This is a genomic window from Subdoligranulum sp. DSM 23681, assembly GCF_057005535.1.
In genome coordinates, this window is sequence record NZ_CM168050.1 from 2467908 (window position 1) to 2698593 (window position 230686).

Sequence of the window (230686 nt, forward strand, 5' to 3'; positions counted from 1 at the left end):
TGATCAACATTCCGGCTTTCATCAACCTGGACTTTGCCGACGTGCGCTCCATCATGAAGGACGCCGGCTTCGCCCACATGGGTGTCGGCGTCGCCAAGGGCGCCGGCAAGGCCGAAAACGCCGCCAAGGCTGCCATCTCCAGTCCGCTGCTGGAAACCAGCATCGCCGGCGCCCGCGGTGTCATCATCAACATCACTTCCAGCCCGGATATCGGTCTGGACGATGTGGAGACCGCCGCTTCCATGATTACCCAGTCTGCCCACCCCGATGCCAACATTATCTGGGGTACCGCTTTCGACGAGCGTCTGGCTGATGAGATGAACATCACCGTCGTGGCCACCGGCTTTGAGAACACGCCGGGCGTGGATGAGCCCATCCAGGCTGCCATGCATGCCCAGATGGCCGCCAAGAACGCCGCTCCTGCCGCCCAGGCCGAGCCTGCCGCGCAGCAGCCTGCCATGCCCACCCCGCCGCCGACCGTGGATCCGGTCATTCCCAGCCCGGTGATCTTCAACACCGAGGTCACTCCCACCGGCAGCAGCAAGCCCGCCGAGCAGGAGGAAGAGGATGACGGCGATTACTTCAACGATCTGCTCAGCATCCTGAACAAGCGTTCCTGATCATACGACCGTGCACAGCCCGGTCTTGCGGATGTTGAAATACCGGGCAGCCCGCCGCATTGTGGCGGGTATGGTGCCTTTTATACATGAGGAGGAGCGCTATGCCGTCCAAGAACCCGTCCATTCAGGAAAAGGGGTTCCGCACGAGCATGCTGGGCTTTGATAAAAATGATGTGCTGGCTTACATGAATGCGCTGGCCAATGAGACCCAGCAGCGTGAATTGGAATACCAGCAGACCATCGACGATCTGAACACCCAGCTTGACAAACTGAAAAAGGAACAGGCAAATGCGCGTCGCTGCGTGGAAAAGCTGCAGGCAGAACTGAACCAGGCCACCCAGCGCGCCGAAACAGCCGAAAAGGCTGGCAGTGATGCCGTCACCCAGCTCCGGGAGGCGGAAGAGCGTGCCAGCAATTTCCAGAACAAGTATAAGGATGGACAGCAGACCATCATGAGTCTGCAGTTCCAGAAGCGGGACCTGGAAAAGCAGGTGGCAGAGATGGAGGCCATGATCCCCAAAGGGGGCATGCCCACCATGGCAGCCACACCGGCGCCCGCTCCTGCCGCTTCGGCCCAGGACGCCCCCAAACCGGCTCCCAAGGAGGAGCCGGCACCGGTCACCGTGACCGAGCAGGCCCGCATCGAAGCCAAAAAGATTCTGGCCGACGCCCGCCTGAACGCCGAAAGCGCCGAGCGCCGCCTGCGCCAGCAGGAGGATGACCAGAAGGCCCGCATGGCGGACAACGCCCGCGCCCTGGCTGCCGGTGTGCAGCTGCTGCGGGATCGCTTGACCCGTGTGGATGAAAAGCTGGCTTCCGCTTCCATGGATCTGGAAAATGCCACCGGTGCCATTTATCAGGCGCTGGACGATACCAGCAAGGATCTGGAGGAACTGGGAGCAGATATGCGGTCTTTCGGGAAACTGCGTCCGGTGGAAAAGCCGGCTGCCCAGCCCCAGCCATCCGCCTCGGCGGCACCCGCCCGCCCCAAGGTGGCACCGCGCCGCGTGCATCCCGCCGCTTCGCCTGCCGCATCGGAACCTGTCCGGCGGCTGCGCCGTTCCGCCCCGCTGCGTCCGGTGTCGGAGGAGCTGGAAGATGCCATGAAGCGTCTGGACAAGCATTCCAAACAGTAATACATGCAACAGGCCGTGGCCGCCTCTTGACGGCCGCGGCCTTTCTTTATGGGAGAAAATCACCATGCCGCTGCCACATATTCTGCAATCCATCCACCGTGCCGGGGACCGCTTCGGCCGCATACTGGCCTCTCTGTGCGCCCCCGTGCGCTGGCTCGTGTACGGGGTGCTCCTGCTCGTCGGGATCCTTGCCGGCGGTGCCATCACGGCTTATGGCGGACTGTTCCTGGTCCTGCTCCTGTGGGTCTTGTGTACCGGGACCCTCTGGCTGCTGCTGGCAACCGCATGGAAGCTCTCTTTCCCCGGGGAGGACTGGCGGCATGACAAAGTGTTCCGCCGGTGCCTGCTGGCAGGGGTCTTGGTGGGCCTTGCGGTGATTGCGGGTCTGGTGTTCTACCGGCGCACGGTTTATGGGGAAGACGCCATCAACTATTATGCCAAGCAGAATCTGCTGTTCAACAGCTTTGCCACCAGCGGTTTTTACGGCGTCAGCAACCTGGCCGAAAACCTTCTGACCGCCGATTACAAGATGTTCATGAACCTGTTCATCAGCCTGCCCTACCTGCTTCTGCCCCGCACCATCAACATGTTCATGCTCAGTTATGCGCTGACCTGCTTTGTGCCCATGTGGACGGCCCTGCTCATGCTGGCCAAGCGGCTTCTGGCGGTGGTGAGGCCCGGACTCTCTGCGGTCCGGCAGGGGACGTTTTACCTGCTGTGCATGGGGAGCATGGTCTTGTGGCCCATGTTCCTATGGCCTGCCACCCATGGCATGCCGGACGCCTTCGGCCTGACATTCGTGGCCATCATCCTGCTTCTGTGTGCGGAGTATCGGTTTGATATCCTGGAATGGCCCCGGCTGGCGGCGCTTTTTGCCGCTACCTTTGCCCTGATCCTCACCCGGCGCTGGTATATGTTCTGGATCGTGGCCTTTTACCTCTGCTACACCCTGGCCGTCCTTGGGGGAGCGGTCCGCCGGAAGAAATTCCGCACGGTGCTGGTCAACCTGCTGCGGTTCGGTCTGCCTTCTGCGGTCATCATCCTTGTGGTGCTGCTGCCCACCTTCCGGACCATTCTCACCACCGACTATGCCGACATCTACGGCGCCTATTACGGCGGCGGCTTTGCGGCAAACTGCCTGGGCCAGCTGAAAACCCAGGGCATCCTCTGGCTGCTGGCGGCTCTGCTGGGGCTGCTGACCCTGCTGGGAAACAGGCGGGCCCGGGGACCCGCGGCCGTCACAGCGGCAGCCTCGCTGCTGGCCATGGTGCTCTTCACCCGAACCCAGTCCCTGGGGGATCACCAAAGCCTGATCCTGGCTCCGCTGTATCTGCTGGGCTTGTTCGGCGCTGCTGCCGGTATCTGCGCCATCCGGTCCGCCTGGGCCATGCGGAGCTGTACAGCTGCATTGGCGTTTTTCCTGGCGGTCAATGCAGGCAACACCCTGCGTTTGACGGGGGCCAGCGTTTCCACCGTTCTGCTCAGCGGCGAAAGCCTGGACCTGACCCGGCGCACGGACCTGGACGCCATGAAGGCGGTCACTGATTTTGTGCTGAATAACTGTGCGGAAGAGGAGACCGTCTATATCAATATTGACACCGACGGATACAGCGGTTCCACCTTCGCCTACAGCGACCCGGCCCATCCCCAGCTGCAAAGCATGATCCTGTGGGAAAACAGCGTGCCGTCCACCCATGGTTTCCCCACCGGCATCTGGTCCTCCAAGTATGTGATGGTGACCGATAAGCTGGAGGAGGGCGGTCTGGTGGGCGCCGTCAATCTTGCTCTGCGCAGTTCTACGCCCAGCAGCAGCCATTACCGCTATGTGACCGAATTTCCGCTGCAGAATGGCATTGCGCTCTATTGCTATGAGCGGCTCACCTCTCCCGATGCGGCCGAAGCCGATTACTACAAGCAGGTCTTTGCGGAATATGACGCCCGCTGGCCCGAACTGTTCAGCCAGCGCATCGATGCGTATATGGCAGATCTTGGCGGTGCCGATGCTTCGGCTTGATACCGTTTCGTAACTTATTTTTGCCATTCCCTTGACGAAAAGACGCCTGCATGGTATATTTATAGTCAGAATATTTTGGCTGATTGGGTTATCCCACTTGTTTTGACGGCTCTGCCGTCTGATCGCTCTGAACGCAGCAGCCTGCATATCCCGTGGGCTGTCTGGCTTTGTTGCGCCTGCGTGAAAAAAAGGAGGTCAGCTTCCCGTTGAAGCGTTTTCTTTGCGTGGTTTTGATTGCCGCGCTGATGGTATTTTGTGCCGCGTGCGGCGGAGATCTGCTTTCGGCTGAGCCCGAAGCGACCGCTGCTCCTACGGCTTCTTCGTCCCGCAACGTCCGCAGTGAGCCGGTCAAGGTGACCGAGACGTACGCCAATGCGGATAATGTCACCGACTCCCAGCCGGCGCAGGATTCTTCCGCGGCCGAAACCCAGCCTTCCGCGGTGGACACGCCTGAGACCGGAGATTTCCCGGTGGTATATTTTGCCGGGGTGCTGGGGCTGATTTTGATTTGTTCCGCCGGCTTGCTGATGCTGCGGCGTATCTGACCATAACCTGGATCGTCAGGGGCGCGCACGGCGCGTTTGCCGGTCCGGTTTCTTGAGGAACCGGACGGCAGGCACGCGGTGAGCGCCCTGTTTCATTTTCACACATTGCCCCAAGGAGGCTTTTGCTGTATGCTCCGCAAACAACGTTACCGCCGCCTGCAGGGCGACAGTGCTTATTATCCCTTCGGTGCCCGCAAGGTCCTGCGGCAGAAACAGCGCCGCCATGCCCGCCTGCTGCGTTGGGGCGGCATTCTGGCCCTGTGCTGCGCGGCGGCCCTGGTCCTGCGCCAGACGGTGTTCCGGGGCGGCCAGCCCGCACCGCCGCCGGCGGTGGCCACCGCGGAGACAGCCACCGCAGAAACAGCTCCCCGTCCCACCGTGGCCGTGCGCCCTGCCACGGTGGATGCCCTGGCGGGACAGGGAACGGCCGAATCCGCCGAAAAGGCGGAAACGCAGCCCACACCCAGTCCCTTGCCGGAAGCGGAGATCCTGCCCCAGTATCGGGACCTGTATGAACAGAACAGCGATATGGTGGGCTGGCTGCGCATCGACGGCACCGATATCAACTATCCCGTCATGCAGACCCCCGGAGATAATGAATATTACCTGCGCCGCGGGTTTGATAAGCTGTATGCCGTTTCCGGCACCCTTTTTCTGGATGAGCGCTGCAGCCTGGGGCCGGACCCCACCGCCAACTGGCTGATTTACGGCCATAACATGAGTGATGATACCATGCTGGGAGAGCTGGACCGGTATGCGGACCCGGCCTTCTGTGGCGAACATCCCACCTTCACCTTTGACACCCTGACCACACCCGGGACCTGGCAGGTGGCGGCGGTCATCCGCACCACCCTGGGCGCCGACGAATGGCCCTACTATACCTTCTTTGATGCGGACAGCCGTGCCGACTGGCAGCGCCGGGTGGATGCCATTATGGCCCTGTCCCTGTACGATACCGGCGTGATTCCGGAATACGGGGACCAGCTGCTGACCCTTTCCACCTGCGGGACATCCAGCTTTTATACCGACGAGCGTTTTGCGGTTCTGGCGGTGCGGGTGGACTGAGACCCCTTGCTTTTTGAGCGGGAATCCGCTATGATGATAACGTCAAAAATAACTTCGCAAAAGGAGCCAACCAAAAATGGCAGAATTCAAGTATGAAATCACCGAGCGCATCGCTGTGCTGTCCACCAACACCAGTGGCTGGGAACGTCAGCTGAACATGGTCAGCTGGAACGGCAAAGAGCCCAAGTATGACCTGCGCGACTGGGCACCGGACGGCAGCAAGATGGGCAAGGGCATCAGCATGACCCGGGAAGAACTGGTCACCCTCAAGGGCATCCTGGAAGAAATGGATCTGTGATGGAAGACTATCGCCAGCAGTTTATCGAGCTGTACAATCAGAATATCACCCGCCCCGGCGCCGACCGCCTTCTGAAGTGGCTGGACGGCACCGACTTTTTCCGTGCGCCGGCGTCCACCAAATTTCATGGTGCGTGTGAGTGCGGTCTGGTCATGCACAGCATCAATGTCTATCATGCCATGATGCAGCATTTCTTTGGGGAGGGGGATAACCCCGAGACCTTTGCGGTGTGCGCTTTGCTGCACGATGTGTGCAAAGCCAACTTTTATAAGGTCAGCACCCGCAACGTGAAGAACGACGCCACCGGACAGTGGGAAAAGGTGCCGTTCTATCAGGTGGCGGACCAGCTTCCTTATGGCCATGGCGAAAAGAGCGTGTACCTCATTGAACACTTCATGCGTCTGAAGACCGACGAAGCGGTGGCCATCCGCTGGCATATGGGCGGCTTTGACGATGCGGTGCGCGGCGGCAGCTATGCCATCAGCGACGCTTACAACCGGTATCCGCTGGCGGTCAAACTTCATACGGCGGACCTCATTGCCACCTACCTGATGGAACAGGGAACCAGTCAGGTGGAAAACGGACACTGAGACAATCCAAGCCCGCTCCCTCCTTCCGGCATATACCGGATGGGGGAGCGGGCTTTGCGTTTTGTCCGTATACCTGAATAAAAGAAAAAGTCCATGGCGGGATACGCCATGGACAAGATGTTTTTCGGGCCCCCGGAAAACTTTGCAGGGCAAAGTTTTGTGGGGAAAAGGAGGAATGACGGAGCGGCATGAGAAAAGCCCGGGCATACCCCCGGGCTTTTTGAATGGAGCGCAGTCCATTCCGACGTGGAGCAAGTGAAGGGAGTCTCCCGCGGCCTAACCAACAGTCCGCGGGACTGTTGGTTGCGCACTGCGGTGCGCCGGCCTGTTCGCCTCCTCTTCACAGCAAATCCAAAAGAAAAAGTCCATGGCGGGATACGCCATGGACTTTCTCTTTTGGAGCAGGTGAAGGGAGTCGAACCCTCGTCCTCAGCTTGGAAGGCTGATGTACTAGCCGTTGTACGACACCTGCACGGTATTTGTTATTATACCTGCACAGGGGTCGGTTTGTCAAGTCGAAAACGAAAATATCAGAATTCCTTTTTTGTGTAAATGGCGGTGCTCACCACCCAGCTGAGGATAAACAGCACCAGCCCTACAGCGAGAGACCCTCCCGCAATCAAAACCAGCAGGGTGGTTTCATCCAACAGGGGAAAGGAGAAAAAAGAAGTGTTTTCCAGGGCATTGGAGCCCACAAGGGCGATGGCGATAATCAGGGCAATGGCCAGAATAACGCCGGACCGTGCCCGGACTGCACCGATTTTATAAGAAAGGACATACCCCAGGGCGTAATAGGCCATGACCAATCCCAACGTGACCAGGCATCCGGCCAGATTGTACAGCAGATTCTCTGCCACCTGCCCTTTGAACAGATCACAAAGGGTGAGAAGGATATATGCCAGTACAAAACTGGCTGCCATCCAGAGCAAGGCCAGAAGATATTTGGCTCCGACGATCTGTCGGCCGGATACCGGCAGGGTGCGTGCATAGGTATCCCAGTGACTTTGCTCGTCAAAGACCAGGGCGGAGGTGGTGTAGAGGCCGCCGATGAAAAGCAGGGCAAACAGCATGAATTTCATATCCATGGTAAATGCCATGACCGTATACAGCAGAACGACCAGAAGAAAATTTTTGCGGTAGCTGGACCAGATGGTTGCCTGGTCTTTGTATAACAAACCCAACATGGCGAATTCCTCCCGAAAACCAGCGCAGCCCTGAACGGACCGGCAGTTGTTCCATCAAAATTGTTTGTGCTTGTAGATGGCAATGCTGACCAACCAGCTGCCGGCGTACAGCAGGGCGCTGCCCGCGGTTCCACCGACGATGAGCCACCAGAAATGCAGGTTCCGGGCCCATTGATATACGGATCCGTACTCTACATCCATTACCAGCGTTTGCTCCTGAGCGGAATCCCAGATTTCGGCAGGGCCCCGGAAGCCGAAAAAACGCTGGATGTCCTGCAGCTGCTCCGAAGAAAGCAGCACGGTGGACGCCGTGGCCAGCACCGCCAGCAGCAGGATCAACACCATCACGGCAGTCCGGGCCCGTTCACTGCCCAATTGATAGGAGAGGGGCAGACTCAGCGAGAAATACAGCAGGGCCAGGGCAGTGGCCGCCAGCATTCCCACCAATGCCTCCTCCATGCCCATGGTGCCGCGGGCAATGTCGGGAAAGAACAGAAAGGCAGCAAGTCCGATCAAAAAACCACCGGCAATGGCCAACAGGCCCAACAGGTACTTGCTGCCGATGATGGCCGCCGGACTTACCGGCAGGGTGTGGGCGTACATATCCCAGTGGCTTTTTTCATCAAAACTGACGGCGCTTTGCGTGTAGATTCCCAGCATGAACACCAGGGCATACAGCATGAAGGGCATATCGAAGAGATAAGCCATACCCAGATACACCACCAGAAGCAGCAGGATATTTTTCCTGTACTGACCGGCAAGAACGCTCCAGTCCTTGTACAAAAGCCCTCTCACTGCCCATCCCTCCCGCTGTAAAACCGCATGATATCATCGATGCCGGCGTGGTCGCACACGGTTCCCGGCAACAGGCGCAGAACCGCTTCCCGGCCTTTGACCAGAGTCTCACACCCGAAAGTGCTCCTCCGGGTAAAGACAGCCATGCCGTCGGGCAGACGGTGCAGGTCTGCTTCGCTGCAGCGCAGCAGACCGTATTCCTGCATCAGCGCATCTTTGTCCTCGTGGAAAAGCAGCTGCCCGTGGTGCAGATAGGCGATGGAATCGGCAATCTGTTCCAGGTCGCTGGTGATGTGACTGCTCATGAGGATGGTGTGGTGTTCATCCTGGATGAATTCCAGAAACAGGTCCAGGATCTCCCCACGCACCACCGGGTCCAGTCCGGCGGTGGGCTCGTCCAGCACCAGCATCTCCGGCGCGTGGGCGAGGGCTGTGGCCAGACTCAGCTTCATCCGCATGCCGCGGCTGTACTCTTTGATCTTTTTGTCCGGTTCCAGACCGAATCGCTTCAGGTATCCGGAAAAGGCGCCGGCGTCCCACCGGGCACCGAAAATGCCCGCCATGCTGCGGCCGATGTGGGCAGCGTTCATCCCTTCATAAAAGTAGGCTTCCTCGAACACCACGCCCAGTCGGGCCCGGACTTCCGGGTCTTTGGGCAGACCGCCCAGCAGTTCGGCCCGACCACCGTCCGGGGGATTGACCCCGGTGAGAATTTTCAGGGTGGTGGTCTTGCCGGCACCGTTTTCTCCCACCAGCCCCACGATGGTCCCTGCAGGCACTGTCAGATCCAACGGACCCAGCTTGAAATCTTTGTACACTTTCTGCACACCGTGCAGTTCGGCTGCGTTGTAAGGCATGGCTCAGCCCTCCCACAAAAGCTGTAATGTTTCGGTCACTTCCGCCAGAGAAATCCCGCCCCGGCGGGCGGCCTCGATGGCATTCTGCAAATGTCCTTCCACCTGTTTCAGACTTTCCTCCCGGTGCAGTTCCGGGTTCTGCGGCGCCACAAAGCTGCCGCGTCCCGGCATGGTGCGGATAAAGCCTTCGGCTTCCAGGTCTTCGTAAGCGCGTTTGGTGGTGATGACGCTGATGCGCAGCTCCTTGGCCAGCAGACGGATGCTGGGCAGTGCGTCGCCTTCTTTCAGTTCGCCGGCCAGGATTTTGTCCTTGATCTGCCGCGTGATCTGCGCGTAGATCGGCTCGCCGCCGGCGTTGGAAATGTAAAGCTCCATGGAGTGCCTCCTTCGGGCAGGAAGATGAACTGTTCATATCCTATATACACAGTATATACGGTATATATACAGTTGTCAATACCGGGCGGCAAGTTTCTGTTTCAAGGTGCTTGAAATGAGGAGTTTTCTTGTTCGATAATAAATTTTATAAATTTCATGTAAAATATGACCTTCAAAGGAAATATTGTGGAAATCAAGGGGAGGGTATGCTATAATGAAAACATTAAACTGTATACGTATGCCGACTTGAGATGTTGAAGACAGACCCCTTTCTGTTATTGACAGCATCCGGCCGCTGTTACAGATATGTCTTTGGGAGAAAAAGGATGCTTTCAATCATTGTTGTACAGTATGAACCGGACCGTGCCGCTTTGGAACGTACATTGCTTTCAATTCTGACACAGGATGATCAGGATTTTGAATTGATCATTGCGGATGACGGTTCCCGAAACAAGCGGTTCGATTCCACCAGGGCGCTGTTGAACAAATATGGACGGGAGGCGCAATTGCTCACCCTGCCGGAAAATCGGGGGACCGTCTGGAATCTGTGGAATGGTGTATCCCATGCCGGAGGAACCTGGGTCTATGCCATTTCTCCGGGGGATTATCTGTATGACGCCGGTACGGTGCGATGGATCAAGGTGTGCTGCCGCAGGGATGATGTGTGGGCCGCATTCGGCAAGGCCGCCTATTACACCCAGGAGCCGCAGCTGCGCCAGCTGCCCGGACAGACACCTTTTGACCGCAGCTGCTATGCTGCCGAGCATTACCGGCCGCAAACCATCAAGCGGAATATGCTTTTGTATGATGACGGCATCAGCGGTGCCTGTGCATTCTACCGCACCAGTCTGCTGCGGCAGGCTTTGGAGGAGATGAAAGGCCGGGTACGCTATGCGGAGGACTTTTCGCTTCGGATGTTTTCGGTGGAAAAAATCCACATTCATTGCTATGACCGGATCGTTTGCTGGTACGAGGACAACACGGGTGTTTCGTCCTCTCAAGCACGGATGCTGAAAGACTGGAAAGCCATGCTGCGCCTGCTCCGGGAAAAGTTCCCCCGGGACCGGATGGTCTGTTTGGCCAACCTGTATTTCTTCAACGATGAGCGCAGGTCCAAAATCCTGCGCGGATTGATCGGACACACCATTGTACCCCAGTGGCTTCCGTTCAAGCGGAAACAGAAAGCATACCAACCTCCGGTCAATGGCCGAATAGAAGAACTGGAGAGAATTTATCACCTGCAAGAGGAGGAACAATAAATGACAGTCAAAACCATCTCCATCAAAAGTGTGACTACGCCTGGAATGGGAACCCTGTCCTTTTTTGAGGCAAAGCACGATCTGGATTTCGCTATCAAGCGCATTTATTACATTCACGGTGTTCCTGCAGGGACCCAGCGGGGCGGGCATGCCCATAAAAAGCTGCGCCAGATTCTTTTCTGTCCCTACGGAAGCATTACGATCAAGCTTGACAACGGGAAAGAGACGGCAGAAGTTCTGTTGGATGAACCCGACAAGGGGCTGATCGTCGAGCACAACATGTGGCGGGATATGATCTGGAACCAGGAAAATTCTGTCCTGTGCGTGGCGGCCAGTGAGTATTATGATCCGGACGATTATATCCGGGACTATGATGCGTTCAAGGCTTACGTGGCGACGGCTGAAGAGGAGGAGTGAAGTGATGCGGCAGAAAGTTCCGTCCCCTACGCAGGAACGGACACAGAAACCGGTTTTCTCCTTTGTCATCGTTTCCTACAATAACTACCGCTACATTTTTGAGGCAGTGGATTCGGTGTTGCAGCAGACCTATCCGGCTATTGAACTGCTGATTGCCAATGACGGCTCCTCCGATTTCAACCAGGAGGAGCTGCGTGCCTATATTGATGCGCACAAACGGGAAAACCTGGTTCGTGTGGATATCCACAACAACGAGACCAATCTGGGAACCGTCAAAAATATTGAATCGGTACGGCAGCGGGCCACCGGCACCTATATTATGTACATGGCGGCAGACGATGCCCTGTACGACGAGACGGTTCTCCAGCGGTATGCAGATGAATTTGAGCGGCTGGGAGAGGATGCCATGGTGGTGTCCAGCCGCACGGCCATGTGTGGTTCGGAATTGGGCTATGTCATGGATTATGCGCCGGACGAAAGCGGGGTAAAGGTTATCCGGGACGGAACACCAGCGGAGCTGTTTTCCCGAATGAGTCACACCTTCACCATTCCCACCACCAGCACCTGCTACCGGCTGTCGCTGTATGACCGGGTGGGACCTTACGATACGACTTACTATATCATTGAAGATGCCTCTTTCTTCCTTCGCTTTTCCCGCGCTGGAATCCGGGTGCACTGGATCGACGATATGGTCGGAGCCCGACACCGTGACGGCGGCGTCAGCCACAGCGAACCGAAAAAAATCACGGAAACATACCGTCGGTACCGCTACGATGAAGTCCTTATTTACGAGAGGGAAATCCTGCCCTATCAGGATCGTCTTTTGCCGGAGGATCGGAAAAAGATGCTGGAAAAGTGGGAATGTATCAGAAGATCTTACGAAATCACGTTCCCCAAAACCAAGTGGCATAAACGAAAGTATCGCTTGGAACCGAAGTTGTCCAAAATCTGCGAAAAGATGAGAAATGCCTGCCGTAATATGGCAACACCTGGAACGCCGCAATTTACCTTGCTGGCGGCTTGGGGGCTCTGCTTTTTTGGCTATTTGGTCATTTCCGGTATGTCCTTTATGGGACTTGGCTCATCAATGGTCAAAATGTGCGGAGATATTGTATTTGTGGCAGGTGCAATACTGATTTCCCTCTGGCTTCTTCAGGTCTTTATCTTTGAATTTTTATATTATGCGGGGCGCACAGCAAATTTCTTCCTGAAAGTGGCTGTCAAACTGGCGGATAAGCACCTGGCCAAACACGAAGTGTAATTTTTGCAGTATAAAAGGAGATAATAACATGAATGTTCCGTTTGTATCCTTCCGCCCCCTGGAAAAAGAGCTGGACAGCGATCTGAGAGGGGCTTTCACGCGGGTTTACGAGAACAGCTGGTATATCGAAGGCCATGAGGACGAGGCCTTTGAAAAGGCATTTGCGGAATACTGCGGCACCAAGTACTGTGTCGGCTGCGGAAACGGCCTGGATTCCCTCATGCTGATCCTGCGTGCGTACGATATTGGGGAAGGGGACGAGGTCATTGTTCCTTCCAATACCTTCATCGCCACGGCGCTGGCGGTTTCCTATGTGGGAGCCACGCCGGTCTTTGTGGAGCCCACTCTGGACTATTACAACATTGATCCCAGCCGGATCGAGGAAAAGGTGACCGATAAGACCAAGGCCATCATGGCGGTGCATCTGTACGGCCATCCGGCGGATATGGACCCCATCCTGGAAATCGCCCACAAGCATGGCCTGAAAGTGATTGAGGATGCGGCCCAGGCGCATGGCGCTCTGTACAAGGGCAAGCGTGTCGGATCTCTGGGGGATGCTGCCGGATTCAGCTTTTATCCCGGCAAGAACCTGGGGGCCCTGGGCGATGCCGGCGGCGTGACCACCAATGATCCCGATCTGGCCGCCAAGGTCCGTGCCCTGGGCAATTACGGCAGCGATTATAAGTATCATCACATCTATAAGGGCCAGAATTCCCGTCTGGATGAGATGCAGGCAGCCTTCCTGGCCGCAAAGTTGCCCCACCTGGATCGCATGAACCAGGAACGCCGCCGGATTGCGGCGCGCTATCTGGCGGAAATCCGCAACCCGCTGATCGTCTTGCCCAAGGTGGAAGAGGGCTGCGAGCATGTGTGGCATATTTTTGCCATCCGCTGCAAGCAGCGTGATGCCCTGGAAGAGCATCTGAAAAAGGCTGATATCGGTTACAATAAGCATTACCCCATTCCCATGCATCTGCAGGGGGCTTATGCGGAACTGAATATTCCCAAAGGTGCACTGCCCATCGCCGAGGAGATCAGCGCCACCGAACTCAGCCTGCCCATGTTCTATGGTATGACCGAAGAGCAGATCGATTGGGTCATCGAAAATCTGAATAATTTCATGGGTTAATCGATAATCCAAACCACAGGAGGCACAGTATGTCCAATATCGGGAAAAACGTTACAATTGCCGCAACCGCACGGATTGGGGAAAATGTTACGCTTCGTGATGGCGTTATTATTGAAGATCATGTTGTTGTCGGGGATAATTGTTATATTGATTACAACACGATTATCAAAGAAAACGTTACGCTGGGGGCAAATAGCTTTGTTGGAGCGAACTCCATTCTGGGCGAGTTTCTCCAGGACTTCTTCGATGGGAATGTCAACAAAAAACATCCGTTGACGATCGGGGAGCACGCATTGATCCGTAGCGGTGCTATTATTTATGGCGACACCGAAATCGGTCCTTATTTCCAGGCCGGTCATCGGGTTACGATTCGGGAAAAGACCCATATGGGAGAGCATGTGATTTTGGGGACGCTCTCTGATGTGCAGGGAGACTGCCAGATCGGAAATTATGTGCATATGCACAGCAACGTTCATATTGGCATGAAGGCAACTCTGAAAGACTTTGTCTGGATTTATCCTTATGTGGTTCTGACCAATGACCCGACGCCCCCCAGCGAAACTCTGGATGGTGTTACGGTGGAGAAATTTGCTGTGGTGTGCACCGGTACGGTGGTGCTGCCTGGACTGCATATCGGTCAGGATGCGCTGATCGGTGCTGGTACCACGCTCACAAAGGATGTTCCGGACATGACCATTATGGTAGGCAATCCGGGCCGTTCTGTGGGAAATGTCACCAAGATCAAGAATGATAAAGGTGAACAGGTCTATCCCTGGCGTTATTCTTTCAAACGCGGTATGCCCTGGAAGGACAGCGATTATGACCACTATATTGCTGAGCAGAAATGAAAGTATACCGAGATTGGTATACGCTCCAAACAAATAAATTAAAAACTACAGTGATAGTGACCGGAAAAATCAGTGTAAAGGAAAGGATTTTGCAAACACCATCATGATTACGTTTTCAATCGACAAGAAAAAATCAAGTTATATACTGATTTTTCTGACCACATTTCTGGTGGGATTCTGGGCACATGGGTACCGCTATTTTAATAGTTTGTACTCACACGATTCTCTGGATATTTCTCAAGGAGACTTTGCTTGGCAAATTTCTTTGGGGCGGTTTATGCAGGTACCCTATATACATTTCCGGGGGCAATTGACTTCCCCCATGGTGATTGGTGTCCTCTCTCTTTTGTTTCTTGGTTGTGCCCTATGCATTGTGCAGGATCTTTTGTCTGTGGCACACATGCCGCTTGTAATGGTGGTCTGTGCTCTTTTTGTTACACAGCCTGCCTTAACTTTTTCCAACGCCTCATTTATTAATTGGTCGGACATTTACATGCTGGCCCTTCTCCTGAATGTGATGGGAATATGGGCAACGCACCGATACAAATATGGCTTTCTGGTCGGATGGATCGGAATTATGCTGGGAACGGCATTGTATCAGGCTTACATGTGCAGTGCAATTGCCCTTGCATTGTTGCTTTTGATGCGGGATATTTTAGGCGGCACAAAATCCGGCACAGTCATCAAGTCTGCCGTCCGGGATATGGCAGTTGTTTTGTGTGGTTTGGTGGCATATGCTGTCAGTAACAAAATTGTGCAGACAGTCACAGGGATTTCTTCCAGTGATGGGTATAATGGGATTGCCAGCGTAGGCGACTACAGCGGAATTTCTATTCCAAAACTGCTCTTGGATACATTTCTTTATCCGTTCCATTTTTTCAGTAGGCCAGACACTGCACACAGAAGTTGGGTATTTGCCGCGCACATCCTTCTTGCTTTGGTAGTCATTGCTTTGCTGATATATAGTATCGGCAAAAAGCAGTTGACTGTCCCGAACCAGGGATTGCTCACCCTTGTCTTGCTTTTCTTTCCCCTGGGAATCAATGCGGTATACTTTATTTCAAAAGGTATGGCACATGATTTAATGCGCTTTTCCTATGTTTTCTCTTACTTGATCGTTGTTGTCCTGTTTGAATCCGTTCAGAAGACCCTCGAGGGGGGGGACCTACGCACAAAGCGTATTCTCCAAGGCACAATTGCGACCTCTTTCGCCTTGATCAGTTTTTGCAATATAATTTTCTCGAACGGGGCCTATTTGAAAAAAGACATGGAATATACTGCCACTTTGTCTACAATGACGCGAATCCTTGATCGGGTTGAACAGGTGGAAGGATATATTCCGCAAGAGACCCCTGTTGTTTTTGTTGGAACATTGGACGAGACACCAATCAGTAAGGATCGACAAGCATTTGGCGATTATTACCCCTATGCGGGTATGCTTTACCATTATTCGGCTACTTACAATTCAACACTTAACGAATACCTGATTAGCATTCTCGGCTATCCGGCTAATTTACAATCAGAAAGCGACTGGGTTGACCGTCCGGAGGTACAGGCGATGCCTGCTTTCCCGGACAAAAATTCTGTGCAGATGATTGATGGAACCGTTGTTGTAAAGTTGTCAGATGGTTGATTTTCTTATCTCTTGGAGTTTCGTTTTATAATCTGGCTGGGACAGAATGATAATGAATTGAAGAAAGTAGGAACTACTAGGTGTTAATTGTAAATGTTCTGGGGTTTGCGGCAGTAAGCTGTTGGCTATCTCTGCACTATAAAGAGAAAATTAATACTGTGGTCCAGACTGCACTGGGAATTTGGATGATGCTGCTGTATTGCCTGGCTCTATTCCAAAAATTGTCTTGGATTGACTGGGTTAGTATGGCTTTGATTTTTGCATTGCTTTTTTATGTATGGAAAAATCATTTGCAAATCAAAAATATTGTAATGGAATTGGCAGATGGTCCGGCAATTTTATTTGTCGCTACAGTTGTGATCTTATCTTTTTTGGTGAAAGATAAGATGGTGGTTAATTTTGATGAACTTGGGGTGTGGGGGCCGGAACCTAAATGCCTTTATATGCTGGATGGATTTGCAGATAAATATATGAATTTGCTTTCTGGTTATTCAGCATACAACCCCGGAGCAATGCTCATTGAATGGTGGACCTGCCATTTCTCGCCAAACCAGTTTAATGAAGGCTTGCTCTATGTAGGTGCATGGTTTATCATTCTTTGCTGCGTCGCACCCGCTTTTGAAAAAGTGAATGTAAATCGGAAATGGGCGTTAGTTTTGTCCTTGCCGGCAAGTGTACTGTTGATTCTCTTGCCGAGCATGTACGGAAAAATGAACTATTTTCTGATTGCAGAGATGCCGATGAGCATGATATTTGTAGGGTGCCTGTTGGCGTGCTTTGACAATAGAAAACACGATAGACAGTTCCGGTTTTTGCGCTTTACGATTAACCTTGCATGTTTGATGTTGGTAAAAGAATCTGGTATTGTTTTTGCGGCGTTTGTTCTTTTATTCTATTTTTTGATGAACGGGCTCAGAAAGGAGGGAAAATGGAATCTTTCAAGAATAATCTTTGGCGTGGGAGGTTTTTTGATTGCGCTTATCCCTGTTGTGGTATGGCGAGAATATTGTGCATTATATGAGCGTAATAATTATTTTGAGTATGCCATTGACGGTACGGTTAACAGCATTAAGACACAGACTTTTACGCTGTCAAATGATTTGCCGGGATATGCGTCCAGTATGCTGAAAGCGTGGATCGGACAGCCTTTGCATGTTGAAACCACCTGCGGATGGGATTTGACTCCTCTTATGGCGGCTTTGTTGGTGCTGGCATTATGCTGGTGCTGCGTCAAAATCAGCGTGTTCAGTAAGGAATGCGCTGTACGATTCTCTGTGCTTTATGTAGGTTTTCTGGTCGTCTATATGATGATGCTGCTTTTTATGCACGCGTATGTCTTTGGAGAAGGACAATATCTTCAACCTGAAAAAATGGTATACACCGTTGGACGTTATACGGAACCACTTTTCTTGGGGGGCTTTGTGTATTTTGTCACGCTGATTCTGAGGGATGCAGAGAAGAAAAGGCTGCAGATAAAGAAGTGGTTAGCTGTAGCAAGCATTATTCTGTTGTGTTCTGATATGGGGCTTGCAAAGGCATATATGTTTGATTATGCTGAAGTGAATTCCCAAATGGCGGACACACAGAATCAGGTTATGAGTCAGGAGTCGGTTTCGAATTTTGTGGACGAAGTGGAAAAACATTTCGGAGAAAAGGATCAGGCAAGAATTCTTTGGATCAGCGACAAAGAAGATGTATTGGTAAAAATGGGACAAACCAGGGTTTTCTTATACATGTTTGCGCCTAAGACATATAGCTACTGTCAGGTAAATCAGGAAGCACAAAATCCTGGAGAACTAATGGAACTGGTAAAACAACAGGTGGAGCAACAACATTTTGGATATGTTTATTTTGATTTCACCGATTCCGGAAAATGGTCAATGTCTGAAACGCAGATGGTGCAGAACCAGTCTATGTATCGAATCCTTCTCATGGATGACGGTACCATTCATTTGGAAAATGTGGATGATCAAATCTGACAAATAGAGTTTTCCAGGGAGGGAAAATACTTTGGAACACATACCGGTTATTATTCCGTCGTATGAACCGGATGAACGTCTGCTGGCGCTTATTGAAGAACTGCAAAAGTTACACCTGGAGATTGTGGTCGTAAACGATGGTAGCGGCTCTGCGTATGACGGTATTTTTCAAAATCTGTCCAGCCGTGGTGTGACTGTCCTGCACCATGCAGTGAACCAAGGAAAGGGAAGGGCACTGAAAACCGCGTTTAACTACTGCCTGCTGCGAGATCCGAAACTTGTCGGCTGTGTGACCGCGGATTCTGATGGACAGCACCTTCCAGAGGATATCGTTCGGTGCGGAAAGGCTCTGAGCCAGCATACAAACTGCCTTGTATTGGGGTGCCGAGATTTTGATGATGCTGCAGTTCCGTCAAAGAGCCGGTATGGAAATAAAGTGACGAGAGTTGTTTTTGGATATGTGTGTGGCTTGAAAATGACGGATACACAAACGGGGCTCCGTGGGATACCGACACAATTTATGAAAGAACTGTTGGTTGTGTCAGGGGAGCGATTTGAATTTGAAACAAATATGTTGATCGCCTCAAAGGATAATTACCCGATCGAGGAAATCAAAATCAACACCGTGTATGATTCCAAGGAAAATCATGCAACGCATTTTGACCCGATTAAAGACTCTATTCAAATCTATAGAATTCTTGGCAAAATTTTTCTGAAGTTTATTATCTCTTCTCTTTCGGCCAGTGTGATTGATTTGAGTCTGTTTACAGTATTTTGCGCTTTACTGAGGGAACGTGCAGGATATATTCTTGTTGCTACTGCACTGGCACGGATTATTTCTGCCAGTTATAATTACATCATCAATTATAAAATTGTGTTTGGTAGCGAAGAACAGCACAGGAAATCTACCGTGAAATATATTGTGCTGGCCTTTATCCAAGGTACTTTGAGCGCGGTTCTTGTAACCAGCATGGTAATGCTATTGGGCGCGCAGATTGAGGTCCTGGTCAAAATCGTGGTGGATACACTGTTGTTTATCATTAGCTTCTATATACAAAGAGAATTTGTTTTCAGAAAAAAGCCGACTGCAGAAAAATAAATGACCGCCAATTATTTGTCTGAAGGGGACTTAGGCAGATGAGAGTGAATGGTGGAGCCTATCGTAGGAGCAAGAAAGGATGTTCTGATTCAATGAAACCCGGTACACCCCGCACCCCATTTTTCTATCGTTTACATATCCGCAGCAAGGAACGCCGCGTTACCCAAATCATGCGTGATCAGGTGGCGGCTGCTGCCAGCCTGCTGGAAATGCTTCTCTCGGTAATGGTACTGGTAGGCCTTCTGGTCAGTACGATCCCTATTGCTCAGGAGATGGTTTCCCTCTGGTTTTCGGACAATACCGATGCGTTCCAGACATTTTTGGGCCATGCCTTCAACCTGGTCATTGGTATTGAGTTCATCAAAATGCTTGCCAAGCATAGTCCGGGAAGTGCGCTGGAAGTGCTTTTGTACGCCATCGCCCGCCAGATGATCCTGGGACATGCTTCCGCAATTGCAAACCTTATCAGTGTGGCTTCCATCGGTTTGATCTTCCTGATCCGCAAATTTGTGTTTGTGCCCAGCTTCGGTTCCACCATGCCGGATGGGCATACGGCTCCGGACCTGATGGAAAGCAACCACCACGACGGCGACGAGACATTCGGCTGAGATAAAAAACGCCCGCAGCATTCTTCCAACACGGGGAAGCGCTGCGGGCGCATTCATTTTTTATAATACTCAAGTCCGGGGGCCTACCGGCTTATCCGGCGGATATTCCCCCTGCAGTTTAGCCTCGATGCGGCTGAGCCGTGCCTCCAATTGCTGGATGCGCTGCAGCTGCATGTCCGGCAGATCCTGCTGGTCCAGATCATCGGCGGGGCAGCAGCGGATGTTGTTGACCCGGACGACCTCCGCGGGAATGCCTACGGCGGTGGCGTTGGCGGGCAGGTTGTGGAGCACCACGCTGCCTGCTCCCACACGGACGTTATCTCCGATGAACACAGGACCCAACACCTTGGCTCCGGCACCGATCAGTACGTTGTTGCCAACGGTAGGATGCCGCTTGCCGGTGTCCTTGCCGGTACCGCCCAGGGTCACGCCGTGATAGATGGTGCAGTTATCGCCGATCTCGGTGGTTTCGCCGAACACGATCCCCATGCCGTGGTCAATGAACAGCCGCTGACCGATCTTGGCCCCCGGATGGATCTCGATACCCGTAAGGTGACGGGAAATCTGGCTGACCAGACGGGCCAGGAACAACAGTTTGTGCCGATACAGCCAATGGGCGATCCGGTGGGTCACCAGCACATGAAATCCCGGATACAGCAAAATCACTTCCAGCACATTGCGCGCTGCGGGGTCCTTGTCCCGTATATTCTTTGCGTCTGCCCAAAGGCCCATGCCGCCTACCTCTTTTCCTGTAAATTCGCTAATGGAATAACCATACCATATTTTCGGGAAAAAGGCAACGGAATCCCTTTTCGGACGTGGGGGAATATGCTATAATACCTTTGTATATGGTCGGGTCATCCGGCCTGAAATATGGGAAAGAAAAGGGAAAAAATCGGGAAAGAACAGGGGGCAGTCATTATGAATCGAATGGAAGCGCTGGAAGAATATCAGCACGCGTGGAAGCGTGCGCAGCGCGATTACCGTGAAAAGATGGCAGCGGGTCAGTATCCGTATCTGCCGGTACTGGATGACATTCTTCAGAACGCCAACATTGAAAATCAACTGCCCATTGGTATTGTGGAAATTCCGCTGGAACTGGTGGTGGGAACCAAAACGGCGGGCCGCACGGCGGCGTTTTCTTCCAATTTTCTGCCGTTGCTCAGCCCCAAGACCGAGTTTGCCACCAAGTGGGTTTCTCTGTGCATGGCCCATGTGGAGGAAGGCATCCGTGACCCCATCCGCTGCTTTGAATACCTGGGCCGCTTTTATGTGCAGGAAGGCAACAAACGGGTCAGCGTCCTGAAGTATTTCGGCGCGGATTCCATCTCTGCCAGCGTGACCCGCATCATGCCGCAGTACAGCGACAACCCGCAGATCCGCCAGTATTATGAATTTGTGGAGTATTATCCCATCTGCGGTATGTATACCCTGACTTTCACCCAGGAAGGCAGTTATGCCCGCCTGCAGAAAGCCATGGGAAAGGCTCCCGGAGAGAAGTGGACGGCCGAAGAACGCGCCGACATTCTTTCGCTGTATAACTGGACCAAGAAGGCCTATTATGCCAAGGGCGGTGAATCCATGCGCCCGACAGTGGGGGATGTCCTGCTCCTGCTGATCCGCCTGTACAAGGTGGATGATCTGAAAAAGCGCACCCCTGCCGAACTGGCCAAAGCCATCGAGGCGGTCTGGCCTGACGTTCTGGCCATCCAGAACCCGCAGCCCGTCAAGCTGAGCACCCAGCCCGCCGAGCCGGGACCCGCTCAGCCCAAGCTGCTGAACCGCATTCTGCCGGGGATCCGCACCAATTCCACGCCCACCCACCTGAAGGTCGCCTTTGTCAATGAACGTACCCCCGAGACCAGCGCCTGGACCAGTCAGCATGAATTCGGCCGCTGCCAGCTGGATCAGGTCTTTGCCGGACAGGTGGAGACCGTTGCCTATCACGGAGCGGTGGCAGGGGAGAACGCCGATGCACTGGTGGAACAGGCCATTGCAGAAGGTGCGGATATCGTCTTTACCACCAGCCCCAAACTGGTGGGGGCCTCCTTGCGTGCGGCCATCCAGCATCCGGAGGTTCGTATCCTGAACTGCTCGGTGGATATGCCGTACACCAGCATCCGGACCTACTACACCCGGGTGTATGAAGCCAAATTCATCAGCGGCGCTATTGCCGGCGCCATGAGCCGCAGCGACCGTATCGGGTATGTGGCCGATTATCCCAGCTTCGGCACACCTGCCAATATCAATGCCTTTGCCCTGGGGGCGCGCATGGTCAACCCCAAGGTCCGCATTGACCTGCAATGGACCTGCCTGCCCGGAGACCCCATGCAGGAATTCACCTCCAAGGGCATCACGATCATTTCCGGCCGAGACAACCCGGCGCCGGGGCGTCCTCAGCGGGAGTTCGGCATCTTCATGATTCGTCCCGGGGGACGTCTGGAAGATCTGGCCTCGCCCTTCTGGCACTGGGGCCAGTTCTATGAAAACGTGATCCGCAGCGTGCTCAACGGAGCCTGGGCCAAGGATGCCGCCGACGGCACGCCCCGTGCGGTCAACTACTGGTGGGGCATGAACAGCGGCGTTATGGATGTGCTGTTCAGCCGGGAACTTCCCCATGATGTGCGGCATCTGGCGGGAATTCTGCGCCAGGGCATCATTGCGGGCGGCATCGACCCCTTTGCCTGCCATATTGTGGCGCAGGACGGGACCCTGATGAACGAAGGCCATTCCGGCTTTGCCCCCGAGCAGATTCTGCATATGGACTGGCTGTGTGATGCTGTTGACGGGGAGATCCCGGAATATGACGCCCTGACCGAGGCATCCAAGCCGATGTATCGCATGCAAGGGATCCACCGGGATAAGCTGCCGGTGGACAAGGAGGCTGAACTATGAGGCTGCTGGCCGTAGCGGATGAGGAATCCAAATACCTCTGGGACTATTATGAGCCGGAAAAACTGCGCGGCTATGACCTGATCATTGGCTGCGGGGACCTGAACTTCCATTATCTGGATTTCCTGGCAACCGTTGCGCCGGTGCCGGTGGTGTATGTGCATGGCAATCATGACGAAAGCTATGACGAACGCCCGCCCGCAGGGGCTGTGTGCATTGACGACGATGTGTTTTGCTATAAAGGATATCGGTTTTTGGGGCTGGGCGGCAGCTGCCGGTACCGTACCGGCGCCTGGCAGTTTACCGAAGCGGAGATGCGCCGCCGCATCCGCCGTGTCCGGGGCAAGATTGCCCGGGCAGGCGGGGTGGATGTGCTGGTGACGCATGCCCCTCTGCATGGTTACGGAGACCTGAATGATCTGGCCCATCGCGGGTTCACGGTCTTTCGGGAAGTTTTGGATACCTACAAGCCCGATGTGATGCTTCATGGTCATGTACATCTGACGTATGGAGCCAACGTCGAGCGGGAACATCAATACGGCCAGACGCGCATCATCAATGCGTTTGAGCGTTTTACCATCGATTTGCCGGACAAGCCGGACATACCGGTTCACCAGGGGCTGCTGGCCCGCTGGCGCGGGTTTGGTGCAAACCGATAACGAGAAACAGGCGGGGGCATCCCAGCCGGAAAGAGGCAAAGATATGAAACAGAAGATCGGCGTTTTGGGGGCAGGTACCTGGGGTACGGCTCTGGCGCGTCTGCTGGCCGTAAACGGCCATGATGTGACCATGTGGAGCGCGATCCCCGAAGAACTCAAGAATATGGCCACCACCCACCGCCATCCCAACCTTCCCGGCATGGAATTGCCCGCTGCTATGCACTATACTGCCGATATGGCCGAGATCTGTGCCGGACGGGACCTGCTGGTATTTGCAGTGCCCTCTGTTTTTGTCCGGTCCACGGCCAAAAAGGCTGCCAAGTATATTCCGGATGGACAGGTCATCGTGGACGTGGCCAAAGGCATTGAGGAAAAGACCCTGATGACCATGTCCGAGATCATCGAGGATGAGCTGTCCAAGGTGCCGGGACACGAAACCTGCAAGGTGGTGGCCCTGTCCGGCCCCACCCATGCGGAGGAGGTGGCCCGGGACCTGCCCACCCTGATCGTGGCGGCCAGTGAGGACGAGACGGCTGCCAAGCAGGTGCAGAAGACCTTCACCAACCCCAATTTCCGCGTCTATACCAACAGCGACCGCCGTGGCGTGGAACTGGGCGGTGCCATCAAGAATGTCATCGCGCTGGCGGTGGGCGTGGCGTTGGGCCTGGGGTACGGGGACAATGCCAAGGCCGCCCTGATCACCCGCGGCAACGCGGAGCTGTCCCGTCTGGGGGTGGCCATGGGCTGTCAGGCCAACACTTTCGCCGGCCTTTCCGGCATGGGGGACCTGATCGTGACCTGCACCAGCATGCACAGCCGCAACCTGCATGCCGGCATGCTCATGGGCCGGGGCATGGACGCCGAAACCGCCAAAAAGGAAGTGGGCCAGGTGGTGGAGGGCATCAACGCCCTGCCCGCTGCCCGCAAGCTGGCCAAGAAGTACAAGGTGGAAATGCCCATCGTGGAGGTGGTGGCCGATATCCTGTCCGGTCACCTGGAAGCCCGCAACGCCGTGGCCTCCCTCATGGGCCGGGATCTGAAACGGGAATGAACCTCTTCTTTTCCGCCGCCTGCAGCACCCGCGCCATCCTGCCGGAAGAATCCAAGCGGCAATTGACAGACCTGTAAATGAAAAAACGCATCCGTGGGGAGAAATTCTCCACGGATGCGTTTTTGTTTGTGGAAAAAGCGGAGGCTCAGAACGCCAGACTTCCCTCACTGCGCCGCAGGTCGTCCCGCTCCAGCTCGGCCAGCAGTTCGTCCTGCTTCTGGTTCAGCAGCAGGCTCTGGCTGTACTGGGTGAACCGTTCGCACTCGTTCTCGGCCAGGAAGGCGGCGGAGTCCGGTCCCAGTGCCAGCTCGTTCACAAACACCACCATCTCCTGGGTGTCGGGAAAGGCCCGCTCCATAAAATCAAAGGCGGCTTCCAGAGCATCCCCGGCGGCCGCTACGGCCTCTTCCCGGCGGCGCACCTGGGCGTTGAAACCGGCCCGCACCGTATCAAAGGCTTCGTCGTTGTCCATGGCGGGGTCCAGCTTCTTGCCCCAGCCCCGCATCAGGGCGGCAGCCCGGGTGTGGGCGGCGATCTGGGCGGCGGTCAGCCGACCGGATGTCTTGCCTGCTTCCAGCTGGGCTTCATAGTCATCGCACTGGGCCGCAAACACGGCGGCAGGGTCGGTGATGTCCCCATTCAGGCTGCGCTTGAAGGCGCGCAGCTGCTGGTAGCAGGCATCGGTGGCCTCGTCGGTCTGACGGGCTTTGGCAAAACGGGTGTTCAGTCCGGCCAGCAGCAGGCTGACTAGGCTCATCCGCTCGTCAAAGGCAGCGTTGAGGGCGCGGTCCAGCACCGCATCAAAGGGCTTGCCCTGCAGGATATCCTCCACCCCATAGTCGGCGCGGTATTTCTGATACAAAGCCCAGTAGGCGGCAAAATCCCGGGCCACTTCCGGATGGCGCAGATACTGCCCGATGACCTCCTCGTCCGCAGGCAGACTCAGCGCCCCGGCCGCCTGCAGATAGGCGGACAGATCCTCCCAGCCGCGGGCGGTGACGAACTTGGGGCCATCCACATCGTTCTCGATCTTGTAGAAGTGCTGGGGCCGCAGTTCCAGATAGGCGGTAATGGCGGGGTGCAGGCGGTGGGCGCGGGCGTATTCCTGCCAGACCGAAAGCTCCGGTTCAATGTCGATGCGCCGCACCCGGTCCAGGGTGACCAGGTCGAAGTCCCGCACGCTCTTGTTGTATTCCGGCGGGTTGCCGGCGGCCACGATGACCCACCCGGCGGGAACCGGCTGGTTGCCGAAGGTCTTGCCCTGCAGAAACTGCAGCATGGTGGGGGCCAGGGTCTCGGACACGCAGTTGATCTCGTCGATGAAGAGGATGCCGTTTTTCAGCCCGGTCTGCTCCATCTTCTCATAGCAGCTGGCAATGATCTCGCTCATGGTGTATTCGGTCACGCTGCGGTCCACGCCGGCGTAGTGCCGGTGCCGGATGAACGGCAGACCCACGGCGCTCTGGCGGGTGTGGTGGGTGATGGTGTAAGCCACCAGGGCGATGCCGCAATCCCGGGCGATCTGCTCCATGATCTGGGTCTTGCCGATGCCCGGAGGGCCCATGAGCAGAATAGGCCGCTGACGGACCGGGGGGATCAGCGGGGTACCGGTGTCGTCGGTGGCCAGATAGGCCCGGACGGTGTTTTCAATTTCCTGCTTGGCGCGTTTGATGTCCATGCTTGCGTACTCCTTCCCGAATGCTTACAGCTGGGGCAGTTCGTCGGGGTCCCATTCCTGCCAATCCAGGGTGGGAGCCGTTTCTTTTTGTTGGGGCATAAATTCTTCCGGAGCCAGGATCAGCCGGATGGCCCAGGGCGGCACTTCCGGCGGCGGGCTCCCGTCTTCCAGAAAGAGAAAGGCCGTCTGATAGGCGGGCGGTCGGGCCGGGAATGTGCCCTTGCCGTCGGTGAAATACAAAACTCCCTGCAGATCCCGCAGCCGCCCTTCCTTCTGCAGCTCGTCAATGCGGGCGAAGGCAGGGCGGAAATCCGTGCCGCCGCCTCCATTCAGCGTCAGGGCCGCGGCGTACCGTTCCAGGGTCTCGGTGTCCTTCAGGAAGGTGATATCCCGCACGGCGTCATCACACTGCATCACCACGATGTTGCACTTGCTGAAAAAGCTGCCGGAGGTTTTCAGCAGGCCGAAGGTCTCCCGCAGGAAGGATTTCACCAGCTCCCCGGCGGTGGACTCGCTGGTGTCAATGACAATGACCAGATCCCGGATCTTTTTGCTTTCCCGGGTCTCCAGCGGTTCAATCAGAGGCATATTTCCGTAGGTGGTCAGCCCGTAGGTGTAGTAGCCCAGATCAAACTCATCCAGGTCCAGCCTGGGCTCCTCCCGCAATACGGCGAACCGGCGCAGGAAGTCCTTGTACAGCCGGCGGCTGCGTCCGGCTTCCACCTGGGCGGCCAGACTCTGGGCCCCGGCGGCTTCTCCCGCCTGACGTCCGGCCTGCTGCATGCTCAGCTGGGTCTCCCGGCCCAGCTGCTCCCATTGGCGGCCCATCATCTGGGCGGCGGGGGCGTCCGGGTCGGTGGGCCACAGCCGGTGACTGTCACAGTAAAACTCCTGCTGCAGCTTGTCCAGCTCCCCGGCGCTGCACTGGGCCAGAACCCGGTAGATGGGGCCGGCGGCCACAAATTTGGCCTTTTCCTTGAGTTCGGCGTAGGTCTTTTGCCGCAGCCAGCTCACCGGTCTGGTCAGGGCCTCCACCCCCAGGGTGTCCAGAGTGTGTTCTACCGCAATGTCGCAGGCCAGCCCCCACAGGGCCGGGTCCCGACCTTCCCGCAGCCAGGGATGGCGGAAGATGCAGTGCAGCACACTGTGCAGATACGCCCGGGCCAGATACTTGCGGTTTTTGCGGTAAATGCGCAGCACCCAGGCAGGTCCGTAGACCAAGGCCGCCCCGTTGGTGGCGGGGCCGCGCTCCGGTTCCGGGTCAGGGGTCAGGCTCAGGGCTCCCAGGGCGGCATTCAGGTAGCGGAGCTGGATATACAGCTCGCTGCGGGTCAGTTCCATGGCGCGGCGTGCCGTGGTGACTTCCCACTCGGCTTGTGTCTGTACATGCTGCGGCATGGTCCTGTCCTCCTTTGTATAAAAGCGTTCCGGCAAAAGCCGGTCACAGATCATCAAAATCGTAGGTCTTCTTCTGCTTCCGTCCGGCGCCGGAAGTACCCGCCAGCAGCAGGGCTGCGCCCTCGCTCCATTGGGCCTGCCCGCAGGCAAGGGCCGCTTCCCGGCGGGACGTTTCGTCCAGTACCCCGGCCAGGGCCTGCAATGCGGCGGCGTCCCGGTCGGCCAGGATCACGGCCACGGCATCAGCGGCATGGCCCGCCAGGTAGGCTCCGTACCGGGCACGGGCTTCTTCGTTCAGCTGTACGGGGCAGCACAGCCGGTCCAGGGCCACCCGGCAGAGCCCTTCGGGGGACTCCTCCGCGTCAGCCATGGCGAAGGCGGCGTCATACTCTTCAAAGGCCAGCACACCCTGGTCAAAACACTGGCGATAGCGGTACCCCACCCCCTCAATGCTGTGGTTGAAGATGTGGGCGGGGGTGTTTTCATGCAGATACTCGGAAAATTCCGGGTAGTACAGGCGTGCCGGTGCTGTGCCGCTCAGAAACTCCACCCCGATGCCGGCAGCCACGGCGGCCAGCATCTTTTTCAGTCCGGTGGCTTCGTCGGGAGCGGCGCGCAGGGCAAAGGTGCGCAGGGCGCGGCAGTTGGTGAACAGGTCGCTGCCCAGGCTTTCAATCCCGGGCCCCGCCGTCAGACGGCGCAGGGTACGGCAGTTGTAGAAAGCGCCGTTATGGATGGCCCGCACGCTGTCGGGCAGAATCACTTCCTGCGCAAACTCTCCGCAGACGGGGTGGTCGGAAGGACAGGCGCCCGCCGGCGTTTCCAGCTGTCCGCCTTCTGGCTCCCGGCGGGCGGAAAAGCAGTACGGCCCGATCTCGGTCACCGGCAGGCCGCCCGCTGTATCCGGCACCAGGGCACGGGGCGACTCCCCGAACAGGCGCAGCAGTCGAGCCCCGCCTGTGCAGGGCTCCCAAAGGATACTGACCGAACGCTGCATACTGCCACCTCGTTTCTGTTTTGGGTCCGGGTCTTTACAACAGGGCTATTATAGCATAAAATGTTGGGACGGGAAACACCAATCCCTGGGTGTATGAAATGAAGAAAGATTTTGGGGAGGTTACAAGGTTTTATGCGCACATCGCACGGTCAAAACGCAATCCTGACGGGGTCCATACCCCGTCAGCTGCTTTTGTTCTTTCTGCCCATCTGGTTCGGAACCCTGTTCCAGCAGCTGTACAACACCGCCGATACCCTGATCGTCGGCAACTTTGTGGGAACCCAGGCCCTGGCGGCGGTGGGCGCCACCGGTGCTTTTGTTCAGCTGCTGGTGGGGGTGTTCGTCGGGCTGTGCAGCGGCGCCGGGGTGGTCATTGCCCAGAGCTACGGCGCCGGCAATGTGGAAGCGGTGGACCGTCAGGTCCACACCGCTCTGTCCATGGCCATTCTGGGCGGTGCTGCGCTGACGGTGCTGGGGCTGGTGACCAGCCGCGGCGTGCTGCTCCTCATGCAGACCCCGGCCGAGATCATCGACGCAGCCACTCTGTATCTGCAGATCTATTTCCTGGGCATGATTCCCCAGATCATCTACAATATGGGTACCAACATCCTGCGGGCGGTGGGGGACAGCAAGCGTCCCCTCTATTTCCTGCTCATTGCCTCCCTGGTGAACATCGTGCTGGACATCGTCTTTGTGGCCGGGTTCAAATGGGGTGTGGCCGGTGCCGCGCTGGCCACCATCATCAGCCAGCTGGCCAGCGCGGTGCTCACGCTGCGCTGTCTGGCAGGCTCCAACGGAATGCCCTGGCACCTGGAAACCGCCCGCATGCGGCCGGACCCGGCGGTGCTTTCCGATATCTGCCGCATCGGTCTGCCCAGTGCGGCCCAGTCGGCCCTGTACAGCATCAGCAACATCGTCATTCAGGCGGCGGTGAACGGGTTCGGCACCACGGCGGTGGCGGCCTGGAGCGTGTACGGCAAGATCGACTTCCTCTTCTGGATGACGGTCAGCTCCTTCGGTATCGCCATCACCACCTTTGCAGGGCAGAACTTCGGGGCCCGACTCTATGACCGGGTCCACCGCGGCACCCGGGTCTGCCTGGGCATGGCAGCCGGCACCACGGTGGCCATCAGTCTGGCGCTGTACCCGCTGGCGGAGCTGGCTTTCCGGCTGTTCAGCCAGGACGACGCGGTGGTGGCCCAGGGTGTTCAGATGATGCACTTCCTGGTCCCCACCTACATCACCTATGTCTGCATTGAGATCTTCTCCGGCGCGCTGCGCGGCTGCGGGGATGTGCGGGTGCCCACCCTCATCACCGTGTTCGGTGTCTGTGGGCTGCGGGTGGCCTGGCTGCTGCTGGTGGTGCCCCGCTTCCACACCATTCTCATGGTGGAAGCCAGCTACCCCATCACCTGGGCCCTGGCCAGTCTGCTGTTTGCTGTCTACTATTTCCAGGGCGGCTGGCTGCGCCGGTGTATGGCAGCCCAGGCTGCCAAGGATGCGCCGGCCGAAAGCTGAAAGGAGCCGGAGATGGATTTTCTGCTTCGCCCTGCCGTTCCCGACGACCTGGGGGAAATTCTGCGGGTCATGCATGTGTCCCGGCGGGCACTGGCTTGTCAGGACTGGTTTGTGCCGGATACAGAGGCATATTTTGCCTCACACATCGACAGCGGGGAAGGGTTCTGCTATGTGGCCCAGGCCCCGGCCGGCGAACTGGCCGCCTATTTTACCGTCAAGCTGGCGGGGGAGGCTGCCGACGCCCTGGGCCGGCAGCTGGGGATGCAGGGCGCGGAACTGCGGGCCTGTGCCCAGATGGACAGCTGCTGTGTGGCACCACCCTACCGGGGCCACAGCCTGGAAGGCCGACTGATGCAGCTGGCCGAACAACGCCTGCTGGACTGGCCTGACCGTCCGTATCGCCACTGTCTGGGCACCGTTCATCCGGATAACGCCGCCAGTCTGTACAGCTTTCTTCATCGGTGGTATCGCATTGCCGCCGCCGATGTGCTGTGTTACGGCGGGAAGCGCCGTTATATCCTGCAAAAAGATCTATAAAGAAAAGGGCCTCTGCCGGAATTCCACGGCAGAGGCCCTTTCTGGTTAAAAATTCAGACGGATTCTTCCAGCGCCTGTCGGGCTTCCCGCACCGCCGAAGCGCTGGTCTGCTGGATGTGCCATTCGTCCAGCCCGGGCAGCCCCATGGGCACGCCCTCCCGGCGGAAGCGCATGCCGCTTTCCCGCAGGGTTTTGCCGCTCATGTGGAAGGCTCTGGCCCGGGGCAGCACCCGGCACAGCTCCCGGATGACCTGGGCGTTCACCCCGGCCCCGATGAGCACCTCGGGACCATCGGTCCGGTCCCGCTCGGCCAGCAGGGAAGTCAGCACAGTCCGGCCATCCAGACAGCAAGCGGCGGCGCCGCTGGTCAGTACCGTGTCAATGCCCAGGGCCGCGGCGGCCAGATATGTTTCCACCGGATTGCGGGATACATCGATAGCCCGGTGCAGTGTCAGACCGGCCCCGGGACCGGCTGCCCGGATCAGGCGGCGGACCGCGTCGGTGTCCACTTCCCCCTCCGCCGTAAGCGCACCGATCACAAACCCGTCGGCGCCGGCTTCCCGCAGCACCGGGATCTGGCGGCACATCAGGTCGATCTCTTCCGGCGTGTACAGAAAATCTCCCGGACGAGGCCGCATGAGGCAGCGCACCGGGATGGTGCTTTCTTCCCGGATCTGAGCCAGCAGCGCGGCATAGGGGGTCAGACCTCCCACGCCCAGGGCACTGCACAGTTCCAGCCGGTCTGCGCCCCCGGCCACCGCCGCACGGGCGGATGCCAGACTGTCCACACAAACTTCCAATACAGGTTTCATAATCGGGTCCCTTTCTCCGGATCAGTGTCCGGCCCTGTAAATTTGAACATAGTATACCACGGAGACCCGAAAATGCACAGTGCCCCCGCAGGGAAGATCCGGCGGGAGCAGCGGGCGGTTCTATAAAAAAACAGGAAAGGATGACTCAGGCTGCCCGACCGCCCCGCACGACCCGCAGAGAGACTGCACGGCGTGTTCCGGCGGCACAGGAGGTCCGCACGGGTGCAGACTGTGTTTTGGGCGCCGGCTTGGACTCTGCCAGCCCGCAAAGAAAGTTCATCCCCACCAGGTCAGCCAGCCCCAGAAGCAGGGCGACGGGCCAGAATACCGTCCCCTCTGCGGCAGCGCAGAAGATTACCAGCAGCAGAAAGCCCATGGCCGACATCAGAAACCGACATACCTGTTGTTTGATCATTTGAAAGTTCATGATTCATACCTCCGCAAACTGTATCAATCACAACCAATTGTTGTTTCATGACTCCATGATAATACAACAAAGAGTTGTTGTCAACCCAAAAAACAACTTTTGAGTGAAAATTTTCCAATTTTCGCTCTTTACAGAAACTACCAAAGGTTGTATAATAAGCACATCAAAGAATCCCCGGCTTCCCCCGGCCGGAAAGGAGCTTGCAGATGTTTGCAGAACGCTTGAAGATGGCCCGCAAGGCCAAAAAATACAGTCAGGCTGAAGTGTCCCGTCTGTTGGGTGTGACCCAGCAGGCAGTAGGAAAGTGGGAAACCGGCCGCTCCACGCCGGATCCCCAGACCGTTGCCCGTCTGGCTGAGATCCTGGACACCACCGCCGACGCTCTGCTGGGGCTGCACAATGCGGCCGCGACCATCAGCCAGGACGTCATGGCCCGCTATGAACAATGTCTTGTCCCGGTGGTGGGCACGGTGCGTGCCGGTTACGGTGCACTGGCCTTTGAGGAGGACTATGGCAAAGAATATGCCAGCGTCAAGGACCCGCAGAACTACTTTTATCTGGTGGTCAAGGGCGACAGTATGGAACCCCGCATTTCGGACGGGGACCTGGCGCTGGTGCGTCGCCAATCCACATTGGACAACGGGGACCTGGGGGTCATCGTGTTTGGCGTGGACGGGGAAGGCACCCTGAAAAAGTACATTCAGCGGGGGAACTCGGTAGTATTGCATCCCTTTAATCCGGCGTATGATGAGGTGGTCATCAAGGGGGAAGACCTGGACCATCTGTACATTGCCGGCAAAGTTGTGGAGACCAAGGCCAAGTGGTAAGGTCTTTTTACAGCAACCAGTATACCAGCAGAAAAGTCCGTTAACCGGGACTTGCGTCTGATAAGTGTGCAGGCGCAGCCCGATAACAGGGACCATAACATATATATTCCGGCAGCCCGCCGGAACGCCAGAAACGGCCGGACGACGGGCTTTCTTTTTTATACCTTTTCTGGCATCGGAGGGCCCTTATCATGGATCTTGCACAAAAGCTGGAAATTCTGGCGGACAGTGCCAAGTATGATGTGGCCTGCACCTCCAGCGGCGTGGACCGGCCCGGGCGCCACGGGGCCCTGGGCAGCTGCTGCGCAGCCGGTATCTGCCACGCCTTCACGCCGGATGGCCGGTGCGTATCCCTTCTGAAGGTGCTGTACTCCAACGCCTGCAGTTATGATTGCAGCTATTGCGTCAACCGCCGCACCAATGATATTCCCCGGGCCACGTTCACCCCCCGGGAACTGGCAGACCTGACCATCGGCTTTTACCGCCGCAATTATATCGAGGGTCTTTTCCTTTCCAGTGCGGTCCTGGGCAGCCCGGATGTGACCATGGAAAAAATGATCGAAGCTCTGCGGATCCTGCGGCAGGAATATCACTTCAACGGATATATCCACGCCAAGGCCATTCCCGGCGCCGACCCGCTCCTGGTCGAGCGTCTGGGGCTTCTGGCGGACCGGCTTTCGGTGAACATTGAACTTCCCAGCGAAGCAAGCCTGGGCCTGCTGGCCCCGGATAAACACAAGGCGGGGATCCTGCGGCCCATGGGGCAGATTGCCCAGCGCACGGCACAGAACCGGCGGGAGATGGCCGTCTACCGCCATACCCCCGCCTTTGCACCGGCGGGACAAAGTACCCAGATGATCATCGGCGCCACGCCGGAAAACGATCTGCACATCCTGCGCCTGACCGAAGGGTTGTACAAAAAATACGCGCTGAAACGTGTGTTTTTCTCCGCTTATCTTCCGGTGGTGCCTGACCCGCGCCTGCCCGCCACTACCACCCGCCCTCCGCTTCTGCGGGAACATCGTCTGTATCAGGCGGACTGGCTGCTGCGCTATTATCAGTTTTCGGCGGCGGAGATCCTCAACGAGGACGAACCCAACTTCGACCCCTACCTGGACCCCAAATGCAACTGGGCCCTGCGCCATCCGGAATTTTTCCCGGTGGAGGTGAACACGGCCACCAAAGCGCAGCTGCTGCGTGTGCCGGGAATCGGCCCCAAAAGCGTTCAGCGCATTCTGGCGGCAAGGCGCCAGCAGCATCTGGGCCTGGAGGAACTCAAGCGCATCGGCGTGGTCCTCAAACGGGCGCGGTATTTCATCACCTGCAACGGAAAAGCGCCCGTACACGGTACCCGTGCCGAGGTGGCGGCCGCACTGCTGGACCCCAACGCCTTCGGGGTGGGGATGCGGCAGCTTTCTTTGGATGATTTTGTGCCTGCGGCGCTGCCGGGAGCCGCGCCTCTGGTGCACCAGCTGACAGATGCGGGTATGGATGCCCGGGAGGCCGCCAGATTGACCAGACAGGAGGCGCTGACATGTCTTACCAAGCGGCTGTAAGTGACGTTTCCTATTGTTATGACGGCAGCTTCCAGGGCTTCCTGTGCTGCATTTTCGAGAGCTTTTCCAAAAAGGAGATTCCCGCCGCGGTGCTGCCGCCCAGCGAGGGGCAGACCTCCCTGTTTGCCCAGCGGGAGATCGAGACCCGTCCCGAACTGGCACGCCGGGTGGCCGCGGGGCTGAACCGGCTGGGAACGGTGGTGCGGGAACGGATCACCACCGGATTCCTGGCGGATGAACCGGGCAAGGAACTGATATTGCTTCGGTTTGCCCGCCTGTGCTTTGAGCGGGGGCCTTCCGCCGCCCGCATGCTGGGAGACGCCGATGTGTCGGCCGCTTTTGAGCTGGAACGGGCGGTCAGCAACGAAAGCTGCAAATACATCGAATTTCTCCGCTTTGAACAGCGCGGAAACATGCTGGGTTCCATCATTCACCCTCGGCACAATATCCTGCCTCTTCTGCGGGGGCATTTCTGCAGCCGTCTGCCGGATGAAGATTTCATGATCTTTGATGCCACCCACGGGATGGCGCTGCTGCGCCGCGGCGGGCGGGTATGCTATATGCAGATGAAGCAGTACACTCCGGCCCCGGACCCGGCAGAAGAAGACTGGCAGGCGTTGTGGAAACGCTTTTTCCGCGCCCTGACCATCCAGGAGAGACGCAACCCCGTTTGCCAGCGCACCCACGCCCCCAAACGATACTGGCGGGATATGTGTGAGATGCAGCCGGAAACTTTTGCAGACCCATAAACCACCCTGCTGGCGGAAAAGGACTTTCGCCCCGTATCGGAATATGATATAATAAGAAGAAATCGCTGCCGCGTCCGGTGCAACGGATCAGCGGCATCCGGCTTGTGGGCTGCTTCCGGACGGAATCCGGCGGAAGGCGGCCGCATAAGATTCTTGCAAAAGGGGAGCTGCACTATGGAAGAATTGCTGCATATTCTGGAAAAGAACGCCCGCCTGTCGGTGGAGGATATCGCCGCCATGATGGATAAGACCCCGGTGGAAGTGGCCGCCATGATGGATGAAGCCGCCGAAAAGGGATACATCCGCGGTTATGAGGCCCTGATCGATTGGGAGCGTGCCGGGGTCAATCTGGTGGAAGCCTCCATCGAGCTGCATGTCTCTCCCCGCAAGAGCCGCGGCTTTGACGAGATCGCTTCGGTCATTGCCAGCTTTGATGAGGTGGACAGCGTCCTGCTCATGAGCGGCGGCTACGACCTGCAGGTCACCATAAAGGGGCACAGTTTCCAGGAGATCGCCCTCTTTGTTGCCAAGCGCCTGTCTCCGCTGGACGATGTTCTGTCCACGGCGACCAGCTTTGTGCTGCGCACCTACAAGCGCGGCGGCCGGCTGTACCAGAACGAAGAAGCTGACGACAGGGAGTGTACGGTGCTGTGATGAATTACGACCAACTGCTTGCACCGGCGGCCAAGGAGATGCGGCCGTCCGGCATCCGCAAGTTTTTTGATCTGGCGGCGGATATGCCGCACTGCATCTCATTGGGCGTAGGGGAACCCGATTTCAAAACGCCATGGAGCATCCGGGACGCGGGAATCCGCAGCCTGGAACAGGGCAAGACCAAGTACACCGCCAACGCCGGCATCAAGGAACTGCGGGCGGAGATCTGCCGGTACCTGTCCCGCCGCATGGATCTGGAATACAAGCCGGAGAACGTTCTTGTCACGGTGGGCGGCAGTGAAGCCATCGACATGACCATCCGTGCCCTGGTGGCACCGGGGGACGAGGTCATCATCCCCGAGCCCTGCTTTGTCTGCTATGAACCCATTACCCAGCTGACCGGCGGCGTGCCGGTGCATATTGCCACCAAGGCAGAGGATGAGTTCCGCCTGACACCGGAAGCGCTGCGCGCGGCCATCACGCCCCGCACCAAGCTGCTGATCCTGCCTTTCCCCAACAACCCCACCGGCGCCGTCATGGACCGCCAGACCCTGGAAGGCATTGCGGAGGTGCTGCGCGGCACCGACATCATGGTTCTGTCGGACGAGATCTACGCCGAATTGACCTACGGCCTGGACCGCCATGTCAGCATTGCCAGTCTGCCGGAGATGAAGGAGCGCACCATTGTGGTCAACGGCTTCAGCAAGGCATACGCCATGACCGGCTGGCGCCTGGGATATGCGGTGGGTCCTCAGCCGGTGATCTCGGTCATGACCAAGATTCACCAGAGCTGCATCATGTCCGCCCCCACCACCAGCCAGTATGCAGCCATTGTGGCTCTGCGCTCCTGCGATGACGAGATCGAGATCATGCGGGATGAGTACAACCGCCGCCGCCGCTATGTGGTCAAGGCGCTCAATGACATGGGACTGACCTGCTTTGAGCCGAGAGGCGCCTTTTACGTATTTCCCAGCATCCGGGTCAGCGGCCTGACCAGCGAAGAATTCTGCGAACGGCTTCTGCGGGAGCAGGAGGTGGCCATTGTCCCCGGCGACGCTTTCGGTGCCTCGGGAGAAGGATTTGCCCGTATCAGCTATGCCTACAGTGTGGATCACCTGCAGACCGCCATGCGCCGCATCCGCCGTTTCCTGGAAGAGCATGATTGGCTGAACGAGAATAAATAAGGCTAGGAAAGGGGAATCCCCCTGTGCATACCAAAAAAATTGTTACCGTGCTGGCCCCCGCCAAGCTGAATCTGTCTCTGGATGTGGTGGGGACCCTGCCCAACGGATACCACGACCTGGATATGGTCATGCAGACCATTGATCTGTATGAACGCCTGGAACTGCGCCGCAGTCCTTATCTGAACCTGCGGATGCCCGGCAGCTTTGTTCCGGTGAACAACAAAAACACGGCGGTCAAAGCGGCACTGGCCTTCTTTGACTATACCGGCCTGCTGGCCGGGGTGGACATCACCATCCACAAACAGGTGCCGGTACGGGCCGGCATGGCCGGCGGCAGTGCCGATGCCGCCGGTGTGCTGGTGGGGCTGAACGAACTGTACGGTGCCCGTCTTTCCATGAGCGAACTCTGCGCCATCGGCGCGGGAATCGGGGCAGACGTGCCCTTTGCGCTTATGGGCGGCACCTGCCGGGTGCGGGGTGTGGGCGACCTGCTCAAGCCGCTGCCGCCCTGCCCGGAATGCTGGTTTGTGGTGGTCATGCCCAGCGTGGGCATTTCCACACCGGAGGCTTTCCAGCGGTATGACCAGCTGGGCAGCCCGGTGCACCCTGACTGCGAAAAGCAGGAAGCCGCCGTGCGGGCCGGAGACCTGCGCGGCGTGTGTGCCGCGGCCGGCAACGCCCTGGAACATTGCTCCGGTGCCACCGAGACACCGTCCATCTGTGCCCTGCTCAATGAAAACGGCGCCCTGACCAGTCTGATGACCGGGTCCGGCGCGGCGGTCTTCGGCATCTTTGAGGAGGAAGAACGGGCCCGTGCCGCTGCCGATGCCCTGCGTGGTCAGTACAGCCAGGTATACGTGGCACGTCCCACCCGCGGCGGCGCAGCCGTGCGCCCCGAACCCCGGCGCCGGTCCCGGCCTGCCGGCGTGTGAATTGTGTGAAACTCCGCACACAGCCGCATCCTATCCGCCCCTTTCGCCCATACTCATGGCGAAAGGGGTGTTCTGTTCATGAAATATTTTCCGTATGCTCTGTACATCTCCCGGCGCGTTTCGGCGCGGCGGGTCCTGGAAATCGGATTTGCCCTGGCATTTGTACTGACGGTCCTTCTGACGGCCGCGGCGGTACGCTACCGGGCGGTCTGCCGGGAAATCTGCGGGGATACCCTGCGCCTGCACATCCTGGCCGACAGCGATTCGCCGGAAGACCAGCTGCTGAAACTGCAGGTCCGGGACGCCGTGCTGGACACGGTGGCCGAACTGACCGTTGATGCGCAGACCAAGCAGCAGGCAGTGGAGGCGGTACGGACCGCATTGCCTGAACTGAAGGCCATTGCCCGGAACGTGGTGCAGGGGCGCCAGAATGTGGAAGTCCGGCTGGAACAAAGGGAATTCGAGGCCAAGGATTACGGCACCTTCCGTCTTCCGGCTGGCGAATATACGGCACTGCGCATTGAGCTGGGCAGTGCCAGGGGACACAACTGGTTCTGCGTTCTCTATCCTGCCCTGTGCGTGGGCAGCAGCGAGGCCCGCTATGACCGCGCCGAGGAAAATGCCCTGGTCTTCGGGCAGTACGAAGTCCGTTTTGCGCTTCTGGATGCCGTCCGCGGCCTGACCGGAGCCTGAATCCTTCCATTCTTCATCCATCACTCTGTCAGAAAGGCGGTTTATCATGCTCACTTTACTTCTTGGGCCTTCGGGCAGCGGCAAGTCCACCCGCCTGCGGGCCGAACTCAAGTCCCGGGCGGAGGCGGGGCAGCGCAGCATCCTGATCGTGCCGGAACAGTTCACCTCCTCCACCGAGGCGGCCCTGTACCGCACATTGGGGGATACCCTGTCCGGTTATGTGGAGAGCTACTCCTTCACCTCTCTGGCGGAAACCCTGCTGCGCCGGTATGGCGGAGCTGCGGTGCAGACCCTGACCGAGGCGGGCCGTGCGGTACTGGTGCGGCGGGCCCTGAATTCCTTGCTGGATCAGGTGGTGTATTACAGCCGCCAGCGGCACAGCGCAGCCTTCTGCGAGAAGGTGGCCCAGACCATCGATGAGCTGAAAAGCGCCGGCATCCGCCCCGGAAAGCTGGCCGAATATGCCCGTGCCCCCGGCGCCGACAGGGACAAGCTTTCGGAACTGGCGCTGATTTACGAGACCTACGAAGGGCTTCTGGCCGGCACCGCCATGGACCCCGGCGACCGCCAGGAACTGGCGGCACGGCGCCTGCAGGAAGCGGACGGCGGCCGGGATTTCTTTGCCGGCCGGACGGTGTATATTGATGAGTTCGATACATTCAACGCCCCCAAGCGGGCGCTGCTGGCGGCCATCCTGCCTGCCGCGGACCTGTCTGTCAGCCTTTGCTGCGACCATCTGCAGGAGACCGACGGCGGAGTGGGATTGTTCAGCGGAGCCAGACAGGTAGCCGCCACCCTGCAGCGGATGGCACGGCAGGCGGGTGTCCCGGTGCATACCATGACCCTCACCGGTGATTACCGCCACGAGAACGCCCCTGCGCTGGCCGAACTGTCTCTTCTTCTGGCCGACCCCGGGTATACGCCCGACGGCCCAGTTCCGGTCAAAGCGGGGGAGCAGCCGGCCATCTGCTGCTGTCAGGCGGACAGCCGGCAGGCGGAGGCCAAAGCTGCCGCGGCGGCCGTCAAGGCATTGGCGCGGACCGGCGTGCCCTACGGGCGGATGGCGGTGATCTGCCGGGATTCCGGGCTGTATCTGCCGGCTGTCCGGTACGAATTCCGCCTGCAGAACATTCCGTTGTTCTGTGACGAGGCCACCACCCCCGAAAACACCGCCCCGGCCAGGGCGGTACAGGCGGCACTGGAACTGCTGCGCGGCGGACTTGGCGGCACGGCCCTGCTGCGCCTGCTCAAGACCGGGCTGGTACATATACCGGAAGAGCAGGCCTGTGCCCTGGAAAACTATGCCTACACATGGCCCCTCCACGCCGATGACTGGCGGGCGCCGTTCACCCGCAATCCCTCCGGGTACGTGGATACCTGGTCGGAACAGGACCGCACCGATCTGGCCAATGCCGAGGCTGCCCGCCTTTTTCTGGTGGAACGGGCCCAGACCTTCCTGGACAAGGCCCGGGGCGCATGGGTGGGGGAGCTTACCCGCCGGATTTACCTCTTCCTGCAGTCGCTGGGGGCGGAGAGCTCCCTGCAGCAGCTGGCGGAAGAACTGCGTGCCAAAGGGATGCTGCCGGCGGCGGACGAGGCCTTGCGGGAATGGAACGTGGTCATCGGCCTGCTCAACGATCTGGTCCGCCTGTTGGGCGAAAAAGAAATGCTGACCCCTGCGGAGTACGCCGACCTGTTCTCCCTGCTGCTGCGCACCACCGATATGGGGCACATCCCCCAAAGTCTGGACAGCGTTATTTTTACCACGGCCGGCCGCATGCGGCTGCCGGAAACCGACGCCTGTTTCGTGCTGGGTCTGGCGGAAGGGGAGTTCCCCCAGACCCCCGGAGACCAGGGATTGCTGACCCATGCCGACCGTGACTCCATGATCGCCCAGGGGGCGGAACTGCCCGACTGTTTTGAAAACCGGGCCATCCGGGAACAGGTCTGCTTTTACAAGGCATTGACCGCCCCGGCCCGCTGGCTGTGGATGTCCTGGCCGGGAGGCGCAGCAGGGCTGCCGGTCACGGCTGCCCTGGCACCCGCACTGGACCTGATGCCCATCCCCCGCGTGGAGCCGGAACCGGCGGACCTGGGCGCCACCCCTGCGGCGGCCCTGGATCTGCTGGGCAGCGTCTGGCAGCAGAATACACCCCAGCGGGCTGCCGTTCTGGAGGCGCTGCGGGCGGTGCAGGACAGTCCCTCTGCTGCTCCGGGCTTTGCTGCGGTGCAGCGGGCTGCCCGCCGTGATCCTGCCCGGGTCACCGACACGGCAGCGCTGGAAAAGCTGCTGGGACAGCGCCTGCATATCAGTCCCACCCGCTTTGAGCGGTATGCGGTGTGTCCCTTCGGGTACTTCATGCAGTATGTGCTGAAGGCCAAACCGCGCCAGAAGGCCGAACTGGCCCCCAACATCAGCGGTACGCTGACCCACTGGGTGCTGGAACAGGCGCTGCGCCGGCAGGGAGAAAGCTTCCGCACCCTGAAGCCGGAGGAGATCGAGAGCCTGGTACAGGATCTGGTCAAAGAATACGCCGACGCCAATCTGCCCGGTGCCGGCGTGCGGATGCAGTATCTGCTGGAACGCATTGCCCGCAACCTGGTGGGGCTGCTGGGCTTTATCCAGCGGGATATGAACCAGTCGGGATTCAAGCCGGTGGCGTTTGAGCTGCGTATCGATGACCGTCCCGACCCGGACGATCCCGGCGCCCCGCGGGTGACGCCGGTGGAACTGGACGACGGCGCCGGACACACAGTGCGGGTGGTAGGGACCATCGACCGGGTGGATGCCATGCCGCTGAACGGCAGGACCTGGCTGCGGGTGGTGGACTATAAGACCGGCAGCAAAAAGTTCGACCTGAAAGAGGTATATCACGGGCTGGACTGCCAGATGCTGCTGTATCTGTTTACCCTGGAGCGCAACGGCGAAGCCCTTTTCCCCGGCGCGACCGCGGCCGGTGTGGAATATCTTCTGGCGGACCCGTCCCCCGTCACCGGTGCGCGTCCGGAATCCGGACAGAACGGAACGCCGGCGCCGCCCACCTACCCGCTGGACGGTCTGCTGCTGGACGATTCCGGCATCTGCCGTGCCATGGACACCCGTGGGACCGGAGAGTTTGTCCCGCTGAACTTCAACAAGAACGGGGATGTCAGCGCGGCTTCCCGCAAACATCTGGCCTCTCCTGAAAAAATGACCCGGATCCGGGATCATCTGGACGAGCTTCTCACCCGGATGGCCCAGGACCTGTATGGCGGCCGCATTGCCGCCGAACCTTTTGTATCCGGCGGCCGGAGTCCATGCCAGTACTGTGACTACCGCTCGGTCTGCCGCCACGCCAACGGCGAGAACGAACGCATTCCCGACACGGAAAGCGACCCTTTCGAATTGTGACCTTCTGAACTGAATTGCAGGTGTTTGCCATGGCCAATCCAACCATTCGTTTTACCCCGGCACAATCCGCCGCCATCCAGGCCCGGGGCGACAGTCTGCTGGTCAGCGCTGCCGCCGGCTCGGGCAAGACCCGCGTCCTGGTGGAACGGGCCGTGGGCCTTATCACCGACCCGGTGCATCCGGTGGAGGCGGACAGCCTTCTGATCATGACGTTCACCAACGCGGCTGCGGCCAAACTGCGGGCCGATATCACCGCGCGGCTGCAGGCGGAGGTACGCCTCCATCCTGGCGACAGCCGCCTGCGCCGCCAGCAGCTGCGTCTGCAGCGGGCATCCATCGGCACGGTGGATGCCTTCTGCCTGCACTTTGTGCAACAGCATTTTGCGGCCCTGGATATCCCGCCGGACTTTGAGACCGCCGACGATGCCACTTTGGGGCGTCTGCGCCAGGAGACCCTGGCTGCCGTGCTGGAATCTGCCTATACGGACCCGGATTTCCGCGCCTTTGCGGACCTGTATGACCGGGGCCGCACTGATGATACCGCCGGTTCGGTGGTGCTGGAACTGTACGATTTCACCCGTACCCTGCCGCATCCCGACCAGGTCCTGGATGACTTTGCCGCCATGTGGGCCGGCACCGAGCCGCCGCAGAATACCGCGTGGGGGAAGGCGCTTCTCTCTGCCGCCGCCGCCCGGACGGACGGGGCGCTGCGCCTCATTGATGCGGCCATCGCTTCCGCCACCCGGAGCGAGGAAGCCGACCGTGCCTACACGGCAGTGCTGCTGGATGACCAGAGCAAACTGCAGCTGCTGGCAAACCGCCTGCGCGGCGGTGACTGGGACAAGGCGGTGCAGGCGCTGGAACCCTTCGGGCAGTGGAAGCGCCCCGGTCGGATCAAGGGTGGCAAGGATCAGAACCCAGCCGCCCAGGCGGCCAGCGAACTGCGGGACCGGGCCAAAAAGCAGGTGGAAAAGCTCAAGACGGACTTTCTGCTGTGTACGGCCTCCGAATTTGAGGAGGACCGCCGCCGCGCCGAACCGCTGGTGGCAGCCCTGGTGCGTGTGGTCCGGCAATTTTCCCAGGCATACTTTGCGGCAAAGCTGGAAGAAAAGGTGCTGGATTATGCCGACTATGAGCATCTGACCCTGGATCTGCTTCAGACCCCGGCGGGGGAGCGCACGGCCCTGTGCCGCACGGTCAGTGCCCGCTATGCGGCGGTGCTGGTGGACGAATACCAGGACACCAACGCACTGCAGGATGCCATTTATTTTTCTCTGGCTTCCCCCGAAGGGGACAACCTCTTTTTCGTGGGAGACATCAAGCAGAGCATCTACCGTTTCCGTCAGGCCGACCCTACGGTGTTCACCGAAAAACAGAAAGCCTGGGCGCCGTACGCGGTGCCTGCGGGCGGGACCATGACCCGACCGGCCACCATCGCGCTGGATGCCAACTTCCGCAGTGCGCCTGCGGTGATCGAGGGCGTCAACTTCCTGTTTGACCAGGTATTTTCCGCCAACCTGGGCGGCATCGCCTACGGTCCGGGACAGCGACTGGTGGTGGGCAAACCCGGCAGCTACGACGGCCGGTGCGAACTGCTGGTCCTGAACGGCTGCACCGACCCTGCCGCCGACGATGCCCGGGCCATCGCAGCCCGGATCCTGGACATGGAGAAGGATGGGTTCCAGGTACGGGAAGGGGACCAGGTCCGTCCCTGCCGCAGCGAGGACTTCTGCATCCTGCTGCGCAGCCGGGGCGATTTCCCGGTATACGAGTCGGCCCTGCGCGCGGCGGGCATCCCCGTCTTCGCGGATGCTGCCGCCGATCTGCTGGACACCCCCCATGTGCGGCCCTTTGCCGCGCTGCTTCGCATCATCGATAACCCTGCCCAGGATGTGGAGCTGTCGGCGGTGCTGCTCAGTCCGCTGTATGACTGCCGTCCCGATGATCTGGTCCGTCTGCGGGCCAAAGTGCCGGGAGGCAGCCTGTATGCCGCTGTGCGCCAGGGACCCCGGGACCGGTTCGGTCCCTTCCTGGACGATCTACAGACCTTCCGCCATCTGGCCCGCACGCTGCCGGTTCCGGCGCTGATCGAAGAGCTCTTTGCCCGCACCGGCTATCTGGCTGCGGCGGGGGCCATGCCCGACGGTGCCCGCTGCCGGGAAGATCTGCTTGCGTTTGCGTCCTGGGCCTCCGGGGCGGGCGCCCGGGGACTTCCGTCCCTGATCCGCGCCATGAATGCCGCCCAGCAAAACGGCGGTGTCACCCCCGGCGGCGGGGGACAGAGCCGTCCCGGCTGTGTTTCCATCATGACGGTGCACCGCTCCAAGGGCCTGGAATTCCCGGTGGTCTTTGTGGCGGGCACCACCCATAAATTCAACCAGAGTGATGTGGTCCGTCCGGTGCTTTGCCACCGCAACCTGGGGGTGGGGCTCACCCTGCGGGACGGCACCCGGGCCAGCCGGTACAAGACCCTGCCCTACGCAGCCCTGGCCCAGAGCATCCGTGCCGAGACCCTCAGCGAGGAAATGCGGATCCTGTACGTGGCCCTGACCCGTGCGCAGGATGCCCTTATCATCACGGTGCCCTGCAAGGATCTGCAACGGGAACTGGCCGTGCCGGCGCTGTGTGCGGCGGCAGGGGCCACCGGGGCCGAAACGCTGCAGGGATTCCAGAACTGGGGCGGCTGGCTGCTTACTGCCGCGCTGCGCCATCCCATGGGGCAGAAGCTTTGGGGATACACCGAATTCCTGCCCACCTATGTGTCCAGTCAGGCCCCGCTGCAGGTGCAGGTGGAAACCCCGCCTCCGCCCGCTGCCGCGGCGGTTCCCCAGCCGGAGGCGCAGCCGGATGCAGCCCTGCAGCAGGCGCTGCTGCAGAACTTCCAATGGCAGGACCCGGCGGAACTGCTGCATGATATCCCGGTCAAGGTCAGCGTCTCCGCCGTGACCCACGCGGCCCGGGACGTGGCGCTGGAACGTCCGGCCTTCCTGCAGAAAGACGGAATGACCGGGGCGGAACGTGGCACCGCACTGCATGCTTTTCTGCAAAGCATGCCTTTTGAGGAGGCGGAACCCGACCTGGATGCCGAGGTGCAGCGCCAGCTGGACCTGCGTCTGCTGGATCCGGCGCTGGCCAAGGTACTGGACCTGGAAGCGGTGCGCCCCTTCCTGCAGGGGCCGCTGTGGCGGCGCATCCGGCAGGCAAAGCGCATCCTGCGGGAAGAACCCTTCATCACCTCTCTGCCCGCCTCGGAGGTCATCGGCGATGCGCCGGCCCGGGCCGCCGTTCTTGTACAGGGCATTGCCGACCTGGTGCTGGTCTTTGATGACCACGCCGAGATCGTGGACTACAAGACCGACCGTTCCCGGGACCCGGATTACTATATAAAGGAATACGGGGCACAGCTGCGGCTGTATCGTTGGGCCTTTGCGCTGCGCCTGGGGGTGCCGGTGAACCGTCTGACCATCTATTCCTTCTCCCTGCAGCAGGAGGTCGATGTGCCTCTGCAATGAGGAGAAACCGGCCGGTTGAACGGCAGAGTGTAATTTTATTTGCCTGTGCCCCTTGACTTGTAAGGGTATATTGTGCTATTATGATAGCACCTCTTTTGCGGGTTTTATTTTTTGTGCCCATTTTCAGGGCCGCCCGCAAGCCGAGGGAGGCTTGGACCGCCGAAATTCGACCGCGCGGTCCGCTACAAACCGTTATAATGGAGGTGCCGAACAATGACTGTCAAAATCACCCTCGCCTGCACGGAATGCAAGCAGCGCAACTACAACAAGCAGAAGAACAAGAAGAACAATCCCGATCGTCTCGAGATGAAGAAGTACTGCCGCTTCTGCAAAAAGCACACGGTCCATCGCGAAACCAAGTAAGTGAAGGAGCTCTGAACAATGGCTGATAAGAACGCGGTCAATGACACCGCTGCCAAGGCTTCGGAACAGAAGAAGGACAAGAAAGCCGCCACCGGCAAGAAAAAGTCCTCTTTCATGGACAAGGTCAAGGGCTTCTTCGCAGGCATCGCCAAGTTCTTCAAGGACACCAAGAGCGAACTGAAAAAGGTCGTGTGGCCCAGCCGTAAGGACGTCAGGACCAATACCATCACCGTCATCGTGGTCGTGCTCATCGCGGCCGTGGTGCTGGTGCTGCTGGATATGGCGTTCGGCGGCCTGATCCACCTGCTCATCGGTGCATAAAAGCGGAGGCGAACCCATGGCTGAACAAGCGTATTGGTATGTGGTGCATACCTATTCCGGCTATGAAAACAAGGTCGCGCAGGACCTGATGACGATGGTGGAAAACCGCCGTCTGCAGGACATGATCTGCGACGTGAAGGTCCCCACGGAGACCGCCGTTGAAGACGTGTTCGACAAGCAGGGCAACAAGATCGGGGAAAAGGAAGTCCAGCACAAGGTCTACCCCGGTTATGTGTTCGTCAAAATGGTCATGACCGACAGAACCTGGTACATTGTGCGCAACACCCGCGGCTGCACCGGCTTCGTGGGTCCGGCTTCCAAGCCGGAACCCCTGTCCGAAGAGGAAGTGGCCAAGCTGGGTGTGGAAATGGTCGCCGAACCGTCCATCGATTATGCGGTGGGCGATACGGTGGAGATCACCGCCGGTCCGATGGAAGGCTCCGTCGCCACCGTGGAGGAGATCGACAAATCCGCGCGCAAGGTCAAGGTCAAGATCACCATGTTTGGCCGCGAGATTCCGGCCGAGCTGGAACTGTATCAGGTCAAGCTGCTGTAAAGCAAAAGCGGCAGATGTGCCGCAGCCCGCAATTTTCGGTAAAAACCGCAGGTCGGTTTTTATAGGGCGCGTTCCTGCGCCCGTGGGAGGCCCCCAAGGGGCCGTAACTCACCACAAATTATGGAGGTGCAAATATCATGGCACAGAAAATCACTGGCTATATCAAGCTGCAAATCCCCGCCGGCAAGGCGACTCCGGCACCGCCCGTTGGTCCTGCTCTGGGCCAGAAGGGCGTCAACATCATGTCCTTCACCAAGGAATTCAACGAGCGTACCAAGAACCAGATGGGCATGATCATCCCCGTCGTCATCACTGTGTACGCTGACCGTTCCTTCAGCTTCATCACCAAGACCCCGCCGGCTCCGGTCCTGATCAAGAAGGCCGCCGGCATCGACACTGCCTCCGGCGTGCCCAACAAGAACAAGGTCGGCTCCATCACCCTGGCTCAGGCCGAGGAGATCGCCAAGACCAAGATGCCTGACCTGAACGCTGCTTCTCTGGAAGCTGCTGTCAGCATGATCAAGGGCACCTGCCGCAGCATGGGCGTCACCGTCGAGGGCTGAGGCCGCCGCAAACGTGGGAGGAAGATTCCGATACACCACATTATGGAGGAATGAGTAATGAAACACGGTAAGCATTACGTCGAGAGCGCCAAGCTCATCGACCGTACCAAAGTATACGATCCGCAGGAAGCCCTGGAGCTGTGCTGCAAGACTGCTCGCGCTAAGTTCGACGAGACCGTCGAGCTGCATGTCCGCCTGGGCGTTGACAGCCGTCACGCTGACCAGCAGGTCCGCGGCGCCGTCGTGCTGCCCAACGGCACCGGCAAGAACGTTCGCGTCATCGCCATCTGCAAGGGCGACGCCGCCAAGGCTGCCGAGGCTGCCGGTGCGCAGGAAGTCGGTGATGATGATCTGATCGCCAAGATCCAGGGCGGTTACCTGGACTTCGACGTTCTGGTCACCACCCCGGACATGATGGGCCGTGTTGGCCGTCTGGGTAAGATCCTGGGCCCCCGTGGCCTGATGCCCAACCCCAAGGCCGGCACCGTGACCCCCGACGTGGGCCGCGCTGTCACCGAAGCCAAGGCCGGTAAGATCGAGTACCGCCTGGACAAGCAGAACATCATCCATGTTCCTGTGGGCAAGGCTTCTTTCGGAGCCGAAAAGCTGATGGTCAACCTGGACACCGTCCTGGAAGCCATCGCCAAGGCCAAGCCGGCCGCTGCCAAGGGCCAGTACTTCAAGAGCGCCACCATCGCCACCACCATGGGCCCTGGCGTTCGCGTCAACACCCTGAAGTACGGTGTCTGATTGACACAAAAGTGTTGACAAATGCACGTTTCGGTGCTATAATAGTTACGCTGTTTTTAAGACAGCAGGTGCTGATGCAAAAGTCAGCCTAACGGGCGCAAGCCCGCCTGCCGAGAAACGTGCGCTTGATTGCTTTTTCAAGCCCCTTTTCCCGGCAACGGGGAAGGGGCTTTTTTCATGGGATTTTCCCGAAAAAGCCGCTTGCCTGTTCAACTGAAATCTGCAAGCGGAACGAGGTGAAAAAGAAATGCCCAGTGCAAAGATTCTGGAATCCAAGAAGGCGTTTGTTGCCGAACTGAACACCAAGATCACCGGCTCTCTGGCCGGCGTTGTGGTGGCTTACAACGGCATCAGCGTTGAGAACGACACCAAGCTGCGTAAGGAACTGCGTGAAGCCGGCGTTGAGTATATGGTCGTGAAGAACACCATGCTGCGCCGCGCTGTCGCCGGCACCGCTTACGAGGGCCTGACCGAGTACTTCAAGGGCGACACCGCCATCGCGCTGTCTGCTGAGGACCCGGCCGCCGCTGCTCGCATCCTGTGCAAGTACGCCGACAACGACAAGTCCAAGCGCTTCACCGTCAAGGGCGGCTTCTGCGATGGTCAGCTGCTGGATGCAGCCGGCGTCAAGAGCCTGTCCACCATGCCCAACCTCGAGGGTCTGCTCTCCATGGTTGCCGGCTCCCTCAACTCCATCATTGGTGGTCTGGCTGTTGCCATCCAGGGAATCGTCGACAAGCAGGAAGAACCCGCTGCCTGATCCTTCGGGCTGCATGAGGGCCGCGGCATGAATGGGCCCCTCGAAAAATAAGCCTGCCGCACAAAACAATTCAAAATTAAATGGAGGTATCCTACCATGGCTTCTGAAAAGATCACTGCCATTGTCGAGTCTGTCAAGACTATGACTGTTCTGGAGCTGAAAGAGCTCGTTGACACCATCTGCGAAGAGTTCGGCGTTTCCGCCGTTGCCGCTGCCGCTGCTCCCGCTGCCGGCGCTGCTGCTGCTCCCGCTGAGGAAGAGAAGACCGAATTCGACGTCATCCTGAAGGACGTCGGCGCCAACAAGATGCAGGTCATCAAGGCCGTCAAGGAACTGACCGGCGCTTCCCTGATGGAAGCCAAGAAGCTGGTTGAGACCGCTGACGCCAAGCTGAAGGAGCAGGCTCCGAAGGCTGAGGCCGAAGAGATGCAGAAGAAGCTGGAAGAAGTCGGCGCCAAGGTCGAACTGAAGTAAGCTTTTTCCCTCATACAGTTAAGAAGGCCGCTGCCCCGCAAAGGGCAGCGGCCTTTGTTTTGTATTCTGTCAGGAAAAGGGCAAGGGAGAGGGCAAGCCGTCGGGTACCGCTCAGCTTTCCGCCTTCTCAAAGATCTCGGCAGCCTGGACCAGCAGCTTCCGGATGGGCAGATGCTGGGGGCACACATGCTCGCACTGGCCGCACTTGATGCAGTCGGACGCCTTGCCGTGCCCGTTGGTGTTCACCTCATAATAGAACTCGCTGTTCCAGTCCTTGTACTGCTTTTTGGCGTTCAGGCAGGCGAACAGGTCGGGGATCAAGATCTCTTTGGGGCAGCCTGCCACACAGTAGCGGCAGTTGGTGCAGGCGATGGTATCCTGCTGGTGCAGCAGGGTGCACACCCGGGAGACCGCCGCCCGCTCGGCACCGGTCAGCGGAAGGAAGGCCTGCATGTAGCTCAGGTTGTCCCGCATCTGTTCCAGGGTGCTCATGCCGCTGAGGACCATGCCGGTGTCTTCGTAGCTGGCCGCGAACCGCACCGCATAACTGGCAGCGCTGCCGCCGTGCAGATCAGCAAAGACCTGGGCAGCCTCCGGGATCAGGTTGGCCAGACGTCCGCCCTTCACCGGCTCCATGACGATGACCGGCTTGCCGAACTCCTGGCAGACCTCGTAGTTGGCGCGGCTCTGCACGCCGGGATCTTCGTAGTCGGCGTAGTTGAACTGCAACTGCACCACCTCGATCTCGGGATGTTCGGTCAGGATGCGCCGCAGCAGCTCCGGTTTGTCGTGGAAGGAAAAACCGATATGCCGCACCAGACCTTCGGCCTTCAGCTGCTGTACCGCCTCAAAGGCATGGCAGTTGAGGTAGTGGTCATAGTTGTCGGCGGTGATGGAATGGAGCAGATAAAAGTCAAAGTAATCCACCCCGCAGGCCTTGAGCTGGCTTTCAAACAAAGGCCGGATATCAGCTTCGGTCTTGAAGAAGGAGGAGGTCAGTTTGTCCGTCAGGATGTACCGGTCCCGGGGATACCGGCTGGTCAGGCAGTGGCGCACAGCCAGTTCACTTTTGCCGTCCAGATACCCGTGGGCGGTGTCAAAGTAGCGGAATCCCCGGTCCAGGAACTCATCCACCATCTGGCAGACCTGATCGGTGTCCACCACCTCGACGTCCTCTTCCAGCTTGCGCATGGGCAGGCGCATCATGCCGAATCCCAGCTTTTTGGCCCCGAAAAGGGATGCATATTTGTTTTCCATGGTAATCCTCCGTTGTTTGTTCAATATCCGCAAAAAAGGGCGTGCCGATGTGGGCACGCCCCGTATCCGGGTCGGGTTTCAGGCCCGCTGTGCAGCCGCACGACGGGTTTTGGGCGGGGGCATTTTGCCGCTGTTTTCCGCGGTGAGCTCATACTGCTCGGTGAAGTGGCGCAGGATCACGGTGCGGCGTACCATGCCGATGAAGACATTGCGGTCATCCACCACCGGCACAAAATTCTGGTCGATGGCAGCGTGCAGCAGCGCGCGCATGTCGGTGGTGACGGGCACGGCCTTGTAATCCCGCCGGCGGGGAAAACTGGAGATGGGGACGTCCTCGCTGGCGTCCAGGTCCAGCCCGTGCAGGTTCTTGATGCCCCACAGAATGTCACCTTCGGTGATGGTACCCACATACTCGCCGTTGCGGCGCAGTACCGGGATGGTGGCAAAACGCTGGTTGGCCCATTTTTCAAGGGTCTGGCGCAGGGTGAAATCCTCGTACACGAACAGGACATCCTGCTTGGGTGTGAGGAAAAAGAGCAGGTTCATAACGGGGTCTCCTTATGAGGAATGTTGGGGGCCGATTGCGGTGCGGAAGGGAAGCCGCCGCTTCCCTTAAAACCAGTATACGCGGGCGGCATGGAAATTTTGTGAATGGAATGTAAAATCCGGCTGACAAAAATGGCGGATGTTTTTGGGCATCTTTTCATGTTTTTTCCGGCTTGTTTCTCAAAAATGCCCCTGTTCAAACGGCGCCAAATAGTGTATAATAAACTATAATTATACGGCGCAAAACACCGGCGGCATTCCCCGCGGGGCGCTTTGCCGCTGATCTCGTAAATAAAGGAGGTTCGGCTTGTGATCACAAAAGTCAATCCCTATGGGCATATTTCGCTTACCAATGAGTACTTCTCCGGCCTGGTGGCCCAGGCGGCCCGTCATTGCTACGGCATCGCCGCCATGGGGCAGAATCCGGCTGCCAACACCGTGCGCCAGACCCTGCGCAACGGCAGCCTGCCGGAAAAGGGCGTCAGTGTGTCTCAGCAGGACGGCAAGCTTGTCATTGCGCTGCATATCAAGGTGGGGTATGGTCTCAACATTGCATCCATTACCCAGAGCATTACCCACCGTGTGCAGGATGAAGTGGAGCGTGCCACCGGTCTGAAAGTGGCCCGCATCGACGTGTATGTGGATGACATCATCTCCGACTGAACCCCCGCCAGAAGAACTGAGTGTAAGACAATGAGGTGCAAGAATACATGATCAACGGTAAAACTCTGCGTGACGCCATCCTTTCCGGCGCCAACAACATTGCCAACCAGCGCGTCCGCGTGGACGAGCTGAACGTTTTCCCCGTGCCGGACGGCGATACCGGTACCAACATGAGCATGACCATCGGTGCTGCCACCCAGGAACTGCAGGCCATGCCCGATACCTGCACCGTGGCCGAAGCCAGCAAGGCTGCCGCTTCCGCCATGCTGCGCGGCGCCCGGGGCAACTCCGGCGTCATCACCAGCCTTTTGTTCCGCGGCTTCTCCAAGGCGCTGCAGGGCAAAACCAACGCCGAGGCCGCTGACCTGGCCAAGGCGCTGCAGATGGGCGTGGAGGCTGCCTACAAGGCGGTCATGAAGCCCACTGAAGGCACCATCCTCACCGTCACCCGTCTGGCTTCCGAAGCCGCTGCCGCCTCCACTGCCACCGAAGTGCCCGCCCTGTGGGCCGAGGTCATGGCGGCCGGTCAGGCTGCCCTGGAAGATACCCCCAACCAGCTGCCCGTCCTGAAAAAGGCCGGCGTGGTGGATGCGGGCGGCCAGGGCATCATGCTGGTGTTTGAAGGCATGCAGCAGGTCTTTGAGGGCCGCGGCATGGTCGCCAGTGAGGAAGTGGCCCCCAAACCCAAACTGAGCAGCGACGCTGCCGGCAAGGGCGTTTTTGCGGACGACCTGATGAAGGTGGAGGACATCAAGAACGGCTACTGCACCCAGTTCCTGCTGCACAAGAACGAGGATGCCAGCGTGGCCAAGCTGCGGGCCTTCCTGGAATCCAACGGTGATTCCGTGGTGGTCATTGAGGACGACGACGTGGCCAACTGCCATGTGCACACCGCCGATCCCGGCATGATGCTCAGTGAGGCCATCAAGTACGGCTACCTGACCAACTTCAAGATCGAGAATATGCACGAGCAGTTCCTGGCCCGCCAGAAGCAGGGCAAGAGCCTGGAAAAGCAGGCGGAAGCGGAAGGCAAGGCCGCCGGTGAAGAGTTCGTTTACGCGGCCGTTGACCCGGAGCGCACCTACGGCTTTGTGGCCGTGGCCGCCGGCGAAGGCCTGCGTGCTGTCTTCAGTGACCTGGGCGTGGATGCCGTTGTGTCCGGCGGCCAGACCATGAACCCCGCCACCGAGGACATCCTGGCGGCCATCCAGAGCGTGCCCGCCCAGACGGTTCTGGTCCTGCCCAACAACAAGAACATCATCATGGCAGCGGAACAGGCCCAGAAGCTGGCCGACCGCAAGGTCCTGGTCCTGCCCACCCGCACAGTGCCCCAGGGCATGACCGCCATGCTGAACTTTGACCCCGAAGCGTCCCCGGACGAAAATGCCGTCAACATGATGGCGGCTGCCGACAAGGTGGCCACCGGCCTGGTGACCTATGCCGCCCGTGACAGTGAGTTCGACGGCAAGCCCATCAAGAAGGGCGAGATCATGGCCCTGGAAAACGGCAAGATCGTGGCCACCGGTTCCGACATCACCAAGATGACCTACCGTCTGGCCCGCTCCATGCGCAAGAAGGATACCCAGTTCATCACGGTGATCTCCGGCTGCGATGTGGACGAGGCCGACGCCGAACGCACCACCGAGCTGGTACAGTCCAAGTGTGGCAGCAACATCGAAGTCAGCCATATCAATGGCGGTCAGCCGGTGTACTACTACATGATCTCGGTGGAGTAAACAAGGTTTTACAAACACAAAAAAAGGACGAATTTGTGCCAAAAGCCAGGTTCGTCCTTTTTTAACATGGGAACTTGCAAGGAAAGGAGGTCCCGGGTATGCCGCCGCTGGACGGATCCATTCAATATCTCAAGGGGGTCGGCCCCAGTTTCGCCAAAAAATTTGAAAAACTGGGCATCACCACCGTGCGGGATCTGCTGCTCCACTATCCCCGCCGGTATATCGACTACTCCAAGCCCTATACCGTGGTGTCCGCGCCGTATGATGTGGACTGCTGCGTGCGGGCCACTGTGCTGCAGAAAGAGCCGGACCGGCGTGTCCGGGGCGGGCGAGTGCTCACCCGGGTGCTGGCCGCCGACGACAGCGGGACTCTGAACCTTTCCTGGTTCAATGCGCCCTATGCGGCCCAGAATCTGGAAATAGGGGAGACCTATTACTTCGAAGGCAGGGTGGGCGGTACCCTGACCAGGCGGGAAATTCTGCACCCGCTGGTACGGTCCCAGGCCCAGGTGGCGGCGTCCCCTCTGCTGCCGGTCTACGGTGCCACCGAGGGCCTGCCCTCCGGCCGCATCGCCCGGTGTGTGGAGTCCGCCCTGCCTGCCGCTGCGGATCTGCCGGACCCGCTGCCGCCGGAACTGCTGACCCGCTATCGTATGCCCCCTAAGTCGGAAGCCGTGCGGGCCATCCACGCCCCTCACAGCACCGAGGAGGCTGCCGCCGCCCGCCGCCGCCTGATCTTTGAGGAACTGTACATTCTGCAGTTGGGCATCTTTCTGCTGCGCAGCCACGGCCGCAGGGCCGCCGGGGCGCCCATGCACCCGCTGGACCTGGAGCCTTTCTGGCGCAGTCTGCCGTATGAGCCTACCGGGGCGCAGCGTCGGGCCACCCAGGAGATCACCGCCGACCTCTGCCGCAACACCCCCATGAACCGATTGCTGCAAGGGGATGTGGGCAGCGGCAAGACCCTGGTGGCCGCCGCTGCCATCTGGTATGCCGCCCAGAACGGCTGGCAGAGCGCTCTGTTGGCCCCCACCGAGATCCTGGCCCGACAGCATGCCGCCACCCTGGCTGACCGTCTGGAACCTTTCGGGGTCAATGTGACCCTGCTGGTGGGCGGCATGAAAGCCGCCGAGCGCCGGATCGCACTGGCCGCCATCGAGGACGGTCGGGCGGGACTGGTGGTGGGCACCCATGCAGTGCTCACCGACAAAGTGGTGTTCAAGAACCTGGGGCTGGCCATCGTGGACGAGCAGCACCGTTTCGGTGTACGCCAGCGGGGCGTGCTGGTGGGCAAGGCCCGCAGCCCCCATCTGCTGGTCATGAGTGCTACCCCCATTCCCCGTACCCTGGGGCTGCTTTTGTACGGGGACCTGGATATCTCGGTGCTGGACGAACTGCCTCCCGGCCGCAAACCCATCAAGACCTGGTTCATCACCGGGCGCAAGCGGCGGGACATGTACGGGTACCTGGACAAGCAGATCGAAGCCGGCCACCAGGTGTACATCGTCTGTCCGGCCATTGAGGAGAACGAGCTGGACGCGGGCATGAAGGCGGTAAAACAATATTATGAGGACACTGCCTGTGCGCTGCTGCCTCACCGGCGCATCGGCCTGCTCCACGGCAAACTCAAGCCCAAGGAGAAGGAGGAGATCATGCAGCAGTTCAAGGAAGGGGAGCTGGACGTGCTGGTGAGTACCACCGTCATCGAGGTGGGGGTGGACGTCCCCAATGCCACCGTCATGGTCATCGAGAATGCGGAGCGCTTTGGGCTGTCCGCCCTGCACCAGCTTCGTGGACGCGTGGGCCGGGGCGCGGCGGATTCCTGCTGTATCCTCATTTCGGACAACGAGAACGAATCGGTGAAGGAGCGGCTGCATTTTCTCTGCCACACCGCCGACGGCTTCGCGGTGGCCCGGTACGACCTGGAACACCGGGGCCCCGGCGACTTCTTCGGGGAGGCACAGCATGGCCTGCCCACCCTGCATGTGGCCGATCTGGTGCAGGATACCCGCACCCTGAAGGTGGCCCAGCAGGAGGCCAAGGAGCTGCTGACCAGGGATCCCAATCTGGCCCTGCCGGAACATCGGGAACTTTCGGACGAGGTGGAACGACTTTTTGCCACCGCCGGCGCCATGAATTGAGAGGGAAACCGGAGAAAAATTTGTGCCCCGGGGCACTTTTTGGTATACTATATCTGTATCCGCGGGCCCGCTGCCCGCATGACCTGTGAACCAAGGAACGTCATATGGATTTGCATCGCCTGAAACAATATCTGGCCGCCGGACTGACGGTACTGCTGCTGGCCTGCCTGCTGGCGGCGCCGGCATCGGCCATGTCCGGCTATGACCCGGACTTTGAGCTCACCGCCGAGGCGGCTTATGTGGTCAATCTGGACACCAACCTGGTGGTCTACGAGAAAAACAGCGATACCCAGGTGACCGCCGCTAGCCTGACCAAGATGATGACCATGCTCCTGCTGCTGAAAAACTACCAGGATCAGCTGGACACCATAACGGTGACGGCACCGGGGTACATTTATGATTATCTGTACGGCAAGAATGCCTCCACCGCCGACTTCCGCCGGGGCGAGACCCATACCCTGCGTACTTTGCTCTACGGCATGGAAGTACAGTCGGCCAACGAAGGCGCCTACATCGTGGCGGACTATATGGGCGGCGGCAGCATTGATAACTTCGTGGCCATGATGAACGATGAGGCCAAGGCCATCGGCTGCACCGGCACCACCTTCACCGACCCCTGCGGCCTGGATGAAGGCAATGTGACCACCGCCAAGGATGCCTACCTGATTCTGCGCGCCCTGATCTCGTATGACGCTTTTGTGGAAGCGGCAGGGGCCTCCAGCTGGGTGGTGCCCGCCGGCAATGGCCGGGAAGCCTACAGCCTGTTCAGTACGGATAAGATGATCACCAAGGGCAGCAGTGTCTACCGGGAATATACCCAGGGCGGAAAGACCGGCAGCCTGTCTTCCGGCTGGCAGAACTTTGCCAGCTGGCATACCCAGGACAGCATCAGCTATATCAGCGTCATGCTGCATTCTTCCACCGACGTGGGGGTCAACCCGGCCCAGATCGAGACCGGGCAGATCATGGACTGGGCATTCGATACCTTCTCGGTCAGTGCGGCGCTGGATACCACCCAGCCCATCTCGGAACTGCCGGTGCGCTATTCCACCGAGGCGGACACTGTCATGCTTTATCCGGTGGACAATATGCTGACGCTGCTGCCTTCTGACGGCGGTGCCTCCCTGACCCAGCAGACCTTCCACCTGCCGGACAGTCTGGCAGCCCCCATCACCCAGGGCGAGGTGGTGGGCAGTGTCACCGTCTCCATTCAGGGGGAAGAGGTGGGCACCGTGGACCTGATCGCCGGCAGCAATGTTTCCCGCAACCAGGTCCTGTACACCATGGCCCGGGTGGGTGAGTTCTTCAGTTCCACCTACTTCAAGGTGGTGGTCATCATCACCATGCTCACGGTGGCCGTATACGCCTTTGTGTGGGTGGCAGCGGTGCTTATGGCCCTCAATGAGGAAGGCAAGAAAATGAACAAGCGGCGCCGCCGCTGAATCGGCATAAAAGAAAACCGGACCGGGAACTTCCCGGTCCGGTTCTTTTTGTCTGATGGCGGACAGATCAGCCGCGCTTTACATAGTCACGCACCAGAGCCTGCAGCAGATCGTCGCGGTCAATGCGGCGGATCAGGGCGCGGGCATTCTTGTAGGTGGTGATGTAGGTGGGGTCCTCCGAAAGAATGTACCCCACAAGCTGGTTGACGGGGTTATAGCCCTTTTCCTCCAGCGCGCTGTATACCAGCATCATGACCTGTTTGATCTCCTGGTCTTTATCGTCGTGGATCGAAAAGACAGCAGTCGGTTCCGAAATCGCCATGGCAACAACCCCCTTTATCAACGCTTATTCAGGAATTCTGTTTTCCATTATATACGATTTTTTCCGGTTTCGCAAGGGGCATCCGCGGCGAAACCCACAAAAAAGACGCATTCTGGTCGGAAAATTTTGCCAAAGCAGGCAAATCAGCCTTCCAGCACCTCGCCGTGACGTATGACAGTGCGGATGTTCAGGTCGGCATCTGCCAGGATCACGTTGCCGATACGGCCTTCCGCCAGACTGCCGTAATCGGCCTCAATGCCGATGCAGCGGGCCGGATTTTCGGAGGCGGCGCGCACGGCGCTTTCCAGGGGCACGCCCATCTGCAGCACCGCATGGCGCATGCAGTCATACAGGCAGGTGGCGCTGCCGGCGATGGTGTCGGGGTGTTCGGTCAGGGTGGCGCGGGGACCGCGCACAGTCACGGCCTGTCCGCCCAGGCTGTAGGCACCGTCCGGCAGGCCGCAGGCCATCATGCTGTCCGCAATCAGCACCACATGGTCGTCGCCGAAGGTGTTGAAGGTGAACCGGACCACCGCCGGATGAATATGCACGCCGTCGGTGATCAGCTCCACCATGGCGCCGTCTTCCAGGGCTGCGATGATGGGGCCGGGGTCCCGGTGATTGATACCGGGCATGGCGTTGTACAGATGGGTCATATGGTTGGCGCCGGCGGCAAAGGCAGCCTTGGCGGTATCATAGTCGGTGCAGGTGTGGGCAATGGAGATGCACACTTCTTTGCTGCACTCCTTGATGAAATCCATGTTGCCCGGTTCTTCGGGGGCCACATCCACCAGCTTGATCAGCCCGCCGGACCGCTCGTTCAGGCGGCGGAACATGCCCGCGTCGGCGGCCATGACGTATTTGGGGTTCTGGGCGCCCACCTTTTTGGGGCTGATGTAGGGGCCTTCCATGTTGATGCCTACCAGATCGGCGCCGCGCTCGTTTTTGTGGGCGGCAGCCACGTCCATGATACCATTGAGGATCTCCTCGCTGAAGGTCATGGTAGCGGGGCAGATGGCCAGCACGCCCTTGCTGGCTTCAAAATCTGCGATGGCCTGCAGGCCTTCGGGATCGGCATCACAGAAGTCGTGGCCCACGGCGCCATGGAAATGGATGTCCACCAGTCCGGGCAGAGCGTACAGGCCGTCAGCGTCAATGACCTGCTCGCCCGGTTCCGCCATGGCGTGGGGGACGATCCGGCCGTTGCGGATCACCAGATCCTGCACGGAAAAGGTGTGCTGCGGGGTATAGACTTTGGCGTTGCGAATAATCATAGTTTGTTCCTCGCTTGTTTGCTAAAAACCCCCGCCCCGGCGGGGCAGGGGAGTGGTGGTATTACTTTCAGATCTCGCTCAGCGCTTCCTCATCGCCGACCAGGATGAAGTCGGGGTGCATCTGCAGGATGGAGGCGGGCACTTCCGGCGTGACGGGGCCGAAGAAAGCCTTCTTCACGATGGAAGCCTTGTCCTTGCCGCTGGCGACCAGCAGGACCTTGCGGGCCTGCATGATGGTCTTGATGCCCATGGTGTAGGCCTGACGGGGCACATCGTCGATGCTCTCGAAGAAGCGCTTGTTGGCCTCGATGGTCTCCTGGGTCAGATCCACGCAGTGGGTGCCCAGCTCAAAGGCGGAACCCGGCTCATTGAAGCCGATGTGGCCGTCATGGCCGATGCCCAGCAGCTGCAGGTCGATGCCGCCCACGCTGCGGATGACTTCATCATAGCGGGCGCACTCGGCAGCAGCATCCAGGTTGGTGCCGTCGGGCAGGTTGATGCGGCTGTGGTCGATGTTCACATGGTTGAACAGGTTGTCATGCATGAAGTACCAGTAGCTCTGGGGATTTTCCCGGGGCAGGCCGCGGTATTCGTCCAGGTTGACGGTGGTCACTTCGGAAAAGTCCAGATCGCCCTTGTTGTACCAGTCGATCAGCTGCTTGTAAGTACCCACAGGGGTGCCGCCGGTGGCCAGACCCAGCACGCAGTTGGGCTTCATGATGACCTGGGCCGAGATGATGTTGGCAGCCTTGCGGGACATGTCTTTGTAGTCTTTTGCACGAATAATTTTCATAGTCACAAACCTCCGGAAAAATCAGGATCAGGAAGAAAATATCGCTATTTTTAGTATAGCAATCCGGAACAAAAAAGGCAATGCAGGAAACGGATTCTTTGTGCGATATTCATGAAGAAAACGGACAAAAAGCGGCTCTGCCGGCCGGCAGGGGGAAAACATAAAAAGTGCCACGGGCGGGCACAACGCCCGCCCGTGGCGGTAGATGCAGCGGAGAGAACCAGCGGCTCCGCCCCGGAAAACGACTGTTGGAAAGGTACCTTACAGCATCTTCTTCAGCTCATCATAGACGAACTGCACCTTCGGTCCGATAACGACCTGGCAGGCAGTCTTGCTGGGACGGATGACACCGGCGGCGCCGGCGGCCTTGACGGCCTTTTCATCGACAGCAGTGCTGTCCTTCACTTCGAAGCGCAGACGAGTGGCGCAGTAGTCAACGTTGGCCACGTTGCCCTTGCCGCCCACAGCGGCCAGAACGCCGGAAGCGATGGCGGTGAAGTCATTGTTTGCCAGCTGGATGTTGGATTCAGCAGCTTCGGCATCCTCATCCTCACGGCCCGGGGTGACCAGGTTGAACTTGGTGATGGCGAAACGGAACACAACGTAGAAGACGATGAAGGCGGCGATGCCCAGAGGAATGATCATCCAGGTGTTGGCATGAGCCGGCAGAGAAGCGGAGAAGACCAGGTCAGTGGCACCGGCAGAGAACATGAAGCCGGCGCGGAACCCGATGTAGTAGGTGATGACGCTGAAGATGCCGTACAGCAGGGCGTACACGACGTACAGCGGGAAGCACAGGAACATGAAGCCGAATTCGAAGGGCTCGGTCACGCCGCAGACGAAAGCGCAGATAGCGGCGGAGGTGACCAGACCGATGGCGGCCTTCTTGTTCTTGGCGGTGTGGACCATAGCCAGAGCGGCGCCGGGGATACCGAACATCATGCAGGGGAAGAAGCCGGACATGTACATGCCCAGGCTCCAGGTGACGTCAGCGGAGGTTTCGCCGGCCCAGTAATGGGTCAGGTCGCCCAGGCCGATGGTGTCAAACCAGAACACGTTGTTCAGGGCGTGATGCAGACCGGTGGGGATCAGCAGGCGGTTGAAGAAGGCATACAAGCCGGCACCGATGCCGCCCATGCCGACGATGGCGTCGCCGACCCAGACCAGGGCGTTGAAGATCAACGGCCACAGGAACAGCAGGATGACGGAGACAACAATGGAGACCAGACCGGTGACGATGGCCACGCAGCGTTTGCCGCTGAAGAAGGCCAGCCAGTCAGGCAGCTGGGTGCTCTTGAACTTGTTGTAGCAGGTAGCACCGATGATCGCAGCCAGAATACCGATGAAGGCGTTGCCGGCGGTCTTCTGGAAAGCGATGTAGGTAGAGGTGCCTTCCACCAGGTTCATGAAAGGCAGGGCGCTGACGACACCCACGCTCAGCAGCTGGGTCATCATCAGGTAGCTGACCAGACCGGCCAGAGCAGCGGTACCGTCATGGTCATCGGACAGGCCCACGGCAGCGCCGACAGCGAACAGCCAGGCCATGTTGTCGATCAGGGCGCCGCCGGCCTTGATCAGAATAAAACCAACGGTGTAAGCCACACCGGTGGTGGCGCCTTCAGCACCCATGGCAGCCGGAGCCAACGCATAGCCCAGGCCCATCAGGATGCCGCAGATGGGCAGCGCGGCGACAGGCAGCATCAATGCCTTGCCGAGCTTCTGCAAAAACTTCATCATAAAAGCATTCCTCCTAAAATATGGAAGCGTTCCAATCCCGTTCAATGGACACTGGTTCCTGACCACTGAACAGCTTGTTAAATATATATTAACATAATAGTCACAAAAATGAAAGATGTTTGCCCTGAAATTGGCGGAATGACGAAAAAACGATTTTTGTCCGGAATAAAATTCCCAGCAAAATCCGATGAGATTTCTGAAAATGGAAAAAGTGAAACTTTTTTTCAACCTTTTTCATAAGAAAATCAACTTTTCTTTTCCCGGTGTAAGGTGCCTGCAATCAAGAATAAATCCCGATTTGGGCATTTTGCCAAACCGGGATTTTTCAAACGTTAGAACTTTAACGAGATCTGTCCTGTGCAGCGTCCCGCCGCAGCAGGGCTTTTACCTGCGTCCGGTAGGCCGGAGTGCTGCGCAGGCTTTCGCAGATTTTCCGGATGGATTTGTTGTGGGTGAAGTCATCCAGAGGATCCTGTTTCAGGTAGGCAAGCCCCAGTTCCGGTTCTTTTACCGCCACAATGCTCACCGCCCAGGCGATCCCCAGCCGGGTGTACAGGGCGGGGCAGGAGGCGGCGGTGCAGGCTTCCAGTGTCAGCCGGCGTCCCTCCGGCGTGGCGGTAAAGTGGTCCAGCAGGCAGACGATGGCGAACCGGGCGGAAAATTCTTCTTCCCGGCGGCTCAAAGCCAGCAGCCAGGGCTGCCAGAAATCGGGTGTGCGGGCCATCCATTTACAGGAAACAGCGGTGGAATCACAGATACTCCAGTTGGTCACCCGGGGCAAAAAATCTTCCAGCCGGTCCCGGCGCTGGGCATCGGACATCCGTGCAGCACCGATGAGCATTCCGTGGAGCATGGCCTGCTCCAGATACGGCCCTTCCAGCGCCTGCCACAGTTCAGGGGATGCGGGCAGTGCTTTGGCCAGTTCTCTGGCAAGGGCCCGCAGCCTGGGCAGACGTACCCCCAGAATCGGCGGCGGGTCGGGGATCAGGGTGGCGGAAAAACGGGCATATTCCGGTTCGGCCATGGCCTGCAGGCGGGCCAGGATCTCCTGTTGGGTGTAGGGCATAAAAGGGCAGCTCCTTTCCTTTGCTTTATCCTACCATCGGATGCGGACGGCCGCAAGCCCTGCTCCAAAACAAAACGCCGGTGCGCGGTAAAGCGCATCGGCGTGCAGGCCCTTATATTTACATAAGGAAGGTCAGTCCATCACAAAGAGCTTGGGGGCGGCCTTGTACAGCAGGACCACAGCCACCACGGTCAGGATGGTTTCCGGCAGCATGTAGCTGGCGTTGTAGCCCAGGCTGTAGGTCCAGGCGGGCAGACCGTCGGACAGGTTGCCCCAGATCAGAACGCCGGAGAAGAAGCTGCACAGGAAACGGATGATGCAGACAACCGCGGTGCCCACACCCACACCAACCAGCCGGTTGGAGAAGGGCTTGGCAAAGACGCAGGCCAGACCCAGCAGGCTGAAAGCCAGCACATAGTCCAGCATGATCATGCCGAACAGGGGCAGCAGGCCGGGGGCCGGCGGGGCGTAAAAGCCCAGCAGCATCTGCAGCAGGCTGTTCACAAAGCCGGTGAACAGCCCCCACTTCACGCCGTGACGGAAGGACACCAGGATGAACGGCACCATGCTGAACAGGGTGATGGAACCGCCATTGGCCAGCTCAAAGATCTTGATGTTGGCCAGCACCGTGCCGAGGGCGATCATCAGGGCGCACTCGACCAGGATGCGGGTTTTGGAGGTGGTTTTGGACATGGGGAACACTCCTCAAAACGATAATAGTCCATAAAAACAAGAAACGCGCCCGACAGGCAAACCTGCGTGCGGGCGCGTGAGCTTCCGTATGATGGGATATCATCCCGTCCACTCCCTACGCCGGCATTACCCGGATCAGGTTAAAGGGTACTCCTTGCGGATCTCAGCCTTGCGGCGCCCCTGTTTCTATGTCCAAAAATAGTATACACATTTTGGTTAAAATGTCAAGATAAGGCGAAAATCGCCCCGCTCATGGGAGACAGATGCAGGACAAAACGGCCGCCGGACCATTGCAGTGCATTGCCGTCCAAAGGTCCGGCCGCAAACAGCAGGCTGGAGCGCCTTGGGCGGCCCGGGTCGCAGGGGGCGTCCAGAAAATGGTCGCCCAGATTGAAGACGCACAACAGCTTTTCGCTCTCCGTTTCCCGTAGATACCCGAATGCCAGTTTGCCTTCGTCTTGCAGTACCGGGCGATATCCGCCGCGGTGCAGGGCGGGGTGGCGGCTATACACCGCCCCCAGCGCCGCCGTATAGCGGTCCAGATTGCGGTGCAGCGGATGCCCCAGGCAAGCCCAGTCCATCTCCTTGTAAGGGTCAAAGGCCAGTGGCTGCCCGAACTCCCCGCCCATAAAGGTCAGGGGGCGTCCCGGCCGGGTGAACTGCAGCAGGTACAGTACCTGCATCTGCCGGAACTTTTCCTCTCCGCTTCCGGGCAGCTGCCACCAGACCGATCCGCTGTCCCAGGCATTGTCATCGTGACTCAGTGCGTTGACGGCGGTGGGGGAGCCGTGGTTTTGCAGCAGGGCGGAAAAACGTCGGCCGCGCTCGGCCGGGAGGGAGAAAAAGGTGAGGACATCCCGCGCCCAGGCACTGTCCCACACCGCATCGAACCCCAGGCCGCCCTGTGTGGTGGGAACGGCGGCATTGAGCGCACCGGCGGTATCCTCGGCGACCAGGAACACCGGACCGAACCGGGCGTGCAGCCCTCCGGTCAGGGTCTTGAAAAATTCCGCTGCCGCCAGGGCCTCCCCGGCATCCTGGGGACGGTAGAGGGCATGCCCCACAGCGTCCACCCGCAGGCCATCGCAGTGCAGCTCATAGATCCAGAAGGCGGCCGCACTCAGCAGAAAACTCCGTACCGGTCCGCTGGACAGATCAAACCGAAGGCTTCCCCAGTCACTGGGGCCCGCCTCAAACAAAGGGGCTCCGTCCCAGCGGGCCATCCGTTCAGGGTCCGGTGCAAAATGTACCGGTACAAAGTCGGCCAGAACCGCAATGCCGGCTCCGTGCAGCCGGTCGATGAGTTCGGCCACCCCCGCAAACCCGCCCAGGCGGGCGGTGGGGGCAAAGTATCCGCAGCCCTGGTACCCCCAGCTTCCGTCAAAAGGATACTCCGCCAGGGGCATCAGTTCCACACAGGTAAAGTTCCGTTCCTGCAGATAGGGGATCAGCACTTCAGCCAGTTCGCCGCCGGAATAGTACCGTCCGTCCCAATGCCGCCTCCAGCTGGAAGCATGCAGCTCGTAAATGTTCATGGGCATCTGCGGCAGCCAATGCCGCCGGGACATCCATTCCTCATCGGTAAAGTGGTATGCCGGACACAGCAGCCGTCCGGCGGTACCGGGCAGAGCCTCGTACCCGAAGGCAAAGGGGTCCGGTTTCAGCTGCCAGCTGCCATCGGGGCCCAGTATATTGTATTTGTACAGCTGTCCTTCCCGGGCGTGGGGAACCGTCCCCCGCCATAGCCCGTCCTCGCAGACAGCCAGTTCGGCGGCGTTCCACAGGTTCCAGCCGTTCCAGTCGCCCACCACCTGGACCCGGCGGGCATGGGGCGCCCAGACGGTGAACCGCCAGCCGCTTCCTGCCGGCTGGGCCCCCAGCAGCCGGTAGGCGTCAAAGCTGATGCCGCTGTAAAAATCCGCCACATCCGGCCGCATAGGCAGTGCTCCCTCCCCGATCAGGCGTTGAACGTTCCTGTTTTTGCTGTTGTAACTTATTGTATCACGGCTGCCCGCACAAAGGCAAACCCAGGGAATACCACCGGTAGGCCAAAATGCCCGCACAAACGACAAAAATCCCCAAAATATGGAAAGGAACCCAAAAATAGTGACGCCATTACGATGAAATTTTTACATCTTTCCCGGCTGTTGGACTTGCAATTTGCCCCTGTTTTCGTGTATGATTAGAACTGTATCATGATAAAGTGCAGGCATCTGCATGAATACAGCAAAGACGAAGAGGAATCAAAATGGCAAAAAAGAACCCTATGAAGTATTTTTCCGGCAGTACAGTGGCGCGGCTGCCCCTGTACAAGCTCATCGCCGGCGGTACGGCGGTGCTGCTGTGTGCCAGCCTGGGGATCGGTGCCATGGCGGCGGGGCTGAGCGGTGTTGACCTGTCTGCCAGCTCCGCACAACCCACCCCCACGCCGGTGGTGACCCCAACTGCCACGCCGGAAGCGGCTCCCACGGCGACCCCCACCCCCGAGACCCAGATCGAGATGGAGGTGACGGTGGTCCAGCAGGATATCGGTGTGCAGCTGTATGCGGTGAACACCGATACACCGGAAGAGGAAACCACCGACGACCAGACCGCCGGGACCGACAAGAACGAAGAAACCGACCGTACCCCCCTGACCGGCGTTCCCATGAACGTGCTGATCAAGGACAAGGACGGCAACGAGACTACATATGAACTGGATACCACCACCGGCACCGCGCTGGCGGAGGAGGTGGACCCCGGCGAATACACCGTATCCCTGCCGGAGACCGAAGGCTACATCCTGCCCGAGGCCCAGACCGTGACCGTCAACGAGAAGGTCGTCTACAAGGCGGACATCGCGGCGGTCAAGGACAAGATCGTGCAGTCCAGCCAGGTCAATGAAAGCCAGGAAGACTCCGCCTACGGTGACGGCGGCGGTGCTCCCATTGCGGAGGAGATCACCGATACGGTCGCTTACGCCGAAAGTTCGGCCAAGGAGATCGGCACCAAGACCACCTACACCGCCAGCCTGAGCAGTGACGGACACCTGATGCTCAGCGATGGTTCCGTCAGCCGTTACAAGCCCGTGTATGCGGACGGCACCCAGGAACTGACCGGTGCGATCCGCGACAGCGGCACCCGCAGTGCATCGGTGGTTCCGGGCAGCGTGTCCATCCTGCCGCTGGGGGTGACCGGCACCACCGAGATCCTGCCTCTGGCCGAAGGGGAGCAGGGGGAGACCGCTCTCCTGAACGAGGAAACCACCACCCCCAATCCCGACGAGACCCAGCAGCCGGACGTGACCGAAACACCCACCCCGACGCCCGTTGTCACCCCGACGCCCACTCCCACGCCTACGGCTACGCCGACTCCCACCCCGACGCCTACCCCCACTCCCACGGCTACGCCCACTCCGGCCCCGACGGCCACGCCCACTCCCACTCCCACGGCTGCGCCGACCCCCACGCCTTCCCAGGCTCCGGTGGATGCCAACTGGCCTGACCAGATCGAAGCCGGCAAGCTGAAGGAGTACGGCTTCGCGGTGGAAGCCAAGACCGAACCTATTTACGAGTACACCGGCTGGCAGAATATTGACGGCAAGGAGTACTATTACGATCCCGCCACCCATCAGCCGGTCACCGGCACGCAGGTCATCAACGGCAACGTGTACACCTTCAGTGCTTCCGGTGTGTTGGGCCAGAAGGAGCGCGGCATCGACGTTTCCAAGTTCCAGGGCACCATCGACTGGAACGCGGTCAAGTCCGACGGCATCACCTTTGCCATCATCCGTGTGGGCTACCGCGGTTACGGCAGCGGCGCCCTGGTGGAGGACTCCACCTTCCGCCGCAACATCCAGGGCGCCACGGCAGCCGGCATCAAGGTTGGTGTGTACTTCTACAGTCAGGCTGTGAATGAGGCCGAAGCCGTGGAGGAAGCCAGCATGGTGCTGAGCCTGGTCCAGGGATACGGCCTGCCCTGCGGCGTTTACTATGACACCGAGAAGGTGGCCGGCGATACCGGCCGTGCCGACGGCATCAGCGCCGCCCAGCGCACCGCCTGCGCCGTGGCCTTCTGCGAGACCATCCGCAACGCCGGTTACAGTGCGGGTGTCTACTCCTACGCCAGCTGGTTCTACAACTCCCTGAACTTTGCCAACATCAGCAAGTACCGCATCTGGATCGCCCAGTACCGCGATACGCTGGACTTTGCCTACAGCTACAACATCTGGCAGTACACCAGCACCGGCAAGGTCAAGGGCATCAACGCCAACGTGGATATGAACCTGGGCTGATAGCCTGCAAGGCTCTCATAAACTATAAAAACCACCCGGACGGATTCGTCCGGGTGGTTTTGTTTTGCACAAATTTGGTACTGCTCAGTTGAAACTTCCGTCCCAGAGGGGCAGATCTGTCAGGTATTCCTCCGCAACGGCGGGCACATAGTAGGCCCCGTAGGTTTTCAGGCCGGGGTCCTGGTCCGCCGCTTCCGGCACATCCTCCACCTCCACCCAGAAACGGTAGTAGGGCATCCAGCATTCTTCCTCGGTGCCGGTGCGGTAAACCAGTTCCACCTTGCGGATGAACTTCTCTCCCGGCATTTCGCAGGGAACGGTGGTCAGGTAGTGTCCTTCGGTCAGCAGCTCCCGGGCCCGGTCGGCGGTGATGATGGGGTAATCACCCAGCTTCCCGCTCAGGTCCGGCTGGCGGAACCGGATCAGATCCGGCTCCCCGCTGTCGTTGCCGTAGAAGCTCACCTTACGGAAGTTGTACTGCAGGATGCGGTCGGTATCACTGCCCGACCCCTCAAAGAATGAGAGGGTATAGCCGCTGAACTGCCCATCAAAATGGCGGTCGCCTCCGTCGATGTCGATTTCCGGCTGTTCCATGCCCAGAACATCCGCATAGGCGCTTATCAGGTATTGGGCGGTCCGGGTCAGCTCCTCACAGGATGTCTGGCGGGAGAGAGAATATTCCTCCGGCAGGGGCAGGGCGGGTTCAAACCAGATGGCGGCAACCAGATTCAGGTCCACATCGATGGACACCCCGCCCCCTTCGGCCATGAGCCGGGTGGGGGCAAAGTATTCCTCCGGCACGTCGGTGATCCCGGCCTGTTCCATCTGTTCCAGAATGGCGACTTTGTGCTGTTCGTCGTAGGCATTGTCGGTGATGGTCAGGTCGGATTCCTTCACCCCGAACCGTCCGGCCACGTCCAGCAGCATGGTTCGCATGGCATTCTGGTCGATGCCGACAGGCATGTGGAAGGGCGTTTCGTAGGTGATGGGGTTACGGAACACAGGCAGGGTGGTCAGGTTCATCTCCTCGGTCCAGGGGTTGCCGTTTACCAGTTCGGAGATGTCATAGGCCATCAGCCCCTCAAACCCCATGCCCCCGCTCAGGCTTTCCGGCAGGGTCAGCAGGGGCAGATCCGGGTTCCGGGTTGGTCCGGGTGTGGCGGCCGGGAAAGTTCCCGCGGTGTTTTGCAGCCAGAGTCCGGCACCCAGAGAACCCAGCAACGCCAGACAGGCTGCTGCGGCGCCCCATTTCAGCCAGTGGGGAGACCGGCGTCCGGGTTGTTCCTGTGCCGCTTCCACATAGGCGGGGGCGATCAGGCCCATCTTATCCAGCAGGTCAAAGCCTCTCACAGTTCAAATCCCTCCTTTTCCAGACGTTCCCGCAGCTGCTTGCGGCAGCGGAACAGGGTGGTTTTGACCTTGCTTTCGGACAGGGAATACCGTCGGGCAATGGCGGCCACCGGGTCCAGGTACCAGTACCGGCGCACAAAGATGTTCCTCTTTTCCGGGGCGAGGTCGGTCAGGAATGCGTTGATGATTCGGCCCAGGGTGATGTCATCCAGGCGGCATTCCACATCATCGGGGGCAGGCAGACACTGTTCCATCTCGGCGCTGAGTTCGCAGAGGTAGGCCTTGCGTTTGAGCCGGTCCCGCCGACGGCAGACATCCAGGGAGAGATGCCGGGTGATGCGGGCCAGAAAGTTGTACAGGTAGGTTCGGGGCTGGTGGGGCGGGATGGCGTTCCAGGCTTCCCAGTAGGTGTCGTTCTCACACTCCTCGGCGGTCTGGCAGTCCCGCACGATGTGGAAGGCCAGGGCACGCAGGCGGGGGCCGAACTTGTCGCTGGTCTGACGGATGGCGGTTTCATCCCGGGACAGATACAGGTCCACAATGACGGTGTCATCCAAGGAGAACCTCTCCTTTCTTTTCATTTTTCGGGTTTACTTTTCGGGATGCAGGGGGCTTCACCCCTATAAGCGCCGTTGAGGACGAAATGGTTACAGGCATGTAAGAAAAGTATAGCATACTCTGCGGAAATACCGACAAACAAAAGGGGCATCCGGCAAAATACCGGATGCCCATTCGGAACATTTGGCTGCGGAAAGAAGGGGAGAGACTCAGCACCCCTGCACCAGCTTGGCGGAGGACCCGCCCCGCACCTGGCCGTTTCCGTGCACGATGTATTTGTAGGTGCACAGTTCCGCCAGCCCCATGGGGCCCCGGGCGTGCAGCTTCTGGGTGGAAATGCCCATCTCGCAGCCCAGGCCGAACTCTCCGCCGTCGGTGAAGCGGGTGGAAGCATTCACATACACGGCGGCGCTGTCCACACAGGTGGTGAAGCGGGCCGCGGCCTCCTCATCGGCGGTGACGATGGCGTCGCTGTGGTGGGTGGAGTGCGCACCGATGTGGTCGATGGCCGCCTGCAGGCTGTCCACGACGCCCACGGCCATCTTGTAGTCCAGATATTCGGTGTCAAAGTCCTTCGGTCCGGCGGGAACGCCCTCGATTATGGCAGCGGCCCGGGGATCCAGATGCAGCTCCACCGGGGTCAGGCCGGCGGCAGCACGGGCATCGCACAGCCGCTGTTTCAGCTTGGGCAGGAACTCGGCGGCAATGTCCTGGTGCACCAGGCAAACCTCCGCCGCATTGCACACGCTGGGGCGGCTGGTCTTGGCGTTTTCGATGATGTTCAGGGCCATCTCCTGGTCGGCGGCCTTGTCCACATAGATGTGGCAGATGCCGGTGCCGGTCTGGATGCAGGGGACGGTGGCATTCTCCACACAGGCCCGGATAAGTCCGGCGCCGCCCCGGGGGATCAGCAGGTCCACCAGCCCGTCAGCGGTCATCAGTTCGTTGGCCGAAGCGTGGGTGGTGTCCTCAATAAGGCTCACCGCCGTCTCGGGCAGACCGACTTTGCCCAGCCCCTGCCGCAGCGCCTCCACAATGGCATGGCAGGAGGCCCAGGCGTCCCGGCCGCAGCGTAGCACGCAGGCGCTGCCCGCCTTGATGGCCAGGGCGGCAGCGTCGGAGGTGACGTTGGGGCGGCTCTCATAAATGATGGCAATGACGCCCATGGGCACCGCGGTCTTCTCGATGAGGATGCCGTTGGGCCGCACGATCTTGCGCAGCACCGCACCCACCGGGTCGGGCAGCGCAGCCACTTCCCGCATGCCTTTGGCCATATCGGCCAGACGGGTGGGGGTCAGGGCCAGACGGTCCAGCATCACGTCGCTCACCCGCCCCCGGGCGGCGTCCAGATCCCGGCGGTTGGCTTCCAGGATTTCCTCCTGAGCAGCCACCAGAGCCACCGCCATGGCTTCCAGGGCGGCGTCTTTGGTGTCGCTGTCCGCCATGGCCAGAGGCAGGCGGGCGGATTGGGCGTTGAGCAGAATTTCATGGGTGGTCATGGGTCATTCCTCCTTTTCGGACGGTCAGCGGCGGGCACGCCCCGCAAAACGGGTCCCCACCGGCCGACCGGCTACGATATCATACAGAACCAGGGCGTTGGCGCCGTTGGCAATCACCATATCCACCCCCGCGGAGGTGGCCAGCTTGGCCGCCATGATCTTGGTGGCCATGCCGCCGGTGCCCAGCTTGCTGCCGGCCCCGCCGGCCAGGGCCTCTACCTGGGGGGTGATCTCCGGCACGTTGCTGATGAGCTCCGCCTCCGGGTGGGTGTGGGGATCGGCGGTGTACAGCCCGTCAATGTCGCTGAGCAGCACCAGCAGGTCCGCCCGCATGTACTTGGCCACCAGGGCACCCATGGTGTCGTTGTCGCCCACCGAGATCTCCTCGGTGGCCACACTGTCGTTTTCGTTGATGATGGGGATGGCGCCCAGCTGCAGCAGGCGGTAGAGGGTGTTTTCCAGGTTCATCAGCCGGTTGGGGCTGTTGAAGTCCTCCCGGGTGACCAGGATCTGGGCCACCGTATGGTTGTATTCGGTGAACAGCCGGTCATAGGTGTACATCAGCTCACACTGGCCCACCGAGGCGGCTGCCTGTTTGGTGGCCATGTCGGTGGGGCGGTCGATCTGCAGCTTGCCGGCTCCCATGCCGATGGCGCCGGAGGACACCAGGATGATCTCGTGTCCGGCGTTTTTCAGGTCGCTGAAGGTCTTGACCAGCTCCTCGGTGTGGCGGATGTTCAGCCGTCCGCCTGCATACGCCAGGGTGCTGGTGCCGATCTTGATTACGATACGCATGTCAGTCCTCTTTCACGGGCCGTCAGCCCTTGGCCATTTCTTTTGTCTTGTCGTAGGCGGCCAGCACCGCATCGGTCACGGCCCCCCGGAAAGCCCGCTCTTCCAGCAGGCGGACTCCCTGGATGGTGGATCCGCCCGGGCTGCACACGGCATCCTTCAGGGCGCCGGGATGCATCCCGCTTTCCAGCACCATGCGGGCGCTGCCCAGTACCATCTGGGCGGCATATTCCTGGGCCTTGGCCCGGGGCAGTCCGGCGGCCACGCCGCCGTCGGCCAGCGCCTCAATGAACTGGTACACCCAGGCCGGACCGCAGCCGGACACACAGCTGGCGGCGTCGATGAGGGACTCCGGCACTTCGTCCAGCCGCCCTGCGGGGGCCATGACCTTCAGCCAGTCGGCCAACTCCGCCTCGGTCACATGTTCGCTGCAATACTGGATCATGCCTGCGCCCAGAGAAACCGGGGTGTTGGGCATCATCCGGATGATGGGCCCCTGCCCGCCGGCCAGTTCCAGAATGCGCTGCATGGGCAGACCGGCTGCCATGGTCACCAGAATGAACCGGTCACCCTTCTGGCGGCGGGCGTCCAGCACCGGCACCAGGTCGCCCAGCACACTGGGCATCATCTGGGGCTTGACGGCCAGGAACACAAAATCGCACCCGGCGGCGCCGGCGTTGTCCGCCGTGCGGCAGCCCAGTTCCCGGGCCAGCGCTTCTGCCTTGGCTGGTGTGCGGTTGGCCAGCACCACGTTCTGCGGGTCGGCGGCACGGCACACGGCCCGCGCCACGGCACCGCCCATGTTGCCGCATCCGATAAATCCATAGGTCATCCCAGATACCCCCCTGGCGTTTTGACACAAAAGTCTTTTGATTTATCCTAGCGCACCCAAAAGCCGATGTCAACAAAAAAGGCTGACAACAATCGGCAAAACTGGTATAATAACAAAGAAAGTACCCTATTTTTCCTGATGATTCGGAGGCAGTGACCTATGCAGTATGTACCTCTTGGCCAAACCGGCCTGACCATCTCCCGCCTGGGCTTCGGCGGCATTCCCATCCAGCGCATCGACCAGCAGGGCACACGCGCCCTGCTCAAGGCCGTGCATGAAGCAGGCATCAATTACATCGACACCGCTCGTGCCTACACCGTCAGTGAAAGCTGGATCGGTCAGTCCCTGGAAGAGCTGGGCCTGCGGGATTCCTTCGTTCTGGCCACCAAGTGTCGGGCGCTTACCGCTGCAGATATGCGTGCCGAACTGGCCGAAAGCCTGAAGAACCTGCGTACCGACCATATCGAGCTGTACCAGTTCCACAACCCCAGCCTGAAGGACCTGGAAACCATTCTGGCCCCCGGCGGTTCTCTGGAGGCGCTGCTGGAAGCCAGGAAGGAGGGCAAGGTGGGGCATATCGGCCTGACCGCCCACCTGGCCGCCGTGTTTGAGCGCGCCCTGGAGGTGGACGAGATCGAGACCATCATGTTCCCTTATAATATTGTGGAACAGCAGGGCGCCGACCTCATCGCCCGGTGTGCCGCCAAGGGCAAGGGCTTTATCGCCATGAAGCCTCTGGCCGGCGGGGCCATCGAGGATGGCCGTCTGGCCATGCGGTATGTGCTGTCCAACCCCGACGTGACCGTGGCCATCCCCGGCATGGCCGACCCGGCAGAGCTCACTTCCAACCTGGAAGGCGCTGCCAACACCGCACCCCTCACCGAGGAGGAGCAGGCTGCCTGCCAGAAGGTCCGGGATGCCCTGGGCACCCAGTTCTGCCGCCGGTGCAACTACTGCGCCCCCTGCACCGTGGGCATCCAGATCCCCAGCGCCTTCCTGTTTGACGGGTACATCGCCCGCTATGGCCTGGAAGACTGGGCCCGTCAGCGGTACGCTACCCTGCCGGTGAAGGCCAGTGCCTGTGTGGAGTGCGGCGCCTGCGAGACCCGCTGCCCCTACCAGCTGCCCATCCGCCAGATGCTCAAGAAGGTCGTGGAGCATTTCGGAGAATAATTTTGCGCGTTCTTCCCGCCGGGAAAGACAGGATTCTGCCTTTCCCGGCGGTTTTTTCGTGGAAACCGTGATTTTTTGGCAGGCAAGCTTGTGTTTCGCACCGGGACCATGCTATAATCTATTCTGTATCGGTTTGCGCATTTTTAAGCGCCTCTGCGCTTTGTGCAGACCGCAAATTCCGGAAAAGAGGTTCTGAACATCCATGCGTTTTGACGCTGACCTGCACTATCTTGACAATGCCGCCACCACCATGGTGGACCCTGCCGTGGCCGATGCCATCCATACGGCCATGCTGCACCACTGGGCCAACCCTTCCAGCCTGTACGACCCGGCGGTGCTGGCCCACGGGGCGCTGAACGCAGCCCGGGCCAAGGTGGCCAAAACGCTGGGATGCCAGCCCAAGGAACTGTATTTTACCGCCACCGGCACCGAGAGCAACAACCTGGCCATCCTGGGCGCCGTGGCCTCCCGCCGGTCCTGGGGCAGCAAGATCGTGGTCTCGGGATTTGAGCATCCCAGCGTGCAGCTGCCCATCCGGGCGCTGAAAGAGCAGGGCTTCACGGTGGTGGAGATCATGCCCCGGGCCGACGGCACCCTGGACATGGATGCCATGATCGACGCCGTGGACAAAAACACCGTGCTGGCCTGCTGCATGGCCGTCAACAATGAGATCGGCGCCCGCCAGGACATCGCCCGGTTTGCTGCCGGGGTCAAGGAGCGCAACTCCCGCTGCGCCGTCCATGTGGACGCGGTGCAGGCCTGGCTGCGGGTGCGGGTGCCCCTGAAAAACGTGGACAGTCTGGCGGTGTCCGGCCACAAGGTCCACGCCCCCAAGGGCATCGGGGCCTTGTATCTGCGCAGCGGCTACCACTGGACCGCCCCCATCCTGGGCGGGGGACAGGAGAACGGGGTGCGCCCCGGCACCGAAAACCTGCCCTACGCCGTGGGCCTGGGGGTGGCGGCCGAGCAGGGCGCCCGGACCATGGCCGCCCGCACCGCCGCCATCCAGGCGCTGAATGAGCGCCTGCGTGCCGGACTGGCCGAAATCCCGGAGGTGACCATCAACTCCCCGGACAACGCGGTGCCGGAGGTGCTCAACTTCAGCCAGCACTGCGTCAAGAGCCAGACCATGCTCAACTATCTGTCCGACCGTCATGTGTATGTGTCCAGCGGCAGCGCCTGTGAAAAGGGCGAGCCCAGCCATACCCTGACCGCCATGGGCTGTGACCACAACACCATTGATACCGCGCTGCGGGTCAGCTTCTGTGCCGACAACACCCCCGAGGACGTGGACGCCCTGCTGGAAGGGCTGAAAAGCGGCCTGCAGGAACTGCAGCATATCTGAATCACAACCGTATGAGAGGAATCGCATGAAAGAGATCATCCTTGCCTACCAGGGCGAAATGACCCTGAAAGGCCTGAACCGCGGCAAGTTCGAAGCCGGCCTTACCAAGAGCATCCGCCACCGCCTGGAGGACCTGGGCCCCTTCAAGGTCCATTCCGCCCAGAGCACCGTCTTCATTGAACCCCAGGAGGATGACCTGGATGTGGACGAGGCCTTCCGCCGCATCTCCAAGGTGTTCGGCATCGTCAAGATCAGTCGTGCCGTCTGCTGCACCAAGGACTTTGAGGACATCTGCCGCACCGCCGAAGCCTACCTGGGACCCCGGCTGCGGGGGCTGCGCACCTTCAAGGTGGAGGCCAAGCGCGCCGACAAGAAATACCCCATGAAGAGCCCGGAGATCTGCCGGGAACTGGGGGCTTACATCCTGTCCCACCACAACTACCTGCGGGTGGATGTGCACAACCCCCAGCTGGAGATCATGGTGGAGATCCGGGATAACGGTGCCTACATCCACGGTCCCAAGGAGGAAGCCGCCGGTGGTCTGCCGGTGGGAACCAGCGGTCGGGCGCTGAACCTGCTGTCCGGCGGCATCGACAGCCCGGTGGCCGCCTACTGCATGGCCCGCCGCGGTCTGGCTCTGCACCACATCCACTTCGCCAGCCCGCCCTACACCAGCCTGCGCGCCAAGCTGAAGGTCCAGGCCCTGGCCTGTGAACTGTCCGAATATATCGGCGACTGCGTGCTCTTTGTGGTGCCCTACACCAAGCCCCAGGAGTACATCCGGGACCATGCGCCCGCCCCGCTGTTCACCGTGCTCATGCGCCGCAGCATGCTGCGCATTGCAGAAAAGGTGGCCTCCAAAACGGGGATGGAAGCCCTGATCACCGGCGAAAGTCTGGCCCAGGTGGCCAGCCAGACCATGGCGGCCCTGGCCTGCACCGATGCCGCCCAGGACCTGCCGGTGCTGCGTCCCCTCATCGGCATGGACAAGACTGATATCGTGGCCATTTCCCGCAAGATCGGCACCTTTGAAACGTCCATCGAGCCCTATGAGGACTGCTGCACCATCTTCACCCCGCCCCATCCCAAAACCAAGCCCACCCTGGCTGAGATCGAGGCCGCCGAGGCCCAGATGCCCGGTCTGGCCGAACTGGAACAGGTGGCGGCGGACACGGTGGAAAAAATCTATGTGCGCATCGGGGACCAGCCCGAATTCTGAAACTGATATGGTACGGAGGCATCTGTCATGACCGCAGAGATCATCTGTGTGGGAACCGAACTTCTTCTGGGCGATATCGTCAACACCAACGCCCAGTTCCTGAGCCGTGAACTGGCGGAACTGGGCATCTCGGTGATGCATGAGCATGTCATCGGGGACAACACCGCCCGCCTGCGGGAACTGGTCAACCAGGCCCGACAGCGCAGCGACCTGCTGGTATTTTCCGGCGGGCTGGGCCCTACCGCCGACGACCTGACCAAGGAAACGGTGGCCGAAGCCTTCGGGGATACCCTGCATTTTGACGAGGAAGAATGGAACAAGATCCTGGCATTTTTCGCCCGCACCGGCCGCACCCCCAGTGAAAACAACCGCAAGCAGGCCATGGTGCCCACCAACGGCCACAAGATCCCCAACGACCACGGCACCGCCCCCGGTGCCTGGTTTGAGGACGCCCAGGGCCGCGCCGCCGTGCTCATGCCCGGGGTCCCCCGGGAGATGAAGGCCATGTGGACCGAGCAGGTCCGTCCGGCCCTGCAGGCCAGACAGAACTGCACCATCCACTCGGTCACCCTGCGGGTATTGGGAGGCGAAAGCCGCATTGCCAGCAAGGCGGCCGCCTTGTTCGAGAGCGAAAACCCCACCGCCGCCATCTACTGCAAGACAGGGGAGAGCGAGATCCGGGTCACCGCCCGGGCCGCCACTGCCGAAGAGGCCGAAAAGGCCTGCCGCGCCCGGATCGAGGAATTCCGGGCGGTGCTGGGGGACAACGCCTACGACACCGACGTGCCCGGACTGGAATACACGGTGGTGCGCATTCTGCGGGAGCGCGGTCTGCACGCCGCCACCGCCGAAAGCTGTACCGGCGGTCTGGTGGCTGAAAAGATCACCAACGTCCCCGGCGCCAGCGAGGTCTTCGGCTTCGGCTTCGTCACCTACGCCGAACAGGCCAAGAGCCGGCTGCTGGGGGTGGACCCGGCCATGATCCAGCGGTACAACGTGGTTTCCGGCCCGGTGGCCGTGGCCATGGCCCGGGGGGCGCTCCAAGCCTCCGGTGCCGATCTGGCCGTGGGCGTCACCGGCCTGGCCGGTCCCGGGGGCGCCCTTCCCGGCAAGCCGGTGGGCACGGTGTACCTGGGCGGTGCGGACGCCCGCAGCAACCGTTCCTACCTCATGCGGCTGGAACTGGGCGGCTACCAGGAACGGTCCATCATCCGCACCCGGGCTGCCCTGTACGCCCTGGACCTGCTGCGCCGTATGGCCCTGGGCCTGCCGCCGGACGGCGGGGTGACCCTGGAACCCGGCGATCCCGTACCCGAACTCTGACCGGGGCAAGCACCCCGTCAACCTTACAGATCACTACAGGAGGAACCCCCTATGCTATCGACCCAAATGCGCATCCTGCGGGTGTTCGGCCTGCCGGCGGCCGAGGTCCGCGCCGCCCTGCGCGCCGTGGAGGCGGAAGGCTGTTCCGGTCTGCGCCTGCTGGAACGCGACGGTGAATTTGCGGTCTGCGTCAAGGTCAGTGCGCCCACCCAGGCCATGGCCGACGAATACTGTGAAAAGTGGGTCCAGAAACTGCGCGCCCGCCTCGGCGATACAGTCTATGCCGACGGCGAGACCGGGCTGGCCCAGGCCACGCTGGATGTGCTGCTGAAAAAGCGCCGCCTTCTGGTGGCAGCGGATGAGACCACCGGCCGCCTGATCGGTGCCCGCCTGCAGCCGCTGGAACACAGCGAGGCCGCCTATGATTTCGGTACCCAGACCTGGGCTGACCGGGAGATCGCCCGCAAGCTGGTCACCCCCGCGTCTCTGCTGGAAAAATTCCCCGGTGACGTGGTCCAGGCAGCCGCCGGCCGCGCCCAGCTGGCGCTGGCACTCGGCGGCGCCGATTATGCCGTGGTGTACATGCCGGCCACCGTGGGGCAGGCTCCCTTTGCACTTCTGTGCGACAAGCGGGGAGCCGTGGCCACCGCCGTCAGCCCGGACCACAGCGATGCCGCCATCGCCAACAGCCTGCTGGATATGGTGCGCCGCCGTGCGCTGGGCCTGAAGCCTTTGCCTTCCGCCATTACCTTCCGTCCGGGCCATGAGCGCCCGCTGCTCATTGTCTCTCCGGAAGGGCAGCCCCGCACCGCGCCCATCACCGGCCGGTTCACGCCGCGCCGCGCCAAACCGGCTTCCGGAACGGCGTCCTCCGGGACCGCCCCCACCGGCACCATCACCTTTGAAAAACCGGTGACCGCCGGCACCGCGCCGACCGCCGCCCAGACCGCACAGGACACCCCGGTGCCGGATGAAGTGCTCCGCACACTGGGCTTTGACAAACCGGCGGAACAGGACCCTCTGGATTTCACCACCGCCGGCCCGGAAGCCGCGGCGGCTTCCCGCCACCTGCGCAGCCAGAAGGCAGCTTCCCGCCCCGCTCCGTCCGCATCCGCCGCAGCGCCGGAAGAACCGGTCTCCGCGGAGCAGCCGGCCCCCTCGATCCTGGACCAGGATATCCCGGACTTTTCTGCCGGTCTGGACCCCAAGGCCATCGCGGATGCCATGGCAGCGGATGAGCAGGAACCGCCCCATTCCACCGAGGAACTGCAGCAGGCGGCCAGCATGCTGTTTGACAAGGTGGAGATGCCGGAATCCCAGCCTGCCGCCCCCAAACAGCGGCACCGGCCGGACGCTGCGGCCATCAAGAACCGCAGTCTGGCCATGATCGAAAAGACCCAGCGCCGCCGTCGCCGCGGCGCGGTGCTGGCTTTCCTGTGTGTGGTGCTGGTACTGGCGCTGGGAGCGGGCGGTGTGTGGTACTTCTTCCGCAATGACCTGGGAGCCCGTCCGGCCCCCAAGGGGTACGGCACCGCCACCTTTGACAATACCGCCGAAAAATACCTGGCCAACGGCATGCGCCAGCTGGACGGCGTCACCGGATATCTGGCATTGCCCGGTATCAACGGACAGTTCGTGTACGCCCGGGACCGGCAGGATGCCCGCAGTCAGGCGGAAAGCGAATCTTCCATTTTCCTGACCGAGGACTGGCTGGGCAGCACCACGCCCTCCAACACGGTCATTGAATGGGGCGGCAGTCTGGCCGCACTGGAAGAGATCGACGCCATCCAGGAAAACAGCGGCTTCACCCTGTACCTGCCGGGGACGGCCTACCGCTGCAAGGTGGTGGCGGTTTACTATCAGGATCCCAATGAGCAGGGAGGCTTTGACCCTGCCGCCTACACCGACCTTTCCAACTACTATGACTACCTGAATTTCTCTCTCAACATCGGCACCCGGAGCCTGTACAACAGCACGTCGGCTTCTGCGGACGGGGAAAGCTATCTGACCCTGGTGGGCGGCAGCAGCACCGACGGCGTGCGTCTGTGCGTGACCGGCCGCCTGGTCCATGAGGATGAAGACCCGTCCCTGACCGAGACCATCTCGGAAAACGAGAACGCCCTGCTCACCGGGGTGCAGTATGAAAATGAGGGCAAGTCCGCCCCGGACCGCAGCGCCCTGATGAGCAGCCAGATGGACCGCTATACCACCCTGACCGGCCTGCGGGCCGGAACCGGCGGCAGCGGCACCCAGACCAGCGGGACCGACTCTTCCCAGGCCACCGCGGTGGATGAATCCCTGGCCAACCTGACCCAGCAGACCCAGAACCTGATCGCATCGGCGGATGATCTGCTGGCCGGTCTGACCGACATAGCGGGACAGTCCGGTGCGGCGGAGACCGACATCAACCAGGGTGCCGAAGGCACGCTGCCGGAGCAGACCGTCACCATCGAGAGCATCACCTCCGGTTCTGCTTCCTCCTCCGGGGACAGCAGCAGTGACTCTGCCTCCTCGGATTCTTCGTCCGATTCCTCTGCTTCCTCTGACTCGTCCTCTTCCACGGATTCTTCCGGTTCTTCCGGCGTCTCCGCCACCATCAACGTCACCATGAACGGCACAGCCCAGACCATGGATCTGGTCACCTGTCTGGCCATGGTGGCCCAGAATGAGCTGGGCCCCAACGCCCCGGCGGAAGCCTACAAGGCCCAGTGCGTGGCCACCCACAGCTGGATTCTCAGCCAGAGCGGATATCCTTCGGTGGCAGGCACCACCCCGGGCAGCGCGGCCACAGCTGCGGCCCAGGAGGTGGCCAACGTGCTGGTGACCTACAACGGCCAGGTCTGCTTTACCCCGTATTTTGCCTCCGCCTCCACCGGTACGGCTTCCGCCGCCGATGTGTGGGGCAACTCCCGCCCCTGGCTGGTGGCGGTGGACAGCCCCTATGACCAGAGCACCGCGACCAACTGGAACACCAACGGGTATAACACCGGCTGTGCCCGCTTCTCCCGCCAGACCCTCCAGGATCGCATCAAGGAGAAGATGGGGGTGGACCTGTCCGGGGTGGATCCCAACAGCTGGTTCACCATCCTGTCCAAGAATGAGTACGGCTGGGTCACCCAGATGCAGATCGGCCCCAACGCCAGCGGCAACGACACCTGTTCCGGCCGCTGGTTCCGGGAAGTGCTCACCGCCGGCTGCAGCGTGGACGGACGCAGCCTGCGAAGCCAGTGCTTTACCGTTACATATGACGCCAGCCTGGACTGCTTCATCTTTGATGTGTACGGGTACGGGCATGGCTGCGGCATGAGCCAGTGGGGCGCCATCGGGTATGCCAACAACGGCTGGAACTACCAGCAGATCCTGCAGCATTATTATCCCGGCACCACCCTGACCACCATCGGCTGAGCCCGAAAAAATCCGGAATACCTGACTAACAGCTCCCTTTTCCGCGTACAATAGGCGGGGAAGGGGGCTTTTTTATGTCCATGTCCGTTGCCAAAAAACTGGTCCGGCGCACGGCGGCGCTGCCCGGGTTTGACCTGCCATTCGCCGCCATTCTGCTGCTGCTTTTGGCCTATGGCCTGCTCATGCTTTTTTCGGCGGGGTATGCGGTGGCACTCTACCGCCGGGGCGATGCCTATACCTATATCCGGCCCCAGCTGCTGTTTGCGGTGCTGGGGGTCATTGCCATGTATGCGGCGTCCCTCATCGACTATCACGTCTGGCACAGACTGGCCTGGTGGCTGATGGGTGTCTCTCTGGTGCTGCTGGTGGTGGTCCTGTTTATGCCGGAATACAACGGCTGCAAACGCTGGATCGTCATTCCCGGCCTGGGCACTCTGCAGCCCAGCGAGATCGCCAAATTTTCGGTGGTGCTGGTCTTTTCCCACATCATCTCCCTGAACCATGACCGGATGAAGCGCTTTTCCACCGGGGTGCTGCCATTTGCCTTGGTCCTGGGGGTGGTGGCGGTGCTCATGTTGCTGGAACCCCATCTGTCCGGCACGGTGCTGATCCTGGGCATCGGGGCGGTGCTGATGTTCGTGGGCGGCACCGGCCTGCAGTGGTTCGGCATGGCAGGGGCTTTGGGGGTGGGGGCCATTGCGGCGGCGGTGGTGCTGCTGCCCGACCTGGTACCCTACGCCACCAGCCGTCTGTCCTCCTGGCTGGACCCCTTTGCCGACCCGCTGGGAGCCGGACACCAGACCATCCAGAGCCTGTATGCCATCGCCTCCGGCGGCATTGTGGGGCTGGGACTGGGCAACAGCCGGCAGAAATACCTCTATGTCCCTGAACCGCAGAACGACTTCATCTTTTCCATCCTGTGCGAGGAACTGGGGTTTGTGGGGGCGGCCCTGGTGGTGGTGCTGTTTCTGGCGCTGTTTCTGCGCGGCATGAGCATCGCGGTACGGGCACGGGATAAATTCGGGGCCCTGCTGGTGGTGGGATTTGTCACCCAGGTGATCCTGCAGGCGGTGCTGAACATTGCGGTGGTCACCAACAGCATTCCCAATACCGGCATCAGCCTTCCCTTTTTCTCCTCCGGCGGCACCAGCCTGCTCATGCTGCTGGGGGAGATGGGCATCGTTCTTTCCGTTTCCCGGCAGGCGGATGCACGCTGAGCCTTTCCTTTGTATACATCCTTTTCACTTGTTTGGCGGGGGTGGGTGTGGTATACTGATTCATAATGTATCTTTGTGTGCCACAGGAAAGGAGACCCCCATCCGTGCAGCAAAAATCACTTTCGGCCCCGGCGTTTCTGGGGCGGGCGGCAGCGGCCTTTGCGGCCACCTTCGTGCTGCTTTTTGTACTGCTTTTTGCGGCCTGCTGTGTGCCCGGTGCCCCGGTGCGGCGCAACATTGCCCGGTCGGTGCCGCTTTTGCAGCAGGAGGGCCTGTATCCCGAATACTTCGGTTTCAAGCTCTTCCAGATGGACAATTATACCGATACCATCATGCTGTTTGAAGCCGCCGCCATGGACGAAACCGATCCTTTGACCGCCATGATGCGCGGCACCACCTACAACGTGGATAACTTCACCTCCATGCAGGACGATCTGGCCCGATACCTGGATGCCCGGGAAACCGGGTCTGACCTGCCCGATGACCTGGAACCCTTCTCCTATGCCCGCTACTGGCATGGATACCTGATCTGGCTGCGCCCGCTGCTGGCATTTCTGACCTACGGCCAGATACGGCTGGTGCAGTATGGGGTGCTGTTCGTGCTGCTGGCCCTGGTGCTGGCCCGCCTGTGGAAACAGGCCGGCTGGCGTCCGGCACTCTGGTTTGCCCTGAGCCAGCTGGCGGTCAGCGTGTTTTTTGTACCCCGGCAGGTGCAGTTCTTCACCACCTTCTTTCTGGCCTATGCGGGCTGTGCCTGGGTGCTGGACAAACGCTTCGGACCCCGCACGCCCTTCCGGCTGGCCTGGGGGCTGGTGGTGCTGGGCACAGCCACAGCGTTCTGTGATCTGCTGGTCACCCCCATCCTGACGCTGGCACTGCCCATGGCGGTCTGGCTGGTGTGTGTGCCCCAGCGGCTGTGTTCCGGCGCGCGGCAGTGTGCCGCCGTCATCTCCGGGTCTCTTTGCTGGGGCGTGGGATATGCCGTGTGCTGGGCGCTGAAATGGGTCCTGGCCGGGCTTGTCACCGGGCAAAATGTTATCGGGGATGCCATCCACCAGATGGGGGTGCGCACCGCTGCCGATACCTGGCACGGCATCGAGCTGACCTGGGGCAATATCCTTGCCTTTGTGTACCAGACCCTGCAGGACAAGGGCCTTTTCTGGCCGCTGGTCCTGCTGGCGGTGCTGTGCGTGGCGGCCTTCCTGCTCTGCCTGCGCGGGCGGCAGGCTCTGCTGCGCGCCCTGCCTCTGGGACTTACCGCCCTGATGGCGCCGGTGTGGCTGGCTGCCCTGCGGGCGCATTCCATCCAGCACGGCTGGTTTACCTGGCGCGCCCTGGCACCCACGGTGTTTGCGGGGCTGGCGTTCGTGTACTATTCCTGCAGCCTGCGGGCGGGCATCCGCCGCCTGCGGCGCAAATGATGAGGAACATACCATATGAAGGAAGAAGAAAAAAAGGCCGTACATACCGAGCCTGAACAGGAACAATCCCCGGCGGCGGACGATGCACAGCCGGCACCGGCCGACAAGGCCGCCGAAGCCCCGGCAGCGCCTGATGACGGGCAGGCTCCGGCGGAAAATGTGCCGGAAGCGCAGACGGCCCCGGAACCGGCAGCAGAGGCCGACGGGGCGGCACCGCCTGCCCAAGAGTCGCCGGAATCAAAGGCGGAGGAAAGTACCGGATCGGAGCAGGCATCCCCGGACAAAACAGCGGAGGACTCTGCCTGCGCTGCGGCGGCAGAAGCCCCGGCGGAACCTGCTTCGGCCGGGGATTCCGCCAACCCCGAAAAAGCAGACACCCCGGTCCCTGACAAGGAGGAAACACCCGCCCCGGCAGCGGAAACATCCGGGAAATCTTCTGCCGCCCGAAAACGCCGTCTGCCGGTGTGGGCACGCATCCTGCTGGGCGTGCTGGCGGTGGTCGTGGTGTTTGCGGGGCTGGCCGTGGGGTATATCAACGGCAAGCTGGATCTGATCCGCTATGACGATGGTACGGTGGACAGTGTGGGCTCCATTGACGCCGGGGAAGACCAGGACCTGGACAGCAGCGGCCTGGAACACAACACCGGCGACATGATCATGCCGGAAGGCAGCCCTTTCCAGGATGACAATGTGCTCAATGTGCTGCTCATCAGCACCGACGAACGCACCGACGCCGTCAATGACGCCGATGCCTTTACCCATCTGAACGATCTGGACGGCACCCGTGCCACCACCGAATTCAGCTCCGACGCCCGGGCCGACAGCCTGATCCTGGCCTCTCTGAACATCCAGGAAGACACCATCAAGCTGGTGTCCATCGAGCGTGCCACCGGTGTGCCCATCATGCTGGACGGGTACGAGGACCAGTATGACTGGATCACCCACACCTTCCGTTACGGCGGCGCGCGCCTGACCGTGGACACGGTGGCGGAATGCCTGAACCTGGACGTGGATCACTATGTGCGTTTCAACTTCAACTCTTTTGTGCAGATCGTGGATGCCGTGGGCGGCATCGATATTGAACTGACCGAGATGGAGGCTGCGGCCCTGAACTGGGAAGTGCCCTCCAACTCCATGCTGATTATCGGCAAGGTGCATGCCGGCCTCAACCATCTGGACGGCTACACCGCTCTGCAGTATGCCCGTCTGCGCGCCATCGACAATGACTGGCAGCGCATCGTGCGGCAGCGCACCGTCATCCAGGCGGTGCTGGACCAGATCCAGCATGCCTCGGTCACCGAGCTGGATGACCTGCTCAATACAGTTCTGCCTCTGGTGCAGACCAACTTCACCAAATCGGAGATCGCGGCGCTGCTGGTGCAGCTGCCCGGTTTCCTGGGGGTGCAGACGGAGCAGATGTCCCTGCCGGTGGAAGGCACCTACGGCGTGCGCACCGGTATGGACAACCGCACCATGTATGACCCCGACTGGCAGACCAACAGCGATATCCTGCAGGACTTCTTCTACGGGGATATGACGGCCGATGAGGCCATCGCCGCCCATGTGGCAGACGAGAGCGCCACGGCGGAGACTGCCGAAGAAGAGCCTGCGCGGGATCTGACCCCCATGGAATCCTATCTTACCGCAAACAGCAGTCCTGTGGATCTGGAAGAGGGCATCAACGGGGAGGATTTCGGCAACGGCAACTACCGGGTCTTCCTGGCCGGCGCACCCCAGGGCACCAACGTGTACTGGCAGATGAAGCAGGCCCTGGTGCAATACCTCCATGAAAGCCAGGGCGTGAATGTGCTGCTGGAGGACTGCGGTCCCGCAGCCGCCCTGAGCCTGCAGCGGTATATTGATACCGGCAGCGGCTGCACCTTCTCCAGCCAGGAAGAGGAAGATTTCTGGTCCTGGCTGTATGAGTACAACGACAGCCAGCTGGACAGCGGCAAATTCACCGTGGTGGGCCTGGGCAGCGACAGCGACCCCGACATGGTCCTCACCGGCCTGAGCACCCTTCTGGACGAGGAAGTGACCGGCGAAGACCTGTCCGGTACCGCAGCGCGCCATCTGCTGACCAATCTGCGGCAGGGCAATGGGGTGCGCACCAATTCCTCCTACCGGCTGCTGTATCAGCTGCAGCGTCTGGCCCAGGGCAGCACGACGGATCAGAACGACCTGAACCTGCTGTTCGGAGAAAATACCGACCGTGTTCTGTCCATTCTGGACAGCGTTCTGTCCGGCAGCGGGCAGAAGGGGTCTCTGGCCGACAACTTCACCACGGTCTGGCAGCAGTACAGTGACCAGAACTTCTTCGGCATGTTCGCCCCCGAGGAAGTCCTGCTGACCCCCGCCGACCTGGACGGGGACGGTCAGGCGCCCCAGACCACTCTGGCCATGGCCATCAACACCGGTTCCACCCCCGCCGCCGGCAAGGTCTGCGCCATTCTGGGCGCCTGCCTGGATGTGGACGGGGAAGGTACCCAGCCCCAGGGCATTGATGCCGGAACGCTGTACAGCACCCTGGCCGATGCCGACGCCCTGCTGGCCCGTCAGAAACCGGAAGCCACCGCCACCCCGCAGCCCACCCTCCAGCCTGCCGGCGGGGAGGAAACCGGGGAAGAAGCGGCGGATGACGGAGACTGCTACTTCCTGGCCCTGGACGGAAAAGACAGCCCCTATGCCGAGGAAAACGGCATCCTGACGGGAAATGCCGACCAGCCTGCCGCCGACTATTTCCAGAAGATTCTGCTGATGCCTTCGGCACAGGGGGTCACGTCGGCGGAAGAGGAGACCGGGGCCGCAGAAGCTGCCGGCCGGTAAAATCCACAATAATTTTCCCGGAAGTGTTGACAAAACCGGAGAACTGTGCTTTAATTAGCTAAACCAATGAAGCGAAAGTAAAACTGCAGGCGCACCCACAGAGAGCCCCCGATGCTGGGAACGGGGCGGAGAGCGGAGCAGAACAATGGTTCGCGGAGGGCACGGGGAAAAGGCAGAAGCCTGAGTATCCGCTGACGGCAGCCCCCGTTACAGGGCAGGGAAGTGTTGGCTTCCCGCAGAGCGGCCGTGCAAAGCACGGCAAGCAAGGTGGCACCACAGGAATTTGTTCCTGCCCTTGCACAGGCAACAGGTCTGTGCAAGGGCAGTTTTTTTATCCCCGGTACAGACAGAATCACCGTATTCACAAGGGGGCCATGAACCATGAAACACATCCGATTGGCAGAGCGATGGCGGGGCTGATCCGTTTGTCCGTCCCATCACCCGAAAACACTGTATGCTCACTGCAAGAGAGGATGCTTACCATGAAAAAGACCATTGCTATGCTGACCGCCGCCACCCTCGCCCTTTCCCTGGCCGCCTGCGGCGGCACCGGGGACACTTCCGGTTCCTCTGCTTCCACCTCCGCTGCCACGGCGGACAACGCTTCCGCAGGCGGATACCGCATCGCCATTGTGCAGCAGCTGGACCACGCCAGCCTGGACGAAATCCGCACCGCCATCGAGGCGGAACTGGATGCCAAGGCCGCCGAGCTGGGCATCACCATTGAATACAAGGATTTCAACGGCCAGAACGACCCCACCACCCTGAACCAGATCGGCACCCAGGTGGTCTCCGACGGGTATGACGCCATCATCCCCATCGCCTCTCTGGCAGCCCAGTGCATGACCACCGCCGCTGCCGATACCGGGACCCCGGTGATCTACGCCGCCATCTCCGACCCCGAAGCTGCCGAGCTCACCGGCATTGACTACGTCACCGGCACTTCCGACGCCCTGGACACCAAGTTCATCATGGACATGATGTTCGCCGCCGACCCGGACATCCAGACCGTGGGCCTGCTCTACTCCAACTCCGAGCCCAACTCCGAAAAGCCCATCGCGGATGCCAAGGCATATCTGGACGAGAAGGGCATCGCCTACGTGGAAGCCACCGGCAACACCAACGATGAGGTGCTCAGCGCTGCGGCCAACCTGGCCGATCAGGCCGACGCCGTCTTCACCCCCACCGATAACGTGGTCATGGCCGCCGCCGCTGCGGTCAGCGAGACCCTGACCAAGGCGGGCGTGCCCTACTACACCGGCGCAGACAGCTTCGTCACCGCCGGCGCCCTGGCCACCTGCGGCGTCAACTACACCGACCTGGGCACCACCACCGCCGACATGGCCCTGGATGTGCTGCAGACCGGCACCGTGCCCGAGTACCATGTGATGGAAGGCGGCATCATCACCGTCAACACCGAGACCGCGGCTGCGCTGGGCATCGATCCCTCCGCCTTCGCCGACCTGGGCGGCACCCTGAAGGAAGTCGTCACCGCGGCCGAATAATTCCCCATAACCAACGGCAGGCAGCGCCCCGCAGGTGCGCTGCTTTTGCCTTTGTCAGAAACTTTTTCCCGGAAAGGAAGGTCCTGCCGACCATGTTATCCATCGCCATCATCCAAAGCGCGCTGGAGCTGGGCTGCATCTATTCTCTTGTGGCCATGGCCCTGTTCCTCAGCTTCCGTGTGCTCAACATCGCGGATATGACCACCGACGGCGCATTCACCCTGGGCTGCGCGGTCTCCGCCACCGCCGCCGTGGCCGGACACCCCTTCCTGGGGCTGGTGCTGGCCATTCTGGCCGGTGCCTGCGCGGGCTTCGTCACCGCTTTGCTCCAGACGCGCCTGGGCGTGCCCTCCATCCTGGCCGGCATCGTCACCAACACCGGGCTGTATACCGTGAACCTGGCCATCATGGGCTTCTCTTCCAACGTGCCCATGCTCAAAACCACCACCATCTTCACCCTTGCCCAGGACCTGATGGGGGAGAACGCCCCCTACAAGCTCATCGTGGCCGCGGCCATCACCGTGGTGGTCTGTGTGCTGCTCATCCTCTTCCTGGGCACCCGGCTGGGTCTGTCCATCCGGGCCACCGGCGACAACCCGGACATGGTCCGGGCCAGCTCCATCAACACGGCGTTTACCGTCACGGTGGGGCTGTGTGTGGCCAACTGCATGACCTCCCTGTCCGGGGCGGTGCTGGCCCAGTACCAGCGCTCCGCCGATATCAACCTGGGTACCGGCATGGTGGTCATCGGTCTGGCCTCCCTCATCATCGGCGAGACCCTCTTTGCCCGGGGCGGGCTGTGGGTCAAGGCGGTAGCGGCCATCGGCGGCAGCGTGATCTACCGCTTCATCATTGCCCTGGCGCTGCGCATCAATGTGCCCTCCGAGTGCATGAAACTGCTCTCCGCCGTCATTGTGGGTCTGGCCATCGCCGCACCCACCATCCGCAAGAACGTGGCCTTTGCCCAGCGCCGTCGGGCAGCCCGGAAGCAGGGAGGTGGCAGCCGTGCTTGATCTGAAAAATGTGGGCAAGACCTTCAACCCGGGCACCGTCAATGAGAAAAAGGCCCTCACCGGTGTCAATCTTCACCTGGACGCCGGTGACTTCGCCACCATCGTGGGCTCCAACGGTGCCGGCAAATCCACCCTGTTCAACGCCATTGCCGGCTCTTTTGTGCCGGACACCGGCAGCATCCTGCTGGATGGGGAGGACATCACCTTCCTGCCGGACTACCGCCGGTCCAAGACCATCGGCCGGATGTTCCAGGACCCTCTGCGGGGCACCGCGCCCAACATGACCATTGAGGAAAATCTGGCCCTGGCTTATCTGCGGGCTTCGGGGCAGACTTCCCCCTTCTCCCGCATCACCCGGGCAGACCGGGAGCTCTTTGCCCAGCGGCTGTCCCAGCTGGGTCTGGGGCTGGAAAAACGGATGAAACAGCCGGTGGGCCTGCTTTCCGGCGGACAGCGTCAGGCCCTGACCCTGCTCATGGCCACCCTGGTCACCCCCAAGCTGCTGCTGCTGGATGAACACACCGCCGCCCTGGACCCTGCCACCGCCGACAAGGTACTGGAACTGACCAAGAGTATCGTGGCCGAAAACCACATCACCTGCCTGATGATCACCCACAACATGCACGATGCCCTGACCCTGGGCAACCGTACCCTGATGATGGACAGCGGCCGCATCGTGCTGGATATTGCCGGACCGGAACGCAAAGGCCTGACCGTGGACGACCTGCTCCAGCGGTTTGCCAAAAATGCCGGACACGCCCTGTCCGACGACCGGGTCCTGCTCAGTCAGGCGGAAGAATAAAGGGCAGAAAACCAAAAAAGCCAACAAAAATCCCCCGCGCCGGAAATCAACCGGTACGGGGGATTTTGCACTGTTTACAGGAATTTGGTGGAAAACTCAGCGGACCATCAGATCAGCTGCTTTGTACAGGTCGCCGCAGCTCATGCAGACCACCAGGTCGCCCTTTCTGGCGTTTTCCCGCACCCAGGCGGCGGCGCTTTCCAGCCCGTCAACCACCACGCTGCCGGGAATCTTGGCAGCCAGGTCCTCGGTGTGTACGCTGCCGTCATCCACCTCGCGGCTGCCCATGATGGGCAGGAGCACACAGACGTCGGCGGTGTTCAGGACCTTGGCAAAGTCGTCCATGAGGGCCTTGGTGCGGCTGTAGGTGAAGGGCTGATGCACCGCGATGATGCGGTCATAGCCCATCTTGTGGGCGGTGGCCAGGGTGGCGGCCAGCTCGGCGGGATGGTGGGCGTAATCATCCACCACCACGGCGCCGGAAGGCGTCTCGCCCTTGACCTCGAAGCGGCGGCCGGTGCCCTTGAAGATTTCGGCAGCGCGCTCGGCGTCGGCGGGGGTCAGGCCCAGGGGACGCACGCAGCAGCACATGGCCAGAGCGTTGTAGATGTTGTGGTAGCCCGGAACGCCCAGACGCAGGTGGGCAAAATGATCGTCCAGCTCATGGACATCGAACTCGTAGAATCCGGGCCGGTATTCCTGGATATTCACGGCGCGGAACCGGGCCTCCTCCTCAATGCCGAAGGACAGCACCGGCCGGTCGATGGAATTGACCACGTCCACGGTGTTGTGGTCATCCATGTTGAAGACCACCGTGCGGGACAGCAGAGCGAACTTCTGGAAAGCCAGCTTCAGCTTGCCCATGGTGTGGTAGTATTCCAGGTGGTCGTTGTCGATGTTCAGGATCACGCCGATGTAGGGGGTCAGATGCAGGAAAGTCTCGTGGTACTCACAGGACTCAATGACGGCGGTCTGGCCGTTGCCTGCCTTGCCGTACCCCTGGATCAGGGGCAGCTTGCCGCCGATGACCGCGGCTGGATCCCGTCCGGCCAGTTCCAGCATGGTGGTGATCATGCCGGAGGTGGTGGTCTTGCCGTGGGTGCCGGACACGCCCACCGTCATGGGGTACATCCGGCTCACATAGCCCAGCAGTACGCTGCGCTCCACCGCCGGAATGCCGTGGGCGCGGGCGGCAGCCAGCTCAGGGTTGTCGTCATGGATGGCAGCGCTGTACACCACCAGGTCGGCACCCTTCACGTTTTCCGCGTTGTGGCCCAGGGTCACGGTCATGCCCATGGCGCGCTCGGATTCGGTGATCTTGGTCTCCTCCACATCGGAGCCGGACAGGGTCAGTCCGCGGGTGTGCAGGATCTGGATCAGGGGATACATCCCCGACCCGCCGCAGCCGATCAGATGTACGTGCTTGACATTGTCCAGCAGTTTGGGATCATAGGTGTTGAAAAAAGGCATCGGTCCTCACCTCAAAAAAATGCCTGCCCGCCCGCGGCGGGAACAGGTTGATTCTGCTTTTATGCATGATATAATGATTATAGTATTTTTTGGCCGCAAAATAAACACTTTTTTTGAAAAAAGGGCGAATATGGCTGAAAAAAACGCCATGAACCATCGCCGCGGGTGCCGGAATCACCGAAAGAGGAGTCCACCATGAAACGCAGCAGCCTGATCTACGGCTTCAATCCCCACGCCCTGTGCAGTGCGGGCAAGGATTTTGTGCCCGTGGCCATCACCCCCAGGGAGCTGGGGCGCATCGGCATTCCGGCCCGCAAGGTGGAGCGGGTCATGCAGGAACTGTCCCGGCTGGTGCAGGCGGATCCCGCCCTGGACGATCCGGCCGTCCTGACAGGGCTGGCGCGGCAGATCGCGGCGCAGCTTCTGTAGGAGGCCCGTTTTATATTATTGCCCGCAGCGGGGCAATGTGCTATAATAGCCCTATTGTGCCGGAAAGGCATGGGAATACATCGCTTGTGTGGCAGCCAGCCACGCGGGAGGGAGAGTAACAGTGAAAAACAGTGAAAAGACTCTGGACATGATCGTCAACCTTTGCAAGAACCGCGGCTTCATCTACCCGGGCAGCGAGATCTACGGCGGCCTGGCCAACAGCTGGGACTACGGCCCGCTGGGCGTTGAGTTCAAGAACAACGTCAAGAAAGCCTGGATGAAGAAGTTCGTGCAGGAAAGCCAGTACAACGTGGGCCTGGACGCCGCCATCCTCATGAACCCCCAGACCTGGGTTACCACCGGCCATGTGGCCAGCTTCTCCGACCCTCTGCTGGACTGCCGTTCCTGCAAGAGCCGTCACCGTGCCGACAAGCTCATTGCCGACTGCGAGCAGGGCAAGGGCGTGGACGTGGATGCCATGACCTTTGACGAGATGGATGCCTTCATCGCCTCCCACGACGAGGTGGTCTGCCCGGTATGCGGCAAGCATGACTTCACCCCCATCCGCAAGTTCAACCTGATGTTCAAGACCGCCATCGGCGTCACCGAGGACTCCAGCAGCACCTGCTACCTGCGTCCCGAAACCGCCCAGGGCATCTTTGTCAACTTTGCCAACATCCAGCGCACCACCCGCCGCAAGCTGCCTTTCGGCGTCTGCCAGGTGGGCAAGGCCTTCCGGAATGAGATCACCCCCGGCAACTTCACCTTCCGTACCCGTGAGTTCGAGCAGATGGAGTGCGAGTTCTTCTGCAAACCCGGCACCGACCTGGAATGGTTCGCCTACTGGAAGAAATTCTGCCATGACTGGCTGCTGAGCCTGGGCATCAAGGACGAAAACCTGCGCCTGCGTGACCATGAAGCCGCCGAACTGGCCTTCTACTCCCGCGCCACCACCGATATCGAGTACGCCTTCCCCTTCACCGACTGGGGCGAACTGTGGGGCATCGCCGACCGTACCGACTACGACCTGCGCCGCCACCAGGAAGCTTCCGGCAAGAGCCTGGAATACTTCGATTCCGAGACCAACGAGCACTACATCCCCTACGTCATCGAGCCCTCCCTGGGCTGCGACCGTGTGGCGCTGGCTTTCCTGTGCGAAGCCTACGACGAGGAGCATCTGACCGATTCCAAGGGCAAGGAAGATGTGCGCACCGTGCTGCGTCTGCATCCCTTCCTGGCACCCTTCAAGTGCGCCGTGCTGCCCCTGTCCAAGAAGCTGTCCGACAAGGCCATGGAGATCCGCAACGAGCTGGCCAAGGACTTCATGGTGGACTTCGACGACGCCGGTTCCATCGGAAAGCGGTACCGTCGTCAGGACGAGATCGGTACCCCGCTGTGCATCACCGTGGACTTCCAGACCGTGGGCGATGACAAGACCGAGGCCGACAACTGCGTTACCGTCCGTGACCGCGACACCATGGAGCAGGTCCGCATGCCCATCAGCGAACTGAAGAACTACATCGCCGCCAAGGTGGCGTTCTGATCCGGTCCGCACCTTCTTTGCAATGAAAAAGGCTCCCGCCTCATGGCGGGAGCCTTTTTTCATGCCGGTCTCAGTGATAGATCTGGCGTGAATAGGTATTGCGGCAGGCCTTTACCGCGATGATAAAGACGACAACCATATACACCAGCCAGAGGGGCAGGAAGGAGCCGCCGGCCAGTGCTGTCACAAAGGTACGCAGAATATCCGGAACAGGGGAGAGCAGTACCACCACGCTCACACCCATGAGGATGCGGTAGGCCAGGATGCGTCCCGGCGTCTGGCCGTACACCAGCCGGGTCACCCCGCTCAGGATCAGCAGGGCTGCGGTGTACAGGATGACCATCATGCCGAACAGCTGTACGGCAAACCCGGCCAGACCGCCCAGTCCGGCGCCCAGCATGCCGCCGATCATGGCGTAGCCTTCCACGTCGCCCACTTCCCCCTGCGGGGCTTCCGGCACCATCTCTTTGGCGGCCCCCAGAATGGAATCTCCCTGGGTCAGCATCACGATGCCCAGGATCAGTCCCAACGCGGCCGGGATCACAAAGAGCAGCAGATTGCGGTTGGCGGTTTTCATGGCGGCATCAACTCCCTTTTTTCTTACAGTATAGCGGAAAATCCGCAAACCTGCAAGTAAGAATCATCTGCACGGAGGTCCCGCCGGCCAGCTTTTGGCAGGGATGTCTTTTCTTTTTGCGGGGCATCGTGTATACTGAAAGACAGTGAGTTCAACCACCGTGCCCCATCCGGCGGCGCGGAGAAAAGGAGATACAACAAGATGGATAAGAAATATCTGCAGCTTTACGCTGATTTCGTCGTCAAGGTGGGTGTGAATGTACGCCCGCGCCAGAACTTCATCATCCGCTGCCCGGTGACCATGCCGGAGTTTGCCCACGCCTGCGCCAAGGCCGGCTATGAGGCGGGTGCCAAGAACGTGGTGGTCCGCTGGGAGGACGAGCGCCTGTCCCGCATCCAGATGGAATACGGCGCCGAGGCCGACCTGTGCGACCTCAAGCCTTTTGAGCTGCGCAGCTACCTGGACTATGCCGAGGACCCGGACGGCTGCTGCACCCTGGCCATCCATGCCTCCGACCCCGAGGCCTTCGCCGGTCTGGATGCAGGCAAGCTGAACCGGGTCAATCTGGCCCGCCGCACCTTCATGAAATCCTGGCAGGAATACACCATGAATGACCGGGTCCAGTGGTGCGTGGTGGCCATTCCCGCCCCCGCCTGGGCGGCCAAGGTCTTCCCGGAACTGCCGGTGGACGAAGCCATGGAAAAACTGTGGCAGGTGATTTTTGAGGTCTGCCGCGTCACCACCGGCGACCCCGTCTCCGCCTGGAAGGAACATGTGGCCAGGACCAAGGTCCATCGGGACCAGCTCAACGCCTGGAACCTGGACCATGTGCGGCTGCAGAGCGCCAACGGCACCGACCTGACCATCGGTCTGGCCGACGACTGCACCTGGGAGGGCGCTTCCAGCGTGGCCGAAAACGGGGTGGAGTTCATCGCCAACGTTCCCACCGAGGAAGTTTTCTGCGCGCCGCACCGTGACCGGGTGAACGGCATTGTCTACGGCACCAAGCCTTATGTGTACAACGGTCAGCTCATCGAAGGCTGGCATGTGACCTTCAAGGACGGCCAGGTCATCGAGCACGGTGCCGAGAAGAACGCCGAGCTGCTGGGCAAGCTGCTCACCACCGACGAGAACGCCAACCGCATCGGCGAGATCGCCTTCGTGCCGGTGTCCAGCCCCATCAACCAGAGCGGCGTGCTCTTCTACAACACCCTGTTTGATGAGAACGCCGCCTGCCACATTGCCTTCGGCGCCGGCTATCCCACCAACATCAAGGGCGGCGCCAAGCTGACCCGTGCCCAGCTCATGGAAAAGGGACTGAACGATTCCGCCATCCATGAGGATGTCATGATCGGCGCCCCCGACACCCGCATCACCGGCGTGTGCAAGGACGGCACCGAAGTGGTCATCTTTGAAAACGGCGAGTGGGCCTTCTGAGAAACCTTTTTATAAGCAAGCACCCGGCGGGGCGCGGCATGTGGCCGTGCCCCGCCTTTGCCTTGCCCGGGTGCCAAACTTCTGGTATAATCAACACAAATTCCCATAATAATCAGCGGAAAGCGGTGTGCGGATGGGCTTCTCTTCGGTTCAGTTCTTGTTTGTGTTTCTGCCTCTGGCGCTGGCGGTCTACTTTGTACTGCCGGCCCGGACCCGGAACCTGGTCATGGGAGTGTTCAGCCTGGGGTTCTGCGCCTGGGCGGGCATCCGGTACAGCCTGCTGCTGGCGGCCTTTGCCCTGGTGCACTGGGGCTTCGGCCTGCTGCTGGGGCGGCATCCCCGCCGCAGTCTGCTGGGCGCCATGGTCACGGCAGACCTGCTGCTGTTGGGCTTTTTCAAGTATGCGGGCTTCCTGGCCGAAACTGCCAACGCCCTGTCCGGGGTGCACCTGCCGGTGCTGACCATGGCGCTGCCCCTGGGCATCAGCTTTTACACCTTCCAGGGCATCAGCTACTGCGTGGACGTTCTCCGGGGCACCGTGAAACCGGAGCGCAATCCTCTGCGGCTGTACCTCTATTTTGCCTGTTTCGCCCATGTGAGCTCCGGGCCCATTGTGCGGTACAGTTTCCAGTCTGCCGCCCTGGACCCCCGGGCCTCCGAGCGCCGGGTGACGCCGGACCGGATGTACAAAGGCATCCGCCGGTTTGTGCTGGGCCTGGGCAAAAAGACCCTGCTGGCCGACCAGCTGGCCCTTGTCTATGCGGCGGTGAGCGGAACCGATGCCGCCCGACTGCCCGGACCGGTGCTGCTGTTGGGGTACGCTGCCTTTGCGGTGGAACTGTATTACGATTTCTCCGGCTACAGCGATATGGCCATCGGCCTGGGGGAGATGTTCGGTCTGTCCCTGCCCGAAAACTTTGATTACCCCTACCTCTCCCGCACGGTGGGGGAGTTCTGGCGCCGCTGGCACATGACCCTGGGTGCCTGGTTCCGGGATTACCTGTACATTCCTTTGGGGGGCAGCCGCCGGGGCACCGCCCGCACCTGCCTGAATCTGCTCGTTGTCTTTGCCTGCACCGGCTTCTGGCACGGGGCCGCCTGGCAGTATCTGGCTTTCGGGTTGTGGCACGGGCTCCTCAGCTGTGCCGAGCGTCTGGGCCTGCGCAAAGCCCTGGACCGTGCCCCTGCCTGGGTGTCCCACCTGTATATGGCGGTGGCGGTATTCGTGGGCTTTACCTTCTTCGGCGCCCCCAGCCTGGGGCAGGCGCTGGCCGCCCTGGGCGGCATCCTCACCTGGCAGGCGGGCGCCCCCGGCATGACCCTGGCTGCCTTTGCCGACCCCAAGACCCTGCTGCTTCTGGCGGCAGGCCTGCTGCTCTGCGGTCCGGTACAGGCGGCTTTCCCCGGACTGAGATCCTGGCTGCGGGGGCAGGGCAGACCCGGTGCCGCCGATGTGGCGCTGGTGGCCCTGCTGCTCTTCGCCTCCATCATGCGCACCACGGCGGGCAACTACACCGCCTTCATCTACGCCCAGTTCTGACAAGGAGGAAAGGACCATGGCCAAAAAACTCGTCATCGGGCTGTTCTGCCTGGTTCTGGGCGGCAGCTTTCTGGTGTTCAACATCTTCAGCCGGCAGCTCTCGGGGGATAATCATGAAAACCGCCTGCTGACCACCCTGCCTGAAGTATTCCAGGGCTCCCTGTCCGGCCTGCCCGGGCGGCTGGACCAGTTCATCGCGGACAACTCCCCCTTCCGGTATCAGCTCACCGCCCTGGATGCCGCCATCGACTACACCTTCTTCGGCACCAGCCAGAGCGACCAGGTCCTTCCCGGTAAGGATGGCTGGCTCTTTTATAAGGATGGCCCCGACGCTGCCCGCCCGGTGGCCAACTACCAGGGCCTGCCCGAAACTTTCGACAGCGAGGACACCCTGGCCGCCGCGGCGGCCTCTTTGCAGCGCCTGTCGGATACCCTGGCCGAAAACGGCTGCACCCTGGTGCTGGACCTGGCGCCCTCCAAGGACCGGGTCTATCGGGAATACATGTCCGACGCCTATCCCATCGTCAACGAGGAAAACCGCACCGACCGTTTCGCCGCTTATATGACCGGGCACACCTCGGCGGCCGTCAGCTGGCCTTATGAGGAACTGCGCGCCGAGGTGCTGCGCCGGATGGAAGCGGGGGAGAGCCCCCTGTATTTCAAGACAGACACCCACTGGAATCATGCGGGGGCCCTCTTCGGTCTGGACGGCGCCCTGTCCGCGGCAGGTCTGGCGGCGGTACCCTTTGATGAATATCAACTTTCGGACAACGGCATCCAGACCGGGGACCTGGCCAATGTGGCGGCTCTGTACACCGTCCTGCCCGAAGAGCACGACCTGGCCGCCGTGAACTATATGGATTTGTACGCGGCCGACCCCCGCACCGTGGGGGTGGTGGGGGACAGCTTCAGCGGATACTATGTGCAGTATCTGGAACAGCGGTTTGCCGGCTGCTGGTACCAGGCTCCCGAGACCATGACCCCCGATCTGGCCGCCGCACCGGGATGCGATATCCTGATCTTTTCGGTGACCGAACGCAATCTGGACAAGCTTTTGGGGCTTCTTGGGCAGTTCTGAGCCGTTCCTGCACCGCAAAAGATAACAAAATGGCGGCAAAAGGGCGCAAAAGGCTTGCATTTTGCCAACGGGTGTGGTATATTCTTACTGTTCGATGATGATTTTTTACTGAAAGTGGGCCGTTCGGTCCGCTTTCTTTTTGTGATAGGGGGTAACCATGGCAAAAGCCAAGCATCAGCAGCCCGGCGGCGCAGCCGCTGCGGTGGAGACCATCGTCCGCCCTGTGGTGGAGAACATGGGCCTGCGCCTGTGGGATGTCCGGTTCGAAAAGGAAGGTCCGGACTGGTTCCTGCGCGTGCTCATCGACCGGGACGAACCGCTGGACACCGATACCTGCGAGGCCGTGTCCCGCGCCATCGACCCGCTGCTGGATCAGGCTGACCCCATCGACCAGAGCTACTACCTGGAAGTGGGCAGCCCCGGCCTGGGCCGCCGTCTGACCCGCCCCGAACATTATGAGGCCCTGGTGGGGCAGAAATGTGCCGCCCGCCTCATCCGCCCCGATGAGGAAGGCCGCCGCGAACTGGAAGGCACCCTGGTGGGCCTGGAGGACGGCATCGTCACCCTGCACACCGAGCAGGGGGAGGCGTCCTTCCCCCTCAAGAGCGCCGGCTTCGTCAAGCTGTGCGACGACGAAAACCTCTTCGGCTGAGAAAACCAACATCCGCCAGTATGGCTGACATATATATCACTTTGGGAGGAAACCGGAAAAATGGCTACTGCATCCAACAACGAATTCTTTGAAGCCCTCGCCGCACTGGAAAAGGAGCGCGGCCTGCCCGCCGATTACCTGATCGACAAGATCAAGGCCGCCATCGTCATTGCGGTCAAGAAGGATTATGAGGTGGAGGACGACAACGTCATCGTGGACATCGATCCCGAACTGGGCACCTTCCGTGCCAGCCTGATGCGGGACATTGTGGAAGAGGTGGAAAACCCCCACACCCAGATCAGCCTGGAAGACGCCCAGCGGGTGCGCAAGTCCTACAAGATCGGCCAGCGGTTCGTCACCCAGCTGAAGACCAAGGAATTCGGCCGCATCGCCGCCCAGACCGCCAAGCATGTGATCCGGCAGGGCCTGCGGGAAGGCGAGCGCAGCCTGCAGTGCAGCGAGATGCAGTCCCGCGCCCATGAGATCATCGCCGCCACCGTGGTTTCTGTGGATCACGAGCGCGGCAATGTGGTGGTGGACCTGGGCAAGGGCGGCAGCGCCGTTCTGCCCCGCAACGAGCAGGTCCCCGGTGAGACCTTCACCGAAAACCAGGTGGTCCAGGTCTATGTGGTGGATGTCATTGCCACCGAGCGCGGCCCCCGCGTCACCATCAGCCGCACCCATCCGGGCCTGGTCAAGCGGATGTTCGAGCTGGAAGTGCCCGAAATCTATGAGGGCGTGGTGGAAGTCAAGGCCATCGCCCGCGAAGCCGGTGCCCGCACCAAGATGGCCGTGTACAGCAAGGACCCCAACGTGGATCCCGTCGGCGCCTGCATCGGTGCCCACGGCGCCCGTGTGGAGAAGATCGTCTCCGAGCTGAACGGCGAAAAGATCGACATCATCCGCTGGAGCGAGGATATCTCCGCCTTCATCTCGGCGGCCCTGTCCCCGGCCAAGGTGGTCAAGGTGGAACTGCTCCCCGGTGAGAACAAGAGCTGCCGGGTCACCGTGCCCGATCACCAGCTCAGTCTGGCCATCGGCAATAAGGGCCAGAATGTGCGCCTGTGCGCTCACCTGACCGGCTATAATATCGATATCCGTCCGGAATCCGGCTATTACGGCGAGGACGAAGAGTAATTCCCATCCCGCCCACTTTATCCGAAAAGAGGTTTCACCTTGCAGCAGCAACGTCAAAAGAAAATCCCGGTGCGCCGGTGTGTGGGCTGCAACGCCCAAAAACCCAAGCGTGAACTTGTGCGCATCGTCCGCAGCCCGGAAGGGGAGGTGGGCGTGGACCTGACCGGCAAAAAATCCGGCCGGGGTGCCTACCTGTGTCCGTCGGCTGCCTGTCTGGCCAAGGCCCGCAAGGCCAAACGGCTGGAACATGCTTTCGGTGTTCCGGTGCCGGACAGCGTATACGACCGCCTGACCGAGGAGATCGCCTGCGCCGAACAAATGGCAAAGGAGGGGACCGAGCGTGCCACATGATGCAAACGGATTGCTGGGTGCGCTGGGTCTGTGCCGCAAGGCGGGCAAACTGCTGCACGGGTACGACCGTGTTGAGGAAGCCGTGATCCGCGGCAAGGTCAGCCTGGTGCTGCTGGCCTGCGACGCCAGCCCCCGCACCAAACAACATATGCAAGACACTTGCGAAGGCCTTGTTGCCTGCGAAGTCATGCCGCTGGAAACCGCCAGTCTGGCTGCGCTCACCCCGCGGCCCGCAGCGGTGTTTGCGGTAACGGATGATAACCTTGCGCGGCTGTGCGCAAACCAACTGACCCGATAAGGAGGACCTGCCCATGGATTTTAAGTATAAGATCGCCGACGTGGCCAAGGATTTCGGCATCACCCCCAAGAAGGCCATCGATACGGTGGCCGCCCTGACGGGGCAGAGCCGCAAACCCGGCGGCACGTTTGAGGAAAGCGAGGTCAACGGCCTGCTGGAATCCCTGACCCGGGAGACCGCCGTGAACAGCCTGGATGAATATCTGGCTTCCGGCAAGAAGCCCGAACCCAAGAAGGCGGAACCCGCCAAGGCGCCCGCCCCCAAGGCTGAGGCCAAGGCCCAGCCCGCCGCCAAGGAGGCTGCCAAGGCGCCCCAGCGGCCCGCTGCCCCCAAGAAGAATGAGAACAAGCCTGCCGAGCGCCGCAAGGAAAAGAGCGTGACCATGCAGGAACTGGCCGCCGACAGCGGCATCAAGAAGCCGGTGGCCACCGAGCAGGTGCAGGTCAACCGTGCCCAGGTGCAGGTGGATACCCGCACTGTGGACGTGAACGTGGATAAGTTCAGCGCCCGCTATGACGATCTGGCCGACAGCCGCAACATGCCCGCCAAGCGCAAGAAGCAGCCTGTGGCCACCAAGCAGAAGTTCCAGAACCGGAACAAGGGCCGCAACCAGTACCAGCGCCGCCGGGAGACCGAGGCTGAGCGCCTGCAGCGCATCCAGCTGGAAAAGGCCCGCAACGCCCAGCTGAAGATCCAGATCCCCGACGAGATCACCGTGGGCGAACTGGCCACCCGCCTGAAGCAGAATGTGGCCAAGGTCGTGGCCAAGTTCATGCAGATGGGCGAGATGCACTCCGCTTCCGATGTGGTGGATTTTGACTCCGCCGCCCTGGTGGCCGAGGAATTCCACGCCAAGGTGGAGCGGGAAGTCCATGTCTCCATCGAGGAACGCCTGTTTGAGCAGGAGGAGGACGCCGCCGAAGATCTGGTCACCCGTCCGCCGGTCGTGGTGGTCATGGGCCACGTCGACCACGGCAAGACCTCCATCCTGGACGCCATCCGCAAAACCAATGTCACCGCCGGTGAGGCCGGCGGCATCACCCAGGCCATCGGTGCCTACCAGGTCAAGAGCGGTGACGATGTCATCACCTTCCTGGATACCCCGGGCCACGAAGCCTTCACCGCCATGCGTGCCCGCGGCGCCAACATGACCGATATCGCCGTCCTGGTGGTCGCCGCCGACGACGGCATCATGCCCCAGACCATCGAATCCATCAACCATGCCAAGGCGGCCAAGGTCAAGCTGATCGTGGCCATCAACAAGATGGATAAGCCCACCGCCAACCCCGAGCGGGTCAAGGAACAGCTGACCAAGTACGAGATCGTCCCCGAAGACTGGGGCGGCGACGTGGCCTGCATCCCGGTGTCCGCCGTGACCGGCATGGGCATCCAGGACCTGCTGGAGCGCATCGTGCTGGAAGCCGAGGTCATGGAACTGAAGGCCAACCCCAACCGCCGTGCCAAGGGCGCCGTGGTGGAAGCCCGTCTGGACAAGGGCCAGGGCCCCATCGCCACCCTGCTGGTGCAGAACGGTACCCTGCACAAGGGCGACTGCCTCATCGCCGGTACCTCCGTGGGCCGTGTGCGTACCATGCGCAACGACAAGGGCCAGGAGATCACCGAGGCCGGCCCCTCCATGCCTGTGGAGATCACCGGCCTGACCGAAGTGCCCACCGCCGGCGAGCTGTTTGAGGCCGTGGAAGACGAGCGTCTGGCCCGTGAGCTGGCCGACCGCCGCCTGACCGAAGCCAAGGAAAAGCAGTTTGCGGCCTACACCAAGGTCACCCTGGATAACCTGTTCGACCAGATGGCTGCCAACGACATGAAGGAACTGCCCATCATCGTCAAGGCCGATGTCCAGGGCTCCGCTGAAGCTGTGAAGCAGAGTCTGGAAAAGATCTCCAACGACGAAGTGCGCGTGCGGGTCATCCATGCCGCCGTCGGTGCCATCAACAAGTCCGACGTCAGCCTGGCCGACGCTTCCAACGCCATCATCATCGGCTTCAACGTCCGTCCTGACCCCATCGCCAAGGCGGAGGCCGAGCAGACCGGCGTGGAAATGCGGATGTACCGCGTGATCTACGACGCCATCAACGATGTCTCCGACGCTATGAAGGGCATGCTGGCCCCCAAGATCCGCGAAGTGGCTCTGGGCGAAGCCCAGGTCCGTCAGGTCTACAAGATCTCTTCTGTGGGCACTGTGGCCGGCTGCCGTGTCACCAGCGGCAAGATCACCCGGGATGCCAAGCTGCGCCTGGTGCGTGACGGCATCGTCATCACCGAGGATGCCATCGCCTCTCTGAAGCGCTTCAAGGACGACGCCAAGGAAGTGGCCGAAGGCTTTGAATGCGGCATCACCCTGGAGAAGTTCTCCGACATCAAGGAAGGCGACGTCTTCGAGTGCTTCAAGCTGGAAGAATACCGCGATTGATTGAACGAGGTTTATAACAAATGCCTACCAAGAACCAGGGCCGCATGGCCCAGGATATGAAGCGGGAACTCATCGCCATCATCGGCGAGATGAAGGATCCCCGCGTTGCGGGCGGCCTTTTGACCGTCACCCGGCTGGACGTGACCCCCGACCTGGATGTGGCCAAGGTGTACATCAGTGTCATGGGCCGCGAAGGGGGCAGCAAACCGGTGGTCGCCGCCCTGAACAAGGCGTCCGGCCATGTCCGCACCGAGGTCAGCCGCCGCATGCACATCCGCAAAGCTCCCCGCTTTGTGTTTGTGGCGGATGACGGCGCTGCCTATGCGGCGCACATCAATGAAATGCTGCGCGGGCTGGAAAATGACCATCCCGCTGCACAAGCCGAACCGCAGGAAGACTGAGTCCTGCTTTCGGCCACTTTTGGAGCGAAGCCGAGGTTGTTTCGGGGTCGCTGGAAAAGAGGTAAGTTATGACGGAATCTGTGGACAGGCAAACCGCTGTACTGCGGCTGCGCGCCGCACAGGATATCCTGATCCTATGCCATAAGAACCCCGACGGCGACACCATCGGCTGTGCCGGGGCGTTGTACCTGGCCCTGAAGGCGCTGGGCAAGAACGTGGCCGTGCTCTGCAGCGATCCCATCCCTTCTATGTACGATTTCATGGGCATCGGCTGGTTTGACGCCAGCTTCACCCCGGCTTTCGTGGTGGCGGTGGATGTGGCCGGTATCCAGCTTTTCGGTGACCGCAACAATGTGCAGAAATATGCCGAGCATGTGGATCTGTGCATCGACCACCATCCCAGCAACAGCGGCTATGCCTACGAGACCCTGCTGGACCCCGGTGCCGCCGCGGCCAGCGAGATCATGATCGACGTGGTCACCGATATGGGGGTGGAGCTCACCCCGAGATCGCAGCCTGCCTGTACACCGGCATTGCCACCGACACCGGCTGCTTCCGTTTCTCCAACACCACGGCCAAGACCCACATGGCGGCGGCCAAGGTCATTGAGGCGGGCGCCGACATCGAAAACCTCAACGCCCGCCTGTTCGAGTCCCGCTCCCGGGCCCGCCTGGAGATCGAGAAGATGGCCCTGGAAAGTCTGGAGTATTTCTTCGACGGTCTGTGCGCCATGATCTACCTGACCTGGGACCAGATCGTCACCTCCGGTGTGCCGGGAGCCGAGCTGGAGGACCTGACCAGCCTGCCCCGTTCCATCGAAGGGGTGGAAGTGGGCCTGACCCTGCGCCAGCAGAAGGACGGCAGCTTCAAGATCAGCGTGCGCACCGCCGGCAGGGTGGACGCTTGTGCCATCGCGCGGCATCTGGGCGGCGGGGGACACTCCCGCGCTGCCGGGTGCGAGATCAGCGGCAACCTGGACAACGCCCGCTATGCCATTCTGGATGAAGTGCGCAAGGAACTGGAACGCTGGGGCATGATCGACCACGCGGACCGCAATCAAGGATAAAGACAGTCAAGGAACCGGTGACAGGCAGCGGCGCCGCAGGGCCCGCTGTCTGGGACCGGTTCTTGCTGTATGGAGGCAAATCTATGACCAACCTGACCAACGGCATCCTGCCGGTGGACAAACCCGCCGGCTGGACCAGCTTCGATGTGCTGGCCAAACTGCGGGGCGCGCTGGGCACCCGGCGCCTGGGACATTCCGGCACTCTGGACCCCATGGCCACCGGTGTGCTGGTGGTGTTTGCGGGCGGGGCCACCGCGGCTGCCGACCGCCAGCCCGACCATGACAAAACCTACGAAGCCACCCTGCGCCTGGGGGTCCGCACCGATACGGGGGATATCACCGGCACCGTGCTGGAGACCGCTCCGGTCACGGCAGGGGAGGCGGAACTGCGGGCGGTGCTGCCCCGGTTTCTGGGGGCACAGCAGCAGCTGCCGCCCATGTACTCTGCCGTCAAGGTGAACGGTCAGCCCCTTTATAAAGCGGCACGCAAGGGCCATACAGTGGAGCGCACCCCCCGGCCCATCACCATCTATTCCATCGACTACCTGGGCAGTCCCGCCCCGGGGGAGCACACCCTGCGGGTCGCCTGTTCCAAGGGGACCTACATCCGGGTCCTGGCCGAGGATATCGGCGCGGCCCTGGGCCTGCCCGCCACCCTGTCGGCGCTGCGCCGCACCCGGGCGGGGGCTTTCTCCCTGGACCAGTGCCACACCCTGCCGGAGATCCTGGCTGCCGCGGACAGCGGCACCCTGGCCCAGTCCGGCTGGATGCTGGGGGTGGAGACCGCCTTTGTCTCTCTGCCCGCCCTCACGGTGGAGGAACCGGCCCGCACCCACCTGTTCAACGGCTGTCCCACCAGCCGCTACCCCGCGGCGGACGGCCGCTACCGCGTGTATGATACCGCCGGCCTCTTCCTGGGTCTGGCGGTGATCGAAGGCGGCGTCCTGCGGGTGGAAAAACTGTTCTGCGAAAGGACCTGACACGATGCAGCAATTGGATATGCAGATCATCCCGGCCATCGCTCCGGTGGATGCCCCCCAGGGCAGCGCCGTGGCCCTGGGCTTTTTTGACGGGGTCCATCTGGGCCACCGTGCCGTCATCTCCGCCGCCGTGACCGAAGCACGGCGCAGCGGCCTGATGCCCGCCGTCTTTACCTTTGAACTGGCGGAGGGCAGTACCCTCAAGGGCGGCCGCATTCTCTCCACCGCCCAGAAACACGCCCGCATTGCCTCCCTGGGGGTGCGGCGGCTCATGGAACCGCCCTTTGCGGATTTCTGCTCCCTGACCCCCGAAGCCTTTGTGCAGGATATCCTGGTAGGGTGCTTCCACGCCAAAGCCGTTTTCTGCGGGGATAACTTCACCTTCGGCGCCCGGGCGGCGGGCAATGTGCCCCGCCTCAAGGAACTCTGCGCTGCCGCCGGGATCCGGGTCACGGTGGTGGAGATGGCCCGCTACCGGGGCGAGGTGGTCTCTTCCACCCGCATCCGGGCCGCCTTGGAAGAGGGCCGCCTGCCCGACGCCAACGCCATGCTGGGGGCCCCTTATGCCATCGACTGGACCGTCACCCACGGCAAGGGGGTGGGTACCAGCAAACTGGGCACCCCCACCATCAACCAGAACTATCCTGCCGGAACTTTGCAGCCCTGCTGCGGCGTCTATCTGACCCGCATCTGCATCGGCGGCACCTGGTACCCTTCGGCCACCGGCATCGGCCCCCGGCCCACGGTGGCGGAGAAGGGCGCCGCCGTCAGCTGCGAGACCTATGTGCCCGGTTTTTCCGGGGACGTGTACGGCCAGCGGCCGGTGCTGGAATTCCACCGGTACCTGTGCCCGGTACGCAAGTTTGATTCCCTGCAGGCCCTGTCCGACCTGATCACCACCGCTGCCGCCCGCAGTCGGGCCTATTTCCAGGGTCTGGAAGGCCACATGGATTGATTTACAACCTGCCCCAAAGGGCGTATAATGAAGCAGGATTTTGCAAAATATACCCAAATCCGGAGGAAACGCCTTTGTTTGAACGCAAGCAGCTGGCACCCGGCGTATATCTGACCACGCTGGATGCCGAAAAATTCAACCGCTGCCGCATCACCATCCATCTGCGCTACCCGGCGCTGCGCCGTTCGGCCACCGATGCCGCGGTGCTGCCCCTGGTGCTGGAACGCGGCTATGCCCGGTGCCCGGACATGACTGCCCTTTCCCGCAAGCTGGCCCGCCTGTACGGCGCCGACCTGGGGGTGGATCTGGGCACCGCCGGCACCGACCGGGTGCTGACGGTGGATATCTGCGGCATCAAGGACAAGTTTGCCCTGACCGGGGAGAACCTGAGCGCCGAATACGCCGATATCGCCTTTGGCATCGTGTTTGAACCCTATCTCGTGGACGGTGTCTTTGATCCCGAAGCCGTCCGTATTGAAAAAGAGACCCTGGACCGCCGCCTGCAGGCCGAGTTCAACAACAAGCGCCTGTACTGTGTGCGTCAGGCCCGCCGCCGTTTTTACGGGGATTCCCCCGCCGGCATTGAGCTGGGCGGGTATCGGGCCGACCTGCCCGATGTCACCCCCGCCACCCTCAAGGCGGAATATGACCGCATCCTGTCCACCGCCTCCATCGACGTGATGGTCCAGGGGGCGGACAGTGCCCGGGTGGCCGATCTGCTTCTCCAGAAGCTGGAAAAGGTCCGGCGCACTCCCCAGCGGTTTGCCTCGGCCATGGCCATGCCTGTCACCGAGACCCGCCATTTCACCGAGGAGATCCCCGGTGTGACCCAGGCCAAACTGTGCATGCTCTTTACCACCGGCACGCCGGAAGACCTGCCCAGCATTTCCCAGCTGCGCATGGCCATGAGTGTGTTCGGCGGTTCCGCCACCAGCCGTCTGTTTCGCAACGTGCGGGAAAAGCAGAGCCTTTGCTATTACTGCGGGGCCAGCGCCCTGCGCTCTACCGGCGTCATGATGGTGGATTCCGGGGTGGAACCCGGCGGGGAGGCCAAGGCCGAAGCCGCTATCCTGAAAGAGCTGGAGGACCTGTGCTGCGGTCCCATCACCGAGGAGGAGATGGACGACTGCCGCCGCAGCCTCATGTCCGGCATGGACGCCCTGGGCGACAGCCTGGGCGGGCTGGAAAACTGGTATTACGGCCAGATCGCCCGGGGCGAAGCCCTGGCTCCGCCGGAGTACGGCAAGGTGCTCATCCAGGCCGTTACCGCCGAGAAAGTGCGGAAACTGCTCAACGGCTATCATTATTCGGTGTGTTACGCTGTGACCGCCGGCAACGAGGAGGTGGCACCATGAGCCAGGACCAGACCATGCAGGGCATCCGGGCCAAGGCCGCCGATGCCATCCGCTGCCAGAGCACCGTCCTGCCCAGCGGGCTCACGGTGCTCTGCCGCACCATGCCGGGGTACAGCACGGTGCATGCCATGTATGCCACCGCTTTCGGGTCCACCACCCGCAAATTCACCCTGGACGGCAAGGCGGTGGAACTGCCCGCCGGTACCGCCCATTTTCTGGAACACAAGATGTTCGAGTCGGAGCAGGGGGACGCCTTTGAGCTGTACGCCAAGACCGGCGCCTCGGCCAACGCCTTCACCGGCTACGACCGTACCTGCTATATCTTCACCGCCAGCGGTCAGATCGACGAAAACCTGGACATTCTTTTGAACATGGTGGGCCATCCCTGGTTCACCGAGGCCACCATCGCCAAGGAACAGGGCATCATCGGTCAGGAGATCAAAATGTATGATGACAGCCCCGACTGGCGGCTGATGACCGGCCTGTTCCGCTGCCTGTACAAGGACCATCCCATCCGGGACGATATCGCCGGTACGGTGGACAGCATCGCCCAGCTCACCCCTGACCTGTTGTATGCCTGTACCGACGCCTTCTACCGTCCCGGCAACATGGTGCTGTCGGTGGCGGGCAACATCACCCTGGACCAGGCGGTGGCCGCCTGCCGTCGGGCCGGACTGGACAAGCCCGCCCCCGACCACACGGTCAAGGTGGCCGCCAACCGCCCCGAAAACGATGTGCCCCGGCCGGAGATGCGGTTCTCCATGCCGGTGAACAAGCCCTGCTTTGCCCTGGCTTTCCGGGAAGCCTCCCTCCTCCGGGGGGATGTGCGCACCGAGATGCTGGCCGATATGCTGCCGGATCTGGTCTGCGGCGGGCTGACCGCCCTGTATCGCCAACTCTATGACCAGGCCCTGGTCAATCCGGAGTTCAGCGGTGACACGGTGAGCACAGCCGGCTGCTGCGTCATTGCCTTCACCGGGGAGAGCGAGACTCCCCGGGTTGTGGCCGATATGGTGCGGCAGGAGATCCGGCGCCTGCGCCGGGAGGGCGTGGACCCGGAACTCTTCACCCTGGTGAAAAACCAGATGTACGGCGAGATGCTTGCCGACCTGGAAGGGGTGGAGGATGCCGCCGAAGCTCTGGCCAGTGCCCACCTGCGGGGCAACACCCTGGCCGACGAGATCGAAGCCCTGGCCACCCTCACGGTGGCCGACGCCAACGCGGCTCTGCAGTCCATGCTCAGTGAGGACCGCATGACCTATGTGGAGATCGAGCCGCAAAACCAATAACATAAGAGGATATATCCATGGATACAGTGTTTCATGTAGAGTTCCCCGGCCTGGGGCTGGCGTTCACCCTTGATCGCGTGGCATTTTCCATCGGCGGCTTCAATGTGTACTGGTACGGCATCCTCATCGCCGCCGGTCTTTTGCTGGCCATGGCGTTTGCCTTCCATTATTCTGCCGACTTCGGCATCAACAGCGACCGTCTGGTGGATGTAGTGTTCATCGGTACGGTTATGGCCATCATCTGTGCCCGGGCCTGCTATGTGGCCATGGCGCCCTTCGAGTACGAATCCATCTGGGAGATGCTGGATATCCGGGAAGGCGGCATTGCCATCTACGGCGGCATCATCGGCGCCTTCGTCTTTGGCGGGCTGGCCGCCCGCTGGCGCAAGGTCCCGATCCTGCCCCTCTTTGACGTGGTGGGCATGGGATTCTTCATCGGCCAGGGCATCGGCCGGTGGGGCAACTTCATGAACCAGGAAGCCTTCGGCTGCAACACCACCCTGCCCTGGGGCATGTACAGCGAGGGCACCTACCGCTACCTGACCAGCATGCAGCAGACCCTGGCCGCCCAGGGGGTCACCGTGGACCCCAGCCAGCCGGTGCATCCCACCTTTTTGTATGAAAGCCTGTGGTGCCTGTTCGGTTTCCTGGTGCTGTTTCTGTATATGCGGCACCGCCGCTTCCATGGGCAGCTGTTTCTGATGTACCTGACCTGGTACGGCCTGGGCCGTTACTGGATCGAGGGTCTGCGCACCGACTCGCTGCTCATTGGCAACACCAGCCTGCGCTTCAGCCAGGTGGTAGCGCTGGTCACCGTAGCCGTGGCCATTGTGCTGCAGGTTTACGGTCTGCAGAAATCCCGGGGCCGCACCGCGCCCCTGGTCACCCTGGCCGTGGATGACCTGAAAAAGCAGAAGGCGGCGGGGGACCGCTTCACCCCGGATACCCTGCCCGCCAGCGCCGGCCACAAGGAATTTGTGGCTGCCACCGCGGCCATGAACCGGCGGCTGAAGGAACTGGACCTGAACGCCGTGCCTGAAGAGGAGGCTCCCTCTTCGGAACAGGAGCCTGCCGCCGAACCGGAACAGCCGGCGGAATCCAAACCCGAATAAATCCGTTCATACCGTCCCCGCACCGCATCTGTCGGCCGGGGACTTTTCAAAACACAAGAGGGGAGTGCTGAACATGAGTGCAGCCATCATCGACGGAAAGAAACTGGCGGCCGCCGTCAAGGCAGAAGCCGCCGCCGAAGTGCAGCAGCTGAAAGAGCAGGGCGTGGTGCCCTGTCTGGCCGTGCTGCTGGTGGGGGAGGACCCGGCCAGTCAGGTGTATGTGCGGGGCAAGGCCAACGACTGCGCCGAGTGCGGCATCGAGAGCCGGGTCATCCGGCTGGATGCCGCCACCACCCAGGAGGAATTGCTGGCCCGCATCGATGCCCTGGCGGCGGATGACGCGGTGCACGGTATTCTGGTGCAGCTGCCTCTGCCCGCCCACATCGACGAGTCGGCGGTGATCGCGGCCATCCCCCCGGAAAAGGACGTGGACGGCTTCACCCCCGTCAATGCGGGCCGCCTGCTCACCGGGGAACCCTGCTTCGCCCCCTGCACCCCGGCGGGCTGCCTGCGGATGATCCAGTCCACCGGCATCGACATCGCCGGCAAGCGCGCTGTGGTGGTGGGCCGGTCCAACATCGTGGGCAAGCCGGCAGCCCTGCTTCTGCTGGCGGCCAACGCCACCGTTACCATCTGCCATTCCCGCACCCGGAACCTGGCCGACATCTGCCGGGAAGCGGACATCCTGGTGGCCGCGGTGGGCCGTCAGGGCTTCATCACCGGGGACATGGTCAAACCCGGCGCGGTGGTCATCGACGTGGGCATCAACCGGGGCGCGGACGGCAAACTGCACGGGGACGTGGACTTTGCCGCCGCCAGCGAGAAGGCCGCTTTCATCACCCCCGTACCCGGCGGGGTGGGGCTCATGACCCGGGCCATGCTCATGAAGAACACCGTGGCCGCCGTACGGGCGGCCCTGGAAAGGCAGCAGTAAAAAATCTGCCTTTGGACGAATAAAACCGCTTGACTTGTCCCATATTCTATGGTAAGCTATATAAGCCGCATGGTATGGGCTCTGAAAGTGCGCCCCGGCGCCGCCCCACATCCAGCGAGACTTATTGAAAGAGGTTACCATCATGTACGCAGTTATCAAAACCGGTGGCAAGCAGTACAGCGTCAAGGTCGGCGATGTTGTTTACGTCGAGAAGCTGAATGCCGAGGCCGATACCGAAGTCACCTTCGACCAGGTTCTGGCCGTGGGCGAGGAAGGTTCCGTCAAGGTTGGCGCTCCCGTCGTGGACGGCGCTTCCGTTGTTGCCAAGGTCGTCAAGAACGGCAAGGGCAAGAAGCTGAACATCCTGACTTATCGTCCCAAGAAGGGCAGCATGGTCCGCAAGGGTCATCGTCAGCCCTACACCAAGGTGGAAATCACCGCGATCAACGGCTAAGGAGGTAAAACACAATGGCACATAAAAAAGGCGTAGGTTCTACCAAGAACGGCCGTGATTCCGAGTCCAAGCGCCTCGGCGTCAAGCGCGGCGACGGTCAGTACGTTCTGGCCGGCAACATCCTGGTCCGTCAGCGCGGCACCCACATCCATCCGGGTGAGGGCGTCGGCATCGGCAGCGACGACACCCTGTTCGCTCTCGTTGACGGCCGCGTCCACTTCGAGCGTATGGGCCGCGACCGCAAGCGTTGCACCGTTAAGCAGTAACCTTTCAAACGGCGGGCCGTACGGCCCGCCGTTTTCCATGTTATAAAGGAGTCAATTCATGCCCAGCAACTTTATCGACACCGCTACCATCTGGCTGCACGCAGGCAAGGGCGGCGACGGCGCGGTGAGCTTCCACCGTGAAAAATTCGTCGCAGCCGGCGGCCCGGACGGCGGCGACGGCGGCCGCGGCGGCGACATCGTCTTTGTGGCCGACGATAACCTTTCCACCCTGATGGATTTCCGCTACAAGCGCAAATACAACGCCGCCGACGGCGAAAACGGCCGCGGTGCCCGCCAGAAAGGCCGGGACGCCGAGGACCTGGTCATCCGGGTCCCCCGGGGCACCGTGCTCAAGGAGGCCGAAAGCGGCCTGGTAGTGGCCGACCTTTCCGGCTCCGAGCCGGTGGTGGTGGCCAAGGGCGGCCGCGGCGGCTGGGGCAATGCCCGGTTTGCCACCCCCACCCGTCAGATTCCCCGCTTCGCCAAACCCGGCCTGCCCGGGGAGGACCTGCACCTGCGCCTGGAGCTCAAGGTCATTGCCGACGTGGGCCTGATCGGCTTCCCCAATGTGGGCAAGTCCACCCTGATCAGCGTCATCAGCGCGGCCAAACCCAAGATCGCCAACTACCATTTCACCACCCTGACCCCGGTGCTGGGTGTGGTGCGGGTGGCCGACGAGCAGAGCTTCGTCTGTGCCGACATTCCCGGCCTCATCGAAGGTGCCGCCGAGGGTGTGGGCCTGGGCCACGATTTCCTGCGCCATGTGGAGCGCTGCCGCCTGCTGCTGCATGTGGTGGACGTGTCCGGCTGCGAGGGCCGGGACCCCAAGGCGGACTTTGAGCAGATCAACCATGAACTGGCCAACTTCAGCGCCGAGCTGGCCCAGCGTCCCCAGATCGTCCTGGGCAACAAGTGCGATGTGGCCACCCCCGAGCAGATCGAGGAGTTCCGCCAGTTCATCGAGGCCAAGGGCCTGACCTTCCTGCCCATCTCCGCCGCCACCCGCCAGGGCATCGACAACCTGCCCAAGCTGGTATATGCCCGCCTGCAGGAACTGCCCCCGGTGAAGGTCTTTGAGCCGGAGTACGTCCGTCCCGACAAGAGCGCCGAGCCCAAGCGGCCCTTCACGGTGGAAAAGACCGGCGAACACGAGTTCACGGTGGATGCCCCCTGGCTGGAGCGCATCCTGGCCGGCACCAACGTGGAGGATTACGAAAGCCTGCAGTATTTCCAGACCCAGCTGGGGGATTCCGGCATTCTGGATGAACTGGTCCGCCAGAACGTGCAGGAGGACGACACCATCAAGATCGGCGAATATGAATTCGACTATGTATTCTGAGGTGTGGTATGCTGCCTGAATCTGTACCGGAAATCGATATCAAGGAAATGTCCCCCCTGGCTCTGGCCTTTGTGGGGGATGCGGTGCTGGAACTGCTGGTCCGCAGCCGCCTGGTGGGCACCACCCGGCTGCAGCCGGGACGCCTGCACAGCGTAGCCACCCAGTATGTGTCCGCCCGGGCCCAGTTCCGGGAACTGGCCGCCCTGGAACCTCTGCTCACCGAGCAGGAAGCCGCTGTGCTGCGCCGGGGCAAGAACGCCAGCAAAGCCACCGTGGCCAAGCATGCCACCGCCCAGGAATACCGGGCCTCCACCGGTCTGGAATGCCTGTTGGGCTGGCTGTACCTGCAGGGGCAGAACGACCGTGTCGCCCAGCTGTTTGAGGTGCTGTGGCAGGCGGGCGGCCCCGAAACATCGTCTCAGCAGGGGTAACCGCAAAACGCAGCGCTGCGAGCCATTCAAAATCAAAAAGAGCTGCCCCGGCAGCTCTCTTATGTAACCGGGCGGGGCCTGCCCCCGCCCTCGGAACGCGCCGCCGGAACTTACTTCTTGTTCTGGCTGCCGGTCTTGTTCTGACCGTTGGTGGTCTTCTGCATGCCGGTCATCTTCTGGGTGCTCTTCTTGTTGGTGGTGTTCTGGGTATTCTGGGTGGTCTGGTTGGTGCAGTCTTTCATGTTGCGTGCCATAGTGGTTTGCTCCTTTCGTTTTTGACGGGGGCCGCGTTCCGGTCCCTTGCCATAAGTCTGCCCTGCTGCATGCCGTTTATGCAGCCGGGCCTTTCCTTTTTCAGGAGGTGAAACACGGTTGTTTTCTTTTCCCGCCGCCTTTGAGGCCCGCGAACGGGCGCTGCTGGGCAGCCGGTTTACGGAACTGCTGACCTATGCGACCCCCACCCCGGCCCGGGGCATCACGGTCAACGGACTGCGCTGCGCCCCCGACGTGGTGGCGGCCGGTGCCGGACTGCCCCTAGCGCCCTCCGCTTTCTGCACGGCGGCCTTTACCCTGACCGACCCTGACCTGCGCCCCGGCCGCCATCCCTGGCACCATGCGGGGGTCTTGTATGTGCAGGAACCCAGCGCCGCCGCTCCGGCCGCCCTGCTGGAAGTGCACCCCGGCCATAAGGTACTGGATATGTGTGCCGCCCCAGGGGGCAAAAGCAGCCAGCTGGCCGCCGCCCTGCAGGGCCAGGGGCTGCTGGTGGCCAACGAGTACGATTCCGCCCGGGCGGAGATTCTGCGCCAGAATCTGGAGCGGATGGGGGTGTCCAACGCGGTGGTCCTCAACGAGGATACCTCCCGTCTGGCCGCCGCCTTTCCGGCCTTCTTCGACCGGGTTCTGGTGGATGCGCCCTGTTCCGGGGAAGGCATGTTCCGCAAGGAAGCCGCTGCAGCCGGACAGAACAGTCAGGCCCTCATCGAGCACTGCGCCGCCCTGGGCGGGGAAATCCTGGACAACGCGGCCGCCCTGCTGGCGCCGGGTGGAATTCTGGTGTTCTCCACCTGCACCTTTGCCCCGGAGGAGGACGAAGGCCAGGTGGCCCACTTCCTGCAGCGCCACCCTGAATTTACCCTGTGTGATCTCAGCGGCTGCGGTTTCGGCCGCCCCGGGGAACCCAACCGGGCGGGGTACGATTTCGGCGCCGAAAAGTGCCGCCGGATCTGGCCAGCCGACGGGGGCGAAGGGCACTTCATGGCCAAGCTGCAGAAGTCGGCGGATGCCGAACCGGCCCCGTCCACAGAACCTGCCCGCAAAAAGGGCAGGGGAGACCGCAGGGGAGGTCCCGCCAAAGTTCCGGCGGAGTGGGCTGACTTTGCCCGTGCCCTTTTCCCGGAACTGGCCGACCGGCCGGTGCAGACGGTGGGGGACTGGCTTGTTCTCCCGCCGGGAACATCCCTGCCGCCCCACAAACTGCGCACCCTGCGCGCGGGGGTCCCGGCCGGCAAGGTGCTGAAAAAGCGGTTTGAGCCCTCCCACGCCCTGTTCATGGCCTGGGGAACATCCTGCCGCAACCGGGAAGAGCTGACCCTGGACGACCCGCGCACCGCCGCATGGCTGCGGGGAGAGGAGATCGAGGCCCGGACCGCTGCCAACGGCTGGTGCGCCGTGCTGGTGGACGGCTTCCCCCTGGGCGGGGGCAAGGTCAGCGGCGGCCGCATCAAGAATCACTACCCCAAAGGGCTGCGAAACCTGGGCTGAACAGCCGGAACTTGAAAAATTCGCCAAAACGTGGTATAATTTACTGTCCATGTACAACAGGCCCTGCGCCGGTTTAACCGCCGACGTCCGGCCCACACTATATATTAGGGGGATCATCCATGTCCGGACATAGCAAATGGAACAACATCAAACGCAAGAAGGAAAAGACCGACGGCGCCCGCGCCAAGGTGTTCACCAAGATCGGCCGCGAAATCAGCGTTGCCGTTAAGGAAGGCGGCGCCGATCCGGCTTCCAACGGCAAGCTGGCCGCCCTGATCTCCAAGGCCAAGGCCAACAACGTGCCCAACGACAACATCCAGCGCATCATCAAGCGCGCCGAGGGCGGCGACAAGACCGAGTATGAAGCCATGACCTATGAGGGCTACGGCCCCGGCGGCATCGCCGTTATGGTGGATACCCTCACCGACAACCGCAACCGCACCGCGGCCAACATGCGCCATTACTTCGACAAGTTCGGCGGCAACCTGGGCCAGATGGGCTGCGTTGGCTTCCTGTTCAGCCAGAAGGGCGTCATCGTCGTGGACCTGGAAGACAAAGACCCCGACACTCTGATGATGGATGCTCTGGACGCCGGTGCCGATGACTTTGATGCCGGCGAAGATGCCGCCGAAGTCACCACCACCCCCGAAGCCTTCACCGCCGTCTGCGACGCTCTGAAAGCCAAGGGTTACGAATTCATCTCCGCCGATGTGGCGCAGGTGCCTTCCACCTCCACCGCCCTGTCCGATGCCGACCAGCTGACCAACATGGGCAAGCTGCTGGACGCTCTGGAAGAGGACGACGACGTGCAGAACGTCTGGCACAACCTGGAGAACGAGGACGACCTGCCCTGACCTTGCAAGGGGGACGTTATGACCAAGATTCTTTGCCCTTTCTGCCTGGAACCGCTGGAAGACGGATTTCACGGGGACTGTCCCCACTGCGGGCGCAGCCTGGAAAACCATAATCCGGAAGGTGCGCTGCCTCTGGGCACGCAGCTGGGCGAACGGTACACGGTAGGGGAGTACCTCAGCGCCGATGGCGACGGTCTGGCCTACCGCGGTGTGGAAAATGAGACCCGCCGTTTTGTGCTGATCAAAGAATACTTTCCCGTCACCCTCTGCAACGGGCGCAGCCCGGAAGGGGCCCTGATGCCCAAGGAAGGGCGCGAGGTCCTGTTCAAGACCAGCCGGATGGATTTTCAGGATCTGTATGTGGACCTGAAAAACCTGACCCCGGCCACCGGCCTGTCCCAGATCCTGGACGTGCTGGAAGAAAACAACACCGTTTACGCGGTGGAAGAAAATGAGAAAGGGATGACCCTGACCCATTATCTTTCCCTGCGCTCCCGGAACCTGACTCCCTCCGAGGCCCGCACCCTTCTGCAGCCGGTGATGGAAGGGGTCATCCAGCTGCACAAGGCGGGGCTCATCCATCGGGGCATCTGCCCGGACAACATCCTGCTGCCCATTGATGGTTCCGCCCGCCTCACCGGCTACGGTACCCTGGCCCTGCGCACCGGCGGCAGTGAGCTGAAAAGTCAGCTTTACGCCGGGTATGCGGCGCCGGAGCAGTACAGCGCGGCGGAGTTTTCCGGCCGTTACACCGATGTGTATGCCCTGGCGGCGGTGACCTACCGCCTGGTCACGGGGCAGACGCCGGTGGCGGCCCCCCAGCGCAAGGTGCGGGACAGCCTGGAAAGCGCCCACAGCCTGGAAAACGGTGTGCCCACCTACTTTGCCCAGGTGCTGGCTTGTGCCATGCGCCTGGATCCCGCCAAGCGGATGCAGACGGTGCCCGAACTCATGAGTGCCCTCACCGACCCCAGCGTGGCCAATGCCATGTTTGAGCGGGGAGACAACCAGATCTCCACCAAGAAGATTCTGGGGGCCTCCATGGTGGTCATCTTTGTGCTGGCGGGGCTGCTTTTGTGGAGCTTGCTGGCCCCCAGGGGCTCGGAAGAGCAGACAGCCAAACCCACCCCCACACCGGCCTCTGCCGCAGGAGCGGGGGAGGCAAGCAGCAGTGACAGCAGCGACAACAGTGATCTGCTGATCGTGCCCGACCTGGTGGGCAAGAACTATGCCACCGAGATCAAGAACAGTGATCTGTATCAGAAATACCGCATTGTGATGACGGAGGACTACTCCTCCGAGGTGGAGGAAGGCTGTGTCATCAGCCAGGATCCTCTGGCCGGAACCCTGCAGACCGAGGAAACACCCATCATCCAGATCGTGGTCAGCAAGGGCCCCAACCTGGTGGAGATGCCCAACATTGTGGGCTTCACCCAGGACAACGCCATCAAACTGCTGGACGCCAAGGGAATCCAGTACCGCATGGAGATCATGGCCAATGACGGCCAGTACGCCGCCGGCTGTGTGGCCAAATGTGAGCTGGACGGCCAGAACCTGGAGCCGGGCCGCAAGCTGGATACCGGAAACGCCATCGTCACGGTGTATATCGCCGGGGAACGGGATGACAGTCCCACCGTGTCGGTGCAGCCGGCAGGGGACCCGGATGCGGCTTCCGCCGCACCGTCGCCCACACCCGCTGCCTGACAGACCATCGGATATAACAAAAACCCGCCGCGAAGCAGCTGCTTCGCGGCGGGTTTTTCACTTAATTGTGCGCTTCGGTGGAAAACCGGAGCAACCGTTGTCAATTAGTCGCTGACGTAGGGCATCAGAGCCATATGACGGGCGCGCTTGATAGCAACGGTCAGTTCGCGCTGATGGAAAGCGCAGGTGCCGGTGACACGGCGGGGAATGATCTTGGCGCGCTCAGTGACGTACTTGCGCAGGCGCGGCAGATCCTTGTAATCGATGTGATCGATGCGATCGACGCAGAAGCTGCACACCTTGCGGCGGCCGCGATGCATCGGGCGGGAAGAACGATCCATAGCCATGGTCTTAACCTCCTTATAGAATGATACGATTCAATGATCAGAAGGGCAGATCTCCCTCATCCTCGATCAGCGAAAAATCATCGTTGCTGCCGGCCGAATAGGCAGGTGCAGCGGGCTGAGCGGCGGGACGGGAATACTCTGCCGGGGCGGGCGCGGACATTGCAGGCGCGCCCATGCCGGGGCCGGGGTTCTGGGATTTCGGGCCGGTGAAATTCACATTGTTGGCCACGATCTCAACAGCCTGCCGGTTGTTGCCGTTCTTGTCCTGATAGCTGCGGGTCTGCAGACGGCCGTCCACGGCGATCAGGGAACCCTTCTGGAAGTAACGGCAGACAAATTCCGCCGTACGGTCCCAGGCGACCACATCCAGGAAATCCGCCTGACTCTGGCCATTGGGGTCACGACGACCGCGGTCACAGGCAATGCGGAACGAGGCCACATTCTTGCCGGTGGTCGTCTGGCGCAGCTGCGGGTCAGCCACAAGGCGGCCCATGATTGCAACAACATTCAGCATGGTGTTAACTCCTTAAAACCTCTCAGGCTTCCTCCGCAATGATGATGGTGCGGAGCACGCCTTCCTTGATCTTGTAGACACGGTCCAGCTCGGCGGGGAAGGACGGGTCGCTGGTGAACTTGATCACCGTGTACACGCCTTCAGTCTCGTCTTCGATGGGATACGCCAGACGGCGCTTGCCCCATTCGTCGACAGAATCGATCGTACCATTCGCCTCGATCAGGGACTTGAACTTGCCCACCAGGGCAGCGCTCGCTTCCTCATCCAGGTTGGAACTGGTAACCAGCATGGTTTCGTACTTAGCCATTATTCTGTACACCTCCTTTTGGACATAGGGCCCCTGCCTTGCGCAGGGGCAAGGATATGTGCCTCTCGGCACAGCAACTTATTTTACCAAATCCGTGCCGAAAAGTCAAGAGGATTTTCACCGTTTATTCGACGGTTTTGAACCCCACGCTCTTCGCAAAGCGCAGGAAAGCGGCCTTGCCTTCCTCATCCTGTTTGAACACACCGGCATTTTCCAGCACATGGCTGAACACCACGCCGATCTCGTTGCGCACAGCGGTGTTGGCGGCCACCGGGGTCATGCTGGTGCCATACTTGGCAATCAGGCTGTCGATCCAGTCGGCATGCACGGCCAGGGGGCTGCCTTCTTCCCGGCTGGTATTGGGGGCGGCCCCGCACAGGATATCGGCAATCATGGCGCTCTGGTCCTTCAGGCGGGCCGGCAGGATGGCCAGACCCATGACCTCGATCAGGCCGATATTTTCCTTTTTGATATTGTGATATTCCTTGTGGGGATGGAAGATGCCGTCGGGATACTCCTCGGTGGTACGGTTGTTGCGCAGGGCCAGATCCAGGATGTAGCCGTCCTGGTCGTCATAGTGCAGGATGGGGGTGACGGTGTTGTGGGGGGTGTCGCCGCTGTGGGACAGGATATCCACGCTGGCATCGCTGTATTCCCTCCAGGCGGTCAGGATGTTGTTGGCAGCGGTCTGCACTTCCTGGGAGCTGCGGCCGATGAGGCGGACGGTGGAAACCGGCCAGTTCAGGATGCCGGCGCGCACGCCGGTATAGCGGGGATCCTGCAGCGGGGTGGCGATGCCGGCCTTCTGCATGGGGAAGACATACCGTCCGCCCTGGAAGTGGGAGTGGCTCAGGATGCTGCCGCCCACGATGGGAAGGTCGGCGTTGGAGCCGCAGGTGTAGTGGGGGAACTGGCTCACAAAGTCAAAGATCTGGGCCAGGGTACGGCGGTCCATTTCCATGGGCTTGTGCTCATCATGCAGGATGATGCAGTGCTCGTGGAAGTAAGCGTAGGGGCTGTACTGCAGGTAGAATTCCTCTCCGGCCAGATGCACCGGCACGATGCGGTGGGTCTGCCGTGCGGGGAAGTTGATGCGGCCGGCATAGCCGATGTTCTCCTTGCACAGCATGCACTTGGGGTAACTGGCAGCGGGCTGCAGCCGCTCCATGGCAATGACCTTGGGGTCTTTTTCCGGCTTGGTCAGGTTGATGGTGATCTCCAGCTCGCCATACGGCGTCTTGGTGTTCCACTGGATGTTCTTGGCGATCTGGGCGGTGCGGATGTAGTTGGACACCACACACAGATCATAGAACCAATCGGTGGCGGCTTCGGGGCCCCGCTTGGCATACAGCTTGCGGAACTTGCGCAGGATCTCGCTTTCCCGGGGCATCATGGCGCCCATCAGGCGGGTCTCGAAGTTGATGCGGTATTGGGGCACGTCGTTGTCAAACAGCTGTTTGGCGGCGGCCAGGTCCAGCATATGCTCCAGGATCTCGGTGGGCGTGTCGAAGTTCTCCTTCGGGGGCTTTTCCTCGCAGGGCGCACTCAGCCCCAGCAGGTCCAGCAGGGTGTTGCAGGCCACCAGCATGTCCAGGTCCTTGATCATCTTGTGCTTGCGCCCGAAACGCAGCAGGCGCTCCACATCCAGGGCCAGGGCGGAATCCAGCTCGGCGGCAGTCATTTCGGAAACGGGCTTTTCGGCGATGATGGGTTCATTGTTCGGATTGCTCATACAGACATCCCTCCTGTTTTTACGATACCGCATTTTGCCCTCTCTTTCCATGCCCAGTAATGTCATTGTTTTGTGATTTTCGTTCCTGCGTACCAAAATGCCCCGGCGCAGAAAAAGGCCGGGGCAAAAACAGATGATTTTATTTGTGCAGGTCGCTGAACAGGTCCTTGCGGTAGACACCGGCCTCGATCAGTTTGGCAAAGGACTCCACCACCACCGGCTTGTCCTCCTGATAGGTCACGCCGAACCAACGGTCCTGCGTGGGCAGCACCTTGACGCTGACCTTGCCCTGCTTGAGCAGGCTGTCAATAAAGATGGGCAGCAGGTACTCGGCCTTCATCTCGTTGCCGGCAATGCCGCCGAAGAACTCCACAAACCCCTGGTCCAGCATGGTGACGAACTCGGGGGTCAGGCCCCACATGTTCATGGACACCAGACTGTCCGCATCCACGGCCTTGCCGCCGGCCTGTGCGCCGTCAGCGGTCTTTTCAATGCCGGAAGTCTCATCCACGCCGGTCAGGTAGCCTTCGGCGTTCATGCGGCAGATGCCCCGGGTCACGGCGCCGTTGTCGCTCAGGGTGTTCTTCAGCACAAAACCGGCCATGCACAGGTCACCGGGCTTTTCGGGGGTGTAATTTTCCAGGAAGTCGTGCAGCAGCACAAAAGCCTGCTTGCCGTAGTAGTCATCCGCATTGATGACCGCAAAGGGACCATCCAGCTGGTCTTTGCAGGCCAGCACCGCCTGACCGGTGCCCCAGGGCTTGGTGCGTCCTTCCGGCAGGGTCACCCCTTCGGGCAGGGCGTCCAGTTCCTGGAAGGCATACCCCAGCTCCACGCCCAGACCGGCGCAGATGCCCTGGATGCGGTCGCCGATGGCTTCCCGGAAGGCTTCCTCGATGTCGCGGCGGATGATGAAGATGATCTTGTCAAAACCGGCTTCGATGGCATCATGAATGGAATAATCCATGATGATCTCGCCGTTGGGACCCACGGCCGCCAGCTGCTTGATGCCGCCGCCGTAACGGGAGCCGATGCCGGCCGCCATAATGACCAGGGTGGTTTTCATAACAAATTCCTCCATTGTATTTCGGTGCCGCAGCTCGGTACAGGGCCGGCGGCTGTATTACATGCTGAACATGGACATGACCGCGGTGGGGGTGACACCCAGGAACACCAGCAGCCAGGTCAGCGCCAGACACACGATCAGGTACAGGGCCATGGCGGGAATGCTCACGCCGCCGCGCAGCGCCAGCATATCCTGGCGGTCCTGCCCTTCGGGCACACGCTCATAAATGCTGTGGATGCGCTGCATGCAGGTCTTCTTGTACCAGTATCCGGCCCAGGCCCCCCGCACGATCATGACGATCCAGCTCAGGACGGCACATACATTCATGGCGGGGATGATCCAGTCGGAACTCATGCCGCTGACGATGGGGGCATCCGAGATGACCAGCAACGCCATATAGCTGGGAATGGTCACGGCGATGTCCAGCAGGGCGAACAGCACGCCTTCCTTCCACATCTTGCGGTAGAAGAAATAGATGGGACCCAGGAAAAAGGCCGCAAAGGAGAGGCCGAACTTGTGACCGCTCTGTTCCTGGCGGGCAAACTGGATCAGATAATACAGACTGGACGGCCCCACAAAGGTGGCCCAATCCCGGGCCTTGATGCCCTCGACAGGATCATCGGGACCGATCTCCCGCCGGTAAATGCCTTCCGGCCCGGTGGAGTAGGTGTTGATGTGGGGCGGCGCCCCGGCTCCGGAGGAGGGGGCCTCATAGTTGGGATCATCGTAGATGGGCCGATGGGGTTCCTGACCGGAAGTCCCGGCGCTGCGGGGATTTTCCGCACTCTGGGGATGGTCCGGCAGAGGAACGCCGCAATGGCTGCAGAAATGGGTGCCGGCGGGATTGCGGGCACCGCAGTTGGGGCAGGCGGGCTGGCTGTCATCGCCGCCGCCGTCCGGCGCCCATTCAAAACCGGTGCCGTGGCGGGCTGCATTCACGCACACGCCGTCCGCCGGCCAGCAGGCGCGGTGGTAGGGCGTACCGCAGTCCGGACAGACGACAACGTCATCCGTAGGCGCAAAAGGTTTATGGCACACAGGACATGTGCTGCCTGTATAATTGCTCATGGTAGCCTCCGTGATTCATAGGCCGCCTCTGGCGGCTGTTAACAGAAATCATTATACACCATGCCGGTGGGGAAAGCAAAGAATTTTCCGTGAACAATGCGCAAAGGCCGGCCCTTTACAAGGCCGGTTTTTTCGTTTATACTTATCCTGTATAACTATCATAAACTTAGGGGTATTGATATATGATCACCATTGACGAACTGAAATCCAAACTGGGCAGTTTCCAGACCGCCGTGAACGACCTGCGGGATGCCCTGTCCATTGAAGCCAGTGAAAAGCGTCTGGCCGAGCTGGAACACCAGATGACCATGCCCGGTTTCTTTGACGATCAGGCCCGCAGCCAGAAGGTCTATTCCGAGATGGGCGAGCTGAAGAACAAGCTGGAACGCTTCCGCAAACTGTCCACCCAGTATGAGGAGGCGGGCACCCTGCTGGAAATGATCGAGGAGGAGAACGATCCTTCCCTCATTGCGGAAGGGGAGGAAGCCGTCAACGGGGTGGAAAAGGCCATCGATGAGCTGCAGCTCATGACCATGCTCAACGGCGAATACGACCACAACAACGCCATTCTCACCTTCCATGCCGGCACCGGCGGCACCGAAGCCCAGGACTGGGCGGAGATGCTCTACCGCATGTATACCCGCTGGGCCGAAGCACACGGGTACTCGGTGGAGGTACTGGACGTGCTGGACGGGGACGAGGCCGGCATCAAGAGTGCTTCCATGATGGTCAAGGGCGCCAACGCCTACGGCATGCTCAAGAGCGAGAACGGCGTCCATCGTCTGGTGCGCATCAGCCCCTTTGACGCCAACGCCCGCCGGCAGACCAGCTTTGCCAGCCTGGAAGTCATGCCCGAACTGGACGAAAAGATCCAGATCGAGATCAACCCCAACGATATCGAGATGCAGGTGTTCCGTTCCTCCGGCGCCGGCGGCCAGCACATCAACAAGACCTCTTCCGCCGTCCGTCTGATCCACAAGCCCACCGGCATCGTCACCTCCTGCCAGACCCAGCGCAGCCAGCTGCAGAACCGTGAGTACGCCATGGAGATGATGAAGGCCAAGCTGTATCAGATCGCCCTGCAGCAGCACAAGGACAAGATCGACGACATCAAGGGTGTGCAGAACGAGATCGCCTGGGGTCACCAGATCCGCAGCTATGTCTTCATGCCCTACACCCTGGTCAAGGACCACCGCACCAACTACGAAAGCGGCAACGTGCAGGCCGTCATGGACGGCGACCTGGACGGCTTCATCTATGCCTACCTGAAGGCGGCTTCCCGCGGCGAACTGGAAGAAGTCTGAATCTGAACCACCATGCTCCCGTATGAACGGGAGCATTTTTTGTTTTTGCCGCGTCTTAACCGTCCGGACTTTATTTGTTCACAAAGGCGGTCGTATACTACTGAACACACTTTTTGTATTCCGGTAAAGGAGGTCGTTTCCCTTGGCCAGCTGTCACCCGTCACCCTCTCCGCGCCGTCCGGCAGGGGAGAAGCCCGGACCGGCCCCGGCGGTCCTTTCCCCCAAACCGGACAGAGGCCTGACCGCATCGCAGGCGGCCGAGCGTGCCGCTGCGGGGCTGACCAATCAGGCGCCCCGGAGCAACAGCAAAACCGAAGGGCAGATCCTGCGGGAAAACATCTTTACCTTTTTCAATCTGGTGTTTGTGGTGCTGGCAATCTGCCTGTTTTCGGTGGGGTCCTACCTGAACGCAGGGTTCCTCGGGGTGGTGGTCTGCAATGCGGTCATCGGCATTGTGCAGCAGCTGCGGGCCAAGCGCACCATTGACCGGCTCACCCTTCTTTCTGCCCACAAGGTCCGCTGCGTGCGGGATGGAGAGATATGCCTGCTGCCCTCGGAGCAACTGGTGCGGGATGATATCGTGGAGTTCGTGGCCGGGGAACAGATCTGTGCCGACGCCGTGGTGCGCACCGGTACCGCCCAGGCCAACGAAGCTCTCATCACCGGGGAGGCGGATGCAGTGGACAAGGGCCCCGGGGATGTGCTGCGGTCGGGGTCCTTTCTGCTTTCGGGCCGGTGTCGGGCCCAGCTCACCCATGTGGGGCCGGATAGTTATGCCAACCGTCTGGCAGCGGAAGCCCGTCGGGATCACGCGGTGCCCAAGGGGGAGATGATGCGCTCCCTGGACAAGCTCATCCGGTTCATCGGCATTGCCCTGGTGCCGCTGGGCATCCTGATGTTCCTCAACCAGTTTGCGGCGCTGGACATGACCCTGCGGGATGCGGTGGAGGGGACGGTTGCCTCTTTGGTGGGCATGATCCCCGAAGGACTGTATCTGCTGACCAGTGTGGCCCTGGCGGTGAGCATGATCCGGCTGGCCCGACGCCAGGTGCTGGCGCAGGACATGAATTGTATCGAGACCCTGGCCCGGGTGGATGTGCTCTGCGTGGACAAGACCGGGACCATCACCGAGACGGAGATGGAAGCCGGGGAACCCCAGCTTCTGGAAGAAAGCTGGACCCTGGACCGGGTGGAGACGGTGCTGCGCAGCCTGTATGCCGACACCGAACCGGACAACGATACCGCCCGGGCCCTCAGCCGCCGGTTTGCCGGGGGCGGGGGAGAACGCTGGCCCCGCACCGCCGCGGTGCCTTTCAGCTCGGCTTGGAAATGGAGTGCCGCTGTTTTCCGGGACCACGGAGCCTTTGTGGTGGGGGCGCCTGAGGTGGTGGCCGGCGCCCGGGCCGCGGAGTTGCGGCAGGAGATCCTGCCTTATCTGGAACGGGGCAGCCGGATCCTGCTGCTGGCCGCTTATGATGGCCGCCCCGACCCAAAGACCGGCCTGGACCCGAAAAAACTGCAGTTTCTGGCTCTGCTGCCGGTGTCCAACCGGGTACGGGCGGAAGCGCCCCGGACCTTCCGCTATTTTGCGGAGCAGGGGGTGTCTGTCAAGGTCATCTCGGGGGACAACCCTCTCACGGTCAGCCGGGTGGCCCGACAGGCGGGCATTGCCGGGGCCGATAACTTTGTGGACGCCACCACCCTGCACACCCCGGCGGAACTGGCGGAAGCCGCCGAGCGCTGTACCGTCTTCGGCCGGGTGACCCCTGACCAGAAACGGCAGCTGGTACGGGCCCTGCAGGCGGCAGGACACACCGTGGCCATGACCGGTGACGGCGTCAATGATGTGCTGGCTCTGAAGGATGCGGACTGCGGCATTGCCATGGCCTCCGGCGCCCAGGCAGCCAGCCAGGTGGCGCAGCTGGTGCTGCTGGAATCGGATTTTTCCGGCCTGCCCGCCGTGGTGGCGGAAGGCCGTCGTGTGATCAACAATATCCAGCGCTCCGCGGCGCTGTATCTGGTCAAGAATCTGTTTTCCTTCACTTTTACCCTGGCGGCGCTATGTATCACCCTGCCTTATCCCCTGCAGCCGGTCCAGCTGACCCTCATCGCGGCGGTGACCATCGGCATCCCGTCTTTCGTGCTGGCGCTGGAGCCCAACCATGAACTGGTGCAGGGGCGGTTCCTGCCCAATGTGCTGCGGGCGGCGCTGCCGGGGGGGCTCACGGATCTGATCCTGATTCTGGCATTGGAGGCGGTGGCGGCAGCGGTGGATATGCCTTATGCCATGCTTTCCACCCTGACCACCCTGGTCATGCTGGGCGTGGGATTGGGGGTACTGTGGCGGGTCTGCCGCCCCTTCACGCCCACCCACGCTGCCCTGTGGGCCGGCATGCTGCTGCTGGCCGCTGCCGGGGTGGCGGTGTTCGGGCCGGCCCTGGAACTGGTCCTGCCCGGTCGGCAGGAGTGGCTGCTCCTGCTCCTCTTCTGGGCGGTCACACCTTACCTGCTGCGGCTGCTGACCCGGGCGGTCACCGGTACGTATACCTGGTGGCAGAAACACCGCAGCTGAATCTGGTGCAAAAAATCCCCCGCCGTCCGGATGAAATGACCCCCAAAAGTTAGACAATATTTTCAAATAAAAACTGTTCAAGCAACCGAAAGGGCTTGTTGTCTGTGAATTGCAGGCGGCAGGCCCTTTAGCTTTGTCTTAATACGTCGGTTATTGTAGTAATCCAGATAGTCAATGAGTTCTTGTTTGAAGTGCCGCATGGACTGGAACTTTTGTAGATAGAGCAATTCGCTCTTGAGCAGACCGAAGAAGTTTTCCGCCACTGCATTGTCCAAACAGTTTCCCTTGCGGCTCATGCTTTGCCGGATGCCCTTTGCTTTAAGCATCCTCCGGTACTGCTTGTGCTGGTATTGCCAGCCCTGGTCGGAGTGAAGAATCAGTCTGGTTCCATCCGGTATGGTTTCAAAGGCTTTGGCAAGCATCTTCGTTACCATGCTTAAAACCGGACGGTCAGAGATAGCGTAGCTTACCAAATACCCATTGTGCAGGTCCAAGATTGGAGAAAGATAGAGCTTCTGGCCGAACAGGCTGAACTCTGTCACGTCAGTAACCCACTTCTGGTTTGGCATTTCCGCATGGAAGTCTCTGTTCAGCAGATTAGGGGCGATCTTGCCCACTTCTCCTTTGTAAGAGCGATACTTCTTGGGTCTGACACGGCAAACCAATCCCAGATCTTTCATGAGTCGCTGCACCGTCTTGTGGTTCAAATGTATACCGTTCTTGTGTAGTGCTGCGGTAATGCGCCGGTATCCATACCGCCCTTTGTTTTCGTGGTAAATGGAGGAAATCTCCGCTTTTGCTTCTTCGTATTTATCTTCCTTTTGCATCCGCTTCAGATGGTAGTAGAAAGTGGCACGAGGCAGTTGAGCGATTTCGAGCAGCTGGGACAAAGGATATTTCGGCCTTAGTGTTTGGACTACCTGCATTTTCTGTGCCGGCGTCGCTCTTCCTCCAAAACCAAGGCTTGCAAATTTTTTAGGTATTCGTTCTCCGCGCGCAGTCGCTGGTTCTCGGCAATAAGGTCTTCTTCAACTGTTTTAGACAGCTTCGCAAGCCGGCTTCTTCTTTTGCGCCCTCGACGTTCTATCGCCAATCCTTCCGGCCCTTCTTCAAGATAGATTCGTTCCCAGCGTTCAATAATGCCATGATCATTGATTTTAAACCTTCGCATTACTTCCCGAACACTTAAATGTTCTTCTCGCATTGTCTCCACTACCAGTTGCTTAAATTCCGGTGTGTAGCGTTTGTTTGGTATTCCTTTCGGCATAATAAAGCACCCCACTTGTTATCCAGTATACCATACTGTCTAACAAATGGGGTGCAGTTCAGGAAAGGTCGGCAGGGGATTTTTGTATGTGTTGATTTATTTGGTTCGGTTCAGCCGCTGGTCCACGCCGAAGAACTTGAACATCCGGCAGTTGCCCAGCATCCGGCTGGATACCTTCTCGGTGTAGCGGGCTTCAAAGATGCCCTGGTCGGTAATGTTGGTGGTGTACACGGTGGGACGGTGACAGAGCATCCGGGTGTTGACCAGCTCGTACAGCACGCTGATGGTCAGGGCGGTGATGTGCTCGGTGCCCAGATCGTCCAGAATCAGCAGGTCAGCCTCCTTGCAGGCTTCCAGCCAGCTGTCCTCGCTGTCCCGGTCAAAGTGTTCCCGGCTCAGCTGAGCCGCCAGGGCGGCGCTGCTGGTGTACAGGACATCGAATCCCCGCTCCAGAACGGCATCGGCCACGGCCAATGCCAGATGGGTCTTGCCCAGTCCGGCTCCGCCCATGAACAGCAGATTCTGGCTGTGCGGTCCGAAATTCTCCGCCCAGCGCCGGCAATACTGCAGGACCTTGGCCATGTACTCCCGGGGCGGGCCGCCCAGTTCCGGTTCCACCTCCGCCGGATAGCGGTTTACATCAAAAGTATCAAAGTCACACAGGGCCAGGGGACTGGCGGCGTTGATCTCCTCCCGGCGCAGGGTGCGGGCCACCTGGGCCACGCACCGGCAGGGAGCTCCTTTGTACAGGCCGGTGTCATGACACAGCGGGCAGGAAAATTGGGGCTCCAGGTCGGCGGAGGTCCGCCCCGACTTGCGCAGGACGTTCTCCAGTGCCTGTCCCGCGTCCGCCAGCTTTTTGGCGGCGGATGCGGTATCGGCGCCCCGGGCAGCGGCCATGGCCAGGGCCAGTCCCGCCTGGACACGGGCCTCTTCGGCGGCGGCCAGTTCGGGGCTGGCGGCAAAAGCCGCGCTCCGCATACGTTCGGCGCGGGTCACGGCCTGCTGGCGCCGTCCGGCAATGTGGCGCTGTGCTTCTCGAAACAGTTCGTCCTTGGTGCGCATGGCTTAGTCCTCCGTTTCATCCTCAAACACGGCATTCCAGTTGGCATGGAACAAATCCTTTTTGCCCGGGGCGGGGGCAGCGGGCTTCTGGGTGGTGGCTAGAATGTTGGCACCGGAAAGCTGTCCCTTGCCCCGCACCGCCTGCAGGGTGGTCAGTCCCTGGGACCGCCAGGACCGCAGGATGCCGTCCACATACCGCACGGTCCGGTGTGCCTCGGCGTGCAGGATGGCCTCGGCGATCATCTCTGCGCCAAAGCCCCATTCCTCATACCAGCGGGTGATGGCGGTGCGCTCCCAGCGGGTCAGGCGGGAGGCTTCGGTGCCGAACTGCAGGGCAACTTCGCTCCAGCGGGCGGCGCGTACCGCCTCCTGCTTCAGGAACCGTTCGGCGTCGGCGCCGGTCTCCACCCCCGCCTCCCGCCAGCGGGCCAGTTCCCGGCTCACCGCGGCCACGGTGCACCGGCCCTGCCGTGCCACTTCGGCACAGCAGGTCAGGATCACGTCGGGCAGCCAGCCGTCCTGCAGGTACAGTCCCACCAGACGCTGCATCTCGCTGCGGCTCAGTGCCCGTCCCAGAGCAGCCTGGGCTTCCTGACACAGTACCGCCACATAAGGGTCGTTCAGGGTGGTCAGATCAATGTGGGGCGGTTTGGGGGCTTCCGGCTGGGGCAGGGCGCTGCGGTCACTTTCCAGCAGGCCGGCACCGGCCCAGTACTGCAGGGCCCGTTTGGCGGATTCAATGCTTTTCAGGCCCAGGTCGTGGGCGATGGTGCGCGGGTCCGGTGCGCCGCCGCCGACGAGGTACAGGGCCACCCGCACCGCATCACCGTCTGCCCGGGGCAGATGCTGCCACACCAGGCGAGGCACGGCCACCGTGTCCCCGTTATGTGCCGCCAGCCGATATCCCATGCTTTTTTCCTCCGTCCTTGTTTTTTTGCATCTTACCATTATAGCATCACCCCTGCAGGGTGTAAAGCAAGGCCGGAGGGGACTTGGCAAAACCGACAAAAACAAATGTGAAATCTTGGCGGGTATTTCCGGCGCCCACCGCTTGCGCATGCAGCCAAAAGAATCTACAATAAAAGTAATAACTCCCGCGCGTTGCGGCACATGAGCGCATACCAAAAAGTGGAAAAAGGAGTGATTCCCATGGCCATCAGTCTGGTCAAGCTGCCCACCAAAAAGAAGGACCTTCTGCTGCGCGTGGCAAAGGGCCATTTTGCCACCAGCCACAGCCACATCAACTATTATATCGACGTCACCATGCAGAAGACCCGTCTGTCTGAGGCCCGTGCGGTGGCCCAGGAACTGGTGCGCCACTACACCGCCACCACCATCGTGGACACGGTACTGTGTCTGGATGGTACCGAGGTCATCGGCGCCTGTCTGGCATCCGAACTGACCCGGGGCGGCTATGTGAACATGAATGCGCACCAGACCATCTATGTGGTCAGCCCCGAACATACCAGCGGCAGCCAGCTGCTTTTCCGGGAAAACACTTCCCCCATGATCACCGGCAAACATGTGCTGATCCTGGCGGCTTCGGTCACCACCGGTTACACCGCCCAGGCAGCTGTGGAAGCGGTGGATTATTACGGCGGCATGGTGGCAGGCATCACCTCCATCTTCGCCACGGTCACCGAGTGCTCCGGGTATCCCGTCACCAGCATTTTTGATCCTTCCACCCTGGGTGATTACGAGAGCTACGACTCCCGCAACTGCCCCTGGTGCAAGCAGGGCATCAAGATCGACGCCCTGGTCAACAGCTACGGCTATTCCAGCCTGTAAAAAGCCCATGAGCGGGGCATTTTTGCCCTGATGTCCTTTTCTCTTTTCGCAAAACCCCTGCCGTTGCACCGGCAGGGGTTTTGTGGTATGCTAAGGACAGTGTGCCCGCCTGTTCCGGCAATGGATACGGCGGGCCGGCAAACAGCTGGTTCCGGCCGAACCGGAACAGAAAAGGAGGGCTGCCTGATGCCGGAACAACAGTTCCCGACCTGTGAAATCATGGGGGTGTGGGTGGCTGTCACCGATATGGACGCCACCCTGCGCCTGCTGCGGGACAATCTGGAACGCTGGCGCGGGGAGTATATCTGCGTGGCCAATGTCCACACAACCGTCACCGCCCACCGGGATGAGGAATACCGCAGGGTGCAGAACGGTTCTGCTATGGTATTGCCGGACGGTGGACCTTTGTCCAAGTACAGCCGGACGCACGGGTACCCGCAGGCAAAGCGGGTCACCGGCCCCGATCTGATGCGCCGGGTTCTGGCCGAAAGCGCCAAACACGGCTGGACCCATTACTTCTACGGTTCTACCCCGGAAACGCTGGAAAAACTCGGGGAAGTGCTGGCACAGCGATATCCCGGAGCCAAAGTGGCGGGCATGTACAGCCCGCCCTTCCGTGCCCTGACCCCCGAAGAAGATGAGGCGGATGTGGCCCGCATCAATGCGGCTGCTCCGGATTTTGTCTGGGTGGGTCTTGGTGCGCCCAAGCAGGAGCGCTGGATGGCAGCCCACCACGGTCAGGTTCATGCCTTGATGCTGGGAGTGGGAGCTGCCTTTGATTATGAGGCAGGCAACATCCAAAGGGCTCCCGGCTGGATGCAGCGGCACAATCTGGAGTGGTTCTACCGACTTATGCAGGACCCCCGGCGGTTGTTCGGACGGTATTTTTCCACCAACCTGCGCTTTCTGGCCTGGGCTGCTCGGCAGAAAAAATCATGACGACCAGGGGGAACTCCTGTGGCGAAAAAGGATAAAATTCAATATGTGCTGAACCTGCTGGCCGATGCTGTCAGCCTGCTGGTCAGTGTGGTGGCGGCCTGGCTGATCACTGACAGGGGGCTGCATGTACTTCTGGACTATACCCGTCAGGACTGGGGACAGTTCATTCTGATCCTGATTCTGGCATTTCTGGTGGTGTATGCGGGATTCAACGGTGCGGCGGGCCTTACCCGCCGTGGCTGGAAATCGGAACTGCTGCATTGCCTGCGCAATACGGTGGTAATGGGAGCGGTGCTGGCGGTCTGCCTGTTGCTGACAAAGGCGACCCTTCTGGAATCCCGGTATCTGTATGTGGGGATCCTGTCCGCCAACGCGGTCTGCCTGTATTTCTTTCACACGGCGCTGAAAACCTACCTGAACAAGTATTTTTACAAAGGCTCCCTGGCCACCCTGGTGGGCATCATCACCACCACCGACCGTGCACCCCTGCTGATCCATGACCTCAAACATGACTGGGCCAAAAAACTGCAGGGAGTGGTCCTGCTGGATGTGGAGGAGCCGTCGGGCAGTGTGGATGGCGTGCCGGTGACCGCTGCATATGGGGGCGCTCTGGAATGGATCCGTCATGAACCGTTGGACGAGGTGTACGTCAATGTCCCTTACCAGAGCGGTGACTCTCTGCGTCCGCTTCTCAACGAGATGGAAAGCATGGGGTTGTGCGTGCACCTGAACGTGACGGTGCTGGAACCGTATACCGCTGCGGCCCGCCAGGAAAGCGGATGGCTTCCCAAGCTGCAGACTACGGTGGAAACAGCGGGCGGAGTGCCTTTCGTCACCATTACAGCGGCGGAACACGATTTTGGCGCCATGATCCTCAAACGGGTCATGGACATTGCCGGAGCGCTGGTGGGTCTGGTCATTTCGGTTCCCATCATTGCGGTCACGGCCATTCCCCTCAAGCTGGAAAGTCCCGGCCCTCTCTTTTTCCGCCAAAAGCGGGTCGGCCTCAACGGACGGGTATTTTATATCTATAAACTGCGCAGCATGTACGCGGATGCGGAAAAACGCAAGCAGGAACTGATGAAGCAGAACAAGATGCAGGGCCTGATGTTCAAGATGGATGACGACCCCCGTATCACCAGGGTGGGCAAATTCATCCGCCGCACCTCCATCGATGAGCTGCCCCAGTTCTGGAATATCCTGAAAGGGGATATGAGCCTGGTGGGGACCCGTCCGCCCACGCTGGATGAATATGAGCAGTACGACTCCCATCACAAGCGCCGCCTTTCCATGAAACCGGGCCTGACAGGGCTCTGGCAGGTCAGCGGCCGCAGTGATATCCACAACTTTGAAGAGGTGGTCAAACTGGATGTGACCTATATCGATAACTGGTCTCTGGGCCTGGATATGCGTATCCTGGTCAAGACCATCGGTGTGGTGATCAAGCGCACCGGCGCGGAATAAGAACAGGGCCCTTCGCTCACAGCGGAGGGCTTTTTTGCATCTTGTGTGCCGCGCGGCGGTCCGATATAATAAAACCAGGTGACAGAAGGGGGGCAATCCTGTGATTCGCGTTGCAATTGTGGAGGACGACAAGGCGGTGCAGACCCAACTGGCGGATTATATCCGCCGGTATGAGCGGCAATTCGGCCGCATGTTCGAACTCAGCCTCTTTGATGACGGGGATGAGATCGTATCCGATTACCGTGCGGTGTACGATATCATCCTGCTGGATGTGCAGATGCGCCGCATGGACGGCATGGCCGCTGCCGAGCGCATCCGTCAGATGGACAAGGACGTTCTGCTGATCTTTATTACCAATATGGCACAGTTTGCCATCCGGGGATATGCGGTGGATGCGCTGGATTATGTGCTCAAACCGGTGCCGTATTTCGCCTTTTCCCAACAGCTGCAGAAAGCGGTGGCCCGTCTGCAGGCACGGCAGAAGACGTTTCTCACCGTACCGGTGGAGGGCGGCCTGCGCCGTGTGGATGTGGCCACCCTCTATTACCTGGAAAGCGACGGGCATAAAGTCCGGCTGTACGCAGAGGACGGGGAGCTGACCGCCCCGGGCACCCTGAAAAGTTTTGAGGAAAAGCTGGCGGGCAAACCCTTTGCCCGGTGCAACAGCGGATACCTGGTCAATCTGGCCCAGGTCATGGGTGTGCAGCAGAACCTGGTGCAGGTGGGGCCCTATGAGCTGCAGATCAGCCGTCCCAAGAAGAAGGCGTTCATGGAAGCTCTGACCGACTATATCGGGGGAGGCGTCCGATGATGGCATTGCCGGATATCCCCCGGCTGTACACGGCTCTGGCCGAATGGCTGGCCTGTATGGTGTATGTGCTGGCCCTGCGCCCACGTTTCGGGCGGGGTGCCACCATTCTTATAGATGCAGGATGGCTGCTGGGAATGGGTGTGTTTCTGCAGCTGACCGGTCATGTGGCCATCGTGTGGTGGATTCCCTGTATGGCCGCAGCCGTGGCAGCCATGTATCTTCTTCTGCTTCTGGCCTGTGAGATCCCGGCTCTGGATGCAGGTTATTGCTGTGCCCGGGCCTTTATTCTGGCGGAGTTTGCCGCCAGTCTGGAATGGCAGATCCTCAATCGCCTGTTGGAACACAGGAATTTTCCCAAGCTGATAGATTTGCTGAAAGGCTTTTGGTCGGAGTGACGGGATTCTCCCGCGGACTAACGAACAGTCCACAGGACTGTTCATTGCGCACTGCGGTGCGCCGTCCTGTTCTCATCTCCGTCCCTCGTGCGACAAAAAAAGCTCTCAGCCTGAGCTGAGAGCTTTTTGGTCGGAGTGACGGGATTCGAACCCACGGCCTCTTGGTCCCGAACCAAGCGCGCTACCAACTGCGCTACACCCCGAGAAAAAAACCGCAGCAACTTTGCTGCTGCGGTTTTGCTTTGGTTGGGGATGAGAGGATCGAACTCCCACGGGCGGAGTCAGAGTCCGCTGCACTACCATTATGCGAATCCCCAGTAGGTTTTGTCTGGGCTTGTCTGCCCTCGACGTTTATTTATTATAGCGACTCGAATCCGGTTTGTCAACAGTTTTTTGCAAAAAGTTGCCATGAATTTTGCCGCAGGGGACTTGTCCCGACCTTTGCAGGCGACATAAACACAAAAATGGATGTATCACCAAATTTTTTTGGTGTTGCTGCGCATCGGGGCATTGACAAACGGCCCTTTGGTGGCGTACTCTTAACCTAAAGAACACAGCTGGCGGCGGTAGGCCCGCAAGGGGAGCGCTGCCAAAAAACGGGAGGGTTACACAATGAAAATGCGTGTCGGTATCCTGACATCCGGCGGCGACTGCCCCGGCCTGAACGCCACCATCCGCGGCGTGGCCAAGGCGCTGTATCAGCGCATGGGCGACAATGTGGAGATCATCGGTATCATGAACGGCTACGACGGCCTGATCAACGGCAACTATCGTGTCATGGACCCGTCGGAGTTTTCCGGCATCCTGACGGTGGGCGGTACCATCCTGGGCACCAAGCGCACCCCTTTCAAGATGATGCGCGTGGTGGGCGAGGACAATGTGGACAAGGTCGCCGCCATGAAAAAGACCTACAAGGCGGCCAAGCTGGACTGCCTGCTCTGCCTGGGCGGCAACGGCACCCACAAGACAGCCAACCTCCTGAGCCAGGAGGGGCTGAACATCATCGGTCTGCCCAAGACCATCGACAATGATATCTACGGCACCGATGTGACCTTCGGTTTCCACACCGCCGTGGACATCGCCACCGAAGTCATCGACCGCATCCACACCACCGCCGGCAGCCACAGCCGGGTGATGTGTATCGAGATCATGGGCAACAAGGCCGGCTGGCTGACCCTGTACTCCGGTATTGCGGGCGGCGCCGACATCATCCTGATCCCCGAGCATCCTTATGATATCAAGAAGGTGGCCAATGCCGTGGAGCGCCGCGCCAAGGCCGGCAAGAACTTCTCCATCCTGGCTGTGGCCGAAGGTGCCGTCTCGGTGGACGAAGCCAAGATGAAGCGCAAGGAATGGACTGCCAAGCGCGCTGCCGAAGGCTACACCACCGCCACCAACCGCATTGCCCGCCAGATCGAGCAGATGACCGGTGCCGAGACCCGGATCTGTGTGCCCGGTCACATGCAGCGCGGCGGTTCTCCCTCTGCGTATGACCGTGTGCTGGCCACCCAATTCGGCGCCTACGCTGCCGGTCTGGTGGCGGACGAGCACTACGGCGTGACCGTGGCCATGGTCAACCGCAATGTCACCGCCAACCCGCTTATCGAGATCGCCGGCAAGACCCGCGGCGTGCCGGATGACTGCGCCATGCTCAACGTGGCCCGTTCCATGGGCATCAGCCTGGGCTGATCCCACAAACCCCGCAGCTTCGGCGGCGGACAGTTTTGCATCCTTCGGGGTGCGGCTGTCCGCCGCTTTTTTTGTTCTTTTTTCCGGAATCTCTTGACGAAACACCAAAAAGGTGATATGGTTAATTACACAAGTAATGAACCAATAAACCGGGCTGCGCAGCCGGTACTGGTTCCTGCCTGTTCCAAACAAGAAAGGGGGCGTGATTTTGAAGGGAACGCTCAATGACCAGAGCCTAATCTACCGGCAGATCGCCCAACTGCTGGAGGACGGCATCCTTCGGGGAGAATACCCCGCCGACACCCAGGTGCCCAGCACCAACGAACTGGCCCGGGCCTTCAACATCAATCCCGCCACCGCTGCCAAAGGAATCAACCGCCTGGTGGATGAAGGGCTGTTGTACAAGCGGCGGGGCATCGGGATGTTTGTGGCTCCCGGCGCGGCGGAAGCCCTGCGGCAGAAACGGCGGGAAAATTTCGCCAAGACGCAGGTCAAAGCCTTTGTGCGGGAAGCCAAGCGCCTGGGTCTGACCCAACAAGAACTATACAGCCTGGTCAAAGCCCAGGCACAGGAGGAACAACTGCCATGACCACCATTACAAAAGCACCCGCTCCGCAGCCCTTGCAGGCGGATAAACTCTGCAAGAACTATGGCAAACAGCCCGTTTTGCAGGACCTGGACCTGACGTTTGAACCCGGGCGCATTTACGGGCTCATCGGGCGCAACGGCGCCGGCAAGACCACTCTTTTGGGGATTCTGTCCGGTCAGAACTATGCCACCGGCGGGCGGGCCCTGTACGGCGGCCAGCCGGTGTGGGAGAACAGTGCCGTGCTGGGTAACCTGCATTTCGCCCGGGAGATGTCTGCCGCCAGTGAACTGGCAGGCCTTTCGGTGAAGAATTTTCTGCGGGCTGGCCGCCTGTTCTGCCCCTACTGGGACCAGAATTACGCCGACGAGCTGATCAAGAAGTTTGAACTGCCCAACAAGATGATCAACCGCCTGTCCCGCGGGCAGATGAGCATGGTGTCCATCACGGCGGCGCTGGCCTCCCGGGCACCGGTCACCCTGCTGGACGAGCCCACCGCCGGACTGGATGTGGTGGCACGGGAACGGTTTTACCGCATCCTGCTGGACGAGTACCAGCGCACCGGCCGCACCTTCGTTATCTCCACCCATATCATCGAAGAGGCCGCCTCAGTATTTGAAAAGGTGGTCATCCTGGACGAGGGCAAGGTGGTGGCTGACCAGGACACCGAGGACCTGGTCGCACAGTTCCGCTACATCAGCGGCCCCGCCGCCGAACTGGACGCCGCCCTGGCCGAACGGGGCATCACCCCCCTGCAGACCCAGGTGCTGGGCGGCCACAAGATGGTGGCCGTGCGGGGAGAGGAAGCCCTGTTTGAAGAGCTGGCGGCCCGGGACGGCCTGACGGTGGAAGGCATGAACCTGCAGAACGTGTTCGTGGCCCTGTGCGGCCACGGCGACGAGGAGGGGTGACCATGCGCAATCTGGTGCGGTATTTCGGCCTGACCTTTCTGCAATACATCGGGGTGGTGATGGCCTTTGTGGTGCTGGTGGTGCTGGGGGCCCGGTACACCCCGCTGTCTCTGTTTGAAAGCTACACATATATGATGCCCACTATGGGGTTGTGGCTCGCTCCGCTGACACTGGCCGGCTGCCATTCCACTATGGCGCTGCCCACCTATTTCGGGGTGCGCCGGTGGAATACATTTCTCTGCGTCCAGATCCTGGCGGTGGTCATGGAACTGTGTACGCTGGCTCTGGCGGTTCTGGGCACCACCCTGATCGTTTCCTGGAATCCGGAGTACGATATGGTGCTGAGCGTGGGGGGAATCCCGGTGCTTCTGGCTGCATCCCTCACTGTCACCGAGATGGCCCTGCTGACCCAGTATCTGCCCCGGGGGGCCAAACAGCGAACCGCCTCCATTCTGATGTTCCTCATCATGATTGTCCTGTCTTGTTCCATCACCATCGGTTTTGTCAAGGCAATCGGGATTCCGTTGGCCCTTTTCCCCATCCATGCGCTGCGTCCCGGCTGGGCGGTGTTTACCTTGGTCTGTGCGGCGGCTACCGTGATTCTGGGCGTGGCGACCTGGCGCTTCTATCGAAAGGCGGTGATCCGGCTGTGAAAAACAAGGAACAAACGTTCGGCCGCACGTTGGGCGGTGTTCTCCAACTGGACACCAAGGTGATGGCCGGTCTGGCAGGCATTCAGGTGGCTGTCTGGGCCTTTACGGTCGGGATTCTGGCCGTGGTGGATGGGTTTACCCGGAGCGATTCGCCTGCGCTCTTCCTGGGACTGCCGGGAATCTTTACCGCAAGTGCGGGTGTCATCCTTCTATTTATAGAAGGCATGCAGCAGTTCGGCATGGATGTTTTGGTACAGATCAGCTTTGGCATTGCCCGCCGCCGTGCCCTGCAGGTAAGCTGGGTGGCTTTGCTGGGATACGGCGTGGTGACAGCGGTGCTGTCTGCTGTTCTGGAGGCTTTCTGGTACTTTGTGCTGACCAACGGCCAGGGGGAAAGCTTTCTCCGGATGCTCCCCGCCTGGGGCTGGCTCTGTCTGGTGCTGATGCCCGCGGCCCTGTCGGCGCTGTCAGTGGGCGTGATACGCTGCTTTGGCAAGAAGGGCGGTCTGGTGCTCTGGCTGTCCTTTATGGTGCTGTGCCAGGTGCCCCAGCTGCTGGAAATCACATCCAAAGATGCCCTGGAGCTTCTGGTGGAAGTTCTGCCGGTATTTCTGCCCCTGGTGGGGCTGGCGGCAGCCGCGGCCGGAACGGTTCTGCTGTACCGGGACAACGCCGCGGTCACAAACCGTTGACAAAGTTCGACCATCCACGCTACAATGCAGACAGGAAGGAGCACCGCCCCGGCCGGGGCGGCGCTTGTTTTTTGGATGGCAGGAGGTGTGTACCCATGTCGGATGGATACTGGAAGGGGCTGCTGCACAGTGCGGTGTATGCCCCGCAGCGCTGGGCCAGACAGCCGGAAATTCTGCGCCGTGACCTGGAACTGATGCGCAAGGCCGGACTGAACACGGTCACCCTGGCCGCCGGGGCATGGCCCTGGCTGGAACCCAGGGAAGGGGAGTATGCCTTCGACTGGCTGGACAAGGCCCTGACCACCCTGGAAGAAAATCAGATCAAGGTGATTCTGTGCGCCCAGGGGCAGGTGTGCCCTGCCTGGATGTCCCGTCATTATCCCGGCGCTGTCCGCACCGATGAGGACGGCACCCGCCCGGTACCCGGGGCGTCCGGCGGTCTTTGCCCCAGCCACACCGCCCGCCGCAAAAAGGTGCGGGAGATGGACGAACAGCTGGCCCGCCGCTACGGGACCCACCCGGCGGTGCTGGCCTGGCTGGTCACTGGCATGGACCTGCCCTGCTACTGCCCCTCCTGCCAGAAAGCCTACCGAAGCTGGCTGCGCAAAAAATACGAGACCCTGGGTGCCCTCAATGAAGCAGGCGGCACCGCTTACTCCGACTGGGAGGAGGTGAGTGCCGCCCGACCGGACGGCGGCAACCTGTGTGCCGCCATGGACTGGGATGACTTCTGCGCCTACCAGCGGGCGGAACTGCTTCATCTGGAAGGGGAGGCCATCCGCAAAGGCTGTCCGCAGGCCCGCATCATCACTGATCTGCTGCCTGCACAGGGCGGGGAAGAGGCGGACCTGACCCTGACCGAGATCCGGCCGGATTGGCGTGCCGGAGAGGATTCTTCCAGCGAATGGAAGCAGGCTGTGCGTGCCGCTTTTGCCTATGACCGGACCCGCTGTGCCGGACGTCCCTTCGTGGTGCGGCAGAAGTCCGGTATCAAATGTCTGCGTCCCGGGCTGCTCATGCTTTCTCAGCTCCAGGCGGTGGCCTGTGGGGCGGACGGGGTGGAACATGCCGTGTGGCGTCAGCTCCCCGGCCGTCTGGACGGCGGGGCGGTGGTCAGCCGCAACGGCAGCGCCGAGACCCGTCTGTTCCGGGAAACGGCGGAGGCTGGCCAGGTGCTGCTCAAGCTGCCCTTTGTGGGCGGTATGGGCACCCGGGCCTCGGTGGCTTTTCTGTATGACGGCCGCACCCCGGCGGGGCTGGCTGCTCTGGCTGCCGCTCATCGCTGCGGTGACCCGCAGAAGGTCATCCTGGACCACTATGCGGCCCTTTTGGAAAACTATGTGGATGTGGACGTGCTGGACCCGTCGGCGGACTGGTCCGGCTACAAGGTGGTCGCGGCACCGCTGCTGGCGGTGTTCCGTCCCGATATGCCCAAGCGGATGGAGGAATATATCCAGCGGGGCGGTCATTTCCTGCTCACCTTCGGTTCCGGCCTGACCGATGAAAACGGTACCGCTGTACCGGGCTGGCCGCCCATCGGTCTGAACAACGTGTTCGGGGTGGGGGTGGAGGACTGTGACCCGCTGCTGACAGGACAGACCAACAGCTTCACCTACGATGACCAGACCTACCCGGCGGTGTTCTGCTGCGATATTCTGCGGCGCACCGGCGCCCGGATGCTGGCGGCCTATGAGAAGGACTTCTACCGCGGCCAGCCTGCCGTGACCAAGCGGCCCCTGGGCTTCGGCTGTGCCTGGTACCTGGGTTGCCACAGTGACGCCAAATTCCTGCGCAAGCTGTACGCCGACATCCTGAAAGAGGCGGGGATCCCGCATCTGGCCGACATCCCCTACACCCAGGACCTGATGATCCGCCGCCGCACCGACGGCAAGCGCACCTGCACCTTCTTCATGAACTTCTCCTCTCGGGTACAGGTCACAGCGGGGCACCGTCTGGACGCCTACGGCTGCGCCATGGACACCGCCTGGGCCCAGGAGTAAAACACGCCCAAACGCCGCAAAACCCCCTTGACAACCGCCCGCCCTTGCACTAAACTGAATGATATCAAATGCAGTGCGGGGGAGTTCCGTGCGGGCAGTTCCTTTTGACAGAAAGCCGGGGAGGATGGGAACCTGGCAAAGGAGCCCGGTGGTTGTCGCCCCCAAGCAGAAGGTGCGAACCGCTTTTTTGCCCAGTAGTGCTTTCCGTTTCGCCCCCGTTACCGGGCGTTCAAGGGGCCTTTGCAAAAAGGCAATTTGGGTGGTACCGCGGTTATTGTATTGACATGGCCGTCCCATGAGATTCTCTCACGGGACGGTCTTTTTTTCGTCCCGCACACAAGGTAAGGAGGACACACCAATGGCAGAAACCGAGAAAACTCTGGCCAAACAGTATGACCCCAAAGGCACCGAGGACCGGGTCTATCAGAACTGGTGCGACAAGGGGTATTTCCACACGCAGATCGACCGCAGCAAGCGGCCCTTTACCATCGTGATGCCGCCGCCCAACGTGACCGGGCAGCTGCACATGGGCCATGCCATGGATGAGACCTGGCAGGATATCCTCATCCGCTACAAGCGCATGCAGGGCTACGCCGCCCTGTGGGTGCCCGGAACCGACCACGCTTCCATCGCCACCGAGGCCAAGGTCGTGGCCCAGATGAAGGAAGAGGGCCTGACCAAGGAGATGCTGGGCCGTGACGGATTCCTGGAACGGGCCTGGGCCTGGAAGAACAAGTACGGCAACCGCATCGTCAGCCAGCTGAAGAAGCTGGGCTGCTCCTGCGACTGGCAGCGGGAACGCTTCACCATGGACGAAGGCTGCTCCAAGGCGGTGCTGGATGTCTTCGTCAACCTGTACAACCAGGGCCTGATCTACCGCGGCAGCCGGATGGTCAACTGGTGCCCCCACTGCAACACCTCCATCTCCGACGCCGAGGTGGAATACGAGGAGAAGGAAGGCAGCTTCTGGCATCTGCTGTACAAGGTCAAGGAGACCGGCGAGATGCTGGAACTGGCCACCACCCGTCCCGAGACCATGCTGGGCGATACCGCCGTGGCCATCAACACCGATGACCCCCGCTACAAGCACCTGCACGGCTGCCATGTCATCCTGCCCCTGCTGAACAAGGAGATCCCCATCGTCTGCGACGAGCACGCCGACATGGAAAAGGGCACCGGCGTTGTGAAGATCACCCCTGCCCACGACCCCAACGACTTTGAGGTGGGCAAGCGCCACAACCTGCCCATGGTCCGGGTGCTGACCTACGACGGACGCATGACCGGCCCTGCCGACAAGGCTGAGGCCGACGCTCTGCGGGCCAGCGGCCGCGCCAGCGCCGACGAGCCCGAGGTCCTGGACTGCGGCAAGTACGCCGGCATGACCGCCATGGAAGCCCGCAAGGCCATCCTGGCCGACCTGGCCGAGGGCGGCTACCTGAAGGAGACCGAGCCCCTGACCCATGAGGTGGGCACCTGCTACCGCTGCCACACCGTCATTGAGCCCATGATCTCCAAGCAGTGGTTCGTCAAGATGGACCCCCTGGCCGGCCCCGCCATCGAGGCCGTGGAAAAGGGCGACATCAAGTTCGTGCCCGAACGCTTCACCAAGAACTATATCAACTGGATGAAGGGCAGCCGTGACTGGTGCATCAGCCGCCAGCTGTGGTGGGGCCACCGCATCCCGGCCTGGTACTGCGCCGACTGCGGCGAGACCATCGTGGCCAAGGAAGCGCCCGCCGTCTGCCCCAAGTGCGGCAGCACCCATCTGGATCAGGACCCCGACACCCTGGATACCTGGTTCTCCTCTGCCCTGTGGCCCTTCTCCACCCTGGGCTGGCCCGACAAGACCGAGGACCTGGACTTCTTCTATCCCACCAACGCCCTGGTCACCGGCTACGACATCATCGGTTTTTGGGTCTCCCGCATGATCTTCTCCGGTCTGGCCTATACCGGCAAGGCCCCCTTCAACACCGTGCTCATCCACGGTCTGGTGCGGGACAGCCAGGGCCGCAAGATGTCCAAGAGCCTGGGCAACGGCATCGACCCGCTGGAGGTCATTGACCAGTACGGCGCCGACGCCCTGCGCATGACCCTGGTGGTGGGCTCCACCGCCGGCAACGATATGCGGTACAGCGAAGAAAAGGTCACCGCCAGCCGCAACTTTGCCAACAAGCTGTGGAACGCTTCCCGCTTTGTGCAGATGAACCTGCCGGAAGGCTTCCAGCCCGGTATGCCGGATGAATCCCTGCTGGACATGAGCGACAAGTGGGTGCTCTCCGAGCTGGCCAATGTGGCCGCCGAGGTCACCGCCAACCTGGACAAGTACGAGCTGGGGCTGGCCGCCGACAAGGTGGAAAAGTTCATCTGGGAGATCTACTGCGACTGGTATATCGAGATCTGCAAGTCCCGCCTGAACTCCGGGGACGAGACCCAGGCCGACACCGCCCGCAAGGTGCTGGTGTATGTGCTGGACAACGCCCTGCGGCTGCTGCATCCCTTCATGCCCTTCATCACCGAGGAAATCTACCAGGCCCTTCCGGGCAGCGCCGAGACCATCATGACCCAGTCCTGGCCGGACGCCAGCTCCCTGCCCACCTGGCCGGAGGAGAGCGCCGACTTTGAGACCATGATGGCCTACATCAAGGCCGTCCGTGCCACCCGCAGCGATATGAACGTGCCGCCGTCCAAAAAGACCAGCATGATCATCGAGACTTCTGCGCCCGCCGCCTTTGAAAAGGGCAGCGTCTATCTGGCCCGGTTCGCCTTTGCCACCGACGTGACCCTGACCCCCAAGTATGAGGGCAGCACCGAAGGCATGGTCACGGTGGTCACCCCCGCCGCCCGCGGCTTCATCCCCATGATGGAGCTCATCGACCGGGAGAAGGAGCTGGCCCGCCTGCAGAAGGAACTGGCCAAGAACGAGAAGGAAGTGGCCATGTTCAGCAAGCAGCTGGACAACCCCCGCTTTGTGGAAAAGGCTCCCGCCGCCCTGGTGGAGGAAACCCGCAGCAAGCTGGCCGCCGCCCAGGAAAAGCATAAGGGCATCCTGCAGTCCATCGCGGCCCTGTCCTGAGGAGCTTCCCCATGAAAAAGGACCGGACCGACCGTATCCTGCTGGGCTGCTTTCTTGTCAGTCTGGTGGTGTATCTGGTGATCTTCGTTTCCGCCTTTGCGGAACTGCCCCTGAATATTTCCTCCCTGCACCAGCTGCTTTTGATGTTCTTCCACTTCATTCCGCAGTTCTTCCTGCAGCTGCTGGTCTGCCGGCTGGAAGGCCCCGTCTGGCGGTTCGCCCTGCCCTTTGCCTTGTTCCTGATCCCCGCTCTCGTCTTTGTGCTCTGCACCGGCGGGGTGGGCCTGGGCTGGGTCCTGGCGGGCGGCTGGTGCATGGCGCCTTTGTCGGGCTGTGCCCTGGGCTGGCTGGTCTTTGGCATCACCCGACTGGTGCACTGCCTGCGCCGTCCCAACCCTTGACAAACCCCATCCCCGCGCCTATAATTGATAGCGTATTTTGCAAAACACGCTGACGGAGAAAGTAAGCGCCACGGGATTCCAGGCAAAGAGAGGGCGGTCACCGGCTGAAAGCCGCCCCACGGGTCCGGCACCGAAGTTCGCTCCCGAGTGGTCCGCGGGAACAGCCCCTGCAATGGGGGCCCAGTAGTGCGGAACGGTCCCGCCCCGTTACGGCGGAAGAGCACAGGACCTGTGCTCGCAGAGTGCCGCCGCATCAGCCGGCGGAACACGGGTGGTACCGCGGAGTTTTTACAGCTTCGTCCCTGACAAACATCAGGGACGGAGCTTTTTTGTTTGCTTCGTCCCGCAACCGCAACAAAAGGAGAGGTGCGAAATGCAGGAAAAGATCAATGCAGTGCGCGCGCAGCTGGAAGCCGACCGGGCAGCCGTGCACAACAAGGAGGAACTTTCCGCCTTCTGGCAGAAATACCTCAGCAAGAACGGGGCCGTCACCGGCCTGACCAAGAGCCTGCGGGACGTGGCCAAGGAAGACCGCCCCGCCGCCGGCAAGCTCATCAACGAGTGCAAGGTCTGGGCCGAGGGCGTGTATGAGGCCCTGTCCGCCGAGATCGAAGCCGCCGAGCTGGAAGCCCGCAACAAGGCCGAAACCGTGGATATCACCCTGCCCGGAAAGGGCAACCTGACCGGCGGGCTGCATCCCATCACCCTGGTCAAGAACGAGATCATCGACGTCTTCTCCGGCATGGGCTTTGAAATCTACGAAGGCCCCGAGATCGAGGACGACGAGCACAACTTCACCCGTCTGAACGTGCCCAAGAACCATCCCGCCCGGGATATGCAGGACACCTTCTATGTGGCCGAGGACATCGTGCTGCGCACCCAGACCAGCGGCGGCCAGATCCGCGTTATGGATGCCGAGCGCCCGCCCATCAAGGTGCTGGTACCCGGCCGCGTCTTCCGCTCCGACTCCGACGCCACCCATTCTCCCATGTTCCACCAGATGGAAGGTCTGGTGGTGGACAAGGGCATCACCCTGTGCGACCTGCAGGGCATGCTGGACAAGTTCGTCCAGGCCCTCTTCGGACCCGAGGTCAAGACCCGTCTGCGTCCTTCCTACTTCCCCTTCACCGAACCCAGCGTGGAGGTGGACGTTTCCTGCTTTGAGTGCGGCGGCAAGGGCTGCAGCCTGTGCAAGCACACCGGCTGGATCGAAGTGCTGGGCGCCGGCGTGGTGCACCAGAACGTGCTGCGCAACTGCGGCATCGACCCCGAAGTGTATTCCGGCTTTGCCTTCGGCATCGGCATCGAGCGGATCGCCATGCTCAAATACGGCATCAACAACATCGGCCTGATGTTTGAAAACGACCTGCGCTTCTTGCAGCAGTTCAAGGGCTAAGGGAGGAAGAAACCAATGAAAGTACCGTTCAGCTGGCTGAAACAATATGTCGATATCGACGTGACCCCCGAAATCCTGCAGGAAAAGCTTTTCTCCTGCGGCTTCGAGGTGGAAGAACTGATCTATCTGGGTGCCGAGATCTCCAAGGTGGTCGTGGGTGTTGTCACCGAGGCCGTCCCCCAGGAAGGCACCCATCTGCACATCTGCAAGGTGGACTGCGGCCCCTACGGCCATGATATCCAGATCTCCACCGGTGCCCCCAACGTGTATGCGGGCATGCACACCCCCGCCGCTCTGGATGGCGCCACCCTGCCCGGCGGCGTCACCATCAAGGCCAAGCCCCTGCGCGGCGTGGAATCCAACGGCATGCTCTGCTCCGGCGAGGAACTGGGCCTGAATGAGGACCTGTATCCCGGCGCCGAAGTCTATGGCCTGCTCGACCTGTCCAAGGACACCGTCCCCGGCGACGACATCCGCAAGGTGGTGGGGCTGGATGAGTATATCTTTGATATCTCCATCACCGCCAACCGCTCCGACTGCCAGAGCATCCTGGGCATTGCCCGGGAGGTGGCTGCCGTGCTGGGCAAGCCCCTGAAGATGCCCGCCACCGACTACACCACCACCGATTATAAGGACCCCCGCCTGTCTATCACGGTGGAAGCCCCCGACATCTGCCCCCGCTACATGGGCCATTATGTGCGCAATATCACCTGGGGCCAGTCTCCCCGGTGGATGCGCCGTCAGCTGGCGCTGTGCGGCCTGCGCAGCATCTCCAACGTGGTGGATATCACCAACTACGTCATGCTGGAGATCGGCCAGCCCATGCATGCCTTTGACATGAACACCCTGGAAAGCTGCCAGATCATCGTCCGCCGCGCCGCGGAAGGGGAGACCATCACCACCCTGGACGGCAAGGAGTTCGCCCTGACCAACCAGAACCTGGTCATCTGCGACGGCCACAAGCCGGTGGCCCTGGCCGGTGTCATGGGTGGTCTGAACAGCGAGATCACCGAGAACACCACCCAGCTGCTGTTCGAGTCCGCCAAGTTCGCCCGGGACAACATCCGCAAGACCGCCCGCGGCCTGGGCCAGAACACCGACGCTTCCGCCCACTATGAGAAGGGTGTCTCCGAGTACACCACCGAGCTGGGCATGGCCCGCGCTCTGCACCTGATCCAGGAACTGAACTGCGGCGAAGTCACCGCCAGCGCCTTTGACGTGTCCGCCGGTGCTTCCCGGGAAGGCAAACATTTCTCCGCCCGCATCAGCCGCATCAACGCCATCCTGGGCATTGAAGTTCCCACCGAGGCGGTGCTGGATATCCTCAAGCGTCTGGACTTCCAGGTGGAGCTGCAGGATGACCATGACACCATGCAGGTGGTGGCCCCCCGCTGGCGGGAGGATATCGAGGTAGGCGAGCCCGATCTGGCCGAGGAGGTCATCCGGGAATATGGCTACGAGCACATCAAGCCCACCTTCCTGAAGAATGCCACCGTCACCAACGGAGGCCTGAACCCGGACCAGCAGCGGCAGGCCCGTGCCAAGAACACCGTCTGCGCCCAGGGCTTCTATGAGGCCATCACCCTGGCTTTCTACGCCGACGCCGACCTGGATGCCCTGCACATTGCCGCCGATGCTCCCGAGCGCAACGTGGTGCGCATCCTCAACCCCCTGACTTCCAACCTGACCATCATGCGTCCGCTGCTGGCCCCGTCCCTGCTGAACGTGGTGGTGGAAAACCTGAAGAAGGGCAACACCGCCGGCCGCCTGTTCGAGCTGGCCAACGTCTACGCTCCTGCCGAGAGCATCAACCAGCTGCCCAACGAGACCCTGCACCTGGGGCTGGCCGCCTTCGGCGAGAAGGAGGACTTCTTCGCCCTCAAGGGCGCCATCGAAGCCCTGGGCGCCGCCTTCGGCGTGACCTTCGACTACCGCCGTGCCCAGAACACCCCCTGGCTGCACCCCGGCATCTCCGCCGACATCCTGTGCGGCGAGGAGAAGATCGGTGTTTTCGGCAAGCTGGCCAATGATGTGACCGCCGAGCTCAAGCTGCCCAAGGACAGCCGGGACAACCAGAAGATCTTCCTGGCGGAGATCGACTGGCCCGCCTTCATGGCTCACCGCCGTCAGGCCCTGCGCTATGCTCCCATCTCCGAGTTCGCCTCGGTGGCCCGTGACCTGGCTCTCGTGGCCGACGAGGAGACCGCCTGCGGCGATATCATCGCCGAGATGCACCGCGCCTGCCCCAGTCTGGGCGACGTGGAACTCTTCGACATCTACCGCAGCGAGTCTGTGGGGGCCGGCAAAAAGAGCATGGCCTTCACCCTGCATTTTGTGCCCGCCGGCAAGGCTCTGGCGCCCGAGGAGATCGACCGCTTTGTCAAGAAGATCCTGGGCAACCTGAAATATCGGCTGAACGTGGAGATCCGCTGATCTTGCCAGCCTGAATAAAATCAAAGCCCCGCTGTACCTTTCCCGGTACGGCGGGGCTTTCTTGTATGAAAAGTCGGGCGATTCAGTGGGCGACGGTATTGTTGATGACCAGCAGGTCCCCGTCCTCCAGCACGGTGTCTCCGTTGGGAATCAGATACTCCTGCCCCCGGCGGATCAGCACGATCAGCGCGCCGGCCCGACGGGGCAAATCGGCCAGACGGCGGCTTTCGGGCAGGTCCTGGATGTTGACCACCTTTTCGGTCAGGGTGGCGGCGGGGGCCTTGTCCTGCTCCAGGGCGCAAAGGACCAGCAGGTCTCCCGGCTGCAATACGGTGCTGCCGGAGGGCACCAGCGTCTGGTCGCCGCGCTGCAGGCTGATCAGGATGGTGCCCGGGGGCAAAAGGATCTCCCGCACCGCCTTGCCGCACCAGGCATGACCGGCGGGCACAGCGATCTGGATGAACTGCACCGGGGCTTCATCCACATAGTCGTTGAATGTTTTGAGAATATTGCCCTGGGTATCGATCATGTCCAGACGTCGGGCCACGGCGGGCAGCAGCGATCCCTGGACCAGGATGGAGAAGAGCACCACCACAAACACGATGTGGAAGATATCCATCTCGATGTAGGCGGGGCTGATGACTGCCATCACCGCAAAGACGACCGAGGCCGCACCCCGCAGCCCGGAAAAGGAGACCAGCAGTTTCTGCCCCACACTGCCCCGGAAGGGAGTCATGAGCAGGAACACCGCCGCAGGGCGGGCCACCAGGGTCAGGAACAAGGCAATGCCCAGCCCCGGCAGCAGCACCGCCGGCATCCGGGAAGGGTAGGAGAGAAGCCCCAGCACAAAGAACAGGATCATCTGCATGATGCTGGTGATGCCGTCAAAGAAGGGAACCAGCGTTTCCTTGTGTCCGATTTCTCCGTTGCCCAGGAGGATGCCCGCGATATACACACTCAGGAAGCCGTTTCCACCCAGCAGGGTGGGGGCGGCGTAAGCCAGCAGCGCGGCTGCCACCACCACAATGACGTCTGAGCCGGGAAAGGAAAATCGCACCCGGCTCAGCAGCCACAGCACCGCGGCCCCCACACCGAAACCGAAGACCAGCCCGAAGGCCAGCTGTTTCACCAGCAGCAGTGCCGCACCACCCGGGGTGATGCCGGTTTCCATGGCAGCCAGCAGCACCGCGGTGAGCATATAGGCGAAGGGGTCATTGCTGCCGCTCTCCACTTCCAGCAGGGAGTCGGTGTTTTCTTTCAGGGCCAGGTTCCTGGCACGCAGGATGGAAAACACCGAGGCCGCGTCGGTGGAACCCAGCACCGCCCCGCACAAAAGCCCCTGCAAAAGGGGCATCCCCAGCACCAGATGGCAGAACCCGCCGGTGAGCAGGGCGGTCAGCAGGGTACCGACGCTGGAAAGCAGGATGGACGGCACCGCCACCGGGCGGGCGGCACGCCAGTTGGTGCCGAAACCGCCGTAAAACATGATGAAGACCAAGGCCACCGAGCAGATCTGTTCGGTGACGGCGTAATCGTCAAAAGCAATCTTGAACAGCCCGTCCGAACCGAACAGCATGCCCAGAAACAGGAACACCAGCAGCGCCGGAATCCCCAGCCGGGAACTCAGCTTCAGAAAGACCGTGCAGGCCAGCATGACCACGGCCGCGAACAATAGCAAAGATGCGAGCATGAACCCTTCCTTTCCCTGTGTGAATCAAAAATGCGTACTGTAATAACTATACCACACCGTCCGCACGCCTGCCAAGTAAAACGGCAGCACAAGCAATCGGTTTTGATTTTTCGGAAATTATGCCTCAAAACATAACAATCTTCGGAAAAGCAGTCAAAATAGTTCTGCTAAGCGGCAGCTGCCGGTTTTTGACTTGCTCTGCGGCCGGATTCATGGTATTCTATACGAAGTACGCGACTCTGCTTTGAAAAGTCTTTATGGTGTAAGAAACTGGAAAGGGAGAATGCGTGCGGCGGACGACCGTTGCCCTTGACGGTCGTCCGTTTTTTATAACAGCCGGCAGGCCCAAGGTGGACATTTGCCTGAAAATCGCATATACTTAAAAAATCATGTGACAAACATATCCTGTAAAACAGGATACGGAACGGAGGGAACCCATATGTGTGGAATCGTTGGCTTTACCGGTCGTGCGCAGGCCGCGCCGATCTTGCTGGACGGCTTGGCCAAGCTGGAATACCGCGGGTATGACTCGGCCGGTCTGGCCGTGCAGGAAGCGGCCGGCAAGATTGAGGTGGTCAAGGCAAAGGGACGTCTGCGCGTTTTGAGCGAGATGACCGACGGCGGCAACGCCGTCCCCGGTACCTGCGGCATCGGCCATACCCGCTGGGCCACCCACGGGGAGCCTTCGGTGGTCAACGCCCATCCCCATTACAGCCGGGATGAAAAGATCGCGGTGGTGCATAACGGCATCATCGAAAACTACCAGGAACTGAAAGACTGGCTCACCAACCGCGGATTCAATTTTGTGTCCCAGACCGACACCGAGGTGGTGGCCCAGCTCATCGATTACTATTATACCGGGGAGGCGGCCGGCGATCCGCTGAACGCTATCACCCGCATGATGCTGCGGGTGCGCGGGTCCTATGCGCTGGGTGTGCTCTTTGCGGACCAGCCCGGTGTGGTGTATGCCGTGCGCAAGGACAGCCCCCTCATTGTGGGCCGCGCCGAGGACGGCAACCTCATTGCCTCCGATGTGCCTGCCCTTCTCAAGTACACCCGCACCGTCTATTACATCGACAACCTGGAGATCGCCCGCCTGACCCCCGATTCCATCGAATTCTTCAACATCGACCGGGAACCGGTGGAAAAGCAGGCCACCACCATTGAGTGGGATGCCGAAGCGGCGGAAAAGGGCGGCTACGAGCATTTCATGATGAAGGAGATCCACGAGCAGCCGGCCGCCGTGCGGGACACCCTGAGCCCCCGCATCAAGGACGGCAAGGTGGACCTGAGCGAGCTTTCCCTGGACGAGGAAGCCATCCGGGCGGTGCGCCGCCTCTACATCGTGGGCTGCGGCTCTGCCTACCATGTGGGCGTGGCGGCCCGCTATGTCTTCGAGAGTCTGGCCCGGGTCCCGGTGGAGGTGGACGTGGCCAGCGAGTTCCGGTACCGTGACCCGGTGCTGGAGCCGGATTCTCTGGCCATCATCATCAGCCAGAGCGGCGAGACCGCCGATACCCTGGCTGCTCTGCGCCTGTGCAAGGACCGGGGCGTGCGCACCATCGGCATCGTCAACGTGGTGGGGTCTTCCATCGCCCGAGAGGCCGACGCCACCCTGTACACCTGGGCCGGCCCGGAAATCGCCGTGGCCACCACCAAGGCCTACAGCACCCAGCTGGCCGCCTGCTACCTGCTGGCCATTGCCTTCGGGCAGCAGCGGGGCGTGCTGGACCAGGAACGCGCCGCCGCCTTGGTGGCGGAACTGCAGGCCCTGCCGGACAAGATCGAAAAGACCCTCGCCGACAAGGAGCGCATCCAGTGGTTTGCCAGCAAATATGCCAACGCCCATGACGTCTTTTTCATCGGCCGCGGTCTGGACTACGCGGTGGCCCTGGAAGGCAGCCTGAAATTCAAGGAGATCAGTTACATCCACTCCGAAGCCTTCGCGGCAGGGGAGATGAAGCACGGCCCCATCTCCCTGGTGGAGAAGGGCACCCTGGTGGTGGGCATCCTGACCCAGCCCGACCTGTACGAAAAGACCGTCTCCAACCTGGTGGAAGCCAAGAGCCGGGGCGCCTTCCTCATGGGGCTGACCAGCTACGGCAACTACAACATCGAGGACACCGCAGGCTTCACCGTCTATGTCCCCAAGACCGACCCCCACTTTGCCATCAGCCTGTCGGTCATTCCGCTGCAGCTGCTGGCCTACTATGTGAGCTGCGCCAAAGGTCTGGATGTGGATAAGCCCCGCAATCTGGCCAAAAGTGTCACGGTGGAATAAAACTGAACATTAGGAGCACAATTGTCCGATTTGCCAAAATTTTTTTGGTGATTTTGTGCGTCTTTTGCTCCGTTTGCCCCCTGTTAGTAGGGACAAACGGAGCAATTTTGTGTTATAATACAAGCCGAAGTCAAAATTTTCATGCGGTGGCGGCGTTGCAAGTGGGGCCGCCCCGCCATATACTGTGGCAGGAACGGCCGTTTTTGTCCGGGCCGTTCCCTCTGCCGGAAAACAGGGAAGACAGAACGAATGAAGAAAACCAACGAACAACTGATCAAGGGCCTGCCCCGCCGTATCCTGCTCATGCTGCTGGACTGCGGCCTGATCGTGCTTTGCTACTATATCGCCATCCTGCTGCGGTTTGACGGCAGTGACGCTTTCCGCCGCCACGAGGTCATTGTGGCCATGGCACCCATGCTGACCTATATCCTGCCCATCTATATGGTGGTGTTCTGGTTCGGCGGTCTGTATGAGATAATGTGGGAATATGCCGGCATGCGGGACCTGGCGCGGCTGATGTGCCTGTCAGGTCTGGCCACCGGATTCAGCCTTTTGTTTGACATGCTCTTCCGCACCCGTACCATCAGCGGCACGGTGCTCATCATCGGTGCAGTGCTCAACACGGCAGCTGTGGCCGGGGTACGCTTTTTGTGGCGGCTGATGCGGACTCTGCGGCAGTATACGGGCAGCACACCCAAAGCGGCCCGCAATGCCCGGGACAAGACGCCGCTGCTGATCGTGGGCGCGGGCAATGCCGGTGCCTGGGCCGTCAACCTGTGCAAGACCAAAAACTCCACCTTCGGCAACCCGGTGGTCATTGTGGACGATGACCTGACCAAAAAGAACCTGCGTGTGCAGGGCGTTCCGGTGCGGGGTACCATCTCGGACATTCCCGAACTGGTGCGCAAATACCATATTGTGGAGATCGTCATCGCCATCACCACCCTGAAAGGCGAGCGCCTGCGGGAGGTCATCAACCTCTGCAACTCCACCCACTGCCGGGTGCGGATGCTCAACGATCCCCAGGCGGTGGACGAGAGCGGCAAGCCTGTGGTGGCGGGCCTGCGTGAACTGAACACCGCAGACTTCCTCTCCCGGGACGAAATTCAGCTGAACAACGCCCAGATCTCTGAATATCTGCATGACAAGATCGTGCTGGTCACCGGCGGCGGCGGGTCCATCGGCAGCGAGCTCTGCCGCCAGATCATGCGCTACAGCCCCCGCCAGCTGCTGATCTTCGATATCTACGAAAACTGCGCCTATGAGCTGGAGATGGAGCTGCGCAACAAGTACGGCGCCGACGCCCACATCATCACCCTCATCGGCTCCATCCGGGACAAAGCCCGCCTGGACGAGGTATTTGAAACCTATCATCCTTCGGTGGTTTTCCATGCGGCGGCCCACAAACATGTGCCCCTGATGGAGACCAGCCCTGCCGAAGCGGTAAAGAACAATGTTTTCGGCACCAAGAATCTGCTGACCTCCGCCGCCGAGCATGATGTGGAGCGGTTCGTGCAGCTGTCCACCGACAAGGCGGTGAACCCCACCAACGTCATGGGCTGCACCAAGCGCATCTGTGAAATGCTCATCCAGACCTTTGCCAGCAACACCACCATGAAGTGCATGGCGGTGCGCTTCGGCAACGTGCTGGGCAGCCACGGCAGCGTCATTCCGCTGTTTGAAGAACAGATCAAGCGGGGCGGCCCCGTGACCATCACCCACCCGGACATCGTCCGCTATTTCATGACCATCACCGAGGCCGCCCAGCTGGTGCTGCAGGCCGGCGGTCTGGCCAAGAGCGGCAGCATCTATGTGCTGGATATGGGCGAGCCGGTGCGCATCATGGACCTGGCCAACCGGCTCATCCGCTTCTACGGGTATGAGCCCGGGGTGGATATCCCCATCGAGATCACCGGCCTGCGCCCCGGCGAAAAGCTGTACGAGGAGCTCATGCTGGATTCCGAGCAGGACAAGATGCTCAGCACCGCCCACAACAAGATCTTCATCGCGCCGCCCATGGAGATCGACCTGGCCCATTTCTATGAAGAATTGCAGAACCTGCAGGTCTGTGCTGAGCACAACGACGAAGCGGTGGTCATGGGCCTGCAGCGGATTGTGGGGCGGTACCATCCCAACCGCAAACTGAACGAGGACCATACCGTCAGTGCGGCCCACGGCAATACGTCCATCATTGACAAGAGTGAGATCGAACATGCGGTGGCCCAGCAACAGGCCGTCATGGAGAGCAAAAAGGAGGGCAAGGATGTATCGTAATTATATCAAGCGCCTGCTGGATCTGCTTCTCTCGGCGGTGGCGGCGGTGGTGCTGGCCATTCCCATGGCGATTCTGGCCATCTGGATCAAGATCGACTCCCCGGGCCCGGTGTTTTTCAAGCAGCGGCGGGTGGGGGCCCACAAGACCCATTTCAACATCCTGAAATTCCGCACCATGCGGGGGGACACGCCCCACGACGTGCCCACCCACCTACTTAAAAACGCCAATTCCTACATCACCAGAAGCGGGGCTTTCCTGCGCCGCACCAGCCTGGACGAACTGCCCCAGATCTACAACATCCTGGCAGGGCAGATGAGCATTATCGGCCCCCGTCCGGCTCTGTACAACCAGTATGATCTCATTGAGGCCCGGGACGCGGTGCATGCCAACGATATCCGCCCGGGACTGACCGGCCTTGCCCAGGTCAACGGCCGGGACGAGCTGCCCATTGACGTGAAGGCCCGCTATGATGGCGAATATGCTGCCGACATCACCTTCCGCAAGGATCTGGCCATCTTCTTCCGTTCCATCACCTACGTGTTTGAACGCCGCGGCGTGGTGGAAGGCGGTACCGGTGCCATGGAAGAGCAGAAGAAGGAACAAAAATAACGCTGCAAGCGGTTTTTGTCACGCAATGTCCGGCTTTTTGGCCGGACATTGGCATTTTGACGGAAAAAACTGCCTCCTGTTTTTCCTGAAAAAACAGGCAAAAAAGGCGCCAAAACAAAACTACACAAGAAAATATTGAAATTCTCGTTGAAATATGTTGCAAAAGTCAAGTTAATTGTGTAAAATATACATCAGGGACCCGTCGCTTTGGGTCAAAATAACGGCAGAGTGGCCGGCAGGGATTCATGCGGCGGTTTGGTCATTCAGCACAATGGTAAGGAGAGGCAGCTTATGGCAAACAGGGTATTCCAAAATGTGGTCTACCAGATGAAGGACGCGATCGACCGCGTTGTGGGTGTGGTGGATGAAACGGGGGCTGTGATCTCCTGCTCCGAGCTGGGGCAGATCGGCGAAGTGCGGGAAGGCTTTGCGGCCAGCCGGCTGACGGCGGGGGATGCCTTTGTCAAGGACGGCTACGCCTATCACCAGTTCTCCAATGCCAAGCACAACGATTATGCCGTCTTTGTGGAGGGCAGCGATACCACCGCCAGCCAGTTCGCAGCGCTGCTGTCCATCAGCCTGCAGAGCATCAAGCAGTACCACGACGAGAAGTTCGACAAGACCAACTTCATCAAGAACGTGGTGCTGGACAATATCCTGCCCGGCGATATCTACGCCAAGGCCCGGGAGCTGCATTTTGTGTCCGATGTGCAGCGGGTTGTCCTGCTCATCCGTGTCACCAGCGGCAATGATATTTCCGCCTATGATGTGGTCAGCGGCCTGTTCCCGGACAAACAGAAGGACTTCGTCTTCAATATCAGCGAGAGCGATACCGTTCTGGTCAAGGAAATCCGCCCCGACACCAGCACCCGGGATATGGAAAAGCTGGCGGCCTCCATCGTGGACAACCTGCAGGGCGAGCATTACATTAAAGCCGTGGTGGGCATCGGTACCCCCATCGGCAACATCAAGGACCTGGCGGCCAGCTTCAAGGAAGCCCAGATCGCCATGGAAGTGGGCAAGGTTTTCGATACCGAAAAGCAGGTCATCTCCTACGATCATTTGGGCATTGCCCGCCTGATCTACCAGCTGCCCACCACCCTGTGCGAAGCCTTCCTGCATGAAGTCTTCAAGCAGGACAGCATCGACAGCCTGGACTCCGAAACGCTGTTCACCATCCAGCGCTTCTTTGAGAACAACCTCAACGTGTCCGAAACCAGCCGCGGCCTGTTCGTGCACCGCAACACCCTGGTTTACCGTCTGGAGAAGATCAAGAAGCTCACCGGCCTTGATCTGCGCAAGTTCGATGATGCCATCGTATTCAAGGTGGCCCTGATGGTCAAGAAGTATCTGTCCGCAAATCCGGCCAAATACTGAGAATCATACCTTTCCGGCGCTCCGCTCCTTTGGATCGGAGCGCTTTTTCTTGTGCTCCGTTTTTGCTGTGCCGCAGGCCCGAAAAATCCGTTCAGGATAAAAGAAGGCGCCTTTCCCAAATTTTACAAACTTATCACAATTGCCGGTCTGTACCGCGAAAATCACGTTTGTACAAGAGAAGTCAGCCTGCGGCAATCTTGACGCAGGCAGGGATTCATGGTACATTAGTATCTGTATCGTTCTGCCCGTTTTGGGGGCAGGGAAGTGTCGAGAAGCGCAGGAGAATGCCATGATTCAATTTGAACACGTATCCAAAGTGTATGAAACGCAGAGCGACGAGAACGTCGCCCTCGAAGATATCAATATCCAGATCGAAGAAGGGGAATTCGTCTTTATCCTGGGCCATTCCGGCGCGGGCAAATCCACCTTCCTCAAGCTCATGCTCATGGAAGAAAAGCCCACCGAAGGCAAGGTCTTCATCAACGGCCAGGATCTGACCAAGCTGCGCCGCCGCAAGGTGCCCTACATGCGCCGCCAGATGGGTGTGGTGTTCCAGGACTTCCGCCTGATCCCCACCATGACCGTGTATGAAAATGTGGCTTTTGCCATGCGCGTGACCAATATTTCCACCAAGGTCATCAAGAACCGGGTTCCCTTTGCCCTGAGCCTGGTGGGCCTGGAAGACAAGATGGATCGTCTGCCGGACGAACTTTCCGGCGGTGAGCAGCAGCGTGTGGCGGTGGCCCGTGCTCTGGCCCACGGCCCCAAGCTCATCATTGCCGACGAGCCCACCGGCAACATCGACCCCGAAATGAGCATGGACATCATGCAGCTGTTCGAGGCCATCAACAAAGTACATATCACCGTGGTGGTGGTCACCCATGAACACGAACTGGTGCAGAAACTGGCCAAAAAGTACAACAACCGTGTCATCACCCTGGCCCACGGGCAGGTTGCCTCGGATACTTCCCACCCGGAAGTGGCCGAAGAGTATGAAGCCCGCATGCGGGAAATGGGCATGGAACCGACTTATCTGTAAGGGGGCTAGATGATGCGTTTTTCCAGTTTTACTTATCTGGTGGGGCAGGGCCTGCACAATATGCGGGCCAACCGCCTGATGACCTTTGCCTCCATGGGCGTGCAGATCGTCTGCATGATCCTGGTGGGCGCGGCGCTGCTGTTCGGCATGAACATCGACGCCATGGTGGACTATATCGGCGAACAGAATGAAAGCTATGTCTACTTGGTGGACGGTCTGTCCGATGAGCAGATCACCGCGGCCGGCGACGCCATCAAGGCGGTACCGGGGGTGGTTTCGGTCACCTATATATCGCCCACCGACGTGCTGACAGAGTTTGACGGCATGCTCCAGAACTACACCAACCTGATGGACACCTTCTCGGAGGACAACCCCTTCCACTCCATGTACAAGGTGGTGGTGGATGATGTTTCCAACATCGACGCCATCATTGAACAGCTCCGGGTCATTGAGAATGTGGAAAGCGTCAGCGCCACCCGGGAACTGTCCAAGCTCTTTGTCTCTATCCAGCGGGTGGTCAACTACGTCAGCTATGGCCTGGTGGCGGTGCTGGCCCTGGTCAGCATCGTGGTGATCAACAACACCATCCGCCTGACCGTCTTTGCCCGCCGCAAGGAGATCGGCATCATGAAGCTGGTGGGGGCCACCAACGGCTTTATCCGGTTTCCCTTCTTTGTGGAGGGCGTTACCTCTGGTCTGATCTCCGCGGCTGTTTCTTCCGGCGTGGTCTGCAGCGCCTATTATGCCCTCTACCGCTGGTACCTGGAAAACCCGTCCAACCTGTCCAACCTGCTGGGCGGCACCCTGGTCCCGCTGGAAAGTGTGTGGTATTACATCGTCATCGGCTTTGTGGCCTTTGGCTTCGTCATGTGCGGTATCGGTACCGCCACCAGCATCCGCAAACACCTGAACGTCTGACCCCTACGGTGGAGGAATTCCAAAACATGATCTCTCTTGCAGTGAAAAAACACATCCGTCAGGCTGCCACCCTGGCCCTCACCCTGGTGATGGCCACGGCCCTGGTTTTCCAGGCGGCCACGCCGGCTTACGCCGACGACAAACAGAAGGAGCTGGAAGACAAGAAAAATCAGCTCCAGCAGGAATTGGAAGACATCAAAAACCAGCAGTCGGCCAACCAGGAAAACCTGGAAAATGCCCAGGACCAGAAAGAACAGCTGGAAGCCAAGAACACCGAACTGAAGCAGGAAGTGAAACAGATCTCCAACCAGCTGGATGATATCAAGACCAAGATTGGTGAGACCGAGGACGCCATCACTGCCAAGCAGGAGGAAGTGGACCAGAAGCAGGCCGAATTTGACGCCCGCTGGGATGGGTTCAAGGAGCGCATGAGCAGCATGCAGATGCTCCATTACAGCGGCGGCATTGATATTCTGTCCAATGCCACCAACCTGTTTCAGCTGCTCAACTTCACCCAGGCCCTGGCCGATATCTCCGAAAAGGACGAGGAAATCTGCCAGGAACTGGATGATGAGAAGGCCGAACTGAACCAGCAAAAACAGGAACTGGAAGATTCCAAGGCGCAGCTGGAAGCCCAGGAAGCGACCCTGGCCGACAGCCAGAACCAGCTGAACAGCAAGATCGATGAGCTGGTGGCCAATATCCAGCAGCAGGACGCCACCATCAGCGAGGCGGAAGCCCGGGCCCAGGCCCTGGCCGCCGCCGAAAGCGACAAGCAGGCCGAATTCAACAAGGCGGCGGATGAATTGGACTCCTACCTTCGGTCCCTCATCCAGAACAGCAGCGGCGGTACCAACGCCACCCTGTCCTGCTCTCTGCATTTCATCTGCCCGCTGGACAGCTACAAGTACATTTCCTGTGAGTACGGCAGCAACGGCCACAAGGGCCGTGACTACGCTGCCCCCGGCGGCACCCCCATCAAGGCGGTGGCTTCCGGACAGGTCATCACGGTGGACAGCCATTACAGCTACGGCTACTATGTCATGATCTACCATGGCACTGCCGATGACGGCAACAACTATACCACCCTGTACGCTCACATGCGGTCCTGGCCCTCCGTCAGCGTGGGGCAGACTGTTTCCCAGGGCGATGTGATCGGCTACGTGGGCTCCACCGGTAACTCCACCGGCAACCACCTGCACATTGAGCTGCGCCAGAACGGCGCCCGCATCAACCCGGCCCTGTATATCCCGTCGTAATTGTATGTTAGGAGGCGTTCCCATGGAAAATCATCACAAGACCGGTATCCGCGTGGTTTGTCTGGTCATCGCGGTGCTGATGGTTGCGGGTCTGTTTTCCTCGGTCGTTTATTCCCTGGTCTGATCCTACCGCCAAGACTGTGGCAGACGGCTTTGTTCCGCCTGCCGGATAAGGAGATTACCTGATTCATGAGCAGAAAAGTCAACCTGGCCGTGGCCGCCACCGTCACCCTCATCGCAATGGCCGTGACCTTCTCGATCACCATGGTCGTGTCCATGGATATGTTCAACAGCACCGTTTCCAGCGTCAAGAACAAGGAACGGATGTACAACAAACTGTCCGAGATCGACCGCTATGTGCGCGATAATGAATACTTCGACATCAATGAGGACACCCTCAACGATACCATTGCTTCCGGCTACATGCTGGGCATCAGCGATAAGTATGCCCGCTACTATTCCGCCAAAGCCTACACCGAAAAGGTGGGCGTGGAGACCGGGCGCCTGATGAACATCGGCGTGTCGGTGGTCAAGGATTCCTCCTCCGGTTACGCCCGTATCATCCGGGTGTACAGCAACAGTCCGGCCAGTGAGATCGGCCTGCAGGTGGGCGGTTTCATCACTACCATCGGGGACACCAGCGTGCGCACCATGACCGATACCGCCGCCATCAACTCCGCCCTGCTGGGGGAGGAAGGCACCACCGTCAGCATCACCTATCTGAACCCGGACCGCCAGGAACAGCCTGCCGTGGAACTGGTGCGCTCCAACTACACCACCAACACGGTTTTCACCCAGATGACCGGTGACGGCTGCGGCTATGTGTGCATTGATGCTTTTGCATCCACCACCGGCACCGAGTTCCGTACCGCGGTGGAAGACCTGATCAACCAGGGGGCCAAGGCGCTGGTCTTTGATCTGCGCAACAATACCGGCGAATCCCTGGATGCCGCCCTGGTGGCTGCCGACTACTGTGTGCCCGCCGGCCTGATGGCCCAGAGTCAGGCCAAGGACGGTACCCTCACCGACCTGCGTATCTCGGATGACCATGAGATCACCGTTCCCATGGTCTGTCTGGTCAACGGCAGCACCGCCGGCGGCGCCGAACTGTTCGCCAATGCCCTGCGCAAGATGGCCGGCGCCAGCATTGTGGGTACCACCACCGCCGGTAAGGGCGTGGTGCTCAGCGAGCCCCAGAGTTTCTCCGACGGCAGTGCCGCGGTCATCACCATTGGTATGCTGCTGGACAACGAAGGCCAGACCTGGAACGGTACCGGCCTGACCCCGGATGTGGAAGCCGCCCTGACGGCCGACGAGCAGAACAGCTACTATGACTTCACGGTGGATACCGACCCGCAGATCAACAAGGCCGTGACCTCGGTCATGGCCATGGTCGGGTAAGGGAGGCGGACCTATGCCGGTTTTGACCGACCTTTCCACCATCCGCGACCTGTGCGCGCGGTATGACTTTGCCTTGTCCAAGGGCTTTGGACAGAACTTCATCATCAACCCCGGCATCTGTCCCCGCATTGCCGAAGAGGCGGGCATCGGCCCCGGCTGGGGTGCCCTGGAAGTGGGCCCCGGTATCGGTGTCCTCACCGAACAGCTGGCCAAGCGGGCCGACAAGGTGGTTTCGGTGGAGGTGGACAAGCGACTGGAACCCCTGCTGGCCGAGACCATGGCCGGGTACGACAACTTCAAGCTGGTCATGGGGGATGTGCTCAAGGTAGACCTGGCGGCTTTGCTGAAGGAAGAATTTGGCGACCGCCCGGTGGCTGTCTGCGCCAATCTGCCCTACTACATCACCAGCCCCATTCTCATGCGCCTGCTGGAAGAGAAACTGCCGGTGGAGAACATTACCGTCATGGTGCAGAAGGAGGCCGCACAGCGCCTGTGTGCCGCCCCCGGCACCCGGGAAGCCGGGGCCATCAGCTACGCTGTGGCCTACTACTCCACCCCCAAAATGCTTTTCACGGTGCAGCCGGGGAGCTTTTACCCGGCGCCCAAGGTCACCAGCGCGGTCATCCGGCTGGATGTCCACAAGCAGCCCGCTGTGGAGGTCCCCGACGGGGACGAGGCCGGACTGTTCCGGCTGATCCGGGCGTCCTTCTCCCAGCGCCGCAAGACCATCGCCAACGTGGTGGCCTCCGGACTGAACCTGCCCAAGCCTCAGGTGCTGGAAGCGCTGCAGGCTGCGGGCCTGGATGCCCGCCTGCGCCCCGAACAGCTGACACTGCAGGATTATTGCCGCCTGCTGGGCACACTGCGCGGTTGACACCGCCGCCGGACCATGATACAATAATATGGTTCCCGCTGGCATAGCTCAATTGGCAGAGCAGCTGATTTGTAATCAGCAGGTTGCAGGTTCGATTCCTGTTGCCAGCTCCATCACGCCGCAAGCAATTACGCTTGCGGCGTGTTTTTTGTTAGGGAAGGAACAAGAAAAAAACGGTAAAAAATAAACCCGGCCCCGGAATGACGATCCATTCCGGGGCCGGGTCTTTTCAGAATTTATTTGGTTTCGACGTCTTTGGGCAGCAGTCCGTATACCTCGTACAGGGTCAGCACATCCTGCAAACTCAGCTTTCGGGCAAACAGCTGGCGGTAGGTGGCGGTTTTGACCTTGCCTTCCAGCTTCATCTTGTCCATGCGGGCGGTGGTTTCGGCGTACTGCTTCTGCACAGCTGCCAGCATGGCCTCAAAGGCGGCCAGACGCTCTGCCTCACTCACAGCAGCGTCACCCCCGCAGCTTCACAGACGCTGCGGGTCTCTTCATCCCACAGGCTCACCTGGACTTCGCCCACATGGGCCTTGCCCAGCAGCAGCATGCACAGACGGCTCTGGCCGATGCCGCCGCCCATGGTCAGGGGCAGCTGGCCATTCAGCAGCATCTGGTGGAAGGGCAGTTCCGACCGCTCGGGGCAGCCCGCTTCCGCCAGCTGACGGCGCAGGGCAGCAGCATCCACCCGGATGCCCATGCTGGACAGTTCCAACGCGCAGCCCAGGGGCTTGTGCCAGAACAGGATATCGCAGTTCAGGGTCCAGTCGTCGTAGTCGGGGGCGCGGCCGTCATGGACCTGGCCGGACGCCAGCTTGCCGCCGATCTGCATGATGCAGACGGTGCCGTGCAGCCGGGTGATCTCGTTTTCCCGCTCTTTCGGGGTCAGGTCGGGGTATGTGTCCTCCAACTCCTGGGTGGTGATGAAGGTGACCTCTCGGCCCAGGCGGACCTTTTTCAGCTCCGGGAACTTCCAGCGCAGCTCGTCGGCAGTGGCACACACCGCGTCCACAATGTCCCGCACCGTGTCTTTCAGGAAGGGGATGGTGCGCTGCTTTTCGGTCACCACCCGTTCCCAGTCCCACTGGTCCACATAGATGCTGTGCAGGTTGTCGGGGGTCTCGTCCCGACGAATGGCGTTCATATCGCACACCAGGCCCTGCCCGGGGCGGAATCCATACTTGGCCAGAGCAAACCGTTTCCACTTGGCCAGACTGTGTACCACCTCGGCCTCCTCGTCCAGGCAAGGAACGTCAAAGCGCACAGGGCGTTCCACGCCGTTCAGATCGTCGTTCAGGCCGCTGCCGTGGAGCACGAACAGGGGCGCGGTGACCCGTTTCAGGTGCAAAGCGGCGCACAGCTTTTCCTGAAAGATGGTCTTGATCAGGCCGATGGCCTTCTGGGTGTCGTACAAGCCCAGAAGGCTCTTGTAGTTCTGCGGGATCTGCGTGTTGGACATCTTCATTTTCCTCCTTTATGTGTCTGCTCAAGCCGGGGCAAACTGGCTCTGGTACAATTGGGCATAGAAGCCGTTCTTGGCCAGCAGTTCCTCATGGGTACCGCTCTCGATGATGCTGCCGCTCTTCATCACCAAAATCCGGTCGGCATTCTTGATGGTGGACAGGCGGTGGGCCACAATAAAGCTGGTGCGGCCCTTCATCAGTTCCTCAAAGGCATCCTGCACCAGTACCTCGGTGCGGGTGTCGATGCTGGAAGTGGCCTCATCCAGGATCAGGATGGGCGGGCGCCGCAGCATGACCCGGGCAATGCAGAGCAGCTGACGCTGTCCGGCGCTCAGGTTGTCCCCGTCCTCGGCGATCATGGTGTCGTAGCCCTGGGGCAGGCGGCAGATGAAGCTGTGGGCCCGGGCTTTCTTGGCGGCGGCAATGATCTCCTCCCGGCTGGCGTCCGGCTTGCCGTAGGCAATGTTCTCGGCCACGGTGCCGCATTTCAGCCAGGTCTCCTGCAGCACCATGCCCAGGTTGGCACGCAGGGAATCCCGGGTCACCGTGTCGATGGGATGGTCGTCCACCTTCAGGGAACCGCCGTTGATCTCATAGAACCGCATGAGCAGGTTGACCAGGGTGGTCTTGCCGCAGCCGGTGGGGCCCACCAGGGCGATGCGCTGCCCGGGCCAGACCCGCAGGTTCATGTCCTCTATCAGGGGGACCTCCGGCACATACCGGAACTTCACATGCTCAAAGGCGACCCGGCCTGCACCCTGACGCAGCTCCACCGCGTCGGGGGCATCGGGAGTGATGGGGGGCTCGTCAATCAGGTCGAACACCCGCTGGGCACAGGCCAGGGCGTTCTGCAGCTCGGTCATGACGCTGGAGATGTCGTTGAAAGGCTTGGTGTACTGGTTGGCGTACTGGAGCAAAGCGGACAGATTGCCCGCGGTGATGCCCCCCGCAATGGCAAAGAGGGCGCCCAGCACCCCCACCGCCGCATACACCAGAGAGTTGACAAAGCGGGTGCAGGGGTTGGACAGGGAAGAGTAGAAGGTGGCCCGCAGCCCGCAGGACTGCAGATCCAGGTTGATGCGCTCGAACCGTTCCTCGGCACGGCTCTCGTACCCGAAAGCCCGCACCAGATGCTGGTTGCCCACCAGTTCTTCCACCAGACCGGTCATCTCGGCCCGGGTCTCGCTCTGGACCCGGAACATGGAGTAGGTGTGCTGGGCAATGAACTTGGCCACGAAGATGGAAAGGGGGGTCAGCAGCACTACCACCAGGGTGATGCGCCAGTCGATGGACAGCATGAAGATCAGGGTGACCAGAATGGTCAGCACGCCGGTAAACAGCTGGGTGAAGCCCATGAGCAGACCGTCGGAGAACTGTTCCACGTCGGTGGTCAGCCGGCTGATGGTCTCACCGGGACGGTGGGCATCAATGTAGCGCAGGGGCAGTTCCTCCATATGGCGGAAGGCCCGCACCCGGATGTCCCGCACCACCTGGAAGGTGATGCGGTTGTTGATCAGGCTCATGAGCCACTGACTCACCGAGGTCACGCAGACCACGATGCCCAGCTGAATGGCCAGCTTGACCAGACCAGGCAGATCCACCTGACCGGGACCCAGGATCAGGTCCACGCCCAGGCCGGTGAGAATGGGGGCGTACAGGGTGGTGATGACCGTCACGGCGGCCAGAATCAGGGAAATCAGCACCAGCAGGCGATAGGGGGCAATCAGTTTCAGCACCCGGCGGATGGTATCCCGGCTGGCGGTTTGTTTGGCCTTGCTCATACGGTTTTCTCCACCTCCTCCCGGGAAAGCTGGCTCAGGCAGATCTCCCGATAGACTTCGCAGGTTTTCAGCAGCTCGGCATGGGTGCCGCTGCCTGCCAGAGCACCATCGTCCAGCACCAGAATCCGGTCGGCGCGCTGTACCGCCGTGGCCCGCTGGGACACGATGAACACCGTCATGCCGGAGGTCTTTTCTTTCAACGCCTTGCGCAGGGCCGCGTCGGTGGCGTAGTCCAGGGCCGAGGCGCTGTCATCCAGAATCAGGACGGCGGGGTGGGGGACCAGCGCCCGGGCAATGGTCAGGCGCTGACGCTGGCCGCCGGAAAAGTTGCGTCCGGCGGTCTCCACCGGCTCATCCAGCCCCTTCGGCTTGCCCCGGACGAAGTCCGCTGCCTGGGCAATCTCCAGCGCCGCCCAGATCTGTTCGTCGGTGGCGTTGGGGCAGGCCCAGCGCATGTTGTCCCGGATGGTGCCGGTGAAGAGCACCGCCCGCTGGGGCACCACCCCGATCATGGTGCGCAGCTGGGCAAAGGGATACTGCCGCACATCATGGCCGTACAGTTCCACCTTGCCTTCGGTAGCGTCGTAGAAGCGGGCAATCAGATTGACCAGAGTGCTCTTGCCGCTGCCGGTACCGCCGATGACGCCGATGGTCTGCCCGCTCATGGCCCGGAAATCCAGGTCGGTCAGGCTGGGGGCACCGGCGTCCTTGTAGGTGAAGGTCACATGGTCAAAAGTCACCGCCGGGGCACCCTCCGCGGGAGCCAGCTCCTTGGCCCCGGATTCAGCCGGGTCGGGCATGCCGGTGGGGGTCTTCAGCAGTTCATTGACCCGGATACCGCTGGCCAGGGCCCGGGTCACCGAGATGACCAGATCGGCCATGCGCAGCAGGTTGGTCAGAATCTGGTTCATGTAGCTGATCAGGGCGATGATCTCACCCTGGGTCAGGGCTCCGTCATTGACCAGGGCGCCGCCCCGGACCAGCACCACAATGATGCCGAAGTTGACGATGAGATAGGTCATGGGGTTCATCAGGGCGGAGATGCGTCCCGCTGTGGTCTGGACTTTTTTCAGGGTATCGTTGGTTTTGGTGAAATCCCGGATCTCGTCCTCCTGACGGGAGAAAGCCCGCACCACACGGGTGCCCACATAGTTCTCCCGGGTCAGCAGGGTGACCTTGTCCAGCATGCTCTGGGCCTGGTGATAGCGGGGCACGGTGATGCGCATGATGAGATAGATCACCAGGGAGATCAGCACGGTGACCAACAGGAACCAGGCGGTCATCTGGGGGCTGATGGACAGGGCCATGATCAGCGCGCCGATGACGATGAAGGGGGACCGCAGCAGCAGACGCAGGGTCATGTTGACGCCGTTCTGCAGCTGGTTGATGTCACTGGTCATGCGGGTGACCAGTGTCGGGGTGCCGATGCCGTCCAGCTCGGTGTAAGAAAGGGTGTTGATGTGGTGGTACAGGTCCCGGCGCAGCGCCGTGCCGTATCCCAGAGCGGTCTTGGCGGCAAAATACTGGGCTGTCACGCTGGAAGCCAGTCCCACCACGGCCAGCAGTACCAGCAGCCCGCCCTGGCGGGCAATCTGGCCCACGTCCCGGTTCTGGATGCCGGTGTCCACGATGGCAGCCACCACCAGCGGCACCAGAAGCTCAAAGCAGGCTTCCAGCATCTTGAACAGGGGCGCCAGGACGGTTTCCCGTTCGTAGCCTTTGAGATAACGCAGCAATCTGTGCATGCTTTCCCCACCTTTGTATAAAAAATGCAGAAATATTATACCACGCATACCCGCATTTGTCAGCGCTTTTGCCCGGTTTCGATGATTATTTGCCCGCTGCCCGCCTATACTGGTTGTAGTTTATTCACACAGCGGGCACGCCGTTTTGGCGCGCCGAAAGGGGAGTCATATGCTGTATTTTCATAAAGGTTTGTCCTGCTCCGCCGCCCGCACGGTGGGGCGGGCTTTGTCTCTGGCAGGGCAGCAGGGCTGTACCGCCGCCGACACCGGCCACCTGCTGCTGGCCATGCTACAGACCGCCCAGGGGCCGGCAGCGGATTTCCTGCGCCGCAAAAACATCAGCGAAACCACCCTGCGCAGCTGTCTGGCAGGGCGGGTGTGTACCGGCCGCAGCATCCGCCTGAGCCGGCGGGACCTGGCCCCCGAGATGAGCAAGGCTCTGGAATTTGCGGTGCTGGGCGCCCACGCGGCCCGGGTACCCCGGGCGGAAAATGAGCATCTGCTCTGTGCCATGCTGGAGGACTGTGCCTGTACGGCCAGTGTGTGGCTGGCCTCGCTGGGAGTGGAAGTGCCCCAGGCGGCGCGGGAGTGCCGCCAGCTGTCCGGACAGCTGATCCTGCCTTCCGGCACTCCCCGCATGAGCACCAGCCGGGGCAGCAAACCCAGCGAAAAGTATGGCCGGGACCTGACCCGTCTGGCCCAGGAAGGGCGCCTGGACCCGGTTCTCTGCCGGGACAAGGAGCTGGACCGGATGATCGAGATCCTCTGCCGCCGCCAGAAGAACAATCCCTGCCTGCTGGGGGAGCCGGGTGTGGGCAAAAGTGCCCTGGCCGAAGCGCTGGCCCAGCGCATCGCCGCCGACCAGGTGACCCAGAGCCTGCGGGGACGGCGGGTGCTGGCCCTGGACATGGCGGCCATGGTGGCGGGCACCAAGTACCGCGGCGACTTTGAGGAGCGGTTCAAAAGCCTGCTGGAGGAACTCTACCGGGACCGTATGACCATCCTCTTCATTGACGAGATCCATGTGATCGCCGGGGCCGGCGCCGCGGAAGGTGCCATCGACGCGGCCAGCATTCTCAAGCCCATGCTGGCCCGGGGCGAACTGCAGCTCATCGGGGCCACCACGCCGGAAGAATATCGCAAGACCATCGCCAAGGATACGGCCCTGGACCGCCGCTTCGGCAAGGTGATGGTGGAGGAGCCGGTCCCGGCGGATGCCGAGACCATCCTGCGGGGACTCATGCCCCGGTATGAGCGGTATCACGGAGTCACCATCCCGCCGGCAAGCATTCATGCGGCGGTGGAACTGAGCGTGCGGTACCTGCCGGGACGGTACCTGCCGGACAAGGCCATCGACCTGCTGGATGAGGCCGCCGCTGCGGCCCGCATTGCCAGTGCGGAAAAAGGCGGCAGTCCGGCGACCCTGACGCCCCAGGACATTGCCCGGGTGGTCAGCAAGGCCAGCGGGGTGCCGGCCCAGCGGGTGGGGGAGGCCGAGCGGGAGCGGCTGGAACAGCTGGAAAGCCGCCTTTCCGCCGAGGTCGTCGGCCAGCCCCGGGCGGTGCACGCGGTGGCCGCCGCCATCCGCCGCAGCCGCACCGGCCTGCGGGAAGCGGGGCGTCCCATCGGTGCCATGCTGTTTTTGGGGCCCACCGGGGTGGGCAAGACCCAGCTGGCCCGCACCCTGGCCAAGAACTGGTTCGGCAGTGAGAAGGCCCTGCTGCGCTTTGACATGTCGGAGTATATGGAACAGCACACGGTGGCCCGCCTCATCGGTTCGCCACCGGGGTATGTGGGCCATGAGGAGGGCGGCCAGCTCACCGAAGCCGTGCGCCGCCGCCCCTACAGCGTGGTGCTCTTTGATGAGATTGAAAAGGCCCACGGGGATATCCAGAACATCCTGCTGCAGATCCTGGAAGATGGCGTGCTCACCGACGCCCAGGGCCGTAAGGCGGACTTTTCCAACACCATCATCCTGCTGACCTCCAATCTGGGCGCCCGGTGCCTGGTGGGGCAGTCAGCCCCCCTGGGCTTCGGTACCGCGGCCGAGGATACCGCCCGCCGCAGCAAGCAGGCGCTGCAGGAAGCCAAGGAATATTTCCGCCCTGAACTCATGGGCCGTCTGGACGATGTGGTGGTCTTTGACCCGCTTGGTCCGGCCCAGCTGGCAGCCATTGCAGGCAAGCTGCTCACCGAACTGGAAGAGCGGGCTGCCCGACAGGGGTATACCCTGCGCCACACGCAGGCCGCTGCCGCGGCTTTGGCAGGCAGCGAAGTGCCGCCTTACGGGGCCCGGGACCTGCGCCGCAAGGTGAGCAGGGCGGTGGAGCAGGCTCTTGCCGACCGCATTGCCGATGGTACCGCCCATCCGGGCGTGACCTACACCGCCGACGCCGATGCCGACGGCCGCATCATCCTCAGCGACAGCAATCTGGCCGCCTGCGTATAAAAAAGAAGTGCCTTCCTTTTTAATAAGGGAAAGCACTTCTTTGTTTTTATGGCTTGTACAGGAACCTCACAGGTTCTGGACCTTGAATTCCTGTTCGCAGTAGATGCAGCGGTACCGTCCGCTGGGGGTCAGGGCAAAGATGTGGTCGCAGCCTTCCTCCAGAGAGGTGATGCAGCGGGGGTTGGTGCACTTGATCACATTCACCAGCTGCTTGGGCTGCTCCGGCCGGACCTTGCGGGTCACATGGCCGTTCTCGATGTAGGTGATGGTGATCTGGGGGTCCAGATAACCCAGCACATTGAAGTCCAGGCTCTGGATGTCGCCCTCGATCTTGATGATGTCCTTCTTGCCGCTCTTCTGGCTGCGCACGTTCTGCAGCAGGGCCACGCTGGCGTCGCTGAGCTTTTCCAGCTCCATCAGGTGGTACAGCGCCAGACCGGTGCCGGCGGTGATGTGGTCAATGACCACGCCGTTCTGGATTTCGTCGATGTTCAGCATTCGAAAGCCACCTCCCCGGTCTTGGGGTCTTTCAGACCCAGCAAAGTCATAATCAGTGCCATGCGCATGTATACGCCGTTCTGTGCCTGCTCAAAGTAGGCGGCGCGGGGATCATCATCCACATCCAGGGTGATCTCGTTCACCCTGGGCAGGGGATGGAGCACCGCCATGTCGGCGGGGGCCTGGGCCAGCTTGGCCTTGGTCAGCACATAGCTGTTCTTCAGGCGGACGTAGTCTTCCTCATTGAAGAAGCGTTCCCGCTGCACCCGGGTCATGTACAGGATGTCCAGCTGGGGCAGGGCTTCTTCCAGGCTGCGGGTCTCCACATAGGGGATGCCCTTGGGGTCCAGCACCTCGGTCAGGATGTAGTCCGGCACCCGCAGCTCTTCGGGGCTGATGAGCACGAACTTCATGTTCGGCCAGCGGGACAGGCTCTTGATCAGGGAATGAACGGTGCGCCCGAACTTCAGGTCTCCGCAGAAACCGATGGTCAGTCCGTCCAGATGCCCTTTGCGGCGGCGGATGGTCATCATGTCCAGCAGAGTCTGGGTGGGATGGCTGTGTCCGCCGTCGCCCGCATTGATGACCGGAATCCGGGAATACCGCGCAGCCCGCAGGGGGGCGCCTTCCTTGGGATGGCGCATGGCGGCAATGTCCGCATAGCAGCTGACGATGCGGATGGTGTCCGCCACCGTCTCGCCCTTGGAAGCGCTGGAAACCCCTGCATCCGGGAAGCCCAGCACCTGGCCGCCCAGGTTCAGCATGGCGGCCTCAAAGGAAAGCCGGGTACGGGTGGAGGGTTCATAGAACAGCGACGCCAGACGCTTGCGGTACGCCACGTCCTTGTAGGCGGCCGGGTCGTCATGAATACGGTCCGCCAGGTCCAGCAGACGCAGCGTCTCCTCGTAGGTGAAATCAAGCGGATCGATCAGGTGTCTCATGGGCAACAACCTTTCCTTTCCTGTTTCTGGTTTGAACGTACAGCCCAAGGCCGCCGACCCTGTGTCCGGGGAAACCCCGTTCGCAGAAGCGGCGGCCTGTAAGCCTCACCTATTCTACAACTATACGAGCTTGCGCACAAGAGCAAAATCAAAAAAATCTGTGTAAAGGGTCTTGCTGCGCACCACCGGACGGCACAGGCGGGAATAACAGGTCTCTTCCAGTTCCAGCAGGGCCTTGTCCGGACTCAGTCCCAGCAGCCGCCGCACGGCGGTCTCCCCGGGCACCGCATGCAGTCGGGCCACCGTGCTGGTGGTCTGGATGTCACAGTGATCCTGGAGGACATCAAAGATGGGCCGGCTGAAGTCGATCCCGTCCAGACGCCCGCCGAAAAGGGCCAGGGGCATCACGTCGGTACAGAACAGCACCGGAATGTCGTCGGCCAGCATCCGCTTGCCCACCACCAGAACCGTCTCTCCGGCCTGCAGTCCCAGGACCCCGGCCAGCTCGGTGTCGGCGGTCTGCCGGGTCACCATGACATGGTCCGTGTGGGGGATGCGCCCCATGGCCTCGATCATCTTGTGGAATTCCATCTTCTGGTCCATGCGGTGGGCCAGGTGGACCACATCCCGGTTCACCACCGTGCCGATGCCCCGCACCCGCTCCAGGTATCCGCCCCGCTCCAGTTCGCTCAGGGCATCCCGCACCACCGTGCGGCTCACCCCCAGTCGGGCGGCCAGTTCCAGTTCCGGCGGCAGACGGTCCAACCCGGCATAGGCACCGTGGGCCATCTCTTCCAGCAGACGGTCCACCACCCGGGCTGAAATCAGCGCCCCGCCCAGCAAGGTGGGGTTCTTTGCGTGCTGTTCCAACCTCACGCCTCCTCTTTCTTTGCTTTGCCGTTCTTTTTGGCGTACCGGCACACATCAGCCAGACAGCACCTGTCGCAGTAGGGCTCGGTGCGGGCGGTGCAGACAGCCCGACCATGGTACACCAGCCGGTGGCAGAAATCACTGCCTTCCTCCGGCGGAATGATCTTCCACAGGGCCATTTCCACCTTCTTGGGCTCCTTGACCCCTTCATCCACCAGCCCGATGCGCCCGCACAGGCGGATGCAGTGGGTGTCGGTGACGATGGCCGGCTTGCCGAACACATCTCCCATGATCAGGTTGGCACTCTTGCGGCCCACACCGGGCAGGGCCAGCAGCGCGTCGAAGTCGTCCGGCACCTTGCCGTCATATTTGTCCCGCAGCATCCGCATGCAGGCGGAAATATCCCGGGCCTTGCTGCGGCCCAGCCCGCAGGGTTTCACAATGGCTTCGATCTCTTCCGGTTCGGCGGCGGCCAGGGCCTGCACATCGGGATATTTGGCAAACAGGTCCTTCACCACCACGTTCACCCGTTCATCGGTACACTGGGCAGCCAGACGCACCTCCACCAGCAGCTCCCAGGCATGGTCATAGTCCAGGGTGCAGTCCGCCAGAGGATATTCTTCTTTCAGCCGCTGAATGCAGATGGCGGCCAGTTCTTTTTTGGTCATGAGGGTCTCTCGCTTTCCAAGGGTATTACTTTATCTGCCTTGATTCTACCATTTTAATCGTCTATAATGCAAGGGTAAGTCACGTATTTGCGAAAAAGGGAGAATTTTTCATGGAACCACTGGCACAGCGTCTGCGCCCGCGCACCCTGGCCGAAGTCTGCGGCCAGCGTCATCTGCTGGGGGAAGGGAAGGTCTTCCGCCGTACCCTGGAAGCCGCGCAGGCCTCCGGCCGCATCCCCAACATGATCTTCTACGGCCCTTCCGGCGTAGGCAAGACCACCGTGGCCAGCATCATTGCGGCCAACAGCGGTATGCGGCTGCATAAACTCAACGGCACCACCGCCTCCACCGCCGATATCAGGACGGTGCTGGGGGAGATCGGCACCCTCCACGCCTCCGGCGGAATTTTGTTATACCTGGACGAAATACAATATTTCAACAAGCGGCAGCAGCAAAGCCTGCTGGAGTGCATTGAGGAGGGCACGGTCACCCTCATTGCCTCCACCACCGAAAACCCCTACTTTTATATCTATAACGCCCTGCTGTCCCGGTGTACCGTCTTTGAGTTCAAGTCCCTGACCCCGGAGGATATTGCCACGGGGCTGGAAAATGCCGCCCGACGCCTGGGCGAGGAGGACGGCATCCCGGTGCGCATCGAACCGGACGCCCTGCCTTATCTGGCCGAGAGCGCCGGCGGGGATATGCGCAAAGCCCTGGGCAACCTGGAATTTGTGGTCACCGCGGCGCCTCAGGTGGACGGAACCCGCGTTGTAACGCTGGATATGGCCAAACAGGTGGCCCGCCGCACCGCCATGCGGTACGACAAGCAGGGGGACGACCACTACGACATCATTTCGGCCTACCAGAAGTCCATGCGCGGCTCCGACCCGGACGCAGCCCTGCATTATCTGGCCCGCCTGCTGGAAGCAGGGGACCTGCCCTCCGCCTGCCGCCGGCTCATGGTCACGGCCTGTGAGGATGTGGGGTTGGCCTGGCCCCAGATCATTCCCATCGTCAAGGCGGCGGTGGATGCTGCCAACATGCTGGGGCTGCCCGAAGCCCGCCTGCCTTTGGCGGATGCGGTGGTCCTGGTGGCCACTGCCCCCAAATCCAATACAGCCCACGATGCCATCAACGCAGCCATGGCCGACGTGCAGGCCGGGAAGGGCGGACCCATCCCCCGTCAGCTGCAGAACAAACATTACGATGGCGAGGATGCCGCCGTCAAGGGACAGCACTACAAATATCCCCATGACTGGCCGAACCATTGGGTCTACCAGCAGTATTTACCGGATGCGTTGAAGGACAAAACCTACTACCATTTTGGTGATAATAAAACAGAACAGGCAGCCGCCCAATACTGGAAACGGGTGAAAGGCCAGGACCGGAAGTAATGTGGGCGTCCCTGTTACAATTGTGAAAACAAAACAAACACTTTTTACCGATGTGTCGAAAAAATGTGCGCCGCCGGACAACAGCTTGACCGGCGGTGCCTTTTTTTGGAATGCTGCGGACAAATCGTGGCAGAAACTGGTATAATTTTCGGCTTTATTCACGGAAAAGTGTTGACAAAGGACAATAAAATTCAGTAGAATAAAAACGTGTGAGGGGATCTGTCCATTGTTATGGACGGGCAAAAATTCACTTTTATAAGGAGAACTCCCATGCGTTATTCTCATCAGCGCGAATTGATCCTGCGCGAGGTGCTCGGCCGCACCGATCATCCCACCGCAGAACAGATCTGCACTTCTCTGCGGACCGAATGTCCGCGCCTGAGCCTCGGCACCGTTTACCGTGATCTCAATACCCTGGTGGAGATCGGCAAGGTCCGCCGTGTTTCCATCCCCGGCGAGGCCGACCGGTTTGACGGTCAGGTGGAACAGCATCAGCATCTGTGGTGCCGCAAGTGCCATCAGGTGGAAAGTTTGTATATTGAACCGGAAAAACTCAGTGAACTGGTCAAGTCCTGTCCCGGTATTGTGGCCGAGGACTGGAGCCTGACCGTGTTCGGTCTTTGTAGTAAATGCGCGGCCGAAGAAAGCCAGTGAACTGTACGGTGCCCGATTGCGGAGGTCACAACGGTTTGCACCCGCGGGCCATGGTCCGGTGGCAGCGGGAGGCGGAAAATTTCGGATTGCCAGCGTCGGAGCAAAGTGTTCTTTGCCCCGGCGATTTTTTATACGTTTTTTGTCTGTATTCCAGGGTCAGTCCCGGGCGGTGATTTGTTTCTTTGAACAAATTGCCGCTTTTTGTATGCCAAAAGGCTTACATATCTGATATAAGTGTGCTACAATAAAATTTATGCCTGTTTCAGGGAAAGGACAGGCGCTGTATTTTTCGTTTTGGAATCATAAAGGGGAAACGTATATGGCAATTGTAGATACTTTTGGAGAAAAAGTTGAACAACTGAGCAATACCAACCGGACCCGGGCCCGCTGGCTGCTCAAGACCGGGTGGGAAGCCCAGAATCTGAAATTCAAACTTATGCCGGACAAGCGGCTGATCCCGGCGGACCGGTATCTGGCAGGCATGATGATGGATGCCATGCTCAAGCCGCTGCAATGCCCGGACCAGTGTGCGGTGGTCAGCGTGTTCACCCCCTGCGAACTGCTGCAGGAGGTAGGGCTGAACCCCTACAATACCGAAGCCATGTCCTGCTATCTGTCTGCCAGCAAGGTGGAGCGAGGCCTTTTGCAGCAGGCGGAAAACAGCGGCATTGCCGAAACCCTGTGCAGCTACCACAAGACCTTTTTCGGTGCGGCCCAGAAAGGCCTGCTGCCCCGGCCCAAGTGCATCGTGTATACCAACGTCATGTGTGACGCCAACATGCTGACCTTCCGGGCTCTGTCCAACCTGTACAAGGTGCCGCTGTTTTCTCTGGATGTGCCTTTGCAGCAGAATGAGGACAATGTCCGCTATGTGGCCGAGCAGCTCAAGGCTCTGGCGGCTTTCCTGGAAAGGAACACCGGCAGAAAGATCGACGAAGCTTCGCTGTCCCAGCGCCTGGAACGCAGCAAGCGCACGCTGGAAAAGTTCGGCCGTTTCCAGGAAGAAAAAGCCGACCGGTATATTCCGGCAGACCTGGTCAGCCCGCTGTACTGCGGCATGACCAACAACATCCTCATGGGCACGCCCCAGGAGGAAAAGTTTGTGGATATGCTGCTCCGGGATGTGAAGAAGGCCCCGGCCAAGAAGGGCAAGCGCATTTATTGGATGCACACCATTCCCTTCTGGTCCGACGCCGTGCGCCAGGAACTGTGCTTCAATGAAAAAGCCCAGATCGTGGGCTGTGAGCTCAGCCAGGTGTGTGAACCGGACTTTGACCCCGCCGATCCCTACATGGCCATGGCCCATCGCCTGGTCTACCATGCCCTCAACGGCAGCGTGAACCGCCGCATCGAAGCCGGTATCTGCCATGCCAAGCAGACCAAGGCCGACGGCGTGGTGTGGTTCAACCACTGGGGCTGCAAGCATACCATGGGCGCTGCCCAGCTGGCCAAAAAGAAGTTTGAGGAAGCAGGCCTGCCCCTGCTGATCCTGGATGGCGACGGCTGTGACCGCAGCCACGGCGGCGAGGGCCAGACCTCCACCCGTCTGGGGGCTTTCCTGGAAATGCTCAACGGCGACAAGGTGTGAAAGGGGAGAGGAAGATGAGCAACAAACTGTATTACGTCTGCAAATATACGCCCATCGAGCTGCTGGAAGCGCTGGGGGCCGACTGTGCCAGCCTGAACGAGATGCCCGAAGGATTTGAACATGCCGACCAGATCGCCCATCCCAACATCTGCGGCTTCGGCAAGGCGGTGCTGGAACAGGTCATCAGCGAGCATGTGAAGGAGCTGGTCATCGTCAACTGCTGCGACACCATCCGCAGCGTCTACGATATTCTGGCCGACAGCGGCAAGCTGGACTTTCTGTATATCATGGACATGCCCCATGACAACGGCTCCTGCGGCCGGGAACGCACCGTGACCCAGCTCAAGGGTCTGGCCAAGGCTTACAGTGAATACAAGGGCACCACCTTTGATGAGGCTGCTTTCCGCAAGGCCTTCCGCCCCAAGGAACGGCTGAACGAACCCTACATCAGCGTGCTGGGCGCCCGCATGGGCAACGAACTGTTCGATGTGGTCCGCCAGACCATGCCTTATCCGGTGGAGAACGACACCTGCGTGAACAACCGTTCCGCCGGCAATGAGGAACCCCCCGAAACCTCTGATTTTGACGAGCTCATGGATTGGTACGCCGGCGCTCTGCTGCGCCAGCTGCCCTGCATGCGCATGATCGACAACACCGGCCGCAAGCAGCTGTACAACAACCCCAATCTGAAGGGCATCATCTATCACACCGTCAAGTTCTGTGATTTTTACAGCTTTGAGTACGCCCAGATCAAGCGGGAAGCCGCCGTGCCCCTGCTGAAGATCGAATCCGACTATTCGCTGCAGAACAGCGGGCAGCTCTCGACCCGACTGGAAGCATTTGCCGAGAGCATCACCGCCGAATGGCAGAAAGGGAAGGAAAAGAAGATGGGAAAAGGATATTTTGCAGGTATTGACAGCGGCTCCACCAGCACCGACGTGGTCATTCTGGACAAGGACCAGAAGATCGTGACCGGCATCATTCTGCCCACCGGCGCAGGTGCCGCCGCCGGCGCCGAGCGCGCCTTGGAAGAAGCCCTGAAGGAAGCCCACCTCCAGCGGGAGGACATCGACGCCATGGTCACCACCGGCTACGGCCGCACTGCCATCACCGAGGGCGACAAGAGCATCACCGAGATCACCTGCCACGCCCGGGGCGCCCATTTCCTGGATCCTTCGGTGCGCACGGTGGTGGACATCGGCGGTCAGGACAGCAAGGTCATCCGTCTGGATGAGAACGGCGCCGTGGTCAACTTTGTCATGAATGACAAGTGCGCCGCCGGTACCGGCCGCTTCCTGGAGATGATGGCCCGCACCATGGAGATGAGCCTGGACGAGATGAGCCACAAAGGCCTGAAGTACAAGGAAGACATCACCATCTCCAGCATGTGCACCGTCTTTGCGGAATCGGAGGTCGTCTCTCTGATTGCTCAGAACAAGGACACCGACGACATTGTTCACGGCCTAAACAAGGCGGTGGCATCCAAGACCGCCGCCCTGGCCAAGCGCGTGGGCGGGGAGGAACGCTACATGATGACCGGCGGCGTTTCCAAGAACGAAAGCCTGGTCAAGACCCTGGAAGAAAAGTTGGGCACCACCCTGGTGGTGGACGAGCGCGCCCAGCTGTGCGGCGCCCTGGGCGCGGCCCTCTTCGCCATGGATATGGTGGAAAAGGACTGACCCTTCCGCCGGAAAGCAACCAAAAAAGGACACCGTCCGGTGGGACGGTGTCCTTTTTGCTTACTTAAACTTACACAGCAGAGGCTTCCCGGCTCTGCGCGGCAGGTCTCGGGCACAGGGCGGGCAGCGGCGCACCCCGGGGCGTGAGCAGGGCGCAGGGCAGCAGCAGGATCAGCGGATTGGCGGAGATCAGGAACATCTTGTTTTCCATCAGCAGGTAACACAGCATGGCAAACAGCAGCAGGGTCTCGCCGGTATGGCCGGTCCGGCACAGCCGCCACAGCAAAAGCAGGGTGACGCCTGCCACCAGCACGGCGCCCAGCAGACCCTTGTTCATGATGAGCGCCAGGTAGGTGTTGTCGATGGAATGGTGCACGTCCGCGTCGGTGGCAAAGCCGCCCAGCAGGGTGATGACATTGGGCATGCCAGCATGAAGCCAGGCTTCGGCGCCTTCCTCCGCCGGGTGCAGATAATCAAAGGCCCAGAACACATGATGCCAGATTTCCAGCCGTCCGGAGAAGGCCCGGTTCAGCAGGGACAGTTTCGGCGTCAGGTCGGAGGCGCCCGGATCGAAAAGATATCCCGTTACCAGGCTGAACACCGTCAGCAGGGGATACAGGGCCAGCACCACAAAGTGCCACACACGGCTCTCAAAAAAGCGGGGCAGCAATTTCTGTGCCGCAAACAGCAAAAGCAGCAGGAGCATGGCAATGCCGGCGCCCCGGCACAGAGGAACGATCAGGGTGTAGGCGGCCAGCGCAGCCAGACCGGCCCAGTCGAACCAGCGCAGCCGGGGCCAGCGCAGCCATCCCCAGGCAAAAAACACGCCCAGCAGTCGGGCGCCGTAGCCATTATAATGTCCGTAGCCGTAATCCCAGTTGCGGGCATACATATTGAAGGGCATCAGCGGGGTGGTGTAATGCAGCAGCTGTACCAAAACAAGACAGACGGCGGCTGTGCCCAGGTAGACCCGCAGGGCAGTGCGCAGGTCCACATCCTTGGCACCCAGCCCCACGAGGACTGCCAGCAAAAACCAGATGTCATCTCCCCGCAGGGAGGCAAAGGCCGCATACACCACCGCAGCACAGCCCACGACCCATTGCCAGCGGCGTTCATACCGGGTCAGAAACAGACATTTGATGACCAGCAGCAAAGTGCCGGCTCCGGTCAGGCCCAGGCGGGCCAGATGACTGAAGGCGGGCAGTGTACTTTGTATGTTGGAGCTGAATACCTCCGAAAGAATCAGCAACAGGGCGATGGCGGTGCAGTAGACGCGTTGGCCCGTCAGGGGACGGTTGTCCAGAAACGGGAAACGGCGCTGTGACAGAGCAACAGGCATCGCGGTCCTCCTTTCCCGCGGAATTCTCCGCAGATCGCTATTCATTATAGCATGGCCCATCCCAAAAGAAAACCCGGCCGGACAGGCCTTTGGCCCCTTCATCCTTGTATTTTGCCCAAAAGTTTGTTACAATCAACATAGTATCCGTTTATTTTCCAAAATGTTACGCGCATAGAGAAGGAAAGGAAGAGATCATATGCTCAGCGATATCCAGATCGCCCAAAACGCCCACATGCTTCCCATCACGGAGGTGGCAGCCAAGCTGGGGCTGTCTGCCGATGATGTCATCCCGTATGGCAAATACAAAGCCAAGATCAGCCACAAGCTGGCAAAAGGGGAAGGCAAGCAGGGCAAACTGATCCTGGTTACCGCCATCAGCCCCACCCCGGCGGGCGAAGGCAAGACCACCACCAGTGTGGGTCTGGCGGATGCTCTTTGCGCCATGGGCAAGCGTACCATGCTCTGCCTGCGGGAACCTTCTCTGGGCCCCGTGTTCGGCATCAAGGGCGGCGCGGCTGGCGGCGGCTATGCCCAGGTGGTGCCCATGGAGGACATCAACCTCCATTTCACCGGTGATATCCACGCCATCGGCACCGCCAACAACCTGCTGGCGGCCATGATCGACAATTCCATTCAGCAGGGCAATCCCCTGAACATCGACCCCCGCCGGGTGGTGTGGAAGCGCTGCATGGATATGAATGACCGTCAGCTGCGTTTCATTGTGGACGGCCTGGGCGGCAAGGTCAACGGAACTCCCCGGGAAGACGGCTTCGACATCACCGTGGCCAGCGAAGTCATGGCCATCTTCTGTCTGGCAACCGACCTGCAGGACCTGAAAGACCGTCTGTCCCGCATCGTCTGCGCCTATACTTTTGACGGCAAGCCGGTCACCGCTGGCGAGATCGGGGCTGCCGGTGCCATGACCGCCCTGCTCAAGGACGCCATCGACCCCAACCTGGTCCAGACCCTGGAAAACAATCCGGCCATCATCCATGGCGGTCCCTTCGCCAATATCGCCCACGGCTGCAACAGCGTCACCGCCACCAAACTGGGCCTGAAACTGGCCGACTATGTGGTCACCGAAGCTGGCTTCGGCGCCGACCTGGGGGCCGAGAAATTCCTGGACATCAAGTGCCGTTATGCGGGTCTGAACCCCTCCGCTGTGGTGCTGGTGGCCACCGTCCGCGCCCTGAAATACCACGGCGGTGTGGCCAAGGCCGACCTGAACGCCCCCAACGTGGAAGCCGTGCGCAAGGGCTCTGTGAATCTGGCCCGCCATATCGACAACCTGAAGAACGGTTTTGGCCTGCCGGTGTGCGTGGCTATCAATTCTTTCCCCACTGACACCGAAGAGGAGATGGAGGTCATCCGGGATGTCTGCGCCCAGGCCGGCGTGCCCTGCGCGCTGAGCGAAGTCTTTGCCAAGGGCGGCGAAGGCGGCAAGGAACTGGCCAACACCGTTCTGCAGGTGCTGGAAGAAAATCCCGACATCCATCCCATCCAGTTCACCTATGATCTGGAAGCCTCTCTGGCCGACAAGGTGGAAGCGGTGGCCCGCAAGATCTACCGCGCCGACGGCGTGATCTATGCCCCCGCCGCCAAGAAGATGCTGGCTGAACTGGAAAAGATGGGCTACGGCAAGCTGCCGGTCTGCATTGCCAAGACCCAGTACTCCTTCAGCGATGATGCCTCCCTGCTGGGAGCGCCGGAACACTTCCGGATGAACGTGCGGGAGGTCCGTCTGTCCGCCGGTGCCGGCTTTGTGGTGGTCATCTGCGGTTCCATCATGACCATGCCCGGTCTGCCCCGTCATCCCGCGGCCATGGATATTGACTGCGACGCCGAGGGCCGCATCACCGGCCTGTTCTGATTCCGGACTTTCATAACAAGCAAACAGCGTGCAAGCCGAAAGGGCCTGCACGCTGTTTTTTATGGGCTTGATTCAGTTGTTGGGCGCCAGGATCCCGGCGCCCTTCGCCAGTTGCTCTTCATTGGGGACCAGATAGGCAAACCGCAGTTCCACCACCCGCCCGGGCCAGCACAGCAGATACTGGGGAATCGGCCCGCTGGTGCTCCACTGCAGCTGATAGGCAGCCTGTGCACCATAGGGCGCCGGATCAATGGCAGAATAGGAATCCTGAAATACAGTGCCATCCTCATAGACTTCATCCTGATGTTCATCCAGCAGCTGCTGTACCACAATGTTTTGTACAAAGGCAAAGTCGGTGTCGTAGATGGTATACCACAGGGTGGGGGCGCCTGCGGACTGCGGTACAACCGGACTTTGTTCATACAGGCTCTGCTGCAGCAGGGGACTGGTGTACGCGGTGGCTCGCCTGGAATAACGGGCGTCGGTTTCGGTCAGATCTTCCGCAACCAGGGGCAGGGGATCATTGTAGATTTCATAGGTGCGGCCGTTCTGCTCATAACTGCCCGCCACCACATGGTCGGGCTGCCCCAGATGGGAGCCCAGAGAAACGGCCAGCAGTACCACAATGCCCACCGTATACACCGCAAGCACCATAAGGCCGGTGACGGCTTGGTTGAGTCCGGCTGGATACTCTTTTTCCCGCAGTCGTTTCCGCAGCCAGGTGCCGCCTCCAATGGCGGCAGCGCAGATCAACAGCCAGCCAAGATACCATTGAGGCTGCAAAGGGGAACCGAAAGCGGCCAGACACAGCAGCAGAATAGCCACGGCCACCAATATCCAGCTGACGCGGGCGGGAATACGGGGCGGCAGAAAGAGACCGCCCTCTTCGGCGGCGCGTCCGGCCCGACGATGCCATGCAAGGCAGGCGATGGGCTCCACCAGACAGGCCAGCAGCAACAGGAACCACACCGGCAGGGAAAGGATGTCGAAGCTGTCGGAAAGAAACCCGATGGCATCGTGCCGGAAATCCAGCCAGTACTTTCCCAGCCAGAACAGGCACAATACCAGGGTAAACAGCCGCGGCCGGATGGTCAGCCGGACCATGGCCCGGTACAGGCTTGCCACCCGTACCACAGGGTCGGTCTCCAAAGGCAGTGCATCCGCATCGGCGGTATAAAACACCTGTATGTCATGCCGTCGGGCGGCCAGACGCCACCCGCTCCCGGCGCACAGGTCCTCCTTGTCCTTCTGGGCGTCGGTGGGCAGGGCGTCGTACTCGGTGGCCTTGGAAAAATAGGTGACGGCAAACTGCAATGTCTGCGGCTGTATCTCCGTAAAGGTCCAGAACCAGCCGCCGATTTTACTCAGCAGCCAGCCCTGGGCCGCCTGCTTTTCCAGCAGCGTTTCCATGGCTTGCTGGTCATAGATGGAAAGGGGAACAAAAAGACGTTTCGTTCGGTTCATGGCTGTGCCTCCTTCCCGGCATAGCGCTCATAATCCCGGATCTGCTCCCGCAGACGTTCGTACTCCTTGGCCAGCATGGCAGCACCCTTCCCGGTGATGTGGTATCGGCGCCGTCCCCGCAAAGCGCCGGTGGCTTCGATCCAGCCTTCGGCGGTGAACTGCTCCAACAGATCATACAGGGTACCGGAGCCGATGCTCACCCGCCCGCCGGTCATCTGGCGCACCTTTTCCAGAATCTCCATGCCCCGGCATTCCTCCTGCAGGCAGAGCAGCAGATAAAACATCTGCTCGGTCAGGGTCTTGAATCGCTCCCGGGGCATGGGAATCACCTGCTTTCTCTGTAATCTCGAATATCGAGTTCTTCTGCCTTCAGTATATTCTCGATATTCGAGAAAGTCAATGCCCGACTCTTTCTTTTTCCGCGGCACACCAAAAAAGCCGCTGCAGCAGTCCTGCCGCAGCGGCTTTTCTTGGTAGGTTCATTTCACCAGGGCAACTTCCCGTTCAGCCTCCGGCCGGGGCAATCCCGCCCGGGAGAGCTGCCACAAGGAAGCTGTCGCCAGCAGCAGCAAAAGCGGCGTGAACTGAAAGGCGTACCGGGCCTTTGTCTCCCACAGACTCAGAAACAGCATCAGCCCGAACACGCTCACCTGTGCCAGGGTCAGCGGTCCCGGTGCAGACCGTCGGACAGCGCCCAATGCGCCCAGTAACACCAGGACCATCACAAAATACAAATAGGTCTGGCAGTAGTAGACCATGGGCATATACCCGGGCTGTCCCTCCAGAATGAACCGGTGGGTCCAGCTGACCTTCAAAGGCGTGGCCAGGAATTCCTGGGCGTCATACAGCCCGTTGCCCCAGGTGATGACCGCCTTGCGGGTCATGAAATCCACCTGACCGACGGGGGTACGGGAACTGTACTGGCCGGCGATGTACTGCCGCAGCATCTGGCGGCGCTGGTCCATGGTGGCCAGACTTTTGGCGGTTTGGCATACTTCGTCGTTATAGTTGCCGTCGCCGCCGCTGCCGTAGGCAAACCATAGCTCGATGGGCAACCCTACGGCATCCTCCACCGAAAAATCCAGAAAGGTCCGCTGCCAGACCCGGTATCCGCCTAGCCATAGCCCGAACACCAGCAGAAGAATCAAAGCACCGGCTGCCGCCCGACGGGCTTTCTGTTCCAGAAACAGCTGGATGATTACCGCTACCAGTACCACGATCACGCTTCCCTTGATGGCGTACCCAAAAAACGCCGCAGTGCCCATGAAAGCCAACCAGGCCAGCCGGGTTCCGGCACGGGCGGCGGTGCGGTACCGTGTCCAGCCCAACAGCACCAGCAGGGGAAAGGGCAGGCACAGGGTGTCGGAATAAAAGCAGGGGGACCACAGCACAAAGGGCAGAAATCCGGCGCAGAGCAGAAATGCCAGCGCCACCCCGCTGTTGCGGTCCAGGATCCGTCGGGCCAGCAGGCAGACCAGGGCGACGGAAAACGCAATGGCCAGCACGTTCAGTACAATGCCGGCGTAGATGCCCGCTTCGGTATCCGGCGTTATGCCGAACAGCCCTGCCAACCGGAACCAGAGCACCAGCACCAGCGCCAGTCCCAGATTGTTGTTGCAGATGATGTAATAAGCGCCCCACACCTGGGGAATGCCGTCATCCAGAAAATCCGGCAGACTCTGCAGCACGGTGGCCATGTCCATGATGGGCATTTCGGCCAGAAAGAATCCCATCATCCCCAATAGCAGGGTATAAAGCAGCAGGACAACGGCCATCCAGCGCCGGAACCGGGAGCGGGGGACGGAATCCAGCATAGGCAGAAGATACCGCGCTGCGAAAAAGGCCACGAATCCCAGGGCAAATCCCGCCAGCAGGGCAGCCGGTCCGTTGTGCTGCCAGCGCAGCACGCTGTTGAACAGCACCCAGCCCCACACAATGGCAAACCCGATGGAAAAGGTTTGCGTCAGTCGTTTCGCCATACCTCAACGCCTCCGGACGGAGCACCGCAGACACTCCGAACAAATTACACATTTCCATCACATTTTACCACATGGACGGGAACTTTGCCAACCAAAAAACGCCGGGGCCGCAAACATGCGGCCCCGGCGGGCAATCTGCAGAATGAAATTACTGCTTGCTCAGGACTTCCTTGGTATCCCGGGCGATCATCAGCTCTTCGTTGGTCTCAATGACCAGGGTGCGCACGCGGGCGCCCCAGGCGGTGATCTCCACCACGTCGGACTTCTGGTTGTGCGCATCATTGTTCTTGTCGGTGTCAATGTGGATGCCCAGCCAGTCCATGTGATGGCAGATGCGGGCGCGGGACGGTGCATCATGCTCACCGATACCGCCGGTGAAGACGATGGCGTCCACGCCGCCCATGGCGGCAATGTAGCTGCCGATGGTCTTCTTGATCTGGTAGTTCAGCATGTCGCTGGCCAGCTGAGCCCGCTTGTTGCCCTCTTCGGCGGCCTTTTCCACGTCGCGCTTGTCGCTGGAAACACCGGAAATGCCCAGCAGACCGGACTTCTTGTTCAGGATCTCGTCCAGCTGATGGCCGGTGATGTTCAGGGTGTACTTCAGGTAGTTGACCACGGAGGGGTCCAGGTCACCGCAGCGGGTGCCCATCATCAGGCCGGCCAGAGGAGTCATGCCCATGGAGGTATCCACGACCTTGCCCTGGTCCACGGCGGCAATGGAAGAACCGTTGCCCAGGTGGCAGGTGATCAGCTTCAGGCGGGTGATGGGCTCTTCCAGGAACTCGGCGGCACGATGGCTGACGTACTTGTGGCTGGTGCCGTGGAAGCCGTAACGGCGCACGCCGTACTTCTCATAATACTCATAGGGGATGGCATACATGTAGGCGCGCGGCGGCATGGTGCTGTGGAAGGCGGTGTCGAACACAGCCACGTTGGGAATGTCGCCGAAAACCTTCTTGGCGGCCTCGATGCCCAGGATGCCGGCGGGGTTGTGCAGGGGAGCCAGAGGGCTCAGGTCCCGGATGGCCTCCACCACTTCGGGGGTGATGAGGCAGCTTTCCTTGAACTTTTCGCCGCCGTGCACGATGCGGTGACCGATGGCATCGATCTCGGAAGGATCATCGATGACCTTGCCGTCACCGGTGGTCATCTTCTTCACGACCTCCAGGAAGGCTTCGGTGTGGGTGGGGAAGATGGCCGGGGTGGTGGCCTTGTGGCCGTTGGCCTCATGGGTGATCATGCTGCTTTCCATACCGATGCGTTCGCACAGGCCTTTGCAAAGCACATGTTCGCCTTCCATATCGATCAGCTGATACTTCAGGCTGGACGAACCACAGTTGATAACAAGGACTTTCATGTCAATTCTCCTTCAATCGTTTCGGGCGTGTGCCCGATCTGTTCATTAACAATTCAATTATAGTATGAATGTTGTCTCTTTTCAAGAATCAAATGCGCAAAATAGCGCATTTATTGCTCAGTTTCCGGTATAAACGACGAACTGCGGGGGATGCAGCCTGATATTTTTTTGACAGATTGCACAAAGAAAAACGGCTATTTGAACCCCCAAAACCGGAAATTGAGCAATAAAAACAACGTAACAGGGAAGGAATTTTGTTTGCGGACAGCCAGGACTCCGCCGGCGCAATGCGGAAAAACCTGTATCAGGACGCAAAAATCTCCCCCGGTATGGTATAATGATACCAGATCAGCCGCCTGTGCGGAGATAAATCAAAACACAGCTTTTGAGGTATGACATGAAATTTGCCGGTATCATCACAGAGTACGATCCGTTCCATAACGGGCATGCCGCCCAGCTGCAGATGCTGCGGGACAGGGGCGCCGAAACCATTGCCGTTTGCATGAGCAGCGGCGCGGTACAGCGCGGGGGAATCCCCCTGTTCCCCGAATCCGTCCGGGTGCGGGCTGCCCTGCTGGGCGGGGCCGATCTGGTGGTGTCCCTGCCCGCGCCTTACGCCAATACCGGGGCAGAGGCCTTCGGCGCGGCGGGGGTGGCGCTGCTCACCGCTCTGGGCTGTGACACGCTGGCCTTTGGGGCGGAGGACCCTGATGCCGCGCACCTGATGCGTGCGGCAGAGCTGCTGGGAAAGCCGGATCTTTCAGCGCGCCTGCGGCGGCACCTGGGGGAGGGGATGACCTTTGCCGCAGCCCGTGCCAGGGCGGCAGAGGAACTGGAACCGGGTCTGGGCGATCTGCTCTCCCGCCCCAACAATATTCTGGGAATCGAATACTGCAAGGCCATTCTGGCGCAGCACAGCGCCATGCAGCCGCTGGCCCTGCCCCGGCTGGGAGCCGGACACGGGTCGGATGAAACCGGTCGCTCGGGACAGATGCGGCTTGCCTCGGCCAGCTTGCTGCGCACCCTCATACGCAAGGGCGGCCCGGATGCACTGGCGCCCTATGTGCCGGAACCGGCCCTGCAGCTTTACCGGCAGGCGGTGGAACAGGGCCTGGAAGCGGACCCGGGGCGGTTCAGCGTGGCGCTGCTGGCGCTGCTCCGTGTGGGAGACCCCGCCCGTTTTGCCCGCATCCGCGGCGTCAGCGAAGGACTGGAAAATCGGCTGACGGCTGCCGTCTGGTCCGCCTCTGATGCCGAGAGCCTCTACGCATCGCTCAAGACCAAGCGATATCCCCATGCCCGACTGCGCCGGCTGGCCCTGGACGCGGCTTTAGGCGTGGAGGCGGAAAAACTGCCTGCGCTGCCGCCTTACCTGCATATTCTGGGAGCACGGCGGGAAGCCATGCCCCTGCTGCGCAACGCGTCCCTGCCGGTATCCACCTCGCTGGCCAAGCTGGAAGCCCAACTGCCCCAGGCAGAATACTTGATCAGACTGCACAATTCTTTTGCGGATTTTTCGGCGTTGTGCAGGGAGCAGACCCAGCCCATGGGGCTTGCCTACACCACAAAACCGGTGGTATTATAAATTGGATATGGATTTTCATTGCCAACCTTGAAACATTGTTGCAAAAATAACGGTCACAAAAGAAAGAAGGAACAACATGGCCCTGCACGTTATGGACGAAGCCAACCACTGCCTGGGATGCAAAAATCCCCGCTGCCAACAGGGGTGCCCCATCCACACCAACATTCCGGAGGTCATCCGCCTGCTCAAGGAAAACAAGCTCAACGAAGCGGGACGGATGCTTTTTGAAAACAACCCCCTGACCACCGTCTGCAGCCTGATCTGCAACCATGAAAATCAGTGCGAAGGGCATTGCGTGCAGGGCATCAAGGGGGCGCCTGTACATTTTTCGGTCATTGAAAACTACATCTCCTCCACCTATGCCTCTCAGATGACCCATGGCCCCGCCGAGCCCAACGGCAAACGGGTGGCCATTATCGGGTCCGGTCCGGCGGGCCTGACCATTGCGGTCATTCTGGCCCGGTACGGGTATGATGTGACCATCTTTGAAAGCCATGACAAGATCGGCGGTGTGCTGCGCTACGGCATCCCGGAATTCCGCCTGCCCAAGACGGTGCTGGATGATTTTGAGTACCGGCATCTGCGCCTGAAGGATATCAAGGTGCGCCCCAATACCGATGTGGGCAAGGCGCTGAAGATCGACGATCTGTTCCGGGACGGCTACAAGGCCATCTTCATCGGCACCGGCGTCTGGCGGCCCAATACCCTGGGGATCAAGGGCGAAAGCCTGGGCCATGTGCACTTTGCCATCAACTATCTGCAGAACCCGGATGTCTACCACCTGGGCAACCGGGTGGTGCTCATCGGCGCGGGCAATGCGGCCATGGATGTGGCCCGTACGGCCATCCGCCACGGGACCCGCCATCTGGAATGCTTCTCCCTGACCAAGAAGATCGCGGCCAGCCATTACGAGGAAAGCTATGCCAAGCTGGAAGGCGTGGAATTCTTCTATAACAAAAAGCCGGTGGAGATCACCGACCAGGGTGTCATTTTCCGGGATGTGAACGAGGCGGAGGACGGCACTCTCACCGAAATCCCGGGCAGTGAAGTGCTGTATCCGGCGGACAGCGTGGTGGTCTCCATCAGCCAGGGGGCCTGTACCACCATCACCGAAACCACCGAAGGGCTGAAGGTCAACGCCCGGGGGCTTTTTGTTACCGATGAGGTGGGCCGTACCAGCCGTCCGGGGATCTTTGCTTCCGGCGATGCCGTCAAGGGGGCCCGCACGGTGGTGGAAGCTGTGGCGTACAGCAAAAAGGTGGCCGAGGCCATGCACGAATATATGCAGAGCCTGCCGGCGGACGCCCCGGACGAGTATGCTGACGTCCCCGTTTATCAGAGCGACGACGGAAACTGATTGCACAACAGCAAACAACAAAAAGGAGGCATGGTCTTGTGGGCCGTGCCTCCTTTTTTGTGCATGAAAAAGCCCGGAAAGCGGTGCTTTCCGGGAAAACAGCAGCCGTATTCCACCAAAATCATCCTTCTGGTGGAGAACCTCTCCTCCGCCGGAGTTCAGGACAGGTTGGGCCGGTCCTGGTCGCCGTCGGCCTTGAACAGAACGAAGTTGTCGGGCCGGTTCACAAAGTAGTAGTATTCGGTGTTGTCCCGCAAGGGCGGGGTCAGATAGTTGGGAATGACGACGCCGTCGCCCTCCTTCCGCTCGGTCAGGCCGGCCTGCTGCCAGACGGCCGGGTCAATGCCCGCGTTGTAACAATCCAGATACTCGGCACCGGTGCGGCGGAGCAGTGCATCCAGGGCATGGCCGATGCGGGGCAGCACCGCGTCCGGACCGATGAAATCCACCAGCCGCAGCACGGGAGCGCAGCCGGTATCGGCGGCCGAGACCGTGCGGGTCACGGCGTAGGCCAGCAGGCGGCCGCTTTCCCGTACGGCCCACACGTCATACCGGAAATGAGGAAAGGCAAAGTACCGCCGCTGCAGATACCACAGATCCTTTTTCGGTGTATGGGGCGTTTCGGGCAGGCCCAGGGCTTCCAGCGCGGCGGCATCCGCCACCGGTTCCAGGTCCAGATCGTGGGCGGGCACGGGCAGGGGAGAGGATTCTCCCGGTACAGCCAGCCTCCACCCGGCGGGACCGGGGGCGCCCAGGCGGTAATAATGGCGCAGGCGCTCGGCCTGCCAGCCCAGAAAATGATACAGCTTGCAGGTGGCGGGGCGGATGTTGTTGCAGGCCAGCACCGGCGTGCCCAGCAGACCGGGCAGGGCATCCATCAGTTCAAGGCCCACACCGTTGTGCCCCTTGGCGGCCACCCAGATGGATACCCACACCCCGGCGGACGGGTCCAGTCCGGCGGGAATGTATCCGGCAGCACTGAGGTACTGTCCCTCCGGGAATTCCGCCACCGCAAAGTGGGGGGCGCCGCCTTCCGGTCCGGCAAAGTAAAAGTTGTAAAACTCGGGGCGGTTGATCAGGGGTAGATGCATGTCAAAGTGGGAGTTAATGAAATCCCGGATGGCATCGTCCTCCCCGGGGCGGGCCAGCCGAAAGCGTATGTCAGGCAAGAGCGGACCCTCCCGTCACAGGCAGGGTCACCCCGGTGATGAAGCCCGCTTCGTCCGAAAGCAGGAAGGCCATGGCCGGCACCACATCGGCGGGGGTGGCATTGCGGCCCATGGGGTTGTCAGCGGCGGATGCCTGCACGATGAGGTCGGGGGTGTCTTTCAAAAAGTTTGTCTCCATCATGCTGGGGGCCACGCAGTTCACCGTGATGCCGAACCGGGCATACTCCACCGCCAGACTCTTGCACAGTCCGCCCAGCGCCTGCTTGGCCATCACATAAGCGGCGGTGTTTTTTGGCGGGGCGCCCAGGGTGTAGCTGGTCTGGATGAACAGGATGCGCCCGAACTTGGCCTTGGTCATGGCGGGCAGCACCGCCTTGCACAGCTTGACGGCGCTGTGTACCTGGATTTCCATATCTTTGGCAAAGCGGGGTTCGTCAAAAGCCTTGAACTTGGTGTTCACCACCGGCAGGGCGGGCAGATGGATAAAATGGGTGGGAGCGGGGCAGGTGGAAGCCAATACCTGGCAGAAGGTGTCCACCTTGTACGGATCGGACAGATCCACATCAAAGGGCCGGATCATGCCGGGATAGGTCTGGCACAGAGAGGCCAGTTTTTCCACGTCGCCGCATCCCTGTGCCAGAACAAGGGTGCCTTCGGGAGCGCCCTTGAGCAGACGTTCGATGAGGGCCCGGCCCACATCGCTGGTGGCGCCGGAAATAAGATAAGTATAGGCCATGGATATTTTCTCCTTATAATAATATGGATATGCAGGGGACGCCTTATTTGGCCAGTCCGGCCCGGATCACGCCCCGGGTCACTTTTTTGCCGTCCTGGTTGGTGATGACGGCCTTGATCTCGGCTTCCGCCACCGCTTCGCTTACATTCACAACGGTGCCGGTGATGGTCAGGGTGTCTCCGATGAAGATGGGCTTGGCGAACTTGCACTCCACCCCGTGGAGCAGACAGTGCTCCCCGGGCAGATAGACCCCCGCCAGCGTGGAAAAAAAGCTGGCACCCAGCATGCCGTACACCACCCGGCCCGGATATCCGCGCCCCTTGGCGTAGTCGGCGTCCACATGGATGGGGGAGCAGTCGCCGGTGATGGCCTGGAAGGCCTCCATCATCTCTTCGGTGACGGTCACGGTAAAACTTTCGGTCAGGCCGGGGGTCATGTCGGCCAGGGTGTAATGATTCATAGAGAGTCCTCCTGCCGGGAAAGATGGATATATACAGAAAAAGGCGGCCGCCGCTTGGGATAAGCAGCGGCCGCCCGCAGAATGTGTGGTTACGCGGTCATGCGTGCAACAAGGTCCAGCAGGTCGCCCACGTTTTTCAGGTCGCGGACATCGGCCAGCTTGAACTTGATGGAAAACTTTTTCTCGATGGCGGTCAGCAGGTTGATCTGCTCCAGGCTGTCCCAGTCCTCGATGTCATCCGCACAGGTGCTACGGGTGATCACCAAGGTGTCGTCGTCAAAATTATCGCGGAAGATTTCCTGCACGGCGTCCAGGATCGCTTGTTCGGTCATGGCGGTACGCTCCTTTATACAATGGTGGGTATTTCCGATTCTTGCCCTTTATAATACCACATTTGTATAGTTTTCGCAACATACACCGCTTCACAGCCCGTAATCTTCCAGCCGCTGCTGCAGTTCCGCCTCGTCTTCCACAGGGACTCCCTGCTGCAGGGCCAGCACGTCCTGTTCAGGCAAAAGCCGGATGCGCAGATCGTACTCGGCCAGGGGACCGGTCCCTTCGGCGGTGTACAGGGCCAGATACCCGCCGTTGTCCTTCAGAAGGTACCGCGGTCCTTCTTCGCGGCGGGCGTCATACTCCGCCCGGGCAAACCACACCGCCGCCGCCACCACACACAACAGGGCTGCTCCGCCCAGCAGAGCCAGGTAGATACGCACCCATTTCGGCAGCTTGTTTTCCATAGCCAATCCCCCTTTTTGCCTGTCCCGCGCCGCCTGCAAAGATGACAAAACCGTAAAACAGAAACGAAAAAAATGACGGCGCCAGAACAAGTATTGCCCGCCGCCGCCCTCAAAAAACAATTTCTTGTGAATTTTACATTCCATACCTGTACTTTTGGCAGCGGTTTGTGCTATAATTCAAGATATGGTATTGTCCATGAGTGTGTGACGCTGCCGGCGCCGCACCTGCCATACACAGAAAATCCGCAAAGGAGGCGGTCCCCATAGACCCCAAACAACAACGGCATCTGTCCACCCAAGGGGCGAAAGCACCCGGCGGCACGCCAAATTCCGCCAAAGGCGGTAAGAAAGATCCCAACAAAAAGCACCGCAGCATCCCTGGCATGATCCTGCGTTTCCTCGGCTGCCTGATTTGCGTGTGCATCATGCTGGGCAGTGTGGGCGCGGTGGTTCTGGCCATGTATGTCGTGCAGGTCACCGCCGACCCGGAAGGCAAGCTGGACCTGGAAAAGAAGAAGGACCAGCAGACCACCATCCTGTATACCCGGGAAGGGGACGAGTACGCCACTTTGTCCGGTGACGCCAACTCCATCTGGGTCAGCCTTTCGGATATCCCCGAAAACCTTCAGCATGCCGTGGTGGCCATCGAAGACAAGAACTTCTATGACTCCATCGGTGTCAACTTCAAGCGTACCATTGCCGCCGCCCTCAACGAGCTGACCGGCCAGCAGCTGCTGGGCAGCCAGCAGGGCGCGTCCACGCTGGAACAGCAGCTGGTCAAGAACCTGACCGACGACGACAAAGTGGACTATATGCGTAAGGTGCGCGAGATCTTCCGCGCCATTGGTTTGGCCAACCGGTACAGCAAGGAGACCATCCTGGAAGCCTACCTGAACACCGTGCCCCTGACCGGCACCATCGAGGGTGTGGAAGCCGGCGCCAACACCTACTTCGGAAAGAGCGTGGGCGAGCTGTCCCTGTCCGAATGTGCGGTGCTGGCATCCATCTCCAAGAACCCCACCGGGTACAACCCCTTCACCAACCCGGAAAATCTGCTCCAGCGCCGCAACCACGTGCTGTATGAGATGCTCAACCAGGGCTACATCTCCCAGGCGGACTATGATTCCGCCACCGCCGAGACCATCACCCTGGCGGAGAGCAAATCCAAGACCGAGAACGTGGCCGTCAGCTCCAACAACTCCTACTTCACCGAGGCGGTCATCACCCAGCTGACCAAGGACCTGAAAGAGGCCTACAACCTGGAAAGCGATGCCGAAGCCCAGGACATGATCTTCAACGGTGGTCTGCGTGTGTACACCACTGTGGACCCGGACGTCCAGAACTCGGTGGAGCAGCTCATGCTCAACAACACCTGGAACAACGACGAACTCTTCTATGCCCTGTGGCACGAGGAGGAGATCCGGAGTGATATCCCGGTGGGGGCCGAGATCCGGTATGACGCCAACGGTCTGCCCATGAAGACGACGGACGAAACTGTCAGCACCATCTTCGCGGAAGATGATATCCCCGTTTACACCGACAAGACCAACCAGACCTTCAAGACCGGCACCTATAAGGACGACAACGGCAACCAGTTCCTGACCTTCTATGAGGAGGTCCGCACCCAGGCTGCCATCGCCGTCACCAGCACCGAGGAAGGCCACAAGGGCGAGGTTATCGCCGTGGGCGGCGGTCTGGGTGAAAAGACGGTGGACCGCGGCACCAACCGTGCCCTGGAACCCCACCAGACCGGTTCTACCATGAAGCCCATCGCGGCCTACTGTCTGGCTTTGGACGATCATCTGATCAACTACTCCACCGCTCTGGAGGATGCCCCCCTGTACACCAAGGAAGGCAAAGAGATGCTGGACAACGAAAAGTGCCTGAAGCTCGGCCTGTCCCTGAACCCCAACGATCCCGCCAACCAGGCCCGCAGCGATGTGTGGAAGGAATGGCCCACCAACTACGGCGGGGCCGGCGGTGACGGCGCCACCATGCTGATCTGGGACGCCATCCGGCAGTCCTACAACACCATTGCCGTCAAGGTCGGCTCCATGGTGGGCGTGGACTATATGTATGACTTCGTCACCGAGACCCTGCAGTGCCAGTATATTGACGAGAACGACGCCGACCTGGCGCCCATGGTGCTGGGTGCCCAGTCCCGCGGTCTGACCGTGGTGGAGCTGGCCAACGCCTACTCCATGTTCACCGATGGCACCTACACCACGCCGCACTACTACACCCGCGTGGAGGATTACCAGGGCAACCCGGTCCTGGATATGGACAAGGTCACCACCACCACCCAGGCCCTGGAACCCGAGACCGCCGTCATCATGAACCGCCTGCTGGCCAATGTCTGGGTCAGCCCCGGTACCGCCAGCGGCATGAAGCCCGAAACCGAGGGCATCGACGCTGTGGGCAAGACCGGTACGACTTCTGACTTCAAGGACTACACCTTTGCCGGTCTGTCCCCCTATTACTCCATTGCTGTCTGGTGGGGCTATGACAAGCCTTACAGCATGTGGGGCGTGGACGGCAGCCGCGGCAACAGCGGTAAACCCACCCAGCGCGCCTTCAAGACTTTGATGGAGGAGATCCAGGCTGACAAACCCGCCAAGGATTTCTTCTGGGACGACGATGTGAAGCCGTATCAGTTCAGCGAATCCACCGGCGCCATCGTGTCCGGCGGCGGCCGCACCGGCTATTATACCGACGACAACCTGCCCGACTCCAGCACTGCCTCCCTGCTCAGCGACGACGCTGCCCTGGGTCAGCTCACGGCAGACGCCCTGGCCGCTCAGGCAGCCACCGATCCTGCGGCATAACTGTCCGCCATCAGCAAACCTTTTCAGACCCCGGATAGGCCTTCCCGGCTTGTCCGGGGTTTTGCCGGACCTTGCGTGTGCACCGTGGGCATACAATATTTGTATGCCTGACGAAAACAATCCACAAAGGAACAATCGGGCTGTGCAGCCTGCCCAATTTCCCCGCAAAAAGGGGAGGCCCCTTGCATCCCGGAGCGGCATGTGCTATGATTATCCTTGTCGCAAATACAACTGTTTTTGAAGGGGGTACACCCATGGCGGAACGACGTTTTCTTCTGGTGGACGCCGAAGTCCTGCCGGACGTATTTCTGAAAGTCCTGCAAGCCAAAGAGCTGCTGGCCTCCGGTGCCGTTACCAACATATCGTCGGCGGCACGTCGGGCAGGCATTTCCCGCAGCGCCTTCTATAAATACAAGGATTATGTCTTTGATGCCGAGTCTGGGCGCGAGACCCTGACCGTCATTGCCACCCTGCTGGATAAGACCGGCGCCCTGCAGGGGCTGCTGTCCGGGATTTCGGCGGCGGGGGCGTCCATTGTCACCATCACCCAGTCCCGGCCGGAAAACGGCACCGCACAGGTGGAGGTGACAGTGCGCACCGCCACCATGCAGATGTCGGTGGAAGACATGCTGCTCAAACTGGCACGTCAGCCCTTGGTGGTGGAGGTCCACCGGGGCACCTGATGCCCACCGCGGCATGGCGCGGCATAGAATGTGAGAGGGAGTGTAGTTATGGCAAAAATCGCGATCATGGGGTTCGGCACCGTGGGCAGCGGCGTGCTGGAAGTCTGCCGCCGCAATGCGGCATCCATTGCCCGACGTGTGGGAGAACCCGTGGAAGTCAAATATATCCTGGATGTGCGTGACTTCTCCGGTTCGCCGGACGCGGCCCTGTTCGTCAAGGACCTGGACATCATCCTGGCCGACCCGGAAATCCGGGTGGTGGTGGAGACCATCGGCGGCACTAAGTTCGCCTACCCATATGTGCGCCGCTGTCTGGAAAGTGGCCGCAGCGTCTGCACCTCCAACAAGGAGATGGTGGCCACCTACGGCGCCGAACTGCTGGCGCTGGCCCGCCAGCACAACGCGGCCTTCCTGTTTGAAGCCAGCGTGGGCGGCGGCACACCCATCATCACCCCCATGCACCAGTGTCTGGCCGCCAACCATATCAGCTCCATTCAGGGCATCGTCAACGGCACCACCAACTTCATGCTCACCAAGATGAAGCGGGAAAACATGGGCTTTGCCGAAGCCCTCAAGATTGCTCAGCAGCTGGGTTACGCCGAGACAAAAGACCCCAGTGACGACGTGGACGGCCGGGATGCCTGCCGCAAGATCGCCATTCTGGGTTCTCTGGCCAGCGGCTCCGCCCTCTATCCCGATAACATCCCCACCCGGGGCATCCGCCAGATCACCGTGGCCGACATCAAGGCGGCGGAAAAGCTGGAAAGCGCCATCAAGCTCATTGCCTGGTACAAGGAACTGCTCGACGGCAGCGTTTCCGCAGGGGTGGAGCCCATGCTGGTGCCGGATTCCAACCAGCTGGCCAACGTGGACGATGTGTTCAACGCCGTCCTCATGAAGGGCGATATGCTGGGCGATGTGATCTTCTACGGCAAGGGCGCCGGCAAACTGCCCACCGCCAGCGCCGTGGTGGCTGATGTCATTGACGCCCTGAAAGACGGCGCCAAGATTCATGACAGCCTGTTCTGGCAGCCCGCGCCCAAGCGGGAGGGTATGCTGCCCGACAACGCCGCATATTCCTGGTACATCCGGGCCAAGGGCATCTCTGCCGCCGTGCTGGCCTCGCTGGCCGGCCCCGGCTCCCCGGTGGACGAAGGTCCGGAGGGGGTCAGCTACCGTATGCTGAATGCCACTCCCGCGGTGATGGATGCCGTTTGCGAGAAGGTCGCCCTGCTGGGCGGTCATGTGGAACTGTTCCTCAAACAGATGGAAGCGTAAGCAGGGGAGGAGAACAACTATGGTCACCGTAACCGTACCCGCCACCAGCGCCAATGTGGGCGCCGGCTTCGACTCCCTGGGACTGGCCCTTTCCATGCACAATGTGTTCACCTTTGAGGAGTCCGACCGCATCCACATCACCTCTCTGGATGATACCCACGTTCCGGGCGGCGCCAACAACCTGGTTTACCGCAGCGCCCGGGCCGTATACGACCAGCTGGGTGTGCCTCTGAAAGGGCTGACCATCACCCAGCGCAATGATATCCCCATGGCCCGGGGCCTGGGTTCCAGCTCCGCCTGCATCGTGGCGGGCCTGCTGGGAGCCAACGCCCTGCTGGGCAAGCCGCTGACCCAGCGGCAGATGCTCACCCTGGCCACCGCCATCGAAGGCCATCCCGATAACGTGGCGCCCGCCATGCTGGGCGGCTTTGTCACCAGCGTGTATGATGAGGGATTGGTCTATACCGTCAAAAAGAACATCGACCCCGACCTGGCCTTCGCGGCCTTTGTGCCGGATTTCCGCCTGCTCACCTCCAAGGCCCGGGCAGCGCTGCCTCAGATGGTCTCCCATAAGGATGCTGTCTACAACCTGTCCCGGGCGGCGCTGGCCACCGCTGCGTTCTGCGACGGCGACTACGGCCTGCTGGGTGTGGCCACCAAGGACGCCCTGCACCAGCGTTATCGTCTGCCCCTCATTGAAGGCGGGGAGGAAATGTTTGAGCTGGCCCAGGACCTGGGAGCCCAGGCCGTGTATATCTCGGGCGCCGGCCCCACCATCATTGCGGTCGTCCACAAGGACGACCAGGAGTTCTTCGAGCAGGCGCGGGAAGCGCTGCCCCAGACCGAAAAACTCCGTCATTTTACCGTCTATCGCCTGCTGGCCGACAATACCGGCGCGACCGTTGAGGCGTGACAGCATAGAAGGGGAGGAACTTCACCAATGGCATTGATTGTACAAAAATTCGGCGGCACCTCCGTCAAGGACCGCAACCGCATCTTCAATGTGGCGCGCATCGTTGCCAACACCCGCAACGCGGGCAACGACGTGGTCGTGGTGGTGTCTGCCCAGGGCGACACCACCGATGACCTGATCGCCAAGGCAGCCGAGATCACCAGCGACCCGTCCCACCGTGAGATGGATATGCTGCTGGCATCCGGCGAGGAGATCTCCATCGCCCTGCTGGCCATGGCCCTGCAGGAGATCGGCGTCTCCGCCGTCAGCCTCACCGGCTGGCAGGCCGGTTTCGTCACCGACCGCTCCTATTCCAAGGCCCGCATCAAGCGGCTGAACACCGAACGTGTGGAAAGCGAGCTGGCCCGCAACCGCGTGGTGGTGGTGGCCGGCTTCCAGGGCCTCAACCGTTCCGATGATATCACCACCCTGGGCCGCGGCGGCAGCGATACTTCTGCTGTGGCGCTGGCGGCTGCCCTGCATGCAGACCGCTGCCAGATCTTCACTGACGTGGAAGGCGTGTTCACCGCCGATCCGCGCAAGATCCCCAAGGCCACCAAGCTCAAGGAGATCACCTTTGACGAAATGCTGGAACTGGCCTCTCTGGGGGCCCAGGTCCTGAACAACCGCAGCGTCGAACTTGCCAAGAAGTACGGCGTCGAGCTGGAGGTTCTCTCCAGCATCAATCCCATTCCGGGAACCATCGTGAAGGAGGAAACGAAAGTGGAAGGTATGCTCATCAAAGGCGTTGCAAAGGACGACAACGTAGCCGTGATCTCGATCAAGGGAGTGCCCGATGTGCCGGGTATGTCCTTCAAGGTGTTCAGCCTGCTGGCCCAGCGCAATATCAACGTGGACATCATCCTGCAGAGCTCTGCCGGCACTGCTGATACCAAGGATCTGGTGTTTACCGTGCCCCTGACCGACGCCGAGAGCGCCGTCAACGTGCTGGAAGACCACAAGAGCCGTTTCGGCGGCGGTGACATTGCCGTGGATAAGACCTGCGCCAAGGTCAGCGTGGTGGGCGCCGGCATGCAGAGCCATCCCGGTGTTGCCTCCACCATGTTTGAAGCGCTGTCCAACCAGAATATCAACATTCGCATGATCTCCACCAGCGAGATCAAGATCAGCGTCATCATTGAAAAGACGGATGCCGACCGTGCTGTTGCCGCCATCCATGACGCTTTCATCCAGTAATGCGCCTGACCTGAACAAACACCTGCAAGCGGGGCCGCTGTCTGTGCCTGCCTCTGCCTGCCGCGGCTGCGGCGGGCGGGACAGATGCCGCAGCGGTTCCGCTTTTGCCGTGTCCGGCTTGCCTGACGGCATCCCGGGTGCTATAATCATAGGAACCCGTATGCAACCCAGAAACTGTAAAGTAAAGGAATTGGTATGGAACATCAAAAAACCAGTCCATGGCTGATCGCCTTTCGTCTCATCTTCACCATTGCGCTGATCGCTTGTGTCGTCTTCATCTTCCGCAATTCCCTGCAGGCGGGGGAACTTTCTTCCGCCCGCAGTCAGGCCGTCATGCGCATGCTGAATGAGCTGTTGGGCAAAGTAGGTTTGGGGCCGCTGTCCCAGCATACGGTGCGCAAGTTGGCCCATTTTGCGGAGTTCACGCTGGAAGGCTTTCTGCTCATGCTCTGTCTGCGAGTGTACACCCGCCATTTTGTGCGGCATGTGAGCTGGCCGCTGCTGGGCGGTATGACCACGGCCCTGATGGATGAGACCATCCAGCGCTTTATTCCTGGCCGCTCTTCCCAGGTCACCGACGTCTGGATCGACATGGCCGGCGTGGTATGCGGTCTGTTCGTGGCCCTGGTCCTGCTGCTCATCGTGCGGGCCATCGGCGCTTTCCACCGCATCAAAAAGGAAAATCGACGTCTGCGCGCCGAGCGGGAGCGCCTTCTCCGGGAACAGGAGGAAGACCGCATCACCGCCCAACCGCCTCATCACGAAAATCCCAACAGGAGGGAACTGCTTTGACCGAACAACAGGCCGTACAGGCTATTCATGCTCTGCCCCGTATGGGCACAGGTACCCCGACCCTGGAGCGCATGCACGCGCTGCTGAACGCTCTGGGCAACCCTGAAAATCAGCTGAAATGCATCCACATTGCCGGTACCAACGGCAAGGGGACACTGTCCACCATGACGGCGTCCATCCTGACTCATGCCGGCTACAAGACCGGTCTTACCATCAGCCCCTATGTGCTGGACTTCCGGGAACGCTTCCAGATCGACGGCGAGATGATCCCTCCCCAGACCCTGGGTGATCTGGCGGAGGAGGTGCTGGACGCCGTGGATGATCTGTGCGCTGCCGGCAAACCCTCTCCGGTGGAGTTTGAGGTGGTCACTGCCATTGCGCTGCTCTGGTTCGCCCGGGAAAAGTGCGATTTTGTGGTGCTGGAAACCGGCCTTGGCGGCCGGTTCGATGCCACCAATGCCATCCCGGCGCCTCTGGTGGCAGCCATCACCCGCATCGGGATGGACCACATGGATGTGCTGGGGGATACCCTGGCCGCTATTGCAGCGGAAAAGGCCGGCATCATCAAGGAGGGCTGCGCGGTGATCTGTTACCCCGACCAGCCCCCCGAAGCCATGGGGCCGCTGCTCACCGCAGCCGCCCAGGCACACACCTCCATCCAGACCCCGGACCTGGAGGACATTCTGCCGCTGAAATGCCGCCCGCTGCAGAACTATATCGACTACGGCGGATACCGGGTCATGCTGTCCTTCCCGGGCAAGCACCAGGCCAATCATGCGGCCATGGCCATCGAGATCGCCCTGACCCTCTGGCGGCAGTACGGCTACGACATTTCGGATGAAGCCATTGAGAAAGGTCTGGAAGCGGCCCATATGCCCGCCCGCATCGAGGTGATCCGCCGGCATCCGCTGCTTCTGCTGGACGGCTGCCACAACCCCGATGGCGCTTCCGCCCTGGCGTCCACCCTGTCGGAAGCCGGCTATGAAGGCAACCTGGTGGGGGTGATGGGAGTTCTGAAAGACAAGGACCACGGTCCTATGCTGGAAGCTCTTTCCAAAACTTTTGACAAGGTCTTTACGGTCACTCCGGACTGCCCCCGCGCTATGACGGCGGAGGAACTGGAACATGCGGCCCGCTTCCACCTGGATGCCGAGGTGGGCGGCACTGTGCGGGAAGCCATCCGTAAGGCTGTGGACTATGCGGATTTCCACAATCTGGCCGGTGTGGTCGTTTGCGGCAGCCTGTACCTTGCCGCTGAAGCCCGCCCCATCCTGCTGGAAGAAGCGGAAAACTGATCTGATTCGCATCCTCATCCAAAACCAGGGCGCGACCTTTTGCATGCGGCGCCCCGTTTCAACAAAATATTTCTTTCGTGCCCCGTATACTGGTAGTACAAACCAGCCTACGGGGCGTTTTCTTTTGGATTGATCGAGGTGGACAAACTTGGCGAAAATCTGTTTTGTGCCCGCCAGCGGCACCCTGGCAGCCTATCTTTCGGGGGAGATCGACCATCATGCGGCCCAGGGGCTGCGGCGGGAGATCGATGCCCAGATCGACGCGCGGATGCCGGAATTGCTGACGCTGGATTTTTCGGGTGTTACCTTTATGGATTCTTCCGGCGTGGGACTCATCCTGGGGCGGGGCCGGTATATGGCTTCCCTGGGCGGGCGGCTGACGGTGCAGAACCCGCCCGCCGCTGTCCGGCGTATGCTGGATCTGGCCCGGATCACTTATGTATAAACGGAGGAATACATGATTTATGAAGATGCTCAATCAGGTCAAATTTACCTTTCTCAGCCGTAGCGTCAACGAAAGCTTTGCCCGGGCGGCGTTGGCTGCTTTTCTGGCCCAGGCAGACCCCACAGTTCCGCAGCTGGCGGATATCAAGACGGCAGTGTCCGAAGCAGTCACAAACTGTATTGTGCACGCTTATCCGGAGTCGGTGGGGCAGGTCACTCTCACCGCGGCCCTGTATGAAAACGGCCTTGTGCGCATCACCGTTACCGATCGGGGAATCGGGATACCGGATGTAGGCAAAGCTATGGAACCGCTGTACACCACCGGCAACCCGGATGAGCGGGCCGGTCTTGGCTTTGCGGTGATGCAGAGCTTTATGGACAAGATCAAGGTCAGCTCCACTCCGGGGCGCGGCACCAGGGTCACCATGTCCAAAAAGCTGGAGGCCAAGGGCTGACTTCCTACATAGAACAGATAAGGAGGTCACCGTCATGTCCCTACCCGTATCCGCTGCGTCCGGTCAGGCCAACACCACGGCTTTGTATGACCGCATTCCCCGGGAGGAATTCATTCAGCGAAATCTTGGTCTTGCCCGTACCTGTGCAGGACGCTTTACCGGCCGCGGTATTGAGTATGAGGATCTGTATGCCGCGGGCTGCCTGGGCCTTGTCAAAGCCTGCGACGGATTTGATCCGGAACGGGGCGTCTGCTTCTCCACCTATGCGGTGCCGGTCATATTGGGCGAAATCAAAAAGCTTTTCCGGGATGGCGGCACCGTCAAGGTCAGCCGCTCCCTCAAGGAACTGGGGCTCAAGATCAACGCCGAGAGGGAACGCTTTCTCAAGCAGACCGGCTCGGAACCCGGCGTCACCCAGCTGGCCGAAACGCTGGGGACAAGCCCGGAACAGGTGGCCATGGCGATTCGAGCCTCCATGCCGGTTGTCTCCCTGACCCCCACCGAAAGCGAGGACGGGAATCGGGAGTGGGATATTCCGGTAGATTCCCCGGAAGAGAAGCTGTCGGAGCATATCGGACTGAGGGAAGTCATGGATAAGCTGCCTGCGCAGGACAAGGCGTTGATCCGGCTTCGGTTCTTCGGCGGAAAGACCCAAAGCGAAACCGCCCGGGTTCTTCATACAACCCAGGTTCAGATATCGCGCCGGGAACGCAAGATACTCAAATGGATGCGGATGGAGCTGACAGGGGAAAAGGTGGAAGAGAAAAAATCCGGTAAACGCAAGGCAAAAACAAAAGTATGATTTTTTGGGCGTTTTATCCAATCAGAGATATCCTGAATTGGTAAAACGCCAAATTTGCGTTATAGCGACGCAAACTTGTTGACGAAATGAAAAACACATGGTACACTTTTACCATGCCGGTAAAAGACTGGCAAACCACATGCAAGCTTTTTGAAAAATCTTGAAAAAAGATGTTGACAAATGCCTGTTGTGGTGGTATTATAACTAAGCTGTCTCGCGAGGGACGGCAGGCGCTGAGAAAAGAAGCTCGAAGGAGCTTCGCGGCTCAAAAAAATCTCAAAAAAGTGCTTGACAAAAAGAACTTTGCGAGATATAATAAATAAGCTGTCCCGATGAGGGCGGCGCCAAGCAGGACCTTGAAAATTGAACAAACCTGAAACTTGTGGAACCTTACAGTGTTTGGAAAAACACTTTAATCAATTCCAAAAGAACAAGTAATTCAACAGGACGCAAGCGATTGTGTCTGAGAAATTACAGCGATTTAACACTTTGTAAGTGATTAAATACCATTTATAAAGAGTTTGATCCTGGCTCAGGACGAACGCTGGCGGCGCGCCTAACACATGCAAGTCGAACGGAACTTGAGAGAGCTTGCTTTTTCAAGTTTAGTGGCGAACGGGTGAGTAACGCGTGAGTAACCTGCCCTGGAGTGGGGGACAACAGTTGGAAACGACTGCTAATACCGCATAAGCCCACAGTGCCGCATGGCACAGCGGGAAAAGGATTTATTCGCTTCAGGATGGACTCGCGTCCAATTAGCTAGTTGGTGAGGTAACGGCCCACCAAGGCGACGATTGGTAGCCGGACTGAGAGGTTGAACGGCCACATTGGGACTGAGACACGGCCCAGACTCCTACGGGAGGCAGCAGTGGGGGATATTGCACAATGGGGGAAACCCTGATGCAGCGACGCCGCGTGGAGGAAGAAGGTTTTCGGATTGTAAACTCCTGTCGTACGGGACGAATCATGACGGTACCGTACAAGAAAGCCACGGCTAACTACGTGCCAGCAGCCGCGGTAAAACGTAGGTGGCAAGCGTTGTCCGGAATTACTGGGTGTAAAGGGAGCGCAGGCGGACCGGCAAGTTGGAAGTGAAATCTATGGGCTCAACCCATAAATTGCTTTCAAAACTGCTGGCCTTGAGTAGTGCAGAGGTAGGCGGAATTCCCGGTGTAGCGGTGGAATGCGTAGATATCGGGAGGAACACCAGTGGCGAAGGCGGCCTACTGGGCACCAACTGACGCTGAGGCTCGAAAGCATGGGTAGCAAACAGGATTAGATACCCTGGTAGTCCATGCCGTAAACGATGATTACTAGGTGTTGGAGGATTGACCCCTTCAGTGCCGCAGTTAACACAATAAGTAATCCACCTGGGGAGTACGACCGCAAGGTTGAAACTCAAAGGAATTGACGGGGGCCCGCACAAGCAGTGGAGTATGTGGTTTAATTCGAAGCAACGCGAAGAACCTTACCAGGTCTTGACATCCGATGCATAGTACAGAGATGTATGAAGTCCTTCGGGACATCGAGACAGGTGGTGCATGGTTGTCGTCAGCTCGTGTCGTGAGATGTTGGGTTAAGTCCCGCAACGAGCGCAACCCTTATTGCCAGTTACTACGCAAGAGGACTCTGGCGAGACTGCCGTTGACAAAACGGAGGAAGGTGGGGATGACGTCAAATCATCATGCCCTTTATGACCTGGGCTACACACGTACTACAATGGCGTTTAACAAAGAGAAGCGATACCGCGAGGTGGAGCAAAACTCAAAAACAACGTCTCAGTTCAGATTGCAGGCTGCAACTCGCCTGCATGAAGTCGGAATTGCTAGTAATCGCGGATCAGCATGCCGCGGTGAATACGTTCCCGGGCCTTGTACACACCGCCCGTCACACCATGAGAGCCGGGGGGACCCGAAGTCCGTAGTCTAACCGCAAGGAGGACGCGGCCGAAGGTAAAACTGGTGATTGGGGTGAAGTCGTAACAAGGTAGCCGTATCGGAAGGTGCGGCTGGATCACCTCCTTTCTAGGGAGTCAGACGTAAGAAGTGAGCTGGTCTCAGTTCTTACGGACAGGTAAGCAAATTTCAGGATTGTTCAATTTTGAAGGCCTTGCGGAAGCCTCTTGAGAGGTTTCTGAAAGATCTTCAGCATAAGGGCAGCGAAACCCGAAACGCTGGAAAGCGCGGGGGTATAGCTCAGTTGGGAGAGCACCTGCTTTGCAAGCAGGGGGTCAAGGGTTCGAATCCCTTTATCTCCACCATCCGGGCTGATAGCTCAGCTGGTTAGAGCACTCGGCTGATAACCGAGAGGTCGATGGTTCGAGTCCATTTCAGCCCACCACCGGATGCTCCGGTGACGGGGCATCCCAAGAGTCCTTATGTGGGTAGTTTGCTACCCGGTATGTACCTTGAAAACTGAATATAGAACTGCGAAACAAGATAACAGAAATGTTATTACCCAAGTAAAATTATTGAAACACTATAATTTCACCAAGCGGTAAAATCTTGTTGGCAAATGGAGAATCAATCTAAGGAAAACGGTCAAGCTAGAAAGGGCGCAAGGAGAATGCCTTGGCACTGGGAGCCGATGAAAGACGTGGTAAGCTGCGATAAGCCTTGGGGAGGAGCAAACATCCTTTGATCCAGGGATTTCTGAATGGGGCAACCCGGCGATGCTCATACATCGTCACCGTGCACTGAATCCATAGGTTCACGGAGGGAACCGCCTGAACTGAAACATCTAAGTAGGGCGAGGAAGAGACATCAACATGAGATTCCGTCAGTAGTGGCGAGCGAACGCGGAAGAGGGCAAACCGGAGGGAGAAATCCTTCCGGGGTATGGACTGCTTTTAGGACTGGAATGGTTAATCGAAGGGCATGGGAAGGCCCACCAAAGAGTGTGAGAGTCACGTAGATGAAAACTTGAACAGCTGCGCAGGATCCAGAGTACGGCCAGACACGTGAAACCTGGTCGGAATATGGGGGGACCACCCTCCAACCCTAAATACTACCCAGTGACCGATAGCGTATAGTACTGTGAAGGAAAGGTGAAAAGGACCCCGGGAGGGGAGTGAAATAGAACCTGAAACCTTGTGCCTACAAGCACATAGAGCCCGTCAACGGGTGATATGGTACTTTTTGTAGAACGGTCCGGCGAGCGATTGTACGTTGCGAGCTTAAGGTCTTCAGGACCGGAGGCGTAGCGAGAGCGAGTCTGAATAGGGCGTTCAGTAGCGTGCAATGGGCCCGAAACCGGGTGACCTACCCATGATCAGGCTGAAGTGAAAGTAAAATTTCATGGAGGGCCGAACCGACCTCCGTTGAAAAGGCGGCGGATGAATTGTGGGTAGCGGAGAAATTCCAATCGAACTCGGAGATAGCTGGTTCTCCCCGAAATAGCTTTAGGGCTAGCCTCATGTTAGATATCCGGAGGTAAAGCACTGAATGGCCTAGCGCCCGAGAGGGTAGCGAAGCCTATCAAACTAAGAATGCCGGAATATTGATGCATGGGAGTCAGACAGTGTGAGATAAATCTCATTGTCAAGAGGGAAACAGCCCAGATCTACAGCTAAGGTCCCAAATTGTATCTAAGTGGAGAAGGATGTGGAGATACGCAGACAACCAGGATGTTGGCTCAGAAGCAGCCACTCATTCAAAGAGTGCGTAATAGCTCACTGGTCGAGCGTCTCTGCGCCGAAAATTTAACGGGGCTAAGATACAAACCGAAGCTTAGGCTGCGTCGTAAGACGCGGGGTAGGGGAGCGTTGTGTACGCGGAGAAACGATAGCGTAAGCGGTCGTGGAGTGTACAGAAGTGAGAATGCCGGAATGAGTAGCGCGAATGCAGTGAGAATCTGCATGGCCGAAAGCCTCAGGTTTTTGGAGGAAGGTTCGTCCGCTCCAAGTTAGGCGGGAGCTAAGGTGAGGCCGAAAGGCGTAGCCGATGCACAGACGGTAGAGATTCCGTCCCCACCGAAAGATTTAAGCGCAGGGACACTTTTTGAAGGTCAGAGCCGGGTGTTGGTTCCGGTAGTGATCGAGGGAAAATTAGTACCGAAGTCTGGCTGGAAGAGAGGCGAGAAAAGCTGCGTGTACATCTAAGGTGCCCGTACCGCAAACCGACACAGGTAGGTAGGAAGAAGATTCTAAGGCCAACGGGAGAAGGGTTGTTAAGGAACTCGGCAAGTTGACCCCGTAACTTCGGAATAAGGGGTGCTCACGAGAGTGAGCCGCAGAGAATAGGCCCAGGCAACTGTTTACCAAAAACACAGGTTTGTGCTAAATCGAAAGATGACGTATACGAGCTGACGCCTGCCCGGTGCTGGAAGGTTAAAAGGAGATGTGCAAGCATTGAATTGAAGCCCCAGTGAACGGCGGCCGTAACTATAACGGTCCTAAGGTAGCGAAATTCCTTGTCAGGTAAGTTCTGACCCGCATGAAAGGCGTAATGATCTGGGCACTGTCTCAACAGCCCGCCCGGCGAAATTGTAGTACCGGTGAAGATGCCGGTTACCCGCGACAAGACGGAAAGACCCCATGGAGCTTTACTGTAGCCTAATATTGGGTTTCGGTGTTGCATGCACAGGATAGATGGGACACTGGGAAGCTAGGGCTTTGGCCTTAGTGGAGTGGCCGTTGGGATACCATCCTTGCGACATTGGAATTCTAACCTGCGCCCTTGAATCAGGGCGGGGGACATTGTTAGGTGGGCAGTTTGACTGGGGCGGTCGCCTCCTAAAGAGTAGCGGAGGCGTTCAAAGGTTGGCTCAGCATGGACGGAAACCATGCCAGAGAGTGCAAACGCAAAAGCCAGCCTGACTGCGAGACTGACGGGTCGAGCAGAGACGAAAGTCGGAGTTAGTGATCCGGTGGTATGTGAGTGGAAATGCCATCGCTCAACGGATAAAAGTTACCCTGGGGATAACAGGCTGATCTCCCCCAAGAGTCCACATCGACGGGGAGGTTTGGCACCTCGATGTCGGCTCATCGCATCCTGGGGCTGTATTCGGTCCCAAGGGTTTGGCTGTTCGCCAATTAAAGCGGTACGCGAGCTGGGTTCAGAACGTCGTGAGACAGTTCGGTCCCTATCTGTCGTGGGCGCAGGATATTTGAAAGGCGCTGTCCCTAGTACGAGAGGACCGGGATGGACGAACCTCTGGTGCACCAGTTGTCACGCCAGTGGCACAGCTGGGCAGCTATGTTCGGATCGGATAAACGCTGAAAGCATCTAAGCGTGAAGCCGACCTTAAGATAAGATATCCCACTGAGTCAATCAGGTAAGACCCCTTGAAGACTACAAGGTTGATAGGCACACAGTGTAAGCGGAGTGATCCGTTCAGCTAGCGTGTACTAATAGGTCGAGGGCTTGACCCCATTTTCTTAGAGTACTTCATTTGCCAGCAGTTCGATATTCAGTTTTGAGGGTATATACCTCAGAAAAAGAGAAGCATAGCCGATAAAGGTCATGCAAATGGCCGGTGTCGATGACGGTGAGGATCCACCTGTTCCCATTCCGAACACAGAAGTTAAGCTCACTCGTGCCGAAGATAGTTGGCTGGAGACGGCCTGTGAAAATAGGTAGATGCCGGCTTCTCTTTTTATTATGGCCCGTTGGTCAAGCGGTTAAGACAGCGGCCTCTCACGCCGTTAACATGGGTTCGATTCCCGTACGGGTCACCAAGTAAATCCGAATCTCAAACCTTTATGGTAAGAGGTTCGGATTTCTTTTTTTATATTGCTTTTGCCCGCCAATAGGGAGGAAACAGACATGCAGCAATCAGAGGAACAGCGCCGTTTGTCCTTGCTCATCCAGCGACTATACGAAACAGTGGAAGACGCTTTAGGCGAAAATTTGACAGGCATTTACTTGCATGGTTCTGTAGCTATGGGTTGCTTCAATTGGAATACCGGGGATGTGGATTGCCTGATTGTGACCGCCGAGCCATTAGGGATAGCGGCGAAAACCGCAATGATCGACACATGCCTTGCCCTGCAGCCGCTATGTCCGCCAAAGGGGCTGGAACTCAGCGTGGTGACCAAGGCGGTGTGCGAAAATCCACAGCGGAGTCCGGCTTTTGAATTCCATTTTTCACCCTTATATGTCGAGTCCTATGCCCAGGACCCACAGGGACAGCTGGCCCGTATGCCCAGAACAGACCCGGATCTAATTGTGCATTTTTCCATGGTACGGTCCAGGGGAAGGGCTCTGTTGGGTGCTCCTGCGAAGCAGGTGTTTGCACCGATTCCGAGGCTATGGCTGCTGGACAGCATACAGTGAGACCTGGCAGATGCGGCCCAGAATATGGAAGATCAGCCAGTCTATTATGTCCTGAATTTTTGCCGTGCCCTGGCCTGCCTGGAGGATGGCCAGCTGCTCTGCAAGCAAGAAGGCGGGGAGTGGGGGCTGCGGCATCTGCCTTCGGAATACCGGTCGTTGGTGGAAGCCGCCTTGACGGCCTATGCCGGAGGCACTTTTGTGGATATCCGGCAATATCCTGTCCGCCAGTTTATTGCCGAAATGTGGAATCGTTGGAAGCAGGGAAGAGTAGATCATACGACCGGAAATGGTTCTGAAGATCAGGAAAATACGATAAGTAATTGAAGCAATAGAATAGATATGAATGCAAAAAGGAGCGCCCCTGTATTGCCGGAAAGGCAACACAGAGGCGCTCTGCGCGTTCTATTTGGTGATTACAGGTTCGTATACCCCATCAGGAAACGATCCACCACAGCGGCGGTATCGCGGCCTTCCCGCAGGGCCCAGACAACCAGGCTCTGACCGCGGCGCATATCACCGCAGGTGAAGACGTTCGACACATTGGTGGCAAAGTTGTGGTCGGCCACGCAACCGCGGGGCGTCAGTTCCAGGCCAAAAGCTTCGGCAGTGTAGCTTTCGCAGCCGGTAAAGCCGGCAGCAATCAGAACCAGCTCACACTCCACCGTTTCTTCCTCGCCGGTGGGAACCATAGCACGGCGGCCGGTGGCTTCGTCCACCACACGGCTTTCCAGCTTGGAGAGAACCGCGCCATATACGCGGCCGTCCTCACCCTTCAGAAATTCCTTCACCGTGGTCTGATAGACACGAGGATCGCGGCCAAACACCGCGATGGCTTCCTGCTGACCGTAGTCGGTCTTGAGGATGCGGGGCCATTCCGGCCAGTCGTTGCCGGGGGCGCGCTGGGCCGGGGGACAGGGCATCATTTCCAGCTGCAGTACGTCGGCGCAGTGCTGGCGGATGGCAGTGCCCACGCAGTCGTTGCCGGTGTCGCCGCCGCCAATGACCAGCACACGCTTGCCTTCAGCAGAGATGGCGCGGCCGTCCGCAAAGTTGGAATCCAACAGGCTGCGGGTAACGCTGGTCAGGTAATCCACCGCAAAGTAGATGCCCTCCGCTTCGCGCCCCGGCACAGCCAGATCGCGGGCCTGCTTGGCGCCGCAGCACAGAACCACTGCATCATAGCGGCTGGTGAGTTCTTCCTTGCTGATATCCACACCCACATTGGTGTTCAGCACAAACTCAATGCCTTCCGCTTTCATGATGGCCACGCGGCGGTCGATGGCGGACTTCTCCAGCTTCATGTTGGGAATGCCGTACATCAGCAGGCCGCCCACGCGGTCCTCCCGCTCAAAAACGGTTACGCTGTGACCGCGGCGGTTCAGCAAGTCGGCCACGGCCAGACCGGCAGGGCCGGCGCCCACCACAGCCACGCTCTTGCCGGTGCGGGCAGCGGGCGGTTCGGGCTGGATGAGACCGTGCTCATAGCCGTACTCCACAATGGCGTGTTCGTTTTCCTTGACAGTGACAGGATTGCCCGTGGCCATGCCGCAGGTGCAGGCTGCTTCGCACAGAGCAGGGCAGACCCGGCTGGTGAATTCGGGGAAGAGGTTGGTGGCGCGCAGGCGATGCAGCGCCAGATCCCAGCGGCCCTGATACACCAGGTCGTTCCACTCAGGAATCAGGTTATTCAGCGGACAGCCGCTGGCCATACCGCCCACCATCATGCCGCTCTGGCAGAAGGGCACGCCGCAGTCCATGCAGCGGGCACCCTGGGCCTGCTGTTCGTCAGAGGGCAGGGGCAGATGAAATTCGTTAAAGTTGCAAATGCGTTCTTCCGGCGGCAGCTCGGTGCTGGTCTGCCGTTCGATCTGCAAAAATCCGGTCGGTTTTCCCATGGTGTGCCCCTCCTTATTTGGCGTTCTTCATAGCGTAGAAGGCTTCGATCTGGGCCTGCTCGCTGTCCTCGCCCTTCTCTTCCATCTGGGCAATCAGGCGCAGCATCTTGTCGTAGTCGTGAGGCAGGACCTTCTTGAAGCGCGGCAGATATGCCCCGAAATCATCCAGGATCTCCTTGCCGCGGGGCGAACCGGTGCGTTCCACATGTTCGCGGATCAGATCTTTCAGCAAAGCCACGTCATACTTGTGCTCCACGGGCTCCAGGCTGACCATGTCCTTGTTGACGCGCTGGTAAAAATCCCAGTCCTCGTCCAGGACGTAAGCGATACCGCCGCTCATGCCGGCCGCAAAGTTTTTGCCGGTCTTGCCCAGCACCACCACGGTGCCGCCGGTCATATATTCGCAGCCATGGTCACCAACGCCTTCCACCACGGCGGTGGCGCCGGAGTTGCGCACGCAGAAGCGTTCGCCGGCCACACCGTTGATGAAAGCCTTGCCGCTGGTGGCGCCGTACAGGGCTACGTTGCCGATGACAATGTTCTGGCTGCGGTCATAGGTCACGCTCTTGGGCGGATACACCACGATCTCGCCGCCGGAAAGTCCCTTGCCCAGATAGTCGTTGCAGTCGCCTTCCAGCTCCAGGGTCAGGCCCTTGGGCAGGAACGCGCCGAAGCTCTGACCGCCGCAGCCGTGGCACAGCACATGGAAGGTATCATCGGGCAGGGTGTTGCCGAACTTGGCGGTGATCTCGCTGCCGAAGATGGTGCCGAAAGCACGATCGGTGTTGCCCACGGTCAGTTCCACCCGCATGGGCTTAGGCTCGGCCATGTCGAAGCTCTTCTTGAACTTCTTCATCAGGACCTTCATGTCCGGGGTCTTTTCCAGGCCGAAGTTGTAGACATCCTTGGGATCAAAGTGGACGCTGGTGTTCTCGATGAGCGGATTGCTCAACAGCGGGGTCAGATCCAGCTCGCTGGCACGGCTGCCGGCGGGCTCTTCCTTGATGGCCAGCAGATCGGTGCGGCCCACCAGATCTTCCAGACGTCGCACACCCAGGCGGGCCATGTATTCCCGCAGTTCCTGGGCCATGAAGCGCATGAAGTTCATGACATATTCCGGCTTGCCCTTGAAGTTGCGGCGCAGCTCGGGGTTCTGGGTGCAGATGCCCATGGGGCAGGTGTCCAGGTTGCACACACGCATCATGACACAGCCCATGGCCACCAGGGGCCCAGTGCCGAAACCGAATTCCTCGGCGCCCAGCATGGCAGCAATGGCCACGTCGCGGCCGCTCATCAGCTTGCTGTCCGCCTCAATACGCACGCGGCTGCGCAGACCGTTCATGATCAGGCACTGGTGCGCTTCGGCAATGCCCAGTTCCCAGGGCAGACCGGCGTTGTGGATGGAGTTGTTGGGAGCAGCACCCGTGCCGCCGTCAAAGCCGGAGATCAGGATGACCTCGGCGCCGGCCTTGGCCACGCCGGCAGCGATGGTGCCCACACCGGCCTCGCTGACCAGCTTGACGTTGATGGCCGCCTTGCGGTTGGCGCACTTCAGGTCGTAGATCAGCTGGGCCAGGTCCTCGATGGAGTAGATATCATGGTGGGGCGGGGGAGAGATCAGGCCCACACCGGTGGTGGAGTGACGGGTCTTGGCAACCCAGGGATAGACCTTGCCACCGGGAAGCTGGCCGCCCTCACCGGGCTTGGCGCCCTGGGCCATCTTGATCTGGATCTCGCTGGCGGAAACCAGGTACTTGCTGGTGACGCCGAAGCGGGCGGAGGCCACCTGCTTGATGGCGGAGTTCCGTTCGGTGCCGTAGCGGTCCTCGAACTCGCCGCCTTCGCCGGTGTTGCTCTTGCCGCCCAGACGGTTCATGGCGATGGCCATGCACTCGTGGGCTTCGGCAGACAGGGCACCGTAGCTCATGGCCGCGGTCTTGAAGCGGCGGACCAGGCTGTCCACGCTCTCCACCTCGTCAATGGGCACGCCCTGTTCGGGATAACGGAAGGTCAGCAGGCTGCGCAGATGCATCTCATCGGAGCCGGTGTTGTCAATGGCTTCGGTGTAGGCTTTGAACTTGGAGTAGTCGCCGGTCCAGCAGGCCTGCTGCAGCAGATGGATGGTCTGGGGATTGTACAGGTGCTGTTCCGCCTGGGGACCGCTGCGGAACTTGTGCAGACCCAGGCTGGGCAGCTCGGTATCGGTGCCCAGGCCCAGGGGATCGTAAGCCTTCTGATGGCGCTCTTCCAGATCATCCTGGATGTCTTTCAGGGTGATGCCGCCCACACGGGTAACGGTGTTGGTGAAGTATTTGTCCACCACAGCCTTGCTGATGCCCAGAGCCTCAAAGATCTGGCTGCCCTGGTAGGACTGGATGGTGGAAATGCCCATCTTGGAGGCGATCTTTACGATGCCGGCCAGCACGGCGTGGTTGTAGTCTTCCACGGCGGCGTAGTAGTCCTTGTCCAGCAGCTTCTCGTCGATGAGCTGGCGGATGGTCTGCTGCGCCAGATAGGGGTTGATGGCGCAGGCGCCGTAGCCCAGCAGGGTGGCAAAGTCATGAACCAGGCGGGGCTCGCCGCTTTCCAGTACCAGAGCCATGGCAGTGCGCTTCTTGGTGCGCACCAGGTACTTGGAAACCGCACCCACGGCCAGCAGGCTGGGGATGGCCACATGGTACTCGTCAATCTCCCGGTCGGAGAGGATCAGGATGTTGGCGCCGTCCCGGTAGGCGCGGTCCACTTCCACGAACAGGCGTTCGATGGCCTTTTCCAGGTCGGTGTTCTTGTAGTAGCAGATGGAGACGGTCTGCACCTTGAAACCGGGGACCTTCATGGCCTTCAGCTTCAGCACGTCGGTCTCGGTGAGGATGGGGTTGTTGATCTTCAGGACTTTGCAGTTCTCGCTGCTTTCTTCCAGCAGGTTGCCCTGGGCGCCCACATAGACGGTGGTGGAGGTGACAACCTTCTCACGCAGGGCGTCGATGGGCGGGTTGGTGACCTGGGCGAACATCTGCTTGAAATAATCGAACAGCGGGGGATGGGTGTGGCTGAGCACAGCCAGCGGGGTATCGCTGCCCATGGCACCGGAGGGTTCGGCGCCATTCTTGGCCATGGGGAGGATCATGGAAGTCACGTCCTCGTACCGGTAGCCAAAAGCCTTCTGCAGCTGGACCAGCTCCTGGGCGTTGGGTTCCGGCGGCCGCTGGTTGGGAATTTTCAGATCCTTCAGGTTGACCAGGTTGCGGTCCAGCCATTCGCCGTAAGGCTGGCGGCTGGCGTAGTCGGCCTTCAGGCGGTCGTCGTCCACCAGCTCACCCTTCACGGTATCCACCAGCAGCATCTTGCCGGGACGCAGACGGTCACGGCAGACGATCTCGGCGGGGTCCACATCCAGCACGCCCACCTCACTGGAGAGGATCAGGCGGCCATCACGGGTGATATAGTAGCGGGAGGGGCGCAGACCGTTGCGGTCCAGCACAGCGCCCATCACATCACCGTCGGAGAAGAGGATGGAAGCCGGACCATCCCAGGGTTCCAGCATGGTGGCGTAGTACTGGTAGAAAGCGCGCTTCTTGGGATCCATGCTGTCGTTGTTGCTCCAGGGCTCGGGAATGGTGACCATCACAGCCAGGGGCAGATCCATGCCGTTCATGACCATGAACTCCAGGGTGTTGTCCAGCATGGCGGAGTCGCTGCCGTCCTGGTTCACGATGGGCAGCACCTTGGCCATGTCGTCCTTGAGGCAGCTGCTGGCGATGGTCTCCTCGCGGGCCAGCATGGTATCCACGTTGCCCCGGATGGTGTTGATTTCGCCGTTGTGCAGGATCATGCGGTTGGGGTGGGCGCGGTTCCAGCTGGGCGCAGTGTTGGTGGAGAACCGGCTGTGCACCATGCCGATGGCGGATTCATAGTCGGTATCCTGCAGGTCGGGATAGAACAAACGCAGCTCCTTCACCAGGAACATGCCCTTGTACACGATGGTACGGCTGGACAGGCTGCACACATAGGTCTCGGGGCTGGACTGCTCAAAGACCCGGCGGGCCACATACAGGCGGCGGTCAAAGTCCAGACCGGGCTGCACCCGGGCGGGCTTTTCCACAAAGCCCTGCCAGATGCTGGGCATGCAGGAGCGGGCCTTGTGGCCCAGGATTTCGGGGCACACCGGCACGGCGCGCCAGCCCAGGAAGTTCAGGCCTTCCTTGCGGCAGATGATCTCAAACAGCTTTTTGGCCTGGTTGCGGCGCAGTTCTTCCTGGGGGAAGAAGAACATGCCCACGCCGTATTCACGCTCTTCGCCCAGGGCGATACCGGCTTCGTCCGCCACCTTCTTGAAGAACTTGTGGCCAATCTGCAGCAGAATACCCACGCCGTCGCCGGTCTTGCCTTCGGCATCCTTGCCTGCGCGGTGCTCCAGATGTTCCACGATCTGCAAAGCATCGTCGATGGTCTTGTGGCTCTTGCGGCCCTTGATGTCCACCACGGCGCCGATACCGCAGTTATCGTGCTCAAATCTCGGGTCATACAGCCCAATGGGCTGCTTGCTTGTGGTAAAGTCTTGCACTGGTACCTCTCCTTCCCGGCGATAAACGCCATGCTGCGGGAGTCTTTTTTGGGGACCGGTCCCGCAACAAAAAAGACGTCCGTATGCGGAGGCATACACCTCCAGCAGACGAACGTCCTTGTTCCTGCCTACACTATATCATAGGAAGGACCGCTTGGCAATCGAAAATCAAAAGAATCTTATGAAATTAAAGTCGAAACCTTTGCAAATTCAAAAACAAGCCATGAAACTTAATTTAATTTTGCATTTTCCGCCGCATTCTGTGCCTTGAGCTCGGCCAGGATCTGGGCGAGCAATTCTTCCTGGGTGGGAGCGGCCGGTTTGGGGGCTTCCGCCTTGGCTTCGGCGGCCTTTTTGTGCTGGCCCAACCGCATGAGACGGCCCATGAATTTCACCAGACAGAAGAGCACAAAGGCCATGATCAGGAAGTTGATCACTGCCGAAATAAAGGCACCGATGCGCAGCGGGTCAGCGCCGTTGGGCAGCGGAATGACCACATTGCTGAAATCGGTGGAGAAAGCGATGCCCAGCAGCGGGTTCAGGATGTCCCCGGTGAGAGAGGACACGATGGACTGGAAGGCAGCGCCGATGATGACACCGACGGCCATGTCGATGACATTGCCCTTGAGGGCGAATGCCTTGAACTCATCCAGAAACTTCTTGGAAGTTTCCAGCCCTTGCTGCACATGCAGTTTTTCCTGTACAGGCATGGTAAAAGCCTCCCGGATCTTATTTCAGCAGGTCGGCCACGGCCTTGGCGGCGCCGTCCAGGTAATCCCCGGCAAAGGTCTCGATCATGCCGGCATCGGCTTCCTTGGCCAGTTCGGGGTCAATGGGCATCTTGGCCAGTACGGGCAGCTTGTAGCGGGCGGCGGTCTCATCCACATGGCTGTCGCCGAACACAGAGATATGCTTGCCGCAGTCGGGGCAGACCACATAGCTCATGTTTTCCACAATGCCCAGGATGGGGATCTTCATCATCTCGGCCATCTGCACGGCCTTGCCCACGATCATGCCCACCAGTTCCTGGGGGCTGGACACGATGATGATGCCGTCCACCGGCAGGGTCTGGAAGACGGTCAAGGGCACGTCGCCGGTTCCCGGAGGCATATCCACAAACAGGAAATCCACATCCTCCCAGATCACTTCCTGCCAGAACTGCTTCACAGCGCCGGCAATGACCGGGCCGCGCCACACCACGGGGGCCTGTTCATCCTCCAGCAGCAGGTTGATGCTCATGATATCAATGCCGGTGCGGCTCTTGATGGGGTAGATGCCGTCCTCGCCGCCCATTGCCGGACCATGTACGCCGAACAGCTTGGGGATGGAAGGTCCGGTGATATCCGCGTCCAGGATGCCGGCGGTGTGACCCAGACGACGCATGGAAACAGCCAGCATGGCACTGGTCATGCTCTTGCCGACGCCGCCCTTGCCGGACACAACGCCGATGACCTTCTTGATGTGGCTCTTGGCGTGGGGGGCTTCCCGTTCGGGCGCGCGGTGGTCGCAGTTGGCGGTGCAGCTGCTGCAATCGTGATTACACGCTTCGCTCATTGCAAACAAGTCTCCTTTGGGCCGGGAAAAGCCCCGGCACTTTGCATATTCTGCGTCCGGTCACCGGCAGACGAAAACCCCGCGGGAAAACCCCGGCGGGGCCTGCCTGTCCGGCATAATCGGACGTATTCTATTCTACATGGTTTGGTGTAAAAAAGCAAGGGCCGAAGGCTCATGCCATGGCGGCCACCATGCCCTCCACCAGGTCCTGGAACACCGGACCCCGGCGGTTGGCAATCTCGATGACCTCCTCGCCGGACAGCCGTTTGCCGGTCATGCCCGCCGCCATGTTGGTGATCAGGCTCAGGGCCAGCACCGGCAGCCCGCAGTGGGCGGCGGCGATGGCTTCCGGCACGGTGCTCATGCCCACGGCGTCGGCACCCAGGGTGCGGAACGCCCGGATCTCCGCGGGGGTTTCGTAGCTGGGCCCCATGTAGCCCAGGTACACGCCCTCCCGCAAGGTCAGGCCCTTTTCGCCGGCCACCTTGCGGGCCAGTTCCTGCAATCCGGCGTCATACACCCGGCTCATATCGCAGAACCGGGGGCCGATCTCCTCCTCGTTGGCGCCCCGCAGCGGATTGGCGCCCATGAAATTGATGTGGTCGGTGATGAGCATGAAATCTCCCACTGAGAAATCATAGTTCACGCCCCCGGCGGCGTTGGTCAGCACCAGCGCCCGACAGCCCAGATCCTTGATGACCCGTACCGGCAGGGCGATGGCGGCCATGTCGTGGCCCTCATAATAGTGGAACCGGCCCTGCATGCAGAGCACGGCCTTTCCGGCCAGACGTCCGGCCACAAACCGGCCTGCATGGCCCGGGGCGGTGGAGACGGGAAAACCCGGAACTTCCCCGTAGGGAATGTACACCGGGTTTTCGATGCGGTCAGCCAGACCGCCCAGGCCGGACCCCAGCACCAGAGCGATCTCGGGGGCTTCGGGCAGGCGGGTGCGCAGATAATCAGCGGCGGCGCGGATGGTTTCCAGTTGGGTCATAAGACGGTACCTCTCTTTGTTTTGTTGCCTTTATTTTACCATGGACCCGCCCCGGGCGGCAAGCATAGACAGGCTGCGGTGCGCATATATCCCCAACAGGACCATAAGGGGGAAGGAGGGAGCCCGATGCGCATCAGGACCTATCTGAAAAACGCGGCATTGCTCACCGCGGCGGGCTTTGCCCTGCGGGTGCTGGGCATGGTGTTCCGGGTGTATATCGCGGGCTGGTTGGGCGGCGAGGGCATGGGCCTGTACCAGCTGATCCTGGCGGTGTACGGGGTGTTCGTGGCTCTGGCCACGGCGGGGGTCAACGTGGCCTCCACCCGGCTGGCGGCCCAGAGTCTGGCCCGGGGGTGGGGGATAGCCCCCACCTTATGGGGCCTGGTCAGCGCGGCGGCCTGTTTCGGCACCCTGGCCATGCTGGCCCAGTTTGCCCTGGCGGAGCCCCTGGCCCACTGGATGCTCCACGATGCCCGGGCAGAACTGGGACTGCGGATCCTGGCCCCCAGCCTGCCCTTCATGGCGGTGGCCGGAGCGCTGCGTGGGTGCTTTCTGGCCAGACGGCGGGTGGAACCCAACGTCACCGCCCAACTGGCGGAACAGCTGGTGCGCATGGGGGTGGCGGCCTTTGCCCTGTCCCGTCTGGCGGCCTGGGGGGCCGGGTACGCCTGCGGGGCGGTGCTCATCGGCAACACGGTGAGCGAGGCGGTCTCCTGCCTGCTCATGGCCGTGTTTGCACGGCGGGAACCGGCCTTTCGTCCGGCTGCCGGGGACCCGGCCCGGGGCTTTACCCGGCGGGAACTTTTCGGCATTGCCCTGCCGGTGTGCGGCAGCCGGCTTCTGGCCAGCGCCCTGCAGGCCATGGAAAGCAGCCTGATTCCCTTGTGCCTGACCCTCTACCTGGGCCAGCGCACCGCCGCTGTCACCCAGTACGGTGCGGTCAAGGGAATGGCCATGCCCCTGATTTTTTTCCCCTTCTCGGTGCTGGCGGCGCTGTCCGGCCTGCTCATGCCGGAGATCGCCCGGGCGGGGGCCCGACGGGATACCGCTGCCCGGGAACGCCTCATCCACACCGCCATGACCCTGACAGGGCTGTTCTCGGTGCTGGCAGGCGCGGGGCTGGTGCTTTTTGGCGAGCCCCTGGCCGTGCTGCTGTACCACGAGGAAGCCGTGGGGCAGTATATGCGGGTGCTGGGATTCATCGCTCCCTTCATGTACCTGGAAAGCATGGTGGACGGCATCCTGAAAGGGATGGGGGAGCAGCTGGCCACCTTCCGCTACTCGGTGCTGGATTCCGCCCTGCGCATCCTGGCCATGTCGGCCCTGATTCCCCGGTATGGCATCGCGGGATTTTTCGGGGTGATGGCGGCCTCCAACCTGCTCACCTGTACCCTCAATCTGCACCGGATGCTCCATTGCGCATCCATGCGTATGGACTGGGCGGCCTGGTTTATCCTGCCCGCGGCCCTGGCGGGGATCGGACTGACACCGGTGCTCTGGCTGCGCCGCCTTCTGCCGGACACGCCGCTGGGACTGGCGGCAGAGATGGCGGCGTTTCTGCTGGGGGCAGGCATCCCGCTGCTGCTCACCTGGCGCAAAAACAAAGCCGCCCTGGTGCGGCTGGGCACCGGGCGGCAGGAAAACTGATTTCAGTCTGTCTCGGTAGTTTCGGATTCGGCCGTTTCCGGTTCCTCCGTTTTGGTATCTTCGTCCTCCTCCGGCTCTTCCTCCGGGAATACATCCCAGAAATCGGTGCGGCCGTAGATTTCGGTCAGGTGGCGCAGCTTTTTGGCCAGTTCCCGGGTGAACACACCGGGCTGCGCCCGCCAGCTCCAGTTGCCGCTGGGGACGGAAGGGGTGTTCATCCGGGCTTCGCAGCCCAGCCCCAGAATGTCCTGGGCCTGCACGATGGCCAGGTCCGCCACACTGGACCAGATGCCCCGCAGCATGCCCCAGTTGTATCCTTCGGCCTCGGTCAGCTGTAGGTAATCCACCGCTCGGGCCCGGGCATATTCGTTGGTGTTGGCAAACCAGCCGTTGGCCGGCTCGTTGTCATGGGTACCGGTGTAGGCCACGCAGGTGCGGGGATAGCTGTGGGGCAGATACCCGCCGCCGTCCCGGCTGTCGAAAGCGAACTCCAGCACCTTCATGCCGGGGTAGCCGGTGGCAGCCAGCAGCTCGTATACGTCCGGGGTCAGGAAGCCCAGATCCTCGGCGATGATCTCCCGGCGGCCCAGTTCCCGCTCGATGGTGCGGAACAGGTCGATGCCCGGGCCGGTGCGCCAGCGCCCGCCCACGGCGGTCTCGTCGCCGTAGGGGATGGCATAGTACCCGGCAAAGCCCCGGAAGTGGTCGATGCGCACCACATCGTAGATTTCACAGGTATGGCGGATGCGCCGTACCCACCAGGCGTACCTGGTCTTTTTCATTTCCTCCCAGTCATACAGCGGATTGCCCCACAGCTGACCGGTGGCGGAAAAGGCGTCCGGCGGGCAGCCGGCCACCTCGGTGGGCAGCAGATCCTCGTCCAGCTGGAACTCCTCCGGGCTGGCCCATACATCCACACTGTCCGCCGCCACATAGATGGGCAGGTCACCGATGATCTGCACACCTTTTTCGTTGGCGTAGGTCTTGAGGGCGGACCACTGGGTAAAGAACAGATACTGCACCGCCTGCCAGAAGCCGATCTCGTCGGCGCAGGTGCGGCGGGCCTCTTCCAGGGCGGCGGGGTCACGCCGCACCAGTTCCGGCTCCCAGTCATGCCAGGCCGCGCCCTTGTGGGCGGTTTTCAGCGCCATGAAAAGGGCATAATCCGGCAACCAGAACGCATTGTCCCGGCAGAAAGCTTCATAGTCCGCAGGCGGGGCAGCCCGCAGCCGGGTGCAGGCCTTGCGCAGCACGGGATACCGCTTTTCGTAGATGACGGCATAGTCCACCTGGTCGGGGGTGCCGCCCCAATCCATGTCCTTGTACTCCTCCGGTTCCAGCAGGCCGTCCCTGGCCAGCAGATCCAGATCAATGAAATAAGGGTTGCCCGCAAAGGTCGAAAAAGACTGGTAGGGGCTGTCCCCGTAACTGGTGGGGCATACGGGCAAAATCTGCCAGTACCGCTGTCCGGCCAGGGCGAGAAAATCCACAAATTTCCGGGCTTCACGCCCCATGGTGCCGATGCCGGTGGCCGACGGCAGACTGGACAAATGCAAAAGAATACCGCTGGAACGAGTCACGCTGATTCCGCCTTTCCTGAATTCTGGTTTCCATCATACACACAAAAAAGGGAAAAAACAAGCGCGGGTCCCCCCGTGCAGGAAAGCTTCAGCAAAGCGCACCAAAACGCAGCCGAAACTTTGTGCAAAAACGGGGGAGACCCGCGCTATTTTCCTCTTGACTTTTACAGGGTCTGTCCGCTGACCAGACCGTTCCACAGGCGGTAGTAGATGCCCTTTTTGGCCAGCAGCTGGTCGTGGGTGCCCTCTTCCTCAATGCCGTCCCTGCCCAGAACCAGGATGCGGTCGGCGTTCTTGATGGTGGTCAGGCGGTGGGCAATGGTCAGGGTGGTGCGGCCCTTGGCCAGGGCGTCCAGACTCTGGCCCACCAGGATCTCGCTCTCGTTGTCCAGGGCGCTGGTGGCCTCATCCAGCAGCAGGATAGGCGGGTTCTTCAGGAAAACCCGGGCAATGGAAATGCGCTGTTTCTGGCCGCCGCTGAGCTTGACGCCCCGCTCGCCCACATAGGTGTCGTAGCCGTCCTTCAGCTCCCGCACAAATCCGTCGGCGCCGGCCAGCTTGGCAGCCTGTTCGATCTCCTCCCGGGTGGCGTTCGGTTTGCCGTAGGCGATGTTCTCGGCCACCGTGCCGCTGAACAGGTACACGTCCTGCTGCACCACCCCGATGGCATCCCGCAGACTGTGCAGGGTGACCTGGCGCACATCCTGCCCGTCGATGAGGATGCGGCCGCCGGTCACATCGTAAAAACGGGGGATCAGATTGCACAGGGTGGTTTTGCCGCCGCCGGAGGGGCCCACCAGGGCCAGGTTCTCCCCGGGTTTGATCTGCAGGTTCACATGGCGCAGCACCTTGTTGTGGTCGTCGGGATACTCAAAGCTCACATCCTGGAACTCGATGCCGCCCTTGTCCACCTGCAGGGGCTTGGCGTCGGGAGCATCCTCGATCTCCACCGGGGTGTCCATGATCTCAAAGAAGCGCTCGATGCCGGTCATGCCCCGCTGGAACTGTTCCGCAAATTCCACAATGCGGCGGATGGTGGCAATCAGGGTGGACACATACAGCACATAGGCCACCAGGTCGCCGGCACTGATCTTGTCGTACACCAGGAACAGGCCGCCCGCCACAATGACCACCAGATACATCAGGCCGTCAAACAGGCGGGTGGAGGTGTTGAAAGCGGCCATGGCGTGGTAGGTCTTTTTCTTGATGGTCTGGAAGGTCTGGTTGCCCACCTCGAACTTGTCTTTTTCCTGCTCTTCGGCGGCAAAGGCCTTGACAACCCGCTGCCCCAGCAGACTGTCCTCAATGGAGGCGTTCAGCTCACCGATCTGGAACCGCTGCTTGCGGAAGGCCGCCCGCAGCCTCAGGTTCAGCCGCACGCTGACCACCATCATCAGGGGCACGCAGAGAAAGACCACCAGGGTCAGGGGCACGCTGGCCCCGCACAGGATCACGAAAGAGGCCACGATCTTGATGGCGGCAATGAAGAATTCCTCGGGGCAGTGGTGGGCAAATTCGGTCACATCAAACAGGTCGTTGGTGATGCGGCCCATGATCTGGCCCACCTTGGTGTTGTTGTAGTAGGTGTGGCTCAGCCGCTGCAGATGGGCAAAGGCGTCCCGGCGCATGTCGGTCTCGATGTACACGCCCATGATGTGCCCGGTGCCGGACATGTAATAGCTGGCGGCACCGTCAATGATGCGCAGGACCAGGTACAGCAAGGCCAGTTTGCCCACCGTGGCCACGGTCAGCACCACCGAAGGATCGGTGGCGGCGTTGGTCAGATACCGCATGATAGCGGGCAGTACAATATCGCACAGAGTCGTCAGGGCGGCGCAGAACAAATCAAAGAGCAGGATGCCCTTGTACCGCATCAGATACGGCAGAAACCGGGAGATCCGGGCCGAATTTTTGGTGTTGGAGTCCATAAAAAATGATTCCTTCCTTTTTTGACAGAAAAGCCTTCCCCCTGTCGGCCAGGGAGAAGGTCGAACATTGTATCTTTGGAAAAAGTCGTTATTCCGTGGAAGCTTCCGAGCCTGCGGCAGGCACTTCCGCCGGGGCGGGGTCCGGCTGCACCTCTTCGGGAACGGGGGATTCCGGCGCAGGCTGTTCGGGTTCCGGGGCAGGTTCTCCGCCGTCGGTGCCGCCTTCTCCCGTGCCGGTATTTCCGTCGGGCTCGTCGCCGCCATCGCCGCCGTCGCCGCCATCGCCGCCGTCGCCGCCATCGCCGCCGTCTCCGCCCTCAACAGGCGGCGTCTCCACCGGTGGCGTGGTCTCTTCGGTAGAACCGCTGCCAGGGTCGGTGGTCTCGCCGCCGGTGTTGCCATCCGGAGGCGTGGTCTCGACGGTGCCGGTGCTGCCGCCGGTATCCGTGCTGGGCGGTGTGGCAGGGGGCGACGTCACTTCCAATGCAGCGATGGGTTCGGTGTACTGTTTGCCGCATACGGTGCAGGTGTAGGTGCGGACCCCTTCCACATCGGGCTGCGGTTCTTTGGTCACGGACCCGCCATCCCACTTGTGGCCGGCGGCATCCAGCTCTACCTCCCGCACTTCGCCGCAGATGCTGCAGGCTTCTTTTACATAGCCCTTCTCCTCGCAGGTGGGATTCTTGCGGCTGCCTTCCACTTCCACATAGTTGTGGTCATGGGCCGCGGGTTCAAAGTGGGCGGTCACCACCACACCGCCGGCATCCGCGTTGGAAGGCACGGTGAAGGTGAGGGAACTGCCCGACCCGGCGGACCCGATGGAAGCTGACCAGTAGGCAAACTTCCAGCCGTCTTGGGGCACAGCGGTCACGGTGGAGCAGGTGCCGCCCTTCTTGACCATCTGGCTGGTGGAACCGCTGATGGAACCGCCTTCCGAGGCCACAAATTCCACCGGCACCTTGGCACCCCGCACCGCGATGGGGTCGGAGGTGATCAGACCCAGCGGCACGCCGTCCGGCTCGGGGATGGTCCCCAGCGGCTGGGGACGCTGATCCGGTGTCTGGCTGGCATGGGTGCGCACATAGTTGAAGTAGGCGGTCACGGCCACCTTGGAAAGATGCACGCCGTCCGAAAGGGTATAATCTTTCTTGGCCCAGCCGGTGGCATCATCCCGCAGCACTTCGGTGGAATTGAGGAAGCGGTATCCGTCCTCCTCGCACATGGTCACCAGGGCGGCGTTGTAGGCGTCCACCTGGACCATGTCCAGCCGGGTGTTTTCCCGCTGTTTGTCCAGCGGGGGAATGGCGCTCACGATGATCTCGGCGTAAGGCCAGGCCTTTTGAATGGCCTGCAACCCTTCCCGGTAGGTCTTGACGAAGCTGGTAGCGTCGGTGGAAGTCCCGCCCAGGTTGTTGGTGCCGAAGCAGATGATGATCCGCCGGGGTTTGAGCTTGGCCACCGCATCGGGGATGGTGTACATCTGGCTGTCACCCTTGAACTGTTCGCACTTCAGGGTGGTGATGGCGCCCACACCCATGCTTACCACGCCGATGTTGTTTTTCAGGGACGTGAAGGCGGTACCGGTCTCGTCGGCGTACATCATGTACCGTGCTGTGTTGGAATCGCCGATGAACAGGGTCTCCTCCACATAGGAACGCCCTGCGTCCTCGGTGGCGGGCAGCACAGTGCCGTCGGCCACGGCGGCAGGGTCGGGTGTCTGCAGGGGTTGAGACACAGGGGCGGCGGTCACGGCAGCGGTTTCGGCTGTTTCGGGGCTGGCCATGCCGGCGTCCTGTTTGGCACAGCCGACGGTCAGGCAGAGTGCCAGACTGACGGCCAGTGCTTTGCATACGGAACGTTTCATGCCGCTTCTCCTCTCCGGGTTGGCAGATTTTTATGGAATGGTTCCATTTTACACCTGCCACTGCGGCGCTGTAAACAACAAAAACACGAAAACCGCGCCAAAGCGGTATGTTTCCGGCAAAGATTTACAAATTTTCGGCTTTGCAGCTGTGAAAATAAAACAAAAGGCTGCCTGCGGCCTTGCCGCCGCAGGCAGCCTCACAGCCGGGATCAGACCCGCTGCTGCACAAAACGGATGAAATTGTCCCGCTCTTTTTCGGTCACCGCATTGATGACGTACATCTGGTTGCCCATGTCCAGGGCCAGAGCGTCGGGAAGGCGATCGCACATCTTCATGCGGGCACCGTAGCGCGCCATGATCTGCTCGTGCGTGTGGACATACTGTACGCCGTCCCGGCGGCCGGCATACACGCAGTAGTAGTGGGGACCGTTCAGGTCCAGGCTGCGCACCTCGTCAAAGCAGACCATGTCGGCCCAGATCTGGTAGCAGTCCACACTGTTGGCAAAGTTGATCATGTCCGGGGTGTAGCCGCCGGCGGGGCGCATGTTCACTTCCAGGGCCACATAGTCTCCCTTTTTGCCAAGGCCTTCCTTGTCCTCATTCAGGCGGAAGAACTCGCAGTGGAAGAACCGGCTCTTGGCGCCGAAAGCCTTGATGGTGGCAAAACCCACCTTGCGCAGGTCTTCGGGCACCCGTTTCTGGGTCCAGTAAGCCAGATCCCCCTGGGTGTTCACAATGTCCATGATGGGGGTGGGGAAGTAGTTGCTGGTGTAGAACAAGGGCACGCAATGGCTGTCAGCCACGCCGTCAAAGCTGACGATGGTGCCGTTGATGAACTCTTCCATAATGTAGGGCACTTCCGGACGGCAAGCGTAGAAGTCCAGCAGGTCACCCTCATTTTCCAGCTTGTAGGTGGCTTCGGCGCCGCAGCCGTTGTCCGGCTTGACGATGACCGGGTAGCCGACCTGCTTGATGAATTCTTTGGCTGCCTCCAGGGTGGAGACCATGTGGTGGCGTGCCACCGGAACCCCGGCGGCGCGGTAGCTGTCCTTCATCTTGCTCTTGAACTTGATGCGCTGGATGAAGTCGTTCTTGGCGCCGGTGTTGATATTGAAATCGGTGCGCAGGGCGGCGTCCAGTTCCAGCCAGTATTCGTTGTTGCTTTCCACCCAGTCGATCTTGCCGTATTCATGGGTGAAATACCCCATGGCCCGCACCATCTGGTCGTAATCTGCCAGACTGTCTACCCGGTAGTACTCGGTCAGGGTGGCTTTCAGCTCATCGGGGATCTCCTCATAGGGGGCATCTCCGATGCCCAGCACATTCACGCCGTTGCGCTTGAGCCGGTCACAGAAATTCCAGTATGTTTTGGGAAAATGGGGTGAGATAAACACGAAATTCATTTTATAAATTCCTCCTCACAAGGGTCACACCGCCGCACCGCGGTGCCGCACATCACACAAAACGGTTGCTTTGGGGGTCGTACTCAAACCCGACTTCACGCAGGGCACGGCACAGTTCGGCCCGATCCACGTTTTCTTCCGCGCAGAAATCGTCCAGATCGATGTGCCGGTCACGCAGCTGGGTATTGACATAGCTGAACAGGATCATAGGATCACGGGGCAGCATGGAAAAACCTCGCTTTCATTGTTCCGCGTACAAGAGTCTGCATATAGAAGAAAAAGCCGGCCACAAACCGTGACCGGCATTTTTTCCATCCAAATCAGACCGCGCGGGTGACCTTACCCGAGCGCAGGCAGCGGGTGCAGGCGTAGATATACTTCGGGGACCCATCCACGACAGCTTTTACGCGCTTCACGTTGGGGCTCCAGGTACGATTGCTCCGACGATGGGAGTGGGATACCTTGATGCCGAACGCAACACCCTTGCCACAGCATGCACATTTGGCCATAGCTTGCACCTCCTTTAACATAGCTGTATTATCATATCAAATCCTGCGGCAAAATGCAAGGGTTTTTTCAAAATATTGTAAAAATAATCCCCGGCCGGCCGCTCTTTCCGCAAGGAAGCAACCCCCAAATACAGGTCTGCCCTTGTGCTGGGGGACGGGATACAGTATAATAACAAAGGTAAGTATATGTCAAACAAGTGAGGAATCTGCCCATGAACGGCCTGCTTGGCATTGGAGTTTTATATGATTATGCGGTCCGGGCCCTGGTGGTGCTCATCGTCATCCCGTTCCATGAGGCGGCCCATGCCCTGGTCAGCTGGCTGCTGGGGGATCCCACGGCCAAAAATACGGGGCGGCTATCCTTAAACCCACTGCGCCATTTTGACCCGCTGGGCACGTTGTGCATGGTGCTGGGCGGGGTCGGCTGGGCAAAGCCGGTGAGCATCAATCCCCGCCGTTTCCGTGACCCGAAGATCGGCATGGCGGTTTCGGCGGCTGCGGGGCCCGTTTCCAACTTTCTGCTGGGGTTTGTTTCTACCATTATATATAAGGCGGTCTGGTATGCCAGCGCGGGGCAGGCGCCGCAGCTGGTCATGGACTTTTTGTGGTATATGATTGCCATGAACATCAGCCTGGGCGTGTTCAACCTGATCCCGGTCCCGCCCTTTGACGGCAGCCGGATTGCGCTGCTGTTTCTGCCCCGCAGCCTGTATTTCCGGGTCATGCAGTATGAGCGGTACATCATGGCGGCGGTGCTGATTCTGGTGCTGCTGGGCCTTCTGAACGCGCCGCTGGGCTTTTTTGTCAATATTGTGTACCGGGCGTTCATGAACGCCACCGGTTTTGTGGAGGCCGCCTTCGGCCTGTTATAAGGGGAATATCAGTTTACATGGAGACCTTGACCTTTCACGTTGAAGATTTTGAAGGCCCGCTGGATTTACTGCTGCATCTGGTGGGCAAAAATAAGATGAACCTCTATGACATCAATATCATGGAACTCATCGAACAGTACACGGCAGCCATCGCCACCATGCAGCAGGATCACATGGAACTTTCCAGTGAATTCATCGACATGGCGGCGCACCTGGTACAGATGAAAAGTGCCTTGCTGCTGCCCCGCAGTCCTGAGGCGGAGCGGATGAAGGCGGAGCTTACCGGCCGCCTGATCGAATACAGCGTCTGCAAAAAGGTGGCGGCTGCGCTGGGCAGCCGTGCCCGGGACCTGTACACTGCCGTGCGTGCCCCCATGCCGCTGGAAGGTTCCGCGGAATATTCCCGTCCCCAGGACCCGGATAAGCTGGTACAGGCCTGGTTCAACCTGATGGGCCGGAGCCTGCGCCGCCGCAAGCCCCAGCAGGAGCGGTTTGAACCTTTGGTCACGGCTCCTTTTGTGTCGGTGGCCAGCCGGGTAGCCCATGTGCTGCGGGGCCTTTTGCGGGGCAGCCTTCACCGGATGGGGCAGCTGTTCAGCCGGGAGGAGAGCCGCAGCACCAACGTGGCCACCTTTCTGGCATTGCTGGAACTGATCCGTGCCGGACGCATCAAGGTGGATGATTCCGGCAGCCTGCAGATGGACCGCACCCGCCACCCGCGGCAGAGAAAACAAACAGCAGGGGAGGCAACCGCCCATGAATGAACGTCAGAAACTCGGCGCAATGGAAGCCATGCTTTTCGCCAACGGGGAACCCGTGGAGGCGGGCCGGCTGGCCGAGGCCATGCGCATTGAAACCGAAGAGGCCCAGAATCTGCTGCGTACCCTGCAGGGAGAATACGATGCCCGGGAAAGCGGCATGGTCCTGCTGCGCTTTGAAGGGGACCGCTGGCAGCTGACCACACGTCCGTATTACGGGGATATCGTCAAGCGTATTCTGGATACCCGCCATAACGCGCCGCTGTCCCCGGCGGCGCTGGAAGTGCTGGCGGTCATTGCGTACAACCAACCGGTTTCCCGCAGCTTTATCGAACAGGTGCGCGGGGTGGATTCCTCCTCCACCGTGGCCAAACTGCTGGAACGCGGTCTCATTGAAGAAGCCGGCCGCCTGGACCTGCCGGGCAAGCCGGTGGCCTTCCGGGTCACGGATACTTTCCTGCGGGTGTTCGGCCTGGGCAGTCTGGCGGATCTGCCGCCCCTGCATGAGGATGATCCCCAGGGAGCCCCGGAAGACAATGAGCCCCGTCAGATGGAAATGGAGAATCTGGTATGACCGTTCTGCTGGGAGCGCTGGTACTGGTCGGGCGTATCCTGCTGGTCCTGGTGCTGGTGGTGCTGGCGGCGGTGATCCTGCTGCTGTTGGCGCCGATGGGGCTGGCCATTCGGTGGACCCCGGCCGCCGGCATAACGGTGGGAGCCTATGCCGGCCCGCTGCGCCGCACCCTGTTTCCCTGGCACCACCGCAAGAAGAAAAAACCAGAAAAGCGGGCCAAAACTGCGCCCGCAGAACCGACCGGAAAAACACCCGCCGCTCCCGATACTTCATCCGGTCCGGCGGAAAAGACACAGCCCGCTTCCGCGGCGGCATCTTCTCCGCCGCCGGCGCACACATCACCGGCTGAAAAGCCTTCCGGCGGAGCGGAGGAGCCGGAACCTCCTCTTCCGCCTGTGGAACCGCAGCCGGAAGAGCTGACTTCCGGCGAACAGGATGCCCTTTTGGGGGCGGCCCGCATCTTTTTCGGCACCCTGGCACCGCACCGGGCCAGACTGCTGCGCGGTGTGCAGGTGAACAAGCTGCAGGTCTTCTGGACCGTGACAGGGGAGGACGCCGCCGATACGGCCGTGGCCTATGGCCGGCGCATCGCCCTGAGCAACAATCTGCTTACGCTGGCCAGACAATATCTGACCATCCGGGCCGAATCCCTGCGCCTGGAACCGGATTTTACCGGTACGCTGGCGGGAAAACGGATTTTTTCTTGCCAAATCCGCACAAGGCCGTATATAATATTGTTGATCCTGTTCTACCTGATGCGTCGGGATGAGAAGGGTCATATCCCTCTGGAGGAAATACAGGACAAGCTGGGCGCGCTGACCTGAGCGGCGCGTAGGGAATATAGGAGGTAATTTACTATGGCAGAACACCCGCTGCAGGGTATGATGGGGATCACGATGGACAAGGTCCGGGATATGGTGGACTCTTCCACCATCATCGGCGACCCCATCAAGGTGGATGAAGATACCACCATCATCCCGGTTTCCCGGGTCACCTTCGGCTTTGCGTCCGGTGGTTCGGATGTGGGCGCCAACGCCAGCAAACAGATGTTCGGCGGCGGGTCCGGTGCGGGCGTGTCCATCACCCCGGTGGCGTTTCTGGTCATCAGCCCTGCCGGCGTGCGCACCGTGCAGCTGATGGAACATGCCACCACCATCGACAACGCCATCGCCGCGCTGCCCGAACTGGTGGAAAAGCTGGCGTCCATGCTCGGCAAGGGCAAACCCAGCAAGGAGACCGCTACCGAGGCCGCCAAGGAGGCTTTTGCCCAGGCGGACGCGAGCCAGAACTGACCTGAGGTCCGGCCGGAACGCGCCGGGGCCGGGGCAACATACAAAAACACACGGCGCAAGGCGGCTTCAAGCCACTTTGCGCCTTTTTGAAAGGAATTTTTTATTATGGCAGAACAACGCATTCAGAAAGTCCTCTCCGACCAGGGCATCTGCTCCCGCCGCGCGGCGGAGCGCATGATCGACGAAGGCCGGGTCAAGGTCAACGGGCATCCCGTCACCCTGGGAGACAAGATGGACCCGGATTTTGACAAGGTCTCCATCGACGGCAAGACGGTGCGCATCGTGCGCAAACGCAAGTACATCTATATTATGCTGCATAAGCCCCGGGGCTTTATCACCACCGCCTCGGATGAACTGGGCCGCAAGACGGTCATGGATCTGGTCAAGGGGGTGGGCCGTCGGGTGTACCCTGTGGGGCGCCTGGACAAGGACAGCGAAGGCCTCCTGCTCATGACGGACGACGGCGCTTTTGCCAATCTGCTGACCCATCCTTCCGGCGGCGTGGGCAAATTGTACCGGGTCACCGTGCGTCCCCGCGCCACCGAGGAGCAGATCGTCAAGATGTCCAGCGGCGTGGTGCTGGATGATGGGGTCAAGACCGCCCCGGCGGTGATCCATGTGGTCACCGATGAGCCCAACCGCACCGTGCTGGAGATCACCCTGCACGAAGGCCACAACCGCCAGATCCGCCGCATGTGTGAAAGCGTGGGCCTGGAAGTCATCCGCCTGAAGCGCAGCGCTGAAGGTCCGGTGAAGCTGGGCATGCTGGCTCCCGGCGAATGGCGGGAACTCAAGCGCTCGGAGGTCACGGCTCTGCGCAACGCAGCCATCAAGTCGGGCGGCAGCAAAAAGAAGGACTGACACGGGGCATTTCTGCAAAAAAATCCGAAAAAAACCGCGCAATTTGAACAAAATCCACTTGTCCCACTGGAAATAAAGTAGTATAATCATTGCATATGGCATTGTGAAAACCATACTGCTATCAATACAGGAGGTCACTAAATGGCTGCAAAGAAACCTGGCAAGGCAGAACTCCTTGCCGCATTTTTTGACGATGGGAACTATACCGCGCTGTTTGCCGACGGCCCGGTCAGCGCCGCATATGGTTGTGCGGGCGGCCAGAGCGTGTACGCCGTGATGCAGGACGGTCGTCCCGTCGATGTGGATGATATCGAAAAGAATATCCGTGTTCTGAACATGGCCGCCGAGACCGGCGCTCCGGTTGTCACTTTC

General features: G+C 60.3%; 201 protein-coding genes, 7 tRNA genes, 3 rRNA genes and 1 riboswitch (2 of these 212 only partly in view). Of the genes, 141 read left to right on the forward strand and 70 right to left on the reverse strand.

The annotated features are described in order from the left end of the window. The 7 genes from ftsZ to AC127K_RS11400 all read left to right on the forward strand — a co-directional run. Positions 1–620, forward strand: partial view of a cell division protein FtsZ gene (ftsZ, locus tag AC127K_RS11370; protein ID WP_483720677.1) — the 3' portion only. It extends 601 nt beyond the left edge of the window; 620 of the gene's 1221 nt are visible here — the last part of the coding sequence; its start codon lies off the left edge, out of view; it ends in the stop codon at positions 618–620. Between the two features lie 101 nt (positions 621–721). Then, entirely contained in the window at positions 722–1756 is a 1035-nt protein-coding gene (locus tag AC127K_RS11375; RefSeq protein WP_483720678.1) for a hypothetical protein, read from the forward strand. 64 nt (positions 1757–1820) lie between these two features. Further along, positions 1821–3770 carry a hypothetical protein gene (locus AC127K_RS11380; RefSeq protein ID WP_483720679.1) on the forward strand — a complete coding sequence of 650 codons (1950 nt, stop codon included), beginning with the start codon at positions 1821–1823 and terminating at the stop codon, positions 3768–3770. A gap of 206 nt (positions 3771–3976) precedes the next feature. Continuing rightward, the gene (locus AC127K_RS11385) at positions 3977–4315 is read left to right on the forward strand and encodes a lipoprotein (protein ID WP_294541301.1); all 339 of its coding nucleotides are present in this window, start codon (positions 3977–3979) and stop codon (positions 4313–4315) included. Between the two features lie 129 nt (positions 4316–4444). Continuing rightward, positions 4445–5380 (forward strand): class B sortase, encoded by a 936-nt coding sequence (locus AC127K_RS11390; protein WP_483720680.1) that lies wholly within the window; start codon positions 4445–4447, stop codon positions 5378–5380. 76 nt (positions 5381–5456) lie between these two features. Further along, positions 5457–5678 (forward strand): YdbC family protein, encoded by a 222-nt coding sequence (locus AC127K_RS11395; protein WP_294541305.1) that lies wholly within the window; start codon positions 5457–5459, stop codon positions 5676–5678. After that, positions 5678–6268 carry an HD domain-containing protein gene (locus tag AC127K_RS11400; RefSeq protein WP_294541306.1) on the forward strand — a complete coding sequence of 197 codons (591 nt, stop codon included), beginning with the start codon at positions 5678–5680 and terminating at the stop codon, positions 6266–6268. Before AC127K_RS11395 ends, AC127K_RS11400 begins: the two co-directional genes overlap by 1 nt. Before the next feature lie 397 nt (positions 6269–6665). On the opposite strand, the gene AC127K_RS11405 is transcribed toward AC127K_RS11400, so the two are convergent. The 5 genes from AC127K_RS11405 to AC127K_RS11425 form a co-directional block, all read right to left on the reverse strand. Beyond that, positions 6666–6740: transfer RNA gene (locus AC127K_RS11405), tRNA-Gly, on the reverse strand. A gap of 58 nt (positions 6741–6798) precedes the next feature. Further along, complete coding sequence (locus tag AC127K_RS11410) at positions 6799–7452, reverse strand: ABC-2 transporter permease (protein ID WP_483720681.1); 654 nt, start codon at positions 7450–7452, stop codon at positions 6799–6801. Positions 7453–7506: 54 nt separating this feature from the next. Then, complete coding sequence (locus AC127K_RS11415; protein WP_294541310.1) at positions 7507–8247, reverse strand: ABC-2 transporter permease; 741 nt, start codon at positions 8245–8247, stop codon at positions 7507–7509. Next, positions 8244–9104 (reverse strand): ABC transporter ATP-binding protein, encoded by an 861-nt coding sequence (locus AC127K_RS11420; RefSeq protein WP_483720682.1) that lies wholly within the window; start codon positions 9102–9104, stop codon positions 8244–8246. Before AC127K_RS11420 ends, AC127K_RS11415 begins: the two co-directional genes overlap by 4 nt. 3 nt (positions 9105–9107) lie before the next feature. After that, the gene (locus AC127K_RS11425; RefSeq protein ID WP_294541314.1) at positions 9108–9479 is read right to left on the reverse strand and encodes a GntR family transcriptional regulator; all 372 of its coding nucleotides are present in this window, start codon (positions 9477–9479) and stop codon (positions 9108–9110) included. 326 nt (positions 9480–9805) lie between these two features. Here AC127K_RS11425 and AC127K_RS11430 point away from each other — a divergent pair, with 326 nt between their 5' ends. The 9 genes from AC127K_RS11430 (at position 9806) to AC127K_RS11470 (ending at position 19712) form a co-directional block, all read left to right on the forward strand. Next, entirely contained in the window at positions 9806–10738 is a 933-nt protein-coding gene (locus AC127K_RS11430; protein ID WP_483720683.1) for a glycosyltransferase, read from the forward strand. Beyond that, entirely contained in the window at positions 10739–11155 is a 417-nt protein-coding gene (locus tag AC127K_RS11435; RefSeq protein ID WP_483720684.1) for a sugar 3,4-ketoisomerase, read from the forward strand. A gap of 4 nt (positions 11156–11159) precedes the next feature. Continuing rightward, on the forward strand, positions 11160–12416 hold the full coding sequence (locus AC127K_RS11440; RefSeq protein WP_483720685.1) for a glycosyltransferase family 2 protein: 1257 nt from the start codon (positions 11160–11162) through the stop codon (positions 12414–12416). Positions 12417–12444: 28 nt separating this feature from the next. After that, positions 12445–13545: a DegT/DnrJ/EryC1/StrS family aminotransferase gene (locus AC127K_RS11445; RefSeq protein ID WP_483720686.1), complete on the forward strand. Its 1101-nt coding sequence runs from the start codon at positions 12445–12447 to the stop codon at positions 13543–13545. A 29-nt stretch (positions 13546–13574) separates the two neighbouring features. After that, positions 13575–14393, forward strand: coding sequence for a DapH/DapD/GlmU-related protein (locus tag AC127K_RS11450; protein WP_483720687.1), 819 nt, complete (start codon positions 13575–13577; stop codon positions 14391–14393). A 103-nt stretch (positions 14394–14496) separates the two neighbouring features. Then, positions 14497–16026: a glucosyltransferase domain-containing protein gene (locus AC127K_RS11455; RefSeq protein ID WP_483720689.1), complete on the forward strand. Its 1530-nt coding sequence runs from the start codon at positions 14497–14499 to the stop codon at positions 16024–16026. An 80-nt stretch (positions 16027–16106) separates the two neighbouring features. Continuing rightward, positions 16107–18005 carry a hypothetical protein gene (locus AC127K_RS11460; protein ID WP_483720691.1) on the forward strand — a complete coding sequence of 633 codons (1899 nt, stop codon included), beginning with the start codon at positions 16107–16109 and terminating at the stop codon, positions 18003–18005. Positions 18006–18036: 31 nt separating this feature from the next. Beyond that, a complete protein-coding gene (locus AC127K_RS11465) occupies positions 18037–19104 on the forward strand; it encodes a glycosyltransferase (protein WP_483720692.1) in 1068 nt (355 codons plus the stop codon). Between the two features lie 92 nt (positions 19105–19196). Continuing rightward, positions 19197–19712, forward strand: a complete 516-nt coding sequence (locus tag AC127K_RS11470; protein WP_483720693.1) for a transporter — start codon at positions 19197–19199, stop codon at positions 19710–19712. 69 nt (positions 19713–19781) lie between these two features. Here the strand turns inward: AC127K_RS11470 and epsC are convergent, their stop codons facing one another. Next, positions 19782–20444: a serine O-acetyltransferase EpsC gene (gene epsC, locus AC127K_RS11475; protein ID WP_294541810.1), complete on the reverse strand. Its 663-nt coding sequence runs from the start codon at positions 20442–20444 to the stop codon at positions 19782–19784. 189 nt (positions 20445–20633) lie between these two features. Here epsC and AC127K_RS11480 point away from each other — a divergent pair, with 189 nt between their 5' ends. Genes AC127K_RS11480 through AC127K_RS11490 form a run of 3 tightly spaced genes read left to right on the forward strand, consistent with a single transcriptional unit; the run spans position 20634 to position 24314 of the window. Continuing rightward, on the forward strand, positions 20634–22607 hold the full coding sequence (locus AC127K_RS11480) for a BMP family ABC transporter substrate-binding protein (protein WP_483720694.1): 1974 nt from the start codon (positions 20634–20636) through the stop codon (positions 22605–22607). Then, positions 22604–23263: a metallophosphoesterase family protein gene (locus AC127K_RS11485; RefSeq protein ID WP_294541815.1), complete on the forward strand. Its 660-nt coding sequence runs from the start codon at positions 22604–22606 to the stop codon at positions 23261–23263. Before AC127K_RS11480 ends, AC127K_RS11485 begins: the two co-directional genes overlap by 4 nt. A 43-nt stretch (positions 23264–23306) precedes the next feature. After that, positions 23307–24314, forward strand: coding sequence for an NAD(P)H-dependent glycerol-3-phosphate dehydrogenase (locus AC127K_RS11490; protein ID WP_483720695.1), 1008 nt, complete (start codon positions 23307–23309; stop codon positions 24312–24314). Positions 24315–24459: 145 nt separating this feature from the next. Here AC127K_RS11490 and AC127K_RS11495 read toward each other — a convergent pair whose 3' ends face one another. From AC127K_RS11495 to AC127K_RS11505, 3 genes are read right to left on the reverse strand one after another with little or no spacing between them, the layout of a single operon-like run. Continuing rightward, the gene (locus AC127K_RS11495) at positions 24460–25992 is read right to left on the reverse strand and encodes an ATP-binding protein (RefSeq protein ID WP_483720696.1); all 1533 of its coding nucleotides are present in this window, start codon (positions 25990–25992) and stop codon (positions 24460–24462) included. Positions 25993–26016: 24 nt separating this feature from the next. Continuing rightward, entirely contained in the window at positions 26017–27390 is a 1374-nt protein-coding gene (locus tag AC127K_RS11500; RefSeq protein WP_483720698.1) for a vWA domain-containing protein, read from the reverse strand. 43 nt (positions 27391–27433) lie between these two features. Then, entirely contained in the window at positions 27434–28387 is a 954-nt protein-coding gene (locus AC127K_RS11505) for a leucine-rich repeat protein (RefSeq protein ID WP_483720700.1), read from the reverse strand. Between the two features lie 132 nt (positions 28388–28519). Between AC127K_RS11505 and AC127K_RS11510 the strand changes: the two genes are divergently transcribed. Together AC127K_RS11510 and AC127K_RS11515 are read left to right on the forward strand one after the other, a co-directional pair. Beyond that, entirely contained in the window at positions 28520–29905 is a 1386-nt protein-coding gene (locus AC127K_RS11510; RefSeq protein ID WP_294541827.1) for an MATE family efflux transporter, read from the forward strand. 12 nt (positions 29906–29917) lie between these two features. Continuing rightward, positions 29918–30442 carry a GNAT family N-acetyltransferase gene (locus AC127K_RS11515; protein WP_483720702.1) on the forward strand — a complete coding sequence of 175 codons (525 nt, stop codon included), beginning with the start codon at positions 29918–29920 and terminating at the stop codon, positions 30440–30442. 53 nt (positions 30443–30495) lie between these two features. On the opposite strand, the gene AC127K_RS11520 is transcribed toward AC127K_RS11515, so the two are convergent. Beyond that, positions 30496–31254, reverse strand: a complete 759-nt coding sequence (locus tag AC127K_RS11520; RefSeq protein ID WP_483720704.1) for a copper homeostasis protein CutC — start codon at positions 31252–31254, stop codon at positions 30496–30498. A gap of 145 nt (positions 31255–31399) precedes the next feature. Then, entirely contained in the window at positions 31400–31681 is a 282-nt protein-coding gene (locus AC127K_RS11525) for a hypothetical protein (protein WP_483720705.1), read from the reverse strand. 206 nt (positions 31682–31887) lie between these two features. On the opposite strand from AC127K_RS11525, the gene AC127K_RS11530 reads away from it, so the two are divergent. The 16 genes from AC127K_RS11530 (at position 31888) to rplL (ending at position 48966) form a co-directional block, all read left to right on the forward strand. Further along, entirely contained in the window at positions 31888–32508 is a 621-nt protein-coding gene (locus AC127K_RS11530) for a LexA family protein (RefSeq protein WP_294541835.1), read from the forward strand. A 191-nt stretch (positions 32509–32699) separates the two neighbouring features. Next, positions 32700–34064: a putative DNA modification/repair radical SAM protein gene (locus AC127K_RS11535; RefSeq protein ID WP_294540403.1), complete on the forward strand. Its 1365-nt coding sequence runs from the start codon at positions 32700–32702 to the stop codon at positions 34062–34064. Beyond that, entirely contained in the window at positions 34043–34813 is a 771-nt protein-coding gene (locus AC127K_RS11540; protein WP_483720706.1) for a TIGR03915 family putative DNA repair protein, read from the forward strand. Before AC127K_RS11535 ends, AC127K_RS11540 begins: the two co-directional genes overlap by 22 nt. Positions 34814–34987: 174 nt before the next feature. Then, positions 34988–35467: an Lrp/AsnC family transcriptional regulator gene (locus tag AC127K_RS11545; RefSeq protein WP_294540399.1), complete on the forward strand. Its 480-nt coding sequence runs from the start codon at positions 34988–34990 to the stop codon at positions 35465–35467. Further along, complete coding sequence (locus AC127K_RS11550) at positions 35467–36651, forward strand: pyridoxal phosphate-dependent aminotransferase (protein ID WP_483720707.1); 1185 nt, start codon at positions 35467–35469, stop codon at positions 36649–36651. Before AC127K_RS11545 ends, AC127K_RS11550 begins: the two co-directional genes overlap by 1 nt. 23 nt (positions 36652–36674) lie before the next feature. Beyond that, a complete protein-coding gene (ispE, locus tag AC127K_RS11555; RefSeq protein ID WP_483720708.1) occupies positions 36675–37583 on the forward strand; it encodes a 4-(cytidine 5'-diphospho)-2-C-methyl-D-erythritol kinase in 909 nt (302 codons plus the stop codon). A gap of 78 nt (positions 37584–37661) precedes the next feature. Next, complete coding sequence (locus AC127K_RS11560) at positions 37662–38276, forward strand: stage II sporulation protein R (protein ID WP_483720709.1); 615 nt, start codon at positions 37662–37664, stop codon at positions 38274–38276. Between the two features lie 46 nt (positions 38277–38322). Then, positions 38323–41667 carry a PD-(D/E)XK nuclease family protein gene (locus tag AC127K_RS11565; protein WP_483720710.1) on the forward strand — a complete coding sequence of 1115 codons (3345 nt, stop codon included), beginning with the start codon at positions 38323–38325 and terminating at the stop codon, positions 41665–41667. 29 nt (positions 41668–41696) lie between these two features. Then, entirely contained in the window at positions 41697–45179 is a 3483-nt protein-coding gene (locus AC127K_RS11570; RefSeq protein WP_483720711.1) for a UvrD-helicase domain-containing protein, read from the forward strand. Between the two features lie 213 nt (positions 45180–45392). Beyond that, positions 45393–45542: a 50S ribosomal protein L33 gene (gene rpmG / locus AC127K_RS11575; RefSeq protein WP_204648215.1), complete on the forward strand. Its 150-nt coding sequence runs from the start codon at positions 45393–45395 to the stop codon at positions 45540–45542. A gap of 18 nt (positions 45543–45560) precedes the next feature. Beyond that, positions 45561–45863: a preprotein translocase subunit SecE gene (gene secE / locus AC127K_RS11580; RefSeq protein WP_294540384.1), complete on the forward strand. Its 303-nt coding sequence runs from the start codon at positions 45561–45563 to the stop codon at positions 45861–45863. Positions 45864–45879: 16 nt separating this feature from the next. After that, positions 45880–46419 (forward strand): transcription termination/antitermination protein NusG, encoded by a 540-nt coding sequence (nusG, locus tag AC127K_RS11585; RefSeq protein ID WP_294540382.1) that lies wholly within the window; start codon positions 45880–45882, stop codon positions 46417–46419. 137 nt (positions 46420–46556) lie between these two features. Next, on the forward strand, positions 46557–46982 hold the full coding sequence (gene rplK / locus AC127K_RS11590) for a 50S ribosomal protein L11 (RefSeq protein WP_204648218.1): 426 nt from the start codon (positions 46557–46559) through the stop codon (positions 46980–46982). Between the two features lie 57 nt (positions 46983–47039). Beyond that, entirely contained in the window at positions 47040–47732 is a 693-nt protein-coding gene (gene rplA / locus AC127K_RS11595; RefSeq protein WP_294540378.1) for a 50S ribosomal protein L1, read from the forward strand. A 247-nt stretch (positions 47733–47979) separates the two neighbouring features. Then, entirely contained in the window at positions 47980–48492 is a 513-nt protein-coding gene (rplJ, locus tag AC127K_RS11600; protein WP_483720713.1) for a 50S ribosomal protein L10, read from the forward strand. Positions 48493–48588: 96 nt separating this feature from the next. Then, the gene (rplL, locus tag AC127K_RS11605; protein WP_294540374.1) at positions 48589–48966 is read left to right on the forward strand and encodes a 50S ribosomal protein L7/L12; all 378 of its coding nucleotides are present in this window, start codon (positions 48589–48591) and stop codon (positions 48964–48966) included. Positions 48967–49077: 111 nt separating this feature from the next. On the opposite strand, the gene AC127K_RS11610 is transcribed toward rplL, so the two are convergent. Continuing rightward, a complete protein-coding gene (locus AC127K_RS11610; RefSeq protein ID WP_483720715.1) occupies positions 49078–50223 on the reverse strand; it encodes an aldo/keto reductase in 1146 nt (381 codons plus the stop codon). Positions 50224–50301: 78 nt separating this feature from the next. Then, positions 50302–50769 carry a CBS domain-containing protein gene (locus AC127K_RS11615; protein ID WP_294540370.1) on the reverse strand — a complete coding sequence of 156 codons (468 nt, stop codon included), beginning with the start codon at positions 50767–50769 and terminating at the stop codon, positions 50302–50304. 309 nt (positions 50770–51078) lie between these two features. On the opposite strand from AC127K_RS11615, the gene AC127K_RS11620 reads away from it, so the two are divergent. The 4 genes from AC127K_RS11620 (at position 51079) to AC127K_RS11635 (ending at position 56751) form a co-directional block, all read left to right on the forward strand. After that, positions 51079–51432 carry an Asp23/Gls24 family envelope stress response protein gene (locus tag AC127K_RS11620; RefSeq protein WP_294540368.1) on the forward strand — a complete coding sequence of 118 codons (354 nt, stop codon included), beginning with the start codon at positions 51079–51081 and terminating at the stop codon, positions 51430–51432. Positions 51433–51479: 47 nt separating this feature from the next. Then, positions 51480–53168, forward strand: coding sequence for a DAK2 domain-containing protein (locus AC127K_RS11625; protein ID WP_483720717.1), 1689 nt, complete (start codon positions 51480–51482; stop codon positions 53166–53168). 98 nt (positions 53169–53266) lie between these two features. Further along, complete coding sequence (gene recG, locus AC127K_RS11630; RefSeq protein WP_483720718.1) at positions 53267–55309, forward strand: ATP-dependent DNA helicase RecG; 2043 nt, start codon at positions 53267–53269, stop codon at positions 55307–55309. Between the two features lie 104 nt (positions 55310–55413). After that, complete coding sequence (locus tag AC127K_RS11635; protein WP_483720719.1) at positions 55414–56751, forward strand: D-alanyl-D-alanine carboxypeptidase family protein; 1338 nt, start codon at positions 55414–55416, stop codon at positions 56749–56751. Positions 56752–56818: 67 nt separating this feature from the next. On the opposite strand, the gene AC127K_RS11640 is transcribed toward AC127K_RS11635, so the two are convergent. From AC127K_RS11640 to AC127K_RS11670, 7 genes are all read right to left on the reverse strand, one after another. Beyond that, positions 56819–57073, reverse strand: coding sequence for an IreB family regulatory phosphoprotein (locus tag AC127K_RS11640; protein WP_204648228.1), 255 nt, complete (start codon positions 57071–57073; stop codon positions 56819–56821). A gap of 143 nt (positions 57074–57216) precedes the next feature. Further along, positions 57217–58347: an N-acetylglucosamine-6-phosphate deacetylase gene (gene nagA / locus AC127K_RS11645; protein ID WP_294540358.1), complete on the reverse strand. Its 1131-nt coding sequence runs from the start codon at positions 58345–58347 to the stop codon at positions 57217–57219. Between the two features lie 67 nt (positions 58348–58414). Next, positions 58415–59140 carry a glucosamine-6-phosphate deaminase gene (gene nagB / locus AC127K_RS11650; protein WP_483720720.1) on the reverse strand — a complete coding sequence of 242 codons (726 nt, stop codon included), beginning with the start codon at positions 59138–59140 and terminating at the stop codon, positions 58415–58417. A 261-nt stretch (positions 59141–59401) separates the two neighbouring features. Beyond that, the gene (locus AC127K_RS11655) at positions 59402–60877 is read right to left on the reverse strand and encodes a PTS transporter subunit EIIC (RefSeq protein ID WP_483720721.1); all 1476 of its coding nucleotides are present in this window, start codon (positions 60875–60877) and stop codon (positions 59402–59404) included. A 340-nt stretch (positions 60878–61217) separates the two neighbouring features. Beyond that, positions 61218–61943 carry a DNA alkylation repair protein gene (locus AC127K_RS11660; RefSeq protein WP_483720722.1) on the reverse strand — a complete coding sequence of 242 codons (726 nt, stop codon included), beginning with the start codon at positions 61941–61943 and terminating at the stop codon, positions 61218–61220. A 132-nt stretch (positions 61944–62075) separates the two neighbouring features. Continuing rightward, a complete protein-coding gene (gene thiT / locus AC127K_RS11665) occupies positions 62076–62636 on the reverse strand; it encodes an energy-coupled thiamine transporter ThiT (RefSeq protein WP_294542673.1) in 561 nt (186 codons plus the stop codon). Between the two features lie 95 nt (positions 62637–62731). Next, a riboswitch (TPP riboswitch) is annotated at positions 62732–62828 on the reverse strand. Between the two features lie 32 nt (positions 62829–62860). Continuing rightward, positions 62861–64573 (reverse strand): 1,4-alpha-glucan branching enzyme, encoded by a 1713-nt coding sequence (locus AC127K_RS11670; RefSeq protein ID WP_483720723.1) that lies wholly within the window; start codon positions 64571–64573, stop codon positions 62861–62863. A 311-nt stretch (positions 64574–64884) separates the two neighbouring features. Here AC127K_RS11670 and AC127K_RS11675 point away from each other — a divergent pair, with 311 nt between their 5' ends. Beyond that, on the forward strand, positions 64885–66909 hold the full coding sequence (locus tag AC127K_RS11675) for a glycoside hydrolase family 25 protein (protein ID WP_483720724.1): 2025 nt from the start codon (positions 64885–64887) through the stop codon (positions 66907–66909). Between the two features lie 84 nt (positions 66910–66993). Here AC127K_RS11675 and AC127K_RS11680 read toward each other — a convergent pair whose 3' ends face one another. From AC127K_RS11680 to proC, 5 genes are all read right to left on the reverse strand, one after another. Continuing rightward, positions 66994–68259 (reverse strand): hypothetical protein, encoded by a 1266-nt coding sequence (locus AC127K_RS11680; RefSeq protein ID WP_483720725.1) that lies wholly within the window; start codon positions 68257–68259, stop codon positions 66994–66996. Continuing rightward, entirely contained in the window at positions 68256–68816 is a 561-nt protein-coding gene (locus tag AC127K_RS11685; RefSeq protein ID WP_483720727.1) for an RNA polymerase sigma factor, read from the reverse strand. The genes AC127K_RS11680 and AC127K_RS11685 overlap by 4 nt, the downstream gene beginning before the upstream one ends. 210 nt (positions 68817–69026) lie before the next feature. Then, on the reverse strand, positions 69027–70316 hold the full coding sequence (locus tag AC127K_RS11690; protein ID WP_483720728.1) for a glutamate-5-semialdehyde dehydrogenase: 1290 nt from the start codon (positions 70314–70316) through the stop codon (positions 69027–69029). A gap of 24 nt (positions 70317–70340) precedes the next feature. Beyond that, on the reverse strand, positions 70341–71111 hold the full coding sequence (gene proB, locus AC127K_RS11695) for a glutamate 5-kinase (RefSeq protein ID WP_483720730.1): 771 nt from the start codon (positions 71109–71111) through the stop codon (positions 70341–70343). A gap of 22 nt (positions 71112–71133) precedes the next feature. After that, entirely contained in the window at positions 71134–71940 is an 807-nt protein-coding gene (proC, locus tag AC127K_RS11700; protein WP_483720732.1) for a pyrroline-5-carboxylate reductase, read from the reverse strand. A 159-nt stretch (positions 71941–72099) separates the two neighbouring features. Here proC and AC127K_RS11705 point away from each other — a divergent pair, with 159 nt between their 5' ends. From AC127K_RS11705 to AC127K_RS11755, 11 genes are all read left to right on the forward strand, one after another. Further along, a complete protein-coding gene (locus tag AC127K_RS11705; RefSeq protein WP_294541253.1) occupies positions 72100–73113 on the forward strand; it encodes an aldo/keto reductase in 1014 nt (337 codons plus the stop codon). A gap of 202 nt (positions 73114–73315) precedes the next feature. Continuing rightward, the gene (locus tag AC127K_RS11710; RefSeq protein WP_483720734.1) at positions 73316–74458 is read left to right on the forward strand and encodes a cysteine desulfurase family protein; all 1143 of its coding nucleotides are present in this window, start codon (positions 73316–73318) and stop codon (positions 74456–74458) included. A 25-nt stretch (positions 74459–74483) separates the two neighbouring features. After that, a complete protein-coding gene (gene thiI / locus AC127K_RS11715) occupies positions 74484–75677 on the forward strand; it encodes a tRNA uracil 4-sulfurtransferase ThiI (protein ID WP_483720735.1) in 1194 nt (397 codons plus the stop codon). Positions 75678–75704: 27 nt separating this feature from the next. Next, positions 75705–77000, forward strand: a complete 1296-nt coding sequence (locus tag AC127K_RS11720; RefSeq protein ID WP_483720737.1) for a competence/damage-inducible protein A — start codon at positions 75705–75707, stop codon at positions 76998–77000. A 51-nt stretch (positions 77001–77051) separates the two neighbouring features. After that, on the forward strand, positions 77052–80405 hold the full coding sequence (locus tag AC127K_RS11725) for a SpoIID/LytB domain-containing protein (RefSeq protein ID WP_483720739.1): 3354 nt from the start codon (positions 77052–77054) through the stop codon (positions 80403–80405). Positions 80406–80485: 80 nt separating this feature from the next. Continuing rightward, on the forward strand, positions 80486–81622 hold the full coding sequence (locus AC127K_RS11730) for an FtsW/RodA/SpoVE family cell cycle protein (RefSeq protein WP_483722192.1): 1137 nt from the start codon (positions 80486–80488) through the stop codon (positions 81620–81622). 104 nt (positions 81623–81726) lie between these two features. After that, positions 81727–83043 (forward strand): hypothetical protein, encoded by a 1317-nt coding sequence (locus tag AC127K_RS11735; protein WP_483720740.1) that lies wholly within the window; start codon positions 81727–81729, stop codon positions 83041–83043. Positions 83044–83058: 15 nt separating this feature from the next. Beyond that, on the forward strand, positions 83059–85869 hold the full coding sequence (locus AC127K_RS11740) for an LCP family glycopolymer transferase (protein WP_483720741.1): 2811 nt from the start codon (positions 83059–83061) through the stop codon (positions 85867–85869). Between the two features lie 482 nt (positions 85870–86351). Beyond that, entirely contained in the window at positions 86352–87374 is a 1023-nt protein-coding gene (locus AC127K_RS11745; protein WP_483720743.1) for an ABC transporter substrate-binding protein, read from the forward strand. 92 nt (positions 87375–87466) lie between these two features. Next, positions 87467–88387, forward strand: a complete 921-nt coding sequence (locus tag AC127K_RS11750; RefSeq protein WP_294539321.1) for an ABC transporter permease — start codon at positions 87467–87469, stop codon at positions 88385–88387. Continuing rightward, a complete protein-coding gene (locus AC127K_RS11755) occupies positions 88380–89189 on the forward strand; it encodes an ABC transporter ATP-binding protein (protein WP_294539323.1) in 810 nt (269 codons plus the stop codon). The genes AC127K_RS11750 and AC127K_RS11755 overlap by 8 nt, the downstream gene beginning before the upstream one ends. Positions 89190–89285: 96 nt before the next feature. Here AC127K_RS11755 and murC read toward each other — a convergent pair whose 3' ends face one another. Further along, positions 89286–90659 (reverse strand): UDP-N-acetylmuramate--L-alanine ligase, encoded by a 1374-nt coding sequence (gene murC, locus AC127K_RS11760; RefSeq protein ID WP_483720744.1) that lies wholly within the window; start codon positions 90657–90659, stop codon positions 89286–89288. Between the two features lie 195 nt (positions 90660–90854). Here murC and AC127K_RS11765 point away from each other — a divergent pair, with 195 nt between their 5' ends. After that, entirely contained in the window at positions 90855–91088 is a 234-nt protein-coding gene (locus AC127K_RS11765; protein WP_483720745.1) for a hypothetical protein, read from the forward strand. Positions 91089–91209: 121 nt separating this feature from the next. Beyond that, positions 91210–92631, forward strand: a complete 1422-nt coding sequence (locus AC127K_RS11770; protein WP_294539331.1) for a glycine--tRNA ligase — start codon at positions 91210–91212, stop codon at positions 92629–92631. A gap of 70 nt (positions 92632–92701) precedes the next feature. Here the strand turns inward: AC127K_RS11770 and AC127K_RS11775 are convergent, their stop codons facing one another. Further along, positions 92702–93208: a hypothetical protein gene (locus tag AC127K_RS11775; protein WP_483720747.1), complete on the reverse strand. Its 507-nt coding sequence runs from the start codon at positions 93206–93208 to the stop codon at positions 92702–92704. A gap of 201 nt (positions 93209–93409) precedes the next feature. Between AC127K_RS11775 and AC127K_RS11780 the strand changes: the two genes are divergently transcribed. From AC127K_RS11780 to AC127K_RS11880, 21 genes are all read left to right on the forward strand, one after another. Then, positions 93410–94645, forward strand: a complete 1236-nt coding sequence (locus tag AC127K_RS11780; RefSeq protein WP_483720749.1) for an aminopeptidase — start codon at positions 93410–93412, stop codon at positions 94643–94645. Between the two features lie 133 nt (positions 94646–94778). Further along, entirely contained in the window at positions 94779–96185 is a 1407-nt protein-coding gene (locus AC127K_RS11785) for an MBOAT family O-acyltransferase (RefSeq protein WP_483720751.1), read from the forward strand. A 16-nt stretch (positions 96186–96201) separates the two neighbouring features. Beyond that, the gene (locus tag AC127K_RS11790) at positions 96202–97263 is read left to right on the forward strand and encodes an alginate O-acetyltransferase AlgX-related protein (RefSeq protein ID WP_483720753.1); all 1062 of its coding nucleotides are present in this window, start codon (positions 96202–96204) and stop codon (positions 97261–97263) included. A gap of 157 nt (positions 97264–97420) precedes the next feature. After that, positions 97421–97915, forward strand: coding sequence for a ribosome maturation factor RimP (locus AC127K_RS11795; protein WP_294539340.1), 495 nt, complete (start codon positions 97421–97423; stop codon positions 97913–97915). A gap of 60 nt (positions 97916–97975) precedes the next feature. After that, positions 97976–99052, forward strand: coding sequence for a transcription termination factor NusA (gene nusA / locus AC127K_RS11800; RefSeq protein ID WP_483720754.1), 1077 nt, complete (start codon positions 97976–97978; stop codon positions 99050–99052). A gap of 39 nt (positions 99053–99091) precedes the next feature. Next, positions 99092–99403 (forward strand): RNase P modulator RnpM, encoded by a 312-nt coding sequence (gene rnpM / locus AC127K_RS11805; RefSeq protein WP_294539345.1) that lies wholly within the window; start codon positions 99092–99094, stop codon positions 99401–99403. Beyond that, on the forward strand, positions 99393–99701 hold the full coding sequence (locus tag AC127K_RS11810) for a L7Ae/L30e/S12e/Gadd45 family ribosomal protein (RefSeq protein ID WP_294539347.1): 309 nt from the start codon (positions 99393–99395) through the stop codon (positions 99699–99701). Before rnpM ends, AC127K_RS11810 begins: the two co-directional genes overlap by 11 nt. 13 nt (positions 99702–99714) lie before the next feature. After that, positions 99715–102132, forward strand: a complete 2418-nt coding sequence (gene infB, locus AC127K_RS11815; protein ID WP_483720756.1) for a translation initiation factor IF-2 — start codon at positions 99715–99717, stop codon at positions 102130–102132. A 20-nt stretch (positions 102133–102152) separates the two neighbouring features. Then, positions 102153–102533 (forward strand): 30S ribosome-binding factor RbfA, encoded by a 381-nt coding sequence (gene rbfA, locus AC127K_RS11820; RefSeq protein WP_294539352.1) that lies wholly within the window; start codon positions 102153–102155, stop codon positions 102531–102533. A 68-nt stretch (positions 102534–102601) separates the two neighbouring features. Beyond that, positions 102602–103267 (forward strand): DHH family phosphoesterase, encoded by a 666-nt coding sequence (locus AC127K_RS11825; RefSeq protein ID WP_483720758.1) that lies wholly within the window; start codon positions 102602–102604, stop codon positions 103265–103267. Next, entirely contained in the window at positions 103219–103599 is a 381-nt protein-coding gene (locus tag AC127K_RS11830; protein ID WP_483720760.1) for a DHH family phosphoesterase, read from the forward strand. The genes AC127K_RS11825 and AC127K_RS11830 overlap by 49 nt, the downstream gene beginning before the upstream one ends. Positions 103600–103682: 83 nt before the next feature. Next, positions 103683–104579, forward strand: a complete 897-nt coding sequence (truB, locus tag AC127K_RS11835) for a tRNA pseudouridine(55) synthase TruB (protein WP_483720762.1) — start codon at positions 103683–103685, stop codon at positions 104577–104579. A gap of 4 nt (positions 104580–104583) precedes the next feature. Next, the gene (gene ribF / locus AC127K_RS11840; protein ID WP_483720764.1) at positions 104584–105534 is read left to right on the forward strand and encodes a bifunctional riboflavin kinase/FMN adenylyltransferase; all 951 of its coding nucleotides are present in this window, start codon (positions 104584–104586) and stop codon (positions 105532–105534) included. Between the two features lie 74 nt (positions 105535–105608). Further along, positions 105609–106889, forward strand: a complete 1281-nt coding sequence (locus tag AC127K_RS11845) for a M16 family metallopeptidase (RefSeq protein ID WP_483720766.1) — start codon at positions 105609–105611, stop codon at positions 106887–106889. Next, on the forward strand, positions 106886–108178 hold the full coding sequence (gene yfmH, locus AC127K_RS11850) for an EF-P 5-aminopentanol modification-associated protein YfmH (protein WP_483720767.1): 1293 nt from the start codon (positions 106886–106888) through the stop codon (positions 108176–108178). The genes AC127K_RS11845 and yfmH overlap by 4 nt, the downstream gene beginning before the upstream one ends. A gap of 17 nt (positions 108179–108195) precedes the next feature. Further along, positions 108196–109290 carry a prolipoprotein diacylglyceryl transferase gene (gene lgt, locus AC127K_RS11855; protein ID WP_483720769.1) on the forward strand — a complete coding sequence of 365 codons (1095 nt, stop codon included), beginning with the start codon at positions 108196–108198 and terminating at the stop codon, positions 109288–109290. A 73-nt stretch (positions 109291–109363) separates the two neighbouring features. Further along, positions 109364–110224 (forward strand): bifunctional methylenetetrahydrofolate dehydrogenase/methenyltetrahydrofolate cyclohydrolase FolD, encoded by an 861-nt coding sequence (gene folD / locus AC127K_RS11860; protein WP_483720770.1) that lies wholly within the window; start codon positions 109364–109366, stop codon positions 110222–110224. 142 nt (positions 110225–110366) lie between these two features. Next, a complete protein-coding gene (rplU, locus tag AC127K_RS11865; RefSeq protein WP_204646141.1) occupies positions 110367–110678 on the forward strand; it encodes a 50S ribosomal protein L21 in 312 nt (103 codons plus the stop codon). A gap of 14 nt (positions 110679–110692) precedes the next feature. Beyond that, entirely contained in the window at positions 110693–110944 is a 252-nt protein-coding gene (gene rpmA / locus AC127K_RS11870; protein ID WP_204646139.1) for a 50S ribosomal protein L27, read from the forward strand. A 58-nt stretch (positions 110945–111002) separates the two neighbouring features. Further along, a complete protein-coding gene (gene obgE, locus AC127K_RS11875) occupies positions 111003–112283 on the forward strand; it encodes a GTPase ObgE (RefSeq protein WP_294539370.1) in 1281 nt (426 codons plus the stop codon). Positions 112284–112291: 8 nt separating this feature from the next. Continuing rightward, positions 112292–112714 carry a Mini-ribonuclease 3 gene (locus AC127K_RS11880; protein ID WP_294539373.1) on the forward strand — a complete coding sequence of 141 codons (423 nt, stop codon included), beginning with the start codon at positions 112292–112294 and terminating at the stop codon, positions 112712–112714. 110 nt (positions 112715–112824) lie between these two features. On the opposite strand, the gene AC127K_RS11885 is transcribed toward AC127K_RS11880, so the two are convergent. Beyond that, positions 112825–112968 (reverse strand): hypothetical protein, encoded by a 144-nt coding sequence (locus tag AC127K_RS11885; protein WP_294539375.1) that lies wholly within the window; start codon positions 112966–112968, stop codon positions 112825–112827. A gap of 118 nt (positions 112969–113086) precedes the next feature. Here AC127K_RS11885 and AC127K_RS11890 point away from each other — a divergent pair, with 118 nt between their 5' ends. The 3 genes from AC127K_RS11890 (at position 113087) to AC127K_RS11900 (ending at position 117036) form a co-directional block, all read left to right on the forward strand. After that, positions 113087–114478: an RsmB/NOP family class I SAM-dependent RNA methyltransferase gene (locus tag AC127K_RS11890; RefSeq protein WP_483720771.1), complete on the forward strand. Its 1392-nt coding sequence runs from the start codon at positions 113087–113089 to the stop codon at positions 114476–114478. 119 nt (positions 114479–114597) lie between these two features. Continuing rightward, positions 114598–115332 (forward strand): YebC/PmpR family DNA-binding transcriptional regulator, encoded by a 735-nt coding sequence (locus AC127K_RS11895; protein WP_294539378.1) that lies wholly within the window; start codon positions 114598–114600, stop codon positions 115330–115332. Between the two features lie 18 nt (positions 115333–115350). Then, positions 115351–117036: a protein kinase domain-containing protein gene (locus AC127K_RS11900; protein WP_483720772.1), complete on the forward strand. Its 1686-nt coding sequence runs from the start codon at positions 115351–115353 to the stop codon at positions 117034–117036. A gap of 104 nt (positions 117037–117140) precedes the next feature. Here AC127K_RS11900 and rpsR read toward each other — a convergent pair whose 3' ends face one another. From rpsR to AC127K_RS11930, 6 genes are all read right to left on the reverse strand, one after another. Next, complete coding sequence (gene rpsR / locus AC127K_RS11905; protein ID WP_204646103.1) at positions 117141–117383, reverse strand: 30S ribosomal protein S18; 243 nt, start codon at positions 117381–117383, stop codon at positions 117141–117143. 37 nt (positions 117384–117420) lie between these two features. Continuing rightward, complete coding sequence (locus AC127K_RS11910) at positions 117421–117897, reverse strand: single-stranded DNA-binding protein (protein WP_294539383.1); 477 nt, start codon at positions 117895–117897, stop codon at positions 117421–117423. Positions 117898–117919: 22 nt separating this feature from the next. Then, positions 117920–118204: a 30S ribosomal protein S6 gene (gene rpsF, locus AC127K_RS11915; RefSeq protein ID WP_483720773.1), complete on the reverse strand. Its 285-nt coding sequence runs from the start codon at positions 118202–118204 to the stop codon at positions 117920–117922. Between the two features lie 124 nt (positions 118205–118328). Continuing rightward, positions 118329–119885, reverse strand: coding sequence for a UDP-glucose--hexose-1-phosphate uridylyltransferase (locus tag AC127K_RS11920; protein WP_483722193.1), 1557 nt, complete (start codon positions 119883–119885; stop codon positions 118329–118331). Between the two features lie 190 nt (positions 119886–120075). Beyond that, on the reverse strand, positions 120076–121002 hold the full coding sequence (locus tag AC127K_RS11925) for a nucleotidyltransferase family protein (protein WP_294539386.1): 927 nt from the start codon (positions 121000–121002) through the stop codon (positions 120076–120078). Between the two features lie 57 nt (positions 121003–121059). Beyond that, positions 121060–122070 carry an RING finger protein gene (locus AC127K_RS11930; RefSeq protein WP_483720774.1) on the reverse strand — a complete coding sequence of 337 codons (1011 nt, stop codon included), beginning with the start codon at positions 122068–122070 and terminating at the stop codon, positions 121060–121062. 182 nt (positions 122071–122252) lie between these two features. On the opposite strand from AC127K_RS11930, the gene prfB reads away from it, so the two are divergent. After that, the gene (prfB, locus tag AC127K_RS11935; protein ID WP_294539390.1) at positions 122253–123374 is read left to right on the forward strand and encodes a peptide chain release factor 2; all 1122 of its coding nucleotides are present in this window, start codon (positions 122253–122255) and stop codon (positions 123372–123374) included. A gap of 142 nt (positions 123375–123516) precedes the next feature. After that, positions 123517–125946, forward strand: a complete 2430-nt coding sequence (locus AC127K_RS11940; RefSeq protein ID WP_483720775.1) for an HAD-IC family P-type ATPase — start codon at positions 123517–123519, stop codon at positions 125944–125946. Positions 125947–126023: 77 nt separating this feature from the next. Here AC127K_RS11940 and AC127K_RS11945 read toward each other — a convergent pair whose 3' ends face one another. The 4 genes from AC127K_RS11945 to AC127K_RS11960 form a co-directional block, all read right to left on the reverse strand. After that, positions 126024–126872: an IS3 family transposase gene (locus tag AC127K_RS11945; RefSeq protein WP_483720451.1), complete on the reverse strand. Its 849-nt coding sequence runs from the start codon at positions 126870–126872 to the stop codon at positions 126024–126026. Next, complete coding sequence (locus tag AC127K_RS11950; RefSeq protein WP_483720450.1) at positions 126863–127213, reverse strand: transposase; 351 nt, start codon at positions 127211–127213, stop codon at positions 126863–126865. Before AC127K_RS11950 ends, AC127K_RS11945 begins: the two co-directional genes overlap by 10 nt. 96 nt (positions 127214–127309) lie before the next feature. Then, entirely contained in the window at positions 127310–128278 is a 969-nt protein-coding gene (locus AC127K_RS11955; RefSeq protein ID WP_294539394.1) for an ATP-binding protein, read from the reverse strand. Positions 128279–128281: 3 nt separating this feature from the next. Continuing rightward, positions 128282–129187, reverse strand: a complete 906-nt coding sequence (locus AC127K_RS11960) for a DnaD domain-containing protein (protein ID WP_483720776.1) — start codon at positions 129185–129187, stop codon at positions 128282–128284. A gap of 240 nt (positions 129188–129427) precedes the next feature. Here AC127K_RS11960 and AC127K_RS11965 point away from each other — a divergent pair, with 240 nt between their 5' ends. The 5 genes from AC127K_RS11965 (at position 129428) to AC127K_RS11985 (ending at position 133675) form a co-directional block, all read left to right on the forward strand. Further along, positions 129428–130066, forward strand: coding sequence for a phosphoribosyltransferase (locus AC127K_RS11965; protein ID WP_294539406.1), 639 nt, complete (start codon positions 129428–129430; stop codon positions 130064–130066). A 186-nt stretch (positions 130067–130252) separates the two neighbouring features. Further along, positions 130253–131005 (forward strand): WecB/TagA/CpsF family glycosyltransferase, encoded by a 753-nt coding sequence (locus AC127K_RS11970; RefSeq protein ID WP_483720777.1) that lies wholly within the window; start codon positions 130253–130255, stop codon positions 131003–131005. An 18-nt stretch (positions 131006–131023) separates the two neighbouring features. After that, positions 131024–132469: a sugar transferase gene (locus tag AC127K_RS11975; RefSeq protein WP_483720778.1), complete on the forward strand. Its 1446-nt coding sequence runs from the start codon at positions 131024–131026 to the stop codon at positions 132467–132469. Positions 132470–132569: 100 nt separating this feature from the next. Continuing rightward, on the forward strand, positions 132570–133280 hold the full coding sequence (locus tag AC127K_RS11980) for a LytR/AlgR family response regulator transcription factor (protein WP_483720779.1): 711 nt from the start codon (positions 132570–132572) through the stop codon (positions 133278–133280). Continuing rightward, positions 133277–133675, forward strand: a complete 399-nt coding sequence (locus tag AC127K_RS11985) for a hypothetical protein (protein WP_483720780.1) — start codon at positions 133277–133279, stop codon at positions 133673–133675. The genes AC127K_RS11980 and AC127K_RS11985 overlap by 4 nt, the downstream gene beginning before the upstream one ends. Before the next feature lie 127 nt (positions 133676–133802). Here the strand turns inward: AC127K_RS11985 and AC127K_RS11990 are convergent. Further along, positions 133803–133878: transfer RNA gene (locus AC127K_RS11990), tRNA-Pro, on the reverse strand. Between the two features lie 40 nt (positions 133879–133918). Further along, positions 133919–133992, reverse strand: a tRNA-Gln gene (locus AC127K_RS11995). 295 nt (positions 133993–134287) lie between these two features. On the opposite strand from AC127K_RS11995, the gene AC127K_RS12000 reads away from it, so the two are divergent. The 10 genes from AC127K_RS12000 (at position 134288) to pheT (ending at position 147509) form a co-directional block, all read left to right on the forward strand. Then, positions 134288–135364, forward strand: a complete 1077-nt coding sequence (locus tag AC127K_RS12000; RefSeq protein WP_294542846.1) for a 6-phosphofructokinase — start codon at positions 134288–134290, stop codon at positions 135362–135364. A 208-nt stretch (positions 135365–135572) separates the two neighbouring features. Then, positions 135573–135953, forward strand: coding sequence for a GntR family transcriptional regulator (locus tag AC127K_RS12005; protein WP_294542847.1), 381 nt, complete (start codon positions 135573–135575; stop codon positions 135951–135953). Further along, a complete protein-coding gene (locus tag AC127K_RS12010) occupies positions 135950–136861 on the forward strand; it encodes an ABC transporter ATP-binding protein (RefSeq protein ID WP_483720781.1) in 912 nt (303 codons plus the stop codon). Before AC127K_RS12005 ends, AC127K_RS12010 begins: the two co-directional genes overlap by 4 nt. A 2-nt stretch (positions 136862–136863) precedes the next feature. Then, the gene (locus AC127K_RS12015) at positions 136864–137514 is read left to right on the forward strand and encodes a hypothetical protein (RefSeq protein WP_483720782.1); all 651 of its coding nucleotides are present in this window, start codon (positions 136864–136866) and stop codon (positions 137512–137514) included. Further along, positions 137511–138206 carry a hypothetical protein gene (locus tag AC127K_RS12020; protein WP_483720783.1) on the forward strand — a complete coding sequence of 232 codons (696 nt, stop codon included), beginning with the start codon at positions 137511–137513 and terminating at the stop codon, positions 138204–138206. Before AC127K_RS12015 ends, AC127K_RS12020 begins: the two co-directional genes overlap by 4 nt. A 95-nt stretch (positions 138207–138301) precedes the next feature. Continuing rightward, complete coding sequence (locus AC127K_RS12025; protein WP_483720784.1) at positions 138302–140206, forward strand: beta-galactosidase; 1905 nt, start codon at positions 138302–138304, stop codon at positions 140204–140206. 358 nt (positions 140207–140564) lie between these two features. Further along, positions 140565–143279, forward strand: coding sequence for a valine--tRNA ligase (locus AC127K_RS12030; protein ID WP_294542665.1), 2715 nt, complete (start codon positions 140565–140567; stop codon positions 143277–143279). A gap of 11 nt (positions 143280–143290) precedes the next feature. Next, positions 143291–143680, forward strand: a complete 390-nt coding sequence (locus AC127K_RS12035; RefSeq protein WP_483720785.1) for a hypothetical protein — start codon at positions 143291–143293, stop codon at positions 143678–143680. Positions 143681–144053: 373 nt separating this feature from the next. Continuing rightward, positions 144054–145076, forward strand: a complete 1023-nt coding sequence (pheS, locus tag AC127K_RS12040; protein WP_483720786.1) for a phenylalanine--tRNA ligase subunit alpha — start codon at positions 144054–144056, stop codon at positions 145074–145076. 15 nt (positions 145077–145091) lie between these two features. Further along, entirely contained in the window at positions 145092–147509 is a 2418-nt protein-coding gene (gene pheT / locus AC127K_RS12045; RefSeq protein WP_483720787.1) for a phenylalanine--tRNA ligase subunit beta, read from the forward strand. Between the two features lie 82 nt (positions 147510–147591). Here the strand turns inward: pheT and AC127K_RS12050 are convergent, their stop codons facing one another. Then, positions 147592–149199 carry a potassium/proton antiporter gene (locus tag AC127K_RS12050; RefSeq protein ID WP_483720788.1) on the reverse strand — a complete coding sequence of 536 codons (1608 nt, stop codon included), beginning with the start codon at positions 149197–149199 and terminating at the stop codon, positions 147592–147594. 439 nt (positions 149200–149638) lie between these two features. On the opposite strand from AC127K_RS12050, the gene glmS reads away from it, so the two are divergent. The 10 genes from glmS to AC127K_RS12100 all read left to right on the forward strand — a co-directional run bounded on the left by glmS (position 149639) and on the right by AC127K_RS12100 (position 161345). Further along, positions 149639–151480 carry a glutamine--fructose-6-phosphate transaminase (isomerizing) gene (glmS, locus tag AC127K_RS12055; RefSeq protein ID WP_483720789.1) on the forward strand — a complete coding sequence of 614 codons (1842 nt, stop codon included), beginning with the start codon at positions 149639–149641 and terminating at the stop codon, positions 151478–151480. Between the two features lie 249 nt (positions 151481–151729). Beyond that, a complete protein-coding gene (locus AC127K_RS12060; protein WP_483720790.1) occupies positions 151730–153754 on the forward strand; it encodes a polysaccharide biosynthesis protein in 2025 nt (674 codons plus the stop codon). After that, positions 153744–154364: a sugar transferase gene (locus AC127K_RS12065; RefSeq protein WP_294542995.1), complete on the forward strand. Its 621-nt coding sequence runs from the start codon at positions 153744–153746 to the stop codon at positions 154362–154364. Before AC127K_RS12060 ends, AC127K_RS12065 begins: the two co-directional genes overlap by 11 nt. A gap of 291 nt (positions 154365–154655) precedes the next feature. Continuing rightward, positions 154656–155741, forward strand: a complete 1086-nt coding sequence (locus tag AC127K_RS12070; RefSeq protein ID WP_294542994.1) for a PucR family transcriptional regulator — start codon at positions 154656–154658, stop codon at positions 155739–155741. 289 nt (positions 155742–156030) lie between these two features. After that, positions 156031–156780, forward strand: coding sequence for a cell division ATP-binding protein FtsE (gene ftsE, locus AC127K_RS12075; protein ID WP_483720791.1), 750 nt, complete (start codon positions 156031–156033; stop codon positions 156778–156780). Between the two features lie 9 nt (positions 156781–156789). After that, positions 156790–157698 carry a permease-like cell division protein FtsX gene (gene ftsX, locus AC127K_RS12080; protein ID WP_483720792.1) on the forward strand — a complete coding sequence of 303 codons (909 nt, stop codon included), beginning with the start codon at positions 156790–156792 and terminating at the stop codon, positions 157696–157698. 26 nt (positions 157699–157724) lie between these two features. Next, positions 157725–158957 (forward strand): murein hydrolase activator EnvC family protein, encoded by a 1233-nt coding sequence (locus AC127K_RS12085; RefSeq protein WP_483720793.1) that lies wholly within the window; start codon positions 157725–157727, stop codon positions 158955–158957. A gap of 189 nt (positions 158958–159146) precedes the next feature. Further along, positions 159147–160358 (forward strand): S41 family peptidase, encoded by a 1212-nt coding sequence (locus tag AC127K_RS12090; RefSeq protein WP_483720794.1) that lies wholly within the window; start codon positions 159147–159149, stop codon positions 160356–160358. Between the two features lie 13 nt (positions 160359–160371). After that, entirely contained in the window at positions 160372–161232 is an 861-nt protein-coding gene (rsmA, locus tag AC127K_RS12095; RefSeq protein ID WP_483720795.1) for a 16S rRNA (adenine(1518)-N(6)/adenine(1519)-N(6))-dimethyltransferase RsmA, read from the forward strand. Between the two features lie 37 nt (positions 161233–161269). Then, positions 161270–161345 (forward strand) — tRNA-Thr (locus AC127K_RS12100). Between the two features lie 123 nt (positions 161346–161468). Here AC127K_RS12100 and AC127K_RS12105 read toward each other — a convergent pair. From AC127K_RS12105 to AC127K_RS12120, 4 genes are read right to left on the reverse strand one after another with little or no spacing between them, the layout of a single operon-like run. After that, on the reverse strand, positions 161469–161687 hold the full coding sequence (locus AC127K_RS12105) for a hypothetical protein (RefSeq protein WP_294541871.1): 219 nt from the start codon (positions 161685–161687) through the stop codon (positions 161469–161471). Next, positions 161684–162694 carry an aspartate--ammonia ligase gene (asnA, locus tag AC127K_RS12110; protein ID WP_483720796.1) on the reverse strand — a complete coding sequence of 337 codons (1011 nt, stop codon included), beginning with the start codon at positions 162692–162694 and terminating at the stop codon, positions 161684–161686. Before asnA ends, AC127K_RS12105 begins: the two co-directional genes overlap by 4 nt. 27 nt (positions 162695–162721) lie before the next feature. Next, positions 162722–164479, reverse strand: coding sequence for an ABC transporter ATP-binding protein (locus AC127K_RS12115; RefSeq protein ID WP_483720797.1), 1758 nt, complete (start codon positions 164477–164479; stop codon positions 162722–162724). Beyond that, on the reverse strand, positions 164476–166224 hold the full coding sequence (locus tag AC127K_RS12120; RefSeq protein ID WP_483720798.1) for an ABC transporter ATP-binding protein: 1749 nt from the start codon (positions 166222–166224) through the stop codon (positions 164476–164478). Before AC127K_RS12120 ends, AC127K_RS12115 begins: the two co-directional genes overlap by 4 nt. A 169-nt stretch (positions 166225–166393) precedes the next feature. Between AC127K_RS12120 and AC127K_RS12125 the strand changes: the two genes are divergently transcribed. After that, positions 166394–168673 (forward strand): ATP-dependent Clp protease ATP-binding subunit, encoded by a 2280-nt coding sequence (locus AC127K_RS12125; RefSeq protein WP_294541848.1) that lies wholly within the window; start codon positions 166394–166396, stop codon positions 168671–168673. 66 nt (positions 168674–168739) lie between these two features. Here AC127K_RS12125 and AC127K_RS12130 read toward each other — a convergent pair whose 3' ends face one another. The 4 genes from AC127K_RS12130 to AC127K_RS12145 all read right to left on the reverse strand — a co-directional run bounded on the left by AC127K_RS12130 (position 168740) and on the right by AC127K_RS12145 (position 171650). Then, positions 168740–169171, reverse strand: a complete 432-nt coding sequence (locus tag AC127K_RS12130) for an aspartate carbamoyltransferase regulatory subunit (RefSeq protein ID WP_294541845.1) — start codon at positions 169169–169171, stop codon at positions 168740–168742. Further along, positions 169165–170112, reverse strand: coding sequence for an aspartate carbamoyltransferase (gene pyrB, locus AC127K_RS12135; RefSeq protein WP_294541843.1), 948 nt, complete (start codon positions 170110–170112; stop codon positions 169165–169167). The genes AC127K_RS12130 and pyrB overlap by 7 nt, the downstream gene beginning before the upstream one ends. A gap of 120 nt (positions 170113–170232) precedes the next feature. Then, positions 170233–170982, reverse strand: coding sequence for a GntR family transcriptional regulator (locus tag AC127K_RS12140; protein ID WP_483720799.1), 750 nt, complete (start codon positions 170980–170982; stop codon positions 170233–170235). Positions 170983–170984: 2 nt separating this feature from the next. After that, complete coding sequence (locus AC127K_RS12145) at positions 170985–171650, reverse strand: endonuclease III domain-containing protein (protein WP_483720800.1); 666 nt, start codon at positions 171648–171650, stop codon at positions 170985–170987. A gap of 110 nt (positions 171651–171760) precedes the next feature. Between AC127K_RS12145 and AC127K_RS12150 the strand changes: the two genes are divergently transcribed. From AC127K_RS12150 to AC127K_RS12165, 4 genes are all read left to right on the forward strand, one after another. Continuing rightward, on the forward strand, positions 171761–173044 hold the full coding sequence (locus AC127K_RS12150; RefSeq protein WP_483720801.1) for a replication-associated recombination protein A: 1284 nt from the start codon (positions 171761–171763) through the stop codon (positions 173042–173044). Positions 173045–173314: 270 nt separating this feature from the next. Beyond that, positions 173315–173698: a Fur family transcriptional regulator gene (locus AC127K_RS12155; RefSeq protein ID WP_483720802.1), complete on the forward strand. Its 384-nt coding sequence runs from the start codon at positions 173315–173317 to the stop codon at positions 173696–173698. Between the two features lie 319 nt (positions 173699–174017). Next, on the forward strand, positions 174018–175286 hold the full coding sequence (locus AC127K_RS12160) for a 2-hydroxyacyl-CoA dehydratase subunit D (RefSeq protein WP_483720803.1): 1269 nt from the start codon (positions 174018–174020) through the stop codon (positions 175284–175286). A gap of 14 nt (positions 175287–175300) precedes the next feature. After that, a complete protein-coding gene (locus AC127K_RS12165) occupies positions 175301–176965 on the forward strand; it encodes an acyl-CoA dehydratase activase (RefSeq protein ID WP_483720804.1) in 1665 nt (554 codons plus the stop codon). 70 nt (positions 176966–177035) lie between these two features. Here the strand turns inward: AC127K_RS12165 and AC127K_RS12170 are convergent, their stop codons facing one another. Then, a complete protein-coding gene (locus AC127K_RS12170) occupies positions 177036–178304 on the reverse strand; it encodes a hypothetical protein (RefSeq protein WP_483720805.1) in 1269 nt (422 codons plus the stop codon). A gap of 196 nt (positions 178305–178500) precedes the next feature. Here AC127K_RS12170 and AC127K_RS12175 point away from each other — a divergent pair, with 196 nt between their 5' ends. After that, positions 178501–180174, forward strand: coding sequence for a formate--tetrahydrofolate ligase (locus AC127K_RS12175; protein WP_483720806.1), 1674 nt, complete (start codon positions 178501–178503; stop codon positions 180172–180174). 72 nt (positions 180175–180246) lie between these two features. Here the strand turns inward: AC127K_RS12175 and AC127K_RS12180 are convergent, their stop codons facing one another. From AC127K_RS12180 to AC127K_RS12195, 4 genes are all read right to left on the reverse strand, one after another. Continuing rightward, a complete protein-coding gene (locus AC127K_RS12180) occupies positions 180247–181638 on the reverse strand; it encodes a DUF2812 domain-containing protein (RefSeq protein ID WP_483720807.1) in 1392 nt (463 codons plus the stop codon). Further along, on the reverse strand, positions 181635–181958 hold the full coding sequence (locus AC127K_RS12185) for a PadR family transcriptional regulator (protein WP_483720808.1): 324 nt from the start codon (positions 181956–181958) through the stop codon (positions 181635–181637). Before AC127K_RS12185 ends, AC127K_RS12180 begins: the two co-directional genes overlap by 4 nt. A gap of 159 nt (positions 181959–182117) precedes the next feature. Beyond that, complete coding sequence (locus AC127K_RS12190) at positions 182118–183617, reverse strand: hypothetical protein (RefSeq protein ID WP_483720809.1); 1500 nt, start codon at positions 183615–183617, stop codon at positions 182118–182120. A 148-nt stretch (positions 183618–183765) separates the two neighbouring features. Next, entirely contained in the window at positions 183766–184974 is a 1209-nt protein-coding gene (locus AC127K_RS12195) for an acetate/propionate family kinase (RefSeq protein ID WP_483720810.1), read from the reverse strand. A gap of 397 nt (positions 184975–185371) precedes the next feature. Here AC127K_RS12195 and AC127K_RS12200 point away from each other — a divergent pair, with 397 nt between their 5' ends. Then, the gene (locus AC127K_RS12200) at positions 185372–186559 is read left to right on the forward strand and encodes a nucleotidyltransferase family protein (protein ID WP_483720811.1); all 1188 of its coding nucleotides are present in this window, start codon (positions 185372–185374) and stop codon (positions 186557–186559) included. Between the two features lie 76 nt (positions 186560–186635). Beyond that, positions 186636–187916: an NAD(P)-dependent oxidoreductase gene (locus tag AC127K_RS12205; protein ID WP_294540919.1), complete on the forward strand. Its 1281-nt coding sequence runs from the start codon at positions 186636–186638 to the stop codon at positions 187914–187916. Positions 187917–188074: 158 nt separating this feature from the next. Here AC127K_RS12205 and AC127K_RS12210 read toward each other — a convergent pair whose 3' ends face one another. The 5 genes from AC127K_RS12210 to AC127K_RS12230 all read right to left on the reverse strand — a co-directional run bounded on the left by AC127K_RS12210 (position 188075) and on the right by AC127K_RS12230 (position 191021). After that, a complete protein-coding gene (locus AC127K_RS12210) occupies positions 188075–189085 on the reverse strand; it encodes a hypothetical protein (protein WP_483720812.1) in 1011 nt (336 codons plus the stop codon). Continuing rightward, positions 189078–189821, reverse strand: coding sequence for an SDR family NAD(P)-dependent oxidoreductase (locus AC127K_RS12215; RefSeq protein WP_294540917.1), 744 nt, complete (start codon positions 189819–189821; stop codon positions 189078–189080). The genes AC127K_RS12210 and AC127K_RS12215 overlap by 8 nt, the downstream gene beginning before the upstream one ends. Before the next feature lie 43 nt (positions 189822–189864). Then, positions 189865–190281 (reverse strand): MaoC family dehydratase, encoded by a 417-nt coding sequence (locus tag AC127K_RS12220; RefSeq protein ID WP_294540916.1) that lies wholly within the window; start codon positions 190279–190281, stop codon positions 189865–189867. An 89-nt stretch (positions 190282–190370) separates the two neighbouring features. Next, positions 190371–190613 (reverse strand): acyl carrier protein, encoded by a 243-nt coding sequence (locus tag AC127K_RS12225; RefSeq protein WP_204645863.1) that lies wholly within the window; start codon positions 190611–190613, stop codon positions 190371–190373. Positions 190614–190703: 90 nt separating this feature from the next. Continuing rightward, positions 190704–191021, reverse strand: a complete 318-nt coding sequence (locus AC127K_RS12230; RefSeq protein WP_483720813.1) for a hypothetical protein — start codon at positions 191019–191021, stop codon at positions 190704–190706. Positions 191022–191404: 383 nt separating this feature from the next. On the opposite strand from AC127K_RS12230, the gene AC127K_RS12235 reads away from it, so the two are divergent. From AC127K_RS12235 to AC127K_RS12320, 18 genes are all read left to right on the forward strand, one after another. After that, the gene (locus AC127K_RS12235) at positions 191405–193846 is read left to right on the forward strand and encodes a transglycosylase domain-containing protein (RefSeq protein WP_483720814.1); all 2442 of its coding nucleotides are present in this window, start codon (positions 191405–191407) and stop codon (positions 193844–193846) included. Positions 193847–194100: 254 nt separating this feature from the next. Then, entirely contained in the window at positions 194101–194529 is a 429-nt protein-coding gene (locus AC127K_RS12240; protein ID WP_483720815.1) for an ACT domain-containing protein, read from the forward strand. 48 nt (positions 194530–194577) lie between these two features. Beyond that, positions 194578–195807 (forward strand): homoserine dehydrogenase, encoded by a 1230-nt coding sequence (locus AC127K_RS12245; RefSeq protein ID WP_483720816.1) that lies wholly within the window; start codon positions 194578–194580, stop codon positions 195805–195807. A gap of 19 nt (positions 195808–195826) precedes the next feature. Then, the gene (thrB, locus tag AC127K_RS12250) at positions 195827–196720 is read left to right on the forward strand and encodes a homoserine kinase (protein ID WP_294542459.1); all 894 of its coding nucleotides are present in this window, start codon (positions 195827–195829) and stop codon (positions 196718–196720) included. A 27-nt stretch (positions 196721–196747) separates the two neighbouring features. Continuing rightward, on the forward strand, positions 196748–197956 hold the full coding sequence (locus tag AC127K_RS12255; protein ID WP_294542458.1) for an aspartate kinase: 1209 nt from the start codon (positions 196748–196750) through the stop codon (positions 197954–197956). 195 nt (positions 197957–198151) lie between these two features. Further along, a complete protein-coding gene (locus AC127K_RS12260; protein WP_483720817.1) occupies positions 198152–198748 on the forward strand; it encodes a VanZ family protein in 597 nt (198 codons plus the stop codon). After that, positions 198745–200043: a bifunctional folylpolyglutamate synthase/dihydrofolate synthase gene (locus tag AC127K_RS12265; protein WP_294542453.1), complete on the forward strand. Its 1299-nt coding sequence runs from the start codon at positions 198745–198747 to the stop codon at positions 200041–200043. Before AC127K_RS12260 ends, AC127K_RS12265 begins: the two co-directional genes overlap by 4 nt. Before the next feature lie 148 nt (positions 200044–200191). Next, a complete protein-coding gene (locus tag AC127K_RS12270) occupies positions 200192–200488 on the forward strand; it encodes an anti-sigma factor antagonist (protein ID WP_294542452.1) in 297 nt (98 codons plus the stop codon). A 19-nt stretch (positions 200489–200507) separates the two neighbouring features. Then, the gene (gene spoIIAB, locus AC127K_RS12275; RefSeq protein WP_294542451.1) at positions 200508–200942 is read left to right on the forward strand and encodes an anti-sigma F factor; all 435 of its coding nucleotides are present in this window, start codon (positions 200508–200510) and stop codon (positions 200940–200942) included. Between the two features lie 34 nt (positions 200943–200976). Further along, positions 200977–201744 carry a sigma-70 family RNA polymerase sigma factor gene (locus AC127K_RS12280; RefSeq protein WP_294542450.1) on the forward strand — a complete coding sequence of 256 codons (768 nt, stop codon included), beginning with the start codon at positions 200977–200979 and terminating at the stop codon, positions 201742–201744. A 509-nt stretch (positions 201745–202253) separates the two neighbouring features. After that, positions 202254–203768, forward strand: a 16S ribosomal RNA gene (locus AC127K_RS12285). Between the two features lie 160 nt (positions 203769–203928). Beyond that, positions 203929–204004 (forward strand) — tRNA-Ala (locus AC127K_RS12290). Between the two features lie 3 nt (positions 204005–204007). Further along, positions 204008–204084 (forward strand) — tRNA-Ile (locus AC127K_RS12295). A gap of 198 nt (positions 204085–204282) precedes the next feature. Next, positions 204283–207115, forward strand: a 23S ribosomal RNA gene (locus tag AC127K_RS12300). 100 nt (positions 207116–207215) lie between these two features. Continuing rightward, positions 207216–207332, forward strand: a 5S ribosomal RNA gene (gene rrf, locus AC127K_RS12305). The 16S, 23S and 5S rRNA genes sit together here with 3 tRNA genes alongside, the layout of an rRNA operon. A gap of 14 nt (positions 207333–207346) precedes the next feature. Continuing rightward, positions 207347–207421, forward strand: a tRNA-Glu gene (locus AC127K_RS12310). A gap of 88 nt (positions 207422–207509) precedes the next feature. Continuing rightward, the gene (locus AC127K_RS12315; protein WP_483720818.1) at positions 207510–208019 is read left to right on the forward strand and encodes a hypothetical protein; all 510 of its coding nucleotides are present in this window, start codon (positions 207510–207512) and stop codon (positions 208017–208019) included. 24 nt (positions 208020–208043) lie between these two features. Next, positions 208044–208343, forward strand: a complete 300-nt coding sequence (locus AC127K_RS12320; protein ID WP_483720819.1) for an aminoglycoside adenylyltransferase domain-containing protein — start codon at positions 208044–208046, stop codon at positions 208341–208343. A gap of 89 nt (positions 208344–208432) precedes the next feature. Here AC127K_RS12320 and AC127K_RS12325 read toward each other — a convergent pair whose 3' ends face one another. The 5 genes from AC127K_RS12325 to AC127K_RS12345 form a co-directional block, all read right to left on the reverse strand. Continuing rightward, positions 208433–209914: a glutamate synthase subunit beta gene (locus AC127K_RS12325; RefSeq protein ID WP_483720820.1), complete on the reverse strand. Its 1482-nt coding sequence runs from the start codon at positions 209912–209914 to the stop codon at positions 208433–208435. Between the two features lie 13 nt (positions 209915–209927). Then, the gene (gene gltB, locus AC127K_RS12330; RefSeq protein ID WP_483720821.1) at positions 209928–214478 is read right to left on the reverse strand and encodes a glutamate synthase large subunit; all 4551 of its coding nucleotides are present in this window, start codon (positions 214476–214478) and stop codon (positions 209928–209930) included. Between the two features lie 230 nt (positions 214479–214708). Beyond that, complete coding sequence (gene mscL / locus AC127K_RS12335; protein WP_294541889.1) at positions 214709–215188, reverse strand: large conductance mechanosensitive channel protein MscL; 480 nt, start codon at positions 215186–215188, stop codon at positions 214709–214711. Between the two features lie 19 nt (positions 215189–215207). Further along, positions 215208–216032, reverse strand: a complete 825-nt coding sequence (locus AC127K_RS12340) for an Mrp/NBP35 family ATP-binding protein (RefSeq protein WP_204648575.1) — start codon at positions 216030–216032, stop codon at positions 215208–215210. A gap of 172 nt (positions 216033–216204) precedes the next feature. After that, entirely contained in the window at positions 216205–217026 is an 822-nt protein-coding gene (locus AC127K_RS12345) for a purine-nucleoside phosphorylase (RefSeq protein WP_483720822.1), read from the reverse strand. A gap of 126 nt (positions 217027–217152) precedes the next feature. On the opposite strand from AC127K_RS12345, the gene AC127K_RS12350 reads away from it, so the two are divergent. Further along, positions 217153–218673 (forward strand): oligosaccharide flippase family protein, encoded by a 1521-nt coding sequence (locus AC127K_RS12350; protein ID WP_483720823.1) that lies wholly within the window; start codon positions 217153–217155, stop codon positions 218671–218673. A 2-nt stretch (positions 218674–218675) separates the two neighbouring features. Here AC127K_RS12350 and malQ read toward each other — a convergent pair whose 3' ends face one another. From malQ to AC127K_RS12365, 3 genes are all read right to left on the reverse strand, one after another. Continuing rightward, positions 218676–220253 (reverse strand): 4-alpha-glucanotransferase, encoded by a 1578-nt coding sequence (gene malQ, locus AC127K_RS12355; protein ID WP_483720824.1) that lies wholly within the window; start codon positions 220251–220253, stop codon positions 218676–218678. A gap of 164 nt (positions 220254–220417) precedes the next feature. Continuing rightward, entirely contained in the window at positions 220418–222181 is a 1764-nt protein-coding gene (locus AC127K_RS12360; protein WP_294542841.1) for an ABC transporter ATP-binding protein, read from the reverse strand. A gap of 88 nt (positions 222182–222269) precedes the next feature. Next, positions 222270–224045, reverse strand: a complete 1776-nt coding sequence (locus AC127K_RS12365) for an SGNH/GDSL hydrolase family protein (protein ID WP_483720825.1) — start codon at positions 224043–224045, stop codon at positions 222270–222272. Between AC127K_RS12365 and AC127K_RS12370 the strand changes: the two genes are divergently transcribed. Continuing rightward, positions 224044–224283, forward strand: a complete 240-nt coding sequence (locus AC127K_RS12370; RefSeq protein ID WP_483720826.1) for a hypothetical protein — start codon at positions 224044–224046, stop codon at positions 224281–224283. The genes AC127K_RS12365 and AC127K_RS12370 overlap by 2 nt on opposite strands. On the opposite strand, the gene AC127K_RS12375 is transcribed toward AC127K_RS12370, so the two are convergent. The 3 genes from AC127K_RS12375 to rpmB all read right to left on the reverse strand — a co-directional run bounded on the left by AC127K_RS12375 (position 224255) and on the right by rpmB (position 225957). Beyond that, positions 224255–225448 (reverse strand): ATP-grasp domain-containing protein, encoded by a 1194-nt coding sequence (locus tag AC127K_RS12375; RefSeq protein WP_483720827.1) that lies wholly within the window; start codon positions 225446–225448, stop codon positions 224255–224257. The two genes, AC127K_RS12370 and AC127K_RS12375, sit on opposite strands and share 29 nt — an antisense overlap. Positions 225449–225500: 52 nt before the next feature. Further along, complete coding sequence (locus tag AC127K_RS12380) at positions 225501–225674, reverse strand: DUF4250 domain-containing protein (protein WP_294542939.1); 174 nt, start codon at positions 225672–225674, stop codon at positions 225501–225503. A gap of 94 nt (positions 225675–225768) precedes the next feature. Then, a complete protein-coding gene (rpmB, locus tag AC127K_RS12385) occupies positions 225769–225957 on the reverse strand; it encodes a 50S ribosomal protein L28 (protein ID WP_204645797.1) in 189 nt (62 codons plus the stop codon). A gap of 212 nt (positions 225958–226169) precedes the next feature. Between rpmB and AC127K_RS12390 the strand changes: the two genes are divergently transcribed. From AC127K_RS12390 to AC127K_RS12420, 7 genes are all read left to right on the forward strand, one after another. Next, entirely contained in the window at positions 226170–226829 is a 660-nt protein-coding gene (locus tag AC127K_RS12390; RefSeq protein ID WP_483720828.1) for a site-2 protease family protein, read from the forward strand. A 17-nt stretch (positions 226830–226846) separates the two neighbouring features. Next, positions 226847–227593 carry a segregation and condensation protein A gene (locus tag AC127K_RS12395; protein WP_483720829.1) on the forward strand — a complete coding sequence of 249 codons (747 nt, stop codon included), beginning with the start codon at positions 226847–226849 and terminating at the stop codon, positions 227591–227593. Further along, positions 227586–228161: an SMC-Scp complex subunit ScpB gene (gene scpB, locus AC127K_RS12400; protein ID WP_483720830.1), complete on the forward strand. Its 576-nt coding sequence runs from the start codon at positions 227586–227588 to the stop codon at positions 228159–228161. Before AC127K_RS12395 ends, scpB begins: the two co-directional genes overlap by 8 nt. Beyond that, a complete protein-coding gene (locus AC127K_RS12405; RefSeq protein ID WP_483720831.1) occupies positions 228158–228985 on the forward strand; it encodes a DUF2953 domain-containing protein in 828 nt (275 codons plus the stop codon). The genes scpB and AC127K_RS12405 overlap by 4 nt, the downstream gene beginning before the upstream one ends. 33 nt (positions 228986–229018) lie before the next feature. After that, a complete protein-coding gene (gene ytfJ / locus AC127K_RS12410; RefSeq protein ID WP_294542716.1) occupies positions 229019–229453 on the forward strand; it encodes a GerW family sporulation protein in 435 nt (144 codons plus the stop codon). A gap of 105 nt (positions 229454–229558) precedes the next feature. Further along, positions 229559–230314, forward strand: a complete 756-nt coding sequence (locus AC127K_RS12415) for a pseudouridine synthase (protein ID WP_483720832.1) — start codon at positions 229559–229561, stop codon at positions 230312–230314. A 141-nt stretch (positions 230315–230455) separates the two neighbouring features. Beyond that, on the forward strand, positions 230456–230686 hold the start of the coding sequence (locus tag AC127K_RS12420) for a carboxyl transferase domain-containing protein (RefSeq protein ID WP_294542714.1). The gene runs 1092 nt beyond the window's last position; the window shows 231 of its 1323 coding nt (coding positions 1–231); it begins with the start codon at positions 230456–230458; its stop codon lies off the right edge, out of view.

Coding starts and splice junctions, on each gene's coding strand:
- AC127K_RS11565 (WP_483720710.1), top strand. CDS start 38,323: ATGCTCACTTTACTTCTTGGGCCTTCGGGCAGCGGCAAGTCCACCCGC.
- yfmH (WP_483720767.1), top strand. CDS start 106,886: ATGAGCCAGGACCAGACCATGCAGGGCATCCGGGCCAAGGCCGCCGAT.
- AC127K_RS11490 (WP_483720695.1), top strand. CDS start 23,307: ATGAAACAGAAGATCGGCGTTTTGGGGGCAGGTACCTGGGGTACGGCT.
- AC127K_RS12245 (WP_483720816.1), top strand. CDS start 194,578: ATGGCAAAAATCGCGATCATGGGGTTCGGCACCGTGGGCAGCGGCGTG.
- AC127K_RS12195 (WP_483720810.1), bottom strand. CDS start 184,974: ATGAAAGTCCTTGTTATCAACTGTGGTTCGTCCAGCCTGAAGTATCAG.
- AC127K_RS12120 (WP_483720798.1), bottom strand. CDS start 166,224: ATGCACAGATTGCTGCGTTATCTCAAAGGCTACGAACGGGAAACCGTC.
- AC127K_RS11795 (WP_294539340.1), top strand. CDS start 97,421: ATGGCAAAAGCCAAGCATCAGCAGCCCGGCGGCGCAGCCGCTGCGGTG.
- AC127K_RS11790 (WP_483720753.1), top strand. CDS start 96,202: ATGGCCAAAAAACTCGTCATCGGGCTGTTCTGCCTGGTTCTGGGCGGC.
- AC127K_RS11450 (WP_483720687.1), top strand. CDS start 13,575: ATGTCCAATATCGGGAAAAACGTTACAATTGCCGCAACCGCACGGATT.
- AC127K_RS11640 (WP_204648228.1), bottom strand. CDS start 57,073: ATGGCGATTTCGGAACCGACTGCTGTCTTTTCGATCCACGACGATAAA.
- AC127K_RS11480 (WP_483720694.1), top strand. CDS start 20,634: ATGAATCGAATGGAAGCGCTGGAAGAATATCAGCACGCGTGGAAGCGT.
- AC127K_RS11435 (WP_483720684.1), top strand. CDS start 10,739: ATGACAGTCAAAACCATCTCCATCAAAAGTGTGACTACGCCTGGAATG.
- proC (WP_483720732.1), bottom strand. CDS start 71,940: ATGACCTATGGATTTATCGGATGCGGCAACATGGGCGGTGCCGTGGCG.
- AC127K_RS11965 (WP_294539406.1), top strand. CDS start 129,428: ATGGCCATCAGTCTGGTCAAGCTGCCCACCAAAAAGAAGGACCTTCTG.
- AC127K_RS12380 (WP_294542939.1), bottom strand. CDS start 225,674: ATGCTGCCCCGTGATCCTATGATCCTGTTCAGCTATGTCAATACCCAG.
- nusG (WP_294540382.1), top strand. CDS start 45,880: ATGGCTGAACAAGCGTATTGGTATGTGGTGCATACCTATTCCGGCTAT.
- prfB (WP_294539390.1), top strand. CDS start 122,253: ATGATCACCATTGACGAACTGAAATCCAAACTGGGCAGTTTCCAGACC.
- AC127K_RS11880 (WP_294539373.1), top strand. CDS start 112,292: ATGCTGCCTGAATCTGTACCGGAAATCGATATCAAGGAAATGTCCCCC.
- AC127K_RS12115 (WP_483720797.1), bottom strand. CDS start 164,479: ATGAGCAAGGCCAAACAAACCGCCAGCCGGGATACCATCCGCCGGGTG.
- AC127K_RS12180 (WP_483720807.1), bottom strand. CDS start 181,638: ATGAACCGAACGAAACGTCTTTTTGTTCCCCTTTCCATCTATGACCAG.
- rplK (WP_204648218.1), top strand. CDS start 46,557: ATGGCACAGAAAATCACTGGCTATATCAAGCTGCAAATCCCCGCCGGC.
- AC127K_RS11710 (WP_483720734.1), top strand. CDS start 73,316: ATGCGTTTTGACGCTGACCTGCACTATCTTGACAATGCCGCCACCACC.
- AC127K_RS11380 (WP_483720679.1), top strand. CDS start 1,821: ATGCCGCTGCCACATATTCTGCAATCCATCCACCGTGCCGGGGACCGC.
- AC127K_RS11635 (WP_483720719.1), top strand. CDS start 55,414: ATGGATTTGCATCGCCTGAAACAATATCTGGCCGCCGGACTGACGGTA.
- AC127K_RS11955 (WP_294539394.1), bottom strand. CDS start 128,278: ATGCGCACCAAGGACGAACTGTTTCGAGAAGCACAGCGCCACATTGCC.
- rsmA (WP_483720795.1), top strand. CDS start 160,372: ATGCCGGTTTTGACCGACCTTTCCACCATCCGCGACCTGTGCGCGCGG.
- AC127K_RS11765 (WP_483720745.1), top strand. CDS start 90,855: ATGAAACGCAGCAGCCTGATCTACGGCTTCAATCCCCACGCCCTGTGC.
- AC127K_RS11925 (WP_294539386.1), bottom strand. CDS start 121,002: ATGAAAACCACCCTGGTCATTATGGCGGCCGGCATCGGCTCCCGTTAC.
- AC127K_RS12025 (WP_483720784.1), top strand. CDS start 138,302: ATGTCGGATGGATACTGGAAGGGGCTGCTGCACAGTGCGGTGTATGCC.
- AC127K_RS12200 (WP_483720811.1), top strand. CDS start 185,372: ATGAAATTTGCCGGTATCATCACAGAGTACGATCCGTTCCATAACGGG.
- AC127K_RS12415 (WP_483720832.1), top strand. CDS start 229,559: ATGGCAGAACAACGCATTCAGAAAGTCCTCTCCGACCAGGGCATCTGC.
- AC127K_RS11500 (WP_483720698.1), bottom strand. CDS start 27,390: ATGCCGCAGCATGTACAGACACAAGCCGAGTGGGAAGTCACCACGGCA.
- AC127K_RS11525 (WP_483720705.1), bottom strand. CDS start 31,681: ATGAACTTTCAAATGATCAAACAACAGGTATGTCGGTTTCTGATGTCG.
- AC127K_RS11625 (WP_483720717.1), top strand. CDS start 51,480: ATGATCAACGGTAAAACTCTGCGTGACGCCATCCTTTCCGGCGCCAAC.
- obgE (WP_294539370.1), top strand. CDS start 111,003: ATGCCCAGCAACTTTATCGACACCGCTACCATCTGGCTGCACGCAGGC.
- AC127K_RS12085 (WP_483720793.1), top strand. CDS start 157,725: ATGATCTCTCTTGCAGTGAAAAAACACATCCGTCAGGCTGCCACCCTG.
- AC127K_RS11725 (WP_483720739.1), top strand. CDS start 77,052: ATGCTATCGACCCAAATGCGCATCCTGCGGGTGTTCGGCCTGCCGGCG.
- AC127K_RS12390 (WP_483720828.1), top strand. CDS start 226,170: ATGAACGGCCTGCTTGGCATTGGAGTTTTATATGATTATGCGGTCCGG.
- AC127K_RS12170 (WP_483720805.1), bottom strand. CDS start 178,304: ATGCCTGTTGCTCTGTCACAGCGCCGTTTCCCGTTTCTGGACAACCGT.
- AC127K_RS11885 (WP_294539375.1), bottom strand. CDS start 112,968: ATGGCACGCAACATGAAAGACTGCACCAACCAGACCACCCAGAATACC.
- AC127K_RS12000 (WP_294542846.1), top strand. CDS start 134,288: ATGAAAATGCGTGTCGGTATCCTGACATCCGGCGGCGACTGCCCCGGC.
- AC127K_RS11785 (WP_483720751.1), top strand. CDS start 94,779: ATGGGCTTCTCTTCGGTTCAGTTCTTGTTTGTGTTTCTGCCTCTGGCG.
- rpmB (WP_204645797.1), bottom strand. CDS start 225,957: ATGGCCAAATGTGCATGCTGTGGCAAGGGTGTTGCGTTCGGCATCAAG.
- AC127K_RS11420 (WP_483720682.1), bottom strand. CDS start 9,104: ATGCCTTACAACGCAGCCGAACTGCACGGTGTGCAGAAAGTGTACAAA.
- AC127K_RS12360 (WP_294542841.1), bottom strand. CDS start 222,181: ATGGACTCCAACACCAAAAATTCGGCCCGGATCTCCCGGTTTCTGCCG.
- AC127K_RS11540 (WP_483720706.1), top strand. CDS start 34,043: ATGTCTTACCAAGCGGCTGTAAGTGACGTTTCCTATTGTTATGACGGC.
- rpsF (WP_483720773.1), bottom strand. CDS start 118,204: ATGGCTAAGTACGAAACCATGCTGGTTACCAGTTCCAACCTGGATGAG.
- AC127K_RS11400 (WP_294541306.1), top strand. CDS start 5,678: ATGGAAGACTATCGCCAGCAGTTTATCGAGCTGTACAATCAGAATATC.
- ftsE (WP_483720791.1), top strand. CDS start 156,031: ATGATTCAATTTGAACACGTATCCAAAGTGTATGAAACGCAGAGCGAC.
- spoIIAB (WP_294542451.1), top strand. CDS start 200,508: ATGAAGATGCTCAATCAGGTCAAATTTACCTTTCTCAGCCGTAGCGTC.
- AC127K_RS12320 (WP_483720819.1), top strand. CDS start 208,044: ATGGAAGATCAGCCAGTCTATTATGTCCTGAATTTTTGCCGTGCCCTG.
- AC127K_RS11705 (WP_294541253.1), top strand. CDS start 72,100: ATGCAGTATGTACCTCTTGGCCAAACCGGCCTGACCATCTCCCGCCTG.
- AC127K_RS12090 (WP_483720794.1), top strand. CDS start 159,147: ATGAGCAGAAAAGTCAACCTGGCCGTGGCCGCCACCGTCACCCTCATC.
- AC127K_RS11830 (WP_483720760.1), top strand. CDS start 103,219: ATGGCCCTGGAAAGTCTGGAGTATTTCTTCGACGGTCTGTGCGCCATG.
- AC127K_RS11675 (WP_483720724.1), top strand. CDS start 64,885: ATGGCAAAAAAGAACCCTATGAAGTATTTTTCCGGCAGTACAGTGGCG.
- AC127K_RS11570 (WP_483720711.1), top strand. CDS start 41,697: ATGGCCAATCCAACCATTCGTTTTACCCCGGCACAATCCGCCGCCATC.
- epsC (WP_294541810.1), bottom strand. CDS start 20,444: ATGGGCCTTTGGGCAGACGCAAAGAATATACGGGACAAGGACCCCGCA.
- rplU (WP_204646141.1), top strand. CDS start 110,367: ATGTACGCAGTTATCAAAACCGGTGGCAAGCAGTACAGCGTCAAGGTC.
- AC127K_RS11720 (WP_483720737.1), top strand. CDS start 75,705: ATGACCGCAGAGATCATCTGTGTGGGAACCGAACTTCTTCTGGGCGAT.
- AC127K_RS12375 (WP_483720827.1), bottom strand. CDS start 225,448: ATGAATTTCGTGTTTATCTCACCCCATTTTCCCAAAACATACTGGAAT.
- rbfA (WP_294539352.1), top strand. CDS start 102,153: ATGCCTACCAAGAACCAGGGCCGCATGGCCCAGGATATGAAGCGGGAA.
- rpmA (WP_204646139.1), top strand. CDS start 110,693: ATGGCACATAAAAAAGGCGTAGGTTCTACCAAGAACGGCCGTGATTCC.
- AC127K_RS11985 (WP_483720780.1), top strand. CDS start 133,277: ATGATGGCATTGCCGGATATCCCCCGGCTGTACACGGCTCTGGCCGAA.
- AC127K_RS12015 (WP_483720782.1), top strand. CDS start 136,864: ATGCGCAATCTGGTGCGGTATTTCGGCCTGACCTTTCTGCAATACATC.
- murC (WP_483720744.1), bottom strand. CDS start 90,659: ATGCCTTTTTTCAACACCTATGATCCCAAACTGCTGGACAATGTCAAG.
- asnA (WP_483720796.1), bottom strand. CDS start 162,694: ATGTCCAACACGCAGATCCCGCAGAACTACAAGAGCCTTCTGGGCTTG.
- AC127K_RS11690 (WP_483720728.1), bottom strand. CDS start 70,316: ATGACCACCCATGAAATTCTGCTCAACGCCCAATCCGCCCGCCTGCCT.
- AC127K_RS11395 (WP_294541305.1), top strand. CDS start 5,457: ATGGCAGAATTCAAGTATGAAATCACCGAGCGCATCGCTGTGCTGTCC.
- rpsR (WP_204646103.1), bottom strand. CDS start 117,383: ATGGCTATGGATCGTTCTTCCCGCCCGATGCATCGCGGCCGCCGCAAG.
- rplA (WP_294540378.1), top strand. CDS start 47,040: ATGAAACACGGTAAGCATTACGTCGAGAGCGCCAAGCTCATCGACCGT.
- ribF (WP_483720764.1), top strand. CDS start 104,584: ATGCAGCAATTGGATATGCAGATCATCCCGGCCATCGCTCCGGTGGAT.
- AC127K_RS11440 (WP_483720685.1), top strand. CDS start 11,160: ATGCGGCAGAAAGTTCCGTCCCCTACGCAGGAACGGACACAGAAACCG.
- AC127K_RS11430 (WP_483720683.1), top strand. CDS start 9,806: ATGCTTTCAATCATTGTTGTACAGTATGAACCGGACCGTGCCGCTTTG.
- AC127K_RS11930 (WP_483720774.1), bottom strand. CDS start 122,070: ATGAGCAATTATACAGGCAGCACATGTCCTGTGTGCCATAAACCTTTT.
- AC127K_RS11545 (WP_294540399.1), top strand. CDS start 34,988: ATGGAAGAATTGCTGCATATTCTGGAAAAGAACGCCCGCCTGTCGGTG.
- AC127K_RS12325 (WP_483720820.1), bottom strand. CDS start 209,914: ATGGGAAAACCGACCGGATTTTTGCAGATCGAACGGCAGACCAGCACC.
- AC127K_RS11660 (WP_483720722.1), bottom strand. CDS start 61,943: ATGCCCTACACCCAACAGGAGATCCTGGCCCGCCTGCAGGCCATGGCC.
- AC127K_RS11445 (WP_483720686.1), top strand. CDS start 12,445: ATGAATGTTCCGTTTGTATCCTTCCGCCCCCTGGAAAAAGAGCTGGAC.
- AC127K_RS11550 (WP_483720707.1), top strand. CDS start 35,467: ATGAATTACGACCAACTGCTTGCACCGGCGGCCAAGGAGATGCGGCCG.
- AC127K_RS12260 (WP_483720817.1), top strand. CDS start 198,152: ATGGAACATCAAAAAACCAGTCCATGGCTGATCGCCTTTCGTCTCATC.
- AC127K_RS11470 (WP_483720693.1), top strand. CDS start 19,197: ATGAAACCCGGTACACCCCGCACCCCATTTTTCTATCGTTTACATATC.
- AC127K_RS11485 (WP_294541815.1), top strand. CDS start 22,604: ATGAGGCTGCTGGCCGTAGCGGATGAGGAATCCAAATACCTCTGGGAC.
- infB (WP_483720756.1), top strand. CDS start 99,715: ATGGATTTTAAGTATAAGATCGCCGACGTGGCCAAGGATTTCGGCATC.
- AC127K_RS11670 (WP_483720723.1), bottom strand. CDS start 64,573: ATGCGGCCGGATGTGGCGGATTTTTACAGCGGCATCAGCTTTGACGCC.
- AC127K_RS11390 (WP_483720680.1), top strand. CDS start 4,445: ATGCTCCGCAAACAACGTTACCGCCGCCTGCAGGGCGACAGTGCTTAT.
- AC127K_RS11560 (WP_483720709.1), top strand. CDS start 37,662: ATGAAATATTTTCCGTATGCTCTGTACATCTCCCGGCGCGTTTCGGCG.
- AC127K_RS12365 (WP_483720825.1), bottom strand. CDS start 224,045: ATGAAACGTTCCGTATGCAAAGCACTGGCCGTCAGTCTGGCACTCTGC.
- AC127K_RS11530 (WP_294541835.1), top strand. CDS start 31,888: ATGTTTGCAGAACGCTTGAAGATGGCCCGCAAGGCCAAAAAATACAGT.
- AC127K_RS12225 (WP_204645863.1), bottom strand. CDS start 190,613: ATGACCGAACAAGCGATCCTGGACGCCGTGCAGGAAATCTTCCGCGAT.
- AC127K_RS11895 (WP_294539378.1), top strand. CDS start 114,598: ATGTCCGGACATAGCAAATGGAACAACATCAAACGCAAGAAGGAAAAG.
- AC127K_RS12155 (WP_483720802.1), top strand. CDS start 173,315: ATGCGTTATTCTCATCAGCGCGAATTGATCCTGCGCGAGGTGCTCGGC.
- AC127K_RS11960 (WP_483720776.1), bottom strand. CDS start 129,187: ATGGGATATCGGCTGGCGGCACATAACGGGGACACGGTGGCCGTGCCT.
- nusA (WP_483720754.1), top strand. CDS start 97,976: ATGGCTACTGCATCCAACAACGAATTCTTTGAAGCCCTCGCCGCACTG.
- AC127K_RS11425 (WP_294541314.1), bottom strand. CDS start 9,479: ATGGAGCTTTACATTTCCAACGCCGGCGGCGAGCCGATCTACGCGCAG.
- thiI (WP_483720735.1), top strand. CDS start 74,484: ATGAAAGAGATCATCCTTGCCTACCAGGGCGAAATGACCCTGAAAGGC.
- AC127K_RS11920 (WP_483722193.1), bottom strand. CDS start 119,885: ATGACTGCCGCCGAGCTGGATTCCGCCCTGGCCCTGGATGTGGAGCGC.
- AC127K_RS12050 (WP_483720788.1), bottom strand. CDS start 149,199: ATGCTCGCATCTTTGCTATTGTTCGCGGCCGTGGTCATGCTGGCCTGC.
- AC127K_RS11745 (WP_483720743.1), top strand. CDS start 86,352: ATGAAAAAGACCATTGCTATGCTGACCGCCGCCACCCTCGCCCTTTCC.
- AC127K_RS11655 (WP_483720721.1), bottom strand. CDS start 60,877: ATGATGAAGTTTTTGCAGAAGCTCGGCAAGGCATTGATGCTGCCTGTC.
- AC127K_RS11730 (WP_483722192.1), top strand. CDS start 80,486: ATGTCCGTTGCCAAAAAACTGGTCCGGCGCACGGCGGCGCTGCCCGGG.
- AC127K_RS12185 (WP_483720808.1), bottom strand. CDS start 181,958: ATGCCCCGGGAGCGATTCAAGACCCTGACCGAGCAGATGTTTTATCTG.
- AC127K_RS12065 (WP_294542995.1), top strand. CDS start 153,744: ATGTATCGTAATTATATCAAGCGCCTGCTGGATCTGCTTCTCTCGGCG.
- AC127K_RS11740 (WP_483720741.1), top strand. CDS start 83,059: ATGAAGGAAGAAGAAAAAAAGGCCGTACATACCGAGCCTGAACAGGAA.
- AC127K_RS11410 (WP_483720681.1), bottom strand. CDS start 7,452: ATGTTGGGTTTGTTATACAAAGACCAGGCAACCATCTGGTCCAGCTAC.
- nagA (WP_294540358.1), bottom strand. CDS start 58,347: ATGATTATTCGCAACGCCAAAGTCTATACCCCGCAGCACACCTTTTCC.
- pyrB (WP_294541843.1), bottom strand. CDS start 170,112: ATGAGACACCTGATCGATCCGCTTGATTTCACCTACGAGGAGACGCTG.
- rplJ (WP_483720713.1), top strand. CDS start 47,980: ATGCCCAGTGCAAAGATTCTGGAATCCAAGAAGGCGTTTGTTGCCGAA.
- glmS (WP_483720789.1), top strand. CDS start 149,639: ATGTGTGGAATCGTTGGCTTTACCGGTCGTGCGCAGGCCGCGCCGATC.
- folD (WP_483720770.1), top strand. CDS start 109,364: ATGAGTGCAGCCATCATCGACGGAAAGAAACTGGCGGCCGCCGTCAAG.
- AC127K_RS12315 (WP_483720818.1), top strand. CDS start 207,510: ATGCAGCAATCAGAGGAACAGCGCCGTTTGTCCTTGCTCATCCAGCGA.
- thrB (WP_294542459.1), top strand. CDS start 195,827: ATGGTCACCGTAACCGTACCCGCCACCAGCGCCAATGTGGGCGCCGGC.
- nagB (WP_483720720.1), bottom strand. CDS start 59,140: ATGAAAATTATTCGTGCAAAAGACTACAAAGACATGTCCCGCAAGGCT.
- AC127K_RS12060 (WP_483720790.1), top strand. CDS start 151,730: ATGAAGAAAACCAACGAACAACTGATCAAGGGCCTGCCCCGCCGTATC.
- AC127K_RS12255 (WP_294542458.1), top strand. CDS start 196,748: ATGGCATTGATTGTACAAAAATTCGGCGGCACCTCCGTCAAGGACCGC.
- AC127K_RS11750 (WP_294539321.1), top strand. CDS start 87,467: ATGTTATCCATCGCCATCATCCAAAGCGCGCTGGAGCTGGGCTGCATC.
- AC127K_RS11515 (WP_483720702.1), top strand. CDS start 29,918: ATGGATTTTCTGCTTCGCCCTGCCGTTCCCGACGACCTGGGGGAAATT.
- AC127K_RS12280 (WP_294542450.1), top strand. CDS start 200,977: ATGTCCCTACCCGTATCCGCTGCGTCCGGTCAGGCCAACACCACGGCT.
- AC127K_RS12165 (WP_483720804.1), top strand. CDS start 175,301: ATGAGCAACAAACTGTATTACGTCTGCAAATATACGCCCATCGAGCTG.
- recG (WP_483720718.1), top strand. CDS start 53,267: ATGCCGCCGCTGGACGGATCCATTCAATATCTCAAGGGGGTCGGCCCC.
- AC127K_RS11780 (WP_483720749.1), top strand. CDS start 93,410: ATGGATAAGAAATATCTGCAGCTTTACGCTGATTTCGTCGTCAAGGTG.
- AC127K_RS11495 (WP_483720696.1), bottom strand. CDS start 25,992: ATGGACATCAAACGCGCCAAGCAGGAAATTGAAAACACCGTCCGGGCC.
- pheT (WP_483720787.1), top strand. CDS start 145,092: ATGAAAGTACCGTTCAGCTGGCTGAAACAATATGTCGATATCGACGTG.
- AC127K_RS12235 (WP_483720814.1), top strand. CDS start 191,405: ATGATCCTGCGTTTCCTCGGCTGCCTGATTTGCGTGTGCATCATGCTG.
- AC127K_RS12340 (WP_204648575.1), bottom strand. CDS start 216,032: ATGAGCGAAGCGTGTAATCACGATTGCAGCAGCTGCACCGCCAACTGC.
- AC127K_RS12395 (WP_483720829.1), top strand. CDS start 226,847: ATGGAGACCTTGACCTTTCACGTTGAAGATTTTGAAGGCCCGCTGGAT.
- rpmG (WP_204648215.1), top strand. CDS start 45,393: ATGACTGTCAAAATCACCCTCGCCTGCACGGAATGCAAGCAGCGCAAC.
- AC127K_RS11775 (WP_483720747.1), bottom strand. CDS start 93,208: ATGAAAACCGCCAACCGCAATCTGCTGCTCTTTGTGATCCCGGCCGCG.
- AC127K_RS12130 (WP_294541845.1), bottom strand. CDS start 169,171: ATGCTGAACATCGACGAAATCCAGAACGGCGTGGTCATTGACCACATC.
- AC127K_RS12370 (WP_483720826.1), top strand. CDS start 224,044: ATGCCGCTTCTCCTCTCCGGGTTGGCAGATTTTTATGGAATGGTTCCA.
- lgt (WP_483720769.1), top strand. CDS start 108,196: ATGGATACAGTGTTTCATGTAGAGTTCCCCGGCCTGGGGCTGGCGTTC.
- truB (WP_483720762.1), top strand. CDS start 103,683: ATGACCAACCTGACCAACGGCATCCTGCCGGTGGACAAACCCGCCGGC.
- AC127K_RS12175 (WP_483720806.1), top strand. CDS start 178,501: ATGCTCAGCGATATCCAGATCGCCCAAAACGCCCACATGCTTCCCATC.
- AC127K_RS11970 (WP_483720777.1), top strand. CDS start 130,253: ATGCCGGAACAACAGTTCCCGACCTGTGAAATCATGGGGGTGTGGGTG.
- mscL (WP_294541889.1), bottom strand. CDS start 215,188: ATGCCTGTACAGGAAAAACTGCATGTGCAGCAAGGGCTGGAAACTTCC.
- AC127K_RS12030 (WP_294542665.1), top strand. CDS start 140,565: ATGGCAGAAACCGAGAAAACTCTGGCCAAACAGTATGACCCCAAAGGC.
- thiT (WP_294542673.1), bottom strand. CDS start 62,636: ATGTCCAAAACCACCTCCAAAACCCGCATCCTGGTCGAGTGCGCCCTG.
- AC127K_RS12010 (WP_483720781.1), top strand. CDS start 135,950: ATGACCACCATTACAAAAGCACCCGCTCCGCAGCCCTTGCAGGCGGAT.
- AC127K_RS12190 (WP_483720809.1), bottom strand. CDS start 183,617: ATGGCGAAACGACTGACGCAAACCTTTTCCATCGGGTTTGCCATTGTG.
- AC127K_RS11505 (WP_483720700.1), bottom strand. CDS start 28,387: ATGCAGCGTTCGGTCAGTATCCTTTGGGAGCCCTGCACAGGCGGGGCT.
- AC127K_RS11945 (WP_483720451.1), bottom strand. CDS start 126,872: ATGCAGGTAGTCCAAACACTAAGGCCGAAATATCCTTTGTCCCAGCTG.
- AC127K_RS12350 (WP_483720823.1), top strand. CDS start 217,153: ATGCGCATCAGGACCTATCTGAAAAACGCGGCATTGCTCACCGCGGCG.
- proB (WP_483720730.1), bottom strand. CDS start 71,111: ATGCGTATCGTAATCAAGATCGGCACCAGCACCCTGGCGTATGCAGGC.
- AC127K_RS12240 (WP_483720815.1), top strand. CDS start 194,101: ATGGCGGAACGACGTTTTCTTCTGGTGGACGCCGAAGTCCTGCCGGAC.
- AC127K_RS11910 (WP_294539383.1), bottom strand. CDS start 117,897: ATGCTGAATGTTGTTGCAATCATGGGCCGCCTTGTGGCTGACCCGCAG.
- AC127K_RS12205 (WP_294540919.1), top strand. CDS start 186,636: ATGGCCCTGCACGTTATGGACGAAGCCAACCACTGCCTGGGATGCAAA.
- secE (WP_294540384.1), top strand. CDS start 45,561: ATGGCTGATAAGAACGCGGTCAATGACACCGCTGCCAAGGCTTCGGAA.
- scpB (WP_483720830.1), top strand. CDS start 227,586: ATGAATGAACGTCAGAAACTCGGCGCAATGGAAGCCATGCTTTTCGCC.
- AC127K_RS12405 (WP_483720831.1), top strand. CDS start 228,158: ATGACCGTTCTGCTGGGAGCGCTGGTACTGGTCGGGCGTATCCTGCTG.
- AC127K_RS12145 (WP_483720800.1), bottom strand. CDS start 171,650: ATGACCAAAAAAGAACTGGCCGCCATCTGCATTCAGCGGCTGAAAGAA.
- AC127K_RS12215 (WP_294540917.1), bottom strand. CDS start 189,821: ATGGCCTATACTTATCTTATTTCCGGCGCCACCAGCGATGTGGGCCGG.
- AC127K_RS11535 (WP_294540403.1), top strand. CDS start 32,700: ATGGATCTTGCACAAAAGCTGGAAATTCTGGCGGACAGTGCCAAGTAT.
- AC127K_RS11900 (WP_483720772.1), top strand. CDS start 115,351: ATGACCAAGATTCTTTGCCCTTTCTGCCTGGAACCGCTGGAAGACGGA.
- AC127K_RS12230 (WP_483720813.1), bottom strand. CDS start 191,021: ATGGAAAACAAGCTGCCGAAATGGGTGCGTATCTACCTGGCTCTGCTG.
- AC127K_RS12125 (WP_294541848.1), top strand. CDS start 166,394: ATGCTGTATTTTCATAAAGGTTTGTCCTGCTCCGCCGCCCGCACGGTG.
- AC127K_RS11610 (WP_483720715.1), bottom strand. CDS start 50,223: ATGGAAAACAAATATGCATCCCTTTTCGGGGCCAAAAAGCTGGGATTC.
- AC127K_RS11615 (WP_294540370.1), bottom strand. CDS start 50,769: ATGAACCTGCTCTTTTTCCTCACACCCAAGCAGGATGTCCTGTTCGTG.
- pheS (WP_483720786.1), top strand. CDS start 144,054: ATGCAGGAAAAGATCAATGCAGTGCGCGCGCAGCTGGAAGCCGACCGG.
- ftsX (WP_483720792.1), top strand. CDS start 156,790: ATGATGCGTTTTTCCAGTTTTACTTATCTGGTGGGGCAGGGCCTGCAC.
- AC127K_RS12150 (WP_483720801.1), top strand. CDS start 171,761: ATGGAACCACTGGCACAGCGTCTGCGCCCGCGCACCCTGGCCGAAGTC.
- AC127K_RS12160 (WP_483720803.1), top strand. CDS start 174,018: ATGGCAATTGTAGATACTTTTGGAGAAAAAGTTGAACAACTGAGCAAT.
- AC127K_RS12070 (WP_294542994.1), top strand. CDS start 154,656: ATGGCAAACAGGGTATTCCAAAATGTGGTCTACCAGATGAAGGACGCG.
- AC127K_RS11825 (WP_483720758.1), top strand. CDS start 102,602: ATGACGGAATCTGTGGACAGGCAAACCGCTGTACTGCGGCTGCGCGCC.
- AC127K_RS11950 (WP_483720450.1), bottom strand. CDS start 127,213: ATGCCGAAAGGAATACCAAACAAACGCTACACACCGGAATTTAAGCAA.
- ytfJ (WP_294542716.1), top strand. CDS start 229,019: ATGGCAGAACACCCGCTGCAGGGTATGATGGGGATCACGATGGACAAG.
- AC127K_RS11455 (WP_483720689.1), top strand. CDS start 14,497: ATGATTACGTTTTCAATCGACAAGAAAAAATCAAGTTATATACTGATT.
- AC127K_RS11510 (WP_294541827.1), top strand. CDS start 28,520: ATGCGCACATCGCACGGTCAAAACGCAATCCTGACGGGGTCCATACCC.
- AC127K_RS12035 (WP_483720785.1), top strand. CDS start 143,291: ATGAAAAAGGACCGGACCGACCGTATCCTGCTGGGCTGCTTTCTTGTC.
- AC127K_RS11520 (WP_483720704.1), bottom strand. CDS start 31,254: ATGAAACCTGTATTGGAAGTTTGTGTGGACAGTCTGGCATCCGCCCGT.
- AC127K_RS12220 (WP_294540916.1), bottom strand. CDS start 190,281: ATGAATCATTACACCCTGGCCGACATGACCCCCGGCCTGACCGAAAGT.
- rplL (WP_294540374.1), top strand. CDS start 48,589: ATGGCTTCTGAAAAGATCACTGCCATTGTCGAGTCTGTCAAGACTATG.
- AC127K_RS11375 (WP_483720678.1), top strand. CDS start 722: ATGCCGTCCAAGAACCCGTCCATTCAGGAAAAGGGGTTCCGCACGAGC.
- AC127K_RS12345 (WP_483720822.1), bottom strand. CDS start 217,026: ATGACCCAACTGGAAACCATCCGCGCCGCCGCTGATTATCTGCGCACC.